The organism is Sporosarcina sp. OR05 (genome assembly GCF_041414805.1).
In the GTDB taxonomy this organism is placed as follows: domain Bacteria; phylum Bacillota; class Bacilli; order Bacillales_A; family Planococcaceae; genus Sporosarcina; species Sporosarcina saromensis.
Map to the genome: position 1 here is coordinate 1 of NZ_JANKJL010000006.1, position 175,649 is coordinate 175,649.

169 protein-coding genes, 1 pseudogene and 1 other annotated feature are annotated in these 175,649 nt (G+C 42.5%); of the genes and pseudogenes, 51 read left to right on the forward strand and 119 right to left on the reverse strand.

What is annotated here, in order from left to right:
• Nucleotides 1-252: 252 nt before the first annotated feature.
• Genes NRI27_RS10550 through NRI27_RS10575 form a run of 6 tightly spaced genes read right to left on the reverse strand, consistent with a single transcriptional unit; the run spans nucleotide 253 to nucleotide 4,708 of the window.
• Nucleotides 253-1,233, reverse strand: a complete 981-nt coding sequence (locus tag NRI27_RS10550) for an ABC transporter permease (RefSeq protein WP_371390656.1) — start codon at nucleotides 1,231-1,233, stop codon at nucleotides 253-255.
• Nucleotides 1,211-2,128 carry an ABC transporter ATP-binding protein gene (locus NRI27_RS10555; RefSeq protein ID WP_371390657.1) on the reverse strand — a complete coding sequence of 306 codons (918 nt, stop codon included), beginning with the start codon at nucleotides 2,126-2,128 and terminating at the stop codon, nucleotides 1,211-1,213. Before NRI27_RS10555 ends, NRI27_RS10550 begins: the two co-directional genes overlap by 23 nt.
• 31 nt (nucleotides 2,129-2,159) lie before the next feature.
• The gene (locus NRI27_RS10560) at nucleotides 2,160-2,864 is read right to left on the reverse strand and encodes an ABC transporter ATP-binding protein (RefSeq protein ID WP_371390659.1); all 705 of its coding nucleotides are present in this window, start codon (nucleotides 2,862-2,864) and stop codon (nucleotides 2,160-2,162) included.
• Complete coding sequence (locus NRI27_RS10565; RefSeq protein WP_317943439.1) at nucleotides 2,861-3,226, reverse strand: GntR family transcriptional regulator; 366 nt, start codon at nucleotides 3,224-3,226, stop codon at nucleotides 2,861-2,863. Before NRI27_RS10565 ends, NRI27_RS10560 begins: the two co-directional genes overlap by 4 nt.
• A gap of 1 nt (nucleotide 3,227) precedes the next feature.
• Complete coding sequence (locus NRI27_RS10570) at nucleotides 3,228-3,920, reverse strand: hypothetical protein (protein ID WP_371390660.1); 693 nt, start codon at nucleotides 3,918-3,920, stop codon at nucleotides 3,228-3,230.
• Nucleotides 3,921-3,922: 2 nt separating this feature from the next.
• Nucleotides 3,923-4,708, reverse strand: coding sequence for a hypothetical protein (locus NRI27_RS10575; protein ID WP_371390661.1), 786 nt, complete (start codon nucleotides 4,706-4,708; stop codon nucleotides 3,923-3,925).
• Between the two features lie 440 nt (nucleotides 4,709-5,148).
• On the opposite strand from NRI27_RS10575, the gene NRI27_RS10580 reads away from it, so the two are divergent.
• Nucleotides 5,149-5,517 (forward strand): VOC family protein, encoded by a 369-nt coding sequence (locus NRI27_RS10580; RefSeq protein WP_371390662.1) that lies wholly within the window; start codon nucleotides 5,149-5,151, stop codon nucleotides 5,515-5,517.
• Nucleotides 5,518-5,532: 15 nt separating this feature from the next.
• Here NRI27_RS10580 and NRI27_RS10585 read toward each other — a convergent pair whose 3' ends face one another.
• A complete protein-coding gene (locus tag NRI27_RS10585; protein ID WP_371390663.1) occupies nucleotides 5,533-6,483 on the reverse strand; it encodes a hypothetical protein in 951 nt (316 codons plus the stop codon).
• Nucleotides 6,484-6,598: 115 nt separating this feature from the next.
• Between NRI27_RS10585 and NRI27_RS10590 the strand changes: the two genes are divergently transcribed.
• Nucleotides 6,599-7,048: an SMI1/KNR4 family protein gene (locus tag NRI27_RS10590; RefSeq protein WP_371390664.1), complete on the forward strand. Its 450-nt coding sequence runs from the start codon at nucleotides 6,599-6,601 to the stop codon at nucleotides 7,046-7,048.
• Nucleotides 7,049-7,370: 322 nt separating this feature from the next.
• Here the strand turns inward: NRI27_RS10590 and NRI27_RS10595 are convergent, their stop codons facing one another.
• From NRI27_RS10595 to NRI27_RS10760, 34 genes are all read right to left on the reverse strand, one after another.
• Nucleotides 7,371-7,844 carry an acyl-CoA thioesterase gene (locus tag NRI27_RS10595; RefSeq protein WP_371390665.1) on the reverse strand — a complete coding sequence of 158 codons (474 nt, stop codon included), beginning with the start codon at nucleotides 7,842-7,844 and terminating at the stop codon, nucleotides 7,371-7,373.
• Between the two features lie 133 nt (nucleotides 7,845-7,977).
• A complete protein-coding gene (locus tag NRI27_RS10600; RefSeq protein WP_371390666.1) occupies nucleotides 7,978-8,676 on the reverse strand; it encodes an ABC transporter ATP-binding protein in 699 nt (232 codons plus the stop codon).
• Nucleotides 8,677-8,694: 18 nt separating this feature from the next.
• A complete protein-coding gene (locus NRI27_RS10605) occupies nucleotides 8,695-9,441 on the reverse strand; it encodes an ATP-binding cassette domain-containing protein (protein ID WP_371390667.1) in 747 nt (248 codons plus the stop codon).
• Nucleotides 9,434-10,246 (reverse strand): ABC transporter permease, encoded by an 813-nt coding sequence (locus NRI27_RS10610; RefSeq protein WP_371390668.1) that lies wholly within the window; start codon nucleotides 10,244-10,246, stop codon nucleotides 9,434-9,436. Before NRI27_RS10610 ends, NRI27_RS10605 begins: the two co-directional genes overlap by 8 nt.
• The gene (locus tag NRI27_RS10615; protein ID WP_371390669.1) at nucleotides 10,243-11,214 is read right to left on the reverse strand and encodes an ABC transporter permease; all 972 of its coding nucleotides are present in this window, start codon (nucleotides 11,212-11,214) and stop codon (nucleotides 10,243-10,245) included. Before NRI27_RS10615 ends, NRI27_RS10610 begins: the two co-directional genes overlap by 4 nt.
• Nucleotides 11,204-12,775: an ABC transporter substrate-binding protein gene (locus NRI27_RS10620; protein ID WP_371390670.1), complete on the reverse strand. Its 1,572-nt coding sequence runs from the start codon at nucleotides 12,773-12,775 to the stop codon at nucleotides 11,204-11,206. The genes NRI27_RS10615 and NRI27_RS10620 overlap by 11 nt, the downstream gene beginning before the upstream one ends.
• Before the next feature lie 17 nt (nucleotides 12,776-12,792).
• A complete protein-coding gene (locus NRI27_RS10625) occupies nucleotides 12,793-13,602 on the reverse strand; it encodes an urease accessory protein UreD (protein ID WP_371390671.1) in 810 nt (269 codons plus the stop codon).
• Nucleotides 13,592-14,218, reverse strand: coding sequence for an urease accessory protein UreG (ureG, locus tag NRI27_RS10630; RefSeq protein WP_317943418.1), 627 nt, complete (start codon nucleotides 14,216-14,218; stop codon nucleotides 13,592-13,594). The genes NRI27_RS10625 and ureG overlap by 11 nt, the downstream gene beginning before the upstream one ends.
• 17 nt (nucleotides 14,219-14,235) lie before the next feature.
• Nucleotides 14,236-14,976 (reverse strand): urease accessory protein UreF, encoded by a 741-nt coding sequence (locus NRI27_RS10635; protein ID WP_371390672.1) that lies wholly within the window; start codon nucleotides 14,974-14,976, stop codon nucleotides 14,236-14,238.
• On the reverse strand, nucleotides 14,918-15,364 hold the full coding sequence (locus NRI27_RS10640; RefSeq protein WP_371390673.1) for an urease accessory protein UreE: 447 nt from the start codon (nucleotides 15,362-15,364) through the stop codon (nucleotides 14,918-14,920). Before NRI27_RS10640 ends, NRI27_RS10635 begins: the two co-directional genes overlap by 59 nt.
• 111 nt (nucleotides 15,365-15,475) lie before the next feature.
• Entirely contained in the window at nucleotides 15,476-17,191 is a 1,716-nt protein-coding gene (ureC, locus tag NRI27_RS10645; protein ID WP_317943412.1) for an urease subunit alpha, read from the reverse strand.
• Nucleotides 17,192-17,557 (reverse strand): urease subunit beta, encoded by a 366-nt coding sequence (gene ureB / locus NRI27_RS10650; RefSeq protein WP_371390674.1) that lies wholly within the window; start codon nucleotides 17,555-17,557, stop codon nucleotides 17,192-17,194.
• 15 nt (nucleotides 17,558-17,572) lie between these two features.
• Entirely contained in the window at nucleotides 17,573-17,875 is a 303-nt protein-coding gene (gene ureA / locus NRI27_RS10655) for an urease subunit gamma (protein WP_371390675.1), read from the reverse strand.
• Nucleotides 17,876-18,264: 389 nt separating this feature from the next.
• Complete coding sequence (locus NRI27_RS10660; RefSeq protein ID WP_371390676.1) at nucleotides 18,265-19,278, reverse strand: ABC transporter ATP-binding protein; 1,014 nt, start codon at nucleotides 19,276-19,278, stop codon at nucleotides 18,265-18,267.
• Nucleotides 19,275-20,222 carry a C40 family peptidase gene (locus NRI27_RS10665; protein WP_371390678.1) on the reverse strand — a complete coding sequence of 316 codons (948 nt, stop codon included), beginning with the start codon at nucleotides 20,220-20,222 and terminating at the stop codon, nucleotides 19,275-19,277. The genes NRI27_RS10660 and NRI27_RS10665 overlap by 4 nt, the downstream gene beginning before the upstream one ends.
• Nucleotides 20,219-21,325 carry a mandelate racemase/muconate lactonizing enzyme family protein gene (locus NRI27_RS10670; RefSeq protein ID WP_371390679.1) on the reverse strand — a complete coding sequence of 369 codons (1,107 nt, stop codon included), beginning with the start codon at nucleotides 21,323-21,325 and terminating at the stop codon, nucleotides 20,219-20,221. Before NRI27_RS10670 ends, NRI27_RS10665 begins: the two co-directional genes overlap by 4 nt.
• Nucleotides 21,326-22,249 carry a S66 peptidase family protein gene (locus tag NRI27_RS10675; RefSeq protein WP_371390680.1) on the reverse strand — a complete coding sequence of 308 codons (924 nt, stop codon included), beginning with the start codon at nucleotides 22,247-22,249 and terminating at the stop codon, nucleotides 21,326-21,328.
• Between the two features lie 99 nt (nucleotides 22,250-22,348).
• A complete protein-coding gene (locus NRI27_RS10680) occupies nucleotides 22,349-24,010 on the reverse strand; it encodes a peptide ABC transporter substrate-binding protein (protein ID WP_371390681.1) in 1,662 nt (553 codons plus the stop codon).
• Between the two features lie 179 nt (nucleotides 24,011-24,189).
• The gene (locus NRI27_RS10685; RefSeq protein WP_317943550.1) at nucleotides 24,190-25,170 is read right to left on the reverse strand and encodes an ABC transporter ATP-binding protein; all 981 of its coding nucleotides are present in this window, start codon (nucleotides 25,168-25,170) and stop codon (nucleotides 24,190-24,192) included.
• A gap of 89 nt (nucleotides 25,171-25,259) precedes the next feature.
• Nucleotides 25,260-26,198, reverse strand: a complete 939-nt coding sequence (locus tag NRI27_RS10690) for an ABC transporter permease (protein WP_317943401.1) — start codon at nucleotides 26,196-26,198, stop codon at nucleotides 25,260-25,262.
• Nucleotides 26,198-27,133: an ABC transporter permease gene (locus NRI27_RS10695; RefSeq protein WP_317943400.1), complete on the reverse strand. Its 936-nt coding sequence runs from the start codon at nucleotides 27,131-27,133 to the stop codon at nucleotides 26,198-26,200. The genes NRI27_RS10690 and NRI27_RS10695 overlap by 1 nt, the downstream gene beginning before the upstream one ends.
• A 12-nt stretch (nucleotides 27,134-27,145) precedes the next feature.
• Nucleotides 27,146-27,970: a M55 family metallopeptidase gene (locus NRI27_RS10700; protein ID WP_317943399.1), complete on the reverse strand. Its 825-nt coding sequence runs from the start codon at nucleotides 27,968-27,970 to the stop codon at nucleotides 27,146-27,148.
• 162 nt (nucleotides 27,971-28,132) lie between these two features.
• The gene (opp4A, locus tag NRI27_RS10705) at nucleotides 28,133-29,968 is read right to left on the reverse strand and encodes an oligopeptide ABC transporter substrate-binding protein (RefSeq protein WP_317943397.1); all 1,836 of its coding nucleotides are present in this window, start codon (nucleotides 29,966-29,968) and stop codon (nucleotides 28,133-28,135) included.
• Nucleotides 29,969-29,990: 22 nt separating this feature from the next.
• The gene (locus NRI27_RS10710; RefSeq protein ID WP_317943396.1) at nucleotides 29,991-30,905 is read right to left on the reverse strand and encodes an ABC transporter permease; all 915 of its coding nucleotides are present in this window, start codon (nucleotides 30,903-30,905) and stop codon (nucleotides 29,991-29,993) included.
• Nucleotides 30,906-30,935: 30 nt separating this feature from the next.
• Nucleotides 30,936-31,904, reverse strand: coding sequence for an oligopeptide ABC transporter permease (gene opp4B, locus NRI27_RS10715; protein ID WP_317943395.1), 969 nt, complete (start codon nucleotides 31,902-31,904; stop codon nucleotides 30,936-30,938).
• Nucleotides 31,905-31,919: 15 nt separating this feature from the next.
• Nucleotides 31,920-32,846: an ABC transporter ATP-binding protein gene (locus NRI27_RS10720; protein WP_317943394.1), complete on the reverse strand. Its 927-nt coding sequence runs from the start codon at nucleotides 32,844-32,846 to the stop codon at nucleotides 31,920-31,922.
• A complete protein-coding gene (locus NRI27_RS10725) occupies nucleotides 32,824-33,852 on the reverse strand; it encodes an ABC transporter ATP-binding protein (RefSeq protein ID WP_371390682.1) in 1,029 nt (342 codons plus the stop codon). Before NRI27_RS10725 ends, NRI27_RS10720 begins: the two co-directional genes overlap by 23 nt.
• Before the next feature lie 305 nt (nucleotides 33,853-34,157).
• A complete protein-coding gene (locus NRI27_RS10730) occupies nucleotides 34,158-35,132 on the reverse strand; it encodes a DUF4003 family protein (protein ID WP_371390683.1) in 975 nt (324 codons plus the stop codon).
• Nucleotides 35,133-35,214: 82 nt separating this feature from the next.
• Complete coding sequence (gene trpA / locus NRI27_RS10735) at nucleotides 35,215-36,000, reverse strand: tryptophan synthase subunit alpha (protein WP_371390684.1); 786 nt, start codon at nucleotides 35,998-36,000, stop codon at nucleotides 35,215-35,217.
• Nucleotides 35,997-37,190 (reverse strand): tryptophan synthase subunit beta, encoded by a 1,194-nt coding sequence (trpB, locus tag NRI27_RS10740; protein ID WP_371390685.1) that lies wholly within the window; start codon nucleotides 37,188-37,190, stop codon nucleotides 35,997-35,999. Before trpB ends, trpA begins: the two co-directional genes overlap by 4 nt.
• A gap of 2 nt (nucleotides 37,191-37,192) precedes the next feature.
• Nucleotides 37,193-37,804, reverse strand: a complete 612-nt coding sequence (locus tag NRI27_RS10745) for a phosphoribosylanthranilate isomerase (protein ID WP_371390686.1) — start codon at nucleotides 37,802-37,804, stop codon at nucleotides 37,193-37,195.
• Nucleotides 37,801-38,592, reverse strand: coding sequence for an indole-3-glycerol phosphate synthase TrpC (gene trpC / locus NRI27_RS10750; RefSeq protein ID WP_371390782.1), 792 nt, complete (start codon nucleotides 38,590-38,592; stop codon nucleotides 37,801-37,803). The genes NRI27_RS10745 and trpC overlap by 4 nt, the downstream gene beginning before the upstream one ends.
• The gene (gene trpD, locus NRI27_RS10755; RefSeq protein ID WP_371390687.1) at nucleotides 38,592-39,626 is read right to left on the reverse strand and encodes an anthranilate phosphoribosyltransferase; all 1,035 of its coding nucleotides are present in this window, start codon (nucleotides 39,624-39,626) and stop codon (nucleotides 38,592-38,594) included. Before trpD ends, trpC begins: the two co-directional genes overlap by 1 nt.
• Before the next feature lie 125 nt (nucleotides 39,627-39,751).
• Entirely contained in the window at nucleotides 39,752-41,278 is a 1,527-nt protein-coding gene (locus NRI27_RS10760; protein WP_371390688.1) for an anthranilate synthase component I family protein, read from the reverse strand.
• A 136-nt stretch (nucleotides 41,279-41,414) separates the two neighbouring features.
• Nucleotides 41,415-41,657 (reverse strand) — a binding site (T-box leader).
• A gap of 210 nt (nucleotides 41,658-41,867) precedes the next feature.
• On the opposite strand from NRI27_RS10760, the gene rluF reads away from it, so the two are divergent.
• From rluF to NRI27_RS10785, 5 genes and pseudogenes are all read left to right on the forward strand, one after another.
• A complete protein-coding gene (rluF, locus tag NRI27_RS10765; RefSeq protein WP_371390689.1) occupies nucleotides 41,868-42,572 on the forward strand; it encodes a 23S rRNA pseudouridine(2604) synthase RluF in 705 nt (234 codons plus the stop codon).
• 29 nt (nucleotides 42,573-42,601) lie between these two features.
• Nucleotides 42,602-42,724, forward strand: a pseudogene (gene rpsI, locus NRI27_RS10770) (30S ribosomal protein S9); the annotation flags it as partial.
• A gap of 333 nt (nucleotides 42,725-43,057) precedes the next feature.
• Complete coding sequence (locus tag NRI27_RS10775) at nucleotides 43,058-44,752, forward strand: methyl-accepting chemotaxis protein (RefSeq protein WP_371390690.1); 1,695 nt, start codon at nucleotides 43,058-43,060, stop codon at nucleotides 44,750-44,752.
• Between the two features lie 313 nt (nucleotides 44,753-45,065).
• A complete protein-coding gene (locus NRI27_RS10780; RefSeq protein WP_371390691.1) occupies nucleotides 45,066-45,329 on the forward strand; it encodes a type II toxin-antitoxin system Phd/YefM family antitoxin in 264 nt (87 codons plus the stop codon).
• Nucleotides 45,330-45,381: 52 nt separating this feature from the next.
• The gene (locus NRI27_RS10785; protein ID WP_371390783.1) at nucleotides 45,382-45,630 is read left to right on the forward strand and encodes a type II toxin-antitoxin system RelE/ParE family toxin; all 249 of its coding nucleotides are present in this window, start codon (nucleotides 45,382-45,384) and stop codon (nucleotides 45,628-45,630) included.
• Between the two features lie 57 nt (nucleotides 45,631-45,687).
• On the opposite strand, the gene NRI27_RS10790 is transcribed toward NRI27_RS10785, so the two are convergent.
• The 3 genes from NRI27_RS10790 to NRI27_RS10800 form a co-directional block, all read right to left on the reverse strand.
• Complete coding sequence (locus tag NRI27_RS10790; protein WP_371390692.1) at nucleotides 45,688-46,413, reverse strand: amino acid ABC transporter ATP-binding protein; 726 nt, start codon at nucleotides 46,411-46,413, stop codon at nucleotides 45,688-45,690.
• 15 nt (nucleotides 46,414-46,428) lie between these two features.
• On the reverse strand, nucleotides 46,429-47,061 hold the full coding sequence (locus tag NRI27_RS10795) for an amino acid ABC transporter permease (protein ID WP_371390784.1): 633 nt from the start codon (nucleotides 47,059-47,061) through the stop codon (nucleotides 46,429-46,431).
• 70 nt (nucleotides 47,062-47,131) lie between these two features.
• A complete protein-coding gene (locus NRI27_RS10800; protein WP_371390693.1) occupies nucleotides 47,132-47,947 on the reverse strand; it encodes a transporter substrate-binding domain-containing protein in 816 nt (271 codons plus the stop codon).
• A 210-nt stretch (nucleotides 47,948-48,157) separates the two neighbouring features.
• On the opposite strand from NRI27_RS10800, the gene mgtE reads away from it, so the two are divergent.
• Nucleotides 48,158-49,516: a magnesium transporter gene (gene mgtE / locus NRI27_RS10805; protein WP_371390694.1), complete on the forward strand. Its 1,359-nt coding sequence runs from the start codon at nucleotides 48,158-48,160 to the stop codon at nucleotides 49,514-49,516.
• An 89-nt stretch (nucleotides 49,517-49,605) separates the two neighbouring features.
• On the opposite strand, the gene NRI27_RS10810 is transcribed toward mgtE, so the two are convergent.
• Together NRI27_RS10810 and NRI27_RS10815 are read right to left on the reverse strand one after the other, a co-directional pair.
• The gene (locus NRI27_RS10810; RefSeq protein ID WP_371390695.1) at nucleotides 49,606-51,117 is read right to left on the reverse strand and encodes a succinyl-CoA:acetate CoA-transferase ScpC; all 1,512 of its coding nucleotides are present in this window, start codon (nucleotides 51,115-51,117) and stop codon (nucleotides 49,606-49,608) included.
• Between the two features lie 136 nt (nucleotides 51,118-51,253).
• Nucleotides 51,254-51,892 carry a LytTR family DNA-binding domain-containing protein gene (locus NRI27_RS10815; protein ID WP_371390696.1) on the reverse strand — a complete coding sequence of 213 codons (639 nt, stop codon included), beginning with the start codon at nucleotides 51,890-51,892 and terminating at the stop codon, nucleotides 51,254-51,256.
• Between the two features lie 178 nt (nucleotides 51,893-52,070).
• Between NRI27_RS10815 and NRI27_RS10820 the strand changes: the two genes are divergently transcribed.
• On the forward strand, nucleotides 52,071-52,700 hold the full coding sequence (locus NRI27_RS10820; protein ID WP_371390697.1) for a CBS domain-containing protein: 630 nt from the start codon (nucleotides 52,071-52,073) through the stop codon (nucleotides 52,698-52,700).
• Nucleotides 52,701-52,778: 78 nt separating this feature from the next.
• The gene (locus NRI27_RS10825) at nucleotides 52,779-53,009 is read left to right on the forward strand and encodes a hypothetical protein (RefSeq protein ID WP_371390698.1); all 231 of its coding nucleotides are present in this window, start codon (nucleotides 52,779-52,781) and stop codon (nucleotides 53,007-53,009) included.
• Between the two features lie 93 nt (nucleotides 53,010-53,102).
• On the opposite strand, the gene NRI27_RS10830 is transcribed toward NRI27_RS10825, so the two are convergent.
• Complete coding sequence (locus NRI27_RS10830; RefSeq protein WP_371390785.1) at nucleotides 53,103-54,326, reverse strand: MFS transporter; 1,224 nt, start codon at nucleotides 54,324-54,326, stop codon at nucleotides 53,103-53,105.
• Nucleotides 54,327-54,628: 302 nt separating this feature from the next.
• On the opposite strand from NRI27_RS10830, the gene NRI27_RS10835 reads away from it, so the two are divergent.
• Together NRI27_RS10835 and NRI27_RS10840 are read left to right on the forward strand one after the other, a co-directional pair.
• The gene (locus tag NRI27_RS10835; RefSeq protein WP_371390699.1) at nucleotides 54,629-55,939 is read left to right on the forward strand and encodes a uracil/xanthine transporter; all 1,311 of its coding nucleotides are present in this window, start codon (nucleotides 54,629-54,631) and stop codon (nucleotides 55,937-55,939) included.
• A 13-nt stretch (nucleotides 55,940-55,952) separates the two neighbouring features.
• The gene (locus NRI27_RS10840) at nucleotides 55,953-57,890 is read left to right on the forward strand and encodes a GTP-binding protein (protein ID WP_371390700.1); all 1,938 of its coding nucleotides are present in this window, start codon (nucleotides 55,953-55,955) and stop codon (nucleotides 57,888-57,890) included.
• A 260-nt stretch (nucleotides 57,891-58,150) separates the two neighbouring features.
• Here the strand turns inward: NRI27_RS10840 and NRI27_RS10845 are convergent, their stop codons facing one another.
• From NRI27_RS10845 to NRI27_RS10855, 3 genes are all read right to left on the reverse strand, one after another.
• Entirely contained in the window at nucleotides 58,151-58,759 is a 609-nt protein-coding gene (locus tag NRI27_RS10845; RefSeq protein WP_371390701.1) for a class I SAM-dependent methyltransferase, read from the reverse strand.
• 112 nt (nucleotides 58,760-58,871) lie between these two features.
• Nucleotides 58,872-59,213: a thioredoxin family protein gene (locus tag NRI27_RS10850; protein ID WP_317943362.1), complete on the reverse strand. Its 342-nt coding sequence runs from the start codon at nucleotides 59,211-59,213 to the stop codon at nucleotides 58,872-58,874.
• A 131-nt stretch (nucleotides 59,214-59,344) separates the two neighbouring features.
• On the reverse strand, nucleotides 59,345-62,404 hold the full coding sequence (locus NRI27_RS10855) for an efflux RND transporter permease subunit (RefSeq protein ID WP_371390702.1): 3,060 nt from the start codon (nucleotides 62,402-62,404) through the stop codon (nucleotides 59,345-59,347).
• Between the two features lie 158 nt (nucleotides 62,405-62,562).
• Between NRI27_RS10855 and NRI27_RS10860 the strand changes: the two genes are divergently transcribed.
• The 3 genes from NRI27_RS10860 (at nucleotide 62,563) to NRI27_RS10870 (ending at nucleotide 64,593) form a co-directional block, all read left to right on the forward strand.
• Nucleotides 62,563-62,934 carry a VOC family protein gene (locus NRI27_RS10860; RefSeq protein ID WP_371390703.1) on the forward strand — a complete coding sequence of 124 codons (372 nt, stop codon included), beginning with the start codon at nucleotides 62,563-62,565 and terminating at the stop codon, nucleotides 62,932-62,934.
• A gap of 30 nt (nucleotides 62,935-62,964) precedes the next feature.
• Complete coding sequence (locus tag NRI27_RS10865) at nucleotides 62,965-63,192, forward strand: hypothetical protein (RefSeq protein ID WP_371390704.1); 228 nt, start codon at nucleotides 62,965-62,967, stop codon at nucleotides 63,190-63,192.
• 276 nt (nucleotides 63,193-63,468) lie between these two features.
• Complete coding sequence (locus NRI27_RS10870) at nucleotides 63,469-64,593, forward strand: hypothetical protein (protein ID WP_371390705.1); 1,125 nt, start codon at nucleotides 63,469-63,471, stop codon at nucleotides 64,591-64,593.
• Nucleotides 64,594-64,948: 355 nt separating this feature from the next.
• Here the strand turns inward: NRI27_RS10870 and NRI27_RS10875 are convergent, their stop codons facing one another.
• From NRI27_RS10875 to NRI27_RS10885, 3 genes are read right to left on the reverse strand one after another with little or no spacing between them, the layout of a single operon-like run.
• A complete protein-coding gene (locus NRI27_RS10875) occupies nucleotides 64,949-65,365 on the reverse strand; it encodes a hypothetical protein (RefSeq protein ID WP_371390706.1) in 417 nt (138 codons plus the stop codon).
• A gap of 22 nt (nucleotides 65,366-65,387) precedes the next feature.
• Nucleotides 65,388-65,819 (reverse strand): hypothetical protein, encoded by a 432-nt coding sequence (locus NRI27_RS10880; RefSeq protein WP_371390708.1) that lies wholly within the window; start codon nucleotides 65,817-65,819, stop codon nucleotides 65,388-65,390.
• A 44-nt stretch (nucleotides 65,820-65,863) separates the two neighbouring features.
• Nucleotides 65,864-69,001 carry a DEAD/DEAH box helicase gene (locus NRI27_RS10885; protein WP_483316078.1) on the reverse strand — a complete coding sequence of 1,046 codons (3,138 nt, stop codon included), beginning with the start codon at nucleotides 68,999-69,001 and terminating at the stop codon, nucleotides 65,864-65,866.
• Between the two features lie 688 nt (nucleotides 69,002-69,689).
• Here NRI27_RS10885 and NRI27_RS10890 point away from each other — a divergent pair.
• Genes NRI27_RS10890 through NRI27_RS10905 form a run of 4 tightly spaced genes read left to right on the forward strand, consistent with a single transcriptional unit; the run spans nucleotide 69,690 to nucleotide 73,155 of the window.
• Complete coding sequence (locus tag NRI27_RS10890) at nucleotides 69,690-70,631, forward strand: metal ABC transporter solute-binding protein, Zn/Mn family (protein WP_371390709.1); 942 nt, start codon at nucleotides 69,690-69,692, stop codon at nucleotides 70,629-70,631.
• Nucleotides 70,631-71,359, forward strand: a complete 729-nt coding sequence (locus tag NRI27_RS10895; protein ID WP_317943346.1) for a metal ABC transporter ATP-binding protein — start codon at nucleotides 70,631-70,633, stop codon at nucleotides 71,357-71,359. The genes NRI27_RS10890 and NRI27_RS10895 overlap by 1 nt, the downstream gene beginning before the upstream one ends.
• A 3-nt stretch (nucleotides 71,360-71,362) precedes the next feature.
• Nucleotides 71,363-72,280: a metal ABC transporter permease gene (locus NRI27_RS10900; protein ID WP_317943344.1), complete on the forward strand. Its 918-nt coding sequence runs from the start codon at nucleotides 71,363-71,365 to the stop codon at nucleotides 72,278-72,280.
• The gene (locus NRI27_RS10905; protein ID WP_371390710.1) at nucleotides 72,277-73,155 is read left to right on the forward strand and encodes a metal ABC transporter permease; all 879 of its coding nucleotides are present in this window, start codon (nucleotides 72,277-72,279) and stop codon (nucleotides 73,153-73,155) included. The genes NRI27_RS10900 and NRI27_RS10905 overlap by 4 nt, the downstream gene beginning before the upstream one ends.
• A gap of 219 nt (nucleotides 73,156-73,374) precedes the next feature.
• On the opposite strand, the gene NRI27_RS10910 is transcribed toward NRI27_RS10905, so the two are convergent.
• Entirely contained in the window at nucleotides 73,375-73,932 is a 558-nt protein-coding gene (locus NRI27_RS10910) for a GNAT family N-acetyltransferase (RefSeq protein ID WP_371390711.1), read from the reverse strand.
• A gap of 473 nt (nucleotides 73,933-74,405) precedes the next feature.
• Here NRI27_RS10910 and NRI27_RS10915 point away from each other — a divergent pair, with 473 nt between their 5' ends.
• Entirely contained in the window at nucleotides 74,406-75,365 is a 960-nt protein-coding gene (locus NRI27_RS10915; protein ID WP_317943336.1) for a hypothetical protein, read from the forward strand.
• A 64-nt stretch (nucleotides 75,366-75,429) separates the two neighbouring features.
• Here the strand turns inward: NRI27_RS10915 and NRI27_RS10920 are convergent, their stop codons facing one another.
• Both NRI27_RS10920 and NRI27_RS10925 read right to left on the reverse strand, forming a co-directional pair.
• Entirely contained in the window at nucleotides 75,430-75,606 is a 177-nt protein-coding gene (locus tag NRI27_RS10920) for a hypothetical protein (protein WP_317943334.1), read from the reverse strand.
• A 53-nt stretch (nucleotides 75,607-75,659) separates the two neighbouring features.
• Nucleotides 75,660-77,237 (reverse strand): sensor domain-containing diguanylate cyclase, encoded by a 1,578-nt coding sequence (locus NRI27_RS10925; protein WP_371390712.1) that lies wholly within the window; start codon nucleotides 77,235-77,237, stop codon nucleotides 75,660-75,662.
• A 208-nt stretch (nucleotides 77,238-77,445) separates the two neighbouring features.
• Here NRI27_RS10925 and guaC point away from each other — a divergent pair, with 208 nt between their 5' ends.
• Entirely contained in the window at nucleotides 77,446-78,429 is a 984-nt protein-coding gene (gene guaC, locus NRI27_RS10930; RefSeq protein WP_317943331.1) for a GMP reductase, read from the forward strand.
• 125 nt (nucleotides 78,430-78,554) lie between these two features.
• On the forward strand, nucleotides 78,555-80,480 hold the full coding sequence (locus tag NRI27_RS10935; RefSeq protein WP_371390713.1) for a DUF2207 domain-containing protein: 1,926 nt from the start codon (nucleotides 78,555-78,557) through the stop codon (nucleotides 80,478-80,480).
• A 49-nt stretch (nucleotides 80,481-80,529) separates the two neighbouring features.
• On the opposite strand, the gene NRI27_RS10940 is transcribed toward NRI27_RS10935, so the two are convergent.
• Together NRI27_RS10940 and NRI27_RS10945 are read right to left on the reverse strand one after the other, a co-directional pair.
• Nucleotides 80,530-81,006 carry a hypothetical protein gene (locus NRI27_RS10940; protein ID WP_371390714.1) on the reverse strand — a complete coding sequence of 159 codons (477 nt, stop codon included), beginning with the start codon at nucleotides 81,004-81,006 and terminating at the stop codon, nucleotides 80,530-80,532.
• Between the two features lie 20 nt (nucleotides 81,007-81,026).
• Entirely contained in the window at nucleotides 81,027-81,341 is a 315-nt protein-coding gene (locus tag NRI27_RS10945) for a hypothetical protein (protein WP_371390715.1), read from the reverse strand.
• A 160-nt stretch (nucleotides 81,342-81,501) separates the two neighbouring features.
• Here NRI27_RS10945 and NRI27_RS10950 point away from each other — a divergent pair, with 160 nt between their 5' ends.
• The 3 genes from NRI27_RS10950 to NRI27_RS10960 all read left to right on the forward strand — a co-directional run bounded on the left by NRI27_RS10950 (nucleotide 81,502) and on the right by NRI27_RS10960 (nucleotide 85,471).
• Nucleotides 81,502-83,172: an ABC1 kinase family protein gene (locus NRI27_RS10950; RefSeq protein ID WP_371390716.1), complete on the forward strand. Its 1,671-nt coding sequence runs from the start codon at nucleotides 81,502-81,504 to the stop codon at nucleotides 83,170-83,172.
• A gap of 117 nt (nucleotides 83,173-83,289) precedes the next feature.
• Nucleotides 83,290-84,963 carry a ribonuclease J gene (locus NRI27_RS10955; protein ID WP_371390717.1) on the forward strand — a complete coding sequence of 558 codons (1,674 nt, stop codon included), beginning with the start codon at nucleotides 83,290-83,292 and terminating at the stop codon, nucleotides 84,961-84,963.
• A gap of 136 nt (nucleotides 84,964-85,099) precedes the next feature.
• On the forward strand, nucleotides 85,100-85,471 hold the full coding sequence (locus tag NRI27_RS10960; RefSeq protein ID WP_371390718.1) for a cytochrome-c oxidase: 372 nt from the start codon (nucleotides 85,100-85,102) through the stop codon (nucleotides 85,469-85,471).
• Between the two features lie 71 nt (nucleotides 85,472-85,542).
• Here NRI27_RS10960 and NRI27_RS10965 read toward each other — a convergent pair whose 3' ends face one another.
• Nucleotides 85,543-86,088 carry a GNAT family N-acetyltransferase gene (locus NRI27_RS10965; RefSeq protein ID WP_371390719.1) on the reverse strand — a complete coding sequence of 182 codons (546 nt, stop codon included), beginning with the start codon at nucleotides 86,086-86,088 and terminating at the stop codon, nucleotides 85,543-85,545.
• A gap of 29 nt (nucleotides 86,089-86,117) precedes the next feature.
• The gene (locus NRI27_RS10970) at nucleotides 86,118-86,999 is read right to left on the reverse strand and encodes a LysR family transcriptional regulator (RefSeq protein ID WP_317943318.1); all 882 of its coding nucleotides are present in this window, start codon (nucleotides 86,997-86,999) and stop codon (nucleotides 86,118-86,120) included.
• A 108-nt stretch (nucleotides 87,000-87,107) separates the two neighbouring features.
• Between NRI27_RS10970 and NRI27_RS10975 the strand changes: the two genes are divergently transcribed.
• Nucleotides 87,108-88,301, forward strand: coding sequence for a coenzyme F420-0:L-glutamate ligase (locus NRI27_RS10975; protein WP_317943316.1), 1,194 nt, complete (start codon nucleotides 87,108-87,110; stop codon nucleotides 88,299-88,301).
• A gap of 230 nt (nucleotides 88,302-88,531) precedes the next feature.
• Here NRI27_RS10975 and NRI27_RS10980 read toward each other — a convergent pair whose 3' ends face one another.
• From NRI27_RS10980 to NRI27_RS11000, 5 genes are all read right to left on the reverse strand, one after another.
• Nucleotides 88,532-89,242 (reverse strand): GNAT family N-acetyltransferase, encoded by a 711-nt coding sequence (locus NRI27_RS10980; protein ID WP_371390720.1) that lies wholly within the window; start codon nucleotides 89,240-89,242, stop codon nucleotides 88,532-88,534.
• A 184-nt stretch (nucleotides 89,243-89,426) separates the two neighbouring features.
• Nucleotides 89,427-90,254 carry a MetQ/NlpA family ABC transporter substrate-binding protein gene (locus NRI27_RS10985; RefSeq protein WP_371390721.1) on the reverse strand — a complete coding sequence of 276 codons (828 nt, stop codon included), beginning with the start codon at nucleotides 90,252-90,254 and terminating at the stop codon, nucleotides 89,427-89,429.
• A gap of 14 nt (nucleotides 90,255-90,268) precedes the next feature.
• Nucleotides 90,269-90,931 (reverse strand): methionine ABC transporter permease, encoded by a 663-nt coding sequence (locus NRI27_RS10990; RefSeq protein WP_371390722.1) that lies wholly within the window; start codon nucleotides 90,929-90,931, stop codon nucleotides 90,269-90,271.
• Nucleotides 90,924-91,673, reverse strand: coding sequence for a methionine ABC transporter ATP-binding protein (locus NRI27_RS10995; protein WP_371390723.1), 750 nt, complete (start codon nucleotides 91,671-91,673; stop codon nucleotides 90,924-90,926). The genes NRI27_RS10990 and NRI27_RS10995 overlap by 8 nt, the downstream gene beginning before the upstream one ends.
• Nucleotides 91,674-91,862: 189 nt before the next feature.
• On the reverse strand, nucleotides 91,863-92,804 hold the full coding sequence (locus tag NRI27_RS11000) for a Gfo/Idh/MocA family protein (RefSeq protein WP_371390724.1): 942 nt from the start codon (nucleotides 92,802-92,804) through the stop codon (nucleotides 91,863-91,865).
• A gap of 140 nt (nucleotides 92,805-92,944) precedes the next feature.
• Here NRI27_RS11000 and NRI27_RS11005 point away from each other — a divergent pair, with 140 nt between their 5' ends.
• Nucleotides 92,945-93,439: a DUF1648 domain-containing protein gene (locus NRI27_RS11005; protein ID WP_371390725.1), complete on the forward strand. Its 495-nt coding sequence runs from the start codon at nucleotides 92,945-92,947 to the stop codon at nucleotides 93,437-93,439.
• 54 nt (nucleotides 93,440-93,493) lie between these two features.
• On the opposite strand, the gene NRI27_RS11010 is transcribed toward NRI27_RS11005, so the two are convergent.
• Both NRI27_RS11010 and NRI27_RS11015 read right to left on the reverse strand, forming a co-directional pair.
• Nucleotides 93,494-95,044, reverse strand: a complete 1,551-nt coding sequence (locus tag NRI27_RS11010) for a methyl-accepting chemotaxis protein (protein WP_371390726.1) — start codon at nucleotides 95,042-95,044, stop codon at nucleotides 93,494-93,496.
• Nucleotides 95,045-95,227: 183 nt separating this feature from the next.
• Nucleotides 95,228-95,620, reverse strand: coding sequence for a PDC sensor domain-containing protein (locus NRI27_RS11015; RefSeq protein ID WP_371390727.1), 393 nt, complete (start codon nucleotides 95,618-95,620; stop codon nucleotides 95,228-95,230).
• A 409-nt stretch (nucleotides 95,621-96,029) separates the two neighbouring features.
• Between NRI27_RS11015 and NRI27_RS11020 the strand changes: the two genes are divergently transcribed.
• Nucleotides 96,030-96,629, forward strand: coding sequence for a hypothetical protein (locus tag NRI27_RS11020; RefSeq protein ID WP_371390728.1), 600 nt, complete (start codon nucleotides 96,030-96,032; stop codon nucleotides 96,627-96,629).
• 171 nt (nucleotides 96,630-96,800) lie between these two features.
• A complete protein-coding gene (locus NRI27_RS11025) occupies nucleotides 96,801-97,151 on the forward strand; it encodes a carboxymuconolactone decarboxylase family protein (protein WP_317943302.1) in 351 nt (116 codons plus the stop codon).
• 71 nt (nucleotides 97,152-97,222) lie between these two features.
• Here NRI27_RS11025 and NRI27_RS11030 read toward each other — a convergent pair whose 3' ends face one another.
• Nucleotides 97,223-97,561, reverse strand: coding sequence for a DUF378 domain-containing protein (locus tag NRI27_RS11030; protein WP_317943300.1), 339 nt, complete (start codon nucleotides 97,559-97,561; stop codon nucleotides 97,223-97,225).
• 322 nt (nucleotides 97,562-97,883) lie between these two features.
• Here NRI27_RS11030 and ytvA point away from each other — a divergent pair, with 322 nt between their 5' ends.
• On the forward strand, nucleotides 97,884-98,666 hold the full coding sequence (gene ytvA / locus NRI27_RS11035) for a YtvA family blue-light photoreceptor (RefSeq protein ID WP_371390729.1): 783 nt from the start codon (nucleotides 97,884-97,886) through the stop codon (nucleotides 98,664-98,666).
• Nucleotides 98,667-98,699: 33 nt separating this feature from the next.
• Nucleotides 98,700-99,374 (forward strand): YjjG family noncanonical pyrimidine nucleotidase, encoded by a 675-nt coding sequence (locus tag NRI27_RS11040; protein ID WP_371390730.1) that lies wholly within the window; start codon nucleotides 98,700-98,702, stop codon nucleotides 99,372-99,374.
• Between the two features lie 51 nt (nucleotides 99,375-99,425).
• Here NRI27_RS11040 and splB read toward each other — a convergent pair whose 3' ends face one another.
• Nucleotides 99,426-100,454, reverse strand: a complete 1,029-nt coding sequence (gene splB, locus NRI27_RS11045; RefSeq protein WP_371390731.1) for a spore photoproduct lyase — start codon at nucleotides 100,452-100,454, stop codon at nucleotides 99,426-99,428.
• 570 nt (nucleotides 100,455-101,024) lie between these two features.
• On the opposite strand from splB, the gene NRI27_RS11050 reads away from it, so the two are divergent.
• Both NRI27_RS11050 and NRI27_RS11055 read left to right on the forward strand, forming a co-directional pair.
• On the forward strand, nucleotides 101,025-101,780 hold the full coding sequence (locus NRI27_RS11050) for a MerR family transcriptional regulator (RefSeq protein ID WP_371390732.1): 756 nt from the start codon (nucleotides 101,025-101,027) through the stop codon (nucleotides 101,778-101,780).
• A gap of 221 nt (nucleotides 101,781-102,001) precedes the next feature.
• Nucleotides 102,002-102,403: a DUF3159 domain-containing protein gene (locus NRI27_RS11055; RefSeq protein WP_371390733.1), complete on the forward strand. Its 402-nt coding sequence runs from the start codon at nucleotides 102,002-102,004 to the stop codon at nucleotides 102,401-102,403.
• Between the two features lie 62 nt (nucleotides 102,404-102,465).
• Here the strand turns inward: NRI27_RS11055 and NRI27_RS11060 are convergent, their stop codons facing one another.
• Nucleotides 102,466-103,020, reverse strand: coding sequence for a helix-turn-helix domain-containing protein (locus NRI27_RS11060; protein ID WP_371390734.1), 555 nt, complete (start codon nucleotides 103,018-103,020; stop codon nucleotides 102,466-102,468).
• Nucleotides 103,021-103,131: 111 nt separating this feature from the next.
• Here NRI27_RS11060 and NRI27_RS11065 point away from each other — a divergent pair, with 111 nt between their 5' ends.
• On the forward strand, nucleotides 103,132-103,716 hold the full coding sequence (locus tag NRI27_RS11065; protein ID WP_317945215.1) for a LysE family transporter: 585 nt from the start codon (nucleotides 103,132-103,134) through the stop codon (nucleotides 103,714-103,716).
• A 490-nt stretch (nucleotides 103,717-104,206) separates the two neighbouring features.
• Nucleotides 104,207-104,740 carry an ECF transporter S component gene (locus NRI27_RS11070; RefSeq protein WP_371390735.1) on the forward strand — a complete coding sequence of 178 codons (534 nt, stop codon included), beginning with the start codon at nucleotides 104,207-104,209 and terminating at the stop codon, nucleotides 104,738-104,740.
• Nucleotides 104,741-104,760: 20 nt separating this feature from the next.
• Here NRI27_RS11070 and NRI27_RS11075 read toward each other — a convergent pair whose 3' ends face one another.
• Entirely contained in the window at nucleotides 104,761-105,087 is a 327-nt protein-coding gene (locus tag NRI27_RS11075) for a DUF3784 domain-containing protein (RefSeq protein ID WP_371390736.1), read from the reverse strand.
• Nucleotides 105,088-105,266: 179 nt separating this feature from the next.
• Between NRI27_RS11075 and NRI27_RS11080 the strand changes: the two genes are divergently transcribed.
• From NRI27_RS11080 to NRI27_RS11090, 3 genes are all read left to right on the forward strand, one after another.
• Complete coding sequence (locus tag NRI27_RS11080; RefSeq protein WP_371390737.1) at nucleotides 105,267-105,830, forward strand: DUF4358 domain-containing protein; 564 nt, start codon at nucleotides 105,267-105,269, stop codon at nucleotides 105,828-105,830.
• 172 nt (nucleotides 105,831-106,002) lie between these two features.
• The gene (locus NRI27_RS11085) at nucleotides 106,003-107,415 is read left to right on the forward strand and encodes an MBOAT family O-acyltransferase (RefSeq protein WP_371390738.1); all 1,413 of its coding nucleotides are present in this window, start codon (nucleotides 106,003-106,005) and stop codon (nucleotides 107,413-107,415) included.
• An 18-nt stretch (nucleotides 107,416-107,433) separates the two neighbouring features.
• On the forward strand, nucleotides 107,434-108,558 hold the full coding sequence (locus tag NRI27_RS11090) for a DHHW family protein (RefSeq protein WP_371390739.1): 1,125 nt from the start codon (nucleotides 107,434-107,436) through the stop codon (nucleotides 108,556-108,558).
• Nucleotides 108,559-108,597: 39 nt separating this feature from the next.
• Here NRI27_RS11090 and NRI27_RS11095 read toward each other — a convergent pair whose 3' ends face one another.
• The 4 genes from NRI27_RS11095 to NRI27_RS11110 all read right to left on the reverse strand — a co-directional run bounded on the left by NRI27_RS11095 (nucleotide 108,598) and on the right by NRI27_RS11110 (nucleotide 113,707).
• Nucleotides 108,598-109,863, reverse strand: a complete 1,266-nt coding sequence (locus tag NRI27_RS11095; RefSeq protein WP_371390740.1) for a DUF4179 domain-containing protein — start codon at nucleotides 109,861-109,863, stop codon at nucleotides 108,598-108,600.
• The gene (locus NRI27_RS11100; RefSeq protein WP_371390741.1) at nucleotides 109,860-110,390 is read right to left on the reverse strand and encodes a sigma-70 family RNA polymerase sigma factor; all 531 of its coding nucleotides are present in this window, start codon (nucleotides 110,388-110,390) and stop codon (nucleotides 109,860-109,862) included. Before NRI27_RS11100 ends, NRI27_RS11095 begins: the two co-directional genes overlap by 4 nt.
• A 110-nt stretch (nucleotides 110,391-110,500) precedes the next feature.
• The gene (locus NRI27_RS11105; RefSeq protein ID WP_317945229.1) at nucleotides 110,501-112,048 is read right to left on the reverse strand and encodes a malate:quinone oxidoreductase; all 1,548 of its coding nucleotides are present in this window, start codon (nucleotides 112,046-112,048) and stop codon (nucleotides 110,501-110,503) included.
• Between the two features lie 249 nt (nucleotides 112,049-112,297).
• Complete coding sequence (locus NRI27_RS11110) at nucleotides 112,298-113,707, reverse strand: YfcC family protein (protein WP_371390743.1); 1,410 nt, start codon at nucleotides 113,705-113,707, stop codon at nucleotides 112,298-112,300.
• 195 nt (nucleotides 113,708-113,902) lie between these two features.
• Here NRI27_RS11110 and NRI27_RS11115 point away from each other — a divergent pair, with 195 nt between their 5' ends.
• Complete coding sequence (locus NRI27_RS11115) at nucleotides 113,903-114,268, forward strand: DUF3889 domain-containing protein (protein ID WP_371390744.1); 366 nt, start codon at nucleotides 113,903-113,905, stop codon at nucleotides 114,266-114,268.
• A 19-nt stretch (nucleotides 114,269-114,287) separates the two neighbouring features.
• Here NRI27_RS11115 and NRI27_RS11120 read toward each other — a convergent pair whose 3' ends face one another.
• From NRI27_RS11120 to NRI27_RS11150, 7 genes are all read right to left on the reverse strand, one after another.
• Nucleotides 114,288-114,422 carry an SDR family oxidoreductase gene (locus NRI27_RS11120; protein WP_371390745.1) on the reverse strand — a complete coding sequence of 45 codons (135 nt, stop codon included), beginning with the start codon at nucleotides 114,420-114,422 and terminating at the stop codon, nucleotides 114,288-114,290.
• 314 nt (nucleotides 114,423-114,736) lie between these two features.
• Nucleotides 114,737-115,939 carry a DUF4317 domain-containing protein gene (locus NRI27_RS11125; protein WP_371390746.1) on the reverse strand — a complete coding sequence of 401 codons (1,203 nt, stop codon included), beginning with the start codon at nucleotides 115,937-115,939 and terminating at the stop codon, nucleotides 114,737-114,739.
• Between the two features lie 165 nt (nucleotides 115,940-116,104).
• Complete coding sequence (locus NRI27_RS11130; RefSeq protein ID WP_371390787.1) at nucleotides 116,105-116,614, reverse strand: YehS family protein; 510 nt, start codon at nucleotides 116,612-116,614, stop codon at nucleotides 116,105-116,107.
• 123 nt (nucleotides 116,615-116,737) lie between these two features.
• Nucleotides 116,738-117,742 (reverse strand): 3-oxoacyl-ACP synthase, encoded by a 1,005-nt coding sequence (locus tag NRI27_RS11135; RefSeq protein WP_371390747.1) that lies wholly within the window; start codon nucleotides 117,740-117,742, stop codon nucleotides 116,738-116,740.
• A complete protein-coding gene (locus NRI27_RS11140; protein WP_317945249.1) occupies nucleotides 117,742-118,158 on the reverse strand; it encodes a MaoC family dehydratase in 417 nt (138 codons plus the stop codon). The genes NRI27_RS11135 and NRI27_RS11140 overlap by 1 nt, the downstream gene beginning before the upstream one ends.
• Before the next feature lie 4 nt (nucleotides 118,159-118,162).
• Nucleotides 118,163-119,644: an o-succinylbenzoate--CoA ligase gene (locus NRI27_RS11145; protein ID WP_371390749.1), complete on the reverse strand. Its 1,482-nt coding sequence runs from the start codon at nucleotides 119,642-119,644 to the stop codon at nucleotides 118,163-118,165.
• 15 nt (nucleotides 119,645-119,659) lie between these two features.
• A complete protein-coding gene (locus tag NRI27_RS11150; protein ID WP_371390750.1) occupies nucleotides 119,660-120,262 on the reverse strand; it encodes a TetR/AcrR family transcriptional regulator in 603 nt (200 codons plus the stop codon).
• Nucleotides 120,263-120,415: 153 nt separating this feature from the next.
• Here NRI27_RS11150 and NRI27_RS11155 point away from each other — a divergent pair, with 153 nt between their 5' ends.
• Nucleotides 120,416-122,488: a S9 family peptidase gene (locus NRI27_RS11155; RefSeq protein WP_371390751.1), complete on the forward strand. Its 2,073-nt coding sequence runs from the start codon at nucleotides 120,416-120,418 to the stop codon at nucleotides 122,486-122,488.
• A gap of 94 nt (nucleotides 122,489-122,582) precedes the next feature.
• Here the strand turns inward: NRI27_RS11155 and NRI27_RS11160 are convergent, their stop codons facing one another.
• Nucleotides 122,583-123,062 (reverse strand): hypothetical protein, encoded by a 480-nt coding sequence (locus tag NRI27_RS11160; RefSeq protein WP_371390752.1) that lies wholly within the window; start codon nucleotides 123,060-123,062, stop codon nucleotides 122,583-122,585.
• 294 nt (nucleotides 123,063-123,356) lie between these two features.
• Nucleotides 123,357-124,625 carry an MFS transporter gene (locus NRI27_RS11165; RefSeq protein WP_371390753.1) on the reverse strand — a complete coding sequence of 423 codons (1,269 nt, stop codon included), beginning with the start codon at nucleotides 124,623-124,625 and terminating at the stop codon, nucleotides 123,357-123,359.
• A 516-nt stretch (nucleotides 124,626-125,141) separates the two neighbouring features.
• On the opposite strand from NRI27_RS11165, the gene NRI27_RS11170 reads away from it, so the two are divergent.
• Together NRI27_RS11170 and NRI27_RS11175 are read left to right on the forward strand one after the other, a co-directional pair.
• Nucleotides 125,142-125,816 (forward strand): DUF2225 domain-containing protein, encoded by a 675-nt coding sequence (locus NRI27_RS11170; RefSeq protein WP_371390754.1) that lies wholly within the window; start codon nucleotides 125,142-125,144, stop codon nucleotides 125,814-125,816.
• A gap of 20 nt (nucleotides 125,817-125,836) precedes the next feature.
• Nucleotides 125,837-126,190, forward strand: a complete 354-nt coding sequence (locus NRI27_RS11175; protein WP_317945265.1) for a hypothetical protein — start codon at nucleotides 125,837-125,839, stop codon at nucleotides 126,188-126,190.
• A gap of 203 nt (nucleotides 126,191-126,393) precedes the next feature.
• Here NRI27_RS11175 and NRI27_RS11180 read toward each other — a convergent pair whose 3' ends face one another.
• The 21 genes from NRI27_RS11180 to rpsF all read right to left on the reverse strand — a co-directional run bounded on the left by NRI27_RS11180 (nucleotide 126,394) and on the right by rpsF (nucleotide 148,769).
• On the reverse strand, nucleotides 126,394-127,119 hold the full coding sequence (locus NRI27_RS11180; RefSeq protein ID WP_371390755.1) for a Fic family protein: 726 nt from the start codon (nucleotides 127,117-127,119) through the stop codon (nucleotides 126,394-126,396).
• A 647-nt stretch (nucleotides 127,120-127,766) separates the two neighbouring features.
• Complete coding sequence (locus tag NRI27_RS11185) at nucleotides 127,767-128,759, reverse strand: S66 family peptidase (RefSeq protein WP_371390788.1); 993 nt, start codon at nucleotides 128,757-128,759, stop codon at nucleotides 127,767-127,769.
• 186 nt (nucleotides 128,760-128,945) lie between these two features.
• On the reverse strand, nucleotides 128,946-129,551 hold the full coding sequence (locus NRI27_RS11190; protein WP_371390756.1) for a response regulator transcription factor: 606 nt from the start codon (nucleotides 129,549-129,551) through the stop codon (nucleotides 128,946-128,948).
• A complete protein-coding gene (locus tag NRI27_RS11195) occupies nucleotides 129,548-130,651 on the reverse strand; it encodes a sensor histidine kinase (protein ID WP_371390757.1) in 1,104 nt (367 codons plus the stop codon). The genes NRI27_RS11190 and NRI27_RS11195 overlap by 4 nt, the downstream gene beginning before the upstream one ends.
• Nucleotides 130,652-130,660: 9 nt before the next feature.
• Nucleotides 130,661-131,779: a DUF418 domain-containing protein gene (locus tag NRI27_RS11200; RefSeq protein ID WP_371390758.1), complete on the reverse strand. Its 1,119-nt coding sequence runs from the start codon at nucleotides 131,777-131,779 to the stop codon at nucleotides 130,661-130,663.
• Between the two features lie 120 nt (nucleotides 131,780-131,899).
• A complete protein-coding gene (gene rlmH / locus NRI27_RS11205) occupies nucleotides 131,900-132,379 on the reverse strand; it encodes a 23S rRNA (pseudouridine(1915)-N(3))-methyltransferase RlmH (RefSeq protein ID WP_317945271.1) in 480 nt (159 codons plus the stop codon).
• A 79-nt stretch (nucleotides 132,380-132,458) separates the two neighbouring features.
• Complete coding sequence (locus NRI27_RS11210; RefSeq protein WP_371390759.1) at nucleotides 132,459-132,623, reverse strand: CxxH/CxxC protein; 165 nt, start codon at nucleotides 132,621-132,623, stop codon at nucleotides 132,459-132,461.
• Between the two features lie 205 nt (nucleotides 132,624-132,828).
• On the reverse strand, nucleotides 132,829-134,223 hold the full coding sequence (locus NRI27_RS11215) for a S1C family serine protease (RefSeq protein WP_371390760.1): 1,395 nt from the start codon (nucleotides 134,221-134,223) through the stop codon (nucleotides 132,829-132,831).
• Nucleotides 134,224-134,365: 142 nt separating this feature from the next.
• Nucleotides 134,366-135,154, reverse strand: coding sequence for an MBL fold metallo-hydrolase (locus tag NRI27_RS11220; RefSeq protein ID WP_371390761.1), 789 nt, complete (start codon nucleotides 135,152-135,154; stop codon nucleotides 134,366-134,368).
• A 12-nt stretch (nucleotides 135,155-135,166) separates the two neighbouring features.
• Nucleotides 135,167-136,018 (reverse strand): two-component system regulatory protein YycI, encoded by an 852-nt coding sequence (locus NRI27_RS11225; protein ID WP_371390762.1) that lies wholly within the window; start codon nucleotides 136,016-136,018, stop codon nucleotides 135,167-135,169.
• Nucleotides 136,005-137,348: a YycH family regulatory protein gene (locus tag NRI27_RS11230; RefSeq protein WP_371390763.1), complete on the reverse strand. Its 1,344-nt coding sequence runs from the start codon at nucleotides 137,346-137,348 to the stop codon at nucleotides 136,005-136,007. Before NRI27_RS11230 ends, NRI27_RS11225 begins: the two co-directional genes overlap by 14 nt.
• Nucleotides 137,339-139,162: a cell wall metabolism sensor histidine kinase WalK gene (gene walK, locus NRI27_RS11235; protein ID WP_371390764.1), complete on the reverse strand. Its 1,824-nt coding sequence runs from the start codon at nucleotides 139,160-139,162 to the stop codon at nucleotides 137,339-137,341. Before walK ends, NRI27_RS11230 begins: the two co-directional genes overlap by 10 nt.
• Nucleotides 139,163-139,167: 5 nt before the next feature.
• Complete coding sequence (gene yycF / locus NRI27_RS11240; protein ID WP_317945280.1) at nucleotides 139,168-139,878, reverse strand: response regulator YycF; 711 nt, start codon at nucleotides 139,876-139,878, stop codon at nucleotides 139,168-139,170.
• Nucleotides 139,879-140,719: 841 nt separating this feature from the next.
• Nucleotides 140,720-142,180 (reverse strand): peptidoglycan DD-metalloendopeptidase family protein, encoded by a 1,461-nt coding sequence (locus tag NRI27_RS11245; protein ID WP_371390765.1) that lies wholly within the window; start codon nucleotides 142,178-142,180, stop codon nucleotides 140,720-140,722.
• A gap of 348 nt (nucleotides 142,181-142,528) precedes the next feature.
• On the reverse strand, nucleotides 142,529-143,884 hold the full coding sequence (gene dnaB, locus NRI27_RS11250; RefSeq protein WP_371390766.1) for a replicative DNA helicase: 1,356 nt from the start codon (nucleotides 143,882-143,884) through the stop codon (nucleotides 142,529-142,531).
• A gap of 15 nt (nucleotides 143,885-143,899) precedes the next feature.
• A complete protein-coding gene (gene rplI, locus NRI27_RS11255; RefSeq protein ID WP_317945286.1) occupies nucleotides 143,900-144,346 on the reverse strand; it encodes a 50S ribosomal protein L9 in 447 nt (148 codons plus the stop codon).
• Nucleotides 144,347-144,348: 2 nt separating this feature from the next.
• On the reverse strand, nucleotides 144,349-146,316 hold the full coding sequence (locus NRI27_RS11260) for a DHH family phosphoesterase (RefSeq protein WP_371390767.1): 1,968 nt from the start codon (nucleotides 146,314-146,316) through the stop codon (nucleotides 144,349-144,351).
• A gap of 12 nt (nucleotides 146,317-146,328) precedes the next feature.
• Entirely contained in the window at nucleotides 146,329-147,267 is a 939-nt protein-coding gene (locus tag NRI27_RS11265) for a YybS family protein (protein ID WP_371390768.1), read from the reverse strand.
• Between the two features lie 354 nt (nucleotides 147,268-147,621).
• Nucleotides 147,622-147,858, reverse strand: a complete 237-nt coding sequence (rpsR, locus tag NRI27_RS11270; protein WP_317945291.1) for a 30S ribosomal protein S18 — start codon at nucleotides 147,856-147,858, stop codon at nucleotides 147,622-147,624.
• Nucleotides 147,859-147,899: 41 nt separating this feature from the next.
• Nucleotides 147,900-148,409: a single-stranded DNA-binding protein gene (ssb, locus tag NRI27_RS11275; RefSeq protein WP_317945293.1), complete on the reverse strand. Its 510-nt coding sequence runs from the start codon at nucleotides 148,407-148,409 to the stop codon at nucleotides 147,900-147,902.
• Between the two features lie 72 nt (nucleotides 148,410-148,481).
• On the reverse strand, nucleotides 148,482-148,769 hold the full coding sequence (gene rpsF / locus NRI27_RS11280; protein WP_371390769.1) for a 30S ribosomal protein S6: 288 nt from the start codon (nucleotides 148,767-148,769) through the stop codon (nucleotides 148,482-148,484).
• A gap of 151 nt (nucleotides 148,770-148,920) precedes the next feature.
• On the opposite strand from rpsF, the gene NRI27_RS11285 reads away from it, so the two are divergent.
• Entirely contained in the window at nucleotides 148,921-149,478 is a 558-nt protein-coding gene (locus NRI27_RS11285) for a DUF3267 domain-containing protein (RefSeq protein ID WP_371390770.1), read from the forward strand.
• 320 nt (nucleotides 149,479-149,798) lie between these two features.
• Here the strand turns inward: NRI27_RS11285 and ychF are convergent, their stop codons facing one another.
• The 3 genes from ychF to NRI27_RS11300 form a co-directional block, all read right to left on the reverse strand.
• Nucleotides 149,799-150,899 carry a redox-regulated ATPase YchF gene (gene ychF / locus NRI27_RS11290; RefSeq protein ID WP_371390771.1) on the reverse strand — a complete coding sequence of 367 codons (1,101 nt, stop codon included), beginning with the start codon at nucleotides 150,897-150,899 and terminating at the stop codon, nucleotides 149,799-149,801.
• Nucleotides 150,900-150,985: 86 nt separating this feature from the next.
• Nucleotides 150,986-151,189 (reverse strand): DUF951 domain-containing protein, encoded by a 204-nt coding sequence (locus NRI27_RS11295; protein WP_317945298.1) that lies wholly within the window; start codon nucleotides 151,187-151,189, stop codon nucleotides 150,986-150,988.
• A 20-nt stretch (nucleotides 151,190-151,209) separates the two neighbouring features.
• Nucleotides 151,210-152,088 carry a mechanosensitive ion channel family protein gene (locus NRI27_RS11300; RefSeq protein WP_317945300.1) on the reverse strand — a complete coding sequence of 293 codons (879 nt, stop codon included), beginning with the start codon at nucleotides 152,086-152,088 and terminating at the stop codon, nucleotides 151,210-151,212.
• Nucleotides 152,089-152,185: 97 nt separating this feature from the next.
• Here NRI27_RS11300 and yyaC point away from each other — a divergent pair, with 97 nt between their 5' ends.
• Nucleotides 152,186-152,764 (forward strand): spore protease YyaC, encoded by a 579-nt coding sequence (gene yyaC, locus NRI27_RS11305; RefSeq protein ID WP_317945301.1) that lies wholly within the window; start codon nucleotides 152,186-152,188, stop codon nucleotides 152,762-152,764.
• Here yyaC and NRI27_RS11310 read toward each other — a convergent pair.
• The 11 genes from NRI27_RS11310 to rpmH all read right to left on the reverse strand — a co-directional run bounded on the left by NRI27_RS11310 (nucleotide 152,733) and on the right by rpmH (nucleotide 164,243).
• On the reverse strand, nucleotides 152,733-153,443 hold the full coding sequence (locus NRI27_RS11310; RefSeq protein WP_371390773.1) for a DUF554 domain-containing protein: 711 nt from the start codon (nucleotides 153,441-153,443) through the stop codon (nucleotides 152,733-152,735). The genes yyaC and NRI27_RS11310 overlap by 32 nt on opposite strands.
• A gap of 63 nt (nucleotides 153,444-153,506) precedes the next feature.
• Nucleotides 153,507-154,343 carry a ParB/RepB/Spo0J family partition protein gene (locus NRI27_RS11315; protein WP_317945305.1) on the reverse strand — a complete coding sequence of 279 codons (837 nt, stop codon included), beginning with the start codon at nucleotides 154,341-154,343 and terminating at the stop codon, nucleotides 153,507-153,509.
• Nucleotides 154,336-155,097 (reverse strand): ParA family protein, encoded by a 762-nt coding sequence (locus tag NRI27_RS11320; protein ID WP_317945306.1) that lies wholly within the window; start codon nucleotides 155,095-155,097, stop codon nucleotides 154,336-154,338. The genes NRI27_RS11315 and NRI27_RS11320 overlap by 8 nt, the downstream gene beginning before the upstream one ends.
• Nucleotides 155,098-155,412: 315 nt before the next feature.
• Nucleotides 155,413-156,276, reverse strand: a complete 864-nt coding sequence (noc, locus tag NRI27_RS11325) for a nucleoid occlusion protein (protein WP_371390774.1) — start codon at nucleotides 156,274-156,276, stop codon at nucleotides 155,413-155,415.
• Between the two features lie 147 nt (nucleotides 156,277-156,423).
• Nucleotides 156,424-157,140 (reverse strand): 16S rRNA (guanine(527)-N(7))-methyltransferase RsmG, encoded by a 717-nt coding sequence (gene rsmG, locus NRI27_RS11330; RefSeq protein WP_317945310.1) that lies wholly within the window; start codon nucleotides 157,138-157,140, stop codon nucleotides 156,424-156,426.
• A 60-nt stretch (nucleotides 157,141-157,200) separates the two neighbouring features.
• Nucleotides 157,201-159,090, reverse strand: coding sequence for a tRNA uridine-5-carboxymethylaminomethyl(34) synthesis enzyme MnmG (gene mnmG, locus NRI27_RS11335; protein WP_371390775.1), 1,890 nt, complete (start codon nucleotides 159,088-159,090; stop codon nucleotides 157,201-157,203).
• Between the two features lie 82 nt (nucleotides 159,091-159,172).
• Complete coding sequence (gene mnmE / locus NRI27_RS11340; RefSeq protein WP_371390776.1) at nucleotides 159,173-160,558, reverse strand: tRNA uridine-5-carboxymethylaminomethyl(34) synthesis GTPase MnmE; 1,386 nt, start codon at nucleotides 160,556-160,558, stop codon at nucleotides 159,173-159,175.
• Nucleotides 160,559-161,656: 1,098 nt separating this feature from the next.
• Nucleotides 161,657-162,427 carry an RNA-binding cell elongation regulator Jag/EloR gene (jag, locus tag NRI27_RS11345; protein WP_371390777.1) on the reverse strand — a complete coding sequence of 257 codons (771 nt, stop codon included), beginning with the start codon at nucleotides 162,425-162,427 and terminating at the stop codon, nucleotides 161,657-161,659.
• Nucleotides 162,424-163,194 carry a membrane protein insertase YidC gene (yidC, locus tag NRI27_RS11350; RefSeq protein WP_371390778.1) on the reverse strand — a complete coding sequence of 257 codons (771 nt, stop codon included), beginning with the start codon at nucleotides 163,192-163,194 and terminating at the stop codon, nucleotides 162,424-162,426. The genes jag and yidC overlap by 4 nt, the downstream gene beginning before the upstream one ends.
• A 95-nt stretch (nucleotides 163,195-163,289) precedes the next feature.
• The gene (gene rnpA / locus NRI27_RS11355; RefSeq protein WP_317945320.1) at nucleotides 163,290-163,628 is read right to left on the reverse strand and encodes a ribonuclease P protein component; all 339 of its coding nucleotides are present in this window, start codon (nucleotides 163,626-163,628) and stop codon (nucleotides 163,290-163,292) included.
• Nucleotides 163,629-164,108: 480 nt separating this feature from the next.
• Nucleotides 164,109-164,243 (reverse strand): 50S ribosomal protein L34, encoded by a 135-nt coding sequence (gene rpmH / locus NRI27_RS11360; protein WP_317945322.1) that lies wholly within the window; start codon nucleotides 164,241-164,243, stop codon nucleotides 164,109-164,111.
• A gap of 529 nt (nucleotides 164,244-164,772) precedes the next feature.
• On the opposite strand from rpmH, the gene dnaA reads away from it, so the two are divergent.
• From dnaA to NRI27_RS11395, 7 genes are all read left to right on the forward strand, one after another.
• A complete protein-coding gene (gene dnaA / locus NRI27_RS11365; RefSeq protein ID WP_317945324.1) occupies nucleotides 164,773-166,122 on the forward strand; it encodes a chromosomal replication initiator protein DnaA in 1,350 nt (449 codons plus the stop codon).
• Nucleotides 166,123-166,334: 212 nt separating this feature from the next.
• On the forward strand, nucleotides 166,335-167,471 hold the full coding sequence (dnaN, locus tag NRI27_RS11370) for a DNA polymerase III subunit beta (RefSeq protein ID WP_317945326.1): 1,137 nt from the start codon (nucleotides 166,335-166,337) through the stop codon (nucleotides 167,469-167,471).
• A gap of 302 nt (nucleotides 167,472-167,773) precedes the next feature.
• Nucleotides 167,774-168,013, forward strand: coding sequence for a S4 domain-containing protein YaaA (yaaA, locus tag NRI27_RS11375; protein WP_317945328.1), 240 nt, complete (start codon nucleotides 167,774-167,776; stop codon nucleotides 168,011-168,013).
• Nucleotides 168,003-169,121: a DNA replication/repair protein RecF gene (gene recF / locus NRI27_RS11380; RefSeq protein WP_371390779.1), complete on the forward strand. Its 1,119-nt coding sequence runs from the start codon at nucleotides 168,003-168,005 to the stop codon at nucleotides 169,119-169,121. The genes yaaA and recF overlap by 11 nt, the downstream gene beginning before the upstream one ends.
• Nucleotides 169,122-169,214: 93 nt before the next feature.
• A complete protein-coding gene (gene gyrB / locus NRI27_RS11385; RefSeq protein WP_371390789.1) occupies nucleotides 169,215-171,137 on the forward strand; it encodes a DNA topoisomerase (ATP-hydrolyzing) subunit B in 1,923 nt (640 codons plus the stop codon).
• A 173-nt stretch (nucleotides 171,138-171,310) separates the two neighbouring features.
• Entirely contained in the window at nucleotides 171,311-173,845 is a 2,535-nt protein-coding gene (gyrA, locus tag NRI27_RS11390) for a DNA gyrase subunit A (protein ID WP_371390780.1), read from the forward strand.
• A 402-nt stretch (nucleotides 173,846-174,247) separates the two neighbouring features.
• Complete coding sequence (locus NRI27_RS11395; RefSeq protein ID WP_371390781.1) at nucleotides 174,248-175,339, forward strand: HD-GYP domain-containing protein; 1,092 nt, start codon at nucleotides 174,248-174,250, stop codon at nucleotides 175,337-175,339.
• Nucleotides 175,340-175,649: the final 310 nt, after the last annotated feature.

Here is a 175,649-nt window from a genome sequence, read left to right on the forward strand (position 1 = left end):
AGAGGATGGGACAAAACTCTACATAGACCGTTCCTCTGCGCTCCACTCATGAATATGAAAAGAGAAATAGTAAAAACAGAAAAAAATGCATGACGGCGAAATTTGCCTTCATGCATTTTTTTTATGTTTTGTCCCAGCCTCTTGATGAAAAACGCAATTCGCTTCAACGTACTTGCATGCTGACAATCTTAGTCCAACAAGGCGTTCAACTTACATGCGAAAATTCACTAACTGACTTAATCTGTAAATCCATTAAGCCGTGACATCTCGTTTCACAAAAGTCGAATAGCTGATCACTAAAAAGACGATCATATAAACAGCAAGGACTGCGAGTGAGAACGGCATCGTCACATCTTCGATGAGTTTCACACCCGTTTCAAACTGTGTCAAATCCATATGCGTAAATAGTAAGTACTTTGCAATTTCATATCTTGCAAGCAATGCCGTGACCATCGCTCCTGAGAAATAGATAAACAAAGACAAACCGATCGCAAGCGAGCTGGAGCGGAAAACAGAACCGATTGTGAATGCAAACGTTGCAATAACGAAAACGGATCCGAAAGATAAGAGCAACATGTAGAGACTCTTCGCCCAAACGGACACTTCTACGACTTCTTTACCATTCCAGCTCAGTTCCTGTCCCGTTCCTGATTTGAATAAAATCATTGCCAACAAGATGTAGAAGATGTAGCCTATCACCATCAAAAACATGCCGAATAAGTTCACTGTAAGAAATTTAGAGGTAAGGATTTTCCATCGTTTCACAGGGCGTGTTAACAACATTTTAATGGTCCCTTGCGAAAACTCGGACGCCACGATGCCTGCAGCAACGATGACAGTCAATAATAGAACGGTGCCGCCTATCCCTGAAGGATCCATGAGCATTCCTTCTTTGCTAAAAGAATCGACGGGTTCGATGTCATTGTCCAAGCGGTACTCCAATACTTTTGCGTCTGCTTCCAACTCTTTTCGTTCAGCCTTAGACAAAGTGTCATCCGCCAATTGCATTTCCAAGTAGGCTAATTCATCATTCATCGGCCCTTTCCAGCTTGGTGCATTAGTTACTTCAGCAGAAGGATTATTCTCTACTTCTGTAAACGTACTTTGCTGGGTGTCAATGAACTTCATTACCCCCATCATCGCCCCAGTTAAAAGAAGCATAATACCGATCATGACCCATGTACCTTTTTTATTCCATAATTTCATCCACTCATTTTGCATAAGTTTCAGCAATTTGGCCACCTCCTGTCATTTCTAGGAATTCATCTTCCAATGTTTTTCGGTGAGGCTGCACGGCAAACACTTGCAAGCCTCGGGCAATGAAACGCTCCATAAGTACCGGTATTTGGCTTTGTTCCGCGTTGACAAGTAAGCCATCCTTGAAGCCTTCCACCGCAAATCCTTCCTGTTCAAGCAACTGTTTTGCCTGGTCAATCGGTGTTGCTTCCATATAGTAAAACGATTCTTTCGTCTCGGACATGTCACGAATATCAATCAGTTTACCATTCTGAATGACTGCTATCCGATCACACATCAGCTCAATTTCTGAAAGCATGTGACTTGATACAAAAACAGCGACCCCTTCAGTTTCAGCAATCTTTCGCAAGTATTGACGGAATTCACGAATGCCTGCAGGATCCAAACCATTTGTTGGTTCATCCAAAATCAAGAATTTCGGTCGGTGTAGTAATGCTTGCGCAAGTCCTAGCCGTTGGCGCATTCCAAGGGAGTACGTACTTACTTTTTCATGAATTCGGTTTTGCATGCCGACTTGCTTTACCACTTCGTTAATCCGTTCTTTTGTTACACCTTTATGCATACGCGCGAAATGGACCAAGTTTTTATACCCCGACATGAACTTATACATTTCAGGATTTTCAACGATAACGCCAACTTGTGAAAGGCCCCCTTCAAAATTATCACGAAGCGAGACACCATCTATGACGACATCCCCTGTACTTTTCTTCATGAGTCCGACCATCATCCGAATCGTCGTTGTCTTCCCGGCACCATTTGGTCCAAGAAAACCGGTAATTGTTCCAGGGTAAATGGCTAAATTCAAATCATCAATAATCTTCTTCTTCCCTATCGTTTTCGATAGATTCTTCAGTTCTACAACGGGTTTCATTCTCCCAACTCCTTTGTTATTTCCAATAGTCCTATTGCACTTGCGGCTGCTTAAACAGTGACACCATCCAACTTGTTGCATCAATTCCGTAGAAATCGCGTATTTCATCAACCGCTTCATGCGCAATGATTCGCCCACCTTGCATGACGATAATGTCATCAAGCAGTGGCTCGACTTCACGGATTTCATGTGTCGACAGAATTACGGTTTGATTTTCGGGATCTGTAAAACGTATGAGCCCTTTGGCAATATCCTCCCTCACCATCGGATCCAATCCCGAAAAGGGTTCATCGAGTAAATAGATATCTGCTTCCCTTGCAAGTGTAACAGCGATTTTCACTCGTCCTCGATTCCCTTTAGAAAGATTTCTCATTTTGGCATCCAGCGTAACGTTCAAAAAGCTCATTAATTCCTTTGCTTTAATCAAATCAAAATCCTCGAACTGCGAATCATAGAAGTCCATTAGTTGCCGAACCGTAAAATACGGAAAGAACAAATCTGCATCGGACATATACGCTAAGCGGGAAGCAATTTTTCTTGTAATCGGTTCACCTTCAAAAAAAGCAGTTCCAGCATGGATGGACGATAAACCAGCAATCGCTTTTAGCAATGTCGATTTTCCGCTTCCATTCTCACCAACCAGTCCAATGACTTTTCCTCTAGGAATGGAGAGTGTAACATTGTCCAATGCCCGTTTAGCTCCATACTTTTTGACAACATTCTGTAGTGTAATCATGCTTCATCCCCTCTTTCTTGCAAGCACTTTACAATTTCGTCTGTCGTAAAACCGAATGACGCAACATTTTGAAGGAACGTCGTTACAAGCTGCTCCTTCATTTCATTGCGAAGCGCTAAGATTTTCTCTTCATTCTCCGTCACGAACGACCCTTGCCCCCTTCTCGTTTCGGTGATTTCCATTTGCTCCAACTCCTTATAAACGCGTTGCATCGTATTTGCATTGACGCCCGCTTCCACCGCGTATTCCCGGACGGATGGCAACTTTTGTCCTGTCGACAACGTACCTCGCAGTATATCCCCCATAATCCGATCGATGAGCTGTTGATAAATTGGTTTGTCTGGTAAAAAATCTATGCTCATCTTAGAACCTCACTTTCTTCTCGAGCAACCATGTGCCCCCACTAAAGAACAGAATGGAAAATAGAGCGATAATGGTAAATCCAGTAATGGTCACTATATAATCTTGAAGGAATACGCCGGTTAGCACACCCCATACAAATGCCATGAACAGGATGGGAATCATCACGATGAATCCTGCAAACTTGCCAAACAATCCTTGTAAATAAACAAAGAGACTCCAAGTAAAAAGAACTGCCACCGTGTTGAATACAACATTAATATCTGCTATCACAATGGCTTTTGTAGCAAAAAGAATGGCTGCCTCCAAAGAAACTGACTCAGTCGCACCGAGGAAATAGGCGATGCCAATCATAAGACTCACACAAATCATCGAAACTGTAGCTGTCAATAGAGCCATGATCACTTTCACGCCAATCATTTTCCACATCGGCGCGGGTGAATGCAACCATACGTCTGGCCGTTTCCTTTCAGTTTCCAAACTACTCAACAACAGCAATGGTCCTGAAAATAAATGAATCGTTAGCAGCATCTTGTACAGACGATCCGGATCGATATGCTGGAAGTCAAATCGTCCTCCTAAAACAGGTGTCACACTAAAGAAGCAGATAAGTAATGCAGTAAGAAGAAATACAGCCATTTGTAAACGCATCAGTACCCATTCTTTTTTCATCAAACCACGCCATCTCCAAGTCATCGTCACACCCTCACTTTCTTCTCAAACAATGTGACGGCAACGACGAACAACAATACGGTCAACAGCAAGTCGAACAACGTATTCCCGATGGATAACGTCAAATCCATATAAATATACGAGTTTTCATTGATCTCCAACTTCGAGTTTTTCAGTTCAAGCAAGTCAAAATTACCGTTGTGAATGAATCGCTCATAAAAAGCAGTGCTCTTTATTTCCCCAAATAAACGTACAGCAAGCACGACTAGGATGCCTGTCGCAACAATGGAAAACCCCTTTAAATACGGTTTCAGCAAACGATCGATTACAATAAAAAACACCGCTGTTGCTAAAAGCATTAAAGAAGTAGCGAAAAAAAGCACAATAAACCAACTTCCAAAAAACGCTAACTCATCAAATGTAACGTCTAGATTGTCCGTTATTGCAAAACGGATTGCCAAAACGAGCGCAGGTACAACTAATGCAATCGCTCCAATACATGCGGCTACCACACATTTCACGCCAATTAAAACGTATGCACTCGCTGTCGAATGCAACCAAATATCCGGCTGTTTCATGTCGCGGTTAAACATCGTGGCAAACGTAATTGCAGGAATAATTGCGCCTGTCAAAATGACCATGAAACCGAAAACCATCGTCATCTCAAATACAAATTTCGGATCATCCTTTGTCAGCGGTCCCATTATTGACGGTATCGCAAACAGGCCAATTACCGTAATGCCGATTGCAATGACAATCTGCCACTTCCACAACATCCACTCTTTCGCCATCAACCCATTCCACTGTTTCATTGTTATATCCCCTTCTGTATTGGTGTATTAGTTACATAGTACACTAATGTATGCTGTTAAGTAAAGGGAATTGAATGATTTATGTAAAATGAATGAAAAGTCCTTGTCAGGGAGTTGCTTTCTAATGTCGCAGTCTTTCTCAGAGAGATTCACCTCGGAATACTATCGATCACTTTGTGAGGTCTATCGTTCACTTTCGAGTTTCTATCAATCACTTCAGCAGTTCTATCGATCACTTCCAAGATTCTATCAATCACTTTCACAATTCTAATGATCAGTTTGTATCTAAATACCTACGTACTTCCAACACAAACTCACTTCTCGCATTACAAATTTATAACCTCATAAGCAATTGTGATCTCTTTCGTTTCAATTCCAGTCATAGTCTAATTCGCGAAACTACTCTACACTTAAGCTATCAACACAAAGGAGCGATGAACATGACACATTTCCTAACAGGCATCGATCATATTCAAATTGCAGCACCGCCAAACGCCGAAGAACAAGCACGGCAATTTTACGGCAAGCTGCTCGGCATGAAAGAAATTCCAAAGCCTGAAAATCTTGCAGCACGTGGCGGCTGCTGGTTCCAGTGCGGCACACAAGAAGTCCATATCGGCATCCAAGCAGACTTCTCACCCGCCAAAAAAGCACATCCCGGTTTTACTGTGAATGCACTTCCTGCACTAAAGTCCCGTCTTGAACAAGCAGGTTACACGATCTCTGAAGAGCCACCGATCGCCGGGCGTACGCGTTTCTTCACACACGACCCTTTCGGCAACCGCATAGAATTCCTGGCATTTAACTAACAACAAAGCAGGCGATTAAGACACAATAATCGTCTGCTCCTGCTCATCCAAACGCTTTATTTCTTCAATCGCCTCATCACGTTTACGTTTCAAACGATCTTGCACCCGGCGTACATCACGGAGCACAACATTCAATTTGCTTTTTGCATCGGTAATTCGCGAATGCACCATCCAGTCCGAAAAGATGTTATCAAAGAAGATGTCCGTGAATGTGAAAAAGTCATTATGATTCACTTGAAATGACTCCGATGCGACATTTTGAACGTCCATTAATTCCGTCTCGTAATGGCGTAATGCCCGTTGCGCGCGGTGCACGAGATCGTCTGAACTATTCATTTCTGAATACTTTAATGCGGATACGACAAGACCGCCCCCTAAAAAGGTATCCCACATCGACAACCCTTCTGCATTTCCAAGCTTATCGAGCGCTGCATCAAGTGCGCGCACAGCTTTATTCCCCGCTTCGATCGCTTCGTCAATTTCACGCATCAATGAACGAATTCGAATTCGATCGTCCGCTATTTTTTGTAATGTAGCGGTTGCGACAGAGTCGTTCTGCCGAATCCACGATTCCTTCTCACGTAAAAAATCTTCCCAATCTTCATCGACATATTGAAAATCCGCGTTCTTCGCTTGCTCTTTAAGTCGACTCAACTCGGCTTGCAAATCGGTCACTGTCTTTGCAGCTTCGTTGTACTTCAGTTCTGCTTCCGCCACTTCATTGATTTCCCGCTCCATCTGCTCGTCCCATTTGCCCGTCCATTCCTTTATTTTATTGGCAAACGAGAACTTGCCTAACTTTATGACATCCTGTTGCTCCTTCGTCAACTGACGGTGCAAGGAATCCCTCAATCTCTCGGCTTCCTTGTATTGCGCTTCCGTCCCTTCAAGTCGACGACGGATCCGATTACGCTCATTGCGTCGCAACGTCAATTCCATTTGTCTTTCATGTATATCCGTCCGCATTCATGCCACCCCTTTTTCCAGTTCACTTACTATTCATACGGACAATGGTGTAAAATGGTTTCAAACTGTCAAATCATTCTGTTGTATTTCAATGTTAAAAGGGGGTTGCATCACAATGATTCATCTTTTTACGCACGAGGACAAACGTATGCCTGCTACCGAACAAGACATTCTTCAAGTAGAGGAAAAACTTAACCTAAAACTTCCAGAGGACTTCAAACAGCTGTTGCGGATTGCAAATGGAGGCGTGGTGCAGGCTGAAAAACGAGGGTTTCCTGTAGACTTCCCAATTGAAAGTGGAGATCCTTACATTGATGTGGAAGAAATTATGGGAGCAAATGAAGAGGGACTGCTTATGAGTGATTACTTCATACAAGAATGGGGACTTCCTGAACAACTCGTTCTCTTTGCCGGTAGCGGCCACGCATGGGTCGGTTTCAATTACGAAAATCCAGAAACCCCAAATGTTGTTTACGTGGAACCAGACGATGGGAATGGACATAATTTTCATGTCATCGCTCACACCTTCACTGAATTCGTTGAAAAATTAACGCCTATACAGTAAAAGATGAATGGTCAAAACCCATTCAGCGCGACATACGACTTAAAACACAAAAAATTCCCACGAGAGGATGCATCACGTAAAACGCATCCTCTCGTGGGAATTATTACTTTCCCTGCACTATTCGTATCGTAACCTTTGTAGCATATGCAGAACGCGGCATAATCGATCGGAACGCAGCATATCCTGCCAAAACGCCGCATAAACACTCAGAACTCAGCATATCCCGTCATATCGCCGCATTACCGCCCAGAACTCAGCATATCTCGCCAAAACGCGGCAGTACCGCTCAGAATTCAGCATATCCCACCAGATCGCCGCATAATCAGTGCTTCATTTCCCTGCGCAGCTTTCGGTGTTCTCTACGAGCAGGAGCTGTTTCAATTAGGCGTTTCTCAACTTCCGTTTCTCCATAGACACCTGCAATTTCAACAGGTTTGTTGTCTTCATCCATTGCGACGAACGTTAAAAACGATTCAGTTGTGAGTTTTTTTGCGCCTGTTTCTAAATCCGTCGAGTGCACGGATACGAAAATTTCCATTGAAGTTCTACCTGTCGAACTGACGACGGCTTCGAGTTCAAGCACGTCGCCTACTGTCGCAGAAGAGACAAAATCGACTGAGTCAATTGATGCTGTTACGACGGCAGTTTGTGCGTGCTTCATTGCGGTGATGGCCGCTATTTCATCAATGTACGCAAGTACTTTTCCTCCAAATATTGTTTGCATATGATTCGTATCAGGTGGCAAAACGAGTTTTGTACTAATGGTCCGTGAGTGGCTCATCGGGCGTTGTTTCATTACGTTCATCTTCCTTTCCATTACATCCAGCTGCTTGGGTACCGTTGCTTTTATTGATAGCCGCTTGCTTCGCATTACAACTCCATGCCAGACAGTCGCTATTCCCTCAACAAGTATACCGCACCATCCAGTCTCACTCAAACAATCGGCGAGCATACGGATGCGAAAAGTTCCATACGCCGTCCTGCTTCACGCTTTCTTCGACGATGCGACCGCCTTCCATGACATACACACGGTCGCATAACGATTGGACGACTTTCAAGTCATGGGAAATGAAGAGCATTGCCATGCCCATTTCTTCATTTAACTTCCTCAACAGTTCCACAATCTCTTTTTGAATTAATCGATCTAAGCTTGAGACGATTTCGTCGCAAATTAACAGCTTCGGTTGCATGAGGAGGGAACGGAGCAAATTGACGCGTTGTCTTTCTCCGCCACTCAGTTCAGATGGCAATCGCGTCAAATGCTTTTCATTCAGACCGACTTTCTCAAGCATCTCCCGTATATAGGCATCACGATCGCCTTTCATCAATCGAAGAGGTTCTCGCAAACTAGCTTGTACGGTCCAAGTAGGATTTAACGCGGCTGAAGCATTTTGGAAAACAATTTGAATCGTATTGTAAAGCGCACCTTTTTCAGCAACTGTAATCGTTCCTGCATCCATCATTTCTAGTCGCATGAGTAATCGTGCCAACGTACTTTTCCCACTACCGCTTTCACCGACAAGTCCAACGAGCTCGCCTTCATTAACCCTTAAATGAATAGCATCCAGTACACACTTTCTGCGCGCGCCACGTCCATAGCTTTTAGAAAGTCCTTCAACTTGAAGCATATGCGAATTCCTCCCTTCCTAGAAACGGCTGTCAATTAGCCTCTTCGTGTAGGCATGCACAGGATTCGTGAACAGTGATTTCACAGAACCTTGCTCAACAACACGGCCATGTTGCATAACGACGATTGCATCCGCTACGTCTGCCACGCTATCCAGATCATGAGTAATTAACAATACGGTCGTTCCGTTTTCATTCAACGTGCGGAGCCACCCTAAAAACTCCTTTTGCACGATTGCGTCCAGCGCGGATGTTGGCTCGTCAGCAATGAGAAGCTCAGGCTGCACGTACATTGCACAGGCGATCATGCATCGTTGCAACATGCCACCTGACAATTCAAACGGATAGTGTTGTAGAATCACTGATGACAAACGCAACCCTTCTAGAATTCTCGTCATTTTCCGTTCAAATGTTTGCCAATCGTCTCCGATTCGACCGGCTGAAAATGCAAACAGCTGCCGCCCCATCTTTATATGCTCATTAAAACTGTTCGACGCATCTTGTAAAACCGTAAAAATCGACTCTCTACGTAGTTTCATCATGTCTTCATCGGTTATCGCCAATAAATTCGTACCTTTATACACAATGTCCCCTTCAACTTGAGCATTCTTCGGCAACAAGCGCAAAATACTAGCAACCGTCAAACTCTTCCCACTGCCACTCTCTCCAATTAAAGCCGTAATTTTTTCTTCCTCAACCTTGAAAGAACTGTCATGCACGACACCCACACCATCTAATGCAATCGATAATCGTTTCAGCTCAAGCACGAATTCCCCTCCTTTTCGGTTCCTTCAACGCTTCGCCGATGTAGTTGATGGATAACACCGTTAAAAAAATGAGCAATCCCGGGAACAAACCGACCCACCATGCACCTATTAATAAATCATTCTGCGCATTGGAAAGCATCGTTCCCCAAGACGGCACCGCAGGCGGTATTCCGATCCCAAGAAAACTGAGCGACACTTCAATGAATACTGCACCGGCAAAGTTGAAAATCGTCACGACAAATAATGGCGTCAGGCTGTTTCGCAGCAAATGCCCCGTGAAGATTTTCCAACTAGGTGTGCCAAACATCTTGGCCATCTTTACATACTCAGCATCTTTCAGCCTCATAAACTCCGTCCGAACGATACGTGCAGTCGCAAACCATCCCGTCACACCGATGATGAGTGTCATTCCCCACATTCCACCTTGGATGATCGCTTGAAATGCAAGCACCATAATGAGCGAGGGAATTGCGATGAATGCTTCCAACAAGCGCATCATGATTGCATCCAACCAGCCTCCAACATACCCGCTAACTCCTCCGTAAATGACTCCAATGAGGAAGGAGAGGAACACCGATAGCGCAGCGACGGTCAATGTCACCTTTCCACCGTGCAATAGACGAGTCAAGACATCTCTTCCTAAATGATCCGTTCCGAGTACATGCGCTCCGCCAGGCGATGCATACACTTCATCTAAATTCATTTCATTAACTGCATAGGGTGCCAAAACGTTTGAAAAGATGGTACAGAAAAGGACGAGACTGAGTAGCAAACACGATACAATAACCGTCTTTTTTCTTTTCATGTCCCCAACTCCCCTTTACGCAGCTTCGGATTAAGGACGAACGTTACTACGTCAATAACGACTAAACTGCAAACGACAATGACACCGGTTAGCATAATGCCTCCCATTAAAACGGGATAGTCCTTCACCATGACCGATTTGGCCATCATTTGACCGAGACCTGCCCACGAAAATAACGACTCCACGATGACAGAACCGCCAAAAAAGGAAGGAATGGTCATCGCGAGGTAATTCAAATACGGAATGAGTGCATTGCGAATCATCCCTCTTTGCAACTCCCGTTCGTCTACACCATTCGCTCTTGCCGCCATGACATAGTAACTTTCTGCCTCCACCTTCACACTATCTTGAAGGAAGCGAGCATAAATGCCGACATGTGTCAGCACGACAACAGCGACTGGCATGATGAGGTGTTGCAATTTATCAATCAACCCACCGTTTCCTCCAATACTTTGCATGCCGGAAGATGGCAGCATGCCAAGTTGGACTGAAAACAAATATACGAACAGAATGCCGAGCCAAAATGCAGGAATGGAAGATGAAGCAATACTGAACGTCGTCAAGCTTCGATCTAACAACGAACCTGGGTGCATACCCGCCTTCAAACCAAGCCAAATGGAACAACCCACAATGCACACGAGTGATGTGCCAATGAGCAACAGTGTATTCGGCAGCCGTTCCCAGAGAATTTCTGCGACTGGCCGACCTTCCTTGGCAGACATCCCTAAATTGCCTTGCACCGTTTCTTTCAACCACGCACCATACTGCACCATTAACGGTCGATCGAGTGCAAACACCTGATTGATGCGTTCTTTTTCGGCAGCGCTTAGCATTTGTGCATTCCCACCATAATAAGCGGTCGCGGAGCTTCCCGGTCCTGCATGCATCATGAAAAAAGAGAGGAAGCTCAAGATGAAGAGGACGAGTATCCCCAACATCATGCGCTTCCCAACCCATTTAACGGTCATTCCAATTCCACTCCTCGACGTTCCATAAAAAGCCGGAACCGTGATGACCAAGTATCCGTTCTTTCACGCCTTCTACCTGTTTATTCATACCATACACTGCATCAGCATAAGCAATAAACGCAAAAGCAGGATCGTTTGCCAATGCTTCTTGGAACGCCTTGTAACTCGCTTCCCTCTCCTCCACATCGGTAGCTAATCGACCTTTTTCAAGCCATTCATCAACGACTGGATTCGCATAACTACCATAATTGTAGCCTGAACTTGTCAATGGTGATTCACTTGAATGGAACAGACTGTACGTATGGTGATCTGCATCATATGGACTTCCCCAACCAATCATGAACGCTTCCGTCTCTTCAATTGTAATGGCAGACCAGTCAAGTGCCGCCACTTCAACTTGTGCACCAATCGCCTTGAAGTCTTCTGCAATGTAATTCGCCATATTTACCCGCACGGCGTCAGATGCAGGGGCTGTAATGGTGAATGCAAGCGTAATGCCCTCTTTTTGCCGCACGCCATCGTCGCCTTTTTTCCAGCCTGCTTCGTCGAGCAAAGCCTCGGCTTTTGCGATGTCGTAGCTGTATTTTTCAATACTTTCATTATGAAATGCGTGTTTTTGAAGAGGTGAGTACGCCTCTTCACCGTATCCTTTTAAAATGCCTTTTACGATTTGTGAACGGTCAATTGCATAACTAAATGCTTGTCGTACCCGTTGATCTTGCCAAAGTGGCTCGTTCATATTAAATAACATACCCCGATAATCCGCAGTTTCGACATCGTAAATGTTCAAGTGCTCTTTCTTTTCCATTTCAGCCACTTGATTTGGGTCGAGTAAAGCGATATCGACTTCTCCTGATGCCAATTGAAGTGCGCGGACGTTACTATCTGGAATAAATTTAAAAATGACTTTCTCTATCGATGGAGTCGTTCCGTAAAAGTCCGGATACGCTGTTAACGTCAAGCTTGCGCCGCGATTCCACTGCTCGAACTGATACGGTCCCGCGCCTATTGGATGACTAGTAAAGGAAGCCGTTCGCATGTCCTGTCCTTCAAAAGCATGTTTCGGTAAGATCGGGACAGTCAACTTGTCCAAAATCGGTGTGAAAGGCTGTTTGAGTGTCATTTCCACTTCGTACGCACCGATTTCCTTTAGAGAATCCACTTCCGTGAAGTCGGATTTTAAAAAGGATGTATTTTGATCGTCTAAGATGCTTTCGATTGTGAAGATGACGTCTTCTGCGGTCAGCGGTTCACCGTCGTGGAAGGTGATGCCTTCACGTAATTTGAACGTGTAGGTACGCTTATCTTCCGACATCGTGTAGGATTCAGCGATGTCTTTTACTGCTTCATTATTTTCATTGAAGCGGAATAGTCCGCGAAATAAAAGTGCGTCCACATTCGTTTCTTCAAGGACTGGATTTAGACCATCAAATTCAGATTCCGAAGCATAGATAAGCTGATTCTTTTTTACGCCAGCCGCGTTGTCATTCTGTTTCCCACAACCGACAAGGGCAATAGCGATTAGGATGGTGATGATGATGCCAATAGTTTGTTTCTTCATTCGATCCTCCACAAGTTCTACATACGTGCTGCAAGGTCAGAAAAGACGCGTTTCATTTCTTGTTGCAGCTTCCATTGGTCGACGCCGAGGAAGCGGCAATGGACCGCGTTTCCTGTTAGTCGTGTAATGCCTGCCCGTAAACCTTCTCCGACTTGCATTGCTTCTTGAATCGCACGTAAGTCAAGCTCCTTTGCCGTGTCAGACACGAGCCAAATGGAGCCGATATACAACGCGTCTTCCAACATACCCAGTTGTCCATAATGCATCGTCTCTGGGGTGAAGTGAATGGCGTCAAATGCGACAAGTTCTTTTTCATGATAGATCTTCATCGATGATTGCATAGAAGTGAAGTCAAATACTTCCCCTCTCTTTTCTCTGCCTGGTGCTAATATTTCTCCCCAAAGCAGTTTGGAACCTTTGTCTACGTGAATGTTCGTCTCCATTTGAAACTTTGAATCAGCAAATGGAATGATCACTTCAGGCATCCATTCGAGCCGTGCATTTTCTCCAACTTGTACGCGTATAGACTGAATGCACGTTTCTCCTGTATGTGAGCGGTAAATCTTTAACGCCGATTGTTGGATAATTCTCACTGAACTGTCCGGTTTCAATTCGATGGAGATGTCATTCCGATCGGCAGCTACCATTCCGCCAGACGACTCCATAATGTAGACGGTCGCCATCGGATTGTGCCCCTCATACAATTCGCGGCTCGCTTTTAGAGGCGGTTGTTGAAATACGTGGGGCATGCGGGTGAATCCTCTTCTCGGTTCAAACACCATCTCCAGCTTACCGTGGTGATTGATGCGTGAAACTTTACTTACCACTTGTCGCCTCTGCGTTTTCAAGCAACATATGATGTTTAATCCAATTGACGATCTGATCGACGTTTTTCTTTGAACGCACATCCGCAAATACGTAAGGACGACCATTCCGCATGTTCTTCACATCACTGTCCATCACGTCCAAGTCAACACCGACGTGAGGAGCTAGGCTTGTTTTATTAATTAATAATAGATCAGAACGGGTTAAAGCTGGACCGCCTTTACGCGGGATATCTTGTCCTTCCGCCACATCGATGACGTAAATGTAACCATCGACTAACTCCGGGCTGAAGGTTGCTGATAAATTATCGCCGCCACTTTCAACAAAAATAATATCCAAGTCTGGAAAACGCTCTTTTAGTTCGTCGATGGCCGCAAAGTTCATGGACGCATCTTCACGGATAGCCGTATGTGGACATCCGCCTGTTTCTACACCGATAATCCGGTTTTCCTCTAACACGCCGTTGCGCATAAGAAATTGCGCATCTTCACGTGTGTAAATGTCGTTTGTAATGACTGCAACGTTGTAATCTGTATGCATTGCGCGGGTCAACTGATCGACTAGTGATGTTTTCCCTGATCCGACCGGACCCCCGATGCCAATTCGTACTGGTTTCATTCAAAAATCCCTCGCTATCATGATATAAATAATCTCGAAAATAAATATTCGTGCTTCATCGATGCTAACTCGATGCCAAGCGCATTGTTGCATAGATCTGTTTCTGTTAACGTAGAAACAGTTGTTGCTGCTTTGACTACTTCTTCTGCTAGTGCATGCATGGCCTGCACGCCTGTATTTTGACCGAAAGGAACAGCCCGTACAGCATTTTGAATCAGTCCGTTGACGGAGGCGAATAAATAGGAAAGCACTGCATGATGGGCATCTATTGCATTCACTGCACAGTAGATACCATAGAGAATTGCATAATGCCCTTTTATGCCATTCGACTGGATTCGCTCCTTCCATTCATCAAAAAATGGATCATCGACGAGTGGCGCAATTGTTCGGATGAACTGCCTCCCCATATTGACACTTGCATCACGCGACTCCTTTGCGAGCTTGACGGCTCCACAAAGTTGTTCCAAATGAAGAAGACGCTCCGTTTCCCGATTCAGTGCTGCAAAATGGGCTTCTTGAATAAGTAGTGCATCTCCATACACAAGATTTTGGTACAAATATGTTGAGCAATAGGTGATCAATTGTTCTTTTGTCCGAATCAAATCTTCCTGGATGTACGTCTCCATACCGAATGATTGCGTATAGGAACCGATTGGAAATGCGGAGTCATGGATTTGCAGAAGTCGAAGCAGTTGTAAATCAGTGGGCGTGCCCACGGTATTTGAATGGCTGTGTAAATCGACGCTCGGTTGTCTCATAGTCCACACCTACTTCATCTAATAATGGCGCTAACGTGTGATCTGCACGGACAACAATTTCCTTTTCACCAATGAGCGCAGGTGTATGACGGTTGCCAAGTTCAAATGCAGTCTTGCCCATTTGCACCATATCTTTTGGACGGATCACAATGACCGGCTCCATCTTCGTGCGAATCGCAATACAACGCTCTTCATCTTCATAGAGGACGTCACCGTATTGCAACGGCTCTTCTTGGTCGATGCGTAATGCGATGTCCGTTCCTGCAGTTGTCTCCGTACGCAAAATCCGCTTGCTCAATTCTTCCCACTCGAGTTCTACCCACTCAAGTTGCTTGCCCGCAATTTCTTCCGTGCGGCCGATATTCCCAATTATTTTTTCGATTAACATGTTGTTCGCCTCTTTTCATGGAGCTGGTACTGAACGCATTTCAGTGAAGGTCATCTTTTAACGAGCTCCCGCTGGAACTGCAACAGTACCGCCTCAATCTTTAATTGTTCATTAAAACAAGAAATACCGCTGTGCCATCGGAAGAACACTTACCGGCTCGCACGTCGCCAACTCACCGTCGATTTTCACTTCATACGTCTCTGAATCGACATCGATGACTGGCATTTCACTGTTCAACTTCATGTCTGCTTTAGAGATATTCCGGCAGTTCTTCACCGTACCGATCATCTTCTTCAAGCCGAGTTGTTCTGGTAATCCTTCTTCGACAGCAATTTTAGGCAAGAATGTCATGCCAACATTTTGAGGACCTTGTCCATGGAACCCATACATTCTCCGTCCCATCATTGGTTGTGGTGTCGGAATGGAAGCGTTCGGGTCACCGGTAATTGCATAGACTGCCACGCCGGCTTTAATGACGAGCTCTGATTTCACACCAAAAAATGCAGGATCCCATAAGATGATGTCCGCTAATTTGCCTTCTTCCAAGGAACCGATTTCATGCGCAATCCCTTGGGCAATTGCAGGATTGATCGTATATTTTGCTACGTACCGTTTGACGCGATAGTTATCGTTATCATTGCCTTCGTCTTGCGGAAGGGGGCCACGCTGTTGTTTCATTTTATTCGCGGTCTGCCATGTGCGGATCGTTACTTCACCAACACGTCCCATTGCTTGCGAGTCCGATGACATAATACTTAAAATTCCTAAGTCTTGCATAATATCTTCGGCCGCAATTGTTTCAGGACGAATCCGTGAATCAGCAAATGCAACATCCTCTGCCACATCATGTTTCAAATGATGACAAACCATAAGCATGTCCAAATGCTCGTCAATCGTATTCGTCGTAAACGGTTTTGTCGGATTCGTCGATGCCGGCAAAACATTCGGAAGTGACGCCATCTTCAATTGGTCAGGCGCATGTCCACCGCCTGCACCTTCCGTATGGAAAACGTGTATGACACGGTCGCCAATCGCTTCTATCGTACTTTCTACAAAGCCTGCTTCGTTCAATGTATCGGAATGCAACGCCACTTGTATGTCGTACTCATCCGCTACCGTCAAACTTTGATGTAACGCAGAAGGTGTCGCGCCCCAGTCTTCGTGAATCTTCACGCCGATTGCTCCAGCACGCACTTGTTCAACAAGTGGCTCCGGCACGGATGCACTGCCTTTGCCGAAGAGACCGATATTCATCGGAATATCTTCGATCGCCTGTAACATACGATGCAAATGCCACTTGCCCGGTGTCACTGTCGTCGCTCGTGAGCCTGCTGCAGGGCCCGTTCCCCCACCAATGAACGTTGTCGTACCCGCAAACAACGCAGTATCCACTTGTTGCGGACTGATGAAGTGAATATGTGTGTCAATCGCTCCTGCTGTTGCTATTAACCCTTCTCCTGCATACACTTCCGTGCCGACACCGATAATCATCCCTTGGTCGACACCGTCCATCGTATTTGGATTTCCTGCTTTACCAATCCCGACAATTCGTCCGTCCTTTATACCAATATCCGCTTTGACGATTCCTGTATAATCGATAATCATGACGTTCGTAATGACGGAGTCCAACACGCCGTCCTCAGACGTTTTTTGTCCGTTCTGCCCCATTGAGACACGCAATGATTTCCCACCGCCAAAAACGCCTTCATCTCCATACGTCGTATAATCCTTTTCAATTTCAATCCATAGATCGGTATCCGCTAAACGGACTTTATCGCCCACAGTCGGTCCGAACATTTTTGCATATTGTTCATGTGTCACTTTCATTTAACTGTCAGCTCCTTTAAACCCACCATCAGATGCCTTCTCGATAATTTCCGCTTTATGATGCGTTGACCCTTCCGTCAACTGATTTAAGCCGAAGACGTGACGCTTCCCACCAAACTCGACAAGCTCCACTTCCTTCTCTTCACCCGGCTCGAAACGGACAGCAGTACCTGAAGGAATATTTAAGTGCATCCCAACTGCTTGCTCACGATCAAATTCAAGAAATCGATTCACCTCAATGAAATGGAAATGCGATCCTACTTGAATTGGGCGATCCCCCGTGTTTGCCACACGCACCGTCTTCACTTCACGTCCAACATTAATTTCGATGAACCCTTCAGCCGTCTTCATTTCTCCTGGTATCACAAACAAAACCTCCCTTTATTGAATCGGATTATGTACCGTCACAAGTTTTGTACCGTCTGGGAACGTGCACTCGATCTGCACATCGCTGATCATGTCGCCGACACCTTCCATGACATCTTCAACCGTAAGCACTTGCTTCGCCTCACTCATTAACTGCGCAACCGTCTTGCCATCACGCGCACCCTCCATGATGAAATGACTAATAAGCGCTACGGATTCCGGGTAATTTAACTTCACGCCTCGCTCCTTTCGCTTCAACGCAAGCTCTCCCGCAACATGCAGCAACAACTTTTCCTGTTCAACTGGTGATAACTTCAACAACCATCCCTCCAACGTATTATTTTTTGACATTTCAAAAAACCAGAGACACAAGTATGCCTCCTGCGCAAACGTACTATTCATTTTTAAAAGCTTTTTTGTGTTTTGCATGAACATGCAATGTTGGACAGACGTCCGATAGATTGGGACCTGGCTAGGGATGCAGGTCAAAAGAGGTAGTAGAGGAAAATCTCATCACAAGTATTATAAGATATTAAAAATTGGTTGGCAATAGTTATAGAATCTAGCATAGTTCTAAAAAGCTTCCATGCGTGTTTTGATGAATCGCGAATGGACTAATTGCTAGCAATTACCATGCTACCGCATGTACAGACCTAGCCTTCTTTTGGAATTGTCAACATCTTGCCCAATCAAAAAAGCCGCCCTAATTAGTAGGACGACCCGACTGCTACCTTCACGGCATCTGACCGTTTCATCATTTCTGGATCATGTAAATGGCACGCGACAAAATGCCCTTCCTCTTTTTCCAACCAGTTCGGCTTGACGTCGGCACAGATCGACATTGCATACGGACAACGTGTCCGGAATACACAACCAGACGGTGGATCAATTGGACTTGGCAACTCACCTTCCAATAAAATCCGTTCACGTGATTCCTCGATGTCCGGATCTGGTATCGGAATAGCAGAAAGCAATGCTTCTGTATAAGGATGCAACGGTTTATCATAAAGCTGCGAGCTTGTCGTCAGCTCCACCATATGCCCTAAGTACATGACACCAATTCGACTGGAAATGTATTTGACCATCGATAGGTCATGCGCGATAAATAAATACGTCAACCCCTTCTCCTTTTGGAGACGTTGTAGCAATTTGACGACTTGCGCTTGCACCGATACATCCAACGCGGAAATCGGTTCATCCGCAATGATGAATTCAGGATCGAGTGCTAGTGAACGGGCAATACCGATTCGTTGACGCTGCCCACCGGAAAACTCATGCGGATAGCGGTTCGCATGATCACGGTTCAACCCGACATCTTCCAGCAATTCGATGACACGTTGACGCATTTCCTTCTGCGTCTTGAACATCCCATGGATTTGCATCGGCTCCGCAATAATTTCATAGACGGTTGACCGTGGATTTAGAGACGCATAAGGATCTTGGAAAATCATCTGCATCTTTTTCAAAAACCGTTGTCGCTCTTTATCCGTCATGTCATGGACGCTTTTCCCATCGTATAACACTTCTCCATCGGTTTTATTGTATAAGCCAAGAATCGTTCGACCAGCCGTCGATTTCCCACAGCCTGATTCACCGACAAGCCCGAATGTCTCTCCGCGTAAAATATCAAAACTGATGCCGTCAACTGCCTTCAACGTCTTCCCTTTGCCCATATCGAAATGACGTTTCAAGTTTTTGACGGATAGGATTACATCTGTCATACATCTGCCCCCTCTCTAGTCCCGTACCGGCGAACTGCGCATAACTCCTTCTCCAATTTCGACCCTGCCAACTGGACGACTTCAATGGAGTAACCTGTTGAAGGTGAATGTAACAGCAAATCGTCCCCGTAATAAAACCCGACGTGACGGACATTCCCTTTCCCTTCATCGTTCGCAAAGAACAACAAATCCCCTTTTTCCCAGCGTTCTCGCTCATGAAGGGGCACTTCCTCTCCGTTTACCGCCTGGTCACTCGCATCTCTGGGGATGAAATAGCCGCAAGCTTTCAACATGTTGTACGTAAATCCTGAGCAATCATACCCATACGGTGACATACCACCCCAGAAATACGGCAAGTCCAAATAAGCTAATCCTTCGTCCACAGCTGCTGAAGCTGGACGTTTGTGAAATTGATGGACAGAAGGAGCCCGCACAATGTCTTCTTTCCGAACAAGCGCTTCTCCATCTGGCGTGTCCACGACAAAATGGTCTTCCTGCTCGTCCGTTAGCGGAAGCATCGTGTTGAACGGCACGATTCGTTCAGGCAGCCCATCCAAGCTCCACAATTGCGCTTTCGGCACGGCAATACGGATAAAACCGCCTGCTGCTTCCAGTGGTTCCGCTTTTTTTAATTGTGCAACAGGTACCCATCCTGGATAGCCACGTGGATCCTTTTGAGACGGTTGCCAAACAGCAATGATTTTCGCCCACTCGCCGACAATTTCGTCAACAATGACCGGTTCACCGTATAACAATTGTGTTTGTACTCGGTTGGCATTACATAAATCCAACCGTTGTTCATAGACGAGCTTTTCGAGCCATTTGTTTAATTGAACAGGGTTCGATACCCCTTCTGCGTCCAGTTCCCTTACAGACTCAGGTGATGTCCAAACCGTTGCAACAGAAACTGCGCACGCATACATATTCACCGTCATTTCCGTCATTGTATTTCCTCCTTCCCGATGCAATCCATTTCCGCCTGCAGTAGTCCAAGACCAGCACTTTCTGGCAAGTGGATCCGTCGTCCTTCATAGATGATGCCACCACCCACAATATCCTTTGCAAGCATAAGCGGCGCATCGAAATCGTATCGCGTAATGTTCGGTTGACTCGCCGCTAAATGGGCTGCTGCTGTGATGCCGAGCTTCGTTTCAATCATACTGCCAACCATACATTGCACACCGAAAGATTCAGCGAGTGCATTGATTTTTAACGCCTCATGGATGCCGCCTGATTTCATGAGTTTGATGTTAATCAAATCGGCTGCCCTTCGTTCCAATACGCGTTTTGCATCTTTGGCAGAAAATACACTTTCATCCGCCATAATGGGTGTCAGCGTATGATTTGTCACGTATGTAAGGCCATCGATATCGTCAGCATGTACGGGTTGTTCGATCAATTCGATCGCCAGTCCTGCATCTTCCATCTGACCAATCGCATAGACAGCTTCTTTCGGTTTCCACCCTTGGTTGGCATCTAACCTAATTTTAGGACCATCACCAATACGCGCTCTGATGGCACGGATTCGCGCAATGTCTTCGCTAATGTCACCGATACCTACTTTTACTTTCAAGACATTGAACCCGTTGCTGATGTATCTTTCAGCATCATCAGCCATTTCTGCCGGATCATTGACACTTACTGTGAAATCTGTTTCAAGTTCGTTGCGGAATCCCCCTAGTAGTTGATAGAGCGGCAGTCCTGCAAGTTGACCGAGTAGGTCATGAATGGCCATATCAACGGCGGCTTTCGCACTGGTGTTGCGGACGATAGAACCAGTGAGCAAACGAAAAATCTCCTCGCGATTCCGCAAATCCTTCCCAAGCAGTTGAGGGGTGATCACTTCTTGAATGGCGTATGTGATGCTGCCAAGTGAGTCACCTGTGATGACGTGGGTTGGTGGCGCTTCTCCCCAACCGGTATGGCCGTCGTCCGTTGTCACTTTGACATAGATGGCGTATGCGGTTGTTACGGTTCGGAGTGCTGTTTTGAATGGTTTTGTCAAGGGCACGGCGACGGGAAGCGTTTCGATAGAATGAATGTGCATTTAGTCCACCCCCGGCAAGATGGTCAACGTTTTCTGATTCGCATCGAGTTGAGCTTGGACGCCTAACGGAACAGCAAAGTGTGGTTCGCAATGACCGATTTTGAAACCTTTCACGACGGGCTTCCCTAAGTCTCCGAGATAGTGGTCAAATAGCGCATCCAGCGATACAGGTGCAGTTTGTTTTTTCGGCTCCGTGTTTGCAAAATCACCAATCACAATGCCTGCAACGTCCGCCAGTTTGCCCGCCATCCGCAGCTGGTTTAAGAGACCGTCTACCCGATACGGTTCTTCTCCGATATCTTCTATGAGTAATAGTTTACCGGACGTTTCAAGTTCGAATTTCGTGCCAAGTGTACTGACGAGTAACGATAAGTTCCCGCCAACGAGTTCGCCTTCCGCAACCCCTCCGCTCACTGTCGTTAATGGAGAAATGTCTTCGGTGTAGTGTAACTCCATTGGTTCAAATAACTGTTGAAACATTTTGCCGGACAGTTCATGGAAGGTGTCTTTACCAACGCAAGATGCAAGCATCGGGCCGTGGAACGTGACGATGTTCGAGTACAGACCGATTGCCGTATGCAAAAACGTAATGTCACTGTACCCCCAGAAGATTTTCGGGTTTTCCGCGATGAGCTGTAAATCGAGCTGATCAGTGAAGCGGGCCGTTCCATAGCCACCTCTTGCACAAATAATGCCTTTGATCGTTGGGTCTGCAAACATGTCTTCCAAGTCTTTGCGGCGGTCGTCATCCGTACCAGCCAAATACCCATCTTTATCGTATACATGCTTGCCAAACTTCCACTGCAAGCCGAGCTGTTCCAAAAATTTCAGTGAACGTTGTAAATTTGCTTCCTCAGATGGACTGGCTGGTGATACAATTCCAATCATATCTCCTTTTTGAAGTCTTTTTGGACGTATTTTCATAACCCTCTCCTTCTTTGGTGACAAGCACCAACACAATTCTGACGATTCGCATCTTCATTAGAAAAGTCGCGGCGCCATGACGGACACCGCGACTGAAGATTAATTCTTATCCGCGTATTTCAAGTCGACGTAGCCAACAGGGTGACGCAGAATTCCGGATACGCCCGGCTTTTCAAGTGTTGTCTGGTTGTAGAAGTATAGTGGGAAAACAGGCATTTCTTCCATGAGAAGTTTGTCTGCTTGTTGTAAAAGCTCCCAACGTTTGTTTTCATCTGTTTCGTTTTTAATATCAGTGATGAGCTTATCGTAGTCTGGATTTGACCATGTCGTACGGTTCATCGATGAACCCGTGATGAAGCTCTCAAGTGCGTTGACAGGGTCAGCATAGTCATGCAAGAAAGAAGAACGGGACATTTGGTATTTGAATTCCTTTTGCTCAGATAGGAATACGCCGCCTTCCACGTTTTGCAATTTCGCATCTACACCTAATACTTCTTTAAATTTCGATTGTAGCGCAATTGCAATGTTTTGGTGAGACTCACTTGTGTTATAAGAAAGCGTGATTTCAGGAAGTTCTGTATAGCCTTCTTCTTTCATTCCTTCCTCTAGCAAACGTTTTGCTTCTTCAGGGTCGTAAGAAACAAGGTCGCCAACCGATTCACGGAATTCTTTCCCGTCCGGACCGATAAATCCGTACGTGACAAATCCACGAGCTGGTTTTTCACCGTTTTTCGTAACAAAGTTTACAATTTCATCACGATCGACAGCTAGACCGAATGCACGACGGATCTTTTTGTTTTGGAACGGCTCCATCGATGTATTGAAGCGGTAGAAATATAAACCTGCTTGATCATCAATACGGAGTTCATCGCTATCTTTCAACTGATCTGCCAATTCAGAAGGCACACCGGATACATCCAGCTCGTTTGATTGGTACATTTGGTAAGAGGTTGTTGAATCATTCACCATTGCCCAATGGACTTTATCGAGTTTTACGGCCGCTGCATCCCAATAGTGTTCGTTTTTCTCAAACTCAAAGCTTACATCGTGATCCCATGCAGACAATTTGAACGGTCCATTCCCTACAAATGTAGCCGCTTCTGTATGCCAAGTCGGGTCAGCAGTTGCCACTTTTTCATTGATCGGGAAAAAGCTTGGATTTGTAATAATGTTCAAGAATGCTTCGTTCGGTGACGTCAACGTTACAACGAATGTTTTCTCGTCTTTCGCCTCAATTGCAATATCATCTGCTGAACCTTCCCCAGTATTGTATGCTTCAGCTCCATCGATGAAGTATGCCAAGAAAGCTGCAGGTGATGCAGTTTCAGGATTCAACATGTGTTTCCATGCAAAGACGAAGTCTCCCGCTACGACTGGATCTCCATTTGACCATTTTGCGTTTTCACGGATTGTAAATGTATACGTCAAGCCATCATCTGAGATATCAATTTTTTCTGCTGTCGCTTCGACCGCTTTATGATCCTCATCCAAACGCGTCAAGCCTTCCATAATGTTGTTCAGCGCGCTCCATGATACAGCGTTAAACCCAATGGACGGATCAAATGACGTTGGCTCTTCTCCATTGTTCAAATAGAGGATTTTTTCGCCACTTCCCGTTTCTTCATTCCCTTCTCCTTCTTCCGTTTCAGGTGCAGGATCTGTCTTTTCATCTGGTTCTTTGCCTGCATCCTTATTGGCAGTACACGCCGCAAGAACAAGCGCGAGCATCGCCATCAGTAAAAACGTTAACCACTTTTTCATTACAAAAGCCCCCTTTGTTTGTCTGTGAATAGTTAAGCACGAATGTGCGTGAACCCTTACTACAGAACGGCTTATGTTGTTTTGACCAAGGTTTCCCTCATCACTTTCCTATAGCAAGCCGCTCAAGTCACTACTTCCATCCCACGTGAATTTCCTTTTTTATCTGTTAGACAGTTTCCTTAGCTGAACACATTTTTCGCCCGTTCATCTTGCAGCCAACAATCGACCTGATGTGTGACAGAGAGCGTAGTCGTTGGTGGATACACCTTATCGCACACTTCCATCGCGAATGGGCATCTTGCAGTAAACGGACAACCAACCGGTGGTGCAAACAAATCTGGTGGCGTCCCGTCAATCGGTTGCAATTCCTCTTCTTTTAAATCTAGTCTCGGTACGGAAGCGAGTAATCCTTTTGTATACGGATGTTGTGGAGAATAAAACACTTCTCGCTTTTCCCCAATTTCAATGACCTTTCCTGCATACATGACAGCAATTCGATCGGCGATTTTTGCGACTACCCCAAGATCATGCGTTATGAGGATAATCGATACCCCCGTGCGGCTTTGTATTTCTTCGAACAACTCGAGTATTTGCGCTTGGATTGTTACATCCAATGCAGTTGTCGGCTCATCGGCGATAAGCAACTCCGGTTCACAGATAAGCGCGATGGCGATGACAATTCGCTGTCGCATACCACCTGAAAACTGATGCGGGTATTGCTTCAGCCGTTCTTCAGGATTTGGAATGCCGACAACATCCAACAATTCGATTGCCCGCTTTCGTGCTTCTTCCTTACTTACTTTCTGATGTGTACGTAAGCCCTCCGTTAACTGTTCGCCAATTTGAAGTGTCGGGTTCAATGCAGTCATCGGATCTTGGAAGATCATCGAAATGTCGACTCCTTGCACTTTACGCATGCCCGCTTTGTCCAATTTCGTTATATCGCGGCCTTTAAAGATGACACTACCGTTCTTTATTCTTCCAGCAGGATGAGGGAGTAACCCCATAATTGTGTTCGCTGTTACACTTTTCCCACACCCTGATTCACCGACGATGGCAAGCGTCTCCCCTTTGTATAAATCGAAAGAGACACCGCGTAATGCTTGTACTTCACCGCCGAATGTCTTGAACGACACATATAAATCCTGGACAGACAGCATCGTTTCAGTGAACACTTTCTTTCTCTTCGGTGGCTTTGTCGCCACTGCAGTGGATCCTAGCTTATTTGTTTTTTGTTCAGTCAAATGAATCACCCCCTCAGTTTCGGATCAAGCGCATCTTGCATACCGTCTCCGAGGACGTTAAATGCAAACATTGTCATCGATATGAAAAACGCTGGGAAGAACAATCTCCACCAATGACCGGACAAGATGACCGGCAACGCATCATTCGCCATTACACCCCAGCTGGCAAACGGTGCCGCGATCCCTAGACCGAGGAAGCTCAAAAATGCCTCTGCAAAGATGGCACTCGGAACAGTCAACGTCATTTGGACAATGATCGGCCCCATTGTATTCGGCAATAAATTTTTCCTTATGATTCTTGGCGTTTTCGCACCAAATGATTTGGAGGCCGTTACAAATTCATAGTTTTTAATTTGCAATACTTGCCCCCTAACGATCCTAGCCATCCCTACCCAACCGGTAATTGTGAGAGCGATGATAATCGTCGTCAAACTTGCTCCCATAATGACCATCAACAAAATGACCACTAGCAAATGCGGGAGTCCATATAAAATTTCAATGATTCGCATCATCAACGAATCGGTACGACCGCCTTTATAGCCACTAATGCCCCCGTAAATGATGCCAATAAAAAAATCAATCAACGCTGCGGCTACACCGACAAATAGCGATACGCGTGCGCCGTACCAAGTTCTTGTAAAAACGTCCCACCCTTTCTCGTCGGTTCCAAACCAATGGGTTGCTGATGGTGGCTGATTTTGGTTCGCGTATTGCGTTGTTTCAATATTGTGTGGGGATAAGATCGGTGCAAAAATGGCGAACAAGGTTAATAGAATAAGAAATATTAAACCACCCATCGCCATTTTATTCTTCCGTAATCTTCGCCATGCATCCTTCCAATAGGATAGTGACGGGCGAACAACGGACTCTGCTTGCTCCTTATCCGTTTCCTTCGGTTTGAACCACTCATCTGGCACATGCATAGGTTGCTGATGATTGACCATTATGCCTCCCCCTCTTTCTTATGCAACTTGATGCGAGGGTCGAGAAACCCATACACAATATCGACGAGAAATAGCATGAACACAAGAAAAGCACTATAGAACACTGTCGTCCCCATAATGACCGGATAATCCCGGTTATTAATGCTATCTACAAAGTATTTTCCCATACCCGGAATTGCAAAGATTTTTTCAATAACGAACGTTCCTGTCAAAATTCCCGCTAGCATCGTTCCCATAATCGTTACGACAGGCATTAATGCGTTCCGCAGTGCGTGTCTAATAACAATTCGTGCAGGAGACAACCCTTTTGCTCTCGCCATTTTCATATAATCCTGCGTTAGCACTTCTAGCATGCTGGAGCGGGTGAGACGAGCGATAATAGCTGTTGGCCCCGTGGCAAGTGCCAATGTTGGAAGCACCATATGCAACGGACTGCTCCACGTGGCAGGTGGAAGCAACTCCCATGTGACAGCAAGTTGTTGAATTAATAACGTCGCCAAAACGAAGTTCGGAACAGAAATTCCGACTACCGCAAAGGCCATTGCAATATAATCGATAATGTCATTATGGCGAAGTGCTGCTAATGTGCCTAATGTGACCCCTGACAATACGGCTACTAATATCGTAATTAAACCGAGTTCAGCAGAAATCGGGAACCCCCTTGCAAGCAAACTATTCACCGTTTCATTTGGTTTTTTGATGGATGGTCCAAAGTCAAATGTAGCGACAGACTTTAAGTAATGTCCGTATTGAACGATGACCGGCTCATCCAGCTTATAAAACTTCTCTAAATTTGCTTGAATCGTAGGATTCGATGTACGTTCTTCGTCAAATGGTGAGCCTGGAATCGCGTGCATTAGGAAGAACGTCAACGTTGCAATAATAAATATGGTAGCGACCATCATGGCAAATCGCTTAACGATGTAAATCCCCATTCAACTTCCCCCTTAGCAGAACTTCGTTTGTAAAGCCAGTTCGATCATGACGAGCATCGCACGATAAGCTTCCAAAATATCTTTCGCTTCAAATTTCACAATCGTCGTACCCGGTTCAATTTCACATCCTGGCATAAGTGCAGCCCATTCTGCTTGCCCGTAGTTTGTGAACTCAATGCGCAATGTCGGATTGGCTGGAGGGACAAGTGGTTGGATTGTTGACCGTTTCGCAATTGCTTCTGCTGTCTTCGCTTCTAGTAAGGCGTGCGCCTTTTTAGGATGAAGCGTCTTCACCGCAGATCGCGTAATCGACTCTTTGACGGCCGCAGTAACAACGCCCGGGATTAACGCCTCTGCTTCTTTGCATGCACAATCATCACCTGCAACCAGTATGACAGGTACCCCAAAATGACCTGCTACATACGCATTGAATCCGAGTTCCCCTATTTCTACATCATTTATGTACATCGTGCGAACGCCAAAAATCATAGAGTGACTCATAACACCTGGTTGACCAGCTCTGGCATGGTATCCAGCAAAAATAGCCCCGTCAAATGATGCTTCCATCGCCTCTACCATCGAAAGCGCTTTCATTCCACCAGTTATTAACTCAGCATCCGGATGCAATTCCTCTACTAGTAAATTGTTCATCTTCGAATGACTGTCATTAACAAGTACACTCTTGGCGCCCTCACCGATCGCCGCACGCACAATTGCATTTGCTTCCTCCGTCATAATCCGCCTTGCCCGCTCGTAATTATGCTGACTTGAATCAACGAACGTATAATCTGGCAGTCCCGTAATGCCTTCCATATCAACAGATACGTATATTTTCATCTTCATTCCCCCATGTTGAATTCCCTTTGTAGCGTTAGGTGTATGACTAATTGATAAGTTCAATTCTATCAAATTTTTGAGAATATTTCAATATGATAGTAGAAAAATAAAACCGCCATCCTGTTTTCCGGATGACGGTTTTGTAATACGAGTATCTAAGAATTACTTAGATACGCCCCATTTCCATGGACGTGCGTTTTCAGCACCTGGTTGGATTGAGTAGTTAACAACGCGGTCGCTAACACCCATTAAGTAGTAACGGTATAGAGTTGGAGCAACCGGTACTTCTTCAACCATCAATTCTTGCCATTGCTTGTAAATATCTTTACGGAAATCAGCATCGAATGCATCTAATGATGTACCCGCTTTTAGAAGCTCATCGTTCTTTTCGCTTGTGTAACGCGTGTAGTTGAATGCTGCTGTTCTACCATATAGGCCAGATGGATCTGGGTCAGAACCAGTTCCCCAAGCACCTTGGTAAATGTCGATTTTCGGATCGTCAGCTTCTACCATATCGTAGAAAGAGTTGAACTCATGTAGACGCCCGTCAAGAAGTTGAACTTTAATACCTACATCGCCCCATTGTTGAATGTAGTACTGTGCAAGTGGTTCAGCAATTTCTCCACCTGACATAGAAGCGAAGTTAAGAACAAATGGTTCACCTTTATCGTTTTCACGGAAACCATCGCCATCTACATCCACATATCCAGCTTCGTCAAGAAGAGCGATTGCTTTTTCTTTATCGTAGCTTGGCGCTTCAATACTTGAATCATGGAAACTAGAGAATACTGGGATAATTAGCGTTGTCGCTGGGAAACGAAGACCGTGGTACAATTCTTTCGCTACTGTTTCGTTATCCATTGCATACCACATTGCTTGACGAACAAGTTTGTTAGCCAACTTAGCATTAGGATCTGTTACACTTTCCTTCTTTTCATCGTCCCACTTACCAAGTTTGAATCCAATGTACGTGTAAGCAGTGTCAATATCTGCAAGAAGTTCGATATTGCCGATTTCTTTTGCTTTTTCGTATTGATCAACTGGAATTGAAGCTAAATCCACATCGCCTTTTTTCAACGCTTCAAGAATTGCTGCAGAGTTTACTACTTTTAGTACCAATTGTTTAAGAGCTGGTTTACCTCTCCAGTAGTCGTCGAAACGCTCATAAAGAACAGATTCACCTGGAACAATTTTAGCTACTTTGTAAGGACCGAAACCGATTGGGTTAACACGGATTTTATCTGAAGTAACGATTTCTTCCATTGTCACTTCACCAGTTGTTACGTCACCAATGTGATGTCTTGGTGTTGGAGCTGCCCAAATACCGGACATAACAGAAGGAGTTGCTTCTGTATACGTGATGGAGATTTCTTTATCATCTTCGGATACTTTAATACCGGAAATTTCTGTTGTTTCACCGTTATGGTATGCAGGCATACCTTCAACGTTTTCAATCATGAATGTATAACGAGTTCCTGTGTATTCAGGGTGACCAAGTAGTTGGTAAGAGTAAAGAAGGTCACTTGCTTTTACAGGCTCGCCATCGTGCCATTTCACACCGTCTTTAATTTTCAATGTAATTGTTTTGTTATCTTCTGAAAGTTCATATTCAGCTGCACCGTCGTTAGTGATTAAATAGTCACCATCTGTCGCTAGAAGACTTTCGTCAAAATAGCTAATGATTTCAGCGTCAAATGTTCCTTTATAGAACACACGGCTAAGCGTTCCTTCGAATGGAGTGTCAGTTACCATAGCAACTGTCATTTCTCCATCTTCCATTGCTTCGGCTTTGTTAGAAACCTCTAATGGGAAATCTAGACCTGCGTTTGGATTTTCTTCTGCTGGCTCGTCATCGCCGCCATCTGTTTCTTCTGTGTCTGGTTTTGCTGGCTCTTTTTCTCCAGCACCGTCTTTCTCGTCTTTACCCGTACATGCAGCTAAAAATACGCTGAGCACTAGTAAGAGACTTGCAAGTAGCAAAAACTGCTTCTTTGCCATTTGTATTACCTCCCCTTTTTTTTTAGGCTAATCTTTGCCTTGCATCAGACGCACGTTTCACCGCTTGCCCGATGTAATTTATACACAGCATCATTACTAAAATCAGCAATGCTGCAGGTAACCATACCCACCACTTATTTTGCACAACATCTGGAGTTCTCGCGTACGCAATAAGCGTTCCTAGCGAAGATGTACCAGTAGGTAAACCGAAACCTAAGAACGTAAGGCCCGTCTCCAACCCGATATTGTTTGCAAGCGTAAGTGTCATATTGACAATGACGAGTGAACTTAAGTTTGGAAACATTTCAAAAAACATAATTTTCCAACTCGGTGTTCCCAACGTCTTGGAAGCATTGATGTAGTCAAGCTCCCTTTCAGATAATGCCCTGGAACGGATTAACCTTGCTTTTCCAAACCAAGCGAATGCACCCATAATGAGGATGAATGAAAATACCGTATAATTCGGTACAATTACTACGAAAACAATAATGAACATTAATGATGGTAGAACCATTAAAAACTCCAAAATTCGCATCAATATATTATCGATCTTACCACCGTAATAGCCTGCGACTAGTCCATATGTCAGACCAAAAACTCCAGAAATTAATGTTACAAAAATCGCGATTGTAAATGAGTTACGTGTACCTAACAACAATTGCCCGAATACATCCCGTCCTCCATCATCCGTACCAAGCCAATGTTCTGCGGAAGGCGGTTTCCATGTAGCTAGGAAATTCACTCGCTTCAATTGCAACTGGTCAATGAATAAGGGTGATATATAAGCAGTTAGTACAATAATTGTTAATATTATTAATGAACCTAATGCCATTTTGTCATTTTTTATTTCACGCCAAATCGTCTTCAGCAATGAAGGATTATTTAGCTTCTCTCTCGCTATGAGTTGTTTTTCGTCTAAGACGACTGTATCTTTCATATCCATTCCCCTCCTCTTCCTTCTTTTCCATTATTCAATACGAATTCGCGGATCGACAATGCTTAAAATAATATCCGATAGCATCGTTCCGATAATAACAGCAGCTCCCGAAATCATTACAAGTGCTGTTACAACGGTGAAATCACGCGTCGAAATTGACTGAATGAAAAGATATCCAAGTCCAGGGTAACTATAGATCGTTTCAATAAAGACCGATCCAGATATTAAACCAGTAATTTCAAAACCTAAAAATGCTGCGATCGGTAAAAGTGAGTTACGTAAAATATGTCGTGTATACACCTTGCCTTCAGGCACACCTTTTGCACGGGCTGTTTTCACGTAATCTTTCAATTTTTGATCGATAATGTCATTTCTCAAATATTGAATTGTGCTATAAGTTAATAAGATTGAACCGGATAATACTGGTAGCACTAGATGCTTCGCTTTACTGACATAATAATCCCACGTACCCGCCTCTAATCGTACGTCAACACTATTTCCGTACGGAAGCCAATCCAAAACGAAACTGAAAAAGAACATCATTAGCAATGCAAAGACGAACAGTGGCGTTGCAAACGCAAAATAGTTATACGTAACAATTGCTTTATCCGCCCAAGAATCTGTCCAACGACCTGCCACTATGCCAAGCGGAATGGCAATTAAATAAGTAACAATTAATGTGAAGGTAGCAAGCAGCAACGTATTTTCCACTTTCCCTGCGAGCAAATGCGTCACTTTTTGCGAGTGAACGTATGACATACCGAAATCACCCGTCACCGCATTACCAAGCCATCTTCCATATTGTTCGTACCAAGGATCATTTAGCCCCGCTTTTTCACGTAGTTTTTCTAAATGTTCTTGCGAAACATCCGGATTTCCTTGGAATGATCCTGTAAGCGCATCACCCGGCATCATTTTCGCCAGCATGAAGATGATAATACTGAGAAGGATGAGTTGCGGGATCATGAGCAATGTTCTACGTAATATAAACTTTAACATTTCACTTCATCCCCCTTACTGCATGGCGACCGAATGTGAATCTGAAATCTTCTTCAAATCGAACATCCGTCCATCATTATCAAAGTAACTGCTATATTCAGTTTGGTATTCTTGGTTGATTGCTTGACGCAAGTGCATCTTTTCAAAACGTTTTTCAGGATTCATCTCCGGAATCGCTGCAATGAGTCGTTTCGTATACACATGTTGAGGGTTGTTGTAAATATCAGATGCGGTCCCTTCTTCAACGAAACGTCCGCGATACATAATACCGATTCGGTCACACATATGTTGGATAATTCCTAAGTCATGCGAGATGAATAAGTACGTCAAGTTAAATTCATCTTGAATTTCTTGCATGAAATTCAATACTTGAGCTTGTACAGAAACATCCAATGCTGAAACGGGCTCATCCGCAATGATTAATTTTGGATTTAACGCCAAAGCACGTGCAATTCCGATACGCTGACGTTGTCCGCCCGAAAACTGATGCGGGTATTTGTAAATGGACTCAGGTGCCAATCCGACTCGTGCCACTAGTTCTTGTACGCGTAGCAACTCTTCTTTTGGCGATAACCGTTCAAAATTTCGTAACGGTTCTGCAATCGTACTCAAGATATTCTTCCGACCATTCAAAGACGAATACGGATCTTGGAAGATCATTTGAATATCCTTCGTATATTTACGGCGTTCCGAACGTCCCATCTGGGCCAAATCTTTCCCTTCGAAAAGCATTTCACCAGCTGTCACTTCGTTCAAGCCGATAATCGCTCTACCTGAAGTGGTTTTTCCACAGCCCGACTCTCCTACTAGGCCGTACGTTTCACCAGGTTGCAATTCAAAGCTAATTCCATCGACCGCTTTTACGTGATCGACGACACGTCGGAAAAAACCGCCTCTAATGGGGTAATGAATCTTTAGATCATTCACTTTCAGTAGCGACATATTCTCTCTCTCCTACTCTGTCCTCCGGAAAGTAGAACGTTTTATAACATGAGCATCTCACAAAGTGATTCGGTTTCGCTTCATGCATTTCCGGTCTTTCTTCATGTGCTTCTTCAGGAATCCAAGCGATCCGTGGAGCAAAACGGCAACCTGTTCGGTCTAGGTTTTGGATTGATGGAACAATTCCGTCAATGACATGCAATTTCTCTTTCGACTCCAAATTGGATGGAATTGAGTTTAATAGAGATCGTGTATACGGATGTAACGGATTTGAGAACAGTTCCTTTACATCAGCGATTTCGACAACTTCTCCCGCATACATGACAACAACACGGTCCGCCATTTCCGCAACGACTCCTAAGTCATGGGTAATGAGGATGATGCCTGTTTTCATTTGGTTCTGGAGCTCTTTCATCAAGTCCATAATTTGAGCTTGAATTGTAACGTCCAAGGCAGTCGTCGGCTCATCCGCGAGAAGTAATACAGGGTCACAAGCAAGTGCGATGGCGATGACGACACGTTGTCTCATCCCTCCTGATAATTCATGCGGATATTGCTCATAGACGCGTTGTTCGTTTTTAATACCCACTCGACGAAGAAGTTCAAGTGTGCGCTTTTTCTTATCTGCAGCAGATAGTTTCATATGGTAATCCATAGGTTCTTCTATCTGTCTACCAATTGTTGCAAGCGGATTCAAAGCGGTCATCGGGTCTTGGAAAATCATCCCGACGTCTTTACCTCTCACCTTATCCATAGCAGAACGGGAGAGCGACAGGAGATTGCGGCCTCCAAAATTAACTTCGCCTTCTAGCTTTGTATTTTTAAGGTTATGTAACCCCATTATTGAAAGTGCCAGTGCACTCTTTCCACAACCCGATTCCCCTACAATTGCAACAACTTCATTTTCGTGAACTGTTATGGAAACATCGTCAACCGCCGCATAGTAATCACCTTTGATGCTAAATGATGTACGGAGATTTTTTATTTCCAATACCGGGTTTTTCAATGAACTTCCTCCTTACAATTAAACACAGTTGCGAATAACTAATTTTCAGATTTAATCAACAGTTATTGAACCTAATATACTACAACAGAATCGTGCTGACAATACTGTTTTTTTAGAATATCAAAATCTTATTTTATTTCCAATGTGTCAAACTCATTATAATCGTTGATATGTAAGCGTTTTCTAATAGGTTTATTGGAACAAAATTTTTTCACTAATTTACCTTTTTCCCAATTAAAAACAGGAAGAAAAGTCGTTAGCCAAACTAACGACCTACCTCCTGTTCAATGACAGTGCTTCTTCAATTATCCGTTGGACGAACTTGCAGCAGAAGATGCCGCAACAGCAGCTACTGTCGTCGCCATAACGGCCTGTTGTGCTTGCAAGATCATTTCGATCGAAGCTGCTAGACTAATGCTCATTTGTTGGGGATCTTCGGTCAATTGATGGGTCACATGACCGATTGCTACCGATAGCGCCATTTCCCGGTTCCATTTGAAACGCTTCGACTGCTCCAATTGTTTCGCCAGCATAACAATTTCTTGCAGTTTTTCATCTTGTACTTCAAAAACTGTCAGAAACCCGATCATCGGATAATGAACCTGTTTTGCTTTTAACTGTTTACGAAGCGTTTCAAATAAGGTGCTTGCTCTGTCCACGCGAAGCGGATCGAACTGGATATCCATATACGTCATCACTTGCGATAACCATTGCAGTTCATTCCCCGCTTTAAAGCCTTTCTCACGAAGTGCATCATAATAGTCCCGCATCGCCTGTGCATGTAATTCGGGTCTTTCCTTTTTCTTGCCGAGCAGCATTGCATACGCATAATCATCATCGGACGTGAGAAAGAAGTGCTGTTTTTTCATCGCGGCATATAATTGCTTTGCCCGTTCAGCTTCTTCCGCAAATGTCGACGGCTCATTGTCCATCAGTAGGGCGGCTAAGTAAGAATGGATTGTATTACGGAAGCCTGCTTGCTTCAACACACGTTGTTTTTCCATCAACCGGTCTGCCTCTTCTTCTATGGACGGACCCGATTGAGCTAAAAATGCCGCCATCATCGGCAAGAGATTCCCACGTAATGGCGAAAACCAACCCGCTCTCGACTTTAACGCTTCAAGTGCACAGCTGAAATTGATTGCATTGAATTCTCTACCCGCAGTCACGTAATAAGACGTAATTGTTAACACCACATTCTTATCAACACTCCATCCCGCCAAGGATTTCACTTTGTCATAGGTCGTTTCCACTTCATGCCGAATCATCTCCATGTTCATGCCGCACAACTCCTTTGCTATATGTACGTGGCAAAGGCTACTAAAGTTTCAATTCGGACTATTACGTTTATGTTACAAACAGTCAAGACAGCGAACGAATTGAAGTACTGGATTGTACAAGCTCGTTTATGAATTGCTCGTCGCCTCTATGAAACGCCTCTACGATCGCACTTCCGACGATGACGCCATCGGTACAAGCACCGAATGCTTCAATTTGGCGAGCAGTTGAAATGCCAAATCCGGCAAGTACCGGCACAGGACTTGACGCTTTCAATTGTTGTAAATGTTGAACTAACGTTTCATCGTACGCATTGCGGATACCCGTAATGCCGTTTACGGTCACTGCATACACAAACCCTTCTGCCTGTGAAACGATGTTCGCGATCCGATCCACAGAACTCGTGAGGGAAACAAGGGGAATCAATGCAATATCCGTTTCGTTCAACTCATTCACAAACGGAACGTTCTCTTCCAACGGTAAATCCGGAATAATTAATCCTTTAATGCCAACCTCGCTACATCGAGCGATAAATTCTCGGATTCCATATGCCAAAATTGGATTCAAATACGTCATGATGACAAGAGGAACGTGCACATCGTGCGACCGGATTTCTAGTGTATCCAACACCTTCCGCAACGTGACCCCATTTGCAAGCGCACGCTCTCCTGCCTGCTGAATCGTCTCGCCATCAGCAACCGGATCTGAAAACGGAATGCCGATTTCAATCGCCGTCACACCCGCTTCTTGTAGAAAAAGTAGGCGATCATTCAACACGGTCAATCCACCATCACCCGCCATCATATAGGGCACGAACGCTTTATTGCCTTGTTGCACAGTTGTGCGAATCCGCTTTTCTAACGTCTTCATTTTGCTCCACCCCCTAATGCTTCACGCACTGTTTGCATATCTTTATCGCCTCTGCCCGACAAACAAATGACGACAATTTCATCGTTAGCCATACCTTCGGCTAGACCAATCGCAAACTGTACCGCATGTGCACTTTCAAGCGCAGGAATAATCCCTTCAGTTTTCGCCAATGTTTGTAAGCCTTCCAAAGCTTCTACGTCCGTTACAGCTGAATACGTTACGCGTCTTATATCATGTAAATGACAATGCTCCGGTCCAACCGCAGGATAGTCAAGCCCCGCCGAAATCGAATGCGCTTCCTGGATAAACCCATCGTCGTCTTGAAGCACATACATATACGCCCCATGCAGTACGCCTTCCTTTCCATCTGCAATGGCAGCCGCATGCATACCACTCGTAATACCGCTTCCTGCAGCTTCCACTCCGTACAGCGCAACTTCCTCATCGTCAATAAACGGATGGAACATGCCAATTGCATTACTGCCGCCTCCGATGCATGCGACAACAGCATCTGGCAACCGCCCTTCCTTCTCGACAATTTGCTTTCGTGTCTCAACGCCGATCACTCGTTGGAAGTCACGGACAATTTCAGGAAACGGATGTGGACCAAGCGCAGACCCTAATATATAATGCGTATCTTCGACATGTGCTACCCAATAGCGAAGTGCTTCATTGACCGCATCTTTCAACGTTCCTGCTCCTTTATCGACCGATACGACCTTCGCCCCGAGCAACTCCATTCGAAAGACATTTAACGCTTGTCGCCGAATATCTTCCTTTCCCATGAACACGACACAATTCAAGCCAAAGAGCGCACACGCAGTCGCAGTTGCCACCCCATGCTGACCCGCCCCCGTTTCTGCAACGATTTTCTTTTTACCCATGCGGATTGCTAGCAATGCTTGCCCAAGCGAATTGTTGATTTTGTGAGCACCCGTATGGTTCAAATCCTCACGTTTCAAGAAAATTTTTGCACCACCGACCTTTTTTGTCAGACGTTCCGCAAAATACAATGGGTTTTCGCGTCCAACGAAATCGCGTAAATAACCGTCTAATTCCTTTTGGAAACGTGGATCTTTCTTCGCATCCTCATACGCTTCCTCCAGTTCGAGCAAAGCCATCATCAACGTCTCCGGTACATACTGCCCGCCAAACTTTCCATATCTGCCTTTCCTCATCTCCATTACCATCCTCAACTCTCCTCCTCTTTCACTTCACGAATAAACTCGCGTATCAAAGATGCATCTTTTCGTCCGTCCTTCTCCACTCCACTTGACACGTCCACCATGAAAGGGCGCACTTGCCGAATTGCATCCCGGACATTGCCCGCATGTAAACCGCCCGCCACAATCATCCGTTCCTTCGGTAACTCACCTTTCAACAAGCTCCAGTCAAACACCTTACCGCTACCGCCTTTGAACTCTATACCCGGCGCATCCACCAACACAAAATCCGTTTTAGCTTCCCTCACATCCATCACATCATCAGCACCACGCACTGCTACTACTTTAATAGAAGGAAGTCCCACACGTTGGATAAATTCGGCAGATTCTTCCCCGTGATATTGCACAACATCCAAAGGAACCTCTCGATACGCAAACGCCAACTCTTCCGCGGTCGCATTCACAAAAACACCGATTTTCAACACATGTTCAGGGACCGATCTTGCCAGTTCTTTTGCTTGCGCAATCGCGACACGGCGTCTGCTCGGTGCAAACACGAATCCGACCGCATCCACACCCGCTTCAACCGCCGCTTCAACATGTTCAGTTTCCATCAATCCGCAAATTTTCACTTTCGTCATGACAGCACACCTACTTTCGGTACTTGCAACGACTGGATGGATGTTTGAACAGACACACTGCGCATTAACGATTCACCCACTAGAACTGCACACGCACCTGCTGTTGCCACGCGTCTCGCATCTTCCTCGTTAAAGATGCCACTCTCACTAATGAACACCCGATCTTCATCGAACGGGAACTGTTTTGCCACTTCTTCCGTCCTTGCTAAATCTACTTCAAATGTCCGCAAATCACGGTTATTAACGCCAATAATTTTTGCGTCTATCGCAAGCGCTCGTTGCAACTCCTGCACATCATGTACTTCGACTAACACATCGAGTCCACGTTCTGCCGCATAACGGTGGAGACGTTGTAACGTCACATCGTCAAGTGCAGCGACAATGAGCAAAACGACTGATGCGCCTGCTTGAATTGCTCGATCGATTTGTACTTCATGAATAATAAAATCTTTGCAAAGCAGTGGTAGTCTAACCGTTTCAGCAACTGCAGCCAGGTCGTTCATAGAACCTTTAAAGAACGTTGAATCGGTGAGTACTGAAATACAAGCAGCACCTGCCTCTTCATACAACTTCGCTTGTGCTATCGGATTCGCCCCTTCCGCTATGAGACCTTTCGACGGGGAAGCGCGTTTAATTTCTGCAATAACTTGAAGTTTTTTTGCGTCTTTTAATGCGTTAAAGAGGGAGGGTCTCTTCAAAATTGTTTCACAGGAAACATCCTGTTCATTCATCAACAATTGCTTCACCTCAAGCCGCTTCACGCTCAATATTTCGTCTAATATCGTCATCACACGGACACCTCCCGTCCGATTTGTTCGCTATATGCAACGACTACTTCCAGTTTCCGTCGTGCATGGCCACTGACAATACTATCTGTCGCTACGTCCACCCCTTCACGGATTGTGTCGGTTAAACCATTTGCAAAAAGACCTAAACCTGCGTTCAATACGACTGTGTCAAATCGCGGACCGCGTTCCCCATTTAATATGGAACGGATCATCGCTGCATTTTCATCAGCGGTTCCTCCGCGAATCGCAGAAAGATGTGCGTATTTCAACCCAACCTCCTCTGCGGTTAAAGAAAAAGGAATTAAATCGCCTTTATCCAACAGGACAAACGAATTTTGCCCGGCAAGTGAAGCTTCATCCATCCCACCTGCACCTGACACGACAATTGCTCGTTCCCTGCCAAGCATGCGCAGCACGGATGCATAATCCATTATGAAGTCTGGTCGGTTAATGCCTGTGAATTGTGTCGGTAGCGAAACCGGATTTGTCAGCGGGCCGACGAGATTAAAAATCGTTGGCTTGCCAATTCGTCTTCGAATTTCACCGATCCGTTTCATCTTCGGGTGGACAACCGGGGCAAATAAAAACGTAATTCCTTCCGCTTCAAGCAAGTCCGCCATCTCTGTTGTGTTAAAACGCGCGTGAATGCCTAACGCATCGAGCACATCATGACTGCCCGCCGCACTGGAAATCTTACGGTTGCCATGCTTCGCGACTTTTACGCCAGCACCCGCTAGAACGAACGCTGCTGTTGTACTAATGTTAAATGAGTTCGAACCGTCGCCTCCCGTTCCACAATTGTCCAAATACCGCGCTTGCGGCACGTCAACTGGCAATGCATGAGACGTCATGACCGTCGCAAGTGCCGCCACTTCCGATGCCGTTTCTCCTTTGTTCGCTAATCCTACAAGAAAGCGGGTCATATCCTCATCAGTTGCTTCTCCACTAAATAGTTGTTGCGCCGCTTCTATCATCTCGCCGTATAGTAAGTTTCGACCTTCATTTACTATTTCTATATACTTTTTCACACTCATCTCTCCTCTGCTTTTCTAAACTGGACTCATCATTTCTTTAAGACTTTTCTTTATTAATTTTCATGCAGATTTTCGATTAAAGGACTGTCATCGACCTGTCCATATATCAATTGTGTTCCCTTTGTTCATTTCACTACTTCCAACAGCGAACGGGCTTTATTCACGGTTTCTTTATACTCCAATGAAGGAATTGACGCTTCTACGATACCTGCTCCAGCTTGCACAAACGCTTTCTTGTCTTTGACGAGCATCGTCCGAATTGTCAGCGCAAAATCAATATTGCCGTTTAAACCAATGTAGCCGATAGCCCCTCCGTAAATGCCACGCGGTTCCTCTTCCAATTGTGAAATAATATTCATCGCAAGCTTTTTCGGCGAACCTGTCACCGTTCCTGCCGGCAATGTCGCCTTCAGGGCATCGAGTGCGTGACGCCCAGGTGCTAATGTGCCCTCCACTTCCGACACGAGGTGCATGACATGTTCATACCGGACCGTTTGCAAGTAGTTGGATACGTTGACAGTCGCAGGATCACAAATTGTCTGCAATTCCTTTTCACTGACTGCGACTAACATGTCATGCTCGGACAACTCTTTCGAATCGTTCCGTAACTCCTCTTCAAGTGCAATATCTTCCTCTGTTGTCCGTCCACGCCTCCGGGTCCCTGCAATCGGGTTCGTCACCACTTGATCATTCGTCACCTTCACAAGACTTTCGGGCGATGCGCCGATGACGACATGATCGTCAAATTCCATGTAATACATATATGGCGAAGGATTTTGCTTTCGCAACTTACGATAGAGCGCGAATGGATCCCCTTCGATATCCGCTTCCAACTTGCGCGACAATACGACTTGCTCAACCGTTCCCGCAGCGATATATGCTTGCACTTGACGGACGCGATCCTCAAATTGCTGTTGAGACAGGGTGCACTGATAATCCGACACGGAAACCCCTCTTTCTTCCTCTACGTCGCCCGTCGTAATCAATTTCTCGAGCGCTTCTAAATCCGTCCGGCCATATTCGGCATGAATTTCCGTATGCAGCAACGTCACCTCATTTAACAAATGATCAAAGATGATGACCGTGTCGTAAACATTGAAATTTACATCCGGCAACTCCCCACGAACTGCATCCACCTCTTGTGCCGCGCCATACCCGACATAACCAACAGCCCCGCCCGTAAATGGATAGTCACCCTCTTCCGCAATCCGCGGCATCAACCGTTTGAGCATCGTATACAAATCCCCTTCATGCGTATACGTCCTCCCCGTCGCATACACAACCTCCTCGAGCTTCACAGCCGAACCACGATACGCCTTCACGGGATCAACCCCAATAAACGAATAACGCCCCGCCCCCTCATGCTGCGAAGAACTCTCCAACAAAAACCGGCAACGCCCCTTCAACCGCCTAAAAATCAACACCGGCGTCAACGAATCCCCCTCAACCTTCCGCCTCTTCACTCTCAAACTCATCTGCTCCATCCTCATCTCTCCTCTTCTCTTATTTTTGGTGTCAGCCCCCATCACAGCAGGGCTTCGCACTCGAAAACGACTGCTATCGATCATTTCCCAGGTTCTATCAATCATTTCCGGGAGTCTATCGATCACTTTTCTCGTTCTATCAATCACTTTTACAATTCTAATGACCATTTTAGGTCCTTCCACCCACGTTATCGGTGCCAGTCCCCCACACAATTCACACACAATTCCCCAATGCAATCGCGGCGACTCTGCCGTTGCTCTAAACGCAAAAAAGTCCTCTGCAGTTGGACAGATTAGTCCAATTGCAGAGGACGAAGACCGGAGTCCCGCGTTGCCACCTCAATTTGAAGCCATACGAAAATAAGCTTCCACTCGGCGCGTCTAAAAAAGACGCTTCCCGTAACGCGGGAACAGCGTCCACCTGGAAACAGAAATTTCCAAGCAGCTCTCATAAGTCCATTCACATCGGCCGCGAATCAGTTTGCACCACCCACTGACTCTCTAAATACGCGTATCCGATGCTACTCCTCTTATTCAACAATTTTCTCAGCTATGCTCTTCTCAACTCGGCTCATCTGTTCTTAGGCGGCACCGCTCCCGGCACCTCTACCTATCCCGAACAAAAAAGTTGTATTTATTCTACTATTCACGCAGTCACTTGTCAACCACCCAATAAGATATGCAATGCCCCGACTTTGTATAACCCCTCTGCAAGCGGTACAATATAGAAAATGAATCTTGAAAAAGGTGACAATCTATGCGAATTAATAAATACTTAAGCGAAGCCGGTATCGTGTCAAGACGTGGTGCCGATAAATGGATCGAAGACGGACGTGTGACAATTAATGGTCAACCCGCAGAACTCGGCAGCCGAGTGGAACAGGGAGACACCGTGCATGTGGATGGCAAGCTCGTCAAAACCGAAGAGCAACTCGTCTATATCGTGCTCAACAAACCCGTTGGCATCACCAGCACGACGGAGCGCCATATCGAAGGAAACGTCGTCGATTTTGTCAATCACCCACTTCGCATCTTCCATATCGGCCGTCTCGACAAAGATTCTGACGGACTATTGCTTCTCACTAATGACGGCGACATTGTGAATGAAATCTTGCGCGAGGAACACGGTCATGAAAAAGAATATATCGTCACTGTCGACCGTCCACTTACAAAGGAATTCATTCAACAGATGGAAGCCGGCGTAGAAATCTTAGATACCAGAACAAAACCATGCAAAGTAAAACAATTAGGGCCGCGCAAATTTAACATCACACTAACACAAGGCTTAAATCGCCAAATCCGCCGCATGTGCTCGGCTCTCGGCTACAACGTCAGACGCTTGCAACGTACGCGCATTATGAATATTCACTTGGGCAATTTGCCTGTCGGTCAATGGCGTGACTTAACCACTCAAGAACGACAAGAAATGTTCCAAATGCTTGATTATGAACCGAAGCGGTAACGTACGGCTCTACTTACTGTAGAAACTGATTTCCGGGGAAATTGACATTAGCAGGATTGCTTACACGTGATCCACGTATGAAAGCATGTAAAAAATTAGATTTTAAAGGCGCGCATCGTGCAACTCAGTTCTCGAACATTACTCTTGTATGATTGCAAAGCCCTTTCCCACCTATGTTTGGAAGGGCTTTTTTGCGTTTATGGTCAATATTGTTTTAGGGAATGAAGTATTAGCTCTATTAGTGGCTACATCTATGAAAAGAAAGCTATCGTTCAGATAACATGTTCTTAAGGCACGCGTATGTTAATGACGTGCAAAATAAAAACATAAGAGATTCTGCGTAAACCTCCATCATATAAACCTTTAGTTTCATATCTCTTTCCCCAAAACAGTTGTTTAGTTTTAAAATTACGACTATAGACCACTTCTTACTAACTAGTTCATAAGGTATAATTGCTACTAATCAACTAGAAGAGGTGTGCAACTTGAAGAAGTTTATAAGATTAGACAGCATTCGAAAGAAAATTCTAATGGGCTTTGCAGTTTCCATTATCTTCACTGCATTTTATAGCTCTTTCATTTACTATACGAATAAAGAAGTAAATAAAGAGATTGAGCAAATGGTGAACGAGGAATTGCAGCTATTAACCGCATACGATAAAGTATCGGCTTCATTTCCAATACGACTTGGTGCAGTGAGGGGCTATTTATTATCCGGAAGCACTCCCCTCAAAGGCGTTTTCGAGGACTATACCGCTATTGCACTGGACCATGTGGAGACGATTCGAAGTATTGATTCAAATGAAGAATTCGAGGCATTGATTAAGCGAACAGAAGCTTGGCGCAACAGCATTAAAACAGATGTCTTTGATATGTATGACAAAGGAAAAAAACAACTAGCCATACAGAACTCAATTGCACTGAGTAATGAAAGCAAAGAAATACAAACTGGTTTTGAAAAACTGTCCAATACTAGCCATGAAACAATGAAAAAAAAGAGTGACCAAATCATTTCTGAAGGGTCAGCGGCAATACGCAATGGTGTAATATTCTCTTGTTTCGTTACCATTATTTCTATTCTAATTGCCCTGCTAACAGCACGTGTCATTTCCAAACCGATTAACTTCGTCGCTGATCGAATGAAGTTAATTGCGAATGGTGACATTAGCCAAGAACTTCTCGTTACCAAGTCAGAAGATGAAGTGGGGCAACTTGTCCAAGCCACAAATGATATGCAAGTAAAAATGCATACAATTCTCAATCGAATTCATGAAGTGTCTAACACCGTGTTGGCACATAGTGAAGAATTGACGCAGTCATCTAACGAAGTGAAAGCCGGTTCCAATCAAATTGCGATGACGATGCAAGAGCTCGCTACAGGAACGGAAACACAGGCAACGAGTACGAGTAATCTTGTTTCCATCATGGACACATTTGCAGCGAAAGTGACAGAAACTAACGAGAACGGTATTGCCGTTCAGAAGTATTCCACTGACGTCATCCATATGACAACTGATGGTGCAGAAAAAATGGCTTCATCCGCAACCCAAATGGCGAAAATCAATCAACTCGTTCAAGAATCCGTACAAAAGGTAGAAGGATTAGATGTCCAATCACAAGAAATCACTAAATTAGTGACCGTCATCAATGACATTGCAGCGCAAACGAACTTGCTAGCATTGAATGCAGCCATCGAGGCAGCAAGAGCTGGTGAACACGGACGTGGATTCGCAGTCGTTGCGGATGAAGTACGAAGTTTAGCGGAGCAAGTCTCCCACTCGGTTACCGACATTTCCAGTATTGTTGATCGCATTCAAGGTGAAACAAGAAGCGTATCGAGCGGACTTGCCGAGGGCTATAAAGAAGTTGAACAAGGTACAGAACAGATTAAGTCGACAGAAGAGACGTTCAATCAAATCCGTACAGCCGTTTCTGAGATGGACGCCAACATTAAGTCGGTCGGTCACAACTTGAATGAAATCGTCGGAAGCACAACTGTTATTAATACAACCATAGACGAAATCGCTGCGGTTTCTGAAGAATCCGCCGCTGGCGTGGAACAAACTTCCGCTTCTGTTCAACAATCTGCAAGCTCAATGGAAGAAGTAGCAAACAGTTCAGCTGAACTCGCTAAACTATCTGAGGAGCTTAACAGTTTGGTGCGTCAATTTAAGTTGTAAAAAAACGAACTACGATAGCAAAACGTATAGACCGCATGCAAAGAGTGTTTTTCTCACTCGTTTGCATGCGGTTTCCTATTTTTGGATTCCATCTGCAAACCAAGTTCAGTGCCTGATTGGGTACATGGGAAGAGCATTTCATGGGTGTAAGTAATAATTATGAATACTTCACTGGCGGCGTTATTAATTGAAAAGTAGCATCCTTTCATGGAATAGGAAGCTGGTTTGTTACTTTTATCACCGAACAATTCATAATGACGTACATATATATGCTATAATTATGTCACAATACCACAAGAAAGGATGGGAACCTATGCCTGAAATTAGACCCATTAAAGACTTACGAAATACAACGGAAATTTCTGAACTATGTCACTCCATTCAAGAACCTGTATTCATTACAAAAAACGGATATGGTGATTTAGTCATCATGAGCATGGATACGTATGAACAGCAACTTAATCGGATTGACATACATCAAAAACTTTTAGAGGCCGAGATAGAAGTGCAAAACGGAGAGCCTCTACAAAGCGCGGAAAATGTATTCTCCAAGTTGAGAAATAAGCATGCGCTATGATGTACAAATCACAAAGAAAGCTACTGCTGATTTAGACGCTATTTAATATTATATCTCCAGTGAACTCGTTGCAAATAAAGCAGCGATTGATTTGCTTAATAGAATTGAAAATTCAATACTGGGCCTACAAGATTTTCCATACGCCTACAGTCTTATGAAAGATGAATTACTTCAACTAAAAGGCTACAGGAGGCTAGTAGTGGGAAACTATAGCATCTTTTATACTGTTATTGAAAAAGATAATAGAGTCATTGTGATGCGAATACGTTACTCACGAAGAAACTATAACGAATTTTTATGAATGAAAAAGCAGCCTCCCCTCTTAAAAAAAGGAAGCTGCTTTTGTAATTCTATCTAATTACACATCCACCATCTCTAAAAACTGTTTCGTTCGTTCATTTGTGGAACGATTAAAGAACGTATCCGGATCGGCATCCTCAATGATTCGCCCTTCATCGAGCATAATAATCCGGTCAGCGACTTCTTTGGCAAATTTCATCTCATGCGTCACGACGACCATTGTCATGCCTTCGTCTGCAAGGTCTTTCATTACCTGAAGCACTTCCCCGACCAATTCTGGATCGAGTGCGGACGTCGGTTCATCAAAAAGAAGAGCTTTCGGCTCCATCGCGAGTGCCCGTGCGATGGCGACACGTTGCTTCTGTCCGCCGGATAATTTGCTCGGATAGACATTTGCCTTATCGGACAGCCCGACTTTCTCCAATAACTCAAGCGCCAGCTGCTTCGCTTTCGTCTTACTTTCATTTTTCACAATTAACGGCGCCTCCATAATATTCTCCAGCACCGTCTTATGCGGGAACAAATTAAAATGCTGGAATACCATCCCGACTTCTGCACGCACTTTTGACAAATCATCCTTCTTCCTATCAATTGCACGGCCGTCAATCGTGATCGTCCCTGTTTCCGCCACTTCAAGGAAATTCAAGCAGCGGAGCAACGTACTTTTCCCGGAACCGCTGACCCCAACGAGGACGACCACTTCTCCTCGTTGAATGTCCACATCGATTCCCTTCAACACTTCCAATCTATCAAAAGACTTATGCAAATCCGTCGTTTTAATCATCTGAATTCCTCCCCATTACGATCCATCCACATTCAACTTGTTCTCGTACAATCGCAATAGCCATGTGAAAATGAGGACGAGGACAAGATAGTACATACCGACAACAAGGAATGTCTCAAACTGCATGAAATTAGAAGCGGCAGCCCTGTTAGCCCGTCCGAACAGTTCGGAAACCCCGATCAAATACACTAACGACGAATCTTTCAATGTAATGATGAATTGGTTTCCGAGCGGTGGAATTGCGCGACGCAACGCTTGCGGAAAAATGATCCGTCGCATCGCTTGTGTCCGATTCATACCAAGTGCAAGACTCGCTTCACGTTGCCCGCGGTCGATGCCTTGAATGGCACCTCTGAAAATCTCGGCAATGTACGCACCATTATGAACCCCTAGCGCAATTGCTCCCGCCCAGAAATTCGACAGAACGACAATTGATGTGATTCCGAAATACAAAAACATGATCTGCACAATCAGCGGCGTACCACGGATTATCGTAATATACAAATTGGCAATCGTCTGCAAGATTTTAGACTTCGAAATCTTCATTAACCCAAAGACGATCCCAAACAGTGTACCCAACACAACCGCAACAGCTGTAACTTCCAACGTAACGAGTACCGCTTTTAAGAAACCTTCATACGTACTCATAAATACATCAGTTAATCTTACAAATATGTCAGGCACTCGGCATTCCCTCTTCCTCTACCAGAATCCGCACTCATTCCAACAACTCCGCATCTTCCAAATCGATGTCCAATAGATTGCGATCGAACCATTTTTTCGATATTTCATCATAAGTTCCGTCATCGATAATTTCTTGAAGAGCTTTGTCAATCGCGTCACGGAGCTTTTCGTTATCCTTCTTCACCGCAATCGATGGTTGTTCTACCCACAGCGGATTTCCAACTTCCTTAATTTCAAATCCATTGTCGATTGCCTCAAAACCAACGATATCTGCTGTAATGACCGCATCTAAACGGTTTTCAATCGTCAAATCTTGCAACGCGACAACATCACTTGCGTAATATTGGATGTCATCGGATAACGTCTTTGCAGGTTCTTCATACGTAGATTGAGAGACTACGCCAATTTTCTTACCCTTCAAATCCTCTGGTGATTTGATATCATTGTTATCTTTCGCGACCCAGATCATGCCGCCTGAATAGTAGTAGGGTTCCGTAAATGCCGCTTGTTTGGCACGTTCCTTCGTATAAGCCATCGACCCGATAATCGCGTCATATTTATTAGCCACGAGTCCTTGAAGAATCGTTTCGAATGGGTTGGTCACCGGATTCGGTTCAAGCCCCATCTTTTCAGCAATTGCCGCCCCGATTTCCATGTCAAACCCCGTCAATTCACCATTCTCTTCAAAGTTGAACGGCTTATATACCCCACTTGCCGCGTAAGTCAATTTCCCTTTCTTCACAAGCCCGTATTCATTGTCACCTGCAGCATTATTCTTGTCCTCCCCACATGCTGCCAACACGAGCATCGTTGCCATTAATAAGAATAATAGCGTTTTCAATTTTCCCATCTAACAAACTCCCTTTCCCAGCCGGCTTTCACCCCAACTTTTTTTTGGCTCACTAACTCACTTACCCTGCTTTTTCTTCAATAAACATAATTTTTCTAAAAGAATCTTATTTCGTTTGTATCTAGGAATCTAGGGAATAAGGAGAAAGCAAGTTGTTAATTGTATGTGAAATTCTTGATATGTATGTAAAAGGCGGTGACTTTTATCCTTATGGTACGTGTAAAAAGCGAAGAACAAATTTTACGAGCAATCATTCATACAGTAAAAGAAGGACAACCTGAAACGTTCAAAAAAATCATTCTGGAGCTTTCCCCTTATGAGATAGCCATGCATTACAGAGCGCTCCCGAAAAAGCGCAAGCCCCTGTTTTTAGAATGGTTGCACATCGATGAACTCGTTGCACTGCTTGAAAACTTATCAAAAACTGCGCAACTTGAAGTATTAAAAATCATCGGCCCTTTGCGCGCTACGGAACTGTTGGATGTTATGAAAAGTGATGATGTGGCATTGTTACTAACGGACTTGCCTGAAAAGGAAGTGGAGCGGTTAATCGCTGAAATGAGGGTTGAAGGAAAGAAAGCAATCCGGAAAAAGATGAAGTATCCGAAGAAATCCGCAGGACGGGCAATGATTGACCAATACGTTTGGGTTCACCAGTCCTATTCAGTAGAAAAGACGATTGCCAAGTTGAAGCATTTCAAGAAATACGCCGATTTCTTGAATTATGTCTATGTCATTGATGATCAGAAGCGTTTGATTGGCGTTGCTTCGTACCGCGATTTGCTGTTATGCGATTTGCCCTGTTCGATTGCCGATGTAATGACAACGGATATATATAAAGTCCACGAATTAACGAAACAGAGTGAAGTTGCAAAAATGATTGGGAGTCACGATTTTCTATCCGTCCCTGTCGTCAACGATGAGGGGATTCTTGTCGGTATCATCACTGCTGACGACGTACTTGACATTGTCATGCGCGAAGCAAACGAGGACATTGAAATGCTTTTCGCTTCAGGGAAGGAAATCGACTTCCATACAAAACCTTTCGTCGCTACTTATAAACGATTACCATGGCTTGTGCTACTGCTCTTTATCGGACTTGTTTCCGGCAGTATCATCGCAAAATTCGAAGCGACACTTGAAGCAGTCGTCGCACTTGCCTTTTTCATGCCAATGATTGCAGGAATGACAGGCAATACCGGCACCCAATCCCTCGCCGTCGTCGTACGCGGGCTTGTGAAAGAGGAGCTGACAACGAAAAAGACCGTCAAGCTCATACTCCGGGAGCTACTCGTCGGCATCATGCTCGGTATTATTTGCGGTGCCGTTATTTCCATCATCGCTTACATTTGGCAAGGCAGCTTCATACTCGGACTCGTCGTCGGCGCATCACTTATCGCAACATTAATCATCGGCACACTCGCCGGTACAATCATTCCGTTAATCCTAAACCGATTCAACGTCGACCCGGCCGTCGCATCAGGCCCCCTCATTACGACGATTAATGACATCCTATCCCTACTCATCTATTTCGGCATCGCTACCCTTTTCATCGAAAAACTCATGTAAAAAGGACAGGCACCGACACAATTCCGAATTAGCGGAATTGAGCAGGTGCCTGTCCCCATTTTTCCGGTTTTCCGGAATTCCTTGTACTTTTATCGAGTTTCTACTTTTTGAAGCATTGTGCCGTGTTGTTGGAGGTTTGTGTGCCATGCGAACGCTTTTTCAAGAACGTGTGGCGTGTGCCCGCCTCTCTCCAATGCTTCATGGTAGTAGGCCCATAACTGTTCACGGTACATCGGGTGTGCACAGTTACCGATGATGAGTCCGACGCGTTCCCTTGGCGCAAGTCCTCGTAAGTCTGCATAGCCATGTTCCGTGACGATAACGTCGACATCATGCTCGGTATGGTCTACGTGTGAGACAAAAGGAACGACACTGGAAATATCACCGTTTTTGGCAATCGATTTCGTTACGAAAATTGCTAGGCGGGCATTTCTAGCGAAGTCACCTGAACCGCCAATGCCGTTCATCATTTTTGTACCCGTCACATGTGTCGAATTGACATTGCCATAAATATCGAGTTCCAACGCTGTATTAATTGAAATTAAACCGAGACGACGGATAATTTCCGGATGGTTGGAAATTTCTTGTGGTCGCATAATTAATTTATCGCGATACCGGTCTAAGTTATTGAACACCTTTTCCATTTTCTCCTGCGACAATGTAATCGATGCACAAGACGCGGATCGGATTTTCCCTGCGTCAATTAAGTCAAAAACGGCGTCTTGCAACACTTCCGAATACACTTCGAGGTCTTCGAATTCCGAATTCAATAAACCGTGAAGTACAGCATTCGCTTGCGAGCCAATGCCTGATTGAAGAGGCGCCAAATGATTCGTTAATCTCCCTACTTCCACTTCTGAGCGTAGGAAGGACAGTAAATGCTCGGCCATCACTTCCGTGTCATGATCAGGTTGTGTAATGGTAGAGGCAGAATCTTGTTGGTGCGTAAATACGATCCCCTTTACTTTAGCGATATCGATTGGGATACCAATTGTTCCAATACGATCATCCACTTTTGTGAGCGGGATCGGATTCCGTTCACCTTGTACGCCCGGGTCGTACAGGTCGTGCACCCCTTCCCATTGCGTCGTATGTGCGGTATTTATTTCAATAATGATGTTTTTTGCGTGCTTCGCAAACGAGTAAGAGTTCCCGACAGACGTTGAAGGAATGATCATACCATCCTCTGTAACTGAAACCGCTTCCAAAATCGCAAAGTCAATCGAGGCCGTTACACCCGTACGAATCCATTCAGCTGTATGTGATAAATGATGATCGACGAACAGGAGACCGCCGTTATTAATCTCGTTACGCATCGCTTTTTCTGCCTGGAACGGCAATCGCTTATTGATGATTCCAGCTTCCGCAAACAGTTTATCGATATCTGAGCCTAATGAAGCGCCAGTAAATACATTCACTTTGAATTTCTCAGTTTCTGCACGTTTCACGAGCGCCATTGGAACCGCTTTCGGGTCGCCAGCACGTGTGAAACCACTTAGACCTAGCGTCATACCGTCTTTAATCCAAGACGCAGCCTCTTCAGGAGACACGACGACATCTCTTAGCTTTTCAATCCTGATGCGATTCATATCTGTACCCATTCAACAACTACCCCTTTTCATAACTTTTAGATAATCGTATCGCATCCAGCGGCATGAAAGGGGGTTTCTTGAATACAACAGAATATCCTTGATTGGAATGGTTCATGCAACGGTTAAAGCAGAAGATTTTTGATCACTAAAAACCTAACAACTTTCGAAAGTAGCTCGAGTAGGACTGACTAACTGGAATTTTCGTCCCGTCGTTCATTGATAGCATGAACGTCGAATGCGTATCTGGGTAAATTGCCGAAATATGATTGACGTTTACAATGAACGACCGATGACATCGAATGAATTGCTCATGTGGCAAAACAAACTCGAAGTTTTGTAACGAATTTTTATGGGTACCAGTTATACGATCAGACACAACAACTGTTTTGCGATCTCGGACTTCCATGTATTTCACTTCGGAGAACGGAATCGGTATCCATCCGTCCATTGTTTTTACGGTGACGACCGACTTCCCTTCCGTATATGCAGGGTAAATGGCAACGACACAACCAACGAGTACCCCATCGTCATGAAACGGAACCGCCATGCCGTGATAAGGTACCCCAAATACATCACGGTGAATAAATTCGGATACTTTCTGCCCTTCCGACAACGCTTTGTGCGCAATCGTACCTTCTTTTACAGGGTCACCTGGTTTAATTTTCAAATCTATCCGCTTGCTCGGACGGTAATACATATATTCCTTCGTGTTCGACACGACAATTGAAATTTCATCTGCAAACAATTCTCCAACGACATTTAATAGAGAATCTAGATTTAACATAACGAATACTACTCCTTTTTGATGAATAACTTCTATCCAAATAAACACATTTTTGTACGTAAACGCTTCTAGAAGAAGTTTTCATGTACTTCTATTAACTTTTCCATTATAATGAAAGTCAATTCAATACAAAATATTATAACAACACTGAAATTCCAGTTAATGAGGGGGAGTTACAATGCACATTCGAGATTTAATCGTAGAAAGATTAGCAGTAGCAACCGTAAAGGCCGATCAAAGCGCAGCTGAAACGCTCGCTAAAATTAACGAAACGGGTTTTCGTTGCATCCCTGCGGTAGATGATGAAGACAACTACAAAGGGATGATTTATAAAGTCGACCTGTTGTCGTACCTGTATGAAGAAAAAGGGGACGACTCCCATTCTATCAACCATTTGCTGAAACACCAAGACATCTATCTTGCCGAAGATGCTTCTTTCTTAAGCGCATTGTTGAAGATTAAAGCATTGCCATTCATTAGCGTTGTGGAGAACGGGAAATTACTCGGCATCATTACACATAACAAGATTGAAAGTGTACTAGAAGATGCGTTTGGATTAAAAACTGGTGGCATCAATATCACCCTCGCGTCAACGGAAGCACGTGGAATGATCCGCAAACTGACAACAACCTTAAAAGATGAAAATATTGAAGGGATGCTGACATTGGATAACGGGTCAGCACTCGCAAGAAGGGTCGTTCTCACATTAGAAGATGGAAAATCCGATGAAGAGATGAAAAAAATGCGCGACAAACTAGAGAAAAACGGTTTCCGTATTTTGCAAATGCACCGAATTGGTTCTAAGTAATGGAGAAGACTGCTTCCGATTGACTCGGAAGCAGTTTTTTTAGGTTAATATCGTGAATAAAACGCAGGAGAGAATGTAATGCAATTTTATCATAATCCACGAATCGCCTTTCTCATCAATGACTTAACTGCCGTTGATGAGCACGATCAGGAACGAATTTATTTTTTTGAAAAAGGTTATGTAAAAGTACTTGGTGAATTTGAAAATGAAAAATATAGTGGAGGAAAAGCTTATATCATTTTTAATGATGAGGACGTACTGTCTGTAGCAACAAATGTATTACGTTTTACGGATAAGGAAGTACATTAATAAATTACATATGTGGTTGGGACAAAACCGTTGCTTCAAGCGCTTGAACCAACGAAATTTCGTCCCAACCTATCAAGACTATTAATTTCTACCTTAAACCAGTTGACTCTCTGGTTTAGGTACCATTCGAAGTAATAGTCCACCGATGATGAACAGGATAACGAGACTGAATACCCCGTATGCGGAACTTCCCGTCATTTGTGCTGTAACCCCTACTAACAACGGTCCCATTACAGACGCAAACTTACCAAAAATGTGATAAAACCCGAAGAACTCGTTCGATTTCTCTTTTGGTACGAGTTGTGCAAAATAAGATCGGCTTAGTGCTTGAATACCCCCTTGCGAAGTTGCGACGAGCATAGCGAGAATCCAGAAATCTAGCGTTGTCGATAAGAAAAACGCGTAAATACAAATGGAGATATACACAAAAATCCCAACATACAACATCGCTTTTATTGAAAACTTATGTGCCAACTTCCCGTAAATAATGGAAAATGGCGCAGCCACTATTTGCGTCACCAATAAAACAATTAATAAATCTGTCGCCCCAATACCTAAATCTGACCCATATGCAGTGGACATGCTAATAATTGTTCCTACGCCATCAATATAAAAGAAATAAGCGAGGAGGAAAATAAAGACTGTACGATGTTTCCTAATTTCCTTAAATGTATTGCCTAAACGTCTAAAACTCCCTGCAATTATATTCGGCTCACGCTCAATCGCATACACTTGTACTACATTTCTCAACATTGGAATGGTGAATGTAAACCACCATATCCCCGTAATGACAAATGCCAGTTTCGTAGCAATGGCCATCGGAAGAGGGATCACACCTTTTTCCGACAATATAATAATCGCGATACTAATGACGAATGGAATGACACTACCGATGTACCCTAATCCGAATCCACGTGCAGATACTTCATTCATCTTCTCTTCTGATGTAACGTCAACTAAAAAGGCATCATAGAAAATATTTGCCCCATGGAAACCGATAGATGTAATTACATAAATAATTAATAACGGCAACCAGGAACCTTCTGGTACAAAAGCTAGCGACACGGTAGAAGCTGATCCAATAAAGAAAAATGCGAAGAAAAATTTCTTCTTCAATCCTCTGTAATCCGCAATCGTCCCTAAAATCGGCCCAATCATCGCCAAAATGAATGTTGCGATTGCGACCGTATACCCTAAATAAGCAGTGGACATATTCGACTCAATGCCCGCGTCCGTTGCAACAGATTTAAAGAATATCGGGAATATAGCCGTCGTAATAATGATTGAATACGCAGAGTTCCCCCAGTCGTAAAACATCCAGCTATTTTCCGTTTTCGTATACTTCCTCTTTTTCACTCAACCCACCCCTTTCTCTCTTACTAGTAAGTGTACAATTATTCTCACAGAAACAGTAGTGAAACTTGCAAATTATTACTATTCGTTAACATAGAGGGGTGGGCGTTGTGATACGAAACGATTACGTTATCTTACAATCCGCTTACGTTGCGTTGCGCGGCCCACACCCCCTCACCATCACACCGCCATCATCTTCCTTTTCCCTCCATTTTATGTTATAGTTGCGCGTAAATTAGGTTCGTTGGTCGGATGGGGGAGATTGGGTGGAGGCGAAGAAAATGCGGTTGTCGGTGACGATGTTGGCAGGGTTTCAGTGGTTGTTTTTTCTATTTGCCAATACGGTTGTCATTCCGATATCGGTCGGCGCAGCGTTTGAAATGGATCAGGTTGAAATTGTTTCTGCCATTCAGCGCTCCTTTATTGTGACGGGCGTTGCGTGTATTTTACAAGGCTTCATTGGTCATCGGCTTGCTTTGATGGAAGGGCAATCGGGTTTATGGTGGGGCGTCATTTTAAGCTTAGCAAGTACGGCGAGTGCAATGGGGCTTGAGCTGACGGCTGTTGGAGGAAGTATTGCTGTTGGGGCGATGCTTTCCGGAGCGCTCGTTGCGGTTTTCGGGTTGCTCGGCATTGCAGAGATATTGAAAAAGTGGTTTACGCCTGCTGTCATGTTCGTCTTTCTCTTACTGTTAGCCAATCAATTAATCTCGATTTTCTTAAAAGGAATGGTTGGACTTAGTACAGGGGACGTCATTGATTTACGCATGACGATCTTTTCATTCACCTTAGCCGCGTTCACGATCCTCGTTCATGTCAAAGGGAACCGTATTTTAAGCAGTATGAATCTACTGATTGGTATGGTGGTCGGTTGGTGCGCCGCCGCGCTGCTGTTCCCTGGAGAAACTGTCGAGGCGATTCACACAACGCCATTCCGCACTTGGTTTCCGTTGGGAGATCCGACGCTTGAATGGGGCATAGTTGTTACGGTGACAGTGACCGGGCTGTTAAATACGACGAATTCTGTCGCTACGTTGAAGGGAGCCGAAGATATATTTGAGAAGGAGACGACGCGGTTTCAATACCGGTCTTCCTTTTTCATCACAGGTATTTTCACGACGCTAGCAGGGATGCTTGGACTTGTCCCATACGCACCTTACGCGTCATCGTTAGGGTTACTGCAATCGACAGGTATTCGTGAGCGGGCACCGTTTTTCATAGGATCTGCATTGTTCGTCTTCCTTGGTCTCATGCCCGATCTGACCGCATTTTTCTCGACAATTCCACCAAGCGTGGGCAATACGGTTTTGTTCGTCGCGTACTTGCAGTTATTCCGCTCAGCTTTGCGGAATGTCGAGGGGCTTTCGTTTGATCCGAAAACAATATACCGAGTTGCGTTGCCGAGTTTAGTCGGCTTATCGATTATGATGATGCCAATAGAAGTCTTTTCTGAACTCCCTGAGCTCCTGCAACCGTTGCTCTCCAACGGCTTGCTAATGGGCATTCTGGCGGTACTCCTAATGGAATTGTTCTATTGGTTCGGCCCGCGAATTCCTCGCTTGGCAATAAAGAAATAAATTGAGGTGCACTATGTACAAAACAATCGGAGTTGTGGCGCATGTCGATGCGGGTAAAACAACATTTTCTGAACAACTTCTTTTTCATACACAAAGCATACGAAAACGGGGTCGTGTCGATCATCAGGATGCGTTCCTTGATAGTCATTCAATTGAACGAAATCGTGGCATTACGGTGTTTGCAGACCAAGCGAACTTCTCGTTCAATGGGACGACGTATACCCTTATCGATACGCCAGGGCACGTCGATTTCTCCCCTGAGATGGAACGCGCCATCCAAGTGATGGATTATGCAATTATCATCATTAGTGCAGCAGATGGCGTCGAGGGGCATACGGAAACGGTGTGGCAACTGTTGCAAAAACATCGTGTGCCAACGTTCTTCTTTTTGAATAAAATTGACCGGGAAGGTGTCGATGCAGCTACTGTTGTGAATGAAGTGAAAGGCAGTTTATCTGACAACGTATTCAATATAGCTGAACTGACAGCAGACGACATGACGGAAACACTCATAGAATTTATTGCGGAACGCGATGAAGCATTGCTTGAACGCTATATGGAAGGTGCATATGATTTTGATGTTTGGCTGGATGCATTGACACGGATGATTCGGGACTGTGAAGTCTTTCCCTATGGATTGGGATCAGCATTGAAGGATATTGGCGTGATGGAGTTTCTCGAACGCTTCGATCGACTTTCAACGACGATGTATGCGAATAACGATGAATTTGCAGCACGTGTCTACAAAATCAGGCATGATGAGAACGGGCATCGGATCACGTTTGTAAAGGTTTTGCAAGGCGAGTTGCGCGTCCGCGATGAAGTGACGTATGGAGATACGGTCGAGAAGGTTACGCAAATTCGCTCTTACAATGGCACGAAATATGACTCGAGAGATTCAGCACAAGCAGGCGAGATTGTTGCGGTGATGGGGATATCCGAAGCAGCTGCAGGAGATCCAATTGGTGCACTGACGGAGAAATCGACGTTCGACTTACTACCAACGTTGAAGGCAAAGGTGATTTTCGATTCTTCAATCCATGTAAAAGAAGTACTTCGTAGCTTTATGATGCTTGATGCAGAGGACCCTTCGCTACATGTGGGTTGGGATGAGCACGTTCAAGAAATCCACGTGCATGTAATGGGCGTCATTCAACTTGAAGTGCTGAAGCAAATTGTCATGGATCGCTTCCAATTCGATGTTTCTTTCGGTGACCCGAAAATCTTGTACAAAGAGACGATCCGTTCAACGGTTACGGGTTACGGGCATTTCGAGCCGTTGAAGCATTACGCAGAAGTCCATCTGAAAATGGAGCCCTCGATGCGAAATAGCGGCATTGCTTTTGTGAATGCTTGTCATGCAAATGATTTATCCATCGGGCATCAGAATTTAGTACGAAGTCATTTGTTTGAACGGCCACATCACGGTTTATTGACCGGCTCGGCGTTAACGGATGTGACATTTACACTACTGACCGGTAGAGGTCATATTGAACATACGTCTGGTGGGGATTTTAGAGAAGCGACATTCCGCGCGCTTCGTCAAGGACTCGAAAAGGCCGATAACATTCTGCTTGAGCCGTATTATGATGTGAAGATTAAAGTGGATACGGAGCATATCGGTCGCATCCTTTCAGATATCCAGCAAGCGTCAGGCAGTTTTGAACCGCCTGAGATGATCGGTGCGAAAACCGTCATTACTGGGCGCGTTCCTGTTGCAACGTTCATGAACTACAGCACGACGTTCGCCTCCTTCACAAACGGAAAAGGTGCGTTGACGCTACAATTCGGCGGGTATGACGAGTGTCATAATACGGAAGAAGTCATTGAAGCGATCGGGTATAACAAAGACGCCGATCCCGAATATACGTCAACCTCAATTTTTTGCGCGAAAGGCAAAGGCTACCCTGTGCCGTGGGATGAGGCAGAAGCAGCAATGCACTTGTTGTAAAAAGGAAGTCTCCTCTGAGGCTTCTTTTTTTAGGTGAGAACGCGGAGAGTGTGTGTCGGTCTAAAGCGCTAAAATGGTTGATAGAATTGTGAAAGTGATTGATAGAACTCATGAAGTGATCGATAGATGCAAGAAAGTGATTGATAGAAATACAAAAGTGAAAGGGTGCTTCGTTTGGGCGATCCGGTGTGGGCGTGGGACGTAACGCTTTTGGCACGAGAAGAACTGCTTCGAGCACGGAGCGAACCGCTATACGCGATTCATTCTCCTAATCGATAGATTAAAAAGCGTTCGTTTTCGTTCTTCTCATACAGTTGACGGACGCGTACTTCCTTCCATAACGTAAACGGGGTTTGGTGTTCCATGAACTGGACGTATTCGCTTGTCGGGTAATACAGAATGACATCTACGACTCGTTCATTCCGCTCAGCTGACAGCAGAATATTTCCGATTACTTTCATAAAGATTTGAATGGAAAATGGATTGAAGAAGTAGAAGCGATTTTCTGTCGCACTTATGTCATAGGCTTCTGCGTAACAGCGTTCAAAACGGATTGAACCGCCACTTCGTTTGTTTTTTCGTCGATAGTGGACGAGGTTTTCAATAGCATCCTGGTACAGTTGGCCGTTCATTTCAATGCCGGTTACGGATGCTTGAAAGTGATGATGGACGTAAAAGGAAACTCTTGCTTTTCCACAGCCAAAATCGACAAATCCGTCTGTCGATTGTATTGTATACTCGGTAAAGAGTTCGTCTAAAGTTTCATAGGGCGTTGCTTCATAGCGATTATAATGAGGGGATTGGTTCAATAACTCCAATGTACCTGCTGTTTTTATGCGGAGTAAATTGTCGCATGTTTTCTCTGTCACCGGTATTCCTCCGTTCTGTTGTTGCTCTATTGTACGTGAGTAGATGTGCGAAAAACAAGCATAAAAAAACACGGTTTTCCTAATGTGAACAAGGAAAACCGTGTGGATTGTCTTACAGAACTTCTGCCAAGAAATCAAGAAAGTCTTGACGATTCAAATAACCGATATAGGTTTTAACGACTTCCCCTTTATTGAACAAATATAAAGAAGGAAAAGCACTAATATCGTATTTAATTTGCACTGGATTTGATTTCGCTTCGTAGTCTTCGTATGTTACCCAATGTTTTACGAACTTTATTTTACCTTCTAATTCCTCAGCAACGTCTTCAAGAACTGGTTCGAATGCTTGGCATGGACCGCACTCATCTGTGAAGAAATCGACGAATACTGGTAGTTCACATTCTAACACTTCTTTTTGGAAATCATCTTTAGTAACTGTTTGTACGAATGACATTTCGTTTTCCCCCTTAAAGTAGAGCTTGCTAACGTAGAGGCATCCCTAACTATTCGGAATTCTCTAGTCTCACTTTATCTTGATTGATTGCAATCAACAAGAGGTTGCGTCAAAGGCGTCCTTTTTCATGATTATTTTGAACCGGACATTTCAAGTTTCGGCTTTCGAATTGCCACACGCCTTCTTGCTTTTAACGATTCACGTACTTTATCCGATTTCGAGAACAAACGATAGACAGCCGGGATCAGCAATAGCGTGATGAACGTTGCAAACAGCAAACCGGAAATCAACACGGTTGCCAAAGGTGCTTGATAATTCCCGGAGACTCCAGAAGCCAATGCTAACGGCAACATCCCACCGACCGTCGTAAGTGTTGTCATGAAAATCGGTCGGATTCTATGTCTCCCCGCCTCTACGAGCGCTTCTTCTAGACGCATCCCTTCGTTGCGTAATTGGTTCGTTCGGTCAATCAATAGAATTGCGTTGTTCAACACGATGCCGATTAGCATAATGATTCCCATGCCAGACAACAGATTCAGTTCCATTTGTGTGACATACAAACCAACAATCACTCCGATAATCGCCATCGGAATAACGGACATAACGAGTATTGGGTGACCAAGATGATTGAATTGAACCGCCATGACAAAATAGACGAGGAACAAGGCAATCGCTAGCACAAAAATCATTTCCAGTAGTAATTGTTGTTGTTGTTCAATATCGCCGGCCACGTCGATTGCATATCCTGTCGGCACAGTAAATTCGTCAATGATTTTTTGCACGTCTCGATTGATGCCTCCCAAATCACGACCTTCCATGTCTGCAGAAACGACGACATATCGCTCGCCCGCGTCATGCGTGATGACATTTGGTGTTTGAACTGTTTCTAATTGAATGAATGTAGACAACGCTTTGTCTCCATTGTGTGTTGGAATCATCGCATTCAGCAGTGTTTCTTCTGTATCCGTTATGGCCGCCCAACTAACCGTAAGAGGAACCTTCTTGCCTTGAATCACAACATCTCCAACCGGCCTATTCATAAATGTTTCTTCAACGAAATGCTTGACGGAAGCTTGCGTCAATCCTGCCTCGTCCATTGCCTGTTGGTTTACGACAATCTGTTTTTGCTCAGTCGTTCGTTCCATCGAATTAGTTACACCTACTACACCATCGACTGTCTTCAGTTTGTTCGCAAACTCCTTGCTCAGTGAACGCAACTCATCAAAATCTTCCCCTTTAATGAGCACTTGTACAGGAGAACCACTAGCACCATCCGTCATACTTTGTACCGATTTAATCGGTTTCGTCTGTTGAAGTTCGCGTAACGACCTCATAATTTCTTCATTTACGACTTTTTGTTCTTGCTGAATGGCGTTCCCTTTCGTCATGTTGATAATCGCTACTAAGTAGCTGCCACTATCCAGTACATAATTGGACTCCACATCTTTAATACGAGCGAGCTTGTCATTCATCAATATAGAAAGTTGTTCTTTCTCGTGTGCATCAACCCCTTGTTCAAGTTCGACAACGACTTCACTATACCGATTGAACATATCCGGCATAACGGACATCGGTATTTTATTGACCAAAAACAAGGAACCGACGAATAGGGCGATAAATAAGACGATAACGGATGCACTTCGTCGACGCTTCTGAACGATCCATGCAATCATCGCACTATAACGAGAAACAACTTTTCCTTTTTTCTTCGTGTCCACCGTTTTTCGATAACGTAAAAATTTCTCAGACAATGCAGGAATTAATGTAAAGCCAATAACAACTGAGCTCATTAATGTAATGGCAACGACAATGGATAAAATAATCATGAATTGACCAAGGTCCCCACCGATAAAACCGATTGGTAAGAACACAACAATGGTCGTTAGCATGGAAGCAATTACAGCCCCCGCTACTTCTTTTGTTCCAACGAGAGCAGCATCCAAAGGATTAAGTCCTAATTCCCTTTGCCGGTAGATTGATTCCAAGATGACAATTGAAGAGTCAACCATCATCCCAATGCCAAGGCCGAGCCCGATGAGGGTTAATAAATTCAGACTATATCCTAAACCATATACGGTTAAAAATGTGAGCAGCACTGACGTTGGAATTGCCACACCAATGATCAACGTCGCTCGCACATTGCGAAGGAATAACAGTAAGATGGCGATTGCTACGATACTACCGATAAGAATGTTCCCAGTTACGCCGTTAATGGATTCTTCCACAAAGTCTGCCTGTGCGACCATTTCATTCAACGTGAAAACACTGACCAATCCTTCATCCCTGATTTGTTGGATTTCTGCTCGGACTGCATTTGCCATATCGATTTGATTGACACGATTGGCACGCCCTACTTGCACAAATACTAAATCTTTCGTCCCGTTTTTCCAAACAAACGCAGAGCTTTCCATTGGAGCAAGTGAAACAGTGGCGATTTCCTCTAACGGGACAGATCCACTAGCTGTAGGAATTTCAATTTGCTTTACAGATTGCAAATCTTCCAATTTCGTCGTCCATCGCAATATGGATGTTGCTTGCCCATTGTGCAACTCCCCGATTGTCGTTTCGGAATTCGCTTGCGCAATGAAACCCATTACTTGTGTGCTGTCTAAACCGTTCTTTACAAGTTCATCACGTTTTAACTTAACGGTCACTTCTTGTTCCAGCACACCTGACAAATGAACATCTCGAACTTCTTTCAACGCCTCTAGCCTCGGTTCAAGTACTTCCTTTGCAAAGGTGGTCATCTCTTCTATGTCACCGCCGGAAATATCCATGTAAAATTCATATCCTTGCCGCACACCGTATTGACCGGACACGACTTCACGAATCGCTGGATGTTGTGTCTGTATCGAATTTGCAGCACGTTCAATTTCCTTGAATAATTCTTCTCCACGGCCCCGCGCGACGATTACATCGACAGTACTGCTCCCGATCGTCGTAGTTGACTTCACCTCTTCAACGCCATCGATTGCTTGAAGCTTTTGTTCCAACGGCGTTGTGATGAAACGCTCCACATCAATAGCCGCCATATCCCCTGCGTCGACAGATACATATGCACCGTCCATACCAACTGATGGCATAAGTTCCTTGTCTAACTTGATGACAGCGAAACACCCCAATGCAACAATCAACACTGTCAGTAAACCGATTAACACCTTTTTCTTAATAATAAATTCTATACCTTTCACGACTACACCCCTTTCACACTACCATTAGCATAGCAACGATTCCCATTATGTATAACAATCCCCAGCCGCATTTTCTCTCAGCCTTGCGATGTAGTTAGGAGAATTTAAGGGAAAGTGATATACTTTGATTAATCTGAAATATTTTGGAGGGATAGGAATTGGGGAACATTACAAAAATCGGACAAGTCAGTGTACCTGTAAAAGATCTTGAACGCTCGGTCAATTTTTACAAGGAGCTACTAGGGCTGGATCTTTTATTCCAAACCGACTCGATGGCTTTTTTCGATTGCCACGGCTTGCGCTTGTTAGTAAGTTTGCCAGAGAAAGAAGACTTTGCTCATGCGAGTTCGGTGTTTTATTTTCACGTGGAACATATTCAAGAAGCCTATGAATCCTTCAAAGCGAAAGGTGTCGTCTTTATCGATGAGCCACATATGGTCGCTAAAATGGGCCAAACCGAGACGTGGATGGTGTTCTTTGAAGACACGGAAGGCAATACGCATGCATTAATGAGTGAAGTACAAGTCTGATAGAGGAATACATGATTAGGAGGTGTTCGCATGGGCAGATGTACGATTGATCATTCGGTGGAAGATGTAGTGCGCAAATTAAACGAACAGCAGGCTTTCATTCCAAAAGAGATCTATGAAGACGGGATGCGCTTTCTAGACGGAACAGTCGAACAAGACACGCTCAATGAGGTATTTCACTTGCTGAAGAAATATGATTTAGTGGAAGCGGATGAGCGTGAACGTAGAAATGAAGAACTACGGAAAATCGTTAGGTAAGTAAAAAAGTGGAGAAAGGCACACCCTCTCCACTTCCTTATACAGTTTCAGGCAACGCGTTTTTTCGTCCTACTAACAAAGCGAATGCAATGAAAGTGACTATGACAACATCCATTAGTAACAAATACATATGGCTGTAACCCGTTGTTGTGGCGATATTTCTTAAAAAGTACGGGCCGAATCCAAATCCAGAAGTTTATTAAATATCGAAGTTGATACAATGATTATTGCCTGTAATCCTTTCAATTCAATCGTCATAACATGGAGGTTATTAAAGTGCATCCAAGTGTCAATGAAATTGCCAAAGTAATGAAGAATACTAATCTCCCAAACTATTGGCCAGGTTTTGAGCCTGTTGCCTACGCTTTGTATAATAAAGAAAATGTGTATCTATTTAATCATCCAAAGTTCCCCTCACAAAAAGATGGCTATGTAACACTCCCATGGACAGAGCAATTCATAGCGGATACGTTAATTTTGTTCGAAGAAACGCCTACTGCAATTGTCAATATAGATCGATATGAAGAATTTGCAGACCTTTACGCCATTCTCATCCACGAGTTATTTCATGGATACCAATATATAAAAGACGAAAAACGTTTTCCTGACGAAATGAAAGGAATTACCTATCCCCTTTCTCCTGAAAATGTGGAACTACGGAATGCAGAGAGGGCGAGTCTCTATGCTGCGCTACTAGCAACTGATTTGAAAGAGAAGACCGAACATCTACAGCAGTTTATTGCGCTACGGGAACAAAGAGCTTTGCTCATCGGCGATTACCTTCACTACGAATATCACATTGAAACGATCGAAGGGCCTGCATGGTACGTAGAAGTGAAAGCATATGCCGATAAATCCACCCTTGCATATGATGAAATTGTTCAGAAATACGGGAAATCTCTATTAGAAATCAAAGAGTCTACTCTCCATTTACGTAGAAGTTGTTACAGCACAGGTTTGTTTATGTGCCTATTATTAGATGAACTCTCACCTAATTGGCAAGACAGCTTTATGGAATCCAGTTTGACGCTTTATCCGTTTTTCAGGCAATGTATTAATATTGAACAAATTTCGTTAGATGCACTTTTGATTAGCAATGAAACGCTTGAGGTGATTCAGTACATAAACGAATGTAAGGAAAATGAGTTTGAACAGTTCAAGTTAGCAAAGGGCTATCATCTATCCATACATGGCCCCATGACGTTTAAAATGATTGACCCGATGAATATCGTCTTTAGCGAACAAAGATTGTTGCACACTAACTATATTGCACTCCTGATAAACGGCCAGGAAAATCTCTTTCAACAGCCGGTCATAACACAGTTCAAGGAGACGATACGATCGATTCACACCATCCAACTTTTTTACCTGAAAAGCCAATTGTACAGAATAACTTATTGATTATTGAGGGAGTTGGTGAGATCGACGGAGTGTTTGACGAGGAAAATGGTGTTTTTCATCTACTTTCTCATTAACCTCAATTATCTCGATTGCACTTCGACCCACTAGGTAAAAGATCACTTTTTGGTGATATCTTTTGTTATACGATCGATAACTTTGTGTATTCAATCGATAACTCGTCCTATTCAATCGAATACATTGTGAACTCAATCGATAACGCTGTCTTCGCAGAAGATTTTCGGTTGTAATCGTCATGTGAAAAAAACCGCCTCAGTCAACTTTTCGACTGGGGCGGTTGTTCATTTAAAATAGTTCCTTATACGCTAGCGTCTTTACGACTGCAGCGGTTTTTCAATTAATGAACAGCTCTATAAGTGATTCTAAGATTCCTTCCTCTTAGCATTAGTACAACCCCTAAAGCTGTCAGCACCATAAAAACAACAGAAAAACTCCACAAAGTTAACACGTCAATATATTCAGCGTCAAGAGTATAATAGGTCCTCATGACACTTGCTAAGAATAGTAACATGAGAGTCCCTATTGTAAAAGTGACGAGTTTAACATAGTTCTTCGAGAAAACAATCATGGACAATAGCATAAGGGTCGTCAAAACAAGTAACACGATATAGAATTTTGCTTCTCCCTCACTATAGGCAATTGGTATATCCGCTGTAATAAGCAGCCGGAAAAACACCGTGAACATGAAAAGAAAAATAGCGAACCACGTACTAATTACAAACAATACGATATTCCCTATACTTGTCTTCATCATACCATGCACCCCTTACATGACGTCATCTTTCACTAAACAATTCCTTATACGCTAGCGCCTTTAACGCAAGCATTTCTTCTTCGGTGAGTTTGCTTTCGATTTTATTAAAAAGTGCCTGCTGTTCTTCGGGGGTCATGCCTTGCCTTGCTTGAATTTGGATGTCGTTAATTTCACTGAGGTCAAACTTTTTCAGCAAAACGCGGGTCGCTTCCTCTTTCGTCTGGAAAGGAAGTTTCGTTGGATCTGCGTTTTTCCCTTCTTCAATGAATGCGCGTAACTGAGGATCATTTTGGATTTCACGTTTGATGTTTTCCAGTTCACCGCTGGCATCTAGTTCCGCTGCCACTTGGCCCATCACTTCGTCAGCAATAAATTTCGTGCCAAAATGATAGACTGCAAATCCAATTGCGACAACGATGACAACTGCGCCAAACAACACTTTTAACGCTTTCATTTCAATCACTCCTTCCCTGTCAGTTTCATCCATTAAAATAACTCTTATACAATATGACCCTCATCTATCCGCAATAGTTCCCGAATATCCTCTTCCGTCAACGCATTTATCGCCGAATCATCAGCGTCAATCACTTCTCCTATCAAATTCCGCTTCTTCTCTTGCAGCTCATTCATCTTCTCCTCAATTGTTCCACGTGCAACAAGTTTAATCACTTGTACAACTTGCTGTTGGCCGATACGGTGCGCACGATCCGCCGCTTGTTCCTCAACTGCAGGGTTCCACCACAAATCATATAAAATGACCGTGTCGGCTCCCGTCAAGTTTAGCCCCGTTCCACCGGCTTTCAATGAAATTAAAAACAAGTCCCGCTCCCCTGCATTAAACCGGTTGCAGAACGCCAACCGTTCGTCTGCAGGTGTCTCGCCATCCAGATAAAAAAATGGCGTCCCGTTCATCGCTAAATCTCTTCCGATAATTCCAAGCATCTTGGTAAATTGCGAGAAGATCAATACCCTTCTCCCCGCTCGCTTCGACTCTTCAATTAATTGCTTCAACTGTTCAAACTTTGCTGAGCTACCTGCATAACCGTCTACAAACAATGCCGGGTGGCAACAGATTTGACGCAACCGCGTGAGACCAGCCAATATACGAATTTTATTCTTCCGTATTGTATCCTTATCCAAATGCTTCAACGTATCATGCCGCAACTTTGCTAAATAGGCCGCATACAGCTCTTTCTGTTCCGGTAACAGTTCCGAGGATGCCATTGACTCGATTTTCCCCGGAAGTTCAATGAGCACATCTTCTTTCATTCGACGTAACAGAAACGGTCGGATACGCCGTGCGATTGTTTTCTGTGAGAGTTCACTATATTCCCGTAACCCCATGAACAATTCCGGAAACACAACGTGGAATATTGCCCACAACTCTTCCAATGAATTCTCGATTGGGGTGCCCGTCAACGCAAACCGATGATCGGCCACTATTTTTTTCACTGCCCGCGCTGTCTGTGTATAGGGATTTTTAAACGCCTGCGCCTCGTCAAAGAACACCGCATGGAAATGCTGTTTCTCAAACCACTGAACATCACGACGAAGTAACGGATAAGAAGTGATTACCACATCTTGACCGCCTATTTCACGTTGGCGCATAACCCGCTCCTTCTTCGATCCATCGAGTACACATGCCTGTATGTCCGGCGCAAATTTCGCCAATTCACTTAACCAGTTATACGTGACAGAAGACGGACAAACGATCAGTACCGGTGTACTTCCTTTACGGATGACCGCTAGCTCCGACACAATGAACGCAATGCTTTGCACCGTTTTGCCAAGCCCCATATCATCCGCAAGTACGCCCCCGAGCCCATAACTAGCAAGCGTCTTCAGCCATTTAAACCCTTCTTTTTGGTAATCGCGTAAAACGGACGCCAACTGTTGGGGTACGTCAATTTCCAAGCTCGCTGGGTTACGGAGACGCTCAAAGAATCGGCGAGCCGATTCTTCCATCGTAATCATTCCATCGTCTTCTGCCGCATCCAAAAAGCGAAGCCCTTGAACGACTGGAACGGTTAACCCTTTTTCCAACGCATCCAAGTCGCCAGGCACTTCATTCAGAAAACGTTGAATCTCTTCAAATTCCTTTGTTTCCAACGACAGCAATGCGCCATCCTTCAGGCGATAATATTTCCTTTTTTCCTCCAACGCTTCTAAGATGCCTCGAATTTGGTTGTCCGGTATACCATCCATTGTAAATTTAAATTCTAGCCAATTTGTCCGCTCTTCCTGCGTCTTCACGCGGATGCGTGGACGGGCGTTCCCTCTGAACACTCGGTTTCGAATGGCTGTTGTCGCATACACGCGGACAAGCTTTTGAAGTTTTGGAAGAATACGATGCAGAAATTCATATTCCAATTCCTCGTTTTGCAACCAATACCCTTCATCTGTTTGCGCAAATGCTCCCTCATCCATTAGCTGAAGAATCGTTTTCTCTTTTTCCAAATCACGAACGAGCATCGAACCAGCCGGTAATTGCTGGTCAACTAACGGATTGATGACAAGATGATCATAGTGAAATTCCAAACTCGCAAGCAGGCGATTATGGACTCGATCCACATACAACTTTGCTTGTAACGGCGATTGCACAAGTTCGTCTTTTACCGTTTCATCAAGATACACTTCGCCGATTTTCCGCAAGCCAGGAACGACCTTTTCGAGAAAAAAGCCGATTTGTTCATTTGCAATCGGAATGTTGTTCGTACCCGATGATTGCACCATTTGTTGCAGATCTGCCAAACGTTTGCAGTCTTCGTCTTGGACTAAATAGAGGCGATTAGCATACATTACGGTTCGATATTGTTGGAAAACCTGAACTTCTTGCAACCCTTCAATTTTCAGGAAATGTCCTTTTCCTTCTCTTTTTCCAAATGAAAATTGGATTGGTAAATTCCCTTTGATGAACGGCAGCCCGTTAACGCAAGACGCACTTTGAAAGAGGGGAACGAGCTTGTCCCAAGTCGTTGGTGAAATGGTAACTGTTCCTATGTCACTGCCCTTAACAAGTTCAATAGATTGTTGTTTTCCTTGAATAAGTTGCTGTAAAATGCCATCCGCTTCCCTTGTAAAACAGTGACTACGAGGATCATAAAAACAGTTTGCAGACAGTTGCAAAATTCGTCCTTCATGTACATATTTCAAAAATTGCCCAACATTTTTTATCGCATGCCCATCGACCTGGATTGCAATGCCAAGCATATCCTTCCCTCTCCCTACAGGCACTGGTTGTACAGTAAACGTGAGCGCTAAAACTTTTCGATTTTCAAAATGAAGCTGATGGCCACTTGACCTCGGGCGTTCATTAAAAAGAGAGAGAAACCCGTCAGACAAGGCCCCGTCATCAGTTGTTTGTTCAATGATCGCTAACAAAACAGCTGCGATATGCTGACACTTATGCGGATAAAAAGGCAGCGTCGGACAACTACAGGTAGTTTCTAAACTACCTGTTTCTTCACAACGAACAGTGACATGGAAGTTTTCAGTACCTGCCACAACCGCTTCGCATTGCACAGAATCCATCTGTTCAATCTTCACCTTACCTGCACGGTTATACGCTTCTCCTCGCTTCAATGAGGCAGTTCCACACATCTCCTCGATTTGCTTCCGTGAAATAGCTGTGAGCACGTTACTTCCCCTCCCTGTCCTTTGCTTTCATTATACCGAATACGCGTTCTTTTCCCAACTCTTCACGATAGAAAATGCTCAGCTTCCTCGCATCTCAACGTAAAACGGTCGTATCGCAATAATCAGCTGACGTATCACAACTTAAACGGTTCTCAACGCAATCCTTGACTATCGATTTAGAATAATTCAGTAAATTAATTGTCAACTACGTATAAATTGTAAAAAACCGCAAACTACTATCCACATAGTAAAGATGGTGTCAGTCGCACAAACCGCTAAATCGTTACTTGCCGTCTATGTTTATACTGCAGGCACAAGGAGGTAAATAACAGATAGATGCGCTCATGGCTTCGACAAAGTGCGGAATTGCGCCTTCTAACAGGCAAATGCAAATTATTGTGCAAAGCTATTGACAACCCTATTAATGTTTATTATCTTTAAGTAACAGATAAAGTTTCCCTCGAGAAACTTTCACTCGTTTCTTAAAATAACATTAGCAAATTAACCGCCGTAGTCGTTCAACTTATCACCAAGATTACATAACGAACATATAGTAAATGCAATTACGTTTTATGTGCGATGGCATTTTTTAAAATAGGATATAGGGATTTTGATTTTTTTTACACATTTTGTTGCACGAGGGAAACACTCAAAATTGATAGATATCTACTTTAGGAGGAAATGAGAAATGAAAAAGAGATTTACCCAATTGTTTTTGTTTACTCTACTATCGTCTTTGTTGCTATTAGGGGCATGTGCAGAGACGAAATCTGATGCAGACAAGGATGGCAAAGTGCACATCGTTACGACAATTGCACAAATTGCTGAACCAATGTCAATTATCGGCGGCGAGCATGTCGTTGTGGAAAGCTTGATGGGACCAGGCGTGGACCCTCACTTGTATAAAGCAACACAAGGCGATATTGCGAAACTTGAAGGTAGCGATATCGTGTTATATAGTGGTTTAAACTTGGAAGGAAATATGACAGAAGCATTCGAGAAAATTGGCGCAAAGAAACCTGTTAATGGTATTTCAGAGTCCATTCCTAAAGATCAGCTTCTGCAAGATGAAGATGGTGCAATTGATCCACACGTATGGTTTGATATCGATTTGTGGAAAATTTCATTAGATACAGCTACTGAAGAATTAAAGAAATTCGCACCTGACCATGCAGAAGAATTTGATGCGAATAAAGAAAAATACTTTGCTGAATTAGATGCTTTATTAGCGGAATCTAAAGATAAACTCACACAAATTCCTGATGAAAAACGTGTTCTCGTTACAGCACATGATGCGTTTGGTTACTTTGGTCGTGCTTATGATATGACAGTTGTTGGACTACAAGGACTCAGTACTGAAGATGAAATTGGTATTTCTGATATCGACGACACGATTTCCATTTTAATGGATTATAAAATTCCTGCTGTTTTTGTCGAGAGTAGTATTAATCAAAACTCCATCAAAGCGGTTATCCAAGGTGCTGAAAAGAAAGGCCTGAGTGTTAAACTAGGTGGCGAACTCTATTCAGATGCGATGGGTGACGCAGGAACAGAAGAAGGAACGTATATTGGTATGTACAAACATAATGTTAAAACGATTTTTGATTCACTTTCTGAGGAGGCTAAATAATGTCTGTCTTAAAGGTCGATAACTTATCGGCTTCATATAGAAAAAACAAAGTATTATATGATGTAAATTTTGATGTGAAACCTGGTTCGCTTACGGGGATTGTCGGGCCCAATGGTGCTGGTAAGTCGACGTTATTAAAAGTCATGTTGGAATTACATCCGAAGCTATCCGGAAATGTATCTTTTTTCGGGTCAACGCTTGCTAAAACGAAAACAAAAGTTGGTTATGTACCGCAACGTGGATCGGTCGACTGGGATTTCCCGACGAATGCATTGGACGTTGTATTAATGGGACTGTACGGAAAAATCGGTTGGTTTAAGTGGCCCAATAAAAAAGACAAAGACTTAGCGATGCAGTCGTTGGAAAAAATGGGGATGGCAGACTATGCAGACCGACAAATTAGTCAGTTGTCTGGTGGACAGCAACAACGGGTTTTCTTGGCTCGTGCGCTCGTTCAAAATGCGGACCTCTATTTCATGGATGAACCACTTGTCGGCGTCGATGCTGCTACTGAAACTGCTATTATGGCAACGTTGAAACAACTAAAAGCCGATGGAAAAACAGTGATGGTTGTTCACCACGATTTATTAACTGTTGAAGATTACTTTGACCATGTCATGCTGTTAAATAAAACAATCATTGATTACGGGAAAACGGAAGACGTATTTACAAAAGAACAGGTACAACGAACATATGGCGGATCGTTACGCTGGATGAAGGAGGCGTAAAGCATGCTGGACGTTTTCTTATCACCAAACGCACAATGGGTTCTCTTCAGCACATTAATTTTAGGAACAGCATCCGGTATGATTGGTTGTCTCGCTTACTGGAAACGCCAAAGTCTTATGAGTGACGCGTTATCCCATGCTGCTTTGCCCGGGGTCGTCATCGCCTTTTCGCTATTAGGGTATAAGAACTTGCCGGTCATGATTCTTGGTGCAGCAATCAGTTCCTTTATTGGTGCATGGCTCATTCAATGGATACGTTCGTCCAGTAGGGTGAAGGAAGATGCAGCGATGGGCATTATCCTATCTGTGTTTTTCGGATTAGGCGTCATGCTCCTTACAGTCGTCAGTCGACATGGCGGTGGCAATCAAGCCGGACTTGATAATTTCATATTTGGGCAAGCAGCATCCATGGTCCGTACCGATGTGTATACAATGCTAATTGTCGCGATCCTTCTTATAGTAGTTGTTATCGTCGGCTTTAAAGAATGGAAACTGTTTTTGTTTGACCCTAATTTTGCAAAAGGGCTTGGCTTATCCACCCGTTTCATGAACGGTGTCTATTTGGCAATGCTCGTACTTGTCATTGTTATTGGTATTCAAGCAGTAGGTGTTATCCTGATGGCTGCTCTACTAATCATACCAGCCGTCAGTGCCCATTACTGGACGCATTCCTTTAAACGGATGCTCATCCTCTCAGCGATTTTCGGAGGGTGTTCCGGTATGGTTGGTACGTTAATTAGTACGATGGGCAAAGGCTGGCCAACAGGTCCATTCATCGTCATTGCATCAGCTGGCATTTTCATTATTTCCATGGTGTTCGGTGCACAACGCGGGTTATTAATTCGTGCGATTCAATTCAAAATGCAACGTAAATACCATCAAGCAACAGTGGAGCACACAGTGAAGGAGGAATTACAATGAGTTATGAAGGTTGGATCCTCCTGACCGCTTCATTGGTCGGTCTTTCCTGTGGCATCATGGGTACTTTCCTTATTCTCAGAAGAGTGGCCATGATGGCAGACGCAATCAGCCATACAGTATTACTCGGAATCGTCACAGCGTATTTAATTACACGTGAATTAAGCGGTATGCACATGCTTGTCGGTGCAATCATTGCTGGTTTATTGACAGCTGTTTTAGTGCAATGGCTCCATTCACTGGGAGTCCAGCAAGACGCTTCCATCGGTGTCGTTTTTACAACACTATTTGCTGTTGGTGTCATTTTAATTGCAACGAAAGTCGGAAATGTGCATTTAGACGTACAGCACGCACTTATGGGAGAGATTACGTTCGTTCCTTGGAACACAATCACTTTGCCTTTGTTGGGTGAAGTTCCACAAGCGACGTTCATACTATTCATCGTCCTTGTTGTCGTGCTCATCATGATTTTGGCGTTTTACAAAGAATGGAAAATCACAACATTCGATGCGGCACTCGCTGCCAGCATCGGAATTCCAGTGCTGTTCATGCACTATTTGTTTATGACACTCGTTTCCATTACAACGGTCGCTTCCTTTGACGCGGTCGGCGCAATCATGGTTGTCGCCATGCTCATTACACCTGCGTCCGCTGCCTATTTATGGACAGATCGCCTCTCCATCATGCTCGTTTTAAGCGCATTGTTTGGCGTCTTGTCTGCAATTAGCGGCTACTACATCGCCCTTTGGATCGACACATCCATATCAGGATCCATGGCATTCGCAACAGGAATTCTATTCCTCGCAAGCTTCATCGGCTCACCGAAACACGGCTTGCTTTCCCGCTATGCCCGCCCTTTCACAGTGGCGAAAGAATAACTGAACCAAAAGAGGCAACGACTAGCAAATCGCTAGCGCTGCCTCTTTTTTAATTAGTCATTCTCAGCATAACTCTTCAAAACGGCGCATAAGTTCCGCAAACGCGGCATACTTTCCCCAATCGCCGCATAAACTCCTCAAACGCGGCATAACCCAGCAAAACGCCGCATACTCTCCCCAATCGCCGCATCCCTCTAACGGAATACGACTGTTTATATTTCATCTTTCAACAACATACTCATCTTTCAACAACGCATACATATACACATCATCAAACAATCCATTCGTTCTCTCATATTTCCGTAATAGTCCCTCTTGCAGAAAACCAAGCTTCTCAAAAAGTTTCTGCGAAGCAATATTCTCTGGTTCAATGAGCGCTTGCATCCGCATAAGGTCTAGATACGTAAATCCATATTGTATGACAGCTGCCAAAGCTTCCGTCATCAATCCACTTCGCCAATAATCCTTGGAAAGCTCCAATCCCACTTCCGTCCGGGCATGTCGACTTGAATACTCAAGGAACCCGCAACTTCCAATGACTTCATCCGTCCCTTTCAACGTAATCCCCCAACGAATGCCCGTCCCTTCGTCAAAAATGCGACGATACCAATCAATCTCCTCTATCGCTTCACGCACTTCAACCATCGGCACCATGCCATAATACTTCATCACTTCAGGGTCTGAAAGATAATGAAACACACTTCCAGCATCCTCTTCCTTCACTTCCCGCAACACTAACCGTTCCGTTTCTAACCTCGGAAAAACCTTCCCCGTCATCTTCCTTCCCCCTCACCGCTGCCATCCTTTTCGCCGCGCAGTATAATTGTAATTGTTTTCATTTGAATCGCAAACAAGCAACAAGGACCAGCTCTTTCATAGAAACGTTGACATACTTCCGCAAACTAGTCCGCTTCACACTATACAAAACGGAATACCTTCGCCTGCGTCCATTCCAAACACGTGCAGTAATTAGAAAATTGCTCGTTCTATACATTTATTATACTACGGTTAGAAGTTTACTAACTTAACGATCCATACTACTCACATCTATACAAGTATCACAAGCTAATTACTTCGCATCGAAATACAAGACGACACTTAATTAATAAAATCCTAAATAACCCTTCAATGGTATCAGTTCCCTTAGTAAACGATGAGAGAATTCTTATCAATCTCTCATTTTTTTCACAGAGTTCTTTAAAAAAGGGAGCGTAAGATGAAATCATACCAAAACAAAGGAGAGGAAAAACATGAACAAATTTTTCGCAACTACATTGAGCGCAGTACTATTAACAACTGGTGGCATTGGAGCAGCAAACGTTCTTCACCCGGACAAAGTAGAGGCAGCACAAGCGAAATATGAATCTTCCTACTCAAACTACGGATCGAATTACCAATTGAACATTGCAGCTGAAGCATTAACGCAACTTCCTGAGTATGCTACAGTTGCATCAAAAATTAACATGGACGGCTTAACAGCTAAAGTAACTGAAGACAACACGAACAAACGAATTATCGTATTTAGCAAGGCAAATGGACAAGGTCAATACAAATCCATCTTTGTCAAAGCGACAGAAAGCTTGAAAATTGTTGACTTCCGTGGCGGTCAAATTTTCTACGGTACAATTTCAACTGAAGATGCGACTCCAGAAAAACCGGCACAACCTGAAGAGAAACCTGCAACAGATGCGATTAGCGCACTTCCTGAGTATGCAACGCTTGCTTCTGTTGTCAATGTAGACAACTACAAACTTCAAGTCGTTGAAGACAATACAAACAAAAGAGTAATCACTTTATCAGATGACTTTGGTCGCCTACAATACAAATCAATTTTTGTTAAAAACACAAACAGCTTGAAAGTCATTGATACAAGAGGCGGACAAATCTTCTACGGTGTCGTTTCATCTGAAACAAACACAACCGCTTCACCAGCACCTGAAAAAGCAACTGCAGTAAAAGCGGAAGCGACAGCAAAAACAACGGCAACTTCAAGCAATAGCACTCTTCCCGAGTATGCAACACTTGCTTCTGTTGTCGATGTGAACAGCTTTAACCTACAAGTTGTTGAGGATAATTACAATAAACGCATCGTTCTACTAAAAGATGCAAACGGTCGTCCACACTACAAGTCCATCTTTGTTAAACGCACAAACCACTTGAAAGTAATTGACTTAAAAGGCGGCTTACTCTTTAACGGTACAGTACGCTAACCTTTGAAAAAAAGCACGTTATCAACGGAGAAACTCCGGGATAACGTGCTTTTTATTCGTATCATTACAGCTGCTGATAGTCTTTCATGAATCGGCCGCTCTCTTTCACTTCGGCATGGTACAAAGCTTTAAGTGCAAAACTCTTTTCCAAGTCGTGCTCTTTCATAATTTGCTTCAGACGTTGCGTCAGTTCAGGTGTATTTTTAACGAGCATTTCCATCTTCGGTTTCGAATATTGCATGACGGGCTCCTCCTTGTACCTTTTTGCTCAGTTTACCATAACATGCATCATTTTTATGCATTGGCGTTTTTGTGATTTTGACTAATTATTGTACGGTTACGTCCCGAGCGCTTCGCTTCATAAAGGCTCTCATCCGCCGCTTCCAATATCACTTTAGGATGTGTTCCATTATGCGGAGATGTCGCAATTCCTAATGAGACGGTTACGACTTCACCGCAAGGACTGACCGTATTTTCCATTTTCTTACGCAATCTTTCAGCTACTTGGAATGCAATTTCTTCTGTTGCTTCCGGTAAGACAATTACAAATTCCTCGCCTCCAAAACGGCAGCAACGATCTTGTTCCCTCGTCACATCTTGCATAACCTTAGCTAGAAATTTTAACACATCATCACCAACCGCATGTCCGTACGTATCATTTACACGCTTGAAACGGTCAATATCCAAAATTACAACCGCGTAAGCTTTTTCCTGGTCAGTCAGCTCTTTTAAGAACTCATCCATTGCTCGACGATTCCATAGCTTCGTCAATGGATCGGTCGTCGATTGGTGAAGATAGAAGTTCACTCTGTCTTGGAAGAAATTCATACTGTAGTGTAACGCTTTTTTTAATTGAATAGCTTCATAATACCACGTTCGAATTGTTGAGATTTTCTTTTCCTGATTGCTTTCCGTACTCGACTCGGCGTAAGTGGCCAACTTTTGGAGTGGGAGCGCAATCTGTTTTGAGAAATACCAAATGATTAAGATGGAGATGAATAAAAACGGTAATGCTTTGACAATCATCTCTTTCATCATATTATTGACGGGCACTAAAGTGGCTTCTGTCGATCGTTGCGTAACAATGCCCCACTCTGCATTCGGAAGATAGGCATATCCGGCTAACATATCAATCTCTTTTGAGTTTGTCAGGCGCATTGCCCCACTATTTCCCTTTAGTAAATCTTGAATAACGGGATTTTCAGGCGCAAAATCATTTATACGCTCTTTATCTTGGTGATAAATGATTCGACCCGTTTTGTCCACTACATAGACATACGAACCATCTTGATAGAAATGTTCACCAAGCACTTCTTGCAAAATGTTCTCCTCTTTTAAGTAAATTGTTCCACCAATCATCCCTAAATAGTTGTTGTTATCATCAAAAACAGGATGCGAAATGAAAATGATCAAGCGGCCCGTTAGAGCAATATACGGTTCAGAAATGTATGGTTTTTTCGCTTCTAATGCTTGCATGCCGCCTTTAGACGTGAGCATTTTCCCCCTCAATTCCAATGTTTGTGGAGAGGTCGCCAAAATCTCCCCGCCCTTTTCAACTATGGCAATGGAGTTAAACGTATTCGTCTGGTTCTTCACACGATCAGCTTCCGGGATTAAAAAGCTATCCGCCTCTTCCTTCCGCATATGCGGCGCAAGCGTTTTTGCACTTACTTCCAATGTTTGCAGTGTCATTTCCAAATAAGACTCTGTCGTACTGGAGAGCTTTTCAGCATACGCTCGATTCGTCTCCAATGTATTGTCGATTAGTGATTGCTTTTGGACCCGATAGCCTGATGTAATACTACTTACTAATGTAAGAACCAACGACAACATCGCAACCCCAAGAATCAAGTATTTTAACGATAGTCTCATAAACAGAACCTATCTCCTTCAATGATTAATTTACACACTCTTTCCATGATACCATTTAGTTTCCTACTACGCAGTACGATTTGCGACAAGAGTTTGTATATTTTCCTTTAAAACGGTTGACGTTTATTGAAATATCTTGTACATTACTAAAGTACGAACATTAATTATAAATAAGCGATTAATATTCGCCTTTTAGGAGTGTGTACAAATGGATACAGTTTTTGATTATGAAGATATTCAATTAATTCCTGCCAAATGTATCGTTACAAGTCGTTCAGAGTGTGATACGTCTGTCACGTTAGGTAAACATAAATTTGTTCTTCCAGTCGTTCCTGCAAATATGCAAACAATTATTGATGAAAAAATTGCAGTGCAATTAGCTGAAAACGGTTACTTTTATATTATGCATCGCTTCGATCCTGAAAAACGTGTCGATTTCATTAAAGACATGCAAGGTCGTGGGTTGATTGCTTCAATCAGCGTCGGTGTAAAAGAAGAGGAGTATGGTTTTGTTGAGCAACTGGCTGCAGACCAACTCGTTCCAGATTACATTACAATCGATATTGCGCATGGTCATTCAAACGCGGTCATCAGCATGATTCAACATATTAAAAAGCATTTACCTGAGTCATTTGTTATTGCTGGTAACGTCGGTACACCTGAAGCCGTTCGTGAACTTGAAAATGCAGGTGCAGATGCAACGAAAGTCGGTATCGGACCTGGTAAAGTATGCATTACAAAAATTAAAACAGGCTTCGGTACAGGTGGATGGCAACTTGCTGCAGTCCGCTGGTGTGCGCGAGCAGCGACAAAGCCGATCATTGCAGACGGCGGGATTCGTACGAACGGAGACATTGCGAAATCTGTACGTTTTGGTGCTTCCATGGTCATGATCGGATCACTATTTGCCGGCCACGAAGAGTCACCTGGTCAAACAGTTGAGAAAGATGGCAATGTGTACAAAGAGTATTTTGGTTCCGCTTCAGAGTTCCAAAAAGGTGAAAAGAAGAACGTCGAAGGTAAGAAAATGTATGTAGAATACAAAGGAAAGCTTCAAGATACGTTGACAGAGATGCAGCAAGATCTACAATCATCGATTTCGTATGCAGGAGGCACGACGTTAGAGGCGATTCGTAAAGTTGACTACGTCGTTGTGAAAAACTCCATTTTTAATGGCGATAAAGTGTATTAATATAAAAAGGACTGGCTACCCATTGCTGGTCCTTTTTCTTATTTCAAAAAACAATGAAACTATAAAATGATTTCTTCGTAGAGTAAAGTAATAGAATCGTTAACACACAGTGAGGAGGGGTTCCTTTGCGAAGTCTTCGTTTTCTACTTTGCATGCTACTCTTATCCATTGCATTCCCTGTTCATCACGCGCAAGCGAAATCATTTTCGATAGATGACGTGCAAATTCAGGCGTATGTTATGGATAACGGAGATTTATATGTCGAAGAACTTTACACATACAATTTTTCGGGCACGTATAACGGAACCACGCGAATAATCGGTGACGACAATCATAAAGGTGTTAAATACTTTGAAGGGTATCTTGCACCAATGGATACGAACCTTTCTCAATATGATAACAGTACCTTTACACGGTTGGAAGTGGAGCGGGAAGGACGTACATTTAAGATTCATACACCTTCTGAGAATGAAAAGAAGAAAGTGTTCTATCGGTATTTGATTCGCGGTGCTGCACAAAAATATAGTGATACAGGGCAATTGTATTGGCGCTTTTTTGATGAGTTGAACGAGACAGATTTGCACAATGTTCGTTTACGCCTCATTTTATCCGGCGATAAAGATGCGACGTTAGCCGGGGAGGCGTATTTGCATAGTACAGCAGGAGAGTTGAAGAAATCGATGGACTACGGTTTCCTCTACACAGCAGACCTATTGGAAGCGTATGAAACATTGGAAATTCGTTTTCTTTTCCCTGAAACCTTTCTGCAAAATGCGCCTTATGATGAAGATAAAGCGATGTTAGCGGAGTTTGAGGAAGAGGAAGCTGCTTATGTAAAATGGCTAGAAAAAAAAGAATTTGCAATGCCTACAGTGGAACTTATTAATATCATCTTATTTTTCAGCACCATCCTATTATTCATTGTCACGATTTTATATCCTCGACGGTTAATAAGACTTTTCACCTCTACGCCTCGGCTTCGACAATTGGAAGACATTGATCCGTTTCTTTTAGGGTTAATAGAACGAAAAGGAAAAATTGAACCGAACGCCATTTCGGCTGCGTTATTGAGACTGCGGCAAAAAGGAATTGTCATTATGGAAAAAGTGCCTGCGAATGCGGTCTATCGCAGTGATGAGAATGCGCCAGACTACACGTTTCGCTTTACGTTAGTGAAACAACTTAGTACGTTAAGTGAATTTGAACAGGACTTGATCGATTGGTTATTCGAACGGAATGCTGCAGGAGACATCTGTTTTTCACTGGATCAGTTCCCTTACATGTCGAAACAACAACGCGAGCAACATTGGCGATTGGAAAGTGAATATGCACAGCAGTCTAAACGATTGACGAAACGATTTAAGAAATGGAAGGAAATCGTGCGGAAAGATCCTGAAGTGAAACAGTATTGTGTCCTCAATCCAATACGCAAATGGCTCGTTCGCATCGGAATCCCTCTATGGATTGTAGTTGCCATCTTGAACATATGGATGACGACCGCAGACATACAAGACGTTGTCGTGATGACCATCCTTTTGTGGTTTGCGTACGTGTTATTATTGTTTAATTTATCTTGGCGTGCCGCTTTGCCCATATTTTTCGCATTTTGCTTCATATGGACTTGGGAACGTTCCATGGAAGGCTTCTATAGTTTGTTCACAATGAGTTCAGTTCTGTTTTTTGTGGCTGGCTTGCTGTTACCCCTCATGGATATAAAAAAGAAAGCTGCACCTTATTACAAGGCGGCGAAAGCGTTCAAAAAAGCCATACGATCTGGGTCGTTTGATCGTTTAAACGGTCTCTCTGAAGAGAAATGGCAAGCGCATGCAATTGCCCTTCGTCTCTTTGTTCCATTACGGTTGAAATATGAAAAAACAATTCCTGAAAACTTGGCTTCATTGCCACCATTGACGATCCGTTTCACAGAAATGTTGACGTCGTTCCACTATACACATCGGGTCTATTACTCACACATGTCATCTTCTAGTTCGGGCGGTGGATCTGGAAGTAGCAGCGGATCTGGTGGCGGAGGTGGAGCCGGAGCCTTTTAATTGCATACAAACAGCCATCTATCGCGAAGATTTCGATAGATGGCTGTTCTCATTTCGTACGTTGAATCGTGAAAGGATACTCAACGATTTCCCCTTGCTGCAGCTCGACAGTTGGATGGGCGATGCCTGGTTCGCCATCATCAGGGATAGCAAGTATGAAAAATTCATCTTCTACAAGATGTTCCACTTGGACAGCGGACGTTTTTACATGCACTTTCGCAACCTCACTATTTTGCACAGCTCCTAGGATGTAATCAAATCCTCCAATTGTAAACAAGCTATAGTCGAAGTAGACACCTGTATGGTTTTGGTAGAGTGAGGAATGCGTAGTCTTCTTGGTCGTCAAGAATTTCTTTTCTTTTACTACAGGAGCATACAAATTACCTTCTTGGTAGATTTCCAATGTGACGTTATCTGTAATCTTGAACGTTCGGACTGGTTCTTCTTGTGCTCCATAACGGACTAGAAAACTGCTGAATGCAATAAGGAAAAAGAGTATGAGGCCAACCTTTTGCCAACCTTTCATGATACACCTCCCTCGAATTGTTACTCGATTGTTAACTCCACATTCATATCCAGATCACTCATCTTATAAAAGTTTACGAGTCTTCTTTCTAGTGAAGCACGACATTCCTCCGCAAGTTCATCAGGAATCGCTTTCTGATACAGTAGTTCAATGCCACAAAAGCAATCCTCCACAGGATTTAGCGCAACGCCTTCCCCACCTTCTCCTTTACTCCCGACGAACAGTGCACTTGTCATAGCCACTATGTTCATCGTCGCGACTTGTAAGATCTTTTGGTTTTGCTCATCCAATGTAGAAGTGTTGTCATACACTTTGACTCGAATTATCTGTTTCAAGAAATCATCTCCAATTCCAAATCTACTAACTAGTATATCGTTTTACACAATAATCGCAAACAATTTTGTAAATTATTGAGAACACTAATTACGTGGCTAACTTTCTAGGAAAAGGGTATGTAAGAATTACAAAAAGATTATGGTGTGCAAGAGGAGAGGAATGTCAGTGTATAAACTAAAAATGCGGCATACGCGAAGGTTTCAAGAAATCATTAACACATTTTTACGTCACGGGCTTAGCCATGTGTTATTCCGCCTCGGCCTCACTTCTCGCAAGTCATCTAAAGCGGATGCCGGCGGGATGAACATGCAAGATGTCGGGGTAAAACTCCGTCATGCATTACAAGATTTAGGACCGACTTTCATTAAACTCGGACAAGTTGCGAGCTCACGCCGAGATTTAGTGCCGGAGGAAATTGCGAAGGAACTCGAGAAATTGCAAGATCATGTCTCCACTGTACCTTTTGAAACGATAAAAGCGATCTTGGAAGAGGAGCTGGACGGTCAGCTAGACCAGTTTTTCATGCATGTTGATGAAGAGCCGTTAGCTGCAGCATCCATCGGGCAAGTGCACGTTGCTCAACTCCATTCTGGAGAACAAGTTGCAGTAAAAGTTCAACGTCCAAACATTGAAACGAATGTCGAAAAAGATCTATCCATAATACGGGATATTGCATCGTATTTAGAAGAGAATACGACATGGGCAAGCACGTACAGACTTTGTGATTTGTTTGATGAATTTTCACGATCGATGCGGGAAGAGCTGGATTATCGTGTGGAAGGAAGAAATTGTGAGCGAATTGGAAAGCAGTTTGAAGACTGTACAACGGTTTATATTCCAAATGTCTTATGGGAGTACTCTACAGAAAAAGTGTTATCGATGGAAATGGTTACAGGCATTAAAGCAAACCATTTTTCCTCGTTGGACGAAGCGGGTTATGATCGAAAATTGATTGCCGGACGCATTGTAAACTCCATGTTCCATCAAATATTAGAAGAGGGATTTTTCCACGGAGATCCACACCCTGGAAATATTCATATCCTACCGGGCAACGTCGTCTCTTATTTAGATTTTGGGATGGTTGGCCGAATTTCGGATGACATGAAATATCATTTTGCCTCTTTGCTCATTGATTTACGGAAAGGGCATACAAAAGGGTTAATTAAAACGTTTACTGCAATGGGCATCTTAACAGATGACACAGATATGCGATTATTTACACGCGACGTGGAAGATTTGCAAAGTCGCTATTATGAGGTCGCATTAAACGAGATTAGTTTAGGCAATATCTTTATGGAATTGTTCAAAGTCGCTTATCGTCATCATATTCAAGTACCGATGGAATTAACAATCTTATCAAAAGCCATCCTTACGCTTGAAGGGCTCATTACGAAGTTGGATCCTGAGTTGAGTATTATGAAAGCGATTGAACCGTATGGCAAAAAGCTCGTAATGGAACGCTATGATCCACGAAACGTATTGAAAAAGTCGTGGAACGAAACGGTGGAGAACCTTGAAATCCTCTCCCAACTGCCAAAGGATTTCAAAGCCATCGCAACAACTGTACGTAAAGGAAAGCTGCAATTGGATATTAACGTCCAACAAGCGCAGATTTTTCTACGCAGACTCGATCGAATCAGCAACCGACTCTCATTTAGTATCATCCTTTTATCATTCAGCATACTCATGGTAGGGCTCATCGTCGGCGCATCCATCGCCGGCCAAACGAACATGCTATGGCGCTTTCCCATCATCGAAGTCGGCTCCATCGTCGCCTCTCTCATGTTCCTCTACCTCATCATCACCATCTTCAAATCTGGTAGAATGTAGGTGCCAGTCCCCCAAACAATTTGGAATTGTTTCGGGGACTGGCACCGTATTTTTTTGCCATTTTTGCGCACCCTATGGATAGTTTTTTATCGTACATATCTTATAGGAGGGGTTCCATTGAATGATGCAGGAAGTAAGTTATCCGTTTTTTCCTTAGGAGGCATTAACGAGATTGGGAAGAACATGTATGTGTTGCAGTATGGGGAGGATATGATTGTCATTGATTGTGGGTCTTCGTTTCCTGATGAAAATTTGCTAGGCGTCGACTTGATCATCCAAGACATCTCGTATTTACTAGAAAATCAGGACAAAGTGCGTGCACTCGTTGTTACGCATGGCCACGAGGATCACATTGGCGGTATCCCATATTTCTTAAAGCAATTGAATGTACCGATTTATGCAACACGGCTGACGCTTGGTTTAATTGAGTTAAAATTAAAAGAGCATGGCCTCCTTCGAGGTACGGAGTTGAACTTAATTCACCCTGACGAGGCGATTGAACTAGGCAGCATTCGCACCTCGTTCTTCAGAGCCAGTCATAGTATACCCGACTGTGTCGGGATTGCATTCGAAACTCCAGAAGGAATTGTTGTCCATACCGGTGACTTTAAATTCGATTTGACGCCAGTTAATGAAGAATATGCGGATCTTCATAAAATGGCGGACATCGGGAAAAAAGGTGTGCTGCTTTTATTGTCAGAGAGCACGAATGCCGAGAGACCAGGATTTACACAGTCCGAACGTGTCGTTGGAGACAACATCGCAGACGCGTTCCGGAAAGCAACCGGGAAAATCTTCATCTCCACTTTCGCATCAAACGTCCACCGCATCCAGCAAATCATTGACGCAGCACAGATGACGAATCGCCATGTTGCGCTGCTTGGCCGAAGCATGGTCAATGTCGTTTCCGTTGCGGAGGAACTTGGATACGTCCACCTACCTGAAGGGATGCTCATAGATGCACAACAAGTGAATGTGTTGGAACCCGAAAAGGTCGTCATCATTTGTACAGGTAGCCAAGGAGAGCCTATGGCAGCCCTCTCCCGGTTATCGACGAACACATTCCGCCAAGTGTCCGTCCTGCCTGGCGATACAGTCATTCTTGCGTCCAGTCCGATACCAGGCAATGAAAAGAGTGTTTCACGCATTGTCGATAATTTGTTTCAACTCGGTGCTACAGTCATTTATGGTTCCGGTAGCGCATCCGGCATGCACGTTTCAGGACACGCATTCCAAGAGGAACTGAAACTCATGCTTACGTTAATGAAACCGACATACTTCATCCCGATTCATGGTGAATATCGCATGTTGCAACTCCACAAAAAGTTAGCAGAATCGGTCGGTGTGGACGGTAAAAATATTTTTATCTTAAACAACGGTGATGTCGTCGATATTCAGAACGGGGTTGCTAGCCAGACAAGGCGCGTCGATGCAGGAAGTGTATTTGTAGATGGATTGGGCATCGGTGACGTAGGAAAAGTCGTCTTGCGAGATCGCAAAGTGCTCGCCGAAGAAGGCATGCTTATCATTGTGATTTCACTCAGCAAAGCAGATAACCGATTGCTGTCCGCTCCTGACACCATCTCTCGAGGATTTGTCTACGAACGTGAAGCGGAAGACTTATACAAAGAAGTAAACCAGCTTGTCGTTTCGACCATCAAAGAAGCGAAACCTTCTACGCGGTACCGTCGCAACGATTTGAAGCACGCCGTCCGGAAATCGGTTGAAAAACTCCTCTACACGCGCACAAAAAGACGCCCGATGATCATCCCCTTCATCATCGAAATCTAAGCAAAAAATGGTGCCAGTCCCCAAAACAATTTTGAATTGTTTGGGGGACTGGCACCAAAAATATGCCCCATTTGAACTAGTTGGTGTTGCATATACTACATAGATGGGATTGGTGAATCGAGAGGGGGGAGAGGTAATGGGGAAAACGTTGTTGAAGATTTCAGTTGTCTATTTCATGATTGGCATTTCGTTCGGATTATTCATGTCGTTTACGCATGTATTTAACATGGCGACGGTGCATGTTCACTTGAATTTGGTCGGCTGGGTATCTTTGGCGTTAGCAGGGATTTTCTATCATCTATATCCTAGTTTAGAAAAGTCCAGGCTGGCAAAAGCGCACTTTTGGCTTCATAACATCGGTTTGCCGGTGATGATGATAAGTATTGCGGCAGCGATTATGGGCGGCCCGCCGATATTGTTCATGTTGGCGACTGCAGGTGGTGCAATGACTGTGCTAGGTGTTCTTTGCTTTGGCATGAATGTCCTAACAGGATTAGACAGGAAGTAGTCTTTCAGTGAACAGCATGAACAGATGATGGCACACTCTCCCTTCGTCTGTTCGTGCATGTGCGAGCTGTTCTATCGATTTTGCCAATCTTCTTTGACTAAGCCAAATACATAATGATCGACGAACTTGTCCGACAGCCATTCCGCCTGTTTCAGACAGCCTTCTTTTGTAAAGCCGAGCCTTTGTGGAATGGCCATGCTCTTGTAGTTTTCTGTAGCTGTACGAATTTCAACACGATTCAACTGTAATTCTGTAAAACAATAAGCAATGACTGCTTCACAAGCTTTTGTCATAAGTCCTTTGCCTTCAAAACCTCGTCCAAGCCAGTAACCAATCGACGTCGACTTGTTGGACCAATTAATGCCGTGCAGGCCGACCACACCCGCCAGTTCCCCTTTATACCAAATGCCGGCCTCAAAACCATCATTACGTGCGAATTTCTGCATCGTTCCGGCAATAAAGCTCTTCGAATCTTCTACCGACGTTGTATAGTCAACCCACGGAAGCCATTCTCGCAAACTGTCTTTTGAAATGTCAGTCACCGTAAATAACCGATCAGCATCTCTAATTTCCAATAAACGTATCACCGTATCTTCGTCAATTTGATGTGTAAACATTTTCATACCCCTTCCCTTTTAGCTTCCTATCAACTTACCACAAGTTCCACAAATTTAGTAGAGGCGGGTGAAAGGGGCACACTTTTTAATGAACAGACCCCGATACTTCGATGCGGTATTTCTTCTTTCAACTGCACTTCATGTAGAATTCCTCTGTCTAAATACTCCTCCGTAAACTCCCTTGTGACACACGCAATCCCCATATTAATGCGCGCAAATTCTACAACGAGATCATGTGACCCCAATTCAAATTCAGGTGCAATCTTCACACCCTTTGAAAACAAAAATTCTTCGACATATTTGCGAGAATTTGAACTCGGCTCTAAAAAAATGAGGGGCAATTTTGCAAGGTCATGGAAGTCGATCGGTTTCGCAAGAAGCTTACGGTATTTATCACCATACACAAATGTGTCATGGATATCAAAACAAGGCCGTACATCCAACGTGGCATCATTAACAGGTAAATTACAAATTCCTAAATCCACTTCACCCGATTTGAGGAATGAAATCAGTACATCCGTCGTGCCATTCTCGATTTTCAGTTTAATGTTTGGGTAACGATTCCGGAATGCTTCCAGCTGTGGCAATAAAAAATACTTTGAAATCGTATCGCCCACTCCGATTCGCAGCTCGCCAGTCGTCAAGTTTTTAAATTCCGCAATTTTTTCTTCACCGATTTCGATTAAATTGATCGCAGAATTAACATACTCCAACAGAAGGCTTCCTTCCGTTGTCGGTGTCACACCTTTTGGCGTCCGGTTAAATAGACGTGTTTCCAATTCCCGCTCAAGCTGCATGACCGCCTGACTAACTGCCGGTTGCGTCATAAATAGCGCTTTTGCGGCTTTTGAAAAGCTTTCATTTTTCCCAACGACACTGAAAACCCTATATAAATCCAGTTTACTTACCATATAAGCACCCCTTATACCCATTATTAGAAGTATTAATTTTACTTATACCATGTAAAGAGCGTATAGTACAAGTAGTTAGTGAATAAAAAAGCGTTAGGAGCGATTCATGTGGAAAGAGTAGTTGGAACGGTTGTCAGAGGTCTTCGTTGCCCAATTATCAATAAAGGGGACAATATTGAAGAAATCGTTGTAGACAGCGTATTAAAAGCTTCAGAAGTTGAAGGCATTACAATTAATGACAGAGATATCGTGACCGTCACTGAATCCATCGTTGCACGCGCTCAAGGAAATTACGCAACAATTGATCATATAGCAAAAGATGTTCAATCGAAATTTGGCGAAGATACAATTGGTGTCATTTTCCCAATCTTAAGCCGAAATCGTTTTGCGATCTGTCTGCGCGGAATCGCGAAAGGCGCAGCAAAGAAAATTGTCTTAATGCTAAGCTACCCATCCGATGAAGTCGGCAATCACTTAGTAGATATTGATACACTTGACGAAAAAGGCGTTAACCCTTGGACAGATGTGTTGAATGAACAACAATTCCGCGAGCACTTCGGTTACAATAAACATACATTTACAGGTGTTGATTACATCGACTACTATAAATCCATCATTGAAGAGTATGGCGTTGAATGTGAAGTCATCTTCTCCAATAATGCGAAAACGATTTTAGATTATACGAACAACGTACTTACATGTGACATCCATACACGTTTCAGAACGAAGCGCATTCTAAAAGCAAATGGCGGCGAAAAAATCTACAGCCTTGACAACATTCTTTCTGAATCTGTTGACGGCAGTGGATATAACGAAGCGTATGGCTTACTCGGTTCAAACAAAGCAACAGAAGATAGCGTCAAACTTTTCCCGCACAACTGCCAACCGGTTGTTGACAAGATCCAAGCGATGTTGCAAGAAAAAACGGGTAAAACTGTGGAAGTTATGATTTACGGTGATGGCGCGTTCAAAGACCCTGTAGGTAAAATTTGGGAACTTGCGGATCCAGTCGTTTCTCCAGCTTATACAGCAGGTCTTGACGGTACGCCAAATGAAATCAAGCTGAAATACTTGGCAGATAACAACTTCGCTGATCTCCGTGGCGACGATTTGAAGAAAGCGATTAATGATTTCATCCAAAACAAAGAGGAAGACCTTGTAGGTGCGATGGAAGCTCAAGGGACAACTCCTCGTAAACTGACTGACCTTATCGGTTCTCTTTCCGATTTGACATCAGGTAGTGGTGATAAAGGAACACCAATCGTGTTCATTCAAGGCTATTTTGATAACTATACGAAGTAATTGAGTAGGAGCTGTCCGGAAAGTCAGTAGCAACTGATTTTCTGCGACAGCTTCTTTTTGCTTTGGCGATTTGTGCGGGTTTTATTGGCTGGAGTGGACGATTGGGTGTGATGACATGCTTTGAATATGGAGGTGCCACTTTGGTCGTGGGAAAGTGAAAGTACTCCATGACATTCGAAAACCAATTCCAATTTCAATTCAGATTATCGACTAAACTTAGTCTTCTACCATTAACGATCTATCCGGTAAATTCCTTTCCGATCTCGTAACACGCAACCATTCTGTTCAAAAATCCGAATCATCGGTTCATTTGCTTCATCTGTACTGCCAACATAAGTCGTTGCGCCGATCTCCTTCAATAACTGAAGTGACATGCGATGAAATGCTCTCCCATATCCTTTTCCTCTCCATTCGGGTACAACTCCGAAGTAAAATAGACGTCCTTCATCCACAGTGCCATGTTCAATCACCGGGATACTCAAACCAATCGGTTCACCTGATTTTTGGAAAATAAAACAAGTTGTTCTCCATTCTCGACCGAGTTCGTTCTCAAGTGATTCCATTACCTGTTCAATAGTAAATAAGTTGTTTTTGTTCGCAGATCCACTGCGACAACGTTCATATAAATGTGCAAATTGCGCATCATTCATTTCCGCATTCACTAATGCCTTTACAACAATTCCACTATCGACTGAAAAAGAACTGTTGATCTCCCTCGTATACTCAACAATCGTAGAAACTTTACTAAACCCACGAGCTAACAACCAGTCTTCAAAGGTGGGATCCATCAGTAGCGATAGATAACCGACGTTCTGTTCTCTCCATTGATGAAGCAATTGTTCAAAGGCAGCACGATAACTTTCCTCCGTACACCCTTCTTTTCTCACCTGATCCACAAGCCAATACTCTTTCTCCTTTTTAATCACACTTAATAAGTTCACTTGCACATTCCCCCTCAAGATGTTGTTACTCTTCCAACCAGCTCACTGAGTAATACATATTTGTGCCCTATCCTAAATCTTGTTACGTTGACTAGCTTCACCTTATCATAATTTACGAGGAAGCCTCCAACGTAAAAAAGCCATTCCCTGTTGTAAACACAACTGGAATGGCTCTTCATATTTTTTATTCAAACGCCGGAATGGCTGTTTCATCATAATTCTCTTCTAGAAACTTGCGTACTTCAGGACTAGTCATTGCTTCCGCTAACTTTTGAATCGGTTCCCAGTCTTTATTATCTTCGCGTGCAATTAACGTAATCGCGAAGTCGTTTTCAACACCTTCTGTAAGAAGCGCATCACTTTTTGGCGTCAATCCTAGCGGAGCAGCATAAGCTGGTGTCATGATGACAGCATCTGCGTCATCGTACATGCGGGCAAGCATCAGCAAATCTACTTCTTCGAACGTATAGTTTTTTGGATTGTCCGTAATGTCCGCTTTTGTATAATAGGTATCCGTTTTCTCTTTTAACGTAATGACACCTTGTTGCGCTAACAACGCCAAAGAACGATCGATATTCGAAACGTCATTTGCCATTGCAATGACAGCACCTTCAGGAAGTTCATCCATGGAAGAATAGTCTTTTGCATACACACCGTAATTTGCAAAATAGATTGGTGTAATCGGGACGAGATTCGCATCGTTGTTACGGTTGAATTCTTCCATGTACGGTACGTGTTGGAAGAAGTTCGCGTCCACTTCTTTAGCGGCTAACGCAGTGTTCGGCTGCACATTATCGCCAAGAACGACCATTTCGAGGTCAATGCCTTCTTCAGCTAATTGTGGTTTCACTAACTCAAGAATTTCTGTCATCGGTGGAATTAATGAAGCGACTTTCAATGTCACTTTTTCATCTGTACCTTCTGTTTTTGGTGCCTCATTCGTATCTTTTTCCTTGCCACAAGCTGCTAATACCAACATTAACATTGCAGCAAGCAATACTAATTTCTTCATGTCATTTCCTCCTATTATCGTTTGTCAATCCATCGTGCGACAGTCGTTCCTGTAAATTGGATACACTGCACAAGGATGACCATAATGAGTATCATATAGAGCATTAAATCCGTCTTGAATTGTTGGTAACCGTATCGAATGGCGAAGTCCCCGATTCCCCCTCCTCCAACCACTCCCATGATCGTTGAGTACGAAATGAAACTGATTGTGGACGTCGTCAATCCGAGGACAAGCCCAGAACGAGCTTCTACGAACAGAAACCGAAACACCAAATCCCGAACAGAAGCCCCCATTGAAATTGCTGCTTCCAACACACCTCTTGGCACGTCTAACAACGATTGTTCAACCAAACGTGCATAATGTGCAATCGCAATGATGGATAATGGAACCGTTGCAGCAGCTGTACCGATTGCCGTACCAATTACCATTCGCGTAAAGGGAATTAAGAACACGACTAACAATAAAAACGGGAACGAGCGAATGATATTTACAAGTAAATTCACGACTGAAAAGACGAGCTGATTCTCAAAGATTTGTCCTCTTCTACAAAAGAACAGCAACGTGCCCACTGGAAGTCCGACAAATATAGCAGCTAAAATGGACACACCAACCATTGCAAACGTCTCTCTAATCGATTGCCAAATCTCCATTTGATACTGAAGCAATATATCAGGCATGATCCCATTCACCATCCTCTGTCAGCTGCTTCACAAAGTTTTCCGGGTTATCGTCTATCAAACGAATTCCTTTAGGTTCAATAGCAAGTGAATCATACACTTTACCATCCGCCAGCACCGTCACATGGTTACAGATGCTCTTGATCACGTCCATTTCGTGACTGACCATTACAATTGTCACGCCAAATGTTTCATTGACATTCTTCAACACGCCAAGAATTTCAGCAGTCGTATTTGGATCAAGGGAAGACGTCGGTTCGTCACACAACAACACTTGTGGATAATTCGCCAATGCCCGGGCTATCGCTACACGCTGTTTTTGACCGCCACTAAGTTGCGCAGGATACTTGTCCTTGAAACTAGCCAACCCGACAAATTGCAGACACTCCATTACCCGTTCTCGACGTTGCCGCCTCGGATACTGTGCCAACCTTAATGAAACCGCCACATTTTCATAGATGGTTTTATTCGCGACTAAGTTGAAGTGCTGAAAAATCATCCCGATGGACTTGCGCGCTTCTCGCAACGCTTTCCCATTCAACTGCGTAAGCTTTTGACCGTTGACGGCTACTTCACCTGCATCAGGGATTTCCAACAAATTGATTAGCCGTAGCAAGGTCGACTTCCCCGCACCGCTCGCTCCGATAATACCATGTACTTGCCCTTTTTCAATCGTCAATGAAACAGATCGCACAGCTTGAAACGTATGAAAAGATTTGCTGACATTGTGTAAATGAATCATAAAAAAATCCCCTTTCATGAGACGAAGGGTGATAACAACGCTTTTCATTATAACGCACGGATGCTGCACTGTCATTATTGAAAATAAAAGAATCTGAAAAGGACTAGTACAGATTGATTTTCCTGTACTAGTCCTTTAATCTATCCTATAACTGTGTTAGCTATCAAGAAATGCAATCTAACAGTACCATTACGCACGTAAACATTCCAATATTTTTTGAGCTTGGTAACCGACTTCAAAATCATAAATCTCCGCTTTCTCTCCATTAACCGCCTTCACTAACTCATCAATTAGCCGACTTGGCACTGTTTCTTCTAGAGAAAGTACTTCTAGTTCTTCTCCCGTTTTCCCTCCACGTAACAGCCCCCAATTTTCAATAGAGAGAACACCCTTGGAACCGTATGCAATAAATCCAATAGATTCTTTGCCAGAAATCCGACTTAATCCCTCAATCAAAACAGGAGTACCATCCACCAATTCAGCAGTTGCAAGAATACCTGTTTCGCAGCTAATTGGGTTATCCGGGAATTCCAGTTTACTGTGGATGTTGTTCATCTCACCGAACAATTTTAGTATCTGTTGGATGTAGTGCACACCGACTTCAAGGACAAAACCGCCTTGCTCTCGCTCACCAACCCAGTCATTTTGCTGCCAAGCACGCGGCCACTGTGGAAAGTTCATCGTCAGCTGCACCCGACGCAACTTGCCAATATACCCTTCGCCTAGTAGTTCAGCGAATTTCGTGGCGGCCTGGCCGTAATTTAATGGGAAGTTCATCGCGTATACAATACCTGCTTCTTTCGCCGCTCGCGCCATCTCTTCTGCCTCTTCCAATGAATTCGCTAATGGCTTCTCACAAAGCACGTGTTTCTTGGCTTGCAGAGCATGCATCACAATTGCATGGTGAAATTTTGGAGGAACCGCCACATAAACAAGCTCAACATTTCCATCTGCAATTAAGTGCTGATAATCTGTGTAAAACTGTACATCTCCAAGTCTTTCGGCCGTTTGCTTCGCTAGTACTTCCGATACATCACATACAGCTGTAATGGATACCGCACGATGTTCCTCGAATTGCGAAAGGAGACGCTGACCAATCGCCCCTAAACCAATGATGCCGATCTTTAACATGCTGATTCCCCCTTTCTTTCTATCGTACTATAAGAGAAAGTAGAAGACATAGTGCGAATGGATTCTTCACATATGAACTGAGTAGGCTTGCTTTATCGTATAATTAGGATTAATACTACTAGTAAAGGAGGTCGAACACATTGAACAAGCGCCCAAAGCTAAACATTCCAAAAACCAGATTTGAGAAGCTATTTGACCTTGTAGCGACACTTGTTTTCCTCGCTTGGATTGGTTACTTACTTTTTGTTTGGGGGCAATTGCCTGATGAAGTGCCTGCTCATTATGACGGTGCTGGGGTTGTGGATCGGTGGGGTTCGAAATGGGAATTACTTTTACTTCCAATAATTGCATGTTTATTAACCGTATTTTTAGCGTTTCTAGAAAAACACCCTGAGTGGCATAACTATCTGAACTTGACTGAGACGAACATCAAGTTTCAATACAAAAATTCACGCATGCTGCTAAACGTCATTAAGAATGAAGCCCTTTTATTTTTTGCATATATTAGTTTCCAATCCATTCAAGTAGCTCTCGGCAAAGCATCGTCTCTCGGATTTGCTTTCTTGCCGATCTACCTCGGTATTCTTTTTGGCTCAATGGCTTTCTTCATTGTACGTTCTGTGAAAAATAAATAACAAGCAGAGGTCGGTGCCTTATAGGACCCTCTCTGCTTGTTACTTTAAGCTTTTTTAGTTGGGCTCATCCGTTCCTTTTAACGTGAACCGATCCACGACTTGTTGCAATTTCACAGCAATTTGGGTCATGCTTTGTACAGAGTCTGCTACCCTTTCTAATTCCTGTTGTTGTGCAACCGAAGACGCACTTACTTGCTCAGCAGATGCTGCGGTTTCTTCGGAGACGGCTGATACATTTTGAATTGCCGCAATCGCCTTCTCCTTTTGCGCAATCATCTCTTGTAGATTGTCTGCAAGTTCTTCAATCGCCTGGCTCATTTCCTCTGTTAACGCTGCATTGCGAATGAATGATTGCTCTGTGCTTACAACCGATTCATTTTGATTTTCCATGGATTGCGTATTTTTACCAACTACATCTACAGTCACTTTAGATTGCTCTAATATCTCCTGCACGGTTTGCTGAATAGTCGTTGTTTCACGATTGGATTGCTCAGCTAGTTTTCGCACCTCTTCTGCTACGACCGCAAAACCTTTCCCATGTTCGCCAGCACGAGCAGCCTCTATGCTTGCATTGAGCGCAAGTAAGTTTGTCTGCGCTGTAATATCTTGAATGGATGTAATAATTTTATTGATCCCAGCAATTTTATCTGTCAACATATGCATTTGTGTTTCAACTTGTGCATTCAATTCGTTAGCAACACCATTCTCCGTTCGCAAACGTGAAACTTGCGCCATTCCTTCTTGTGTCGACTCAATACTTTGACGAGACAACGTATCAATATTCTCGGATAGCTCGGCAATTTTGTTAATCCGATCCGCAAGCTCACCAATTCGCATACTTGTTTCCTCAGTATCTTCGGATTGTTTCGTAGCCCCCTGCGCAATTTCTTCCGTCGCAACGGTAACTTCTTCACTCGATGCTACAATTTCCTCAAATGCATGATTCACCTGCTTTGACGAATCAGATAACTGGTGTGATGCTTGTAGCACTTCAGACAGCGCTTCATTCGTCTGTCGCAACATGAAATTATACGACTGCGTGACAGATCCGATTTCATCCAATTTCAAGCCGTTTTCATCTACCGACTCAGTTAAATCTCCTGAAGCAGCACGTTTCATCGATTGTTGAATTGTCGTGAGTGGCTTGATTTGACGATAAATGAATCCTGCAGTAACAAGTCCCATTAACACCATCATCACGAATCCTGCCCAAATAATGATTTTGACAATTGCCGAGAAAAGTGACGTCACTTCAGATCGTGGGATGACGGTTTGAACTGTCCACGTCTCTTCAAACCCTTCCAGAAAAATCGGCGCAAAAGAATTATATGCCTGCTCACCTAAGCTCTGTGAGTCCACATACATTGCAACCGATTCACCTTTCATAAGGCGGTCTTTCACTGGCTGCCAATCAATGGCATCTTTCATATTCGTACCGTTCATTTCTTTTTTAATGCTGTTTTGCAAAAGTGTACCGCTGTCTGTAATAACCGCAGCATAACCAGATTTAGGTGCAATTTTCTTTGTTAGCTCTTCGAAATAGTCCAAGGACATACTCGTTGTTAACACACCCATGAATGACCCGTCTTTTGCCAATAAAGGCACTGAGAGCATCGTGAAACTGGATGTCTTGCCATTTTCCTCGTATGTAATCGGTTCTTGGAAAAATGCTTTTTTCTCTCTTTTAGGAACTAAGTACCAATCGCCTTCTCCTTCTTGTTCATAACCAGAAGCAGGTATAATATTCGTTCCCGTCTTTGTTTTTAATAAGTATGAGGCGAATCTACCTTACGCATCAATCAACTGTTGTTGCTCAGTAGACAAATCATCCGTTGACAATACGCCTTTCTCAAAGATTGCAGCCATGCCGATCGCATTCGGATTTCCTTCCAAATTCGCATGTAACACATCAAGAATGTCTGTTGCTGTCAATTGTTCAGAAGCATTCATCGACTCCAGCACGCGCTTTGTCGTATGTAACGATTCATCTGTCTGGCGGAATTGTTCACTTAGTCTCAATGCCACCCGTTCAGCATCCGCCAATGAAATATCTTCAGCATTACGAACGGTTTCTTTATGGACAACATAACTCGTGATACTCGCGAATAAGACAAACAGTATGACAAAAACACTAATGATTAATAATGAAAGTTTAACAATGATACTTTTTGTTCTTTTCATAAAATACTACCTTCCTCCTATAATCAATACTGTTAAATTATAAATACTTATTCCTACAAAAGGAAGCGACAAGGTCCCTTGTCACACAATGCTCACAGGTGAAGAATATTCGTGTATAAAAGTATCGAGTAAGACCTGTGACACAATTCTACTTATCTAATTAGAGTGAATTGACTTTACAGGTAGAGGCCAATGTCTTAGGCCTTCAAATTTTACGTTAAAATTGTAGTTAATAGGACAATCATGCTGTTTATTGATAGCGTTGAAAACCAATAAACAGATTACACGTTTTTTACCTAGGCTCCCATTCTCTACATATCCAAAGAATAACTTTACGGTTAGGAACGATTTAATCGGGTATTGTATGTTTCAAGCTTTGAATGGAACTACTTGTTGGGATGTGAAGAAATTGTTTGGATTCGCAGATCTTGTTTCTCTCGTCATTTCAGCATTCATTATATTGCCTGTTGTCGTTTTCATACGCGAAACAGGTTATTTACTCGTGAGTTGGATTTTTGGTGTCGTGAACCCTCGTATTACCATTGGGTCAGGACCACGTATTTTTACATTAGGCATGTTCGACATTCGAAAATACTATCATTTGTATAGCTGGTTCTCTTACGATGGTATTAAAAGGAAAAGCAACTTTGCTTATATTTGTATTTTTGCTGGCCCAATACTGATGAATTTATCAATTGCACTCCTCATTAATGCTTTACTTGCAAATGGTTTTATGGAAGAAACGAAAACTTTCTGGAACCGATTTATCTTCTATTCTTTTTACTACGTACTGTTTGACGCCATTCCGATGTCTACGATTAACGGAAAGCCGAACAGCGGCATGATTATTTATGAAATGCTGCGGTACGGTAAACGAGTTGATCATAATACCGAGCCTTTCTTACCATCTACGTCACAAGTCGATGAAGAATATGAGGAAACGATGAAGCAACTTAAGGAGAAAGTGTTGGAAAAGGAAAAAGAGAAGGAAGCAGAGAAAAAACAGTAATTGCGCCGTGCTGAAATGAATAAGAAGCTGACAATTGCATTGGGCTTAAATTAGCTGTTCGTTCTTGGATTGAAGCCATTTTGAAATGAATGCACTGTTTAAATTAATTCCAATACGAGTGCATGTCTTTCCTCGGTATGCAAATACTACCCTCGAACAGGAGGAATGTATATGGAGGAAATAACGTACACAGAAGTCGTCTTGCAGGAATACAAGGTTGGAATGGGCACGTTTGCAGAGAAATTGCCGAACGTGGCGAGTACGTTCAATGCATTTACGGAAGCTTGTTTCCAAGACGGTGCTTTGTCGCAAAAACAGAAACACCTCATTGCATTAGCCATTAGTGTGTATGCGCATAACGAATATTGTACTGTCTATCACACAAAAGGTTGCTTGGATGCCGATTGCACAGAAGAAGAGATGATGGAAGCGATTGGAGTTGCTGCAGCATTAGGCGGTGGCTCGGCAATGAGTCAAGGCGTAACTGTTTGGCAAGATGCACTCGAAGATTTTACCGAGTAAATGTTGGTCGTCAAATTGAAATGTCTACACGCAAACAGCCACCTTATACGGGTGGCTGTTTTTCATACATGTTAATCGAGTTCATCCATTTGACGTTTTACTGCTTTTTTCTTTGCAGCTTCCCGCTCTTTTTTAAAGTCCGGTTCTTCCCCAAACTCTGTGCCTAAATTTGCGTTTGAATATCGGGTATGTCGATCCGACACTGTATCCACTTCTTCATTGGGCTTAAATAACAAGCCGAGACAGACTAATCCACTTAACCCAACGAGTCCATACACAATCCGAGACAACGCTGCATCTTGTCCGCCAAACAATGTAGCAACTAAGTCAAATTGAAAAAATCCAATTAAACCCCAGTTCAGTGCCCCAATGATTACTAGCGTTAATGCAATCCTGGAAAGTACACTCATGCATAATTCCTCCTTAGCTTAGATTAAAGTGTGAATCCCCTTCCTTAAGCGCATGCATCCATCAACAGCTGTTCCAAACTGAAGAAGGGCAAACGTCAACCGTTACAGGAACGATACAAGGATTCATTTTTATCTTCTGCTAAAAGCGCTTATTCATACATGTAAAGTTCATTACCATAACTTGAGAGTTTCGCTTTTATAAAAGAGATCGTTTTTTACAGTATTGTCGCAATTGAAAGTACTTTAAAGGGTATCATGTAACGGTTTTATGTGCTACGATTGGAAAAACAATACAACGTCATACTGACAGGAAGTGAATGGGATGAAATCTTTATCTGCATCGATGCAAGTTCAATTATTGGAAGCCATGCTCGATGGGAGTCATGTTGCTGCACTCGTCACCGATCCCTCTCAAGAAGACAATCCAATCATTTTTGCAAATCGTACATTTGAATCGTTAACAGGTTATACAATGGATGAAACGCTTGGCCGAAACTGTAGGTTTTTACAAGGGAAGGATACAGATCCAGCGGCAGTTAACAAGATTCGAACCGCAATACGGGAAAAGCAACCAATCTCCATTACATTAAAAAATTATAAAAAAGATGGTTCAATGTTTTGGAATCGGTTATCGATCAAACCGCTTGAAGTAGAAGGGAAATTATTCTTCATCGGTACACAAACAAATGTCACGCTAGAGCGCAACCAGAGAAATCTCATTACAGAAAAGGATCGAGAGATTGAGCAGTTAATCTTACCAATCTTAATGGTGCAAGAAGATATTGCGGCTGTGTCCTTAATTGGTAAAATGAGTAGAGAACGTTTAGCCATACTTTCAACTGGTTTAAGTGAGTTTGTGCAAGAGACACAAGTGGACCACATTATTTTGGACATTACAGGCATTCGGTGGGATGATAAATCACCACTCACAACGTTCGAACCTATTCGAAATGTCCTGCAGTTGATGGGTACCCAATTGTCTCTAACAGGTGTTTCACCTAACGTCGCACAATCTTTGACTGCATTAGGTGAATCAACGAAGCGATTAGTCACCTATCCAAACATACACCACGCCATTAAGAGTATTCATAAGAGAAGAGGCTAAGCTTCAGTTTTTAGTAGTCGGGAGATGTTTTGAATGAAATATGATGTTTATTTATTTGACTTGGATGACACGTTAATGGATTTTGCAGAAACGGAGAAGTTTGCATTTACGAATGTATTTGCTGCAAATGGCTTTCCAAACGGTTTAGCGGATTACCGAGACAGTTACCGCGCAATCAGTACCGTTCTTTGGGAAGACTTGGAGCAAGGACGTACAACACTAGCTGACTTGAAGACAGAGCGTTTCAAACGGTTATTTCTTCAGCACAGCATTGAATTGGACGCAACTGCTTTTGGACAAGCGTATCTCGAAAACCTTGGGAAAGAAGTGCATGTGATTGAAGGCGTTGAGGACATGCTTGCTAGATTAGGTGACGCCCGAGTTGCTGTTGTCACAAACGGTTTCAATGATGTTCAGCTAGCCCGTATAGCTGCTTCGCCACTTAACAAAACGTTTGAAGCCATTTTCACTTCAGAAAAAATCGGCTTTCAAAAACCACAAGCAGAAATCTTTCAACATGTTTTTCAAGCGCTCCAACTGACAGACAAATCCCGCGTACTCATGATCGGCGATTCCCTTTCATCAGACATTCTTGGCGGCAATCATTTCGGCATCGATACTTGTTGGTACAACCCACACCGAAAAACGAACAACACCACTGCCAAGCCTACATACGAAATCCACCATTGGGATGAATTTACTTTTTGAAGGGGACAGGCACTCGAACAATTCGCAATTGTTTGGGTGCCTGTCACCTTTTTATGTGAAGTATTCAATTTTCGCTTTTGGGAAATACTTTTCGACATAGCCAAATAAGTGTTCTTTTATTTCATCTTCTTCATTTTTTTGATAAATGTACTTACCAATTCCATACTTGCCCCATTTATAGCGTCGTTTTTCTTCATCCAATTCCAACTTGGTCTTTGGATAGTTCTTTTCAATAACCCTCTTGGCAGGCTTTGTAAACCGGTGTTGAATGAATTCAAACGTAATGTCTTCACGGACATCCTCAGGCAATTCTTCATCCAGTCGCTCGAACAAGTGTCGATATCCCTCTTCCCAACTGTCATGAAGGTAAATTGGTGCAACAATAAAACCAAGTGGATAGCCCGCTCTCGCCACTTTCCCAGCCGCCTCGATGCGTTTCGCTAAAGGCGACGTCCCTGGTTCAAAATTTTTAATGACATAATCAGCGTTCACACTGAATCGAAAACGCGTATGGCCGTTATGTTTGGCATCGAGCAAATGGTCAACGAAGTGAAATTTCGTTACAAAACGAAGTCTCCCTAATTCTGTTTGTCCAATATGTTCAATCGCTCGTTTTAATGAATGGGTTAAATGGTCGATTCCGACAATATCAGATGTACAAGCTGCTTCAAACCGTGTGATTTCCGGCGCACGCTCTTCGATGTACCGATCGGCCGCTTCAAAGATATCCTCTATGTTTACATACGTCCGGATATACGGTTTCGTGCCCATCGTCGTTTGCAAATAACAATAATGGCAATGCCCCATGCATCCCGTCGCAAGTGGAATGGCATACTCCGCCGAAGGCTTTGACGTATCAAATTTTAACGTCTTACGCAGTCCGACAACTAACGTCGACTTCGCAATCCTGTACTTTTGCGCATCCGTCTCCCCAGGCAAATCCCGAATTTGGTTATGCGACGTCGTAAAACGTGTTTCAATCCCCATCTTCTCAAACTTTTCCTTCAGTTCCTTCCCAAGTGGATAATCAAGCGCATTCGGCTCAAAATAAACTAACTGCGGCACAAACGGCTTATTCATCTCGTCCGCTACCCACTACACATTTCTCCATACACTCACCTTTTCCTTTTTACATAGCTTGCCTTAAACAAATAAAATTATGAGGAATTTTAAATGCATGATGGGCAAAATGGTTATCACCGCTTGTTGACCTGTTATCACCGCTCAGACAGAGTTTATCACCGCTTATCGTCCTGTTATCACCGCTTAACACAAGTTTATCACCACTTACCCATTTACTAGGAGATAAAACGGGTCACTCGCTGCGCATTCATGAGCTTGCGATATGTTATCACCGATTTTGGACTGGTTATCACCGACTCTAACGTAGTTATCACCGACTTTGGGCACTTTATCACCGATTCTCCGTTCGTTATCACCGATTCGAAGCACTTTATCACCGTTTCGCCAAAATCAATCCAATTCAGCCTTCACGATTCAGAATTTTTTAGGGGACAGGCACCAAAACAATTTAGAATTGTTTTGGTGCCTGTCCCCTGTTTTATTCTCTATTTTCAAATAAGTGTTGCCCCTTACGTTACGGTAGGTTCTATAATGGGAGTAGGATAAGGAGTTGAGGAGAGTATGCATTTGATCGGTAAAGTAGCTACGATGAGTAATATTTCTATTCGTACGCTCCGTTATTATGATGAAATTGGTTTGTTGCCTGCAAAAAAGAACACGCACGGGCATCGCTTTTATAACGATGAAGACATTTCAAAACTTCACTATATATTGACTTTGCGCAACTTAGGTCTACCGCTAACGGAAATACAATTAGCGGTATCTAACAATACGTGGAACGTCAAAGATGTACTCACAATGCGCTTGCAAATGATCGAATTGGAAAAGAAACAATTGATGGCAATGGAAAAATCCATTCAATCATTATTAGCTCTTGCAGAAATTGAACGACATACTGATTGGCCCTCCATCTTTGAGTCGTTTTATACGTTTCCAAACAGTAAAGACGCCATGAAAACACTTTGGGCAGAACAATTTACCGATGAAGAAGTAGCAGCATTGACTGAACTTCCGAATTTAGGTGGATTAGGCGATCAATCCGATGCTACTCTTTCATTACTCAAAGACGTTCGTGCAAATTTACACAACGATCCATCCTCTGCAATGGCTCAAGACTTGGCAAAACGATGGCTTTCACTTGTCGACGAGATGTATCAAGGAAATACAACACTTGCCAATAAAGTATGGCAAGCCAGTCAACATGAGAAGACAGTTGGCTTCTACCAGTTTGAAGAAGAACTTGTGAAGTTTATTGAACAAAAGCGATCCAACATTATTATGAAACAGAGGCTAACGAGCTATGAAGAAATTAATACTGTTTGATATTCTCTTCTATACAGTACTTCCACTGTTATTTTGGCAATATGGCCGCGAACCTTTTGGAGACTATTATGCGATGCTGCTTTCGACCGTTCCAGGACTCATTTATACAATCTATCGTTTTATAAATGAACGGCAATTTAACATAGCAGGTGTTTTCATCATTTTTTTCGCTATTTTTAAGCACGACTGTCAATCTAGTATCCGGAAATGCAGAACAACTTTTGTGGAATCAAGTTTTTCTTGGATACGGATATGCAGTTGTTTATGGACTTTCTGTTTTATTTCAAAAACCATTTGCGCTCTATTTTGCGGTAGACTTCATGTATTTGCAGGGATATCCACGTGAAAATAGCAAATCTTTATTTAAAACTAAGGGAATATTTATGTGGTATCAGCTTTTAACCGCTTTACTATGTCTCCGGAGCATCTTTCAAAGTTCCTTAAAAGCTTGTCTATTAAATGCATATGGAGTTGAGGGTTATGGAAAAATGTTGATTTACTTGAAAATAAGTGGATGGGTTTTCGGTGGATTAATTACTGTTGGCTATTTCTTTATCGGTTCCATTGTGAAGCGCTATGTACAGAATCACATTGGTGGGAGTCGCCCATCATTACAAAGGTAGGCCTAAATAAATAATAGACAGTTCCACATGATGGCTCTGTCTACTGTTCAATAGAAAACTCATCAGGCTGGATAATAAATCGTCATATTCATCCGCGCTAATCGAGTTCCTTCGTTTGTATATATATGGGGTCTGTCTGCCTTAAATCGGATAGAATCCCCATTTTTTATTGTATACACTTCTTCATTTACAGAAATAGTTACTTCACCTTCAAACACTGTTATGAATTCCTCAGTACCCTCTTTATGTGGATCTGAAACGACTCTTCCTCCTGTCTCAATCTCCACAAAATACAGCTCAAAGCGAGTTTCATCCTGAAATGGAAACGTAGGATATACCCGATACCGTCCGTCGTCGACTGACAAGTGTTGGATTTCTTCTCGCAACACAACTTTCGCTTCAGGCTGTGGGTCATTGATGAGAGTTGTGAAAGACGTCTTTAAACCATTCGCGATTTTCCAAATGGTCGTAAGGGTCGGGCTGGACTCTCCTCTTTCAATCTGGCCAATCATTGTTTTACTTACTCCACTTAACTCAGAGACCTTTTCCAAACTTAATTTTTCTTTCTCGCGAATAGCCTTTAAATTTCTTGCAAGCGTCCGATGAAGTTCCTCCATGCTTCATCACTCCTTCCCTATGTACAATATAACGTTCTTTGTGTACACTATAAAGAATTACGTTATAAAACACAAACCGAGCGTTATAACGTCTATTAAGGAGGGGTGACCATGTCCTATCTATCGTTTTTACTATTTGTTTTTGTTGCCAGCTTCACACCAGGTCCGAACAATATTATGGCGATGGCCTTTGCTAATCAGTACGGATTAAAGAAAACGACTACCTTTTCTTTTGGCGTTGGTTTCGGCTTTTTTATTATCACCTTAACATGCATTTCATTTAATCTCTTTCTAACCAACCTTCTCCCAGCCATTCAACTGCCTTTAACAATTTTGGGCGTTGGATACATGCTGTATTTGGCTTATAAAATTCTGACGAGCAAAGATGGAGAAAGTAAAACTTCTAAAAATGACAGAAACCTTTTCCTCATCGGCATGTTCTTGCAATTTGTGAATCCAAAAGGAATTTTATATGGACTCACAGTTGTTTCTACTTTCATTTTGCCGAATTACACGTCTTTGTTTAGCTACATTACTGCATCGTTATTTCTTGGCATGGTAGGTGTAGCGAGTACGTTTTGTTGGAGTCTATTTGGATCGATTCTGGAAAACTATATTCGTCGTTACAGAAAGGCATTTAATATACTGATGGCTGTTTTACTCGTTTATAGTGCGCTGTCGATTATTTGGAGTTAAGTATTTAGAAAATCTTTGTACCAGGTCGATTTTCAACATGAATTTATACCATGCATTCATTTCCTGGGAGATAAAAACAGCTCGCCGACGGTCCACTCAAAAGCTTGCGATATGTTATCACCGATTTCAGACTGGTTATCACCGATTCTAACGACGTTATCACCGACTTTGGGCACTTTATCACCGATTCGAAGCACTTTATCACCGTTTCGCCAAAATCGAACGAATTCAGCTTTCGCTAATAAAGAATACGTACCCAGTTAAATGCGCTAAACATCTGCAAGCAACTAAAATTTTCAAATTTAACAGTTATCAAGCTGGTACAATTCAGAATTTTTCAGGGGACAGGCACCGAAACAATTCAGAATCGTCCGGGTGCCTGTCCCTTTCATCTGACCTCTATGTTTTGTTGTGATTTGGCACTTTTGCTAGTGTCAGTTGTTTGGTACTGTTAGCATAACAACTTTCACATATGAGGAGGCCAGCGGTTATGCAAAAAGCGACTACAATTACAAACGCCCGGACGTTTGATTTGATTTTGTCATCTATGCTCATTGCACTTGTCTTTGTTGCTACACTTCTATTGAACATTAAATTACCGATTTCGGTAAACGGGGGACTCGTTCATCTTGGAACAGCGATGCTTTTTATCGTCTCTATATTATTTGGTCCGAAAAAAGGGGCTATCGCCGGGGCTGTAGGAATGGGATTGTTCGATTTAGTTTCTGGATATGCAATCTGGGCACCAATTAGCTTTGTCGCGCGTGGGATTCAAGGGTATCTTATAGGGAAAATTGCTTGGATGAACGGACGAAACGGCAATAGCTTTCGCTTCAATTTATTAGCAACCATCGCCTCTACCCCGCTAATGATGGCAGGTTATTATTTGTGGGAAGCCGTTATTTTCAAAAGCTGGGTCATTCCACTCACATCAATTCCAGGTGACCTCGTACAAACCGTTGTCGGAATACTCATTGCGCTTCCCGTCTGTGTTTTACTGAAAAAAACTCCATTCTTCAAATAAAAAGAGAGAGCGCTTATTCATCAAGTGCTCTCTCTTTTAAATCTATTCCCCGTATTCCCATATACGATTGTAAAAACTACAACACTAACAAATAGTAAAATCCCTGTTACGAGTAGGATCATATTTTGAAATAAATCACCCAACACGATCATGAGCAAACAAAAACACAAGCTATACATCATCTTCCCCATGAATTTACATAAAGATACTTCATCATATTTTTCCTTTTCTCGAGCTGGCATTGTATTATACCCAGCAATTAAAAAAGCTCCTTTTCCTGACGAGAAAATGATACCGAAAATTAAAAATAAGAAAAAGACACTAAGGCTAATTATAATACTGGGCAAGCCATACACCTCCTCTTTTTCCTCAATCCGTACATAGTAGTAAGTATTATCTTAATTAGACCATGTAACCACGTTTACTTTCCAGTTGCTTACGTAAATTATCTAATCCCTGTAACCTTTCTCCATCCTCACACGACCAATGACATGTAACAACAATTGATTTCAGGAGGAAACACATCATGGGAAAATTGAAAGTAGTACTATTATTTGCGCTCGTACTTGTGCTTGCTGCAGGTTGTTCGCAAAAAAACGATGCTGAAAAACCGGAAGAAGTGAACGTATCCTTTGACGAAGTGACAACTTCCATTAAAGAGGCCATCGCAAAAGACTTGAAAGAAGATGGTGGCGTAGAGGAAGAAGTACTTGTCGATGGCAAGCTTACATATTACATGGAAACAGATTTGACGGCTTCCACGGATGATGCAGGTGTAGCAATCTGGCTTGAGAAAATGAACCTTTACCAAGAAAAATTAGCGAACGGCCTCGTCATTGCGGCGATGATGAATGTCAATGCTGACGAAGTGATCGTATTGGAAGCAAAAGATGAAGCAGATGTAGAAGCATTAAAAGCTTCACTTGAAAAAGAACTGGAAAACCAAGACCAAACGTGGAAGCAATACTTGCCGGAGCAATATGAAAAAGTAAAAGAGAACATCATTACAACAAAAGGGAAGTACTTACTGTATGTAACGTACACGAATCCTGAAAAAGTTGAAGAGGCTTTTAACAGCAAGTTCAACTAATCGATGGGATCGAAGACTACAATAAATGAACAATGCTTACCCTATTCATTGTAAGCTACTTAACACGAATGCAGTGAGTGTTTGCTCCGCAAAGAGAAGTGCTCAACCCGTCTCAGACTGTCATTACCTACTTGCAGTCTGAGACACTTTTTACATATCAGGAGATGTTGTCATGGTTTTCAGCAGTTTAACGTTCCTATTCTTTTTCCTTCCACTCGCACTGATTCTATATTTTAGCTGTCCGAAGAAAATGAAAAACCTTGTGTTGCTCGCAGTCAGTTTGTTCTTTTATGCGTGGGGCGAACCGATTTACATCTTACTCATGATCTTTTCCGCGACGGTCGATTATTTTCATGGGCTTCTCATCCATAAATACCGAATACGACGTACGGGAATCGCAAAGGCAGCACTCGTTTCTTCCTTACTCGTTAACATTGGAATTCTCTCCTTTTTTAAATATGCGGACTTTCTAGTAGAAAACGTCAACGCTTTTTTCGGTTCTGCTATCCAGCCGTTTGACTTGCCTTTACCAATTGGCATCTCTTTCTATACGTTTCAGACAATGTCGTATTCCATTGACGTCTATCGGGGAAAAGTGCAACCACAGCGAAATTCACTTACGCTAGCCTTATACGTATCGTTGTTCCCGCAACTGATTGCGGGTCCAATCGTCCGATACGAAACAATTGAAAAGGAACTTGCCAATCGGACATTCCAACTAGCCCAATTCGCAGATGGCGTTAAATTGTTCATTATCGGACTCGGCAAAAAGGTGCTCATTGCTAATACGATTGGCGAGCTATGGTTCACAATCCAACAGCAAGACATTGACCAGCTGTCCACATCCACTGCTTGGTTAGGCATCGTGGCGTTCTCATTCCAAATCTTTTTCGATTTTAGTGGCTACTCCGATATGGCAAGAGGGCTTGGCAAAATGTTCGGGTTCAACTTCCCGGAAAACTTTAATTACCCGTACATCTCGAAAAGCGTAACAGAGTTTTGGAGACGTTGGCATATGACACTCGGCTCCTGGTTTCGGGACTATGTTTATTTCCCGCTAGGCGGCAGTCGAAAAGGAACATGGACGACAATCCGAAATTTACTTATTGTGTGGGGAATTACCGGGTTATGGCATGGAGCGAGCTGGAATTTCGTCTTATGGGGACTCTATTTCGGGATTTTGATTGGCATTGAGAAATTAGGTTGGCTAAACGTCTTAAGCAAGCTGCCTGCCATTTTTCAACACGTTTATTTACTGACCATCGTGTTATTCGGTTGGGTACTTTTCGTTTTTGAAGACCATGAACAGGGACTCGTCTTTGGAAAAATCCTGTTCGGGATTGACGATCAGCCGCTTTACGACACGCAGTTTCTCTATTTTCTAAGTACAAACGGCTTGCTTCTTTTACTAGCTGTCATCGCGTCAACGCCTGTATTGAAGCGAATGAATGAACGACTGAGCCGTATCTTGCCTGCATACTTATCTTCAAGCATTTCCATCAGCTCGTTCGGTATCATCTTATTTCTATCGACCGCTTACTTAGTCAATGACAGTTATAACCCGTTTTTGTACTTCCGTTTTTAGGGCAAAAGGAGGATCTACGTGAAAACAACTAATCGACTACTCATTATTGGATTTCTGCTTTTCATCGGCAGCATCTCCCTGTTGCACGTTACGACGGAAGATCGTGCATTTTCTGCCTCTGAGAATCGGGTACTCGCCCAATTCCCGGACTTCTCATGGGATAAATTCCTCTCAGGCAAGTTTATGAAAGAATTCGAGACGTACTTGAGTGATCAGTTTGTGATGAAAGATTTTTGGACCGACTTGAAAGCAGCAACTGAAAAAGTAGCGCTCAAAAAAGAAAACAATGGCGTCTATTTCGGAAAAGATGGCTATTTGTTTGAACGATTTCCAGAGCCTGGTCAACAATTGATTGCAAACACCGAGCATCTTAACGATTTCGCAGATAAACTGCAAAACACTACTGTCTACGTCATGGTCGCTCCAACGTCTATTGCACTCTATCCAGACAAATTACCGAAATACGCGTACACAGCTCATCAGCTTACAGCCATTACTGCTATCCGTGACCAATTGGACAAGTCGATTCATTGGATAGATGTGTACCAACCGTTGAAAGAAGCAAAAGACCAATCCATCTACTATAAAACCGACCACCATTGGACGACCAATGGCGCTTTCATCGCTTATCAAGCCGCAGCACAAGCGATGGGGATTGAGCCCTATACGAATGATGCTTTTACCATTCAAACAGTAAGCAAAGACTTTTTTGGTACGTATGATGCAAAAGCAAATGACTTTACGACAAAACCGGATGAAATTGACGTCTTTTTACCGAAATTTGATGTGACGTACAGCGTTGAATTCGGAGATGATACACCCGCAATGAATTCGTTATACGAATGGGATTCGCTAAATACGCGCGACCAATACGCATTGTTCTTAAACGGTAATCATGGAAAAACGATCGTCCATTCATCCATCAACAACGGTCGTAAACTACTTGTTGTAAAGGATTCTTATGCACATGCCCTCGTGCCGTTTTTAGCAAATCACTTTGAGGAAATTCATCTGATTGACTTACGTTATACGCACGAGGACCTAGCCCGTTACATGGCGCAAGAAGGTATTCAAGATGTGTTAGTCCTGTATAACATTGCAACATTTGCTAACGACCCGAACCTCATTTGGCTCCCACAATAAACAAACAGGCATGCCCAATCACGCGGCAGCCTGTTTGTTTCATTTCACCTTAATATCTATCTTGTCATCATACTTTTTCTCGTAATGCATTCCTTCAATATACAAAGCGTCTGGCAGTTCATCTCCCTCAAACAACAAAATTCGTTCCTTGTAGTGATTGATCGTATCTTGTCTCACTGTTGTTTTTAACGGAATAAAGTCGTCATTCACTTGAATAGATACACCTTTTAACATGACATCTTCTGCTGTTGCAATTGTTACGTGAATGCCACCGGATGCTTTTTCCACTTTCTTGATGATTAATTCTTCCTCGTTAAGGAACAGTGATTCATCATTTATAGCATCGAGAGGAATTAGTTCGTTTACATCTGTATAACCGACAAACGTATCGACAACGACCTTCAACTCCTCAAGTTCTTCTGGTAAAGCATCATAGTGGATCTCAAATGATTGCCCATTAAGTGCTGTAGACGTGCCACTTCCTCTCCATTCAATCACTTTTCCGTCAGCCATCAATTGCACGCCTTCTAATGCAGACGGATACCGATCGAAGTTGGCAACTTTCAACTTACCGGTAACTGTCGTTCTACTCGGTGTAGCAATAATTTTATCAAAGTAAATGGTTCCTTGATCGACTTGAACTTTTCCGTTGATTGCTTGTTTCATAAACGTTTCCATCGCAGCATTCGGGTTATATGGAAACGTAATTGCCATGTCTCGAACATTTCCCATTTTTTGATTTTCGGTAAGATGAACCGTTAGCTTCTTAGCAAATGGACTAACTGGTTCAAACGTTTGCATCCCCTTTAACTCGGTTCCTTCATCGTTCAGTGAAGCAACGGAACTCACGATTGATGCGTCAGTCAACCTACCCGTAACCCTCGTAAAATAGTAGTCCGGATTAGCATTGACGCCAGCCGGATTGGTAATCGTGTAATAAAGAATAAATTGGTTTTCATCACTCAAGATGCCTTCTAGTTTTAAAGTAGAGCCATCTTGAAAGGTTAGCTTTCCATCGACAGGCTGTCCACGGCCTTCTTCATTTAGTTGAGACAACGTGCCTGTCATTATTTCATCAAAACCGAATAGCTTTTTCCCATAGTAAGCGAAAGCATTATAGTTATAGCTGACAACGGAAACGAGGAGAAGGGCCACAGCGACGGCGATCCATTTTGGCTTCGTTCTCTTCCTTCGCACGGGCGTCTGTTCCAATGCATACCGTAATCGATCTCCCAACTCAGCGGGTGCTTTCACTTCTTGCAGCCGCTCCTTTTCTTCTGCGAAGCTTTTTTCAAGTTCCGTCAAACTCCATCACCTCCAAATTGCTCGCGCATCTTCTTCAATCCATTAAACACCCTTGACTTTACAGTCCCTATTGAAACGTTTGTGATATTTGCGATTGTTACATAGTCCAAATCATGAAAGTACTTCAATTCAATTGCTTCTTTTTGTTCGCTGTTTACAACAGCTAGCATCTCTTGCAAATCCATCCGTTGTTCACTTTGCCGCATGACATCCTGTATCTTTCCTGTATGAAATGTCTCCTCTGCATCTCCCATCAAGACGACTTTTTCACGTTTCCTCAACATCTGCTTACACCGATTTACGAGAATTGTTTTGCTCCAACTATAAAAGGCTTCCTCTTTTTGCAGCTGGTGAATGGATTGATAGAGACTGACAATCATTTCCTCCATTGCATCCATTGCATCGTGTGGATTTTTCATATAGGTGAGAGCCAATCGATAATACGCATCTTGCTGCTCATGAATCAGTTGCAGCAATGCCTCTTTACTTCCTTTTTTCGCTTTTTTCACTAGACGAACAAACCCCATACCCTCACCTCTCCCCTATAAGAGTCATCTACTATGTAAAAAGTTCATTTTCATCCAACAAAAAACCGAGGTTCAGTTTAAATGACTGTCCTCGGTTTCTTAAAATGTACTTATTCTTCGTTTTCTACTTTGCCTTCAACGACAACTTCAGGGTCTGTTTCCACTTCTACTACTGCCGGTTGCTCGTTTAAAGAGAGTGCTTCTGCAGTAAAGCGGTGCACTTCTTCCAATAGTTCTGGATTGTCCGCTAGCGATTTACCGTAAGAAGGAATGATTTCTTTCAATTTCGGTTCCCATTCGTTCATACGTTGCGGGAAGCATTTCTTGAACACTTCGAGCATAACGTGAACCGCAGTCGATGCACCTGGTGAAGCCCCTAGTAATGCTGCAATTGAACCGTCAGAAGAACTGATTACTTCTGTACCGAATTGCAATGTTCCTTTGCCCGCTTCCGTGTCTTTAATAACTTGTACACGTTGGCCAGCAACTACAAGATCCCAGTCTTCGATTTTTGCGTTCGGAATGAATTCACGTAATTCTTCCATACGTTTTTCTTTTGATAGCATGACCTGTTCAATCAGATACTTCGTCAACGCCATTTCTTTTGCACCGGCAGCCAACATCGTAAAGACGTTATTCGGCTTGACCGACGTGATGAGATCCATGTTGGAGCCTGTTTTCAAGAACTTTGGTGAGAAGCCTGCAAACGGTCCAAACAGCAAGGATTTTTTATTGTCAATGAAACGCGTATCCAAGTGTGGCACCGACATTGGTGGCGCTCCTACTTTTGCTTTTCCATACACTTTCGCGTGGTGTTGCTCAACGACTTCCGGATTGTTACATACCATGAAAATTCCGCTGACCGGGAACCCTCCGATATGCTTACTTTCAGGAATACCTGTTTTTTGCAATAAATGAAGGCTTCCGCCACCGCCCCCAATGAAAACGAACTTCGCTTTATGAGATTCAGTGACTCCTTTGTCATTGCGTACTTTCAGCTCCCAAGAACCATCCGGCGTACGTTTTATATTGTCAACCGTATGTTTGTATTTAAGTTCAACATTTTTCGTTTTCAAATGATCGAACAGAATGCGTGTGAGCGCACCAAAATTGACATCTGTCCCTGTATCGATCTTCGTTGCTGCAATTGGTTCTTTCGATGTACGTCCTTCCAGGATAAGCGGAATCCATTCCATGAGCTTCTGTGGATCTTCTGAATACTCCATCCCTTTAAAGAGCGGATTTTGCGTCATCGCTTCAAATCGCTTCTTTAAAAATGATACGTTATCTTGCCCTTGCACCATACTCATGTGTGGCAATGGCATGATGAAATCTTCCGGGTTGCTGATCAAGTTGTTTTTCACAAGATAAGACCAGAACTGCATAGATAGCTGGAACTGTTCATTGATTTTAATCGCTTTGCTAATATCCACTGTTCCATCTGGCTTTTCTACCGTGTAATTGAGCTCGCATAGAGCGGCATGCCCGGTACCTGCGTTATTCCACTCGTTCGAACTTTCCTCACCTGCATTTTCGAGCTTCTCAAAAACTGTAATATTCCATTCCGGTACTAATTCTTTCAGAAGTGTCCCTAAAGTGGCACTCATGATTCCGGCACCAATCAAGATGACATCTGTTTTAGTTTCTCCGTTACTCATATATACCATCCTTATATTGTTGAATTTGCAGAAAGGATGCAGGCGCTCCTGTATAGGAAATCCCTATCCAAGATTTCACATCGTCGCAAACCTTTGCTCATTCAATTATATCACACTATATACCAATTATTTATCGTTAAAAGCTTCTATAATTATCTGAAAACAAACTCCTAAAAAATATAGCAGAACAATAAAGCCCCACACCCGCTGATCGGTGTAAGGCTTTAAAGAATCACTCGTCAATAACGTTTACTTCACGCCAATCATTACAGCAACAATTAAAGCGATGGTCGTAATGACTAACCAACCTGCGATTAGTTTCCACACAAACTTCACCCAGCGATCATATGGAATTCCTGCAACCGCCAAGTAACCCATTAAAGCAGCTGATGTAGGAATGATGGAATTTGTGACACCATCTCCGTATTGGAACGCCAATACGGCAACTTGTCGTTCAATTCCTAACAAGTCTGCCAATGGTACCATAATTGGCATTGTCGTTGCTGCTTGTCCACTTCCTGATGGGATGAAGAAGTTCGTCACGACTTGCACGAAGAACATTCCTACCGCATTCAATGTGCCAGGCAATGAACCGATTAACGCAGCCAAGCTGTTGATCATCGTGTCGATAATTAAACCGTTTTCCAACACGACTAGAATAGCGCGGGCGAAACCGACAATTAATGCACCGAATGCAACCAATTTCATCCCGTCTACAAACGAGTCAAACATTTTATTAATGCGTAAACCACCGATAATTCCAGCAGCAAACCCGATAATGATAAAGGATGCTGTCAACTCTGTTAAATACCATTCCCACTTAAAAACTCCATACATGTTTAAGCCTAATCCACCCACAATAATGAGTAAGACAAGTGCATGTCGGATATTAAATACAGGCAATGTGTTTGGATCTTGTTGCTCTTTCTGTTGCTTCGCTTTAAGTTCTAATTCATACACAATACTCTTTGTCGGATCTTTCTTCACTTTTGCTGCATAGCGCATCACGTAAAAAATGGCTAATGCCAAAATGAATACATAGACGACAAAACGGAAACCGATTCCACTGAATAATTGTAGCTCTGCCATCGATTGTGCGACACCTACAGTGAAAGGATTCATCATACCACCAATGAATCCACTCGCGGCACCTAAACTGATCATTGCCGTTCCGGTAATTGCATCATAGCCGATTGCTCTTGCAATTGCGATACCAATTGGAACGAAGATGATGCTTTCCTCTGACATACCTGTCGTTGCACCTGCAATGGAAAAGACAAACATCGTGAAAGGTATTAGCAGCTTTTCACGCCTTTCCAGCTTGCGGACAACTTTATTAATACCTGCTTCAATTGTTCCTGTTTCACGGATAATTCCAAAGGCACCACCGACTAAAAAGATGTAAAAAATAATGGTTGCGCCTTTTGACATCCCCTGTGGAATTGCTTTGAACATGTCGAAGAAGCTTACAGGATTGGACTCAATTGTTTCGTAGCTACCTGCTACCACAAGTGTTTTCCCATCAACTTCTACGCGATCAAATTGCCCCGCAGGTACAAAATAAGAAGCAACTGTCGCTAATATGATAATGATGAAAATGATTGCATATGTATGCGGAATTTTACTTCGCTTCTCTTCGTTCACACTTTGCTCATTCATAGGTTTCCCCCCTCGTCTTTATATAGTCGCTAAATGACTATAATCTATTATTCTATCAAATTCTCACTTCAAGTCAATTTGAAATTCACTACAAAATTTATATGTATGCATTTTAACGTATATAAATAGCATTAGATTTTAAAGAATGAATTGACTTATATAACGCATTCTACTCTAAAAGGAGCGTTATGATTTATGAAAAATCTTTTCATTGCCATCGGGTTTTTATACGCCACCTATGCACCGGAAATACCTTTGCTAACTGCATTCATTCAAATAGAAGCACCTGCTTATGCAAAATGGTCCCGACTTGCCCTTGTTGAAACGAAAAATGCTTATCCGAATGCTCAAATTGTCGATTACTTGTATAAAGGTACTACTGCAACAGATGATCTTTCGATTGCAACATTTCAACTTTGGTTAAAAGAAGGTGACACGGAATTTGGGGTCATTGTAACAGTTACCTATACTACGGCTACTGAGGAGTTCAAAAAAGTGGAGTTTGAAGAGTTTGCGCGCCCTGTATGGCAAGATATGCAAAAAACCCCCAACCGAAGTTGAGAGTTTTTCCATTCATCTATTACATTGCAACTGCAGACATACCGCCGTCAACGACAATTTGTGTACCTGTCATGTACTTGGAAGCATCAGATGCTAGGAATACACATGCGCCGACAAGATCACTTGGTTCGCCTAAGCGATTAAGTGGTGGCACCTGCTTTTGCTAATCCAAGTGCATACGCTTGTCCAATCCCTCTTGCACATCCTGTAACGATTGCAAATTTACCTTCTATGAAAAAATATTCAACATGCTGATCAATCCTTTCTTATAATAATCCGATTAAGATCCAATATGGAATTGCAAAGGCGCACAACTAACCCCCGCCACCCTTGCTTTTATTGAATTGACAAGAGAGATATTCCCGAAAAGTTAAACACATGTAAACGTAAAAAAGACAGTCGAACCTTATTTGGTCTGACTGTCTTTCGTAATTTTCAAGTTCTCTACTAGGCAGAGTAACTAATTTTTCACTTCAATAAATCCTCTGAGATCAGCTTAAATCCTTCAATCATCGCATCCTCTTCCACTTCAATGAGGATGCAGCTTCGCCCGTTCACATCAACTCGACGAACATAGCGCAAGTCTTGTGGACAGATAGATATATCTGCTACTTTCGTGCTGATTTTAATGGATTTTGACGTATAACTCGGGACAACATGCCCTGCATTCATTTCATACGTTTTGTCGTCGAGCACTTTTTGAAAGGCCATTTCCACCTTATCTGAATCGACATCTTTCACACCACTCGCCTTAAGGACACGCTCGACTTCTTTTGTATCTAATGTAGGTGTTGTCTCTTCCGCATCTTTATCCTCTTCATCCACTTCGAGCATGCTTTGGATTTCATCGTACACACTAGCAAGCGTCCGCGAATCGACTTCATCCCCGATCACTTCTTTTACAATTTCTTCAAAAACCGTCTTATCATCTTCTGCCGTCATCACTTCTTCACCGTTCAGCACATTCTCAATAAACTGGTAATTAGGCTTATTCGCCTTACCCGACGCATACAAAATATGATTCACGTCTGCCGCATTTGCCGTAAAGCAAGGGAATAAAAACCCTCCAATTGGAGACGTAATATTCACGACAGGGTCCACCGTCATACTCGATTTAAACTCTCTTTCCTGAAAATCAAAGATCAGTGAACGCTTCGGCAAATCAGTCTGATTCATACTGCACAAAATGAACGGCGTCGTATACACTTCGTCCCGAACGGCCGTTTCAGACTCGTCTTGACTCCGTTTCGTCGGTTTAAAATAATTCCCGCGAATGAAAGTAATAACCAAATCCTTCTCATAATGATCGTTTTGTACCATCTTTAACGCTAAGCGCTGCATATCTTCTTTCCATTGCGTTACGTCATCAGCATGAAGACCGTCATACAATAGTTTTTGTGCATGCTCCTCATTTTCCGCCTCTTCTTCCGATTGGCGTACAAACTTCACTTCAAACAGCTTCACACCTAGTTTACCACCGAGCACTTTTTTAAAATTGGTAAAAAACAAGTCCTGTTGCTCTTCATCCAACAAAGAAAATGATTGGCTCTCTTCGTGGTAGATGTCAGTACTTTCCGCCTTAATATATACATTATAAATTGTCGTGATTTTTAACAAATCCGTACCTTGCTTAAAATGTTTACGAATGTCTGCAATATCCTTCTTATTCATCAGTCCACCAACTCCTCAGATCATATATAACGTTTATCCATTCAACTTCAGCACAATAAAAAAGAGTAACCAAAGCGTCTGCTTTCGATACTCTTTTATTATAACAATGAACGAACGAAACACCTACATGCCAAAATACACTGGATCCGTTTTATGTTCAACCAATTAGGAGCGATACTTCAATGCCAAACCTTTCAAGAAGTTCCGAGCATACCGGTCACCGCACTCTTTGTAATTTCGGTGCCCTTCTTTTCGAAGGACAGCACTTAATTCGCTTTTGGACAGATTCACGCCTGCTAGCTGTAACAGCTCAATCATATCCTCACTTGTGAGAGATAAAGCGATCTTCATTTTCTTCAACAAGATATTGTTTACATTCCGGTGGTCATTTGCCATTAAAAACTGCTTTTGTCCATTCGTAGGTGCATCTTCTTGAACGCCTCTTTTTAACGTTACTAATCCGTTTAAAAAGGCCTCCAATGTTTGGATGTCAATGGTTTTAACAAATTCATTACTCTTTTCCTCGCCAACGACAGGCACTTTCGCCAACATTTCACGTACTTCCTCCGTTGTCGTTTCCACACCGCCTAGCGCAAAAATCTCCACCATTTCTTTGTCCTTTATATCAAGTGCATAACGCAGCCTGTTTAAAATGTCATTTGTTTGCATACAGATCACCTCGTCCTTTCCCGTTCGAACAGTAGTTATCAGTATAATGCTTCCGTGTAACCATTGTCCAATGAGCAAGTGAAAGACCTCATCAAATGACGAGGTCAATTCAAACGTATTCTCTACTTTTTACTCGCCAAGCCATCTAATGACAGTGGCAGCCCATGTGTAGCCTGTACCGGCACTTACGGCTACGGCAAGGTCACCCTTTTTCAATCGACCTTCTTGTTGCGCTAGATGGAGACCAACGCACGGATCGAGTGAGGACATATGACCGTGATGGCTCAAATATATTGCTCGTTCTTCAGGTAGTTCGAGTGCACGCAGAAGTTCTCTGAACATCGATCGTTTTGTATGCAGAGGCAATAGGAGGCTAACGTCTTGAGGTGTATGTCCGCTTTTTTGAAGCGCTTGTCGAATGACTTGTTCAAAGTTTGAAATGGAAACAGGGTCTAACCGTTCTTTCATGGATTGAGGATCTTTTACATCAATATAATGCAAATTCTTTTCAACCGTTTCATGACTAGCAAAATGTTTTGATCCTCCTGCTACCGCGCGGACATCATCATGAAACGATCCATCCGTTAAAACTGCACTCGCTAACACTTCACTTACAGATGAATTTCTTGTTACTAAAGCTGCCGTTCCACCATCTGCAAAATTAAACATGAAACGCGATCTCGGATTTGTGTAGTCCACGATTTGCGATTCTCTACACCCAGCAACAAGCAACACATTTTGAATGGAAGAATCAGCTACAATCATATCCTTGGCTACTTTTAAGGCGATCGGAAAACAAGAACTAACATTCATGATCTCAAACGCATACGCGTTCGTAGCCCCTAACGCATGCTGGATTTTCGGTGCACTTGACCAAACAGTATAATCTTTATGAGGACTTCCAAAATAGATGACAACATCGATTGCCAAAGGGTCAATCCCTTCCAACGCCTGTTTACCTGCAGCAATTGCAAGGTCGGATGCGTGAAGGCTGTCATCCGCTACATGTTTTTGCACTAACCCGAATTTCTCAACGATAACCTGCTCTGGTATGCCCGTTTTCATGGCCAAATCTGCCGCTGTCTCTACTGTGGAAGGGAAAAAAGCCCCTGTCGACTGAATCCCAACGCTCATCAAATCACTCCTCCTTCTAGTGGCACTTTCATTTTAGCTGTCCCGGTCAATACAGTCTGCTCAGCCTGATTAAAACACTCCGTCAATAGTGTTAAAATTCTTCTGTGCTCATCAATTTCCAGGACAGTCGCTTTTGCTGTTATCGTATCTCCGATAAAAACCGGAGCCGTAAAACGAATACTTTGTTCTACGTAAACAGACCCCCTCCCTGGAAGATGGACGCCAAGCAACTGGGATAGTAAACTCGACGTTAACAGACCATGCGCAATCCGCTCCTTAAACCTCGTTTGTTTGGCATATTCTTTATCCATATGAACAGGGTTGAAATCACCACTAATCCCGGCAAACAATACGACGTCTGTTTCCGTTATTGTTTTACAGCACGACGCTTGCTGTCCAATTTCATAACCGAACACTTCTTCACCCTCTTTTTAGTAGTTGTGTCTTAAGAATTTTCCCTGTGGCATTTTTCGGCATTTCATTTAAAAACGTCACGTGTTTTGGTATTTTGTACTTTGCTAACGAACTTTTACAATGCGCTAAAACTGCCGCTTCTGTTAAAACGCTTTCATTTCCTAGGACAATAAATGCTTCAGGAACTTCTCCCCAACGTGGATCGGTGTTTCCAACGACAGCCACTTCCAACACACCTGGTATCTGACGTATTACTTGTTCCACTTCCAATGGATAGATGTTTTCCCCTCCCGAAATGATCATTTCTTTTTTTCGCCCGACAATGAATAAATAGCCTTCTTCGTCAGTCCTGGCAAGATCACCTGTGAACAACCAACCGTTTTTAAGTGTTTCATTGGTCGCTTCTGGGTTCTTCCAATATTCTTTCATAATGTTGGGCCCTTTCACGGCAAGTTCTCCAACCTCACCTGGACCGACTGCATTTCCATTTTCATCGACGAGTTGATACGCTACAAACAAGACCGGTTTACCAATGGACCCTCTTTTTCTAGGAGCATCCTCTTTTGAGAGCATGAAAAGTGTAGGGGATGTTTCGGACATCCCGAATCCTTGACCAAATAGGAAGCCCTTCGCAAAATACGCGTCAATGAGTTCACGTGGACAAGGGGCTCCGCCATTATAAAACCAGCGGACTGTGCTCAAATCGGTTGTATCGAATGAAGGACTCATCAGTAGTGCCTGGTGAATAGTCGGTACGCCCATCACAATTGTCACATTGTGCTCCTCTATCATCTGCAATGCTTTTTCAGGATCAAACTTGCCCGGAATGACGATTGTTCCACCAGCAAACAGCGTCGGAAGGGCAAATAAGCCAATTCCACCAATATGAAAAAGAGGCAGCAATACAATGCTTCGATCTTCTGCAGTCAAATTAATCGCAAGCTTGTTATTAATAGCATTCCAAAACATATTTCGTTGTGTCAGTACCGCTCCTTTCGGCTTCCCTGTTGTGCCAGACGTGTAACAAATAATGTAAGGCGCTTTTTCATTGATTTCACTAGTAAAAATAGGAACACTTTCAGTTTCAGCACATACGGTTTCCATTGTGAGATAGTGCTCCAACGCTGTCTGCTCAACGAATGAATGTATGAACTGTTCATTACCTGCTTCATAAACAAGAAGACTCGCGCTACTATCATTTAATTGATAGACAAGCTCTTTTGCACTTAACCGAATGTTGAGCGGTACTGCCACGCATTCAATTTTTGCAATTGCAAAGAGAAGAACGATGTATTCAAGCCGATTTTGGGATAAAATTGCGATTCGTTCACCTTTCCGCTCACATAAAACTTCTTTCATCTTCCACGCCGCCGTGTCAATCATAGTATTCAATTGTTCGTAGGACACTTTTTCTTCATCTGTAATGATTGCTGTACGATCTGGTTGTATGAGTGCCCATTTTGCGATCCAATAGGCAATCCCTTCCATGAAACCCCTCCTTCATCACTTTTTTAAACCGTCAAAAATGAGCGCCATTGCCGCATCAAACGTTTCTTCAGGTACGTCTTTCTTCTCCCAATACACCCACCGCATCCCTAAAAACTGCCCAATCGACATTAAACAGTACGCCACAGTTTCCTGGTCAAGATCCTTAAACTCTCCCGCTTCCACCCCTTGGGCTAAACTTTTTAAGAAGCCGTTTGCAAGCTTGCCATAATACCAACGGAACAAGTCCTGATCGACAACAATCGCTTGCTGAACGATGCTATATAAATTCGGATGATTTTTCACCCAACTGAAAAATGCATAAAAACCGTTTCGTTGCGCTTCTTCGTATGTTGTATGATTTTGCATTCCTTCCTTAATTGCACTACGCAAGTCACGGCTATAGCTACGAATCAATTCATCGAAAATGTCTTTTTTTGAAGGGAAATAGTTATAAAACGTCCCTTGCGCAACATTTGCCTGTTGTGAAATATTGACAATCGATGTTTCGAAATAGCCTTTCTTGCCAAACACCTCTTCAGCTGCTCTTAACAGCTTTTGGCGCGTTTCTATTCCTTTAGGGGTTAATGTTTTATCAGCATCAACATTTTTTATTGACATATGAATCACCTCTCAGTTTTTAGTATAGAACATTGTTAATAGATTGACAATATAGTTTTTAAATAATCTGAATGTGAAAAGGGAAATAGTTACTGAAAAGAAGGATTTCCAATGTCTGTCACGAAAAGTATATGTATGAGAGAGGAGAATTTTATGAAACCACCAATTGCAAAACGCATTCCTTATGCTCACAAGTTGCATGGCGATGTGCGCGAAGATGATTATTATTGGCTGAAGGATAAAAACGATCCTGAAGTCATCCGTTATGTAGAGGAAGAAAACCGCTATTACGAAGAGGTCATGCAACCACTTGAAGCACTGACGGAGCATATTTATCAAGGCATGATTGATCGGGTACCTGATACGGAAGTTGATGTTCCTGTCCAACGGGGTGACTATTTTTATTATGCTCGAATGGACAAAACGAAACAATATCCGATTCACGCTCGAAAAAAAGCAGCGAGCAGAAGCCTCTTGCAGGATACCGCCGAAGAAATTTTGCTCGATTTGAATGAACTAGCAACGGACGGTGACTATTTAAATGTTACTGAACAGCGGGTAAGTGCTGACCATAAGCAGTTAGCTTACTTGGAAAATCGAGATGGGACAGATCGTTATACGATTTTCATTAAGAACCTGGTGACAGGAGAACTGCTAGCAGATCGTATTGAAAACGTATTTTTGTATGGCAGTATGGAATGGAGCCATTGCGGTACATACATTTTTTACGTGACTGTTGACGAAAACCAACGCCCTAGCCGATTGTGGCGTCACCAGTTAGGCGAAGATACGAAAAATGACGAGCTCATTTACGAAGAACACGATACGACGTTTTCACTATTCATTTCTCAATCGCAAAGTGGAAGATTCATCTTTGTTACGTCGTCTTCGACTACAACAAATGAAATTCAACGGATCGATACACATTCACCGTTGTCGCCGATCCAACAAGTAGGCGGAAGACGGGAAGGCATTCTCTACGACATTGAGCATTGGGGAAATGATTTGCTCATTTTAACAAATGAAGGGGCGTTGAACTTCCAACTTCTTCGCTGCCCAATTGATGACGTGCATGCACGGACCAACGTCGTTCCATATGACGAGAAAAAATACTTACAGGCAATGTACCCGTTTGAAGATAAACTTCTCGTCACCGGGAGAGAGAATGGACTAACGCAAATTTGGGTATTGCAAGATGATGAATTAACGCCTCTACAATGGGACGAGTCGCTCTACACAGTGTCAGTTACATCCAATCAAAGCTACGAATCGACAGAAGTACTTCTTACCTTTGAGTCCTTATTGACACCAGAAACGACGTACGGGTTGAATTTGCAAACGGGCGAGAAACTAGTGCTACAAGTTGCACCTGTAAATGGGTACTATGACTCTTCAAACTTCCGTCAAGAACAACTGTGGGCGACGGCTGATGATGGCGTCAAAGTGCCGATGACAGTTGTTTACCGTGCTGGTGCTTTCGATCATGGACCTGCGCCCTTACTATTGACTGGATACGGTTCCTACGGAGCAAATAGTGATCCCTATTTCAACCCATACCGCCTGCCTTTGCTAGAAGAAGGCATCGTCTTCGTTACCGCACAAGTGCGTGGCGGATCAGAGATGGGACGGCAGTGGTATGAAGATGGGAAAATGCACAACAAACGCAACTCATTTACGGATTTCATTGCTGCAGCAAAACATTTAATTGCCAACGATTACACGACATCCGATCGATTGGCAGCTCGAGGAGGAAGTGCAGGCGGCTTGCTCGTAGGGGCTGTAGCCAACATGGCTGGTGAACTATTTCAAGTGATCGTTCCTGAAGTCCCCTTTGTCGATGTCGTTACAACGATGCTCGATACAAGTATTCCCCTCACTACGTTGGAGTGGGACGAGTGGGGCAACCCGCAAAACCGTGAAGACTATTTCTATATGAAATCGTATAGCCCCTACGAAAACGTGGAAGCGAAAAACTATCCACACTTGTACATTACGACCGGTCTGAACGATCCGCGCGTCGGCTACTGGGAACCTGCTAAATGGGTTGCTCGCCTTCGTGATATGAAAACCGATGACCATGATATTGTCCTCAAAACGAACATGGGCGCCGGTCATTTTGGCGAATCCGGCCGCTTCAACCAATTGAAAGAATCCGCCGAATGCTATGCATTTATCGTCGATCGACTGGGTGTAAATGTTGCATTAAAAACGGCCAATTCCCGTTGAAACGAAGTGTCGTTCTTTCATAACACATAATGTGTGATTAATAAACAAAACCACCTAAAACAAGAACAACTCAATGTTTTAGGTGGTTTTTCTATTATATCTTCGATTCAATTTCTCCTTTTAATACCGATACATCTGCTTCAACAAGCTTTCTGCTTTCCTCATCCTTAATGTTCTGAACAAACTCTTCAGCAAGCAGTAAGCTCTTTTTAGCTTCAGTTGATTGCCTTAATAGCAATTGCGCTCGTGCTTGCGCTTCATAGGCATACGCAATAAAAAATGGCGCAAGATCTGCTTCATGGCTAACCGACACACATTGCTTTGCATAATTTAATGCCTGTTCCCCATTCTCTACGACTGCATACACTCTTGCAAGTTGCCAATAGCCAATCGATAGGTTTTGAGGTGTATGCTCCCCTACTTGTGTCCAATGCCAAAAGGACGTGTGGCATAGATGAATCATTTGCTCCTCTTCCGCTTGCGTACGATTACGCTTGTCCAATAGATCCCACGTCTGATTAAAACAATTAACTGCTAATTGTTTATGTGAGAACTTTTCTTGTTGGTTGTCCATATGCATTCTCCTAACATTTTGTACTCGTCTCTATCTATTTCTATCTCTTTTATATTTCTCCTTTAAATAAGGTATTGATGAAAATTAAATGAGGCCAGTACAGAACAATGATTGTCCGCTTCTTTCCGCTCTGAACTTTTAAATAGAATTAAAAAAAATATGCATGACGGGGAGTATCCCTTCATGCACATTTATAGTTTTGACCTTCTCATCTATACAATCAAAGTTGACCTTACTACAGAACTGGTTGAATTCATTTGATGACAAATGAATCTACTACTTCCTGAATACCTATTAGCTATTCCACAACCCAGCATTTTCTAATGCCTTTTTACCTTTAAACGCGAAGAGAATAGAGACCACATTCAAAAGCAACATGATAAAAATCGTATACAAAACATACGTATAGCTACCAGTATATTCAAAAATAAAGCCATATATCGGTAAAGCAACAATTCCTGCAACTGCTAATCCTGTTATGGCAAGTCCATAAATCTGACTGAACTCTTTATTGCCAAAAAGTGCAGTCGTTAGAAGAGGCCCTAATGTTCCAAGAGAAGCAACAACGAAACCATATAGACCGGCAGCTACTGTAAAGATTAATGGGTTTTCAGGCGTGAGTAACAGCAAGCCTACTGGAAATAGTCCTAAAAGCATGGCAAAAATCGCTGTATATTTTACCCCTATTTTATCACTGAGGTAGCCGAAGAATAATGCTCCGATTACAACACCTACTGACCACGAGCCCATTGCATTACCCGCAAACTTGATATCATACCCTAATCCCATTGCAAATGGCGCTACATGTTGGTTAAAAGCAGCTATTGATGTTTCGCAGAAAAAGAATAATAAAAGAAAATAAAATGCACTCGATTTTTTAGCGATCGCCAACGTCACGCCACTAGCTGTTGTTTGAACTTTCGTTTCTTCATTTTGCTGAACTTCATCCACTCCATATGGCTGTAACCCTTTTTGGAGTGGGGCCATTCTAATCGTTAATAGAACAACTGGAATAACAACCGCCATTACGCCTATCCCTAAGAAAAAATACGTATTTCTCCAACCTTCATTGGCAATTAAGTTACCTGCTACAGGTTGAAGAAAAGCGCCTGTTAAACCACCTGCTCCCACCATAATCCCTAACGCCAAACCTCTATGTTTTTTAAACCAGTTATTAATAAGTACAGGACCAGCTAGTTGTGTTACGATGACAGATCCCATTGACATAGGAATCGCAAACAAATACCAACCCCATACAGAGTTCATGAATCCAAACATTGCAAAGGATCCTGCCTCCAACGTAACTGCTACTAATAACAGTATTCTAATATTGTATTTCGCTATCAATTTTCCTGCAATTGGCAAAAATAACATTGTGACAATTGATGCGATACTGAAGTACAATGTTAAGCTACCCATTCCAATACCTAAATCTTCTGTAACAGGTGTTAGAAATAATCCACCTGTAGTCATAATGCCACCTTTAGCAGCACCTACCATTACAACTAAACCTACTAAAACCCACCAAGCATAGTGAATTTTCTTCTTCTTTGACTGACTCATGATGTGTCCTCGATTCAACTATTGGATTGCCGTTTTTAAAATTGAGTATTCTTATTTTGTTCATTAAATTAAATAATGAATACAATATATACATAATTATCTCAATGAATAGTGCTAAACTTTTTTCGGTTTAATACTATTCATTGAATAACTAATAAACAGCCTTCGCAATAGTAACTCGATACAGATATTGTGTCAATCCTATGACGATTATTTCTTGCACTCCAAAAAAATCCTGTTACGAGTTGAAATTAATAATTCTTCATGCTAAATGGCTTTTGAGCCGCTAACCTTCTCAATTTGCTATGCATATCTCAACTAATAAACCCGAAGATGCTACTATTATCGTTACAAGAATAGAGAAAATCATAAATAATTAATTCTAAAGGAGTGTACCTAAATACACATAGCTGATAGAATAAGAGCATATTATTTAAACACATTGAACGATTACATATAGCTTGTTAGTAGGATAAAAGATACGGAAACAAACTACACGCAAAGGAGTTACTTCTTATGGCATTCAACATTTATTACTATGAAAGTAATGTAGACTGCAAGTTTTGCAAGAAGCGTTTTACTACATATAAAGTACGTCCAAATCGCTATAAACTAGTTGAGGAACATACAGATTTTATGCCGGTCTATGAAGGATTAAATCCATTGTTATATGAAGTCGCTGTTTGTCCCCATTGTGGGTACGCCTATCACAAGTCCATGACAAGAACCTATGGACCTTTCATGCTACTTATAGATGAATTGTACATAAAAGAATTGAAAAAACCGGTGAACATTTGTCAGGAACGTACGATAGATGACGCAATTGTAAGCTATAAATTAGCGTACCTCGTATCAAAAGCATCGATGGAAGAACCCTTACTATTGGCCAACATCGCAATAAAAATTGCGTGGCTCTATCGTTTAAAAAACGAGCCAGAATTTGAACTGCGTTACCTTGATTCCGCTAGAGACTTTTATAGCAAGTCCTTTGCTTCAAATCAGGAAGGCAATGAACGAATTCAATATTTACAAGCAGAGCTTAGTCTTCGTCTAGGGGATAGTAAAGAATCCAAAAAGGGGTTTTCCCGTTTAATCTCAGATCGGAGCACTTCAAATAAATACCGAAAGTTAGCTCGCGATCGTTGGGAAAACTATAAGTATAACGAAAATACGAATGAAAGCATCTATTAAGAAGCAAGGAGCGAAGTATTGTGCAACTGTTTGGGAAAAAAATAGACGTAAGAGAAGAAGATATTTTTTCGGAATTACTTCACTTTTTACTAAGGAAAAATAATCGTCTTTTATCGAATGATGAAGTTGTTGAACTAACAGGTGTTTCGTCCAACTTGCTTTATAAATGGGTGAAATCCGGAAAACTAAAAAACACCATCTTTCCAAATATCGGTGCACCCTGTGATCGATGCGGAAAATTAACGCATTCAAATATATGCGTAAGCTGCTCTACCTCTATCGTCAACACATTAAAACAAGAAGAAAAAGATCAAGAGTGGTTTAACCGAATCCAACGAAATGATCGACGTACGAGTACATATTATTATAGATAATGAATTAAAAGTTCTACTAGTGTGCCATTATAAAACTTCCTCTCGTTGTGAGTGACATAAGTTCAATGAGACATGAAGTTTTATAATGGCTTTTATTTAACAATCCTATTTATGCTAGATCTTCTGCCAGAAACATTCATGTGACCTTCTAAAAACACCACTTATTTATCATACGGTTCTCCGCACTATATCTAAATGCGGTTTTAAATTGCACTTAAATATAAATCGAGCGAAGCCTCAACTTCTTTCGCAACTAACCCAACGAAGTCCTCATAGTCATTTGTCGAATGTGCTTTATCTAGTGCATTATAATAAGCTAATCGTTTTTCTACACGAATAATAACTGGTGGGTAACCAAACTTCATTAACTCTAAGTTTAATAATAGTCGTGATGTGCGACCATTCCCATCAATAAATGGATGGATGCCAACAAAGATTGCATGCAGCATTGCACCACGGACAATCGGATGTACATTTTGAGCTTCTCCGTTATACCAGCTCATTAATGCATCCATTTCTTCTTGAATTTTGATTGGTGGTGGAGGTGTATGCACTGCACCTGAAATAAATACTTGTTGGTCTCGGTAAACACCCGCATAACTATCATCAATCCCTTTTGAAACAAGGCGGTGTAAATTTTTAATTTGCCATTCTGAAAAAGGCTCCTCATTATGCACAACGTCTTCTACGTAGGAAATCGCATCTCGGTGATTAATAACTTCTAAATGCTCTCGCATCGTTTTCCCACCAACAGTAATCCCTTCAAGTACTACTTTCGTTTCGTTAATTGTTAATGTATTACCTTCGATAGCATTGGAATTATATGTCCATTCTAGAAAGAGCTTTTCACGTAAACTTTGTACTGTGTATTTCGGTAATGGTCTTTTTGCGTCTAGCTGTTGTTTCTTTAAATCAATTCGTTCGAACATATTTTCAACCCCTTTATGTAACTTTACATCATGTGACTCGGATTTTGAAAAAGAACACAAAAAACAAGCAACACGCATTAAAGATTTCCCTTTATAAAATGTCTTGTTTAAATTTTAAGCTCATAATGAAATAGAATAAGCCATTAAAACATGAAATCTATCTGTTTCTATGACTTTACTCAAAACCGCACTCACTTATAGTAAGGTTCATCGTAACGTATCTAAGTGCAATTTAAGTTCAATAAACACACCTTTAAACTTACATTTACACTAAATTAATGCTTTGTATACTTAACATAAAGGCAGGAGGAATGTATTTTATGTCGTTCATTACTCAAGAACAAACACTGAAAGTCTTAGTTGGCTTCAATCCTTGGCGGAACACAGAAAAACTCCCTTAACTCGCCCAGTGAAAAGATTAGCTTTTTATGAAGCAATTGTTCAATGGGCTAATGATTCGAAAACGAAGGGGCTATCATCGTTACTAAAAACAATGATGATTATGGTATCACAAAACATACCACTGAAACTCCAGTTATAAGAATCCCTGCATTTGCATTTTTATATTAACTTGGAAATGCTGAAAAATAAGGGTATGCAAATCAAATGTAAGCTTAAATCAAATAGCTTTGTAATTACTTTAGAGGTTACAACCAACTTTCCGTACATGTAATAGTTTTGTTAATCGTATTTAAGCTAACATTCTTCCCAATTGCTAAAGGAAACATAGGATGAGTATGACAACAATCTACTTCCGCTAAAATCGGAATTGCCGCCCCATCCAACTGTTCAAGTAACAAATCAATTGGCTTTCTTCCCGTACCTTGATCATCATACTGTTCATGTTTTCCTAAAATAATTCCCGATACCTTTTCAAAAATACCATGAAGTTTCAACATAGCCATATTCTTTTCCACTATAGAAGCACTTTTCATTGTATCTTCAATTAAAAGGATGTCACCTTGTTTAATTTCAGGGAAATAAGTAGTTCCAATGAAGCCATACATTGCATTATTGTTCCCACCTATCAATCGCCCTTCCACAACACCTGGATTCAAGGCAATCCATTTATTTCCAATTAGTTGTTTTGGGTGGTCGAAATCTAACCAATTTACAAGTTCATCTGACCAATAATTTGGCATTTGAATTGTATATGGAATCCAGGTTTCATCACAAAAATATTGTTTAAAATATGCATATGTATCCGAAACTAACGGTTCAAACTCTCCAAATGACGCTACTAATGCTGGTCCGTAAAATGTGGGAATCCCTGTTTTCGCATACAAAGCTAATAGAACAGCCGTTGCATCCGAATAACCTACAATGATTTTGGGATTTTGTTTAAATGCTTCATAATCGATAAATGGCAACATACTATTTGAATTCGTCCCACCAATCATTGACATAATCATTTTGACTGATGGATCACGTAATAAAGAATTAAATTCTTCTGCACGTTCTCTAGGTGTACCTGAACGATAAAAATCCTTTTTTCCTGAAAGGGCACCGTCTTTTATAAAAAAACCTTTGCTTTCAAGAAATTGCTTTCCACGAATGTATCTCTTTTCTGCTGTAACTGAAGCAGGAGATGAAGGAGTAAAAATTCCAATAGTATCGCCTTTTTGAAGCTTATAAACCATTACAATCAAACCTTTCAAGTTAATTTTTCCATATTATATTATGTATTAGTTGGAGTTTTCGCCTCATCATTAAAAGAACACCTAAAAATTTGTTGATTTGACGCTTTAGGTGTTCTCTTTGTTAACCGCACTTACTTATGATAGGGTTCTCCTCACCATAAATAAAGGAGGTTTTTGAACTATAATTTATATCCAGCCCTTTTCAGTTGCTTTTTGTACAGCCTGCTGCCTTGTTTCAACTTCGAGCTTTTGAATGGATAAAGATAAATAGTTCCGAATTGTGCCTTTAGTCAGGAATAGCCTTTTACTAATTTCATTCGTCGTATAGCCATCCTTCACGAGCTTCAGTACATTGATTTCCCGGTCATTCAGAGGATTTTTTTCATTCATAAATAAAGCAGCGGCAAGATCCTGACTGATTACCCTTTCACCTTGCATAATTTTGCGTATTGCACCAATTACATATTGGATAGGCTCGTCTTTCAGAACATATGCTTCAATATTCAGATCCATTGCTTCCTGCAAATAACCGGCTCTCGCAAAGGTTGTCATAATCATAATTTTGCACGGATAATTGTGATGTCGTATTCTCGCAGCTACTTCCAACCCGGACAAATGCGGCATTTCAATATCCAAAATGCATACATCCGGCTTTTCCTTTTCAATTAAAGCCCATGCTTCTGCTCCATCTGCTGCTTCACCCACAATATGTAAATCATTCTCAAGCTCCATAATGGATATTAAGGCACCTCTCAGCAGTTGCTGATCCTCAGCGATACTAAGTCTAATCATTTCACGCCCTCCCGAATCGGATCCAGTGGTATAATCAGAAGCACCTTTGTTCCTTCCTGATCATACTTCACTTCGGCATTTCCCTTTAATGACCTCATCCGTTCCTTCATTGTAAACAGTCCATTGCCATGCTGCTTTTCGGATAAACCGATTCCGTTATCGATAATAGCTACTTCTACACGGTCTTCATTCTGATATAGATGTATTCTGCAATCCGCAGCATGACTGTGCTTTACAACATTCGTTACCGCTTCTCGTATACTGTAGGCAAGCATTGTTTCCTGCACACTAGACAGCAGAATATTGGTAAGCTGATGATCAATCTGCACACGGATACCGGCATTCTTAAGCAACTGCTCACTATGCTTAAGCTCTTCCTGCAAGGATAAGAAATTTATTTCCGATATAATTTCACGCACCTGCTTATGTGCTGTTCGGACTGTTAGAATCATATCATCAAGTTCCTTATGAATCTTGTGATTCTCGTTTGGCACCAGCCTGGAAACGAGCTCTGTTTTTACCTTTATGACCGTCAGCGTATGCCCTAAAGTATCATGCAGATCGCGGGCAATCCGCTGACGTTCCTGCTGCATGGCAATGTGAACCGACGCTTCATCAACCTCACGCTGAAGCAGCTTGGATTTTTCAATATAATAGCGTAACCACGGCAACAGCAGGATAAAAAGCATAACCGCCAGGACAATTGACTGAGCATTTGAAAACAGGACCTCCTGATAGCGCCAAACGAGACTGGCTAGGAGGAGGAAATTTACGCACGTAGCAATCCATAAAATATGCCGGTTGACAGCGCGCCCGACAAAATCTGCAAAGGCAAACTGAAAGAAAATCCACTGTGGACCGCTTAAATAAGCCAAATATGCTGTCATAATAAAACCAAGTACAACAGCAGGAAGCAACAGACCATCCTGATACCATAGTGCCGTGTAATAGGCGCCTATATAAATGACGATTAATAAAACCTTAAAAACAAGTGACGGAATCTGCTCCGAGACGACAACCGCATAGCTAAATAGCAGGACGGTTAGTACATCAATAAATAAATAATATCTTGCCTGACTTTTAGGATACCATTCCAGCATCTAACCCCCCTATCTTTCCAGCCTCTGCAGCATTCCCTTCCGCAGCCATTCGACCGGCCCATAAGGGAATATAGTTAACCACATATTCGCCAGTATAATTTGCCCTGCTACTATCATACAAAAAACCCCTATAATTTCCACACTATTTAGAGTACCTCCAAGGTCTAAACCCCATCCGTAGAAAATAGCTGTAGCAGTAATGTTTTGCAGAATGTAACAGCTTAAAGACATACGCCCCGTTTTCTCAAGCCACTTCCACATTCTCCACGTACCGCACTTCCGTACAATAAAAGCAATCAGTCCTAAATAGCCTAATGCCAGGACAGGGGCAAACAGATAACGGACAGGTAAATCAAATAGACCGCCTGGTACAAAAGTCAACAGATTCAAAGGCAGACCTAGACCTAACCCCCAAATGAGCAGTTTCCATTGAATGGCAATTCCGCGCTCAGTAAAGGAGAACGCACCACTGCGCATCAGCTTTATACCAACAATAAATAAAATAATATTTAAAGGAATAATAAAGATTGCCTCTGCTCTAAAGAATATAAAATTCATGAGACGATTCTGGACCTGATCCAGCCATGTTCCCTCTGCATATATTGCGATCAACTGTGGCGAGCTTGCCATTGAAAACGCCGGCCCAAACAGCATGGAAGTAAAAATTAGAGCAAGCAGCCCTAAATGAATAGCTCCTGCAACCCATAACGCCCTTTTCATCACCCGCTCTCCGCGCTTTAGTATGACCGCAATAATTCCTGCTGTGACGCCATAGCTCATGAGCACATCATACTCCATTACAAGTACGTAGTGCAGAAGACCTTCCACTATTAAAAATACGATTACCCATTTATACATACCGATCCAAGGCTTATTGTGCCTAATGGATTGCTGATATTTAATCTCCATCCCTACTCCGAACATTATCGTTAACATGCCAAGCAGTTTGCCGTTAAATACGAACAGTACAAGGAGGCGTAAAATATCATCCATACTCGGCCAACTGGTAAAATCCGTAGTCGTTATATACTTTAGATCCCCTAAATGGGCAAAAATCCAAATATTCGTTCCAAGTGTCCCCAAAATAGCGAATCCTCTTAAAATATCGATCAATGCTATACGTTTCATATAAATGCCCCTCCATTTCTGTACATTTATCGTACATTACAGGGCATCCATGAAAATATCGACAGGCGTCAATAGATACAGATGACACTTGTCAATTATAAAACGTAGAAAAAACCGCACTCACTTATGATACGGTTCTCCCCGCATAATCCGAAACGCACGATACACCTGCTCCAGCAACACCAACTTCATCAGCTGATGTGGAAACGTCATCTTGGAAAACGACAACAGCTCATCCGCCCGTTTGATAACATCACTGTGTAAGCCAAGCGATCCGCCTATGACAAATACAATCTTACTTTTTCCATACGTCATTAACGATTCAATAGCCGTTGCCAATTCTTCAGAAGTTTTCTGTTTTCCTTCTATCGCCAATGCGATGACGTGTGCGTCTGCTCCGATTTTGGCGAGTATTCGGTCGGCTTCTTTTTTCTTCACAATTTCCATGTCTGCTTCACTTAACGATTCAGGTGCTTTTTCATCGGCCACTTCGACGATGTCGATTTTGGCGTATGCGCCGAGTCGTTTGGTGTATTCTTCGATGCCCATTTTTAAATATTTTTCTTTTAGTTTTCCTACTGAAACAATTGTAATATTCACAGGTTGTCCACCTCTTTTAAAAAGTTATAAACAGAACTTATGCACATATCCACAGGACTTATCTACATCTTGTGCCCGATTATTCGTTCGCCACAATATACCTAACGGGTGTGTCACAATACGTGCAAGTTGTGGATATCTTTTCGTCGGTTTTGATTTCTTCTAAAATCGGAAATGTTTCTTCCGTTGCAATAAAGTCGTCAATCGCTTGATCTATATGGTTTTTACAACTTTGGATTTTCAATGTCTACACTTCTTTCTATCGGTTTATTTTACACAATGTTATGCACATTTCTTCATTTTTATCCACATGTCGATAAATTGCATTGAAAAACAGGCAGAATAGCGGTTGTTTTGCTAGGCTGCCTGTTGTGGATAAATAAATTGTTACATCCCTATGAAAAGTGTAACATTGTATGGAATTTTATGCGCTCTTTCTTTGCAATTCGTTAGAATGTATTGCCGTCTTTTAGTTCCATTTCAATCTCGATCAGCTTTCCTTCTCTATATACCTTCATGGACATCTGATCGCCGACTTCTTTCTTGTTGTATAAATGCTTGCGCAGGTTCACCATGTCTTCAATCTTTTCCCCATCCATCTCAACAATGACATCGTATCGTTCGACGCCAGCTGCCTCTGCTGGCGTATTGCGGAATACTTCCGTGACAATCACACCTGCCGTAACGTCTTTCGGTAATTTCAACACTTCTTGTTGCTGTTGGTACGGGACGTCTCGTAAGTCCAAGAGGCTTACACCCATCGTTGGGCGGTTCACCGTTCCAGTCATCTCAAGATCTTGGATAATCGGGATAGCGATATTAATCGGAATGGCAAGACCGATTCCCTCAACGGTTTCTTGCGTAATTTTCATGGAGTTAATGCCAATCAGTTGTCCTGCTACATTAATGAGCGCTCCACCCGAGTTCCCTGGGTTGATGGCTGCATCTGTTTGAAGAACATCCGCTTGCCAATCGACGGTTCCGTTTTGATCAAGATCGATTGGAATGGAGCGGTCTTTTCCTGACACAATTCCCATCGTGACAGAGCCGGCGAATCCTAATCCGAGTGGGTTCCCAATTGCAATCACCGTTTCTCCACGTTTTAACGTATCTGAATCGCCAAATTCAATAGCTGTTTTGACATGTTCTGCGTCAATCTCGACGACGGCTAAGTCTGTCCATACGTCACTGCCAATGAGTTTGCCATCCACTTTCGTTCCATCGTCGAAAGTAATTTCAAGCTCTTGGGCGTTTTCTACGACATGATGATTCGTCACAATGTATGCTTTGTCGCCTGTCTTCTTGTAAATGACACCCGAACCCGTTCCTCTTTCTTGTGTCGTCTCTGTTGACGACCAAAAGTCACGTACCGTTTGCATATTTGTTATACCAACAACTGTGTCCGCCACTTTCGATACAATTTCAGTGACATCCGTATTCACATCGAGTGAGACGCGTTCAGTCGTCAAATTGCTCTCTCCCGTTGTTTTCTCTAAAACAGATGAATTCGATTCATTTCCCAGCGTAGCATTCATTAACAACCAAACGACTACGCCACCAATAATGGCTCCTAACAAGGCTGGAAGAAAACCGCCTCGACGCTTTGTGTCCTTTTTCGGTCTCTCACTGTATCGCATCGGTTCTGCTTGTTTTTCAAGTTCCACATTTGTCCGATTCTCGTGATTGACTGCATCTACATGATCCGAATCATTACCTATTCCTTCTTCTATACGATTCGGTTCTTGACGTATTTCATCCTCTGAATGATTGGGTCCTTCCATATTAGGGACATCCGAATTCGGTTTGTCATCCTCCCGCCGAGGACCTTGCTTGTATTCATCCATAGACCTCACCCTTTCAACAGACAGTTATTTTCACTTTACCCTAAATAACTTGTTTAAAATCAAGTACGTTGTCCCACTTTTTGTAGATTCCTTGAATTTTATTGAAAAAAACCTTACCCGTAGGCAAGGTTCTTTGTTTCTATTAGACAGTGACAAGCGTTGTCGGTTGTTCCGCATCGGTATCATGTAAGTGAACGAATTCCCCGGTGCGGATGCCGCATGCTTCCAATGTTTGCGAAACACTCATCCTTGCGAGATCTTTCATATTATTATCCTTGCTCAGATGTGACAAATAAATGCTTGTTTGTTTTTCCGCAACCACTTCACTCATTGCAATTGCAGCATCCTCGTTTGATACATGGCCAACATCGCTTAAAATCCGTCGTTTAATCGACCATGGATAACGACCCATTTGCAACATGCTGACGTCATGATTACTTTCAAACACAAACGCGTCTGATGCTGCAATATGGCCTTTCATCCGATCGCTCACATATCCTGTGTCGGTTATGATGGAAAGCTTTCGGTCTTTTTCATGAAATACATAGAACATCGGATCGACAGCATCGTGCGAAACGGCGAATGACTGGATGTCGAGCGTTCCGAATGACAGGGACGTTTCCATATTAAAATGAAAACGTTGTTCTAATGGAACTTCACCGACAAGCCCATTCATCGCGTTCCACGTCTTTTCATTCGCATAGATCGGTACTTTATGTCTTCTTGCTAGTACGCCGATACCTTTTATATGGTCACTATGTTCGTGCGTTACAAGAATACCATTCACATTTTCCATGGTGCGACCGATTGCCGCAAGTTGTTGCTCAATTCGTTTCGCACTTAACCCTGCATCGACCAAAAAAGCATGGTCATCTGTCTCGACATATATAGAATTGCCCGTACTCCCGCTTGCGAGCACACTAAAACGCATTAGAAAAACTCCTTATTCTTCATCTACATCTACATCAACGTCAACGTCAACATCAAGTTGAGGCTCATCAACTTTCTCCAATTGGAAGTCTATCACTTTACCTTCAATGGCATTGATGAAATGTTCCTCGATACTACCATCTTTTAATTCTACACGAATGTTCCAAGTCGGAGCAAACACCTGGATTTCGGTTAACGGCACGAGTGACGAATAGCCTGGCGTTACGCTAAGCACTTTAGAATCCTGTTTCAAATAGCCGCGCGTTGCCAAGGAACCCACCGCTTCGTCTTGTGTCATTAAATCTCTTTTCTTAGACTCTGTACTGAACTTCTCAAGCATGCGTTGCTCGTAATGCGTAACTTCATAGTCATCATTCCAATGCACGACAACCATAGCATTTGGACTGTAGAAAATCGGTTCACCATTCACCATCTGAAAGAAGGTTGCCTGTTGCTCTTCTTGATTCACTTCCCATAGTGTGTACTCGTTGCCATGCCAAACGTACTTCATCATAAATTCATTGAAATCAAAATCACCTTTATCATTTTGAATCGCTATAGCTGTATTCATGTCCGATTCTATATGTGTGTTGTTCTCAATGACAATCGATTGGCTAACGAGTGTCTCGAGTTCTTCTTTTGTAAACTTCTTAATCGTTGCGGTCACAGATGAATAGTCATTTTTATTCACTTGAGGAAGGTTATACGTAATGTTTTCTTGCTTCATCACTTCTTCGATTGAAGTCTTTGAAATGACTTGAACATTTTGCGCGTCTGTCAGCTGTTGCACATACAAAGAGTAAAGAAAAATATTCAAAATGGAAAAAACGATGATAAAAATCGTTTTTGTTTTATTCCAATCCAAATGGCTCACCCCCTGTTTGCTCAGGTGTATAACGTTTCCAAGTTCCTTTGAATAAATAGAACCAAGCCGGCTCCAACACGAAAATCCGTTGCTCTAAGTCGTGTTTCATCATGTATCCAACGGTCAATTCTTCAACTAAACTAAAATCGAGATCTTCCGATTCCATGAGGGATTGTACAACATTCGTCCCCGAAGGAAGATCCATATTTTCATTGAAAGACAGTGATGATTCCAACGTGTAATACGGGCGGATATATCTAAAAACCCGATCATCCCCATAAAATTGTACAATTTCCGTTAACCCAGAGGCATCACTTTCACTATGCACAGGATATCCATTGATGAACAATTGGAATTTCACATAGCGCGAGAGTGAATTGATGTAAGAGTAACGGAAAGAATCCGTCCAGCCACCGTGTTCATTAATAGAGTCAATCACATCCAATAACAAATCAGACGGTTTTGCCGGCTCCCTTGCTTCTGCAGCAGGATGAACAAAATCCAACATTTTCGTTTCGGTATTCACAACCATTAACGCATGGTCATCTCCAAATTCCTCATGATTGTGATCCACTTGACTTCGTTTAACCGCATTTGGGTCATTGAACAAAGCATCGCGGAAACGACCTGGACTGATTTCCTCTTGATAGTACGTTTTTTGTACCATCGGAACAGGTTCATCGGGTACCGCTAAATACGTCGGTTCCTGATTCTTTACTTCCACATAGTGTGTCAGTTCCTCACTCTCCATGATGATGGACTGATAAGACTTCGTCGTGTCTGCCGGATTCGCTTTTCCGTAAAAATGGATTCCTGTTGCTCTGTTAATAAAATGCACTTCAAACGCAATCGCTTTAGGATCCCATCTGACGATCAATCGATCAAAACTAAATTCCGGCAAATTCTTTTTCGTCGTTTCGTCAATCGGTAATATTTCATCATAGGCAGGTAAAGGAACCTGTCCATTGAAGTACAATGTAAACTGGTTAGGCTGTTCAAAAAACTCTTTCATCTGTACTTTATTCATTTCCGTAGGGTCTTGCAGGAGCTGAGACACTTTCCACGTCCCCATATCCCTTAAAATTTTGTCGATAGCTATTTGATCGGTCGTACCTTTCAGTTCCTCTTCGTATTTGATTAAGAACTTATACGGTTTAACGACATCTTTCACATCTTTTTGTTGACCGATTGAAATATCGACGGTTTTTGATTGGTCAATGGGCGCGAGCTGTGGGGAGTATGTCCAAATTGAAAATGTAAAAGTGATACTCATCAATACGAGCAACAGGAGGATGATCGATTTGATTGGTTCAATGTATTTCAATCCCATTCACCGTCCTCTTGTTGTTCATATGGTAACGTGAAAAACACGGTCGTTCCCATTCCTTCTTCACTTTCCGCCCATATTTCCCCACCATGGGCATGAATCATTTCTTTTGCAATGGCCAGTCCAAGTCCTGTACCGCCCATTGCTCTAGATCTTGCACGGTCCGCACGATAAAACCGCTCGAAAATCCGATTGACGTTTGCTTTCGGTATGCCAAGTCCATCATCAGAAATCATGACTTTAATAAAAGAACCTGATAATGTAACACCAAAACGAACGTCTCCGCCATCTGGAGAGTATTTAAGCGCATTTGAAATAATATTATCAATAACTTGGGTCATCTTGTCCGTGTCAATTTCTACAAATAGATCGGCTGACGGCAATAGTCGCTTAAATTGAACCTTTTGCGACTTGGAAAACTCGAATCGTTCAATGATGGAGTTAAAGAAATGATTAAACTCCACCCATTCTGTATTCAATTCGTACTCCTTGCTGTCCATTCTTGATAACTTCAACAAGTCATTGACGAGTCGAATCATCCGCTCTGTCTCTGTTTGCGTGACTCGGAGGAACGAAGGTGCAATCTCTTCGTTTTGCCAAGCCCCTTCAGCGAGTGCATCCAAATAACTTCGCATCGTTGTAAGTGGTGTACGAAGTTCATGGGAGACGTTCGATACAAATTCACGTCTTTCCATATCAATTTTCTCCTGCTCGGTATTGTCATGAAGGACGACAATCAAGCCATTCACAAATCCCGTCTCCCGCTGCGTGACGGAAAAAGTTGCCCGGAGAATATACGGTTGTTCTTCCGTACTGAAATCCAATGCAATGGAGTCCCTCACTTGAATGAGATCTTCAAATGTATAAGATTGTTCCAAGCCAAGGATGCTAGCAATCGGCCGGTTAATGACAAGGTCACGTGTCATGCGCAACATTATGAGTGCAGAATCATTAATGAGGCTTACCCGTCCTTTTCTGTCTGTAGAAATAACGCCATCGGTCATATTTTCGAGGACAGATGCGAGTTTCCTTTGCTCACTTTCGGTTGTCGATTGTGATTCTTGCAACTGATTGGTGAGATGGTTAAAGGCGATCGCCAATTGTCCCATTTCATCATTCCCGTAAACGTGCACTTTCCGTGAGAAGTTTCCTTGCGCCATCGCTTGCGCTTGTCTTCGCATATCTGATATCGGTCTCGTAAATGTTTGTGCAATGAAAATGCAGATAATAATTGTGATGGTCAATGAAACTGCCACACTACCTGCAAGGATCTGGTTAATGTCATCGATTTGTTTAAACACTCGTTCAATATTTGCTGTCACGTAAAGTGTACCGACCACTTCTGCATTTTTCTTTATCGGTTTCACTAACACCATTACTCGTTGACCGAGCGATGTATCATAATTGATGGCTTCATGAGCCGATTCCGAAGAAATTGCCCGTCGAACACTATCTTCCATAGATCGCTGTCCGACGAGTGATTGGTTGTCCAATGCGGACGTGGCGAGTATTTTGTACTTTGTATCGATGACGCGGATTTCGAGAATATCTTCTGACGTGAAGCCAGAAAGAACGGTTCGAAGACTCTGTTGAGTTGTAGGGTCTTCAGATGAACGTTCTTTTGTGATTTCCTCACGTACACTGAATTCCACTAGATTGATTCGATCAATAACCGAGTTTCTAAAGTTTTTCTTTAACGTATCCTCAAGCTCCTTGGCAAAGTAAAGACCAATGATTTGCATCGCAAGGAGAATGAGCATGATGTAAATCAGAATAAATTTAACGTGGATGGAACGAAAGAAGCCCACTTTTTGCATGTGCCTTACTCCTGTTCCGGGTCACGTAAATAATATCCTACACCGCGTCTTGTGACGATCCACGTCGGGTGGCTTGGCGTATCTTCAATTTTTTCACGCAAACGACGAATCGTTACATCGACCGTTCGCACATCACCAAAGTAGTCATAACCCCAAACGGTTTGAAGTAGGTGCTCACGTGTCATCACTTGCCCAATATGTTTTGCCAAGTAGTGAAGCAATTCAAATTCACGATGCGTCAATTCAATGGATTCCCCACGCTTTTGTACCAAATACGCATCTGGTTGGATTATTAAACTGCCGACCGTAATATCATTCGTTACTTCCTCTTGTTCTTCCGATAATGTTTTGGAATGTCTACGTAAATTCGCCTTCACTCTAGCGATCAATTCACGCGTCCCGAACGGTTTCGTCACATAATCATCCGCCCCTAATTCCAAGCCTAATACTTTATCAATCTCAGAGTCCTTCGCTGTGAGCATAATAATCGGGAAATCATATTTCTTTCGTACTTCCCTACACACTTCCATGCCATCCCGTTTCGGAAGCATTATATCAAGCAACATAATATCCGGTTGCACCTCTTCTAATTTCTGAAGGGCCTCATCTCCGTCATATGCGCAATGCACCGTAAAACCTTCCTTTTTCAAATTAAACTCTAATATATCCGCAATCGGTTTTTCATCATCTACGACAAGAATCGTTTTATTTTGCATACGTCATTCCCTTTCTCGCCTAACATGGCGTCTCTATCATTGTCTTATAACTTTATCATTGTTGCGATGAATACGCACTTACCTAGCTATATAACATATAACTTCTAGTCTTACTATTCTATGGAACTTCCAAGAATCCTTCCCCAAAACTCGCCAAAATATTTCCCGGGGAATCTCAAAAGCGTAGGGTGGCGTTTAGCTGCGACAGGCGCTGGAGATCTTGAGGAAAAGGCGCTCTTTGCCTTTACCTCAAGATTGAAGCGTCCCGAGCAGCTGCCACCCGCAGCTGGATGCCTCTAAAGCGTAGGTCGCCACTCTAGCTGCGACGGGCATATGGCAAAGACGTGGCGTGGCGCTCTTTGCCGCGTTCGAGGCGATTATGCGGTGTTCTGAGGAGTTATGCGGCGTTTGCTTGGAATATGCGGCGTTCTGCAGTTTTTTGCTCCGATTGAAGGAATTATGCAGCGTTCTGAGAAGTTATGCCGCGTTTAGAGTCGAATAGACATGGTCGAGACGAGCTGACTTGGACATGGGACGCACGACGCTTCACTCGAGACGCAATAAAAAAGCCATCCCCTCATTCAATGAAAAAGCACCCTATCTTGTAAACAGGGTACTTCATTTTTATGTCTTGCTCACTCTTGCAATATTCCTGTGTCATTACGATAATCAAACTTTCCAATTTTCCAACGTGAACCTTACTTAATTCTAACGTAAAGCCCTTTCCGTATGCCAGCACCTGATAATGGAAACCGACTGTGTTTAGAGTCGTTCTTATCCTGCTTACATACGTATAAGAAAAAGGAGACGCTCACAGATTGCTCTGGCGTCTCCTTTTTGTTTAACGTAATACGCTCAATGGATTAATATTGGATCCATTTTTCATGACTTCAAAGTGTAGATGAACACCTGTAGAACGGCCAGTGGAGCCCATGACGCCAATTTTTGTCCCTTGAGGAACCGTTTGTCCCACTTTGACATCGATTGATGATAAGTGAGCGTACAATGTCTCATAGCCATTGTTATGTGAAATGACAATGTAATTCCCGTACGTACTATGTCTTGTTGCTTTTGTTACAACACCATTGTCAGCTGCAAAAATAGCACGGGTCGATGGACGGGCAATATCGATTCCTTGATGGACTCTTCCCCATCTTTTGCCCATTTGACTAGATACATAGCCACCATCAGCTGGCCAAGCGAAATTACCGGTACCTCTTGATGGAATGACTTTTGTGCCAACGATAGTCACTTCATGTTGCGGTTCTACTACTACTTCTGTTTCAGCAACTGCTTCACCGATTACGGTGCCATTTTTCTTGCGAATTTTACGCGTGACAGACTTCTTGCCGTCTGCTCCCGCTTGCTTTAACTTCTTTTCACCTTTGAATTGTGTTTCGTCTTTTTCTGTCAGTTTCTTAAAAGGGATCGCTTCAATAGCTTTTGATTCATATAATGCCTCTACTTCTACAAATGGTTCAAGCACCGTGACATTTAATTCTTGACCAATTTGAAGGACGGAATCTTCCGTTACACCTGGGTTCAATTCCATTAATGTAGCAGTCGGCATATTATGAGCGACGGCGATTTTACCAAGTACATCTCCAGCTTGTACGGAGTATTTTTTCTCTTCCAATGTTCCTTTATTCATCAGCTTCAACGCATCTTGTACACTACTGATCTGATCAGGAGCAACTTCTCCTTCGATTGGTTGAACATCTGCAGTAAATTGAATATCGACTAGGCGTGTTTCATCTTCTTTCAATGCGGGTATTGCCGTAGTAGATTGTTGACGAGCTTTGAAAGCATTCAATTCTGTTTCAGGAACAGTTTGGATTGTCAGTTGTTTAATCACTTCTTCGTATTCAGCCATATCCTTTACATAAAGAGGAATTTCCTCTCCGATTTGAATACCAATGGCTTCCGCTTCTACTGTAAGTAGATTTTGAAGTTTCGTTAGAACTTGGTCATCATCGGTTCCTGCTGAAAACACTTTTTCAGGCACGACGGATAATTCTGTTCCGATGACTAATGGGAGATTGGCATATGTGGCAGTCGCTTTTTCAAGTTCGTCTTGCTTGAGTTGTTCAATCTTTTGCTCGTCAGAAACTACGCCAACGTATTGACCTTCTGAATAGACATGATAAACTGTTTGCAGCCCACTCGCTTTATCCTCATCAGCAAAACCAGCACTCATGCCGATACTTGCGAATAAAATAGTAGCCAGTCCTACTTTCTGCATTTTCTTATATAGACGACTTCTCTTATTCTCTTCTTGTATGTTCACTTTCTTGTAAAACATGAATGGAACTCCTTCCGACTAGCAATGTATCAATTGCAAATCATCCTGAAAGATTTTTACGCCACTCTAATTTACCATACTCGCTAACTCACTTGTCATTTTCCGACTATTTGTAACGAATTTGTAGTATTACAACCAAATATTCTTATTTTTTTACAAATGTTAGGTAATATTATGGAGAACAATGAAGGTTGTTTGCACTAGATTGTTTGGGAAAATCTCGATTCCCGAAAAATATGGAGTTCATACAAAGTACTTTAGTTTCATGGAACCGGTTCCACTTGCACAATGAACAGAATAAAAAAAAGCCAAGATGAGCTGCATTCTAACTCTTCTTGGCTTTTTTCATTATTCATGAGAGGGTCTTTCGTGCTGACTCCAATCAATGTTTAAGAACTTATTATACTCTTTGGCAAACGCAAGCGTAACCGTTCCAGTCGGACCATTCCGTTGCTTTGCAATGATAATTTCAATCATATTTTGGTTTTCGGTCTCTTTGTCGTAATAGTCTTCACGGTACAAAAATGAAACAATATCGGCATCTTGCTCGATACTTCCTGATTCCCGTAAGTCAGACATCATCGGACGCTTATCTTGACGTTGCTCTACGCCCCGGGAAAGCTGCGATAGTGCAATAACCGGGATTTTTAATTCACGGGCAAGCGCTTTTAAGGAACGGGAAATTTCAGAGACCTCCTGCTGACGGTTCTCACCTGAACGTCCACTACCCATAATGAGCTGCAAGTAGTCAATCATGATCATACCAAGACCATGCTCCTGTTGAAGGCGCCGGCATTTTGAACGAATTTCGTTAATACGGATACCTGGCGAATCATCTATGAAAATCCCCGCATTGGACAAACTACCCATTGCCATCGTCAACTTTCGCCAATCCTCCGATTCAAGGTTACCGGTACGCATTACTTGTGCATCGATGTTTCCTTCAGCACAAAGCATACGCATAACGAGCTGTTCTGCACCCATCTCTAGGCTGAAAATCGCGACGTTTTCATTTGCTTTTGTTGCCACATTTTGTGCCACGTTCAAGGCGAATGCCGTCTTACCGACGGAAGGCCGCGCCGCGACAATGATCAAATCATTGCGCTGGAATCCTGCAGTAATTTTATCAAGATCTCGGAAGCCTGTCGGAATACCCGTTACTTCACCTTTTCGCGTATGCAATAATTCAATGTTATCGTATGTTTCGACGAGAACATCTTTTATATGTTTGAAGTCTCCGGCGTTTTTCCGATTGGATACTTCCATGATCCGTTTTTCCGCTTCGGATAAAACCGCTTCCACTTCATCTTCTTTCGTAAAACCTTCTTCGACGATATTTGTCGCAACACGAATGAGGCGGCGTAAAATGGATTTCTCTTCTACAATTTTGGCATAATACTCAATGTTTGCTGCAGTCGGGACGGCGTTTGCAACTTCCGTCAAATATGATATGCCACCGACGTCTTCGAGTTCCTTTTTGGCAGAAAGCTCTTCCGTCACGGTGACGACGTCAATCGCTTGTCCTCTATCACTTAAGACGAGCATCGTATTAAAGATTTTTTCATGTGCAGTCCGGTAAAAATCATCCGGAATTAAGATCTCTGAGGCAGTAATAAGCGCCTCAGGTTGCAGGAAGATCGCTCCTATGACAGATTGCTCAGCTTCATTGTTATGTGGAGGGACGCGATCATATACCTGATCCATCATAATCGCTCCCTATCATTCTTCTGTTACATGGACTTTAAGCGTAGCTGTTACATCCTGATGCAACTTAATCGGCACGTTTGTATAACCAAGTGCACGAATAGCATCTGGAAGTTCCATTTTACGTTTATCCACTTTAATCTTATGGTCTTTTTCAAGCGCACTTGCAATTTGTTTTGTTGTAATCGAACCGAATAGTCGACCACCTTCTCCTGATTTTGCTTTTAATTCAACAGTAATTTCCTCAAGTTGTGCTTTTAACTTTTCTGCTTCTGCTAATTCTTCAGCTGCATCCTTTTCAGCACGTTTTTGTTGGCCTTTTAATTGACTGAGGTTTGCAGGAGTTGCCTCTACGGCCATGTTGTTTTTCAACAAGAAGTTCTGTGCATAACCAACTGACACTTCTTTCACTTCACCTTTTTTACCTTTACCTTTGACGTCTTTCAAGAAGATTACTTTCATGTTCAATTTCCCCTTTCCAATTTATCTTCTATAGCGGTTTTTAATAATGCTTCCGCTTCTTCTATTGTTCCCACTTCTAGCTGACAGGCAGCATTTGTTAAATGCCCACCGCCACCAAGCTCTTCCATGACGAGTTGCACATTCAACTCCCCTAAAGAACGAGCACTAATGCCAATTTTGCCATCTGAACGGTACGCAATGACAAACGAAGCAATCACATCTTTCATTGTTAACAATATATCTGCCGTCTGTGCAATGAGGACTGAGCCATAGACGACCTCGTCCTGTCCTTTAGCAATTGCAATGCCCTCCGGCGTCAGCTCGACGGTCTCAATGAGTTTTGAACGCTCGATATACGTATCAATGTCTTCCTTCAATAACCGTTGAACAAGAACGGTATCTGCCCCTAATGTCCGCAAATACGACGCGGCTTCAAATGTACGGGAACCTGTCCGTAACGTGAAGCTTTTCGTATCGACGACAATACCGGCTAACAGAGCAGTCGCCTCCAGCATCGTGAGCTTTTCATGCTTCGGTTGGTACTCCAGCAACTCCGTAACAAGTTCCGCAGTAGAGGAAGCATACGGTTCCATATAGACAAGCATCGTATTGTTAATGAATTCTTCACCACGTCGATGGTGATCAATCACAACGACTTTCTCAGCCTTATCAATTAAACGTTCATCAATCACCATGCTCGGTTTATGCGTATCGACAACAATGAGTAGTGTTTTTTCAGTCACTGCCGCTAACGCTTCATCCGGGTCAATGAATTGAGCGTATAACTCTTCGTCCTTTTTAATTTCCTCCATTAGACGTGTGACACTCGCGTCCAATTCATCAAAGTTTAATACGACCTGTCCTTGGATATTATTCATCCGAGCCATTTTCCTCACGCCGATAGAAGCACCGATTGCATCCATATCTGGCATCTTATGACCCATAATTAATACTTTGTCGCTTCCTTGAATCAAATCTCGCAATGCATGGGAAATGACACGGGCACGAACTCGGGTCCTCTTCTCAACCGGGTTCGTCTTTCCTCCAAAAAATTTCAGCTTGCCATCTGTATGCTTAATGGCAACTTGGTCCCCGCCGCGCCCTAATACGAGGTCAAGGCTTGATTGGGCCAGCTCCCCTAGCTCAGTAAGAGAGGCAGAACCAGTTCCAACACCGATACTTAACGTCATTCCTGCATTTTGAACAGCCGTCTTTTCGCGAATATCATCCAGTATTGTAAACTTTGCCGTTTCGAGCTTGGACAAAATGGCTTCATTAAACACAGCAATAAACCGATCGGAAGCAATTCGTTTTACAAAGATTCCGTTGTCTGTCGCCCATCGGTTTACAAGAGACGTCACAAGTGAATTGAGCTGACTACGTGTTTGATCATCCATTGTCTGTGCCAGTTCATCATAATTATCAATTAACATAATGCCAAGGACAGTACGATCTTTGTAGTACAGCGATTCGATTGTCACTCTTTCCGTCACATCAAATAAATAGAGCAACTTCTCTTCTGCCCGATAAATGACTTTGTATGTTGAATCATCGACTTTCAACATAGACTGCTGGTCTTCACTCTTTAAGACGGATTGAAAGCCATCGGATAACTCAAGGAGCTCTTCTCCGATCAACGTTTCTTTTTCAAATATCTCAACAGCATATGGATTTGCCCATTCGACAATCTGCTTTTCATTAAAGAGTAAAATGCCAATCGGTAATTCCAATAGCGCTTCTTCTCCAACCTTCTTCATACGATATGAAAGGGCTTCAATATGTTTTTCTGTTTCAATATACGTTTGGTCTTCTACTTTCCAAGCAATGCCGATGGAAATCGTAAAGCAAATTGTAAATAAAAGTCCTGCCCAGAAGTTTAATAAGAACAATAGGAAAGCTGCTATCAATCCAAGGAGAGATATGACAGTCAATGGATACCGGATTGCTCTTTTTCTAAAAAATGACTTCATCGTCTCATCCCCTTACTTCAAGTTGTCTTTTCCAATCAATGCCCTAATGTTCATGCCGATGTCAAGAATACCGAGAAGTGTCGTTATAGGATTAAATAGAAACGCTAACAAGACTGAAAAAAATGATACAACCTTTGGCAACTTCAACGTATGCATGATGTATAAAATTAACGCAAACCCTTGAAGAGCTAATAATGTTCGAATAATTATCGTTGCATTCACGTAGAACAAATAGGCAGACGATTCTGGTCGTATGTCCATCATGTATGGAAGTACAACGAACAAACCGTAAATGAAGATTGTAATGAGTGGTAATCTCATCTCACGAAATGGTGAAAATTTCGGTACGTCATGGCCAAGTCTCCTCAGCACTTCAAAGTTCGGAATAACCATCAGAAATGTAAAAACGTATACCATTAGAATAAACATCGCTGGAATTGCAGATTGATAATAGACGAAAGCCGATTCCACAATGCTTTCGTACAATTTCGGTTCCATGCCTGTCGCCTCAAAAGACTGAAGAAATTGCCCTTTTGTTTCGTTCATTGCTTGAAAAATAAGATCTACGACATTGAAGTTAAAAAATAGTACGCCAATGATATACCCCAGCATGCCGATTGCAATTAAATAGATACCAGAAGCCATGAACGTATACAACTTGGATTTTCCAATCAAAATGGTTTCGGCTATTAAAAAACCTAACACACCTAACAGGACAGCAAGCGGGATTATGTACAACCCTCCAACTAGAAGTGTTAACAAACTTCCGCTAAAAACAACAAAAATTGTAGAAATTCTATTATACCGTAATCGATAAAGGATGATGGGCAACGGTATGAATGGAAAAATGACAACCCCAATTAGCGGTATGTAAAAAGCTCCAGCTAACAGAATTGTAAAAAAGGCGACCATCATCGCACCAAAAACAAGCTTTTGTGAGTGGTCTTGCATGAATTTGTTCCTCCGTCCAGTCAATGGACTATTTTTAAAGTAGTATCCTGAAACGAATAGGATTTCTTATAATTGTATCACGATTAAAGTTATTAACCAAAGACCGTACTCATCTCAATGACCAAGTAAAGTCCTATACACGTTCAGTTTTTTATATGTACGGGATAAACAGCGCTGTCGAAACGCTTTCATCCAATTGGACTTCATAATGAGCAAACTAGGTCTAACTGTTCATAAACACGAGGACAAATTGCTTTTAGAAATTCCTATACAATATGCCCATGTTTTAAGACGTATGAAAAAACCGCCTTTGCACTGGAATTCCAGTGACATAAGGCGGTTACAAAAATCAACTTATCTCTCTTCCGCTACGAACGGAAGAAGTGCCATAATACGAGCACGTTTAATAGCAGACGTTAGTTTACGTTGGTATTTCGCGCTTGTACCTGTTACACGACGAGGCAAGATTTTTCCACGTTCAGAAACGAATTTCTTAAGTAGATCAGTATCTTTGTAGTCGATGTGTGTAATGTTGTTTGAAGTAAAGTAACAAACTTTACGACGTCTTTTACCTCCACGGCGTGGTGCCATATCGCTTTCCCTCCTTTTTTATACGTACGAAACATGATGGATCAGAACGGTAAATCGTCATCCGATACTTCGATCGGGCCGCCACCAGTTGAGAACGGATCATTATCCGTACGTGTGTAATTTTGTTGGTTTGGTTGTTGATATTGCTGGTTTGGCTGCTGATTCTGATAATAAGGCTGTTCGTTCTGTGGTGAGCCGCCATAGGAAGCTCCAGACCTCTCAGAATTCGCACTACGCGGCTCAAGGAATTGCACGCTGTCCGCTACAACTTCCGTCATAAAGACACGCTTGCCGTCTTGTCCATCAAAGCTACTCGTTTGAATACGACCTTCGATGCCTGCAAGACTTCCTTTGCGTAAAAAGTTCGCAGTGTTCTCCGCCTGTTTTCGCCAAGTGACACAGTTAATGAAATCAGCTTCACGCTCTCCCTGTTGGTTCGAGAATGTCCGATTCACTGCAAGCGTAAAACGTGTTACCGCTACTCCGCCCTGTGTATACTTGAGTTCAGGATCTTTTGTCAATCGGCCAACTAAAACGACACGGTTAATCATCAGATTGCAACCTCCCTCATCATTTTCAAGTTCCACCTTTTAACAGGTTCTAACATTTCGTGCTTATATGGATTAGTTGTCTAAACGAACAGCCATATGACGAATGATTTCTTCATTAATGTTCGCAAGACGATTGAATTCATCGATTGCTTCAGTCGTAGCGTTAGCTGTCACCAATTGGTAGAAGCCTTCACGTAGATCGTCGATTTCGTATGCAAGACGACGCTTGCCCCACTCTTTCGACTCGATGATTTCCGCTCCGTTAGAAGTTAGGATCTCATCGAAACGGTTGATCAATGCTTTTTTAGCTTCATCTTCCAATGTCGGACGAATAATGTACATGATTTCGTACTTTCTCATCTTCAGTCACCTCCTTATGGACTTTGGCCCACTTCTTACGGCGGGCAAGGAGTAAGTAATTATTTATTACTCACATCATCATATTTTAACATACTACTTTCAAACATACAACAATTTAATTATGTATACTAATGACAAGGAGTGATGTTCCGTGAATCTATCTACTGAACCCAATAAAATTATCGAAATCGATTTACCAAAAGTTGCGAAGAAAGGTCTCCTACTGACCATTTTGTCTTTAGTTGGTTTACTCGTCGTATTAGCACTTATTCAACAAGAGCTATCCTTTACAATCACGTTTTCGTCTATCTTCTTATTCATTATTGGCTACATTGTACTCATCATCTTCCATGAACTGTTCCACCTAATCGGGTTTCGTCTATACGGCAAAGTTCCATGGAAAAGCATGATTGTTGGCGTTAACCTTAAATTAGGAATCGCATACGCTACCACGAACGTACCAATGACCAATCAGGCAATCCGTAAAGCACTCTTACTTCCATTTTGGACGACTGGTATCCTCCCTGCCGTCATTGGATTAGCATTGGAAAGCGGCCTGCTCATCGGTCTTGCTGCATTCCTCATTGGAGGTGCTGCGGGGGATTTTGCAATGTACAAAGAACTGCGCAAACTGCCTGACGACTGGCTCGTAAAAGATGATCCTGAACAACCGAAACTATATTTGTATCAACCTACTCGCCTGCAATGATCAAGATCTCATTCGTTCACGATCTCCGTATCATGCCAAAAGAATGAGGCTGGGACATAACATAAAAAAACTGCATTATGGCTAATTCGCCTTTCATGCAGTTTTTTATATTTTTCCAGTGTTTCTTTTCAAATTCTTGAGTGAGTCGGAGCGGAAAAAGGCCGACTCCTGCGGGATTATAGCGCGAATGTTGAGACCCCGCAGGCAGCGCAGCGGACGAGGAGGCTCAAGCGCGCCCCGCGGAAAGCGTGCCTTTTGGAGCGCAGAGGAACGGTCTATTTAGAGTTTTGTCCCAGCCTCTTTTCCTTTTCTATCTGCACTTATACATTGAATCTGAATAACATGACATCGCCGTCTTGAACGATGTATTCTTTTCCTTCAAGGCGCACTTTACCTGCTTCTTTCGCAGCTGCCATTGAGCCAGCCTCAACGAGGGCATCGTACGATACGGTTTCTGCACGGATAAATCCACGTTCGAAGTCGGTGTGGATGACGCCCGCACATTGTGGTGCTTTCATTCCTTTACGGAACGTCCAAGCACGTACTTCTTGGACACCTGCAGTGAAGTATGTTGCTAGGCCCAGTAGATGGTACGCAGCTTTAATGAGCTGGTCAAGTCCTGATTCCTCGATGCCTAACTCGCTAAGGAACATTTCTTTTTCTTCATCATCAAGTTCAGCCATTTCTTCTTCGATTTTTGCACAAACGATGATGACTTCCGAATGATCCTGCTCCGCAAATTCTTGTACCATTTTGACATACTCATTGTTTGCAGCATCTGCGATTTCATCTTCTGAAACGTTCGCGACATAAAGCATCGGTTTGATCGTTAATAAATGCATCCCTTTAATGAGATTGTATTCTTCAGGTGTCAATTCTACTGAACGAGCTGGCTTGTCATTTTCAAATGCTTCTTTTAACTTTAAAAGCACAGGCTCTTCAGCCATGGAGTCTTTATCTTTTTGCTTCGCCATTTTAGAAACACGTGCCAAACGCTTGTCCACGCTTTCCAAGTCAGCAAGAATCAATTCCAGATTAATTACTTCGATGTCATCAATTGGATTTACTTTTCCAGACACGTGTGTAATGTTTTCATCGACAAAACAACGGACAACTTGGCAAATTGCATCGACTTCACGAATATGCGAAAGGAATTTATTGCCCAGTCCTTCCCCTTTACTTGCTCCTTCTACAATCCCAGCAATATCAGTAAATTCAAAAGCTGTTGGAACCGTCTTTTTAGGTACTACAAGTTCAGTTAGCTTTTGAAGTCTATCGTCAGGTACTTCAACAATCCCTACGTTCGGATCAATTGTACAGAATGGATAGTTGGCAGCTTCTGCCCCTGCCTTTGTAATTGCATTGAAAAGGGTTGACTTTCCAACGTTTGGTAATCCAACAATTCCAGCTGTTAACGCCATTTATTTCCCAACCTTTCATTTAGGTCAATCGTAAAATTCAGTTTCGCAACTCTTCCATTATAAGAATTGTTCGCGTTTCTGTCTAATTAATGTTCGGTATTTGCTTGTACGAGAACCTTTTTCATCTTCTTTGCAAACTCGTTTCGTGGAATCATGACACTATGTCCACAACCTTCACACTTAATACGAATGTCTGCACCCATTCGTATAATCTTCCATGCATTTGTTCCACATGGGTGCTGTTTTTTCATCTCTACTATATCATGTAAATGAAATTCTTTATTCATCATTTTTCTTCCCCCATATGTCATTATCGATTTTCAAAACTCTTCGTGACAAGCGTAGGATAAGGAATTTCTATTCCTTTTTCTTGCAAATGTTTTTTAATGCCTACACTCAAACTTCTCGCCGTATCAAAATGGCGCATTGGTTTTGTTTCAGCAATTACTCGTTCTATAACAGAATCTTCCGTAAAATCATTTGCACCAACTAATCTTGCTTTACTCAACAAGTCTGGATTATCCACACTCATCGCTTCCAAATATTCCTCAATGGCCTGTTCAACCTGTTCGACACCTTGCTCAAAGGGAATCTTCACATCAATGATTGCTAAGGAATTTTTCATCGAATAATTGACAACTTGTGCGATTGTTCCATTGGGTAAGATGTAGATTTCGCCTGAAAAGCTTTTTAACTTTGTCGTCCGTAATCCGATTTCTTCAACGATTCCTTCCGCTGTACCAATTTTCACGTAATCTCCTACAGAAAATTGATCCTCAAATAATATAAAAAATCCTGAAATGACGTCTTTTACAAGACTTTGTGCACCAAACCCAACGGCAAGTCCCAATACGCCAGCGCCTGCAAGAAGGCCTTTTACGTCGATTGTGAATTCCTGCAAAATCGCCAAGATTGCTGAAAAATACACGACATAACTAAGTGTATTTTCCAACAACTTCAATAACGTGCGTTCACGTCGTTCTTCTTTTCGTATCGGTCCCTTGATTTTCAACTTAAAGACCTTACGAATAATTCGTTTTCCTACATTAACAATGAGCACTGAAATGACAACGATGGCAATTATCTTTAGTGCGATGAAACCGAAATTGATCCACGTCTCTTCATTCAATAAAAACTTTCCGAGCTTCCCCATTTCTTCTCTCGTCTGGTCTTTTACATCCTCCGTCAATCGCAAATCCTCCTTTTCGTATAAAACTTGAACGAGCCGCGTATACTGCTAAACAACCAATATATTATTCCTATTACTTTTAGAATGGAGTTTTGTCATGCACTCAGCACTTTCTACGAATTACGACTACCGCCTTCATTATAATGAAATCGGTGCTGTTTGGAAGCTAAGCTCATACTTCCTTCACCATATCCCTTTTGAACGGGAATCATTGACATTCTTTTGTATCGGAACAGACCGCTCCACAGGTGATGCGCTAGGACCTCTAACAGGCTCACATTTGTCTGAATCACTATTGTTTCCATATTCAGTCGTCGGTACACTCGAAAATCCTTTGCATGCGTTGAATTTACAACAACATTTAGATGATAAGTTGACTGCAGATCCATCCACCTTTATTGTCGCGATTGACGCTTGCTTAGGTAGAAGCGATTCCATTGGTCATTTGCTTTTTCAGAACGGCCCCCTCTACCCAGGGAAAGCTGTTGGAAAAGATTTGCCACCGGTTGGCGATTTGTCCATTAAAGGTGTCGTCAACATTTCAGGCTTCATGGAACAAGCTGTCTTACAGAGCACGCGTCTTCACTTATCCTTTGAAATGAGCCGTGTTATTTCGCGTGCTATCCAGCTAGCTCATGGACGCTTTAAAACAAATTATGGACAAGTGTTACAATAACCCCTACTACAAAAATGCCCGGAACTAGATTTGCTACTCGTATTTTTGTAAGGCCAATTAAATTTAAGCCGATGGCAACAATCATAAGTCCACCAGTCGCTGTCATTTCTGAGATGAAAAATTGTAATAACTCCTCAGGCACAAAACGACTGATTTGCGTTGAAAATAATGTGATTGCGCCTTGGTAAAGCAATACTGGGACTGCAGCGAAGATTACCCCAATCCCAAGTGTTGAACTGAGAATAATTGAAGTAAATCCATCAATAATCCCCTTCATGATTAATACATCATGGTCATTCCGTAGTCCACTGTCGATTGCACCAATTATAGCCATTGACCCGACAACAAAAATTAGCGTTGCAGTAACAAAGCCTTGTGAAATTGCAGGCCCTTCTTTTTTAGGAGTGGGAAGCTTCTGCTCAATCCATTTTCCTAAACGATTCACCTTGTCATCTAAGTTCAGCCACTCACCTATTACTGCTCCAATCACAATACTAACAATTACAATTAATAACTGTGTACTTTCAAAAGTCATTTGAATTCCGATTGCGACAACTGCTAATCCAATTCCATACATGACCGTTTCTTTCATACGTTCTGGAATGTTATGTAAGACACGTCCGATTAAAGCACCTACAATTATTAAAGCAAAGTTTACGATTGATCCAAATAAAACCACTGCACCACTTCCAATTACTAAAAATAATACCTATTTTGCAAGAGGAGCAAAATAGGTACATGCTTAATCATTCAACAACTCTAAAATTCTTTCAAGATCTTCTTCATTGAAAAATTCTATTTCAATTTTTCCTTTGTTTTTCGATTTCTTTATTGTTACGTTTGTACCGAAAAACTCACGTAAGTTTGTTTCTCTCTCTTCAAGGAAAATATCTTTCTTTTCTGGTTTTGTTTCACGTGGAACATCTTCGTTCAGTCGGTGTACTAAGCGCTCAAGTTGACGAACGTTTAAACCTTCCTGAATCGTCTTTTCGGCGATTAGCAAGATTTGTTCCTTTTTTCGCAAACCGAGAAGTGTGCGACCGTGACCCATCGATAGCTTTCCTTCCATGATCATTTTTCTCACTTTGTCTGGAAGGCTCAGTAGTCGGATGTGATTTGCAATGTGAGGGCGACTTTTCCCAAGTCGAAAAGCGAGCTGCTCTTGTGTAACATTCAAGTTATCCATTAACTTTTGATACGCCTCAGCCTCTTCAATTGGTGTTAAATCTTCACGTTGCAAGTTCTCAAGAATTGCCATTTCCATCGATTCTTCATCGGTCAATTGACGGACGACAGCGGGAATTTCCAACTGGCCAGCTAATTTAGCGGCGCGAAAACGTCTTTCCCCTACGACAATCTCAAACATCGTTCCTACTTTTCGGACGATAATGGGTTGAAGGACACCATGTTCCTTAATGGACTCACTCAGTTCTTGAATCGCATTCTCGTCAAACAATTTTCTCGGTTGATACGGATTCACTTTTATACTTTTTAAACGAATGCTTTCAACCTTTTCAGCTTTTGTTAACGATTCTTCTGGAAATAAAGCGTTCAAACCTTTTCCAAGACCTTTAGCCATTGTGCACCACTTCCTTTGCCAGCTCTAAATATACTTCCGCGCCTCTTGATCTCGCATCATACATAATAATTGGTTCTCCATGGCTTGGCGCTTCACTCAGTCGTACATTTCGTGGAATGATCGTTCCGTACACTTTATCTTGAAAATACTTTTTCACTTCTTCAATGACTTGAATTCCTAAATTTGTCCGTGCATCAAACATCGTCAACAATACGCCATCAATCATTAAACTTTCATTTAAATGTTTCTGGACCAGACGGATTGTGCTTAACAACTGACTTAACCCTTCTAACGCATAGTACTCACATTGCACAGGGATAATGACAGCATCAGCTGCTGTTAAGGAGTTAATTGTTAACAGCCCGAGTGAAGGTGGACAATCAATGATGATGTAATCATATATATCCTTCGCATCTTGGATAGCATGTTTCATGCGAACTTCGCGAGAGATTGTTGAAACAAGCTCAATTTCCGCGCCAGCCAAAGAAATGGTTGCTGGTACAATATCGAGATTCTCCATCTTCGTATGGTGAATGACTTCTTGAATGTTCACATCATCAATCAACATATCATATATGCATTGATGTACATCACCTTTGTTGACCCCTACCCCGCTCGTAGCGTTCCCTTGTGGATCAGCGTCAATTAATAATACTTTTTTGCCGATATGTGCAAGGCAAGCACTTAAGTTAACAGAAGTGGTCGTCTTCCCAACTCCTCCCTTTTGATTGGCTATGGCTAAAATTTTTCCCACGCTTGCACCTGCTTTCTCACTCTTCATTCCATTTTCAATTACTATCTTTTCTCTTTACGTATACTTGAATTCCTTCAGTAGAAGAAAACTTTAAAAAAATTGTATACGTAACAACCCTATACAAATTTAAACTCACGATTTTTTATTCTAGTTCAATTGTTTTATAACAACTTCTTATTTTCGTAGCGAAACACTACACATACTAGTTTATCAAAAAAGCGCCGTACATGGTAATGTATAGCGCAAAAAAACTCTTGCCCATAGTGAAGCAAGAGCCTTCTCGCTTAATGCACGAGAAATAGAATAGGAATGGAATTATTTCTTTTTAGGAATTTTAACAGTAATCGTATAAAAATCATCTGTATCTTCTTCTTCAGTCTTTACATTAATACCGCTTTTTGTGACAAGCTGTAAGGACTGTCGAATCGTATTGAGTGCAATTCGTACATCTTTACTAACAGATTTCCGTTTAACCGCTTTCTTTTTCACTTTTTCTTCTTCGACAGGATTTAATGCTGCCTGAATACGTTCTTCCAATTGTTTCACATTAAGTTGCTCGTCAATGGCTTCTTGAAAAAGTTTTGACTGTAAGTCGGTATCTTTTACAGAAATAAGCGCTCTAGCATGTCTTTCTGACAATTCTTTGGAGAGGATTTTATTTTTTATTTCATCAGGTAGCTTTAACAATCGAAGTTTATTGGCAATTGTTGATTGACCCTTACCAAGTCGTTGCGCTAATGCTTCTTGAGTCAGTCCGTGTAGTTCCAATAATTTTTCATACGCATACGCTTCCTCTATCGCTGTCAATTCTTCGCGTTGTAAGTTTTCAATGAGAGCAATGGAAGCAGTTTCTTTATCATCTAAGTTACGAATAATAGCAGGTACTTCTTTCCAACCGAGCTTTTTCATTGCACGGAATCGTCGTTCACCTGCAATTATTTCGTACCCTTCTTCTGCCTTACGTATAACAATGGGTTGTATCACGCCATGCGTATGGATTGTTCTCGCTAGCTCTTCAATTTTCTCATCCGAAAAAATTGTACGAGGTTGATATTTATTAGGCTTAATTAATTCTATATCTACTTGATCGACTTTTTCTTGTGGTATTATTTCTTCCACATCTTTATTCTCGATTTCTTTATCGTTATTACCAAAAAAACGTGAAAACGTATTTTTCATCCCGGCACCACCTTTACAAAACTGCTCATCTATTCATTAGCTATTTCGTCATATCTATTATATATCCTCTTAACTACTTATTAAAGGATAGAATCTATTGAATATCATACTACCACAATAGTTTGAGATATGTTCCACGTGAAACAATTACATGATTGGTGTTTTATTAGGTATGCCCGGTTTACGCGGGTATTTCTTAGGTGTCTTTTTGGTTTTATTCAGAATAAATATATTTCTTTCACTTTCTTCCATAGGCAAGTTAAATGAATGCTTTTCAATCAGTTCTGCACCTAGCACGGTGATTGCTTTTTTCGCATCTAGTAATTCTTCTTCTGCAGCTGCACCTTTCATGGCAACAAACATGCCCCCTTCTTTAACGAGAGGTACACATAATTCCGATAGAACGGATAACCGAGCAACTGCACGTGCTGTGACAAGATCAAATTGTTCACGGTACTTACTATTCTGACCAAAATCTTCAGCTCTTGAATGAATAAAGTGGACGTTGTTTAACTGAAGCTCTTTTGCTAATTCAGTTAAAAATGTAATTCGTTTGTTTAATGAATCGACAATCGTAACAGATAAGTCCGGGAAACAAATCTTTAATGGGATACTCGGAAATCCTGCCCCTGCTCCTACATCACAAATCGATTGCTTACCATTCAAGTCTACATAAAACGCAGCCGTAATGGAATCATAGAAATGTTTTAAATAGACTGATGGTGCATCTGTAATTGCTGTTAAGTTCATCTTTTCGTTCCACTCAACTAACATATGGAAATATTTTCTAAATTGTTGAATTTGGTTCTCCGATAACTGTATTCCTTGTTCGTGTAACTTGGCTACAAATTGTTCCTCGTTCACTCGGATCCTCCTTTTAAAAAAGACTGATGCGGACTTGAACTCCACATCAGTCACTTGATGTTATCCTGATATTTTAGCAATTTTCCCTTGTTCAATATAGACAAGTAAAATGGAGATATCAGCAGGATTTACCCCTGAAATCCGTGATGCTTGTGCAATGGACAATGGTCTAACTGCTGTTAAATTCGCTTTTGCTTCTTTCGCAATGCCTGTAATTGCATGGTAGTCAATGTTTTCTGGAATGCGTTTGTTCTCCATCTTTTTCATACGTTCCACTTGCTGCATCGACTTTTCAATATAGCCTTCATACTTAATGGAAATCTCAACTTGTTCCGCCACTTCTTCAGTCACTGGCTCTTCACGTGGCACAACGCGAATAATTTGGTTGTATTTCATTTCTGGACGTTTTAACAGATCTGCAGCTTTCATCGGTTCGCGCAGCTCTGTTCCTTCTGATTCCCGAATAATTTCTTGAACAGCTTCACTCGGTTTTATCGTCACTTTACGTAGGCGTTCCACTTCTTCCTCAATTTGTTGCTTTTTAAGGAGGAATTTTTCGTAACGCTCCTCACTAATCATACCAAGACGATAGCCAATTTCCGTTAGACGGAGATCCGCGTTGTCATGACGTAATAATAAACGATACTCGGCTCTTGACGTCAACAGTCGATACGGCTCGCTCGTTCCTTTCGTCACAAGGTCATCAATTAGTACGCCGATGTATGCATCAGCACGACCCAGAATGACTTCTTCTTTACCAAGAACTTTACTTGCTGCGTTAATACCGGCCATAATACCTTGTGCAGCAGCTTCTTCGTACCCTGATGTGCCGTTAATTTGACCAGCCGTATATAGATTTTTGATCTTTTTCGTTTCAAGCGTTGGCCACAGCTGCGTCGGTGTAACTGCATCATACTCAATAGCATATCCAGCACGAAGCATTTCTGCTTTTTCAAGTCCCGGTACACTTTCGAGTAATCTGCGTTGAACATGTTCCGGCAAGCTTGTTGAAAGACCTTGGACATAATACTCTTTTGTATTTCTACCTTCAGGTTCAAGGAAAATTTGATGACGTGATTTGTCTGCAAAACGGACGATCTTATCCTCGATTGACGGGCAGTAACTTGGCCCTTTTCCTTTAATCATCCCTGAGTACATCGGGGATAGATGAAGGTTTTCATTGATAATTTCATGCGTTGTAGGTGTTGTGTACGTTAACCAGCATGGCAATTGGTCCATGATGAATTGTGTCGTTTCGTAACTGAACGCACGTGGTTCTTCATCACCTGGTTGAATTTCGGTTTTACTGTAATCAATCGTTTTCCCGTTAATACGCGGAGGTGTACCTGTTTTAAAACGAACCATGTCTAGACCGAGTGCTTGCAAATTTTCAGCGAGCTTAATGGCTGGCATTTGGTTGTTTGGCCCACTTGAATATTTCAGATCCCCGATAATGACTTCGCCACGTAAAAACGTTCCCGTCGTAATGATGACGGATTTGGCGCGATAGATTGCACCAATTTGCGTGACGACACCTTTCACTTCATCCTCTTCAACAATCAATTCTTCCACGACACCTTGGTGAAGTTTCAAGTTTTCTTGTTCTTCGAGTACCCGTTTCATTTCTTGTTGGTAAAGGACTTTGTCTGCCTGTGCACGAAGCGCTCTGACAGCAGGTCCTTTCCCTGTATTTAACATCCGCATTTGGATGTGTGTTTTGTCAATTACTTTTGCCATCGCTCCGCCAAGTGCGTCAATTTCCCGGACGACGATCCCTTTTGCAGGACCTCCAAGTGACGGATTACATGGCATGAACGCGATCATATCTAAGTTCATCGTAAGCACCAATGTCGATGCACCCATCTTCGCTGAAGCCAATGCCGCTTCAACGCCAGCATGACCTGCTCCGATGACTATACAATCGAACGTGCCTGCTTCAAATTGTGGCATGTTCGTTCATCCTTCCTAATTTTTGAATTAACTTGCTAGTTCCGTGTCTATGTGAATGTATAGTATACCATTTAGTACGTCGTTATTTCCCGAGGCAGAATTGTGAAAACAGTTGATTGATCAAACTGTCCTGGACGGTATCGCCAACAATTTCACCGAGAAGTTCCCATGTACGCGTTACATCGATTTGGATCATATCGATTGGTACATGCGCTTCTGCAGCGGATATAGCGTCTTGGATCGTTTGATGAGCTTTGTGAAGGAGTGCGATATGACGAGCGTTTGACACATAGGTAAGATCCCCTGCTTCGAGCGTTCCTTCAAAGAAGAGCTTCGCAATGGATTCCTCCAATTCGTCGATCCCTTGTTCTTCGAGTATCGATGTCGTGACGATTGTACCTGTACCAGCAAGCTCACTCACTTGCTGCATATCGATTTGTTGCGGCAAGTCAGTTTTGTTAATGACGACTATAACGTCCATCCCTGCCGTCGCTTCAAAGAGACGTTTGTCCTCTTCCGTTAGCTCTTCAGCACCATTTAACACGAGTAGTATCAAATCCGCCTCTTTCAACACTTGGCGAGATCGTTCCACACCGATTCGTTCAACAATGTCTTCCGTTTCCCGAATTCCAGCTGTATCGACAAGTCGTAAAGGAACGCCTCTAACGTTGACGTATTCCTCGATTATATCACGTGTCGTTCCTGCGATATCGGTAACAATCGCTTTATTCTCCTGAACAAGGCTGTTGAGTAAAGAGGATTTTCCTACATTCGGTCTTCCGACAATAACTGTTGAGAGACCTTCTCGGAGAATCTTTCCTTGGGATGAAGTGCGAAGTAATTTCTCAATCTCTTCCTTCACCCAAGTTCCTTTTTCAATCATCAACGGAATGGTCACTTCTTCGACATCGTCATACTCTGGATAATCGATATTTACTTCGACTTGTGCCAACGTTTCCAGAAGAGCTTGTCGCAATTCACCAATCAACCTGGAAAGTTTCCCTTCCATTTGGTTCAACGCGACATTCATAGCGCGATCCGTTTTTGCACGAATTAAATCCATGACAGCTTCTGCCTGAGATAAATCGATGCGCCCATTTAAAAAGGCACGTTTTGAAAACTCACCTGGTTCCGCAAGGCGAGCTCCATTTTTCAACACTAAGTTGAGGACACGGTTCACTGCCACCACACCGCCGTGACAGTTTATTTCCACCACATCTTCACGCGTGAATGTTTTAGGAGCTTTCATGAGTGAAACCATGACTTCTTCCACCACTTCACCTGAAGCTGGCTCTACCAAGTGCCCATAATGAATTGTATGTGACGGTTCTTCCACAAGTTTTTTTCCTGAGGGAGACCGAAAAATGAGATCTGCAATGCCGATAGCCTCATCTCCACTTAGTCGGACGATGGCAATAGCCCCTTCCCCCATCGGAGTCGAAATAGCAGCTATAGTATCAAAATGCACGTTCTTCACCTTCCTAACTGTAATTACCCACATGTGGATAACCCGTTTTGACATGACTATCTAACATCTTATACTACCACAAATTCACCATTTCTCCTAGCCGCTAAACAAAAAAATGTGGATAACTTATTACTAAAGCGGAGAGTGGCGGTTAGGTGCGAAAGGCATAAGGCAAAGATGCGAAGTGGCGTTCTTTGCCACACAGCAGCTTGGACTTATGACCCGAGCGCCTGCCACTCGGAGTCTAGACGATGCAAAAGCGGAGGGCGCTTGCTTAGCCCCGACAAGCGCTGGAGGAATTGACAAAAGGTGTTTTTTACCTTTTGGTCAATTTCGAAGCGACTCGAGGGGCTAGCGCCCGGAGTCTGGATGACACAAAAGCGGAGAGTGGCGGTTAGGCGCGACAGGCGCTGGCCGACTAAAGTCGCCACGTCCTGTGGCAACGTCGGCACTTGTACATCCTGTACGGCGGAGAATTAGAGGAAAAGGCGCTCTTTGCCTTTACCTTTACTTTGAAGCGACCCGAGCGCCTGCCACTCGGAGTCTAGACGATGCTAAAGCGGAGAGTGGCGGTTGCTCAGAGGTTCGCAGTCTAAATACGCGACATCCTGTCGCAACGACTGCATGACCAGCTTCCTGCTGGCCTCAGGCATAAGGCAAAGATGCGAAGTGGCGTTCTTTGCCACACAGCAGCTTGGACTTATGACCCGAGCGCCTGCCACTCGGAGTCTGGATGCTAACAAAAGCAAAGGGCGTTTGCTCAGCCCGACAAACGCTGGTGAAATGAATAATTTTCAAAAAAGATACGGTTTATTAATAGAGGTTAACCATCTAAATGTATTTATTACATAGATACAGTAGATAGTAAGTCCTAAAATTGTTATTAGAATTGATAATGTGAACGATAGGATACATAAAGTGATCGATAGAATTCAAAAAATGATCGATAGAAGCCGCAATTGACCGATAGAAACTAAATATGATTAATACCTCCTTCTTTTTTTATAGCACCACATTAAAACTCAAAAATATCTTTAAATATGAACATCAAAAAAACCTCCAAAACGCGATTTTCACACGTTTTGGAGGTTCTCTGCATCAATTCATCGGCTCAATGACTAAATAACGATTCGGATCTGTGCCTTCTGAATACGTTTCGATGTCTAATCGATTGGATAATGCATTATGAATGATCTTTCTTTCATAGGATGGCATCGGTTCAAGCTTTACTTTTCTTCCATTTCGTACGGCTTGATCGGCCATTCTTTCTGCAAATTGTTCCAATGATTGCTCTCGGCGTTCTCTATAATCACCAACATCCAGTCGTACAACTTTGAATTGCTCTGAGAATTTGTTTGTAATGAGTTGCGCCAATTGCTGCAACGCATTCAAGGTTTGTCCCCTTTTTCCGATGAGGAACGCCGCTTTTTCACTTTCAAGTTGGAACGTGATGTATTTCCCGTCCTGCTCATAGTTAACGACCAGGTCATCAATGCCCATTTCATTAGCAATGGCCACTACATACGCTTTAGTTTCATGAATGGCTACTTCATCAGATACTTTTGAGGAATCTTGTACTTCAAGAACAATTTCCTCTTCAAATCGTTCTTCAATTGGTTGTTCAACTTCGAGTTGTTCAGGTTCTTCAATAGTCACTTTCTCATCGGTGTCTGTTTCGTTATTGTCCTCTACTTGCGGTTCATTTACAGTGACAATGACTTCCGCATCTTTTGCTCCGAAACCAAGAAACCCTTTTTTACCGCTTTCTATTACTTCCACATTCACTTGTTCACGCGTCAAACCGAGTTCTTGCAGAGCCGCTTCTATTGCTGCGTCTACTGTCGCTCCCTTTCGCGTTATCTTGTTCATTTCTTTTTCCCTCCCGTTTTTACAGGAACCACTTCTTTTTTCTTGAAGGGTTTGTAAATGAAGATATTTTGGATGATTGAAATGATGTTACCGATAACCCAATAAAGTGCAAGTGCTGCTGGTAAGAATGTACCGAAAATAATAATCATGAAAGGCATAATGTACATCATGATTCTCATTTGTGGGTTATCCATTGCAGGGCCTGTCCGTAATACAGCGAGTTGCATGAGACCTGCCACAATCGCAAGGGTAATACTTGGTGCAGCTAGTTCGAACCAAAGGAAATTTCCGATATTGATTTCTGGTGTTGCATTCATTCTGCTAATTGCATGATATAGACCGATAATGATCGGCATCTGAATCAAAACTGGTAGACAACCGGCTGCAGGATTAATTTTCTGCTCTGTCATCAGTTTTTGCATTTCTTCACGGTACTTTTGTTGTGTAACCGCGTCTTTAGATTTGTATTTCTCTTTTAAGCCTGTAAGTAGAGGTTGCATCTCCTGCATCCGTTTTGAGCTTTGTGCCTGCTTGATCATTAACGGCAAGAGAATCAAGCGGATAATAATTGTAACGGCAATAATTCCGAAGCCATATGTCCCGAGTAATTCTTTAAATGTGACAATTAATGATACAATTGGCCAAACGATATATTTATTCCAGAAGCCTTCACTTGTTTCGTAAATAGGCTCATTGAATTCTGTACACCCGGCCAAAAATACGGATAACACGGTTAACATGAGTATTAATAAGGATTTCTTTTTCAAGTCGTTTCCCCCAAAATTTTTACTATCCAGTCCATAGATAGTTTCAGTTTATCATGAACATTTGTAACGTTCTACTTCTTACTGTGTGATCTGCTTCATTTAAATGCTTTTGCAATTTTTAACACGTGTTGCAAACTTTTTTTCGTTTCATGGAAATCCAATGTGGCCGCCTGATGTCTGGCGATAATAACATAGTCGGTATCATTTTTAATGTCGTCTTTCATTTCCAAAAAAGATTGGCGTATGTATCGTTTAATCCGATTTCGTGTTACGGCATTCCCTAGTTTCTTCCCGACAGACAACCCGATCCGGAACTGCTGTTGCTTGTCTCTTCTATAGGAATAAACAACAAATTGCCGATTTGCAACGGATTTACCTCTTTTAAATACCTTCTGAAAATCTTCGTTCTTTTTTATCCGTTGTTCCTTCTTCAATATTCTGCACCTCCAAAATACACGTCCTTTAATCATGCCCTTTTTTCATTACTTTAACGGATTTGTTTCTACTTTAATTCGTATGAGCTTGAGTTCAGCTAACAGCTAGCTGTGACAAGAAGTTAAAAGCAAAGTGCGCCTCTTCCTCTACTTCTCCTCATTAATAGGAAGTTCAAGTCCCGAGATTGCACAAAACGTTGCGTCTTTAGTCGGTCAGCGCCTGAGGCCAGCAGGAAGCTGGTCATGCAGTCGTTGCGACAGGATGTCGCGTATTTAGACTGCGAACCTCTGAGCAACCGCCACTCTCCGCTTTTGTTTCATCCAGACTCCGAGTGGCAGGCGCTCGGGTCATAAGTCCAAGCTGCTGTGTGGCAAAGAACGCCACTTCGCATCTTTGCCTTATGCCTATCGCGCCTAACCGCCACTCTCCGCTTTTGTTCTTTCGTTATATAAAAAAAAAACCACTGGGGTACAGTGGTCTTAAGCTGAAAGCACTTTTCTTCCTTTGCGACGACGAGCAGCGAGAATATTACGTCCGCTTTTTGAGCTCATTCTTGAACGGAAGCCGTGAACTTTACTACGTTTACGTTTATTTGGTTGGAATGTACGTTTCATTTTAAAGACACCTCCTGCATTGTCCCTTTACAATCTGACAGTCTTGAACAGTATAAATGCCTTTACTTATAATGTCAATCATTTTTTCACTCATACTTTTTTTCAGTTTGTATCTGTTACTTTCATTTATCGACAAAAAAATCTACGGTTCGATTGTGGATTTGGGTTATCCACAGTTTCAAATTCTTCTCAGGTCATAATTTGTTTATAGAATTTTTTTCGGTATTTTTTATGCACAACCCTTATCTACACCTTTTACACATATGAAAAGCTGTGGATAACGTTTTTCTCCACAATTGTCGCTATTGTTAATAACTCATAGAATCCCTTGTGTTTGTTGTAGTTTCTTGTTACAATGTATAGGATTTTGCTGTTAATAAACATAAACCGACTTTTTCTTATCCACAATTGTTAATAGGTTGTGGATAATTTTTTCAACACTTTTGGATATTTGTTATCCACACAGCTGATTTGTGTGTATAATACATATTCCTGTGTTTTTTATTTTGTCAGTAAAGGAGGCCCACGAGTGGATCAGCTAGATAAATTATGGGACAGTGTATTGTCGAAAATTGAAAACCGTATTTCCAGACCCAGTTTTGAAACTTGGTTGAAATCGACGAAATTGCTGTCCTACGGAGATGAGAATGTTACGATTGCTGTTCCAAATTCGTTTGCGAAGGATTGGCTCGAAACACATTATGTACATTTGATAACGGGTATTCTTTCAGATTTGACCGGCGAAGATCGTTTTATACATTTTGTCGTCCCAAAAGATATGGAAGAAAGCGATTTCCCTGTGCCTAAGGCAACTGTTCAGCAAGTGGAGAAAGCTCCAGTTCAATCGGCATCAGTCATGTTAAATCCTAAATATACATTTGATACATTTGTAATAGGTTCAGGGAATCGGTTCGCCCATGCTGCATCGCTTGCAGTAGCGGAAGCGCCCGCAAAATCTTATAATCCCCTATTCATTTATGGAGGGGTAGGACTAGGTAAAACCCACCTCATGCATGCAATCGGGCATTATATTATGGAACAAGATCCGACTGCTAAAGTTGTTTATTTGTCGTCGGAGAAATTTACGAATGAATTCATTAATTCCATTATGAATAACAAGGCCGGCGAATTTAGAAATCAGTATCGGAACGTGGATGTCCTATTAATAGACGATATTCAGTTCATTGCAGGAAAAGAACAGACACAAGAGGAATTTTTCCATACTTTTAATACGCTTCATGAAGAATCGAAGCAAATTATCATATCAAGTGATCGTCCACCAAAGGAGATTCCAACACTGGAAGACCGCTTGCGTTCGCGCTTTGAATGGGGATTAATAACGGATATTGCTCCACCTGATTTAGAAACACGTATCGCCATCCTTCGTAAGAAAGCGAAAGCGGATGGACTGATCGATATTTCTGATGAAGTGATGTTGTACATTGCCAATCAAATTGATTCCAACATACGTGAATTAGAAGGCGCGCTTATTCGGGTCGTCGCTTACTCTTCACTCGTCAATATGGATATAACGACTGACCTAGCTGCAGAAGCATTGAAAGATATCATACCGAATTCACGTCCTAGAACTGTTACCATTTTGGACATTCAAAAAGCTGTCGGGGAGCATTATAGTGTACGTCTTGAAGACTTTACAGCAAAGAAAAGAACGCGTGCAATCGCTTTTCCTCGTCAAATTGCGATGTACCTATCGCGTGAACTGACTGATTCGTCCTTGCCTAAGATCGGGTCGGAATTTGGGGGTCGCGATCATTCAACTGTTATTCATGCGCATGAAAAAATCTCCCAACAAATGAAGGAAGATCAAAACTTGCAGCAAGATATTCAAGATATTCGAAATGCATTAGGTCGTGGCTAATTTAGTGGTCATGTCTGACAGCATACCTGTAAAAGACGGACAAGCCCACATGTGTATAACTATAAAAATTCGCTACAAGCTATGAACACTTTATGCACATGTGAATAGCTTTTGTAAATCTAGCATTCTCAGGCTTATCCACATTTCCACAGCCCCTATTACTATTACTATCTTTATTAATAACTAATTAATTATATAAGCGAGGGTGCAGAATGAAATTTGAAATAATGCGAGACTGGTTGCTCGAAGGATTGAATGACGTCATGAAAGCAATCAGTCAAAAAGTAGCAAACCCGATATTGACTGGGGTAAAAATCGAAGTAAATGACAAAGGATTGACAATGACCGGTAGTGATTCGGATATTACGATTTGTACGTTCATTCCTGTTGAAGAAAATGGTGAACAAATCATCCGCGTCATTGAATCAGGTTCAATCATTCTTCAAGCAAAAGTTTTTAGTGAAATTGTACGTAAACTTCCTACGAATGATGTCACGATTGAAGTTGAAAATGGTTTGCAAACACATATTCAGTCAGGTAAATCTGAATTCCACTTAATTGGTTCAAGTACAGATGACTATCCTGTGTTACCTAATGTGAAGGATGAATACCGTTTTTCCTTACCATCTGATTTGATGAAATCAATTATTCGGGAAACCGTGTTTGCTGTGTCCCAACAAGAAACTCGTCCAATTCTTACGGGAGTACATTGGGAAACAATTGACGAAAAACTTGTATGCGTTGCAACAGACAGCCACCGACTTGCTCGCCGTGAAATCGTTCCTGAAAATATGCCTGAAAGTGCCTTCAGTGTTGTGATTCCAGGGAAAAGTTTGCAAGAGTTGAACAAAATTTTAGAAGACAATACAGAACTTGTAGATATTGTTATCGCTGATCAGCAAGTACTGTTTAAATCTCGAAATGTCTTGTTCTACTCCAGATTATTGGAAGGTAATTATCCAGACACTTCTCGTTTGATTCCAGCTGAGCACAAAACGACTGTACATGTGAATGGCCGCCAATTGTTGCAAGCGATTGACCGAGCATCATTACTTGCTCGTGAAGAACGAAATAACATTGTCCGTTTCTCAGCTGATGGAGGAAAAATCATCGAGATCTCTTCCAATTCACCAGAAATCGGTAAAGTTGAAGAGTCGATTGAAGCAATTGATGTAAACGGCGAAGATTTAAAAATATCCTTTAGTGCAAAATATATGATGGATGCCTTAAAAGCGATTGATGCGCAAGATATCGCCATTCACTTTACAGGTGCAATGCGCCCATTCATTTTGAAATCTACTGATAGCGACTCAATATTACAATTAATTCTTCCGGTCAGAACTTTTTAATTCAGTACAGCGGAAATACGCAGCAAGCGGCATGTAAATAATGCTCGTTTGCTGCTCTTTTTTAATTTTTTCAAATAACTCCCCTAAAGCCTCAGAAGACCCAAAGTAGGAGTCCAATGAACGGATTAAAATAATTTATAACTAGAAGGACATCTGCGTTAAATATTTACTTATCCACATGTTGACAAGTCTAAAAGGTCGAATTTGTCCTGTTTTTTATCCAAATCTGAGCCCCCCTTTTACTTACTGAGCAAAGTTCGGTAAAATAGAAGGACAGACTACGAAGTGAAGGAATGAAACGAATGGAAGAGATTAGAATTGACACATCGTTCATAACGCTTGGCCAGTTGCTAAAAATGACCGACGTCATTAGCTCTGGTGGCATGGCTAAATGGTTTTTGGAAGAACATACTGTTTACTTGAATGGCGAAGAAGAGCGTCGGAGAGGTAAAAAAGTATATGACGGTGATGTTGTAAATATACCAGGATCCGGCAGGTATAAAATTGTATCTACAGTAGACGGTCATTCAGATGTTCATTGAACGACTTGCCTTAACAGATTATCGAAATTATTCTTCTCTAACATTGGATTTTTCCCCTCAAATCAATGTCCTAATCGGTGAAAACGCCCAAGGTAAAACGAATATCATGGAAGCCATCTATGTATTGTCGATGGCAAAGTCGCATCGGACAGCAAATGATCGTGAACTTATACGCTGGGAGCAAGAGTATGGTAAAATAGAAGGGGACGTCCAACGCAAATATGGACGGTTACCGCTAGAATTGACCATTTCTAAAAAAGGCAAGAAAGCTCGCGTCAATCATTTGGAACAAAACCGTCTGAGTCTTTACATCGGTCAATTGAATGTTGTCATGTTTGCACCAGAAGATTTGAATCTTGTAAAAGGCAGTCCGCAAGTCCGTAGAAGGTTTTTAGACATGGAGATCGGCCAAATCTCTCCAGTCTACTTACATGACTTGCTTACGTTTCAAAAGATTCTTAAACAGCGAAATGCCATTTTAAAAGATAACCGCGGTAAAATGGATTTTACGGACGTCATGTTCGATATTTATACAGAACAATATATTCAAATTGCTGTTCAATTGATTCGAAAACGATTCTACTTTGTCGAACTGCTTCAAAAATGGGCAGAACCGATTCACAAAGGGATTTCGCGAGGACTTGAACAGTTAAAAGTGTCATATGGCACTTTAAAAGAGTTGGATTCTGGGCAGACTACTGAACAGATGGAAGAAATATTCAGCCAGAAATTACAGGAATCGAGACGTCGTGAATTGGATCGTGGGATGACTTTGATCGGACCGCATCGAGACGATCTCCATTTTTTTGTGAATGGCTACGATATACAGACGTATGGATCGCAAGGGCAGCAACGAACGACTGCGCTGTCCCTAAAACTTGCGGAAATCGATCTCGTAAAACAGGAAGTCGGCGAAACCCCTGTCCTTCTGTTGGACGATGTCCTATCGGAACTAGACGATTACCGTCAGTCTCATCTGTTGAACACCATGCAAGGTCAAGTGCAGACATTTGTAACGACGACTAACATTGCTGGTTTAGACCACGAAGCGATACGTAACGCTAAACTGTACAACGTTTCAGCAGGACAAGTGGCAAAAGAAGAATGACGTCGGATTCACGAGTTCCAACAGCACGTCTGCACAAATGAATAAAGCTTAACGATGATTGATGTTCGGAAAGGAAAGGTGAACATTTTGGCTATGGAAGAAAAAGAATTACAGACAGCTTATGATGCGAATCAGATACAAGTTCTTGAAGGCTTAGAGGCTGTCCGTAAACGTCCGGGCATGTACATCGGTACAACGAGTTCGCGAGGGCTACACCATCTTGTATGGGAAATTGTCGATAATAGTATTGACGAAGCTTTGGCGGGTTATTGTGACCACATTGAAGTGACAATTGAAAAAGATAACTGGATTCGTGTAGATGATAATGGGCGTGGTATCCCCGTAGGCATCCAAGAATCCACAGGCCGACCGGCTGTTGAAGTAATTATGACGGTTCTTCACGCAGGTGGAAAATTCGGTGGTGGAGGTTACAAAGTTTCAGGAGGCTTGCACGGTGTAGGTGCGTCAGTCGTCAATGCCCTATCTGAATACACAGAAGTGTATGTGCGCCGCGATGAAAAAGTTCATGCCATCTCATTTGAGCGAGGTGTCGTGACGAAAGAGCTTGAAGTGATCGGAGAAACTGACGAGACAGGAACACGTATCCGTTTTAAAGCTGACCCTGAAATCTTTTTGGAGACAACGGTCTATGAATATGAGATTTTAGCCCATCGCTTACGAGAGCTTGCTTATTTGAATAGAGGATTACGCATTTCGATTACGGATGAACGTGAAGAAGAAAAGCGTGTTGACACTTTCCATTACGAAGGCGGCATTAAATCTTACGTTGAGCATTTGAATAAAAACAAAGAACCGATTCATGAAGATCCGATTTTCATAGAAGGTGAAAAAGATGGGATTTCCATTGAAATTGCGATGCAATATAACAGCGGATTTGCAGAAAATCTGTTTTCATTCGCCAATAACATCAATACGTATGAGGGCGGTACACATGAATCAGGCTTTAAGACTGCATTAACGCGCGTCGTGAACGACTATGCAAGGAAAAATGGAATAATAAAAGAATCTGATCCGAACTTGTCGGGTGACGATGTCCGTGAAGGGTTAACTGCTATTATTTCCGTCAAACACCCTGATCCACAATTCGAGGGACAAACGAAGACGAAGTTAGGAAACTCAGAAGTCAGTACGATTACAAATGCTTTATTCTCAGAAGGATTCCAACGTTTCCTACTCGAGAATCCAATTACTGCACGATTAGTCGTCGATAAAAGTCTTATGGCAGCACGTGCACGAATTGCAGCAAAGAATGCGAGAGAATTGACTCGTCGTAAATCCGCTTTGGAAGTTTCAAGTCTACCTGGTAAGTTATCGGATTGTTCATCTCGCGATCCAAAGATTAGTGAGCTGTATATCGTTGAGGGTGACTCGGCGGGCGGTTCAGCAAAGAGTGGTCGTGATCGTCATTTCCAAGCGATCCTGCCGTTACGCGGAAAAATCTTGAACGTAGAGAAAGCCAGATTGGACCGTATTCTTGGAAATGCTGAAATTCGAATGATGATTACAGCACTTGGAACAGGTATTGGCGGCGAATTCGACTTGTCGAAAGCCCGTTACCATAAAATCGTCATTATGACCGATGCGGATGTCGATGGAGCCCATATTCGGACGCTACTGTTGACATTCTTCTTCCGCTTCATGCGTCCATTGATTGAAGCAGGATATGTGTATATTGCTCAACCACCACTTTATCGTGTGAAGCAAGGGAAGCATGAGGAGTACTGCTTCGATGAAGAAGAATTGCAAGCGATTTTAGCGCGTCTGTCTACAACGCCAAAACCGGTTATTACACGTTATAAAGGTCTTGGTGAAATGGATGCCACTCAATTATGGGAAACAACAATGGATCCTGAACAACGTACGCTCCTTCAAGTGCAACTCGAAGATGCATTGGATGCAGATACGACTTTTGAGCAATTGATGGGCGATGAAGTGGAGCCAAGACGTAAGTTCATTGAAGAAAATGCGATGTATGTAAAGAACTTGGATGCGTAATCCGTTTTCATAGAGCAGTAAGGGAAATCATCCAACAAGGTAAACCCCTGTTGGACGATTTTTCGGTAAGAAGTAGAACAAACACGAGCACATGGACCTGCCAACAAACAGGGGCATTGTTCAGTTGACAGGCTGTGCAAGAAAAGCGCCTGAGTTGAAAGGAGTTTGACAAAATGGCAGATATGCCTAAACGCGGTGTCCAAGGAATAAACATCAGTACGGAGATGAAAACATCCTTTCTCGACTATGCAATGAGTGTTATCGTCTCTAGAGCCTTACCTGACGTGAGGGATGGATTGAAACCCGTTCACCGTCGTATCCTCTACGCAATGCAAGATCTAGGAAATACTGCAGACAAACCACATAAGAAATCAGCACGTATCGTGGGTGACGTTATCGGTAAGTATCATCCACATGGTGACAGTGCCGTTTACGACACGATGGTCCGGATGGCTCAAGACTTCAACTATCGTTACATGTTGGTAGATGGCCATGGGAATTTCGGTTCCGTTGATGGTGACGCGGCGGCAGCAATGCGTTATACGGAATCTCGGATGTCTCGCATCGCGATGGAATTGCTTCGTGATATTAATAAAGACACGATTGACTACCAAGACAACTATGACGGACAAGAAAGAGAACCGATTGTGTTACCGAGCCGGTTCCCGAACTTACTCGTTAACGGAACGTCTGGAATTGCTGTCGGAATGGCAACGAATATTCCACCACATCATATTGGAGAAACAATTGATGGTGTATTAGCGATGGCAGATAATCCCGCAATTACGACTGAAGAATTGATGGAAATCATTCCAGGACCGGACTTCCCAACTGGAGGAATCATTCTTGGAAGAAGCGGAATTCGTAGAGCCTATGAAACGGGTCGCGGTTCCATAGTTATCCGTGGGAAGATCGAAATTGAGCAGCAATCAAACGGTAAAGAAACAATCATCGTCACAGAGTTGCCTTATCAGGTGAACAAAGCACGTTTGATCGAAAAAATTGCTGAGTTGGTCCGCGATAAAAAAATCGAAGGCATTACCCATTTAGCGGATGAATCGGATCGTACAGGTATGCGGATTGTTATCGAAGTGCGTAGAGATGCGAATGTCCATGTATTATTGAACAATTTGTACAAACATACGGCTCTCCAATCAAGCTTCGGGATCAATATGCTGGCACTCGTTGAAGGACAGCCGAAAATATTAGCACTAAAAGAAATTTTACATCATTACTTAGAACACCAAAAAGTAGTTATCCGTAGAAGAACGCAATATGAGTTGAACAAAGCAGAAGATCGTGCACACATTTTAGAAGGTTTGCGGATTGCGCTCGATCATATCGATGAAATTATTGCATTAATTCGTGGATCCAAAACTACAGATGAAGCAAAAACCGGTTTGATGGAACGCTTTAACTTGTCAGAACGTCAATCTCAAGCAATTTTGGACATGCGTTTACAACGATTGACTGGTTTGGAACGCGACAAAATCGAAAATGAATACCAAGAGTTATTAGTACTCATTTCCGAATTACGTGCAATTCTTGCAGATGATCAAAAAGTCGTCGATATTATTCGTGAAGAACTTCTAGAAGTGAAACACCGTTTCGCGGATAATCGCAGAACAGAAATCACGATGGGTGGCGCAGAAATGCTCGAGGATGAAGACCTCATTCCTGTAGAGAACTCCGTGTTGACGTTAACGCATAATGGCTACATTAAGCGCCTACCTGCCAATACGTATCGTAGCCAACGTCGTGGCGGTCGTGGTATTCAAGGAATGGGAACAAATGATGATGATTTTGTTGAGCATTTGTTGAATACCTCCACACATGACACGATCCTCTTCTTTACGAGTAGAGGGAGAGTGTTCCGGAAAAAAGGATACGAAGTGCCTGAATTCAGCCGTACGGCAAAAGGACTGCCAATCATTAATCTTCTAGACTTCGATAAGGATGAAAAAGTTACAGCTATGATTCCTGTCGAGAAGTTTGAAGCGGATAAATACTTGTTCTTTGCTACACGTGAAGGTGTTGTGAAAAGAACGTCTGTAGCCGATTTCGCAAATATCCGTTCAAACGGATTAATTGCCTTAACGTTACGCGACCAGGATGAATTGATTGGCGTTAAAATGACAAACGGCGATCAAAACATTGCCATCGGTACAAGAGACGGCATGCTCATCAAGTTTGACGAACGTGATATCCGTTGCATGGGTCGTACTGCAAGTGGTGTGCGTGGTATCCGTTTACGTGAAGGTGACGTGGCGGTAGGCATGGATACGGTTGCAGAAGGTGATGAAATTCTTGTCGTTACGGAAAAAGGTTTTGGAAAGCGTACGCCTGAAGAGGAGTACCGTATCCAGTCCCGTGGAGGATATGGCCTAAAAACCTTGAATGTCACCGATCGAAACGGTCCATTGGTAGCCATGAAAACAGTAGATGGTACAGAAGATCTGATGCTAATTACGATTCACGGTATTCTCATCCGTATGGATATTGAAGACATCTCTTCCATTGGTCGTAGCACACAAGGTGTTCGTCTAATCCGTCTTGGTGAAGATGAACACGTAGCAACTGTAGCGAAAGTGGAAAAAGAGCAAGAAGAGTCTTCTGATAGCGAAGATCATGCAGACACAGAAACTGAGGAACAATCAGTGGAAGTAGAAAGCAGCAGTGAAGTGGAAGAAAGCCACGACGAAGAATAAAAAATATGCTGTGAATGCTTGTCTGTTAACAGACTAAGTAGCATGGTCGATTCAATAAGTATAACCGTGTGAAATCTCCGTAATTTGATTTCACACGGTTTTTTTATTTGATTTGATCATGACGTTGGCAAGTGTAGGAAGTTGAAATTACATAAAACGCACAGTAAAGTGTGAATTACTTTAATGCAGCGGACGATGCCGCAAGGAGTCATTGGGGTATCAAGAAGTGTGTTAGCTGCACATAGGCCTACCGGAAGCTGACAACCGATGAAATGCGATTAAATATGCACATTGGTTAAAAAAGACATCTCCAGATCATTTTCATATTTTTCTATCGTTTAATTTTATAAATTGGAGTATGATAGTTCTTAAGAGATATGGGGAAGCGGTGAGACTTTAGAAATGGAAATACTGAAGAATAGTAGTGACTTACGTGCTGGAATCTTGCTAAAAGAAGATGTCTATTCAAAAACGAAGTATCCAATCATGCGCAAAGATACAGAGTTGACGTTAGAACATATTGAAGTCCTTCGAGTTTTTGGTATAAAGAAAGTGTTAGTGGAAGAACGCGTCACCAAAAAAGAAGACGAATCGCTAGCATCTACAATGTCCACACAAGAATTGATGAACGATCTTCCGATGAGTATGTATGTGCTACGTAAACAATATAACGAAACAGTCCGAGACTATAAAAAAGAATTTTTCTATTGGAGAGCTGGTCAAAAACCTGACATAGTAAAAGTGAGAGCGTTCACCTTACCTTTAATCGAAAATTTTGTTAAGCAAAAAAAGATGTTAGCTTTATTAAATGAGTTTTCTAATCCGGATGAATATATTTATCACCACTCAGTGGCGGTTGGTATTTTGTCAGCAGCGATTAGTAAACAAATGGGGTATGAAAAGGGGGATATGTTGCAACTAGCAATTGCAGCGACACTTGCGGATTGCGGCATGTCTAAAATTAGTCCTTCTATTTTAGAGAAAACAGCCTTCCTTACAAGAGAAGAATATAGCGAAGTGAAGAAACATACATTGTTCAGTTTAAAAATGGTACAAGAATCCCCGCTACTTCGTCAGGAGATGAAAATAGCCATACTTCAACATCACGAACGATTGGATGGCAGCGGTTATCCAAGAGGCGATAAGTTAGGGGCAGTCTCGCTATTCTCTCAAATTATAGCCGTTGCAGACGTATATCACGCAATGACGTCAGAAAGACTTTATCGGCCAAAACATTCTCCTTTTAAAGTAATTGAAATGATAAAAGAAGAAGAGTTTGGCAAGTTTGACCTTAAAGTAGTAGAGGCTCTTCAGAAACTAGTTGGCGATTTATCAATTGGCACACGTGTAAAGTTGACGGATGGTGAGTTAGGTGAAGTGATGTTCCTCCACCGAGATGCACCCCTCCGACCGATGATTAAAAAAGAAGCAGATGGTTCCATTATTGATTTAACAACACATCGGCACTTGGCGATTGCTAAGATTATTGAGTGAACAGATGGAATGGGTTTGAAATCTACTTTCCATTGGTCTGATATGGAGAGTAGGTTTCAAAAGTTGTTGGTAATAAAAAGCGGAGGATAGTGGATAAATGCTTTCTTTTCTAGGTTTTATATAAAACAAGATATTTATTGAAGAAAAGTATTGCACTGATAATGATATAGTGATATAGTAGATAACGTTGCACTTCCGATAAACGAAAACGACTTGAAAACAGGTTGAAAAACTTTTTTGAAAAAGTTGTTGACATCGAAATGAGCAACATGGTATTATATAAAAGTTGCTTCTGAACGAAGCGGCTGAA

Bases quoted from the DNA above. Each gene is read 5' to 3' on its own strand.
- NRI27_RS10985 (WP_371390721.1), bottom strand. From the start codon at position 90,254: ATGAAGAAATTAGTATTGCTTGCTGCAATGTTAATGTTGGTATTAGCA.
- NRI27_RS11085 (WP_371390738.1), top strand. From the start codon at position 106,003: ATGGTTTTCAGCAGTTTAACGTTCCTATTCTTTTTCCTTCCACTCGCA.
- NRI27_RS11180 (WP_371390755.1), bottom strand. From the start codon at position 127,119: ATGTTCGAACGAATTGATTTAAAGAAACAACAGCTAGACGCAAAAAGA.
- NRI27_RS10900 (WP_317943344.1), top strand. From the start codon at position 71,363: ATGCTGGACGTTTTCTTATCACCAAACGCACAATGGGTTCTCTTCAGC.
- NRI27_RS10570 (WP_371390660.1), bottom strand. From the start codon at position 3,920: ATGACTTGGAGATGGCGTGGTTTGATGAAAAAAGAATGGGTACTGATG.
- yycF (WP_317945280.1), bottom strand. From the start codon at position 139,878: ATGCAAAATAAAACGATTCTTGTCGTAGATGATGAAAAACCGATTGCG.
- NRI27_RS10820 (WP_371390697.1), top strand. From the start codon at position 52,071: ATGCACATTCGAGATTTAATCGTAGAAAGATTAGCAGTAGCAACCGTA.
- NRI27_RS10925 (WP_371390712.1), bottom strand. From the start codon at position 77,237: ATGAGACTATCGTTAAAATACTTGATTCTTGGGGTTGCGATGTTGTCG.
- opp4A (WP_317943397.1), bottom strand. From the start codon at position 29,968: ATGGCAAAGAAGCAGTTTTTGCTACTTGCAAGTCTCTTACTAGTGCTC.
- NRI27_RS10670 (WP_371390679.1), bottom strand. From the start codon at position 21,325: ATGCACATTCATTCTATCGAAACGCTTCCCGTCGCCGTGCCCTTGACA.
- NRI27_RS10905 (WP_371390710.1), top strand. From the start codon at position 72,277: ATGAGTTATGAAGGTTGGATCCTCCTGACCGCTTCATTGGTCGGTCTT.
- NRI27_RS11245 (WP_371390765.1), bottom strand. From the start codon at position 142,180: ATGTTTTACAAGAAAGTGAACATACAAGAAGAGAATAAGAGAAGTCGT.
- NRI27_RS10940 (WP_371390714.1), bottom strand. From the start codon at position 81,006: ATGAAAGGTTGGCAAAAGGTTGGCCTCATACTCTTTTTCCTTATTGCA.
- NRI27_RS10990 (WP_371390722.1), bottom strand. From the start codon at position 90,931: ATGCCTGATATATTGCTTCAGTATCAAATGGAGATTTGGCAATCGATT.
- trpA (WP_371390684.1), bottom strand. From the start codon at position 36,000: ATGAAGACGTTAGAAAAGCGGATTCGCACAACTGTGCAACAAGGCAAT.
- yyaC (WP_317945301.1), top strand. From the start codon at position 152,186: ATGCACTCAGCACTTTCTACGAATTACGACTACCGCCTTCATTATAAT.
- NRI27_RS10680 (WP_371390681.1), bottom strand. From the start codon at position 24,010: ATGAAAAAGTGGTTAACGTTTTTACTGATGGCGATGCTCGCGCTTGTT.
- NRI27_RS11100 (WP_371390741.1), bottom strand. From the start codon at position 110,390: ATGGGGTTTGTTCGTCTAGTGAAAAAAGCGAAAAAAGGAAGTAAAGAG.
- NRI27_RS11165 (WP_371390753.1), bottom strand. From the start codon at position 124,625: ATGAGTCAGTCAAAGAAGAAGAAAATTCACTATGCTTGGTGGGTTTTA.
- splB (WP_371390731.1), bottom strand. From the start codon at position 100,454: ATGAATAAGCCGTTTGTGCCGCAGTTAGTTTATTTTGAGCCGAATGCG.
- NRI27_RS11015 (WP_371390727.1), bottom strand. From the start codon at position 95,620: ATGAAAAGAACAAAAAGTATCATTGTTAAACTTTCATTATTAATCATT.
- NRI27_RS10600 (WP_371390666.1), bottom strand. From the start codon at position 8,676: ATGCTTCAAGTTGAAGGACTTTCTAAAAGCTATGGACGTGGCGCGCGC.
- NRI27_RS11395 (WP_371390781.1), top strand. From the start codon at position 174,248: ATGGAAATACTGAAGAATAGTAGTGACTTACGTGCTGGAATCTTGCTA.
- NRI27_RS11065 (WP_317945215.1), top strand. From the start codon at position 103,132: ATGTCCTATCTATCGTTTTTACTATTTGTTTTTGTTGCCAGCTTCACA.
- NRI27_RS10685 (WP_317943550.1), bottom strand. From the start codon at position 25,170: ATGCTGTCTGTCCAGGATTTATATGTGTCGTTCAAGACATTCGGCGGT.
- ureC (WP_317943412.1), bottom strand. From the start codon at position 17,191: ATGAAAGTGACACATGAACAATATGCAAAAATGTTCGGACCGACTGTG.
- NRI27_RS11000 (WP_371390724.1), bottom strand. From the start codon at position 92,804: ATGTTAAAGATCGGCATCATTGGTTTAGGGGCGATTGGTCAGCGTCTC.
- NRI27_RS10960 (WP_371390718.1), top strand. From the start codon at position 85,100: ATGGGGAAAACGTTGTTGAAGATTTCAGTTGTCTATTTCATGATTGGC.
- gyrA (WP_371390780.1), top strand. From the start codon at position 171,311: ATGGCAGATATGCCTAAACGCGGTGTCCAAGGAATAAACATCAGTACG.
- guaC (WP_317943331.1), top strand. From the start codon at position 77,446: ATGGATACAGTTTTTGATTATGAAGATATTCAATTAATTCCTGCCAAA.
- NRI27_RS11195 (WP_371390757.1), bottom strand. From the start codon at position 130,651: ATGCTGGAATGGTATCCTAAAAGTCAGGCAAGATATTATTTATTTATT.
- NRI27_RS10575 (WP_371390661.1), bottom strand. From the start codon at position 4,708: ATGAAACAGTGGAATGGGTTGATGGCGAAAGAGTGGATGTTGTGGAAG.
- NRI27_RS10640 (WP_371390673.1), bottom strand. From the start codon at position 15,364: ATGTTAATCGAAAAAATAATTGGGAATATCGGCCGCACGGAAGAAATT.
- NRI27_RS10745 (WP_371390686.1), bottom strand. From the start codon at position 37,804: ATGACGAAAGTGAAAATTTGCGGATTGATGGAAACTGAACATGTTGAA.
- NRI27_RS11025 (WP_317943302.1), top strand. From the start codon at position 96,801: ATGGAGGAAATAACGTACACAGAAGTCGTCTTGCAGGAATACAAGGTT.
- NRI27_RS10580 (WP_371390662.1), top strand. From the start codon at position 5,149: ATGACACATTTCCTAACAGGCATCGATCATATTCAAATTGCAGCACCG.
- NRI27_RS10840 (WP_371390700.1), top strand. From the start codon at position 55,953: ATGTACAAAACAATCGGAGTTGTGGCGCATGTCGATGCGGGTAAAACA.
- NRI27_RS11110 (WP_371390743.1), bottom strand. From the start codon at position 113,707: ATGAATGAGCAAAGTGTGAACGAAGAGAAGCGAAGTAAAATTCCGCAT.
- NRI27_RS10815 (WP_371390696.1), bottom strand. From the start codon at position 51,892: ATGTTAAATCTAGATTCTCTATTAAATGTCGTTGGAGAATTGTTTGCA.
- NRI27_RS10920 (WP_317943334.1), bottom strand. From the start codon at position 75,606: ATGCAATATTCGAAACCGAAGATGGAAATGCTCGTTAAAAATACACCT.
- NRI27_RS11190 (WP_371390756.1), bottom strand. From the start codon at position 129,551: ATGATTAGACTTAGTATCGCTGAGGATCAGCAACTGCTGAGAGGTGCC.
- NRI27_RS10710 (WP_317943396.1), bottom strand. From the start codon at position 30,905: ATGAAAGATACAGTCGTCTTAGACGAAAAACAACTCATAGCGAGAGAG.
- NRI27_RS11185 (WP_371390788.1), bottom strand. From the start codon at position 128,759: ATGGTTTATAAGCTTCAAAAAGGCGATACTATTGGAATTTTTACTCCT.
- NRI27_RS10910 (WP_371390711.1), bottom strand. From the start codon at position 73,932: ATGACGGGGAAGGTTTTTCCGAGGTTAGAAACGGAACGGTTAGTGTTG.
- mnmG (WP_371390775.1), bottom strand. From the start codon at position 159,090: ATGCCACAATTTGAAGCAGGCACGTTCGATTGTATAGTCATCGGAGCA.
- NRI27_RS11070 (WP_371390735.1), top strand. From the start codon at position 104,207: ATGCAAAAAGCGACTACAATTACAAACGCCCGGACGTTTGATTTGATT.
- NRI27_RS11060 (WP_371390734.1), bottom strand. From the start codon at position 103,020: ATGGAGGAACTTCATCGGACGCTTGCAAGAAATTTAAAGGCTATTCGC.
- NRI27_RS10780 (WP_371390691.1), top strand. From the start codon at position 45,066: ATGCCTGAAATTAGACCCATTAAAGACTTACGAAATACAACGGAAATT.
- NRI27_RS10695 (WP_317943400.1), bottom strand. From the start codon at position 27,133: ATGGGGATTTACATCGTTAAGCGATTTGCCATGATGGTCGCTACCATA.
- yaaA (WP_317945328.1), top strand. From the start codon at position 167,774: ATGGAAGAGATTAGAATTGACACATCGTTCATAACGCTTGGCCAGTTG.
- NRI27_RS11315 (WP_317945305.1), bottom strand. From the start codon at position 154,343: ATGGCTAAAGGTCTTGGAAAAGGTTTGAACGCTTTATTTCCAGAAGAA.
- NRI27_RS11160 (WP_371390752.1), bottom strand. From the start codon at position 123,062: ATGGACAACCAACAAGAAAAGTTCTCACATAAACAATTAGCAGTTAAT.
- NRI27_RS11265 (WP_371390768.1), bottom strand. From the start codon at position 147,267: ATGCAAGACCACTCACAAAAGCTTGTTTTTGGTGCGATGATGGTCGCC.
- NRI27_RS10790 (WP_371390692.1), bottom strand. From the start codon at position 46,413: ATGATTAAAACGACGGATTTGCATAAGTCTTTTGATAGATTGGAAGTG.
- NRI27_RS11040 (WP_371390730.1), top strand. From the start codon at position 98,700: ATGAAATATGATGTTTATTTATTTGACTTGGATGACACGTTAATGGAT.
- NRI27_RS10825 (WP_371390698.1), top strand. From the start codon at position 52,779: ATGCAATTTTATCATAATCCACGAATCGCCTTTCTCATCAATGACTTA.
- NRI27_RS10865 (WP_371390704.1), top strand. From the start codon at position 62,965: ATGGGCAGATGTACGATTGATCATTCGGTGGAAGATGTAGTGCGCAAA.
- NRI27_RS10560 (WP_371390659.1), bottom strand. From the start codon at position 2,864: ATGATTACACTACAGAATGTTGTCAAAAAGTATGGAGCTAAACGGGCA.
- NRI27_RS11215 (WP_371390760.1), bottom strand. From the start codon at position 134,223: ATGGATGAATACAAGCAAGGTCCTCGGCGGGAGGATGACAAACCGAAT.
- NRI27_RS10965 (WP_371390719.1), bottom strand. From the start codon at position 86,088: ATGTTTACACATCAAATTGACGAAGATACGGTGATACGTTTATTGGAA.
- NRI27_RS10995 (WP_371390723.1), bottom strand. From the start codon at position 91,673: ATGATTCATTTACACAATGTCAGCAAATCTTTTCATACGTTTCAAGCT.
- mgtE (WP_371390694.1), top strand. From the start codon at position 48,158: ATGGTACGTGTAAAAAGCGAAGAACAAATTTTACGAGCAATCATTCAT.
- NRI27_RS10690 (WP_317943401.1), bottom strand. From the start codon at position 26,198: ATGGTCAATCATCAGCAACCTATGCATGTGCCAGATGAGTGGTTCAAA.
- NRI27_RS10830 (WP_371390785.1), bottom strand. From the start codon at position 54,326: ATGTTTTACGACTGGGGGAACTCTGCGTATTCAATCATTATTACGACG.
- NRI27_RS10950 (WP_371390716.1), top strand. From the start codon at position 81,502: ATGTCAGTGTATAAACTAAAAATGCGGCATACGCGAAGGTTTCAAGAA.
- rpsR (WP_317945291.1), bottom strand. From the start codon at position 147,858: ATGGCACCACGCCGTGGAGGTAAAAGACGTCGTAAAGTTTGTTACTTT.
- NRI27_RS10810 (WP_371390695.1), bottom strand. From the start codon at position 51,117: ATGGGTACAGATATGAATCGCATCAGGATTGAAAAGCTAAGAGATGTC.
- NRI27_RS10660 (WP_371390676.1), bottom strand. From the start codon at position 19,278: ATGACAGATGTAATCCTATCCGTCAAAAACTTGAAACGTCATTTCGAT.
- rluF (WP_371390689.1), top strand. From the start codon at position 41,868: ATGCGAATTAATAAATACTTAAGCGAAGCCGGTATCGTGTCAAGACGT.
- NRI27_RS10880 (WP_371390708.1), bottom strand. From the start codon at position 65,819: ATGAAAGCGTTAAAAGTGTTGTTTGGCGCAGTTGTCATCGTTGTCGCA.
- ureG (WP_317943418.1), bottom strand. From the start codon at position 14,218: ATGAAACCAGTACGAATTGGCATCGGGGGTCCGGTCGGATCAGGGAAA.
- NRI27_RS11295 (WP_317945298.1), bottom strand. From the start codon at position 151,189: ATGATGAATAAAGAATTTCATTTACATGATATAGTAGAGATGAAAAAA.
- NRI27_RS10730 (WP_371390683.1), bottom strand. From the start codon at position 35,132: ATGAACATGGAGATGATTCGGCATGAAGTGGAAACGACCTATGACAAA.
- NRI27_RS10595 (WP_371390665.1), bottom strand. From the start codon at position 7,844: ATGAAACAACGCCCGATGAGCCACTCACGGACCATTAGTACAAAACTC.
- jag (WP_371390777.1), bottom strand. From the start codon at position 162,427: ATGAACAAGATAACGCGAAAGGGAGCGACAGTAGACGCAGCAATAGAA.
- NRI27_RS10795 (WP_371390784.1), bottom strand. From the start codon at position 47,061: ATGAGTACGTATGAAGGTTTCTTAAAAGCGGTACTCGTTACGTTGGAA.
- trpB (WP_371390685.1), bottom strand. From the start codon at position 37,190: ATGGTAATGGAGATGAGGAAAGGCAGATATGGAAAGTTTGGCGGGCAG.
- gyrB (WP_371390789.1), top strand. From the start codon at position 169,215: ATGGAAGAAAAAGAATTACAGACAGCTTATGATGCGAATCAGATACAA.
- NRI27_RS10615 (WP_371390669.1), bottom strand. From the start codon at position 11,214: ATGACCGTTAAATGGGTTGGGAAGCGCATGATGTTGGGGATACTCGTC.
- NRI27_RS10700 (WP_317943399.1), bottom strand. From the start codon at position 27,970: ATGAAAATATACGTATCTGTTGATATGGAAGGCATTACGGGACTGCCA.
- rpsF (WP_371390769.1), bottom strand. From the start codon at position 148,769: ATGAGAAAGTACGAAATCATGTACATTATTCGTCCGACATTGGAAGAT.
- NRI27_RS10620 (WP_371390670.1), bottom strand. From the start codon at position 12,775: ATGAAGAAACAAACTATTGGCATCATCATCACCATCCTAATCGCTATT.
- NRI27_RS10565 (WP_317943439.1), bottom strand. From the start codon at position 3,226: ATGAGCATAGATTTTTTACCAGACAAACCAATTTATCAACAGCTCATC.
- NRI27_RS11135 (WP_371390747.1), bottom strand. From the start codon at position 117,742: ATGAGCGTTGGGATTCAGTCGACAGGGGCTTTTTTCCCTTCCACAGTA.
- NRI27_RS10850 (WP_317943362.1), bottom strand. From the start codon at position 59,213: ATGTCATTCGTACAAACAGTTACTAAAGATGATTTCCAAAAAGAAGTG.
- ssb (WP_317945293.1), bottom strand. From the start codon at position 148,409: ATGATTAACCGTGTCGTTTTAGTTGGCCGATTGACAAAAGATCCTGAA.
- NRI27_RS10590 (WP_371390664.1), top strand. From the start codon at position 6,599: ATGATTCATCTTTTTACGCACGAGGACAAACGTATGCCTGCTACCGAA.
- NRI27_RS10635 (WP_371390672.1), bottom strand. From the start codon at position 14,976: ATGAGACAACCGAGCGTCGATTTACACAGCCATTCAAATACCGTGGGC.
- recF (WP_371390779.1), top strand. From the start codon at position 168,003: ATGTTCATTGAACGACTTGCCTTAACAGATTATCGAAATTATTCTTCT.
- NRI27_RS10585 (WP_371390663.1), bottom strand. From the start codon at position 6,483: ATGCGGACGGATATACATGAAAGACAAATGGAATTGACGTTGCGACGC.
- NRI27_RS10915 (WP_317943336.1), top strand. From the start codon at position 74,406: ATGAACAAATTTTTCGCAACTACATTGAGCGCAGTACTATTAACAACT.
- NRI27_RS11155 (WP_371390751.1), top strand. From the start codon at position 120,416: ATGAAACCACCAATTGCAAAACGCATTCCTTATGCTCACAAGTTGCAT.
- trpD (WP_371390687.1), bottom strand. From the start codon at position 39,626: ATGAGTGTGAAAAAGTATATAGAAATAGTAAATGAAGGTCGAAACTTA.
- walK (WP_371390764.1), bottom strand. From the start codon at position 139,162: ATGCAAAAAGTGGGCTTCTTTCGTTCCATCCACGTTAAATTTATTCTG.
- NRI27_RS11230 (WP_371390763.1), bottom strand. From the start codon at position 137,348: ATGGGATTGAAATACATTGAACCAATCAAATCGATCATCCTCCTGTTG.
- NRI27_RS11080 (WP_371390737.1), top strand. From the start codon at position 105,267: ATGGGAAAATTGAAAGTAGTACTATTATTTGCGCTCGTACTTGTGCTT.
- NRI27_RS11030 (WP_317943300.1), bottom strand. From the start codon at position 97,561: ATGAGTGTACTTTCCAGGATTGCATTAACGCTAGTAATCATTGGGGCA.
- ytvA (WP_371390729.1), top strand. From the start codon at position 97,884: ATGAAATCTTTATCTGCATCGATGCAAGTTCAATTATTGGAAGCCATG.
- NRI27_RS10720 (WP_317943394.1), bottom strand. From the start codon at position 32,846: ATGTCGCTACTGAAAGTGAATGATCTAAAGATTCATTACCCCATTAGA.
- NRI27_RS10890 (WP_371390709.1), top strand. From the start codon at position 69,690: ATGAAAAAGAGATTTACCCAATTGTTTTTGTTTACTCTACTATCGTCT.
- NRI27_RS10760 (WP_371390688.1), bottom strand. From the start codon at position 41,278: ATGGTCATTAGAATTGTAAAAGTGATTGATAGAACGAGAAAAGTGATC.
- NRI27_RS11170 (WP_371390754.1), top strand. From the start codon at position 125,142: ATGGCATTCAACATTTATTACTATGAAAGTAATGTAGACTGCAAGTTT.
- NRI27_RS10895 (WP_317943346.1), top strand. From the start codon at position 70,631: ATGTCTGTCTTAAAGGTCGATAACTTATCGGCTTCATATAGAAAAAAC.
- opp4B (WP_317943395.1), bottom strand. From the start codon at position 31,904: ATGTTAAAGTTTATATTACGTAGAACATTGCTCATGATCCCGCAACTC.
- NRI27_RS11125 (WP_371390746.1), bottom strand. From the start codon at position 115,939: ATGAATAAGAAGGATATTGCAGACATTCGTAAACATTTTAAGCAAGGT.
- NRI27_RS10555 (WP_371390657.1), bottom strand. From the start codon at position 2,128: ATGAAACCCGTTGTAGAACTGAAGAATCTATCGAAAACGATAGGGAAG.
- noc (WP_371390774.1), bottom strand. From the start codon at position 156,276: ATGAAAAATACGTTTTCACGTTTTTTTGGTAATAACGATAAAGAAATC.
- NRI27_RS11145 (WP_371390749.1), bottom strand. From the start codon at position 119,644: ATGGAAGGGATTGCCTATTGGATCGCAAAATGGGCACTCATACAACCA.
- NRI27_RS10875 (WP_371390706.1), bottom strand. From the start codon at position 65,365: ATGATGAAGACAAGTATAGGGAATATCGTATTGTTTGTAATTAGTACG.
- NRI27_RS11260 (WP_371390767.1), bottom strand. From the start codon at position 146,316: ATGAAGTCATTTTTTAGAAAAAGAGCAATCCGGTATCCATTGACTGTC.
- NRI27_RS10675 (WP_371390680.1), bottom strand. From the start codon at position 22,249: ATGAAAATACGTCCAAAAAGACTTCAAAAAGGAGATATGATTGGAATT.
- NRI27_RS11115 (WP_371390744.1), top strand. From the start codon at position 113,903: ATGAAAAATCTTTTCATTGCCATCGGGTTTTTATACGCCACCTATGCA.
- NRI27_RS11150 (WP_371390750.1), bottom strand. From the start codon at position 120,262: ATGTCAATAAAAAATGTTGATGCTGATAAAACATTAACCCCTAAAGGA.
- NRI27_RS10665 (WP_371390678.1), bottom strand. From the start codon at position 20,222: ATGACGGAAATGACGGTGAATATGTATGCGTGCGCAGTTTCTGTTGCA.
- rplI (WP_317945286.1), bottom strand. From the start codon at position 144,346: ATGAAAGTAATCTTCTTGAAAGACGTCAAAGGTAAAGGTAAAAAAGGT.
- dnaB (WP_371390766.1), bottom strand. From the start codon at position 143,884: ATGGATCAGGTATATGATCGCGTCCCTCCACATAACAATGAAGCTGAG.
- NRI27_RS11200 (WP_371390758.1), bottom strand. From the start codon at position 131,779: ATGAAACGTATAGCATTGATCGATATTTTAAGAGGATTCGCTATTTTG.
- rpmH (WP_317945322.1), bottom strand. From the start codon at position 164,243: ATGAAACGTACATTCCAACCAAATAAACGTAAACGTAGTAAAGTTCAC.
- ychF (WP_371390771.1), bottom strand. From the start codon at position 150,899: ATGGCGTTAACAGCTGGAATTGTTGGATTACCAAACGTTGGAAAGTCA.
- NRI27_RS10610 (WP_371390668.1), bottom strand. From the start codon at position 10,246: ATGAAAAGAAAAAAGACGGTTATTGTATCGTGTTTGCTACTCAGTCTC.
- trpC (WP_371390782.1), bottom strand. From the start codon at position 38,592: ATGACGATATTAGACGAAATATTGAGCGTGAAGCGGCTTGAGGTGAAG.
- NRI27_RS11105 (WP_317945229.1), bottom strand. From the start codon at position 112,048: ATGAGTAACGGAGAAACTAAAACAGATGTCATCTTGATTGGTGCCGGA.
- NRI27_RS11220 (WP_371390761.1), bottom strand. From the start codon at position 135,154: ATGCGTTTTAGTGTGCTCGCAAGCGGGAGTACGGGCAATTCTATATAT.
- NRI27_RS10970 (WP_317943318.1), bottom strand. From the start codon at position 86,999: ATGGTAAGTAAACTGGATTTATATAGGGTTTTCAGTGTCGTTGGGAAA.
- dnaN (WP_317945326.1), top strand. From the start codon at position 166,335: ATGAAATTTGAAATAATGCGAGACTGGTTGCTCGAAGGATTGAATGAC.
- NRI27_RS10800 (WP_371390693.1), bottom strand. From the start codon at position 47,947: ATGGGAAAATTGAAAACGCTATTATTCTTATTAATGGCAACGATGCTC.